This window comes from Micromonospora purpureochromogenes, assembly GCF_900091515.1.
GTDB classification, from domain to species: domain Bacteria; phylum Actinomycetota; class Actinomycetes; order Mycobacteriales; family Micromonosporaceae; genus Micromonospora; species Micromonospora purpureochromogenes.
The window spans coordinates 3,445,309-3,675,994 of record NZ_LT607410.1 but is presented as its reverse complement, the minus strand read 5'-3'; the positions used below and the strand labels follow the sequence as shown (position 1 = coordinate 3,675,994).

The window sequence follows — 230,686 nt, the reverse complement described above, 5'->3', positions numbered from 1 at the left end:
AGGCGCCCTTACGCGCGCCGGACCACTTCCCCCGCCGGGGTGGGATTGCTTCGCGCCGAACCGGGTAGCCCGCCGGACAGTCCCGCCGAAGCGGAGGCACCCATGCCGATCACCCCGGAGACCGCCCGACCGCACGAGCAGCCGGAGGAGAACTCCCGGCACGGCCGCCTGAGCGTACGACCGGGTCCACCGGTCGCCGCCACGGACCGCACCGGCCTGGTGTCGTTCGACGCACCGGACGGTGAGCTGGTCGCCCAGGCCTACGTGCCGGCGCCGGCGGACGCCGGCCCGTACCGGCTGGCCCTGCTGCTGCACGGCGCCGGCGGGTCACCCCGGCAGGCCCTGGAACTGATGCTGCCGGTCGCCGACGACCAACGCCTGCTGCTCGTCGCGCCGCAGTCCGCCGCGGCGACCTGGGACATGATCGGTGTCGGCTTCGGCCCCGACGTACGGCGGATCGACCGGGTGCTCCAGGAGATCGTCGCCGGCTACCCGATCGCCGGCATGCTGATCGGCGGGTTCTCCGACGGCGCGTCGTACGCGCTGTCGATCGGCCTGATCAACGGCGACGTCTTCGACGCCGTCCTGGCCTTCTCCCCCGGCTTCGCCGCCCCGCTGCTCACCCACGGCACGCCGCGCGTCTTCGTCTCGCACGGCACCGCCGACCGGGTGCTGCCGATCGACCGGTGCAGCCGGAGCCTCGTGCCGCGCCTGCAGACCCTCGGCTACGACGTCACCTACGACGAGTTCGACGGTGGGCACGACGTACCCGAGGCCACCGTGCGCCGGGCGGTGGCCTGGCTGGAGCCCGCCGGCTGACCCGCGGGACCGGTCGCCACCCGCCCCCACCTGCGTCGCAGCCACGCCGGCGGCGGTCACCAGCGGCCGGGGCGCCGGCCGGTGTCCCCGCAGCCGGGCCGCCGGCTGCCGCGTCGGGCGCGACGGTCGCCGACAAGGTGACATCATGTGCGCGAACCGGCCGACTGCTCCGCGCGGGGAAGGATGAGCTGCCCTATGGCGCGCTTCGAGGCGACGACGTCCACCGAACCCGGGCGGGCGGTGGTGAGGCTCGCCGGTGAGTGTGACCTCGCCGCCCGGGAGGAGCTGACGGCCGCGCTGCTGACCGCCGTGGCCGACGCCCAGGTCGTGCTGGTCGACGCGGGGGCACTCGACTTCCTCGATTCCACCGGCATCCACGGCCTGGTCACCGCCCACCATGCGGCCCGCGCGGCCGGCGGCCGGCTGTACGTGGTCAACGCCCGCGGGCCCGTCGCGAACGTCCTGGCGATCACCGGCGTCGCCGACCTGCTGCGACCGCCCACCGACGACGGCGTGGACCCGCGGTGACGGCCCGACGGCCGCTGGAGGACGACGATGTCTGACCGTCCCGCCACCCCGTCCGGCGCCGTCGCCACCATGCCGTACGCGCACGCCGACGACCTGGTGCATGTCCGCGCGTTCGTCTGTTCCCGGGCCCTGGCCCGGGGGTTGCCGGCTACCCGGGTGGAGCTGCTCGCGCTGGCGGTCAGCGAACTGGCGACCAACACGTTGCAGCACACCCACGGGGGCGGTCTGGTACGGGTGTGGGCCGAGGCGGGCCAGCTCGTCTGCGACGTCGTCGACCAGGGCGGACCGCGCACGGTGGTCCGCGAGATGCCCACCGCCGAGGCGATCCGCGGTCGGGGGCTGGCGATCGTCGCCCGGATCTGCGACGAGGTCGCCGTCGAGCCGACCCCGGCCGGGACGGTGGTGCGGCTCCGGTTCCGCCTCTGAGGACGGGTCAGCGCAGCACGCGCACGGCCAGGGTGCAGGTGTCGTCCTCCGGGCTGGGCTGGTGCAGCACGTCGCGCAGCCGCGGCAGGGTCCGTGCGTCGGGGTCACGGGAGATGTCGGACAGCGTCCGCATCACCGGGCCGAGCAGGTCGACCGTGTCGCCGACCCGGCGTTCCACCAGCCCGTCGGTGTAGAAGAGCAGCAGGTCGTCGCCGCGCAGCCGGGGGGTGACGACCGGATAGGTCGAGTCGGCGTCGGCGCCCAGCAGCATGCCCGCGGGCCGGTCGAGTTCGGCGGTCGTCCCGCCGCGCGCCAGCAACGGGGGCAGGTGGCCCGCCTGCGCCCAGGACAGCGACCGGGTCGCCGGGTCGTAGACGGCGACCACCGCGGTCGCGGTGATCTTCAGCTGCCCGCAGAGCCGGTTCATGTGCCCGAGCAGCGCTCCGGGGTCCCGGATGCCGATCGACAGCCAGGCGACCAGCGCGAACCGCAGGTGCGCCATCCCGCTGGCCGCCTCCAGGCCGTGCCCGGCGACGTCACCGACGGCGAGCGCGACCAGCCCGTCGGGCAACGTCTGCGCGTGGTACCAGTCCCCGCCGACCTGCACGGCGCTCTCCGCCGGCAGGTAGCCGACCAGCACCTCGAGGCCGGCCAACGGGACCGGCTCGCGGGGCACCGGCTGGATCAGGTTCTGCAACTGCCGGGCCAGGCGGTGCTCCGCCAGCGCCGTCAGCTCCCGGGTGTGCAGCTGGTCGCTGAGCCGCTCGATGGCGGTACGCGAGGCCACCCGGGCCGTCACGTCCTGCACCACGGCGTAGATCTTCACCGGAGCGCCGTCGGCGTCCCGGGCGACGTCGGAGAGGATGCGCAGGTACTTCACCGACGAGCCCGCCCGGAAGCGCACCGTGACGTCCGACGCCGCACCGCTGTCCAACGTCTGCCAGGCGGCCTCCCGCAGCCCGTGGTCGTCGGGGACGATCGCCGCGGACTGCTCGGCCCGCGACAGCGGACCCAGCGCCGGATCACGCTCGAAGATCCGGTACATGCCGGGCGACCACTCGCTGCGGCCGGTGATCGGGTCGTACTCCGCCCAGCCGAGGCTGCCCAGCAGCTCGGTACGCTCCATCCGACGCTGGTGCTCGTCGAGCCGCTCCCACCACACCAGCAGGCCGCCCAGCACCCGCTGCACGCTGATGTCGAACAGCGAGTCGGCGACCACACCGGCCTGCTTGCCCTCGTACCGGAAGTCCGGCACCCGGGCCGGCACGCCGCTGGCCAGCACCCGGTGGTACGCCTGCCACAGCACGCCGCCGACCATGCCGGGATAGAGCGCGCTGAGCAGCCCGCCCACCCGCCCGGCTCCCCGGCCGTAGACGTCGCGGCCCTGTTCGCTGGTGGCGGCGACGCGGAAGTCGACGACCTCACCGTCCTGGGTCACCGGCAGCAGCCAGGTGCACCCGGACGGCATCGCCGCCAGCACCTGCCGCACCGCCGCCACGATCGGGTCGTCCACCGACCAGGTCACCACCTCGGCCTGCGTGGTCGGCACGCCCTCCTCTGCCATGCGAGCAGCGTAACGATCCCTCCCCTGGACAGCGGTCCCGGCGACCCCTGGCCGGCCGCCCTGGCCTGACCGACGCCGGCGACAGCCCGCGCGGCCCCGGTCGCCCGGCCGCGCGGGCCGCAGGATGTCGCCGTCCGCTGCGTCACCGGTTCGGGGCCGGAACCCGGTCGACGTGACCGACGGGTCCGGCCCGCAGTCCGGTCACGACGAGCACACCGGCCGGCGCCGCGCCGCCCGTGCCGCCGTCACTTGCGCCGCAGCTCCTCGAAGTCCACCACCTGGGCCTCCGGGGGCGCCTGCACGTCGTCGAAGGTGGCGCCGAAGTCGCTGAAGGTGAGCTGCCCCTCGGCGCCGTCCTTGCTCTGCAACGCGATCGGGTACGACTTCCCGGTGGTCGCGATGTAGATCGTCCCGCCCTTCGCCGAGGTGTCGACGAGTCCGATGGTCTGGACGCCGTCGATGTCCCGGGTTTCCCCCTTGGTCAGCGGGCCGTCGGGCTCGAGCATCTCGTCGACACTGGTCACGCCGAACAGGTCGGCGAAGTCCTTGTTGTCGGCCGGGACCTTGGCCCACTTGTCGCCCATCAGCTTGACGACGTTCCTCGCGGCCTCAGGGCTGTCGAGGTTCTGCTGCCAGAACGTCGCGTCGGGCCGGATGTACTCCTGGCCCCCGACCGCCAGCAGCTCCACGGTCGCGCCGTCCTGCGACACCTTGCCGCCCACGTCGGAGCCGGCCACCCGGAGGTCGAGGTCCATCTTGCCGTCGTCGGCCTTGATGCTGCCCTTGATCCGGTACGACTTCGCCTCCTTCATCGCGGTCGTCGCCCGCGCCAGGATCTCGTCCGGCGCGAGTGCCGAGACACCGTTGTCGGTGGGACCGGTCGACTCCGGTTCGCCGCCACCGTCGCCACCGTCGCCACAACCGGCCAGCAGGGCGGCCGCGGCCACCAGTGCTAGCACGCTTCGTCTTATCGTCACGGTCCTCATTGGTCTACCTCTCTCCCGCCACCCCCGTCGTGTGGCTGAACAGGCACCTACCCGCCATCGGTGAACGGCAATCCACCTGCGAGAACGCGCCAGGCACCGGTTCCTCGGCCCGCACCCGGGTGGGACCTGATCCGCTTCAGCGGGCGGCGGGAGCGGAACCGATGGCGACCACCCGCGCCCAGTCCGGCGGCGAGTCCGGCACGTAGTCGGGATCCTCCTCGTCCACCGGCCGGGCGCGGGGAAACAGTCCGACCACCGTCCGGCACGACGGCCGCGAGGTCGGCCAGGGCGTCTGCCCGTCGGTCAGCACCACGACGACGTCCGGTCGGGGCCGGCTCCGCAGGGCCCGGGCGAAACCGGTCCGCAGGTCCGTTCCGCCGCCGCCCACCAGCGGGATGTCCTCGGCGCGGCAGAGCTGATGCGCGACCCGGGCCGCCGCGTCGCACGGCAGCACGCTGACCAGGTCCCGCCGCCCGCCCACGGCCCGGGAGATCGCGGCGACCTCCAGCAGGGCGCTGCCCAGTTCGGCGTCACTGACCGACCCCGACGTGTCGATCACCACGCAGACCCGAGGGGGCGTGCGCCGCAGGCTCGGCAGGATGGCGCCGGGCACGCCGGCGGAGCGCCGCGACGGCCGCCCGTACGTGTAGTCCTCCCCGACCCCCGGGGCGGAGGCCGCCGAACGGACCGCCGCGCCCAGCAGTTCCCGCCACGGCTGCGGTGGATGGAACGCCTCCTCCGCCCACCGCCGCCAGCCCGCCGGCGTGGTCCCGGGCCGGGCGGCGATGCCTTCGGCCACCCGGAACCGCACCGCGTCCCGCTCCTGTGCGGTGAGCCCGTGCGCGCCGTCGGGTCCCAGGTCCCACCCGCGCGCCAGCCCGTCGGCCCCGCTGCCGCAGTCCAACCAGGCCAGGTCTCGGGTACGCGGCCCGAGCCGGAACTGGCGCAGGTAGTCCTCCATCAGCTCGCCCTCGGGCAGTCCCAGGTGCCCTGGATCGACGGCCCCGTCGGGCCGGGCCAGGCCGTCACCGAACACGTCGTCGTTGATCTCGAGGTCGGCGGCGATGTTCATCCGCAGCCGTTCCCCCGGCCCGGTCAGGCCCCGTTCGCGCGCCACCCGGTCGCCGCGCCCGGGGTGGTCGCGCAGCAGGTGCGAGACCTCGTGGACCCACACCCCGGCGAGTTCCTCGACCGGAGTCCGGTCCACGAACGCCGGTGCGACGTAGCACCGCCAGTGCGGGTCCACGGCCATCGTGTGGACCTGCCGCGACGGCACCACGTGCAGGGCGAACAGTGCCGTCGCCAGGTAGGGCCGGACCCGGGCGGCGTGCAGCCGGGCGGCGAAGAGCTTGTCCAGGTCCAGCATGCCGGTGCGGTCGGCGGTCACCGGCCGGCCCCCGCGGCGGCGGCCACCCGTGCCGCCGCCTCGTCGGCCCGCCGGGACAGCGACACCGCGCCGGCGAGCCGCTCGATCGACGCCGGAACGTCCCAGTCCTCGCGGCGCAGCGCGGCGAGGGTCGACGCGGGGACGACCACCAGGTCCGGTGCTCCCGTGTCGAGCGCCCGGACCAGCAGCGTCCACGCCGCGTCCCAGCGGGACTTCTCCGGACGCCGGCGGACCGCCTCCACCACGCCGTCCAGCACGGCCTGGCGCAGGTCACCCCGCTCGGGCAGGACGGCGCCGGCCGGATCGGCCAGCAGCACCTCCGGGTCCGGGAGGTCCATCCGGTCCATGCTGGCCAGCAGCTCCAGCCCCGGGCCGTCCCCGACGGCGCCCCGGACCAGCATCGACAGCACCTCACGAGAGGTGCCCGCCGCGGTCGCGAAGGCGATCAGGCGCAGCGTCATCTCCCAGCTCCGCGGCGACGGCCAGGGGCCGCCCCGGCGACCCTCGGTGGTGGGCAGCCGGTGCACGAGCGTCGGCCGGGCTGAGAGCAGCCCGCACACCGCGCGGCGGGCGAAGGCGACGGCCGCCGACAGCCGCCGCGGGTCGAGCCGGGGCAGGGCCGCCCGGGGCCAGGTCCCGCCGAGGCCGCGTACGACGACCTCGTGGTCGTGGGTCCACTGGAGATGGACGAATCGGTTGGCCAGCGGCGGGCTCAGCTCCCACCCGTCCGCGGCGGAGGAGCGCGGGTTCGCGGCGGCCACGATCCGTACGCCGGGCGGCAGCCGCAGGGCGCCGATGCGGCGTTCGAGCACCAGGCGGAGCAGGGCGGCCTGCACCGCCGGCGGCGCGGTGGACAGCTCGTCGAGGAAGAGCAGCCCCCGGCCGGCGCGGACCAGGCGCACGGCCCAGTCCGGCGGGGCCATCGGCACACCCTGCACGGCGGGGTCGTCGCCGACGACCGGCAGCCCGGAGAAGTCGGACGGCTCGTGGACGCTGGCGATCACCGTGGTCAGCGGCAGGTCCAGAGACGCGGCGAGCTGGGTCAGGGCCGCGGTCTTGCCGATCCCCGGCTCGCCCCAGAGCAGCACCGGCAGGTCGGCGGCGACGGCCAGGGTCAGGGCTTCCAACTGGGTGTCGGGGCGCGGTTCGGTGGTGGTGTCGCCCAGCAGGGCGAGCAGCTCGGCGGCGACCGCGAGCTGGGTGGCTTCGGTGGAGATGTCGGTCGACATGAGCATGTGTGATCACCTTGTGGGCTCGTGACGGGTGGGACAGCGCGGCGGGGTCGGGCCCGCCGGTCAGCGCGAGCTGCCGTGGCGCGGGCGGGAGCGGCGGTCACGGGTACGGCGACGGTCCGCATGCTCGGGGCCGGGCCCGCTTCCGGCCAGCCCCGCCCGGAACAGCCCGTACGTGACCCGCCGCGACGCGGCCGTCTCCAGTTCGTCGCGCAGCGCGCCGGCGCGCAGCAGCGCGTCGGGGCCGAGCAGCGCCTCGACGGCGGCCAGCGCGCCGGCGCTGTCGCCGTGGTCCAGCCGGGCCCGGACGTCGTCGAGGCATTCCGGGTGGCGGTGCGCCTCGTCGATCGCCCGCAGGCAGGCGAGCGGGGTGCCGGTCAGCGCGGCCAGCAGTTCCTCCCGGCGGACCTCGGCCGGGTCGTGGTCCAGCGCGACGAGCACCCCGTCGACCAGGCCGATCCGGTGCTGGGCGCCCCGGCACCGCACGAGCCGTGGCTGCCCGGCGCGCTGCGGGACCCAGGGCACGCCGGCCGCCCGATGCTCGGGTGCCAGCGCCGAGGCCACCAGCGGGTGCAGCCGGTCGACCTCGATCAGCCCGGCGCGGAGCAGTGCCAGGTCCGGCAGCACCCAGGTCGCGGCATCCGGGAGCACCGGCAGCTCCTCGGCCCGCCGGGCGACCACCGACGGCGACCGGAGGACGCCCCCGTCCGGATTCACCTGCAGGACGAGTCGACGGCGGCCGAGTCGTACGGCGACGGCACCGCCGGTCCGCCCCTCGGCGCGGAGCAGGATCTCGGCCTCGGCCGCCCACCTGTCCACCGCGCAGTTCAGCCCTGGCGGCGCCGCCGGCGACGGACCGGCGTCCAGTGCTGGGTGGCGGTCGGCAGGCAACCGGTCCGCCCCCGACCGCGTCCTCAGCTCGTCGGCCCGACGCGCGTCCCAGAGGTGACGGTGCAGGTCGAGACGGAACCGACGGTCGGGGTGTGGATGGGGGTGCCGGCCGTCCCGGTGGCCGTCCCAGAGCGCCAGGCTGAAGCGCTGACCGGCGTCCGCCCAGGCCGGTGGCGTGCGGGCCACCAGGTGCACGGCGTGGCCGTCGCGTCCGGCCGCGTCGTACCGGGCGAGCGCGATGGTCAGGCCGGGGCGCAGCAGCCCGTCAGGGGCGATCCTCGGCAGGTGCCAGCGCAACAGGTCGGGCGTCAACTCCCGGAGGTCGGCCCGGACCCGGGCCGCGAGTTCCCGGCCGTGGGTGCGGGCCACCGCGCGCAGGCTCGGGTCGACGTCGACGTGCGCGGCGGCGCACGCCCCGGCCCAGTCGCCGGCGCGGCGACGGACGGTCGCAGTCTCGATCATGGACGCCGGCACGGCGAACTCGCGCACGCGCCGCCAGAAGGAAAGGCGAGAATCCGCATCCGCGGCCGGGGGGTGCATCAGCACTCACCTTGCGCGGACGGGACCCCCAATCTGCCACGAGGGGTCATCATCGCGAGGGAGCATACCGCTCCGCACACCAGCTCTGCCAAGGGTTTCGCACCGGCTGCGAACGCCAGGCGCCCCGTTCGCCGCCACCCGGCCGGCGCCGCCGCCCGCGTCCGTCCGACTTTAATTGCGCTGTAATATTGACGCGCCCTGATGGGATTGGGAAGGATTCCTTACCGGGACGAGGGCGGTCCCGCACCGAGAGGGTGCGGGCGGCCGACTCCCGTAGGGAGGCACCACATGAGTTCATGCTGGCGCAGCCGCGTCGCACTCGTCGGAACCGTCGTCCTGGCCGCATCGCTGCTGCCGGCGTCGTCCGCTTCGGCCGCGAGCACCCAGACCGTCACCGTCGCCGCCGACCGGTTGGTCCAGACCGTCGGCGAGGGCGACCGGGCGGCGGTCACCGTCTCGGTGACCACGTCGGACGGACGCCCGTTGGCGGCCCCGACGACCGTCCGCTACACCACCGGCAGCGGCACCGCCACGGCCGGCGTCGACTACGCCCCGGTCGCCGGCGCACTGACCTTCCCGGCCGGCAGCCGGTCCGGCACCGCCCGGCCGATCACCGTCACCGTCCACGGCGACCGGACGGCGGAGACGGCCGAGACCATCCCACTGACGCTCACCACGGCCGCCACCGGCGCCACCGTCGGCGGTCAGCCGGTCCTGGTGGTCAACGCGCACGGCCTGCCGTATCTCGACCGGAGACTGCCGGTCGACCGGCGCGTCGCCGACCTGCTCGGCCGGATGACGGTCGAGGAGAAGATCGGCCAGATGACCCAGGCCGAGCGGGCCGCCGTCGCCGCCGATCCCAGCCTGGTCGCGCAGTGGCGGCTCGGTTCCGTGCTGTCCGGCGGGGGCTCGACGCCCGCCACCAACACCCCGGCCGCCTGGGTCGACATGGTCAACGAGTTCCAGGCCCAGGCGCTGAGCACCCGGCTGCAGATCCCGATGATCTACGGCATCGACGCCGTGCACGGGCACGGCAACGTGTACGGGGCCACCGTGTTCCCGCACAACGTCGGCCTCGGGGCCACCCGCGACCCCGCCCTGGTGGAGCGGATCGGGCATGCCACCGCGACCGAGGTGCGCGCGACCGGCATCCCGTGGAACTTCGCTCCGTGCGTGTGCGTCTCCCGCGACGAGCGGTGGGGGCGCAGCTACGAGAGCTTCGGCGAGGACCCGGCGCTGGTCATCCCGATGGAGAGCGTCATCGACGGCCTGCAGGGGCGTCGCGCCGGCCAGCTCGACGACGCCGACCGGGTGCTGGCCACCGCCAAGCACTACGCCGGCGACGGTGACACCGACTACGACGAGACCACCGCGGCCGCCAACGAGGGCAAGCCGTGGTGGGAGCAGCGGTACCCCATCGACCAGGGCGTGACGGTGACCGACCGCGCCCACTTCGCGAGGACCGACCTCTCGCCCTACGGTCCCGCCGTGTGGCGACACGACGTCGGCAGCGTGATGCCCTCCTTCTCCAGCGTGGACTGGACCGAGGACGGGCTCGGCAACCCGACCAAGATGCACGCCAACCGGGAGTTGCTCACCGACGTCCTGAAGGGCCGGATGGGCTTCGACGGGTTCCTGATCTCCGACTGGGAGGGCATCCACCAGATCCCCGACCCGGCTGAGCCGACCAACACCGGCCTGACCGCGTACAAGGTGCGGGTCGGCGTGAACGCCGGCACCGACATGTTCATGGAACCGAACAGCGCCCCGCAGTTCGAAGAGCTGCTCCTGGCCGAGGTGACCGCCGGTCGGGTCGGCCGGGCCCGCCTCGACGACGCCGTGCGGCGCATCCTGCGCAAGAAGTTCGAGCTCGGGCTCTTCGAGCAGCCGTACGCCTCGGCGGCGAACGTCGACCAGGTCGGCAGCGCGAAGCACCGGGCGATCGCCCGGGACGCGGTGGCGAAGTCGCAGGTGCTGCTGAAGAACGCCGGGCGGGCGCTGCCGCTGCGCCGCGACGCCAACCTGTACGTCGCCGGTCGCAACGCCGACGACATCGGCAACCAGGCCGGCGGCTGGACGATCACCTGGCAGGGCCAGTCGGGCGACCTCATCCCCGGCACCACGATCCTGGAGGGCATCCGGCAGGTGGCCCCGCAGGCCGAGGTCACCTACAGCGCGGACGCCTCGGCGCCCACCGCCGGCACCGACGTCGGCGTGGTGGTGGTCGGCGAGACGCCGTACGCCGAGGGGTACGGCGACGTCGGCGGCCCGGAGTGCGGCTGGTGCTCGACGCCCCAGCAGGAGGGGAAGTCGCTGCGCCTGCAGCCCGCCGACCAGGCCGTGATCGACAAGGTCTGCGCCGAGATCGAGACGTGCGTCGTCCTCGTGGTCTCCGGACGGCCGCAGGTCGTGACGGACCAGCTCGGCACGATCGACGCCCTGGTGGCGTCGTGGCTGCCCGGCAGCGAGGGCGCCGGTGTCGCCGACGTCCTCTTCGGCCGGCGGCCCTTCACCGGCCGGCTCCCGGTGACCTGGCCGCGCAGCGAGGCCCAGGTGCCGATCAACGTCGGCGACCGGGACTACCAGCCGCTGTACCCGTTCGGCTGGGGGCTGCGGACCGACCACGGCCGGTCCGGGCTGGCGGCCGTGGCCGACCAGCGGCCGGAGCTGCGCGCGGCGCTGGCGCCGGGCAACTGGAACGCCGACGGCTCACTCAGCAACGCGCCGGAGGTGCTGCGGCCGCTCGGCCGGCAGCTCGGCACGGGTCAGGGCTCCGCCGCGCGGAACGACGCGATCCTCGCGGTGGCCCGCGAGGCCGCCCAGTCCGCGGTCGTCCGGGGAAGCGCGCCGGCCGACTGGGCGACGCTGATCGCCGAGGCCGACCGCGCCCAGCTCGCCGACGATCCGGTCCGGGCATTCACGCTGTTGGCCCGCGTCGCCACCTGACCGGGCCGGCCGCGCCCGGTGACCGGCGCGACCCCGGGTGCCGCCCCACGCGGCACCCGGGGTTCGCCCCGCGGCCCAGGTGCCGCGCAGCGCTTCAGCGCGCGGGCGGGTGCGACGCGACTGCCCGGCCCTCGGGTCGGGCCTGCTTGGCCAGCCGCGCCCGCCGCCGGGTGCCGGTGATCCTGGTACGCCGCGGCCGGCGCAGCTCCCGGCGCAGCGGCGGACGGACCTCGGCCGCCCCGGCCAGCGCCGCCTGGCGCACCATCCGGTTGGCGTCGTCCGGATGGCACCCCGTCCCCCGCAGCAGGTCGCTGCCGGCGGTACGAAGATCGGTGACCAGGGCGTCCCCGTACGACCGCACCCCCTCCGCCCAGGCTCGGCCGGCGAGGTGGGCGCTTTCCCGGACCAGCTGCCGGGTCCGCTCGGGCTCCTGATCGGCCCGGCTCGCCCGGCGCAGCTCCGCGATGCCGTCACCCAGCCGACGAACCGCCCGGGGCAGGTGCGCCGGGACGGGTTCGCCGTACTGGAGGGCGGTCGCGCTCCAGCGGGCCAACGCCCGGCTCATCAGGATCAGGCGCTCCAGGTGTTCCGCGGTGCGGGCGTAACGGTGGAACCGCGCCCGGCGGTGCCAGCGGGCCGGCGCCAGCGTCACCACCTCCTCCGCCCCGCTGAGCGACTCGTTCAGCCGCCCGATGTCCGCGTCCAGCCCCCGCAGCCGGTCCAGCGCCCGGATGGCGGCGTCGGCGTCGCGGCGGGACAGGGCGTCCGCCACCGCGTGCAGCTGTTCGGTGACGGCGGCGAAGAGCGGCGCGGCCGCCCGGTCCAGCACCCGCAGCGGATTGATCGGCAGCAGCAGCGCCACCACCAGCAGGCCGACCGCGCCGCCGACCAGCGCGTCGAAGATGCGGGGCAGCTCGAGGCCCCGTTGCATCGGGGCGAGCGTCGCGATCAGGACGGCCGTACCGCCCGCCTGCCCGACCAGCGCCCCGCCCCGGCCGGCCACCAGCAACGCGCTGGCGATCGCCAGCGCGACCACCGCCCCGGTCTGCCAGGGCCCGGAGCCGAGCAGGAACCGCAGCCCGTCACCGATCATGATGCCGATGCCGACCCCGGCCAGCAGTTCGAAGGTACGGCGGGCCCGCTGCCCGATGGCGGTGGCGATGGTGCCGACCGCCGCGGCCGGGGCGAAGACGTGCGCACCCGGGCCGAGCAGGTGCTGGGCGATCAGGGCGGCGAGCGCCGCGGCCAGTCCGGCCTGCACCGCGATCACGACGGTCACCTCGAGCTGGCGCAGCCGTACCCGGCCGCCCGCGCCGCCGCGCCGGCGGGCCTCGGCCGCCGACCGGACGGTCCGCTCGGCGACCGCGTCGAGCGCTGAGCGCACGGGACCGTCGCCCGGACGACGATGGGCCATGGCGGCGCTTACCCGGCAGGCACCCGTCCAACCTCCCACCACCGCAGGCACCCGTGACGAGGGCGCGGGGCGTCCCGATCGGGCCGGTGTGGGCGGTGTCGCCGCTCGGGGGCGGGCCGGACCCCGTTCAGGCCGTGGCTTCACCGCTCAGGCGGGTACGGCGGGCCTTGGACCCGGCCTCGTACGCTTCCCTGGCGGCCCGCGTCCGCGCGGTGGTGGAGACGGCGGCGACCGGCACGTCCCACCAGGCGCCGCCGTCCGGGCCGGCTTCGAACGGGTCGGTCTCGACGTGGACGACCGTGGTGCGCTCCGCCGCCCGGGCGGTGGCCAGCGCGGCCCGCAGCTGCGCCGTGGTGGTCACCCGGATCAGGTCCGCGCCGAGGCTCGCCGCGTTCGCGCCCAGGTCGACCGGGAGCCGGCCGCCGGCCCGGTCGCGGTAGGCGGTGCCGAGCCGCTGCGCGCCGACGCTCTCCGAGAGTCGGCCGATCGAGGCGAACCCCTGGTTGTCCACCAGCACGACGACCAGCTTGACCCCTTCCGCCACCGCGGTGGCGAGCTCGCTGGGCAGCATGAGATAGGAGCCGTCACCGACCAGCACGAAGACCTCGCGGTCCGGCGCGGCCAGCCGGACGCCGATCCCGCCGGGGATCTCGTAGCCCATGCAGGAGTAGCCGTACTCGACGTGGTAGCTCTTCGGGTCGGCGCTGCGCCACAGCCGGTGCAGGTCGCCGGGCATGGACCCGGCGGCGCAGACCACCACGTCGCGCGGCCCGGCGGCGTCGTTGACCGCGCCGATCACGGCGGTCTGGGTGGGCGGCGCCTCGGGGTCGGCGTGCCGGGCCCGGTCCGCCACGGCCACCCACCGCTCGCTCAGCTCCGCCACGGACGCCCGGTACGCCGGCTCGGTGCCCCAGCCCGCGCACGCCGCGTCCAGCGCCGCCAGGCACTCCCGGGCGTCCCCGACGACCTGCACCCCGGAGAGCTTCGCGGCGTCGAAGCCGGTGACGTTGACGTTGACGAACCGGGCGTCCTCGCCGAAGAGGGTGCCGGAGGCGGTGGTGAAGTCGCTGTAGCGGGTGCCCACCCCGATCACCATGTCCGCGCCCGCCGCGATCTCGTTGGCGGCGGTCGTGCCGGTGACCCCGACCGCGCCGAGCGCGAGCGGGTGACCGTACGGCAGGGCACCGGTGCCGGCCTGCGTCTCGGCGACCGGCACCCCGTGCTCCTCGGCGAATCGGCGCAGCGCCGCGCACGCCCCGCTGTAGATCACCCCGCCGCCGGCCACCACCAGCGGCCGCCGCGCCGCGGTGACGGCCCCGGCGGCCCGGGCGACCGCGGCGGAGTCCGGGCGGGGACGCGGCACGTGCCAGACCCGTTCGGCGAACAGCTCCGCCGGCCAGTCGTACGCCTCCGCCTGCACGTCCTGGGGCAGCGCGAGGGTGACCGCGCCGGTCTCCACCGGATCGGTCAGCACCCGCATCGCGGCCAGCAGCGCCGCCGGCAACTGCTCCGGCCGGTTGATCCGGTCCCAGTAGCGGGAGACCGGCCGCAGCGCGTCGGTGACGCTGACCTCGTAGGACCGGGGGTCCTCCAGCTCCTGGAGCACCGGGTTGGCCACCCGGGTGGCGAAGATGTCGCCGGGCAGCAGCAGCACCGGCAGCCGGTTGACGGTGGCCCCGGCGGCGCCGGTGACCAGGTTCGTCGCGCCCGGGCCGATCGAGGTGGTGCAGGCCAGGGTGCTGAGCCGGTCGGTCATCCGGGCGTACGCGGCGGCGGTGTGCACCATGCCCTGCTCGGTGCGGCACAGGTGGTACGGCAGCTCCGCGCCCGCCGGCCCGGCCAGCGCCTCTCCGATCCCGGCGACGTTGCCGTGGCCGAAGATGCCGAAGCAGGCCGGGATCAGCCGCCGCCGCACGCCGTCGCGTTCGGACCACTGCCGGGCCAGGAACGTCACCAGCGCCTGCGCCACCGTCAGTCTGGGCATCACGCCTCCCGCGTCGTCGGGCCGGTCAGCGGCAGCCGCGGGTCGACCGGCTGGTCCGTCCAGCTGCCGCGGACCCAGTGGTGCCGGGGGTCGTCCACACAGGCCATGCTCCGGGTCGGGCCGGGCCCGGCCAGCACGTTGAGGTAGTAGAGGTGGTAGCCGGGGGCGGCCATCGAGGGCCCGTGGTAGCCGTACGGGACGAGCACCACGTCCCCGCCGCGCACCTCGGCCAGCACCTCGATCGGCCGCCGGGCGGTGCCGTAGACGCGCTGGTAGCCGACCGGGCCCCCGGGGTCGCCGGGCACGCCGCCGGCCACCTCGAAGTAGTAGATCTCCTCCAACTCCGCCTCGACCCGGCCGTCGTCGTGGGTCCGCTCCTCCTCGTGCTTGTGCGGCGGGTAGGACGACCAGTTGCCGCCGGGGGTGAGCACCTCCACGGCGACCAGTCGGTCGCAGTCGAAGGCCTCCGGGGAGCAGAAGTTGTTGATCTGGCGGCTGGCCGGGCCCGCGCCGCGCAGCTCGACCGGCACGTCCCGGGCCGCGCCGTAGCGGGGCGACAACCGGCGGGTGGCGCGCGCCGACGGCAGGGCGAACCGGCCCTCGCCCCGCACCGTCACCGTGGCGTCCCGCGGCAGGTACGCGAAGTCGGTGACCGCCGCGAACACCGAGGCGCGGCCCGCCAGGGCGAGGCTCAGCCCGTCGCAGTGCACCGTCGCGGCGCCGGCCAGCGGCAGGACCAGCATCTCCTCGTCGCCGGTGTCGAAGGTGACCGCGCCACCGGGGGGCAGGGTGAGCACCCGCAGACCGGCGTAGCGCCAGCCGGCCCGCTCGGGGGTGACCTCCAGCGCCCACGGCGCCCGGGCGCTCGTGCCCCAGGGCAGGTGCGCCTCGACGGCGCTCACGCCTGCTGCCCGGTGGGGAGCAGCGATCCGGCCAGGTCCACGGCGGCGGCCACGTCGTCGTCCGGCGGGTAGAGCAGCGCCCGGCCGACCACCAGGCCGCGCACCCCGGGCAGCCGCAACGCCCGCGCCCACCGCGCGTACACGACGTCCGGCGCCTCCACCGGGTCGCCGCCGAGCAGCAGGACCGGCAGGGTGGTCGCGGCGATCACCCGTTCCATCTCGTCGATCGCCGGCAGTTTCAACCAGGTGTACGCGGAGGTGGCGCCGAGGGCCTGGCCGACGCTGACGCCCTTGATGACCGCCTCGGGGCGCAGGTCGGCGTGCACCCGGCCGTCGGTGCGCGCCACCCAGAGCGGCTCGACGAGGGCCACCGTCCGGTGGGCGGCGAGGGCGGTGACCGCCCGGGCGCAGGCCTGCAGGGTCGGGGCGGTGCCCGGGTCGTCCGGGTCGATGCGGCAGAGCATCTTGCCGCCGTCGTAGCGCATCGCGGCGATGCTGTCGGCGTCGTACGCGGTGAACCGGTCGTCGAGTTCGAAGGTGGCGCCGGAGAGGCCGCCGCGGTTCATCGAGCCGATGGCCAGGCGGTCCTCCAGCGCGCCGAGCAGCAGCAGGTCCTCCAGGACGTCCGGGGTGCCGAGCACGCCGTCGACACCGGGCCGGGACAGCGCCAGGCGCAGCCGGTCGAGCAGGTCCGCGCGCCCGGCCATCGCCATCGGCCGGTCCCGTACGCCGAGGGCGCCGCGGGCAGGGTGGTCGGCGGCGATGATGAACAGCGGCCGGCCGTGATCGGGCCACGGTCGGCGGGTCCGGCGGGCGGCGGCCTCGGCGATCGCCTGTGGCCGGTGGGCGCGGGTGAGGGTCAGCGCGTCGTACTCGGTGCTCACCGGTCTTCTCCTCCCACGGCGGCGGTCGACGACGCCGGTTCCGACTCGACGGCACGGGCCAGCGCCGCGGTCTCGGCGTGCTCGGGCATGGCGGCGGAGCAGGCCAGGCGGGAGGCGACGATGGCGCCGGCGGCGTTGGCGAAGCGCAGCGTCCGCTCCAGCGGCCAGTCGCGCAGCAGGCCCAGACAGAGCGCGCCGCCGAACGCGTCGCCGGCGCCGAGCCCGTTGACCACCGTCACCGGCACCGGCGGCACCCGGACGGTCCCGGTGCGGGTGCGGGCCAGCACCCCGGCCGGTCCGAGCTTCACCACCGCCAGCCGGGGCCCGTGGTCGAGCAGCAGCCCGGCGGCCCGCTCGGGGTCGCGGGTGCCGACGGCGATCTCCACCTCGTCGAGGTTCCCGACGGCCACGGTGACCCGCGGCAGCGCCTCGGCGACCGCGGCGGTGGCCGCCGCCGGGTCGGACCAGAACATCGGCCGGTAGTCCAGGTCGAGCACCGTGTGCGGTCGCCCGTCGCGGGCGACCAGCGCGGCGGCGTGGGCGTCCCGGCTCGGCTGCTGGCACAGGCCGGTGCCGGTGAGCCAGAAGATCCGGGCCGCGGCGATCGCGTCGAGGTCGAGTTCCTCGGGGCGGATCTGCAGGTCGGGGGCGGTGGGGGTGCGGTAGAACCAGAGCGGGAAGTGGTCCGGCGGGAAGATCTCGCAGAACGTCACGGGGGTGGGCAGCCCGTCGACCGGGTGGACCTGGCTGTCGTCGACGCCGAAGTCGCGCAGCGCCCGGTGCACGTAGTCGCCGAACGCGTCGGCGCCGGTGCGGGTGATCACGCCGGCGCGCAGCCCCTGGCGGCTCGCGGCGACGGCCACGTTGGTGGGACTGCCACCGAGGAACTTGCCGAACGTCTCGACCTCGGCCAGCGGCGTGCCGATCTGCAACGGATAGATGTCCACCCCGACCCGGCCGATGGTGAGCACATCGAGCATGCGGCGTCCTTCCCCGGCCGGCGATGCCGTGCCCGCCGGCCCTGCCCCTGATTGGTAACAGCGCCCTACGAGTTCTGTCAATGTGTTGTCATGACATCCGCCCTCTGCGTTCGGTGACCGCTTCGGTACAGTGGCGCCCATCATCGTGCCCCGAGATCCCGCTCGTGCCCAGCGAGGAGGTGCCGTGACCGGACCCGAGATCGCGGTCGACCGGAGCAGCCCGGTCCCGCTCTACTTCCAGGTCGCGGAGCAGTTCGCCGCGGCGATCCAACGCGGCGACCTGGCGCCCGGCGACCGGCTGGACAGCGAGTTGCAGCTCGCCGACCGGCTCGGGTTGTCCCGCCCGACCGTGCGCCAGGCGATTCAGCACCTGGTCGACAAGGGACTGATCGTGCGCCGCCGTGGCGTGGGCACGCAGGTGGTGCGCGGCGAGGTGCGCCGGGCGGTGGAGCTGACCAGCCTCCACGACGACCTGCTGCGCGCCGGCCAGCAGCCGTCCACCTCGGTGCTCGAACTGGCCACCGTGGCCTGCCCGGCCGAGGTCGCCGCCGCGCTCGGCGTACCGGTCGGCAGCGAGGTGCAGCACCTGCGCCGGTTGCGGTTCTCCGACTCCGAGCCCCTCGCGGTGATGGAGAACTGGCTGCCGCCCGACCTGGTGCGGCTCAGCATGGACGCGTTGCAGGCCAAGGGCCTGTACGCGATCCTGCGCGCCGGCGGCATGCGGATCCGCGGCGCCCACCAGCGGATCGGCGCGCGGGCGGCGACCGCCGCCGAGGCGCAGATGCTCGGCGAGCGGCGCGGCGCGCCCCTGCTCACCATGACCCGCACCGCCTACGACGACCGGGGCCGGTACGTGGAACACGGCGCGCACCTCTACCGGGCCAGCCGCTACTCCCTCGAGGTGACCGTCGCCGAGCGGTGACGGTGGATGTTTCGCGCTCATTTCAGTGACAGGTATTTACGTCGTCAGGCTGTCATGACATTGTGGCCGCAAACACCGCCGGCGGCGGACGTGCGGCCGGCGGGCGACCCGCGAGTCTCTTCGAAGTCTCCTTGCGAAGGGAAGCAGCCCATGACATCCAAGCCGAGACGCGCAGCGGGCGTGCTCGCCGCGTTCACCACCCTTGCCCTGGGCCTCACGGCCTGCGGCGACTCGTCCGAGCCGGCCGGCAAGGACGCCAAGAACATCACCCTCACGATCTCCGCCAACTCCATCGTGGGCGGCAAGAACTCCGCCGGCGCGGAGTGGATCGAGAAGTGGGTCATCCCCCGGTTCGTCGAGGCGCAGAAGGCCAAGGGCGTCACCGCCAAGGTGACGTTCGTGCCCAGCGGCGTCGACGACGAGCAGTACAAGACCAAGCTGGCCCTGGACCTGCGCTCCAAGGGCGGCGCCGACGTCATCGCGGTGGACGGCATCTGGGTGGGCGAGTTCGTCCAGGCCGGCTACCTCAAGCCGCTGTCCGAGGTGGCCGGCGACCAGGCCGACTCCTGGGAGGGCTGGTCGCAGATCCCGGAGACCGTGCAGGGCCTCGGCAGCTTCGAGGACAAGCGCTACGGCATCCCGCTCGGCACCGACGGCCGGGTCCTCTACTACAACAAGAAGCTCTTCGTCCAGGCCGGCCTGCCCGCCGACTGGCAACCGAAGAGCTGGCAGGAGATCCTCGACGCCGGCGCCAAGCTCAAGGCGCTGCCCGGGGTGACCCCGATCCAGATCAACGCCGGCACCGCGATGGGCGAGGCGACCTCCATGCAGGGCGCGCTGCCGCTGCTGGTCGGCGCCGGCGGCGAGATCTACAAGGACGGCAAGTGGGCCGGGGCCAGCCAGCCGGTCAAGGACATGCTCGACTTCTACACGAAGATCTACGGCGGCGGCCTGGGCGATCCCAAGCTGCAACAGGAGGCGAAGGGACGCGACAAGTCCTTCGCGGAGTTCGCCGCCGGCAAGATCGGCATCCTGGCCGAGGGCGACTACTTCTGGCGCAGCGTCATCAACCCGAGCACCGGAATCGCCAAGATGGCCGACCGGGACACCGCCGTCGGGTACGCGATGATCCCCGCCAAGCAGCCCGGCGCGGGCATCCGCGGGCAGGACTTCGTCAGCATGTCCGGCGGCGGCGTACGGGTGCTGAACCCGAACTCCAAGTTCCCGTCCCAGGCCTGGGAGCTGCTGTCGTTCATGCACTCGGCGGAGGCGGTCAAGGCCGAACTGGCCGGCGAGGCACGGATCACCGCGCGGATGGACGTCAACAAGGAGGTCCTCGCGGGCGACCCGATGCTGAGCTTCGTCACCGAGAAGGTGCTGCCGGTGACCGCGTACCGGCCGCCGCTGGCGGTGTACCCGCAGGTGTCGGTGGCGCTGCAGGAGGCGACGGCCGCCGCCGCGTCGGGCCGGAGCGCCGACGAGGCCGCCGGGGCGTACCAGAAGAAGCTCGAAGGGATCGTCGGTGGCGCAGGTAACGTCACCTCCTGACCAGGTGGTGGAGGGGAGGCGCCCGGAGACGGGCGCCTCCCCGGCCCCCGATGCCGCCGGCCTGGGCCCGGCCCGGGCCACCGGGTTCCTCGTGCCCAGCATGGTGCTGATCCTGCTCTTCCTCGTGGTGCCGGCCGCCTGGACGATCTACCTGGGCGTCACCAACTACCGGCTGACCGGCCTGGCCGCCGCCAACCCGGAGATCGTCGGCCTGGACAACTACACCCAGGCCCTGGGCGACGAACGGTTCCGCTCCTCGCTGGTGCTGACCCTGCAGTTCGTGCTCGGCTCGGCGGTCATCGGCCAGGCCGGGCTCGGCTTCGCCATCGCCTTCGCGCTGCGCGACCGGCGCGGCCCGCTGCGCCGGGTGGTCGAGGCGTTCGTCCTGCTCTCCTGGATCCTGCCCAGCTCGGTGGTGGCCTTCCTCTGGATCGCCCTGCTCGACCGGGACGGTGGCACCCTCAACACGCTGCTCGGCATCCCAGGCACGGCCTGGCTGCTCGACCACCCGATGCTGTCGATCATCGTGTTCAACACCTGGCGCGGCACCGCGTTCTCGATGATGCTCTACGCCGCCGCCCTGGAGAACGTGCCCCGCTCCCACCTGGAGACCGCCCGGCTGGCCGGCGCGTCCACCTGGCAACAACTGCGCGACGTGGTCTTCCCCCGCATCCGCGGGCACGTGCTGACCAATCTGCTGCTGATCAGCCTCTGGACGTTCAACGACTTCGCGCCGTTCCTCATCACCGCCGGCGGCCCCGAGCAGCGCTCGGAGATCCTGCCGGTCTACGTCTACAAGGTGGCGCTCTCCGGCGGTGAACTCGGCTTCGGCGCCGCGATCTCGTTCATCATGCTGCTGATCAACCTGGTCATCGCGCTGGTCTACCTGCGCATGCTGGGCCGGCGGAAGGAGCCGGCGTGAGCAGCGTGACCAGCACGGCGCCGACCACCGACCCGAAGGCCGGCACCAAAGCCGTCCGGCACCTGCTCGGCCGGGTCGCCCGCTACACGTTCCTCTGCGCCGTCCTCGGGTTCTTCGCGCTGCCGCTGCTCTGGCTGGCCACCGCCCCGTTCGACGACACTCCGACGATCACCGCGTCGCTGCCGCGGTTCACCCTGGACAACTTCCGCGCGCTGCTCGACAACCCGTACGCGCTCAGCTCGCTGCTCAACTCCGTCTACCTGGCCGCCGGCACCGCGGCGCTGGTGGTGACGTTCGGGGCGCTGGCCGCGTACGCGCTGAGCCGGGTCCGGGTGCCCGGCCGCGACGCGCTGCTCTACGGGCTGCTGCTGCTCTCGTCGATCGTCACCGGCACGGCCACCATGGTGCCGCTGTTCGAGTTGGCGTTCCGGCTCAACCTGATCGACTCCCGGCTCGGGGTCATCCTGATCCTCACCGGCGGGCTGCTGCCCGCGGCGATCTTCATCCTCAAGGACTTCATGGACGCCACCCCGACGTCCTACGAGGAGTCCGCCCGGGTCTTCGGCGCCAGCCCGTTGCAGATCATGCGGCACATCGTGGTGCCCCTGGTCCGCCCCGGCCTGGCCACCGTCGGGGTGTGGGCGGTCGCCAACGTCTGGGGCAACTTCCTGGTGCCGTTCCTGCTGCTGCGCGGGCCGGAGAAGGCCCCCGCCGCAGTGATCATGTACACCCTCTACACCGAGGGCGGCCAGGCCGACCTGCGGTTGCTCTCCACCTTCTCGCTGCTCTACTCGCTGCCGGTGGCGCTCATGTTCGTCTTCGTCAGCAGCCGGTACGGATTCCGCTTCCACGGAGGGATCAAGCGCTGATGTCCGCCATCGCCATGCGCGAACTGACCAAGGTCTACCCCAACGGGGTACGGGCCCTGGACGCCCTCGACCTGGAGATCGCCGACGGCGAGTTCTTCGCGCTGCTCGGGCCGTCCGGCTGCGGCAAGACCACCCTGCTGCGCACCATCGCCGGGCTGGAGGTCGCCTCCGGCGGCGACGTGCACATCGGCGAGCGCGCCGTGACCAACCTGCCGCCCGGCAAGCGGGACGTGGCGATGGTCTTCCAGGACTACGCGCTCTTCCCGCACATGACGGTGCAGGAGAACATCGCCTACCCGCTGCGGATCAAGAAGATGGACCGTCGCGGCCGCGCGGAGAAGGCGGCGGAGACCGCCGACGAGCTGGGCCTGTCCGCGCTGCTGCAACGCCGCCCGGGGCAGCTCTCCGGCGGGCAGCAGCAGCGGGTCGCGCTGGCCCGGGCGATGGCCTGCCACCCGCAGGTGTTCCTCCTCGACGAACCGCTGTCCAACCTCGACGCCCGGCTGCGGCTGGAAGCGCGCACCTTCCTCAAGCGGCTGCAACGCGAACTGGGCGTGACCACCGTCTTCGTCACCCACGACCAGGCCGAGGCGCTCGCCCTCGCCGACCGGATCGCGGTCATGGAGGGTGGCCGGATCCGGCAGGTCGGCACCCCGACCGAGGTGTTCCGCCGCCCCGCCAACACCTTCGTCGCCGGGTTCATCGGCTCCACCCCGATGAACCTCATCGACGCCGAGGCGCACGACGGCGAACTGGCCGTCGCCGGCACCCGGCTGCCGATGCCGGAGGACGTCCGGGACCGGGTCAGCGCCGGCGAGAAGCTCGTCTACGGGGTACGCCCCGAGTACCTGGACTACTCCGCCGAACCGGTGCCGGGGGCGCTGAGCGGGCAGGTGGTCGTGGTGGAGAACCTGGGCAGCTTCTCGCTGGTCTCCCTCGACGTGGCCGGCGGGGGCGTCGCCGGGGCCGCGGGGACCAGCGTCCAGGTCGTCGTGCCGGAGGGGCGCGAGCCCGAACCCGGCGACACCGGCTGGGTGGTGCCCCGGCCCGGCCGGTCGCTGCTCTACCGGGACGGCGAGCTGGTGAGCGGGGCGGCGGCGGCCGTGCCCGCGGCGCGTACCGGCGCGGAGCGGTGAGCCATGGCGGTGCACCGGGGCAGGTGGACGCTGGCGGACCGCGCCGAGAGCGTGCTGCGGGCCCTGCCGGTCACCGTGCCGCCGGCCACCGCCGCGCTCACCGTACGACTCGACTATCCCCGGCAGGCCGGGGTGCTCGACCTGGGCTGCCTCGGGCCGGCCGGCTTTCGGGGCTGGTCCGGCGGTGCCCGCGACGGCTACACCGTGGCCGCCGAGTGGGCCACCCCCGGCTACCTCCCCGGTGAGCTGGAACCCGGCGAATGGCAGGTGCTGCTCCGGTTGCACCGCATCCCACCGGAGGGCCTGAGCTACGAGGTCACCGCCACCACCAGCACCACCGCGGCGGACGCCCCGACGCCGCCGGCGGCGCCACCGCGCCCGGACCGCCCGCCGCGCCGCGCGCTGCCCGGGGTGGACGGCCGGCGCTGGATCGCCGGGGACCTGCACGCGCACACCGTGCACAGCGACGGCGCGGCCACCATCGACGAGCTGGCCGCCCTCGCCGCCGCCCGGGGGCTGGACTTCCTCGCCGTCACCGACCACAACACGGTCAGCCACCACCCGTGGCTGCCCGCCGCCTCGGCCCGGTACGGCCTCACCCTGCTGCCCGGGCAGGAGGTGACGACCGACCGGGGACACGCCAACGTGTTCGGCCCGGTCGGCTGGGTCGACTTCCGGCAGCCGCCCGACGAGTGGCTGGCCGGCGCGGAGCGGGCCGGCGGGCTGATGTCGGTCAACCACCCCCTCGGCGGTGACTGCGCCTGGCGGCAGCCGCTGACCACGCGTACCCGGCTGGCCGAGGTGTGGCACTCCGGCTGGTGGGACCGCACCTGGGGCGCCCCGCTGGCGTGGGCGCGGGCCTGGCGCCCGGACGTGGTGCCGGTCGGCGGCAGCGACTTCCACCGCCCCGGCGACGACGCGCCGCCCGGCTCCCCCACCACCTGGCTGCTGGTCGACGACGACCGGGAGCCGCAGGCCGCCCTGCTCGACGCGCTGGCCGCCGGTCGTACCGCCGTGTCCGCCGGCCCCGACGCGCCACTGCTGCTCCGCCTCGGCGACGAACTGCTCGCTCTCGACGCGGACGGCATGCTGCTCGGCTACCCCGACGGCAGCCACCGCGTCGTCCACGGCGACCGGTGCCGGCTCCCGGCCGGCCACGGCCTGCACGTCCTGGAATCGCACCGCATGGAGGTGATCGCACTGTGCAGCTGAGCGGACGCACCCGGGTGGCCGGCGCACCGGTCAACCACGGGATCTACCAGCACGACGACACGCTCCTCGACCCGGACGAGCTGCTGGCTGCCCTGTCCCGCGACGGGTACGACGGGGTGGACTCCGGGCCGATCGGCTACCTCGGCACCGGCGAGGCGCTGGCCGGCCGGCTCGCGGCGAACCGCATCGGGCTCGCCGGCGGCTGGGTCGACCTGCGCTACGCCGACCCGGTCGGCTTCAGCGCCGACCTGGTCCAGCTCGACGCGGCGCTCGACGCGTTCACCGCCGTACCGGCCGACGATCCCCGGTTCGCCCCCCGGCCCACGCTGGCCTGCCCCGGCAACCCGGGCCGGATGGCCCGGCCCGGCACCCCGCCCGACCTGACCTCGGTGCTGCCGGCCACCGCCTGGCCGGAGTTCGCCACCCGGGTGCAGCAGGCCGCCGACCGGTGCCGGGACCGGGGTCTTGAACCGGTGTTCCACTACCACCTCGGCACTGACGTGGAGACCGAGGCCGAGGCCGACCGGCTGCTCGAACTCACCGACATCGCGGTCTGCCTGGACACCGGGCACCTGCTGCTGGCCGGCGGCGACCCGGTCGCGGCGGTCCGCCGGTGGGCCGGCCGAATCGGGCAGGTGCACCTCAAGGACGCCGACCTGGCCGTCCACGAGCGGGTCCGGGCGGCCGGCGGTGGCCTCGCCGACGTGGTCGCCGCCGGTGGGTTCTGCGCCCTGGGCACCGGCGACGTCGACTTCGCCGGGGTGCTCGCCGGCCTCGACGCCATCGGCTACACCGGCTGGCTGGTGATCGAACAGGACGCGCCGGCGCACGCCCGGGACCTCGACCGGACGCTGGCCGACCAGCGCGCCAACCGGCGCTGGCTCGAGGAGGCGCTGCGATGACCGAACCGGCCAAGCGGATCCGGATCGCGGTCGCCGGGCTGGGCATCATCGCCCGTACGGTGCACCTGCCGCTGCTGCAACGCCGCAGCGACCTGTTCGAGATCGTCGCGCTCGGCGACCTCTCCCCCACCCGGGTGGCCGAGCTGGGCGGCCGGTACGGCGTCGAGCCGGGACGCCGGTACACCGACGCCGCCGCGATGCTGGCCGACGGCGGGTACGACGCGCTGCTGCTGGCGACCTCCGGCTCGCACGGTGAGCTGGCCGCGTCGGCGCTGCGCGCGGGCCTGCCGGTGCTCTGCGAGAAGCCGCTGGCCTACACCCTGGCGGAAGCGGCCCGGCTGACCGAGCTGAGCGGCGGCGCGCCGGCGCTGATGGTCGGCTACATGAAGCAGTACGACCCGGCGGTGGCCGAGGCCGCCCGGCTGCTCGACGAGTGGGGCGGAGCCGAGCGGGTCCACGCCGTGGAGGTGAGCGTGCTGCACGCCGGCGGCGACCGGCAGCTCGCCTTCGCCAACCTGCCGCCGGCCCCCGCCGACGTGCCGCCCGGCGAGGTGGCCCGGCTGCGCGCCGCCGACGCCGCACTGCTCGACGCCGCGGTCGGCGGCGACCCGGGCGCGCGCACCCTCTACCAGATCCTGATCAACAGCATCTCCCACGACCTGTCCCTGCTGCGGCTCTTCACCGGCGCGCCGGCCACCGTGGAGCACGTCGCGACCTGGCCGCTGGCGCCCGACGGGCCGGCGGAGCCGTCGGTGGAGATCAGTGGGCGGCTGCCGGGCGGGGCCCGCTACGGCATCCACTGGCTCAACCTGCCCGAGTACCCGGCCTACCGGGAGACGGTGACCCTGCACCACGCCCGGGGCTCGCTGGAACTGGTCTTTCCGTCGCCGTACCTGCTCAACGCGCCCACCACGTTGACCCTGGTGGAGGCGCACGGCGGCGGTGAGCGGCGGGCGGCGTTCCGGTCGGTGACCGAGGCGTTCGAGCAGGAGCTGGTCGCCTTCCACGCGATGGTCACCGCGGGCGCGCCGCCGTTGACCGGGATCGCCGAGGGCGCGACCGACGTACGGACCAGCCAACAGGTGGTACGCCGCTTCGGTGAGCTGACCGGGGCGGCGATCGGCGGAGAGGCGGCCAGCTCATGACCCGACCGACCGACATCATCGTCGTGCCGCACACCCACTGGGACCGGGAGTGGTACGAGCCGTTCCAGCGGTTCCGGCTACGGCTGGTGGCGTTGCTGGACGACGTGTTCGACCGGATGGAACGCGACGAGCGGCAGCGGTTCACCCTCGACGGGCAGCTCGCCGCGGTCGACGACTACCTGGAGGTGCGCCCGGAGCGGCGCGAGCAGGTGATCGCCCTGGTCCGCGCCGGACGGCTGGCGGTCGGGCCGTGGCAGATCCTGCTCGACGAGTTCCTCTGCTCCGGGGAGAACATCGTCCGCAACCTGGAGCGTGGGCTGACCCGCAGCGCCGAGCTGGGCGGCGCCATGCCGGTGGGCTACCTGCCCGACATGTTCGGCCACATCGCCCAGATGCCGCAGCTCCTGGCCGGGGCCGGGCTGGCCCACGCCTGCGTGTTCCGGGGCGTACCCGACCGGGTCCGCACCCACGCGTTCGCCTGGCAGGCGCCGGACGGCACCACGGTGCGCACCGAGTACCTGCCCGGCGGGTACGGCAACGCGGCCGGGCTGATGGACGACGCCGCCCTGGTCACCCGCCGGGCCACCGACCTGGCCGACCGGCTCGGCGGCTGGCGGCCCGAGGGTGCGGGCGGACCGACCCTGGCCATGTACGGCACCGACCACGCGGCGCCGGCCCCGGACGCCCCCGACCTGCTCGCCGCCGCCGACGTCGACGGCATCCGGTTCCGGCTCGGCACGCTCGCCGAGTACTTCGCCGCCCAGCCGACCACCGTGGACGGGCTGCCCACCGTACGCGGGGAGCTGCGCTCGCACGCCCGGGCGAACATCCTGCCCGGCGTGATTTCCGTGCGCGCCCACCTGAAGCAGGCGATGGGTCGCGCCGAGCGCCGGGTGGAGCGGTACGCCGAACCGCTCGCCGGGCTCTGGCACGACCCCTCCGTGCAGCGCTTCCTGGACATGGCGTGGACCCGGCTGATCGACGCGAGCTGCCACGACTCGGTGACCGGGTGCGGCTGCGACGAGACCGCCGAGCAGGTGGCCGCCCGGCTGGCCGAGGCCGACCAGCTCGGCCGGGCGGTCTGCGACCTGGTCGGGGCCCGGCTGGCCGCCGCCGTGCCGCGCGACGGGTACCTGGTGTTCAACCCGAGCCCGACCGCCCGGACCGCGCTGGTGCGCCTCGACGTCGAGGCGCCCGACGGCGCGGCGGTGGGGCTGGCCGGCGCGGACGGCACGACGGTGGCCGCGCAGGTCGTCGACCGGGCCCGGACGCTGCTCGCCGAGGACCTGGTGCCGGCCGTCGACCTGCCCGGGGTGCTCACCCGGGTGCACGGCCGGGAGCTCTACGGCCAGGAGGTCACCCGCTGGTCGGTGTCGCCGGCCGACGCCACCCTCACCTTCGAGGTGGCCCGGCACGGCGACCCCGCCTTCGACGTGGAGGACGTCCGCCTGGCGCTGGCCGACGCCGGCCGGCCGGACCACTGGCGGGTCCGCATCGTCGCCGCGCCCCGGCTGACCGTCGCCGCGCTGGTCGACGTGCCCGCGCTCGGCCACGCCGCGGTCCGGCCGGTGCCGCTGCCGGCCGGCGCGGCGCTCAACCCCGACGCGGTAACTCCGCTGCCGGCCGGCGCCGCCCCGGTGCCCGGCCCGGTCACCGTCGCCGGCCGGAGCCTGGACAACGGACTGCTGCGCGTCGACGTCGCCGAGGACGGCACGCTGCGGCTGTCCACCCCGGACGGCGTCACGGTGGACGGGGTGGGCCGGATCGTCGACGGCGGCGACGTGGGCGACAGCTACAACTACGCCCCGCCGGCCGCCGACGAGCTGGTCGACAAACCGCGCGCGGTACGCACGGTGGTGCGGCACGCGGGTCCGCTGGTGGCCGTCGTGGACGTGGTCCGCGAGTACCGCTGGCCGGTGGCGGCCGACGTGGACGCCGGCTCCCGGGCGGTGGACCGGGAGGCCGTCGTGGTCACCACCCGGGTCGAGCTGCGCTCCGGCGAGCGGTTCGCCCGGCTGCGGATCGAGTTCGACAACCGCTGCGACGACCACCGGGTGCGGCTGCACCTGCCGCTGCCGTCCCCGGCCCGCGCGTCGTACGCCGAGGGTCAGTTCGCGGTGGTGGAGCGCGGGCTGACCGCCGAGGGCGGCGGCGGTGAGGTGCCGCTGCCGACGTTCCCGGCGTCCGGGTTCGTGGCCGCCGGCGGGGCGGACGGCGCGCTGGCGGTGCTGCTGACCCAGCCCACCGAGTACGAGCTGACCGACTCCGGGCGCGAACTGGCCGTGACGGTGCTGCGGTCGATCGGGATGCTGTCGCGCAACCGGCACGCGCTGCGTGACGAGCCGGCCGGCCCGCAGCTGCCCACCCCGTCGGCACAGTGCCGGGGCGAGCGGACCGTCGAGCTGGCGGTGCTGCCGTTCCGGGGCGAGTGGCACGGGGCGGGGGTGACCGAGGCGGCCGAGGCGTACCGGCACGAGCCGCTGGCCTTCGCCGGCACGGCGCAGCCGTCCGTCGCCCTGCCGGCCCCGGCCACCGGACTGTCGGTGACCGGTCCGGGGGTGGCGCTCACCAGCGTGCGGGACCGGCAGGGCCGGGTCGAGGTGCGGGTGGTGGCCGAGGCCCCGACCGACACCGGGGCGGTCATCGGGGCCGACCGGGGTGTCCGGGGGGCGTGGCGGGCCGACCTGCTCGGCCGGCCGGGCGAGCGGCTGAGCGTCGACGCCGACGGCCTGGTCCGGCTGCCGTTGCGCGCCTGGGAGATCGCCACGGTGCAGCTCGACCTGGCCTGAGCGGCGGCCCCGACCCGGACGGGTGCCCCACCCGGGGCACCCGTCACCGCTCGCCCCGCCGCGCGGTCACCCGGCGGGCGACGGCCAGCAGGTACTCCTTGCGGTCGGTCGGGTCGTGGTCGGTGCGGGGGCGGGTGGGCGGCTCGCCGTGGACCGGCCGGTGGTGGTCGAAGGTCGACTCGAAGATCCCCTCACCGCGGGTCAGCGTGGGCAGCCGCTGCTGCACGGCGTGCACCCGCCGCGCCGGGACGTCGCCCTCGACCACGTACGACGAGCCCCGCGTCCGCGTCGCGTGGGGCACCGCGTCCAGCCTGGCCAGCACGGGCAGGACGGCGCTGAGCGCGTCGCCCGGGATCTCCAGCCGGAACCGGTGCATCGGCTCCTGGACCCGGGTGCCGGCGCCCCGCAGCGCCTCGATGAGCACCAGCGGGGTGAGGTTGCGGAAGTCCCCGGCGGTGCTGGACATGCTCTTGTCGAAGGTGCCGTGCGAATGGCTCTGCCGGGCCCAGTAGCCCGCGTGGGTCATCGTCACCTCGCAGTCGAGGACCTGCCAGCCGCGCAGTCCCTGGCGCAGCGCCGCCCGGACGGTCTCCTCGACGGCGGTGAAGAAGGCGGGCGGCATCGAGCCGAGTTCGACGCCGAGCCGGAAACGGAACCCGCTGCCGGTCGCCGTGGGTGCCACGCGCAGACCCACGGTGGCCAGGAACGGGTTGGGCGCCACCCCGATCAGCTCGACCGCCGCTCCGGTGCCGACCAGCCGTTCCACGTAGACCGTCGTCGTCTCCCGGAAGCCGACCGCCACGCCGTACTCCTCGGCGAGCGTCGCCTGGATGACCTCCTTCTGGACCTCGCCGTAGAGGGAGACGGTGATCTCCCGCCGGACCTCGTCCAGCCGAACGTTGATCAACGGGTCCTGCTCGGCGAGCTGGCTGAGCGCGGCGTGCAGGGCGCCCCGATCCGCCTCCCGCTCGGGGACGACGACGGTCTCGAGGGTGGGCAGGGCGAAGTGGCGGCCGCCGGTGGATCTGGTGCGCCGCGCCACCCCGACCGGGTCGCCGATCCGGACGTCGCCGAGGCCGCGCAGCAGCGCGATCCGGCCGGCGCCGACGGCCACGTCGCGGACGGTCGCGCCGCGGTCGAAGACCTCGATCCCGGTGACCGTGGCGAGGCGTCCCGCACCGACGGGCAGCCGGTCCCGCACCCGTACGGTGCCACCGAACAGCCGGACGTAGGCGATCCGCTCGCCCGAGGGGCCCCGCTGCACCTTGAACACGGTGCCGGAGGCCGGGCCGTCGGCGCCGTCCTCGGCCACCGGCAACAGCTCGGTGAGGCCGGCGATCAGGGGCGCCACGCCCGCGCCGGTGATCGCGGAGCCGGCGAACACCGGGTGGACCAGCGCCTGCCGGGTCTGCGCCGCGAGGGCCTGGCGCAGCCGCCGTCCGGTCAGTCGCCGCTCGTCCTCGACGTACTCGCTCAGCAGCGCGTCGTCGTGTGCGGTGAGCAGGTCGAGCAGCCGCCGGGTGAAGCCCGGGTCGGTGTCGGGGTGGGGTACGCAGCGGGCTGCCGGCGTACCCGCGCCGTGCACCGCGCCCGTCGCCACCACGGCGGGGGTGAGCCGGGCGGCGAGGTCGCGCAGCACCCGGTCGGGATCGGCACCGGCCCGGTCGATCTTGTTGATGAAGATCAGGGTCGGCAGGCGCAGCCGCTGGAGCGTGCGCATCAGCACCCGGGTCTGGGCCTGCACGCCCTCGACGGCGGAGACCACGAGCACCACACCGTCGAGCAGGTCGAGGACCCGTTCCACCTCGGCGATGAAGTCGGGGTGGCCGGGGGTGTCGATGAGGTTGACCGTGACGCCGTCGACGACGAAGGAGGCCACCGCGGATCGGATGGTGATGCCGCGTTGCCGTTCCAGGGCCATCGAGTCGGTCCGGGTGGTGCCGTCGTCCACGCTGCCCAGGTCGTCGATGACGCCGACGGCGTGCAGCAGGCGTTCGGTCAGGCTGGTCTTGCCGGCGTCAACATGCGCGAGGATGCCGATGTTCAAGGTCTTCACGAAGCGTCATGTCCTTCGGGTGAATGATCATTCCCAGGCGGTTGGACATGAACGCAGCGCGCATCGCTGATCCTCTACGGTCGGTTGCGGTGACCCACCCAGTCGACCAGCGCCTCCGCCGACCGGCAACCGAATAACACCGCCGACCCCGACCCCGGGCCGGCGCGGGCGGACCGCGGGCCAAATCTCTCCTTTCGGAGCTAAAGGTACGCATCGATCCCCGGCGCGTGTCCTGGCGCGGCGGGAGTGGTTGTACCCGACGTGACGGCACACTCACCCAGCACCATCCTGGCTCGGGCCGCGACGCCCCGATGGCGGGTCACCTGGGCGGTCCGCGAGAACGCGCGCCGGCGGCACGCGTTCGACAGCGCGACCGCGGCCTGGCACCGGCGCAACGACCACCTGGTCCGGCTGCGGATCGAGGCCGCCGGCTTCCACGGGTACGCGCACCCGCGGGACAGCCTGCCGATGGAGCTGGGCCGCGACGAGGTCGTCTACCGGGTGCTGCCGACCGCGGAGCTGGCCGAGGCCGGGGCGCGACACATCGTCGGACTGCCCGCGCCGGAGCTGACCGTCACCGCGCCGGGCACCCACCCGACCTGGCGCGGGCTGCCGACGGGCCTACGGGTCGTCGACGCGGGGATGGCCGTCGTCACCAACCACCGGGTCGTCTTCTCCGGCGGCGCGAGCTGCCGGGAGTGGACGTACGCGGACATGGTGGGGCCGGCGCACCACCCCGACGTCCCACTGACCCTGCTGCACACCGCCGACGGAAGTCCGCTCGCCGGGCTGCGCGTACCGGCCAACGCCACCGTGAACTTCCGCTTCTACCTCACCCTCGCCTTCGCCACCGCCACCGGGCAGCGAGCCGCCGTCGCCGCGCAGGTCGACGCCCTGCTGGCCGGGCACCGGCAGACGCGGCCGACGCCACCGGCACCGGCCGACCCAGCCCAGGCCCCGCTGACCGCGGTACGCCCCGACCGCCCGGCGGTCGCCGCCGCCGTCGTCACGCTGGCGTTCGCGACGCTGACCGCCGGCACGTCCCCGACCGAGCGGGCCGGCCCGACCTACCGGGCGGCTCTCGGGGCCAGCGGCACCGCCGGCACCGACGCGCCGGCCGCCGAGCGCGGCACCGCCCCGAGCACCCCCGCCACGCCCGAAGCCCCGGACAGCGGTCCGGCCCCCGCGCCGACCGGCCCGGCGACAACGATGCCCACCGACGCCGGCGCTCCCTGGCTGGTGGGACCGATGCCGCGCCGACCCGGGACGAGCGTGGCCGCCGCCGCAGCAGCAGGGGACGCGCCGACCGACCGAGTTCCCGGCCCCGCCCCGACCGCCGTGCCGGCCCCGAGCACGACACCGCCCTCGCCCACGACGCCGCCACCGACCACCGCTCCCAGCCCGACCACCGCGCCACCGACGCCCGCGGCCCCCATGCTCGACCTCTGCCTCGAACCCCTGCGGCTGCCGCTGGCGCGGCGGCTGCTCTGCCCACCGACCGGTCGCTGAGCGGGCGGGAACCGCGTCCGCGTCGCCCGTCGACCGGCATCCACCACCGGCCGGCAACGCCGGGCTACGGGGGCGCATCCGCCGCCAGGGGGACGACCTCCGCGCGCTCGCGGGCCGGGGCGACCGGCGCGGACGCCGGCCCTGATCGCCGGCTCAGCGCCCGCAGTCGCGTCGGCCTACAGTGTGCCCATGTGGGAGTCGTTCGCCGCGCCGGCGGTGGGCCTGATGGCCGCCATGGCAGCGGCCGTTCCGACGCCGCCGTCGTCGGTGGACGCCGCACCGGTGTTGACGTCGACCCCGTTCGGCGCCCTGCCCGGGCAACAGGTCACCCACACCGTCACGATCTCCGGCAGCGGCACCCTCACCACGGCGCGGATCACGTTCACCACGACGATCGACCTCGACGGTGTCACCGCCCGGGCCGAGCCGGGCCGGTGCGCGGCGTCCCCGCGTACCGTCGTCTGTGACCTCGGTGACCTGCGCCTGGGCCCCGCCGGGGCGGCGCCGCGGATCACGATCTCCGGGCGGGTCCGCCCGGGTGCGCCGTCGGGCACGGTGGTCCGCAACCGGGTCGGTGTCACCTCGGTGGAGACCACCGCGACGGGCGCCCGGACCACCAGCAACGCCTACCTGCTCCCGGGGTCGACGGCCGCGCCCACCGATCCGCCGCTGCGATCGACGGCCCTGGCGGCCGAGGTCCCGCCGCCCGGACGGTCGATGCGGGTGCCCGCCGTCGCGGCGGTGGTGGCCGGCGCGGTCGCGGCGGCGGCGCTGCTGGCCCGTCGGCGGCTGCGGCGGCGTCCGAATCCGCCGCCCGCCGATCCGCTGTAACGACCAGGCACCCGGATCCGATGTAGCAGGGGGACGGGACAGGGGCCGGCGGCAGGAGTACGGCATGGAGCAACGCTGGTGGAGGCGGGCCACGCTGGCGACCGTCGCCGGGGCCGCCACGCTGATGATGACGGCCCTCTGCCTGGAGGCCGGAGCGGCGCGCGCCGGGGCGCAGAGCGCGGCGCAGGGACCACTGCCCCTGCCGACCCTGCTGCCCCTGCCGAGCCCGTCGCTTTCCGTGTCGCTGCCGCCGATAGAACCGCCGAAGGTGACGCTGCCGCCCCTGAAGCCGCCCCCGGTCAGGCTGCCGACCCGCCCGCCGGCCACCGCGTCGCCCGGGCCGACGGCGCCGCCCGCGACCACCCCGCCGACCGGCGGCACGCCACCGCAGGCGGGCGTCCCGGGCCCGCCGGGCAGCGGCCGGTCCATGGTGGACCGGGGATCGGCCCCCGCGCTCATCGCCGAGGATCCCGGCGCCGACCTCTACCCGCAGCCGCCGGTGGACGCGGCCGGCACGCCACAGGCACGCCAGGTCGCCGCGCTCGGCGACGTCCAGCACCGGATCCAGTACCTGGAGAACACCCTCGCCCGGACCCGCGCCGACCTCGCCACGGTGCGGCGGGCACCGGATCCGGTGCTGCACCTGCTGACCACCCTGACCGGCGGGGAGGCGGACGCGGCCTCCCCGTTGACCGTGGCGGACTCCGCGGACGTCGTGGACACCCCCACCGGCCGCGCCGTCGCGCTCTCCGGCGCGATCACCGCCGGCCAGGGTGAACTCGTCCGCCGCCGGCAGGAGGAGACGCGGCTCCGGCAGGAAATCGACCGTCGGGTACGCGCCCTGCCCGCCGTGGCGGCGCCGGCCCGCACCGTCGCCACGGTGGGTCGCGGCCGGCTCGGCCGACCACTGGCGGGCCGACTCACCAGCCGGTTCGGCACCCGATTCGACCCGTACTACCGGGTCTGGCAGTTGCACCCCGGTGTGGATCTCGCCGCCCCGACCGGCACCCCAATCCTGGCGGCCGCCGACGGCCGCGTCTTGCGGGTCGGCTGGTACGGCGGCTACGGCAACTACACCTGCATAACGCACGGCAGGGCGGACGGGCAGCGACTGTCCACCTGCTACGGCCACCAGTCTCGACTGCTGGTGTCGCCCGGCCAGCGGGTCCGCGCCGGCCAGGTGATCGGACTGGTCGGGTCGACCGGCGCCTCCACCGGCCCGCACCTGCACTTCGAGGTACGTCTCGGCGGCCGTCCGGTCGACCCATTGCCCTGGCTCTGAGCCGGGCCCGTCCAACCGGTGGGACGGGCGCGATCACGCGTCGACCCGGCGTTCCCCATCCGGCCGGACCGGGCGGGTCGGCTCGAACTGCACGGCACGATGCACCAGGTGGCCTGCACCGGCTGCGGCGCGCGCACGCCCAGCGAGCAGACCCTGGCCCGGGTGGCGGCCGGCGACGGGGATCCCGGGCCGGTCGCCTCGCTGCGCTCGGCGGCCTGATGGGTCAGTGGCCGCGGTAGAGCGCCTCGATGTCGGCGGCGTAGCGCTCCTGGACCACCTCGCGTTTGACCTTCAGGGTGGGGGTGAGCTCCCCGTCGGCTTCGGTGAGGTCGCGGGGCAGGATCCGGAATTGCTTGACCTGTTCCGCCTTGGACACCGTCTGGTTGGCGTGGTCGACCGCGGTCTCGATCTCCTGGCGCAGCTCGGGGTCGTCCCGCAGGTCGGCCACGTCGGCGTCCGGGTGGCCGTGGGCGGCCCGCCACCGCTGCCACGCCGGTGGGTCGATGGTGACCAGGGCGGTCACGTACGGGCGGTCGTTGCCGACGAGCATGCACTGGCCGACCAGCGGGTGCGCGCGGACCTGCTCCTCGATCGGAGCGGGGGCGAGATTCTTCCCCGCCGCCGTCACGATGATCTCCTTGATCCGGCCGGTGATGCGCAGGTAGCCGTCGGGATCGAGGCTGCCGAGGTCACCGGTGCGCAACCAGCCGTCGTCAGTGAGGGTCGCCCGGGTGGCGTCGGGGTTGTTCCAGTAACCGGAGAAGACCATCTCGCCGCGGACGAGGACCTCCCCGCCCTCGGCGATGCGGATCTCCACGCCGGGCAGCGGGCGGCCGACGGTGCCGATCCGCATCGCCGAGGGCACGTTCGCCGTCACCGCCGGAGCCGTCTCGGTCAGCCCGTACCCCTCCAGGACGGTGATGCCGGCGCCGCGGAAGAAGTGCGCCAGCCGTTGTTCCAGCGGCGCGCCGCCGACCATCGCCAGCCGGCACCGTCCGCCGAGGGCGGCGCGCAACGTCCGGTACGCCAGCACGTCACACCCGGCCCGCGCCAGCCGCAGCAGGATGTTCGGACCTCGCTCGGTGTCCAGGGCGCGGCTGTATCGCACGGCGACGGCGTCCGCGATGGCGAACAGCCGTCGCCGGTGGCTGTCCTCGGCGCGCCGTTTGGCCCTGGCGTACATCTTCTCCAACACCCGCGGCACCGCGAGGATGAACGTCGGGCGGCACTTGCGCAGCTGCTCGAAGACCCTGCCCGGGTCGGCGCTGTGCACCATCGTGGCGCGGGTGCGCACCACACCCACCTGGACCAGTCGGGCGAACACGTGCGCCAGCGGCAGGAACAACACCGTCGACGCGCCCGGATGCAACAGCTCCGGCAGCACCGAGGTCGCGTTGGTGACGTCGCAGTAGATGTTGCGGTGGGTCAACGCGCAGCCCTTCGGCCGGCCGGTCGTGCCGCTGGTGTAGACGATCGTGGCCAGGTCCCCGCCCGACACCGCCCGCCGCCGCTCCTCGACCTGCCCGTCGTCGACGGTGCGGCCCTGCCCGGCAAGGGCGATCAGCCCACCGCCGTCGATCTGCCACGTCTGGCCCAGCGCCGGCAGGTCGTCGCGCATGCCGGCCAGCATCACGTCGTGCGCCGCGGTCTCCACCACACACCCCACCGCACCCGAGTCCGCCAGGATCCACCCCAACTGCTCGGCGCTGGAGGTCTCGTAGACGGGAACGGTGACCGCGCCGACGGACCAGAGGGCGTAGTCGACGAGGGTCCACTCGTAGCGGGTGCGGCTCATCAGAGCGACCCGGTCGCCGTGCCCGACACCGGCGGCGATGAACCCGCGCGCGAGGGTGAGCACGTCGTCGCGGAACTGCTCGCACGTCACCGGCAGCGCCCGGCCCTGCACGGACCGGCGCGCCGGCCACGACCGGGAAACCGGATCCGGACGGACGAACTGCACCACGTCGGGCACCTGTCGGGCGTTGTCCCACACCATCTCGGCCAGGTTGGGCACCGGTGCGCCGGTGACCACCGGCTCGACCGATACGTCCTGCACGACCACTCCTCCGCTCGCCGTACCGCCGTCCGGACGGCACCCGGTCATCATGACCTGACCAGCAGGTCAACCGGCCGTGAACGGGAGAACTTGCGCCCCGCCTGGACATGGGAAAACGGCGAACCGGGATTTGCTCATGCCGGACGGGCACACCTGGGTCAAAGCTCCGGAGCGGCAGCTGCATCGGCAGGGTGCTTCAGTCCGCGACTGTCGCCCCTCATAACGGTTGACGTAAAGAAAGGCGATCGCGCCGGAGCAGGATCGCCCAGATGCACGTTTCGCCCTCATGGCGTTGGACTATGCAGAGAGTGTCAGTGCCAATACATTCGTTCGCGTCAGTCAAGGGACGCGATCTGACGGATGCGTCGCCGGACGTCTCGTTACGTTTTCGTCGCCTGACCGTGGCGAAACCCCGACCCTCAGTCACGCTTCCGCGGGGACGGCCGCCCGGCAATCCAGGAAGCGGCGAGTGGGGGAAACGCCTTGGCGCACCGAGCCCGATCCCGCCGACCTGCCGGTAAGGTCGCCCTGCAGGTCTGGATTCCGGCTACTGATGTCGTCGTCAGGGAGGTTCAGCGGTACGACAAGCCCCTGGACATCGCGTGGACAGCCCGAGCCGATCAGGGTTGTGCGTCGAAACCGATCTGCCGAATAGGTGCACATAGCTTGGTAGGAAAAAGTCAGGGTGGGGGTGCATATGCTACGCGGTTGGCAGAGGGCCACCGGGGCTGACCGAGGTCTGAGCCCGTCCGACCGGCGGCACCGGGCACAACGCGGGCTGGTCAAGATTCGGCGGACCGGCCGGAGGGTAGTGGGTGCGGGTGCCTCCCACCGGTAACGACGACAGCGCTGCCCCCGTACCCGGATCGACCGGTGCCCGGCCGGCGCGGAAACGTCGGCGCAAGCGCCTCCTGATCGTCCTGGCCGTGCTCGCGCTGCTCGCCGGCTGCGGTCTCACCGCCGGGGCGTACTACGTCGACAGCGTGCCCACGCCCAGCGACCTGGAGTTGCCGGAGTCGACCACGGTCTACTTCGCCGACGGTCGCACGCCGATGGCGAAACTCGGCACGGAGAACCGCACGATCGTGCCGTACCCGGAGATGAACGACGCCGCCAAGCAGGCGATCGTGGCGACCGAGGACCGCACGTTCTGGACCAACGAGGGCATCGACTTCAGCGGGGTGCTGCGCGCCGCCTGGTCGAACGTCACCGGCGGCCAGCGCCAGGGCGCGTCGACGATCACCCAGCAGTACGCCCGGGTGGCCGCCGACCTCAAGGGCGTCTCCTACTCGCGCAAGCTCCGTGAGGCGGTGATCGCGTGGAAGCTCGACGACAAGTACAGCAAGGAGGAGATCCTCGGCTTCTACCTGAACACCGTGCCGTTCGGGCGGGGCTCGTACGGCATCGAGGCGGCCGCACAGGCGTACTTCGGCAAGACGGTGCGCCGTGACGCGCCGGCGGCGAACCAGCTGACCACGGCGGAGGCGATGGTGCTCTGCGCGATGGTGAAGCAGCCGGAGGCCGACCCGGACGACCCCGAGGGCCACCCCGGCTACGATCCGCAGCGCAGCCCGCTGGCGCGGCAGAACTCGATCGACCGGTGGAACTACATCCGCGACGGCATGGTGAAGCTGGGCTACCTGTCGGCGGACGAGGCGGCCAACCTGGCGTACCCGGACACGGTGAAGCCGCTCGATCCCGCCGCCGGCCGGTCCAACCTCGACCGGCCGACCGGCCTGGTGGTCAACCACGTGCTCAGCGAGCTGCGGCAGACCGAGCCGTTCCAGGGCAAGCCCGCCGACTACATCCGCAACGGCGGCTTCAAGATCGTCACCACCATCGACAAGCGGGTCCAGGACGCCGCCGACGCCGCCGCCGACCTCCGGCGCGACACCGCCCCCGAGGCGGTCCGCGGGCAGCCGAAGAACTGGCAGGCCGCGCTCGTGGCGGTGGAACCCGGCACCGGCCGGGTGCTCGGCTACCACGGCGGCAGCGACGGCTCCGGCGCCGACTACGCCGGCTGGTACCAGGACGAGAACGGCGAGGCCCGCGGCTTCGGCCAGCACCCGCCGGGGTCGTCGTTCAAGGTGTACGACCTGGCCACCGCCGTCCAGGAGAAGATCTCGGTGAAGCAGCACTTCGACTCGCCGGAGATCAAGGAGTTCCCCGCCTCCGGCCGGACCAAGGGCAGCCCCGCCGGCCCGATCCGCAACGCCGAGCGGGCACCGTGCCAGCCGGACTGCGCGCTGTGGGAGGCCACCGTCGCCTCGCTCAACGTCACCTACTTCGCACTCACCGAGCAGCTCGGCACCGCGAAGGTGATCGACATGGCCACCAAGGCCGGGGTCGACTCGATGTGGGCCAACGAGAAGGGCAACCCGCGGCCGAAGCGGATCGAACTGCGCGGCCACTCGGGTGAGGAGCTGGCGCCGCACTTCTCCACCGAGGTCGGCATCGGCCAGTACGGCATCACCGTGCAGGACCACGCCAACGGGATGGCGACCTTCGCCGCCGGCGGGAAGCGGGCCGACGCGCACTTCGTCCGCTCGGTCACCAAGGGCGACGAGAAGATCCTCGAAGAACAGCTGGTGCAGACCGACATCGGGCTCGACCGGGAGGCGATCAACCAGCTCGACTGGACGCTGAGCCGGGTGAAGGCCGCGAAGCTCGACAACGGCTGGGATTCCGCCGGCAAGACCGGCACCTGGCAGGCCGGGACGAGCACGACCCAGAACGTGCACACCTGGATGGTCGGCTACACGGGCGCGCTGGCCGCCGCGGTCTGGCTCGGCACCGTCGACGGCAAGCCGCTGAGGACCTCCGACGGCGGCTACGACGTCTACGGGTCCACCGGCCCCGGCCCGATCTGGCGGCAGTTCATGGAACAGGCCACGGCCGCACTCAAACTGGACCCGGACAAGTACCGGTTCCAGGAGCCGACGTTCCCGGACGACACCCCGTCGCCCACCGCCCCGGCGACGCCGAAACCGACCTCGGCGCAGCCGACGCCGACGGTGACCCGGCCGACCTGCGAACCGGGCACGTGCGTCACCGCGAGCCCGACCGGGAAGCCGACGCCGACGCCGACCGGATCGCCCAAGCCGAGCCCGTCGCGCAGCCCGAAGCCGTCGCGGAGCGCGGAGCCGTCGCTGACCCCGGCGGGGTGACGGCACCAGCCGCCGCCCGGCACAGCCCCCGACAGGCCGGGCGGCGGCGGACCCGACGGACATGCTGGGCTAACGCGGGTTGATCATCTGCCGGGCCAGGATCGCCGAGGCCGGCCGTGGCACCTACTCGGCTCCGGTGAGTTCGGCGAGGTCGACGGCGCTGATGAGTTCGGCGAGTGCGGGTTCGGCGTCGAGGTTGAGTGGTTGCAGTTCCCCGGTGCGGGGCCGCAGGTTCAGCAGCAGTTCACTGCTGGTGTCGGTGACGACGGTGGCGGCGTCGGCCGCGTCCCAGCGCACTCCTGCCAACGCCTTGCCGTCGATTTTGGCAGCAAGCAGGCACGACATCCGGGGCCGCCCGTAGCTGTCCGTGCCGTCGTGCCGGAGCACCGCGACCCGGGCAGAGCGGAGGCCGGGTGCAACGGCGAAGGCTTCCCGGATCGTGACGAGGACCTGCCCGCACGCGAACAGTTTGTAATAGGCGGCGCGATCGCGCTGGGGCAGCTTGCGCAGCGACAGGTTGCCGGCCTGGGTGGTGGTGGGCATGCGCTCGGGCACGACCTGATCGATGCTCGGCACCAGCACGGCGAGGGAGACCTCCCCGTCGGCGACGCCGACAGCGGCGCTTGGGGCCTCGTTGTCCTCGAACGCTTCCTCCAACGTTTCCAGGACCACCTCGGCGGCATTGGTGCACAGTTGGTGCCAGCGCTGGTCGAGGTACTGCTGCCAGGCGGCCTGCTGCTCGCAGCGGGTCGCCCACTGCCGTTGCACCTCGGCCTCTGCCCACCGCAAGGCCTGGTGCTTGGCCTGGGCCCGTCTGGCGCGTTCGAACAAGCCGATGCCGGCCAGGGCGTGCTGCTCGTAGTGCTGGTAGATGCTGGCGCGATCGGGGGCCGCCGGTTGCGGCGCGACCGGTCGGGTGGCGACGGGGAAGTCGACCCGGTGCAGGTCGAGGATGCGCAGGAATGCCTGCGCCAGGTGCCGCGCCTCCTCGGCCCGCTGTGCCTGCACCGCCTGCCGCTGCTGGATGGCCACCTGCCGCTGGTACGCCGCTGCCGACGGGCGGCGACCGGAACGGCTGCCGCCCCGACCACCACCCAGGGAGGTGTAGAAACCGACGGGTCCGACGGCGCTGGAGAACCCTGCGCCCCCGGCCCCGACGTGCACTCGGGCGGCGCGCGGACCCAGGCTGGTCCGGATGCCTCTCGACGAGGCGCGGATGCGCACGCCGGGCGCCAGCTTGATCGAGAAGCCCATACCTGACCGTAGACCCCGGCACCTCGACCGGCCGTCAACCTGTCATCCGAAGCCCGCTCCCCCAGGTGGGCACCTCTGACGCTCACCACCGGGCACGCCGAACCGCCGCTCTGCACCCCGCGGTGACGACTTCCACCGGACTTGATCTTTGGCGAACCTGCCTGGCCGGATGATCGTACGGTGAGGTGTCCTCAAAAGACCGATACGGGTGACCGACCGGCGGTGCTGCACATCGGCCCTGCTCAGCACACTCAGGGTGTGACGTACCAGCCTCCGCAGGACCCGTGGCACGAGCAGCCACCGCCTCCGCCGCCTCCCCCTGCTGTGCCACCGGCCGGTCACGACTGGAGAACGCCGCCGTATCCGACCGCTCAGTTTCCAGCGGCGGCCGGTGGCTGGAGTCAACAGCCACGGAAATCCAACAGCACCTTGAAGATCGTGGCGATCAGCGCCGTCACGCTCGTGCTGCTGTGCTGCGGAGGAGTCACCATCGCGGCGATCGTCTCTCCGCCGCCGCCCAGTTCACAGGGGGCGAAGGATCCGGCCGCTGAGTCCATCCCGACTGTCCAGGCCGCCGACGACCCCTCCCCGAGCGCGGCCGAGGCGGCACCGACGCAGGCCCCGAGTACGCCGGCAGCGACACCGACGGCCCCCGCGACACCGGTGGTGCAGACGCGCACTGTCACCGAGACGCAGAACGTGGGGTACCAGACCCGGACGGTCTACGACTCCTCGCTGGCGAAGGGCACCAGGAAGGTGACCACCCGTGGGGTCCCGGGCGTCAGGACCCTCACCTACCAGGTCACCCTCGCGGACGGCGTTCAGACGGCAAAGAAGCTGGTCAAGTCGGAGATCACGAAGGCGCCGGTCACGCAGGTCGTCAGGGTCGGCACCAAGGAGGCCCGGACGTGCGACCCGAACTACAGCGGCGCCTGCGTGCCCATCGCCAGTGATGTTGACTGTGCCGGTGGCAGCGGCAACGGTCCCGCGTACGTCGACGGACCGCTGCGGGTGGTCGGCCGGGACATCTACGACCTCGACCGCGACGGAGACGGCATCGCCTGCGACACCTGACGAGTCTGCTCGGCACCCGTCCTCGCCCGGCTTCGACACCGTCGCGCAGTCGACGCTTGCCAACGGAGCGGACGACGGTCCGACGGGAGATAGGGTCGTGGTTCATGCGGACGAAGCAGGAGCTGACCGCGGCCATCCGGCGCGACCGGAAGGCGGCGCTGGTCATCAACGCCGGCTCCCGCCGCGGCCGGGAACACTGCGAGCGGGCCCGGGCCAGGTTGGTCGCCGCCGGGTTCGACCTGCTCGGCACGTACCGGACCGACCGGCCCGGGCAGCTGGAGGAGAGCGTCGCCGCGGCCGCCGACCTGAAGCCGGACGTCCTGGTCGTGGGCGGCGGCGACGGTACGCTCAGCACCGCCGGGCGGCTGCTCGCCCACCGGGACATCGCGCTCGGCCTGCTGCCGCTGGGCACCACCAACAACTTCGCCCGCACCGTCGGCGTCCCGCTGGACCTCGACGACGCCATCGCGGTCCTCACCCAGGGCAAGGTCATCGACGTCGACCTCGGGGTCGCCGGCGAAAGGCGGTTCACCAACCACGTCGGCGTGGGCCTCTCCGCCGACATCATGCTCCGGACGCCGCCGCGCCTGAAGCGGGTCTCCGGTCGGCTCGCGTACCCGCTGACCGCCCTGGCGCTGCTGGGCCGGCACCGGCCGCTGCGCGCCACCGTCCGCGCCGGTGACACCACGCACGAACTCGTCACCCACCAGCTCTACGTGGCCAACGGCGGGTTCCACGCCGGCCGGCCGATCACCGCCGACGCCGACGCCGACGACCGGCTGCTGGTCGCGTACCCGGTCGGCGGGGCGACGCGGCGGGGGCTGATCCGCGCCACCGTCCGCAATGCCGCCACCGGCCACCGGCGGAGGCTGCGCGACGAGCCCTTCCTCGCGGTGGGCGAGCTGTGGCTGGAGACCGACCGGCCGGCGCGGGTGGAGGTGGACGGCGAGTTGTGCGGGACGACGCCGATCCGGGTCGGGGTGGACGCGAACGCGCTGCGGGTGATGGCGGCGGCCGACAGCCCGGACCGCTGACTTCGGCTCAGGCCCACTCGCCAGAGAACAAGGGAGCGACCGGACGCTCCCGCCGCCCGATCCGCAGATCCCCGAAGATGGTGCTCCGGGCCGCGCGCTCGACCTCCGCGTCCAGGTCGATCTCCAGCTCCGCGGACGCGTCGTGGGCGGCGCCGATGAGCACGAGTTCGGTCCCGGGGTGATCGAGGAAGCCGGGTGGGTCGAGCGGGGCGAAGCGACGACCGTGGAACGTCTTCTGCAGCGCAGCCGGCAACTTGACCTTCTGGGAGCCGCGGAGGCCGACCCCGGGCGGGGAGGGTGCCTGCGGGTTCTTCACCGTGACGATGTAGCTCGGCTCCGGCTCGATGCTCAACTCGTGCTGCGCCTCGCCGAGCCGCAGCGGAAGTTCGAGTTCGTACGCGAGATGGGTGTGGTCGTCGTGCCGGGCGATCACGTACGCGCCCTCCGCCACGGGTCGGGCCGGTTGCTGTTCCCGCTCGCCGCGGGTCCTCGTCCGGTACGTGCGCGCCTGCAGCGCCTCGTGCAGCTGCTCCGGCCGGTCCACCACCGCGTCGACGAACGCCCAGAAGCGGTCGTGCTCCTCGATGTCGGGCAGACGTTTACGCCCGACCACCAGCAGTCGCAGGTGCCGCCCCTGCCACGGGTGCATCACCACCAGCAGCCGCTGCACCTCGTCCAGGGAGTCGACGTGCTCCTCCTCGACGCGGGGGCGGTAGAGGAAGTAGATGTCGCCGTCCTCGAGCAGTTCCGCCATTCGCCCCGGGTACCCGAAACCACCGGTGAGGAACGGGCGAGTCGGCCCGGCAGCCGGATGTCCGCGAACCCGCCCTCGCCGTGGTCCGGCCTATCCCCCGGCCATCGCGCCGAGGATGATGAACGGTTCGTCGCCGGCGATCACCCGCTCCGGCAGTGGTGCGTCGGGCGAGTCGTTGGAGAGGTCCTCCTCGCAGGCGTAGAAGCGGACGAAAGCGCGGCGCTTGCCGCTGTGGCGGTCGCGGATGGTGCCGAGCAGCATGGGGTATCGCGCCTCGAGGGTGTCCAACACCAGGCGCTGGGTGACCCGGTCGGCACCCGGATCGGGCACCTCGAGACGTACCTCGCCGGTGACGTGAGCCAGGTTCTTCAGGTGGGCCGGGAGGACGACCCGGATCACGGCAGCACCTGGGCTTCCACGGAGAGCACGGCCGGCAGGTCCCGGACGATCGGCGACCAGCTGTCGCCTCCGTCCGCCGAGTGGTAGACCTGACCACCGGTGGTGCCGAAGTAGATCCCGCACGGGTCGAGCGTGTCGACCGCCATCGCGTCGCGGTACACGTTGACGTAGCAGTCGGACTGGGGCAGTCCCCTGGTCAACGGCTCCCAGTCGTTGCCACCGGTGCGGCTGCGGTAGACGCGCAGCCTGCCCTCCGGCGGGAAGTGCTCGGAGTCGCTCTTGATCGGCACGACGTAGATCGTCTCCGGCTCGTGCGCGTGCACCGCGATCGGGAACCCGAAGTCCGACGGCAGGTTTCCGCTGACCTCGCGCCAGTTCGCACCTGCGTCGTCGCTGCGCATGACGTCCCAGTGCTTCTGCATGAACAGGGTGTCCGGCCGGGTCGGGTGCTGGGTGATGTGGTGCACGCAGTGGCCGACCTCGGCGTCCTGGTCGGGGATCTCACCGGAACGCAGACCCTTGTTGATCGGCAGCCAACTGGCGCCGGCGTCGTCGCTGCGGAACGCGCCCGCCGCCGAGATGGCGACGTAGATCCGGTCCTTGTTCGCCGGGTCCAGGATGATCGTGTGCAGACACATGCCGCCGGCACCGGGCTGCCACGTCGGCCCGGTCGGGTGGGTACGAAGGGCGGTGAGCTCCTTCCACTTCAGACCGCCGTCGGTGGAGACGTAGAGGGCGGCGTCCTCCGCACCGGCGTACACGGTGTCGGGGTCGTGGCGGGACGGCTCGAGGTGCCAGATGCGCTTGAACTCCCACGGGCGCGGGGTGCCGTCGTACCACAGGTGCTCACCGACCTCGCCGGAGTAGGCGAAGTCGTTGCCGACCGGGTTCCAGGTCCTGCCGCCGTCGTCGGAGCGCTGGATCAGCTGCCCGAACCAGCCGCCGGACTGGGACGCGTAGAGCCGGTTCGGGTCGACCGGCGACCCGTTCAGGTGGTAGATCTCCCAGCCGCCGAAATGCGGTCCGTCGACCGTCCAGTCGCCGCGCCTGCCGTCCGACGTCAACGTGAACGCGCCCTTGCGCGTGCCCACCAGCACCCGTACGCCGCTCATATCCTCATCCTTCCCACTCGCTTCCCTTGGGTAGACCGTCCACCGAGCCGAGAATCATCGGTCTGAGTCAGTCGTACTCCCCGGCTACGACGAATCGACGGGTTCGGCCTGTCGGAGGGGCCGGCTAGCGTCGGGCACATGACTGGCCCTGGGGACCTCCCATCCGAGATCCTCCACCGGCTCCGGCCCGTCTGCCTCGGGCTGCCGGAGAGCTACGAGGAGCCGGCGTGGGTGGGCACGCGCTGGCGGATCCGCAAACGCACGTTCGCCCACGTGCTCACGGTCGACCCCGACCACCAGGCGGCCTACGCCCGGGCTGCCGCGACCGACCAGCCGATCTGTGTGCTGACGTTCCGGTCGCCCGGCGACGAGATCGCCGGGCTGATCGCCGGCGGCCACCCGTTCTTCAAGCCGGACTGGGGCGCCGACGTCGTGGGCATGGTGCTCGACGACGGGGTCGACTGGGACGAGGTCGCCGAACTGCTCACGGAGAGCTACTGCGTCCTGGCGCCGAAGCGGCTGGCCGCCCTGGTCGACCGGCCGATCGATCTCCGGTAGCCGAACTCCGGGCGTCCGACGCCCACGGGTCGCCAGCATCATCGATCACCGCCGTAGGCTCTCCATGTCTCGCCATGCCGTCGACAACGGTGCTGGGCATCACGCTAGCCTTCGGCGTAGCCGAGGTCCATGGTGTCGGCGTTGTCAGCCGGGGCGGTTCAAGGCACGCCTGTTGTTGCGCGCCCGCCCGTGCTCGGGGACGCGGTAACCGTCGTCGCCGAGCATCCGGCGCGCCGCGTCGAGTCCGGTCAGCGCCGCCCCGTAGGCGGTCACCTCCCGCTGGAAGTGCTCGACCTTGGCGTACCAGAACTTCAGCTCCGGGTTCATCCCCTTCGCGTTGATGTAGTTGACGATGTCTTCCTCGGGGGTGATGCCGTGGCGGGCGTAGCAGCGATCGAAGCGGGCCTTCGTCCGCTCGTACTTCTCGTTCATCGCGGTCAGGCTGGCTTCGGCCTCCAGCAGCCTGGCCTGCAGGTACTCCACGTAACCGCGAGGCACCGACAGGGCGGTGCGCGCCGGCCGGGGCACGGACACAGCGGGCATGGCGATCACCCGACCCGGCGGACGACACGTCCGCGCCTCGTGCGGGAACCGGCCAACGCGAACGGCCGCCAGCTCCGGGGGCCGGGGCTGGGCAGCCCCCCGGCCAGCGACTGCGATCGACGAGCGGATCCATTCTGGAACGACATGGTCGGCCGCCTTCCTTGGAACGCGATGATGGGGGTCATCTCCGCACCGCCGACGGGTCAGACGGCACCTCAGCGGCATCCGCCGAGGGCCGGGGTACCAGCCGGCGCGGATCGGCGCGTGAAACCGCTCGGGGCAGGTCGCCCCTGACCCGCTGCAATGCGGTGACGTCCTTCTACCCCCGCTCGCGGCCGACTATGCATACCCGTCACTTGATGTCGAAGACACACCACCTTGTGGCCAAGGATTGAATGATGGTTCAATCCTTGCGTGGCCTACCGGAGCACCGACCGCGTGCGGGCTCGGCTGAACGCTTCCCGGGAACGGATCATCGCCGCGGCCCTGGGAATCATGGCCGAGCACGGGTATGCCGGCTGCTCCGTCGCCGCCGTCGCCGAGCGGGCCGGCCTGGCGACGGGCAGCGTCTACCGCCACTTCCCGACCAAGGCCGACCTGTTCGCCGAGGTGTTCCGCACGGCCTCGCAGCGTGAGGTCGACGCGGTCGCGCGCGCCGCGGCGCTGGAGGCCACCGCCGCCGAGCAGATGTCCGCCGTCGTGGAGACGTTCGCCGGGCGCGCGCTGCAGTCCCCGCGGCTGGCGTACGCCCTGCTCGCCGAGCCGGTCGACCCGGCGGTCGACGCCCAGCGGCTCGTCTTCCGCCGGGCGTACGCCGAACTGATCGCCGGCCACGTCGCGGCCGGTGTGGCGAACGGTGAACTGCCCCCACAGAACCCCGACCTGACCGCGACCGCGCTGGTCGGCGCCCTGGCCGAAGCCATGGTCGGTCCGCTGGCCGCCGGGGTCGCCGGCCCGGACACCATCCCCGCCCTGACCGCCTTCATCCACCGCGCGCTGGGAGTATCGCCGTGACGACACACGAGGTCTTCAACCAGGTCCCACCGCTGGCTGGCTACGACGCGGCGGACGACCTGGCACTGCTCGACGGGCTCGAGCGGGAGGGCGCCGGCTGGGCCGCCGCCGAGCTGCACGAGCTCGGCCGGCTGGGCGGCAGCGAGCAGGCCATCGAGTACGGGCGGCTGGCCAACGAGCATCCGCCGACCCTGCGCACCCACGACCGCTACGGCGATCGGATCGACGAGGTCGAGTTCCACCCCGCCTGGCACGAGCTGATGCGCACCGCGGTCACGCACGGCCTGCACGCCGCGCCGTGGATGGACGACCGACCGGGCGCACACGTGGCCCGGGCGGCCAAGTTCTACACGTGGCGCCCCGACGCCGGCCACGGCTGCCCGATCTCGATGACCTACGCGGCCGTGCCGGCGCTGCGGCACAACCCGGAGCTGGCCGCGCAGTACGAGCCGCTGCTCACCGCCACGACGTACGACTTCGGGCTGCGCTCGCCGCTGGCCAAGCGAGGGCTGCTGGCGGGCATGTCGATGACGGAGAAGCAGGGCGGCTCGGACGTACGCGCCAACACCACCACCGCCCGCCCTGAGCCGGACGGCACGTACCGGCTCGTCGGGCACAAGTGGTTCACCTCCGCACCGATGTGCGACGTCTTCCTCACCCTCGCCCAGGCGCCGGGCGGGCTCACCTGCTTCCTGGTCCCCCGCGTCCTTCCCGACGGCATCCGCAACCCGATGCGGCTGATGCGGCTGAAGGACAAGCTCGGCAACCGGTCCAACGCCTCGGCGGAGGTCGAATACGAGCACGCGGTCGCCTGGCGCGTCGGCGACGAGGGCCGTGGCGTCCGCACGATCATCGACATGGTCAATCTGACCCGCCTCGACTGCGTGATCGGCGCGGCGGCCGGGATGCGCCAAGGCGTGATCACCGCCGCCCACCACGCCACCCACCGGCAGGCCTTCGGCCGGTACCTCATCGACCAGCCGCTGATGCGCAACGTGTTGGCGGACCTCGCGGTCGAGTCCGAGGCCGCCACCGTTCTCATGATGCGCCTCGCCGGAGCGACCGACCGATCCGCGCGCGGCGACGCCGGCGAGACCGCGTTCAAGCGGCTCGCCCTCGCCATCGGCAAGTACTGGGTCTGCAAGCGCTGGCCGGCACACGCCGCCGAGGCCCTCGAGTGCCTGGGCGGCAACGGCTACGTCGAGGAGTCGGGCATGCCGCGGCTGTTCCGCGAGTCGCCGCTGAACTCGATCTGGGAGGGCTCCGGCAACGTCGCCGCCCTGGACGTACTGCGCGCTCTCGTCAAGGAACACCAGGTCATGGAGGCGTTCCAGGCCGAGGTGAGCGCCGCTGCCGGCACCGACGCACGGCTCGACGCCGCGGTCCGCCAGGTGCAGGCCGACCTGTCGAATGTCGACGACCTCGAACTGCGGGCCCGGCGCGTCGTCGAGCGGCTCGCCCTGGTGCTGCAGGGCTCGCTGCTGGTGCGGCACGGCCACCCCGCCGTCGCCGACGCCTTCTGCGCGTCCCGGCTCGGCGGCGACCACGGCCAGGCGTACGGCACCCTGCCGACCGGCGTCGACTTCGCCGCGATCATCTCCCGCGCCACCCCGAAGGTGAGCTGACAGCGTCAGGTCGCCGGTCGGACGATGGCAAGGAACAGGGCCAGGGCGACGACCTGGATGCCGGCCACGGTGACGATCACGGCGGTGATCGAGTAGTCGTAGAGGGCGCCGGTGAGCAGCCCACCGACCAGGGTCGCCCCGCCCAACCCGGCGGCGAAGATGCCGTAGGCGGTGCCCCGGCGAGCGGCGGGGACGATGTCGGCGATGGTCGCCCGCATGGTGGATTCCTGGATGCCGAGTACGGCACCCCAGGCCAGCACCCCGGCGACCGCGGTCGCCGGGGTGGTGGTGAAGGCAGCCAGCGGGATCAGGGCGGTCAGCACGGGTACGGCGGCCAGCACCCGGACGCCGGCCCGGTCGTACAGCCACCCGGAGGCCAGCGCGGCGAGCGCGTCGACGCCCATCGCGGCGGCGTACACGACCGGGACCACCGCCACGGGTACGACGTGCCGGGTGGCGAGGTGGAAGCTGAGCACCCCGAAGGTGGCGTAGCCGGCCGTGGTCACCGCCGTGAACGCCAGATAGGCCCAGAACACCCGGGGCAGCCGGCCGCCCGGCGGAGCGGGCGCGGCGCCGGGTCGAGGCCCCGGTTCGAAGCGGCGCGGGTCGGGGACCCCGGCGCGAAGCCACAGCAGCAGGAGCATCGCCGCCACGGCGGGTACGGCCAGGGCCAGGAACGCGGGCCGGTAGTTGTGGGCGGTGGCGGCCAGTACGGCGGCGACCAGCAGCGGCCCCGCAACGCCGCCGGCCTGGTCGAGCGCCTCATGGACGGCGAAGCCCTTGCCGCGGCCGACTGCCGCAGCGGCGTGCGAGAGCATGACGTCCCTCGCCGGGCCGCGGATCGCCTTGCCGGCGCGCTCCGCGACGAACAGCGCCGCAGCCAGCCACAGCGCGGTGGTCAGCCCGAGAGCGGGCACGGCGACCATGGTCACGGCGTAGCCGACCAGGACGAGCGGCCAGTAGGCGCGGGTCCGGTCCGCGAGGGGTCCGGTGGCCAGCCGCCCGGCCAGGGCGGTCGCCTCGCCGGCGCCGGTGACCAGCCCGACGACGGTCGCGGATGCGCCGAAGGTGGCCAGATAGGGGCCGATGACCGACCGGGCGCCCTCGTACACCACGTCCGACAGCAGGCTGACCACACCGAAGGCGGTCACGAACCGCCACGGCGTCCACCTGGTGGTGAGCGCGGTGACTCTCACCCGTGCAGTCTGGCCCACCGGCAAGCTGGCCGGGCGTGGATCGCCCGACTACCGTTCGCCGGGGAGAACCGAGGAGCCGAGCCATGCAGGCAACCACAGTCGTCAACCTGAAGGGCCACCGCGACGACCCGGCGTACGCCGATGTGGTCTACGTCGGGCGCGCCATGTATCGCGGCGGCTGGCAACTCCCCCGCTCCCCGTTGTCCAGCCCGTACCGCCCCGGCCCGGACGGAACCCGGGACGAGGTCGTCGAGAAGTACCGCGCGTACCTGCTCGACAGCCCCGAACTCCTCGCCCTCCTCCCGGAACTGCGCGGGCGCAGGCTCGGCTGCTGGTGTGTGCCGGAGCGCTGTCACGCCGAGGTGATCGCGGAGCTCGCCGACTCGCCGCCGGCGTCGAGCCTCCCGTAGGAGCCCGGCGGAGCTGTCTAGCCATCATCTGGCTTCCATGATTGACAGAGAACCTAGATGCTGCCTTTGCTGGCGTCGAGGGCAGCCTGCTCCACTCGCTGGCGGTAGTCCAGCCACCATGGCTCGTCGGCGGGGGGCAGGTTGTCGTTCCTGGGCAGCAGCCCCGCCGCGCCGTCGATGAGTTCGCGCACGATGTCAGCGTGGCCGGCGTGCCGTTGTGTTTCCGCGATGACGTGGACCAGGACGTGGTGCAACGTGACCGCTGCATCTCCCCACCACGGCACGCGCCCGACATCATTCAGGGCAAGGGCTTCAATGGTGGCGTCGGCGTGGGCGCTCGCGCGACGGTACAGAGCGACGATCTCCTCGCGGGTCTCGTCCGCGGTCGCCCACATGTCGGCATTGGTCTCCGCTCCGTCGCCGACGTACGGCAGCTTCTGCTCGAACGGCCGGCCGAACACGACGCCGAAGTAGAGGATCTCGCAGACCGCCGAGTGTTTCACCAGACCGAGCAAGTTGGTGGCAGTCCGGGTCAGCGGGCGCCGAATATCGTATTCGCTGAGCCCGTCGAGCTTCCACAGCAGCGCGTCGCGGCCGCCCTTCAAGTAGTTCTGCAGGTCTGCCTTCACGGCGCCACTATGGCATTTGGTCGGGTGTCGGCGCTGCCCCGGATGATCCACAGAGATCATGATCCGCAGGACAGACCCTAGTCGACGTGGTCCGCACGGGGCACGGTGCGGAGATGGAGGAACTCCGTCACGCCGATCATGCCGACGAGCTGGCGGACCACCGGCGGCATGTCCCGGCGGGTGGGGTCGTGCACGAGGCGGGGACCGGTGAGGGGCACGCGCCGGCCGCGGATCTCCAGCTCACAGCCGCCGGCGGCCAGCACGTTCCTCGCCCAGTCGCTCACCCCGTAGGTCAGGGCGGCGACGTAACCGTCGGACGTCCGGAAGATGTTGATCGGCGTGCGGTACTCGCGACCGGAGCGGCGGCCGCGATGGATGATGACGCCGAAGCCGGGCAGCCACCCGGCCAGCGGACCGGTCACCCGGTTGGTGACGACCCGGTTGAACCGCGCCAACCGCTTGGGTAACACCATGGCCACCATGTTCCCCGAAGGGCGATCGAAGCGTCGGCCGACACGTCGATCGCTGCATCTGGTCTTGCTACCGGCCGACCGGTTGCTCAGCTGTTCTGTGGGAAGCCGAGGTTCACGCCGCCGTGGGACGGATCGAGCCACCTGCTGGTGACCACCTTGGCCCTGGTGAAGAAGTGCACGCCGTGCGGCCCGTACGCGTGCGAGTCACCGAACAGTGAGTCCTTCCAACCCCCGAACGAGTAGTACGCAACCGGAACTGGGATCGCCACGTTGACGCCGACCATGCCGACCTCGATCTCACTCTGGTACCGCCGCGCGGCGCCGCCGTCGTTGGTGAAGATGGCGGTGCCGTTCCCGTACGGGTTGGCGTTCACCACGTCGACCGCCGCGTCGTAGCTGGGGACCCGTACCACCAAGAGCACCGGACCGAAGATCTCGTCCGTGTAGATGGACATGTCCACGTCGACGTGGTCGAAGAGGGTCGGCCCCAGCCAGAAGCCGGCGTCGTCACCGTCGATCGAATGACCGCGTCCGTCGACCACCAGCTTCGCGCCCGCGGACCGGCCGGCGTCCAGATATGACCGCACCCGGTCGCGGTGCGCCCCGGTGACCAACGGTCCCATCTCGCAGCCCGGGCGGCGACCGTCGCCGACATGCAGTTCGGCGATCCGGTCGCTGATCTTGCCGACCAGCTCATCGCCGACCGGATCCACCGCCACGACGACGGAGATCGCCATGCAGCGCTCACCGGCCGAGCCGAAACCGGCCGAGACGGCGGCGTCCGCGGCGAGGTCGAGGTCGGCGTCGGGCAGCACGACCATGTGGTTCTTCGCGCCGCCGAGCGCCTGCACCCGCTTGCCGTTACGCGTTCCGGTCTCGTAGACGTACCGGGCGATCGGCGTCGACCCGACGAACGAGACCGCCTTGACCTCCGGATGCTCGAGGATCCGGTCGACCGCCTCCTTGTCGCCGTGCACGACGTTGAACACGCCATCCGGTAGCCCGGCCTCGGCGAAGAGCTCCGCCAGGAAATTCGCCGCGGAGGGGTCCTTCTCGCTCGGCTTCAGCACCACGGTGTTGCCGCAGGCGATGGCGTTGGGTACGAACCACAGCGGCACCATCGCCGGGAAGTTGAACGGGGAGATCACCCCGACCACGCCGAGCGGCTGCTGGATCGAGTACACGTCCACCTTGGTCGAGGCGTTCTCGCTGAACCCGCCCTTGAGCAACTGCGGGATGCCGCAGGCGAACTCCACCGCCTCCAGCGCACGCTGTATCTCGCCCGCCGCGTCGGAGAGCACCTTGCCGTGCTCGGCGGTGATGATCGCGGCGAGGTCGGACTTCCGGGCGTTGAGCAGTTCGCGGAACGAGAACATCACGTTCGCGCGTTGGGCGAGGGAGGCGTTGCGCCACCGGGAGAAGGCTTCGCGGGCCGCGGTGACCGCCTCGTCGACGTCCGAGGCGCTGGCGAAATCGACCTGCCCGCCGACCTGACCCGTCGCGGGGTCGTACACGTCACCGGTTCGCTGGGCGATGCCGGTCCATGCCTTGCCGCCGATCCAGTGCGTGATCCTCATGCCGACACCGCCTCGACTGCCTCGGCGAGGATGCCCAGCGCCTCGTCGGCCTCGTCCTCGGTGAGCGTCATCGGCGGCGCCAGCCGGATCACGTTGCCGTGCAGGCCGCCCTTGCCGACCAGCAGTCCGCGACTGCGCGTCTCCTCCAACAGGGCGGTGGCGGCGGCGGGGTCGGGTTCGCCGGCCGGGCCGACGAGCTCGAGGGCGAGCATCAGACCCTTGCCGCGTACGTCGCCGACCACCGGATGCGTCGCGGCGACCGAGCGAAGGCCGTGGATCAGGCGGTTTCCCAGCTTCGCGGCGTTCGCCTGCAGGTCGTGGTCGAGGAGGTAGTCGAGGGTGGCGAGGGCTCCCGCGGTGGAGATCGGGTTGCCACCGAAGGTGGAGATCGAGTTGGCCCGCAGGCAGTCCATGAGTTCCGCTCGCGCGACGACACCGCCGATCGCCAGACCATTGCCGAGTCCTTTGGCGAAGGTCATCGCGTCCGGCACGACGTCGTGCGCCTGGATGCCCCAGAAGTGCTCACCGGTACGGCCCCAACCGGTCTGGACCTCGTCGGAGACGAGCAGGATGCCGTACTCGTCGAGCACCTTCTTGAACTCGCGGAACAGGCCGTCGGGCGGGGAGGCGAACCCGCCCACGCCCTGGATCGGCTCGACGATCATGCACGCCACGTCGCCGGCGGTCCCGGTCTCGATCACCTCGCGCAGGTCGGCGACGCACGCCTTGACGTAATCGGCGTCCGACAGGTCCTTGAAGGGGCTGCGGTACCGATAGCCACCGTGCACCCAGCTCACCCTGATCGGGCTGAGCTCGCTGGCCGACCAGCCGCGGATGCCGGTGATCGCGACGGTGGCGAACGCACGCCCGTGGTACGAGTTGCGCAGCGCGAGCACCTGCCCGCTGCGCCGGTACTGCGTGGCGAGCATCAACGCGGTCTCGTTGGCCTCCGTACCCGAGTTCGTGAAGAACACCTTCGCGTCCGGGATCCCGGACAGGTGCGCGATCTTCTCGGCGAGCTCGACCTGCGACTCGATCAGGTACAGCGTCGAGGAGTGCAGCACGCCGGTGTCGATCTGCGAGCGGACCGCGTCGCTGATCTCGGCCACGTCGTAGCCGACCGAGTTGGTGAGAATGCCGCCGAAGAAATCGAGGTACGTGCGGCCCTCGCGATCGGTCACCCGGCGACCGCGCGCGCTGGCGATCTCGATCGGCTCCTCGTAGTAGAGGGCCAGCCAATTCGGCAGCACGGACCGGTGTCGATGCAGCAACTCCCGATGCGCCATCGCGTCCTCCGTATCTCGTGACTCAGCCGAGTGTCCCGAGACTTCGGTGTTCGCCGCCACCGACAACCTGTACGGGTCGGCATAGATGGCACTACGTTGTGTGCATCCCCCGCACGGGAGGGCGCATGTACCCCACGGTCGCCGAAGCCATAGCGCTGCCCGTGATCCGGCGCGCCAGGCCCCGCGTCGTCGCCGGATCCGCCGGCTTGCCGGGGCCCGTCCGCTGGGTCCATGCGGCGGAGGTCGCCGACATCGCTCATCTGCTGCGCGGCGGCGAGCTCGTGCTGACCACCGGCATCGCGCTGCCGGACGAGGAAACGGCGCTGACGACGTACGTGGACGACCTGGCCGCGGTCGGCGCGGCGGGGCTCGTGGTGGAGCTGGTCCGGCGCTGGAGCGACCACGTGCCGGAGGCGCTGGTGGCGGCTGCGGAACGGCACCGGCTTCCGTTGATCACGCTGGCGCGGGAGACCCAGTTCGTGTCCGTCACGGAGGCGGTCGTGGCGTTGATCGTGGACGCGCAGCTCGCCGAGCTGCGGGCGGCTGAGCAGGTGCACGAGACGTTCACCGCGCTCACCGTCGCCGGGGCGGAGCCGGCCGAGGTGTTGCGCGAGGTCGCGAGAATCTCCGGGCTGCCGGTCGTGCTGGAGACGCTGGGGCACGACGTGCTCGCGTACGACGCGGCCGGGCAGGACCCGATCGAGCTGCTGACCGACTGGGGGCAGCGATCCCGGTCCGTGGCGGTGTCCCAACGGACCGCCTACGACGAGGAAGCCGGCTGGCTGATCACCGCGGTCGGCGCGCAGGGCGCCGACTGGGGACGACTGGTGCTGCTCTCGCCGGCCCCTCCCCCGCACCGGCACGTGGTGGTCGCGGAGCGGGCCGCGTCGGCGCTGGCGGTGCACCGGCTCATGGCGCGGGATCGGGAGAGCCTGGAGCGGCAGACGCACCGGATGTTGCTCGCGCAACTGCTCGGCCAGGCCCTGCCTCCTCCTGATCTGACCACCCGGGCGGCCGCGTTGGGCGTTGCGCTGGAGCGGCGGAAACTGGTCGGGGTGGCGATCCGGCCGGGGAGCATCACGCCGCGCGCCCCCGCACTGGCCACGCAGGAGGTGTTGCGAGACCTCGCGGAGGCCACCGCGTTGGCCGCGCGACGGGTGAGTGTGCCGGCGTTGGTGGGCGTCGTGGACGACACCAGCGTGCGCGCGTTGTTGTCGTTGCCGACGCAGGCGGATGTCGACGCGATCCTGCGGCGGTTGGCCAGAGAAGTCCACCGCTCGACGGCCAGTGCGGTGGTGGTGGCCGTCGGGACGACGGTGTCGCAGGTGTCGGACGTGCGGCGCAGTCTGGGGGAGGCTGCGCATGTCGCCGGTGCCGCGCTGCGCTCCCCCGGCACCCAGCTCTACCACCGCTTGGATGACGTGCGACTGCGCGGCCTGCTGCACCTGCTGCGCGAGGACGAGCGGGTCCGGGCGTTCGCGGACCGGGAGCTCGGGCCCCTGTTGGCCCGCGATGACAGCCAGGGCAGCCGACTGGTGGAGCTGCTGCGCTGCTTCTGCGAGCAGGGCGGGAACAAGTCGGCGGCGGCCGCCGTCGCGCACCTGTCGCGTACGGCCTACTACCAGCAGCTGTCGCGGATCGCGCAGGTGCTCGGGGTGTCGTTGGAGGACCCGGAGTCGATGTTGTCGTTGTACGTGGCGCTGCTGGTGCACGATCTCGACGACACGTGACGGGTCAAGGGTCCGGCAGGAGGCCCGAATCCATCCACCGTGGCGATTGACAGCTCCGTGCGGGTATGCCCGTGGACAGAGTGTGCCCCGATCATGGCAAGCGTGGACACTTTGCCGCTGCCCGTGGCGGGTCCGGGACACCCACCATTCCGATAAAGATCGTGCTGATCCGCCCCCACCCGCAGCACGCGCCGGTTGGCCGGCCGCTGTTGCGGCAGCGTGACAGGGAGGTGACCGATGGCCGTTGAACCCCTGCCCCCCGCCGAAACCACCGCGGCCGAGCCGGGCACACAGATCACCCATCCGGATGGCCGAGTCGAGTTGCGTGACTTCTCGACGATCGCCGACAGCCGTTACTTCAACGAGGAACTCGCCCCGGTTCCCATCGAGAAGCGCACCTGGACCACGTACAACTTCGCGGCGCTGTGGATCGGCATGGCGCACAACATCCCCACCTATCTGCTCGCCGCCGGGCTCATCCAGCTCGGCATGAACTGGGTGCAGGCCTTTCTCACGATCACGCTGGGCAATCTGCTCGTCCTGATCCCGATGCTGTTGAACAGCCATGCGGGCACGAAGTACGGCATCCCCTTCCCGGTCTTCGCCCGCGCGTTCTACGGAGTCCGCGGCGCGAACCTCCCGGCTCTGCTCCGCGCCCTCATCGCGTGCGGCTGGTTCGGCATCCAGACCTGGATCGGCGGCGAGGCGATCTACGCGATCGCCGGCAAGCTGCTGGGCTCCTGGTGGGTCGACGCGGCGACGGTGATGGACTACCCGTGGACACTGTGGGCCTCGTTCTTCCTGTTCTGGGCGATCGAGATGGCGATCATCTGGCGCGGCATGGACACCCTGCGGCGCTTCGAGAACTGGGCCGCACCGTTCGTCATCGTGGTCGCCGTCGCCCTGCTGATCTGGGTGCTGGTCGAGGCGGGCGGGCTCGGCCCGATCCTGTCCCAGCCGTCGAAGCTGGGCTGGGGCGCCGACTTCTGGAAGCTGTTCGCGCCGTCACTGATGGGGATGATCGCGTTCTGGGCGACGCTGTCGCTGAACATCCCCGACTTCACCCGGTTCGGCGGCAGTCAGCGGCAGCAGGCGTACGGGCAGATCCTCGGCCTGCCGACCACAATGTCGTTCTTCGCCATCCTGTCCATCCTGATCACCTCGGGCACGGCCGTGATCTACGGCGAGGCCATCTGGGACCCCATCCAACTGGCGGCGAAGTTCGAGAACCCGCTGGTCGTCGCGCTCGGCCTGTTCACCGTCGTGGTCGCCACGCTGTCGGTGAACGTCGCGGCGAACACGGTCAGCCCGGCGTACGACTTCTCCAACGCCGCGCCCCGACTGGTGAGTTTCCGGACCGGGGGCCTGATCACCGGCGTGCTCGGCATCCTGATCCAGCCGTGGCGCCTGGTGCAGGACCCCAACATCTACATCTTCGTCTGGCTCGGGTTCTACGGCGGCCTGCTCGGCGCGGTCGCCGGCGTACTCATCGCCGGGTACTGGGTCCGCTACCGCACCAGCCTCCAACTGCCGGCCCTCTACCGCCCCGAGGGCAGGTACTGGTTCTCCGGCGGGTGGAACTGGGCCGCCATCGTCGCCACCGTCGTCGGCGCGGTCCTCGCGGTGGGTGGCGCCTACTCCGCACCCGGCAAGGGGCCGTTCCCGTCCGACGGGCTCATCCCGTTCCTCAAGCCGCTCTACGACTACAGCTGGGTGGTCGGTCTGATCGGCGGGTTCCTCGTCTACCTGGCGCTGTCGATGCCGCGCACCGCGCACGCGAAGGGGGAAAAATGAGCACCATCATCCGAGCCGGGCTGGTGCAGCAGAAGTGGACCGGCGACAAGGAGTCGATGATCGCCAACGCGGTCGAGGCCATCCGCCGCGCCGCCTCGCAGGGCGCACAGGTGGTCTGCCTGCAGGAGTTGTTCTACGGCCCGTACTTCTGCCAGATCCAGGACGCGGACTACTACTCGTACACGGAAGCCATCCCGGACGGGCCGACGACCGCGCTGATGCGCGAGGTCGCCGAGCAGCACGGCGTGGTGCTGATCGTGCCGATGTACGAGCAGGAGCAGCCCGGTGTCTACTACAACACCGCCGCGGTGATCGACGCCGACGGCACCTACCTCGGCAAGCACCGGAAGAACCACATTCCGCAGGTGAAGGGGTTCTGGGAGAAGTTCTACTTCCGGCCGGGGAACCTCGGCTATCCGGTGTTCGACACAGCCGTGGGGCGCATCGGCGTCTACATCTGCTACGAGCGGCACTTCCCCGAGGGCTGGCGGGCGCTCGGCCTGGCCGGCGCGAAGATCGTTTTCAACCCGTCGGCGACCAGCCGCGGCCTGTCGGAGTACCTGTGGCGGCTGGAGCAGCCGGCGGCCGCGGTCGCCAACGAGTACTACGTCGGCGCGATCAACCGGGTCGGCGTGGAACCGTTGGGCGACAACGACTTCTACGGCCAGTCGTACTTCGTCGACCCGCGCGGGCAGCTGGTCGGCGACGCGGCGTCGGACACCGAGGACGAGGTCGTCGTCCGCGACCTGGACATGGACAAGCTGGCCGAGGTCCGTGACCTGTGGGCGTTCTACCGCGACCGCCGTCCCGACACGTACGAATCGCTGGTGACGCCGTGAGCATCGTCATCCGCAACGGAACGATCGTCAACGCCACCGGGGCGTACCCGGCGGACGTGCTGGTCGAGGGCGAGCGGATCGCGGCGCTCGCCGCGCCCGACTCGGGTCTGGCCGAGCAGTGGGCGGCTGGTGCCGAGCGGGTGATCGACGCCGCCGGGAAGTACGTGGTGCCGGGCGGCATCGACGGCCACACCCACATGGAGATGCCGTTCGGCGGCACGTTCTCGGCGGACAATTTCGAGACCGGGACGATCGCCGCAGCCTGGGGCGGCACGACGACCATCGTCGACTTCGCCGTACAGGGCAAGGGCACGTCCGTGCTGTCCGCGCTGGACAAGTGGCACAGCAAGGCCGACGGCAACTGCGCGATCGACTACGGGTTCCACATGATCGTCTCGGACGTCAACGACACGTCGCTGAAGGAGATGGAGGCCTGCATCGACGCGGGCGTCAACACGTTCAAGATGTTCATGGCCTATCCGGGGGTCTTCTACGCCACCGACGGGGAGATCCTGCGGGCGATGCAGAAGGCCCGGGACACCGGGTCGATGATCATGATGCACGCGGAGAACGGCATCGCCATCGACCAGCTCGTCGCGCAGGCGCTGGCCAACGGTCAGACGGACCCGGTGCAGCACGGCCTGACCCGGCCGCCCGAGCTGGAGGGCGAGGCCACCTCGCGGGCGATCGCGCTGGCCAAGGTCACCGGCGCGCCGCTGTACATCGTGCACCTGTCGGCCGCACACGCACTGGACGCGGTCACCCAGGCGCGTGACACCGGGCAGAACGTGTTCGCCGAGACCTGCCCGCAGTACCTGTTCCTGTCGCTGGAGGATCTGGCCAGGCCCGACTTCGAGGGCGCGAAGTACGTCGCCTCTCCCCCGCTGCGCCCGAAGGAGCACCAGGCGGAACTGTGGCGGGGCCTGCGCACCAACGACCTGTCGCTGGTGTCCACCGACCATTGCCCCTTCTGCTTCAAGGACCAGAAGGAGCTGGGCCGGGGAGACTTCTCCAAGATCCCGAACGGGATGCCCGGCGTCGAGCACCGGATGGACCTGCTCTATCAGGGCGTCGTGAGAGGCGAGATCACCCTGCCGCGCTGGGTGGAGATCAGCTCGACCACGCCCGCCAGGATGTTCGGCCTCTACCCGCGTAAGGGCGTCATCGCGCCGGGCGCCGACGCCGACATCACGGTGTACGACCCGACGGCCCAGCAGACCATATCGGCCCGCACGCACCACATGAACGTGGACTATTCCGCGTACGAGGGCATGGAGCTGACCGGACAGGTCTCCACCGTGCTGTCCCGTGGTCGAGTCGTGGTCGACGACAACGCCTTCCACGGCGCGGCCGGGCACGGCAGGTTCCTGAAGCGCGATCTCAGTCAGTACCTGGTGTCAACTACCCGCCTATGAATGGGCAGGCTTGCAGGTCATTCCCCCTACTGGATGCAGGGTGATGCCGCGTGCGGACGGTTGACTGCGCCCCAGCCCTCGACACCGCGCTGGGCGATGTTGAGGGCCGCGTTGTGATCGGCGTGGGCAACGACCCCGCACGACCGACAGTGGAAGATTTCCTGGTCCAGCCGGTTCCGCTTGTCGCGGTGCCCGCAGCTGTGGCAGGTCTGGGAGGTGTACCGCGGGTCGACCTGGAGCAGCGGTACACCTGCTCGGCGGGCCTTGTAGTCCAGGAAGCTGCCGAGCTGGTGGAACGACCACGAGTGCAGTGTGACCCGTTGGGGCTTGCGGAGCCGGACCCGTTCGCGGATCCCCGTCAGTTCTTCGACGGCGAGGCCGCGACCGGTGCGTACAGCCTCGGTCACGATGGTCTTGGCGATGCGGTGGTTGACGTTCGCGGCGTGCCGCGCTTCCTTCTTGTTGCGCCGGGCCAGCAGCCGCCGCGCCGACTTGGTGCCCTTCTCCTGCAACCGCTTGCGCAGCCGCAGCTGCCGCCGGCGGTAGCCCTTGAGCCGGTCGCCGGCGTAGCCGGTGCCGTCGGAGTCGTAGGCGATGTTGGCGATGCCCATGTCCACGCCGAGGAAGCCGCACGGGTCGATCAGTTCAGGTTCGGCCACCTCGACGGTGGCGTACAGGAACCACATGCCGTCCCGGAAGATCAGGTCCGACTCGCCGGTCTTGCTGGTGGCGATCGCCTTGAGCTGGTCGGCGGACCCGGTATAGGCGACGCCCTTGAGCCGGTCGTGCGTGCTCCAGATGGACACGGTCCGGGCATCGGCCTGCCAGGACAGCATCCGGGCGTCATAGGGCTGGGCCGCGTTCCAGCGGAACCCGATCGGGTTGGTCTCGACGTTGCGGCGCCGCTTCGAGCCGGGCTTGCCGTAGTTGCCAGCCCGCAGGTTCGCCTTCAATGTGGCGTAGGCGTCGGAGACCTTCTTGATCACGTGCTGGGCCGCCTGGGCACCCAGGGCGTAGTCAGCCCTGATCCCGGCGTAGACGTGCTTACGCAGGTCGTAGTTCCGGTACGTCCCGGCCTCCCGGGCCACGGCCGCCACGTCGGACGCCGCCGCATTGCACGCGCGCAGGGTCGCCTCCAACGCCGACGCCTGCCCGGGCGTCGGCAGCAGCTTCACCTGCACGACCAGCTTCACATGACCACCGTAGCGCTGGCCTATGTCACCCAGACGGACCCCAGATGCGGATGTTCGCCGAGGCCGCTCAGTCGTCCACAACCTGCATGCCCACTTGGTCCTCACCACGAAGTACCGGCGGGGCGCGCTCACCGACGGCGATCCTCACTCACTGCCAACAGATCATGGCCGACGTCTGCACCGACTTCCGCGCGGAGCTGCGCGAGTTCAACGACGAGGACGACCACGTCCACCTGCCCGTGCACTACCCGCCGGCCGTCGCACTGTCGAAACCGGTCAACAGCCTCAAAGGCGTATCGGCCCGACTGCGCCAGGAGCACGAACCGCACCTGCGCCGGGACCTGTGGGGCGCGGACCTGTGGTCCCCGTCGTACTTCGCCGGGTCCTGCGGCGGCACACCACTCGCCGTGGTCAAGGAGTACATCGAAACCAGAAACATCCCGGTCCGCAACAGCGTTCCTCCGGCCCTGAAGGACCGGGGCTCCCGCCTAAGCAACTGTTGAAAAGGAGAAGCGGTGGACTTCGGTGTCGTACTTCAGACCGACCCGCCAGCTCGCGACGTCGTGGCCGGCCTCACCGCCGCCGAGGACAACGGGTTCCGCTACGGGTGGACGTTCGACTCCTGCGTGCTGTGGCAGGAGCCGTTCGTCATCTACTCGCAGGTCCTCGCCGCCACCAAGCACCTGATCGTCGGGCCGATGGTGACCAACCCGAGCACCCGCGACTGGTCGGTCACCGCGTCGCTCTTCGCCACGCTCAACGACATGTTCGGCAACCGCACGGTGTGCGGGATCGGCCGCGGCGACTCGGCCCGGCGGGTCATCGGCCAGCCGCCGGCGAGCCTGGCCACGCTGAAGGAAGCGATGCACGTGATCAAAGAGCTAGCCGAAGGCAACGAGGTCGAGCACCACGGCACGCCGGTGCGCATCCCGTGGGTGCGGGACGGCCGGCTGGAGATCTGGATGGCCGCCTACGGCCCGAAAGCGCTGCGGCTGGTCGGCGAGCAGGCCGACGGCTTCATCCTGCAGACGGCCGATCCCGACATCGCCCGCTGGACGATCGGATCGGTACGCGACGCGGCCACCGCAGCAGGTCGAGATCCGGACTCGATCACGATGTGCGTGGCCGCGCCGGCCTACGTGGGCACGAACCTCGCGCACCAACGGGATCAGCTGCGCTGGTTCGGCGGCATGGTCGGCAACCACGTGGCCGACCTGGTCGCCCGCTACGGCGACTCCGGGGTCGTGCCGAAGGCACTCACCGACTACATCGAGGGCCGCGCGGGCTACGACTACGCACACCACGGCCGGGCCGGCAATCCGTCCACCGACTTCGTGCCCGATGAGATCGTCGACCGGTTCTGTCTCGTCGGCCCCGAGTCAGCCCATGTCGACCGGCTCCAGGAGCTCAAGGAGATCGGGGTGCACAACTTCGCCCTCTACCTCATGCACGACGACAAGGAGAAGACCCTCTCCTCGTACGGCAAGAACGTGATCACGCACGTCTGACGTGGTCTGCATCGGGCACGGTGTCGAGATAGAGGAAGTCGGTCACGCCGATCACCCCGACGAGCTGACGGACGACCGGCGGCATGTCCCGGCGGGTGGCGTCGGGCACGAGGCGGGGACGGGTGAGGGGCACTCGCCGGCCGCGGATCTCCAGCTCACAGCCGCCGGCCGCCAGTACGTTTCTCGCCCAGTCGGTGATCCCGTAGGTCAGCGCGGCGACGTAACCGTCGGACGTCCGGAAGATATTGATCGGAGTCCGGTACACCCGACCGGAGCGGCGGCCCCGGTGGATGATGACGCCGAAGCCGGGCAGCCGCCCGGCCAGCGGACCGGTCACGCGGTTGATGACGACCCGGTTGAACCGCGCCAAGCGTCTGGGTAACACCATGACCACCATGTTCGCCCAGGTGCGATCGACGCGTCGGCCGACACGTCGATCGCTGCAGCGGTTTCGATCGCCTGCGGCACAGCCGGCTACGAACCGCTTTGGGGTGAGGTCGGCGCTGCGTACCGCATTGCCCTGGGGAAATTGGCAGGATGGGGCCATGGCCACGGTCGCTGTGATCGGTCTGGGTGGGATGGGTAGCCGGATGGCGGGCCGGCTGCTCGATGCCGGCCATGACCTCGTTGTCTGGAACCGCACGCCGCAGCGGGCCAGCGATCTTGTAGCACGTGGCGCCGTCGCTGCCGACAGTCCGGCGGAGGCTGCCCACCGCGCCGACCTGGTCATCACCATGCTGTCCGATCCGGACGCGCTCCGAGAGGTGACCGAGGGCCCGCGCGGCATCCTCGCGGGTGCCACCGCGTCGACGACGCTCGTTGAGATGTCGACGGTCGGGCCGGCCGCCGTGCGACGGTTGGCAGCGATGCTGCCGGGTAGCGTTGGCCTGCTCGATGCGCCGGTGCTGGGCAGCGTCTCGGAGGCCGAGTCGGGCTCGCTGCGGATATTCGTCGGAGGGCCGCAGACGCTTGTCCAACGGTGGATGCCGGTGCTGGGCGCGCTTGGCTCGCCGATGCATGTCGGACCGCTCGGTGCCGGCGCGGCCGCCAAACTGGTCGCCAATTCGACCCTCTTCGGGGTGCTCGCGGTCCTCGGTGAGGCGCTCGCTCTCGCGGACGGGCTTGGTCTGCCGCGCGACGTCGCGTTCGAGATCTTGTCCGCGACTCCCGTCGGCGCGCAAGCGGATCGACGGCGGCCAGCGGTCGAGTCCGGTCAATTCCCGCTGCGGTTCGCGCTGTCACTCGCCCGGAAGGACGTCGATCTGGTCGTGTCGGCCGCCGAGTCGGCAGATGTCGAACTGCCGGTCGCGGCGGCCGCCCGGCAATGGGTCGTGGCAGCACAGAAAGCCGGCCTCGGCGACCGGGACTACTCGGCCGTGCTCGCGCACATCACCGACACTGCCCGGTCAGCCTGAGCCCCGGCCGGGCGGCAGGCCCGTCAGGTGGCCGTTGAACTCATTCCTACACCGCCAGCCCGGACGGAGACGCAACCTTCCCCGCCGGCGCGGGCTATGCCCGCACCCGTAGCTGTGCGGGTCGGAGGATCGCGTGTCTCGCTATCGAGGTGACGGCCGGTGTCAGCCCGCCCCCCGACACAGCCGCCGCGCCGGGTGGGCGGCCGCAGCAGCAGCGCGGCTTTGACAAACGCGTTAGCCATGGCTAACGTGTTCCTGGTGATCGACGCTTTGTCTGCCGCCGCTGAGCCCACCCGGCGACGGATCTTGCAGCTGCTCGCGTCACAGCCCCGCACGGTGAGCAGCATCGCGGCGGAGTTCACGGTCACCCGGTCGGCGATTTCCCAGCATCTGTTGTTGCTGGCGCAAGTCGGCCTGGTGGAGGCCGAGAAGGTCGGCCGGGAGCGCATCTATCGGGTCGTTCCCGAGGGGCTCCGTCAATTGCAGGCCGAGATCGACCGGTTCTGGACCGCCGAGCTCGATCTGTTGGTCGCCGACGCACACGCCCTGAAGTCGCAACGGATTGAGAGAGACCACTGATGTTCACCAAGACCGTCGTTCTTCCCGTCGACATCGACGAGGCGTTCGCCCTCATCACCGAGCCCGAGCGGCTGCGCCGCTGGCAGACCGTGTCGGCCCGGGTCGACCTGCGCGTCGGCGGTGACTACCGCTGGACGATCACCCCCGGCCACGTGGCGGCCGGCACCTTCCGAGAGGTCGAGCCCGGCAAGCGGGTCGTGTTCGGCTGGGGTTGGGAAGGCAACCCGGACCTCGCCCCCGACGCCTCAACCGTCACGATCACGGTCGAGGCGGTCGCCGGCGGCACCCAGGTCACCCTCACCCATGAGGGGCTGACCGACGAGCAGGCTGCGATGCACGCCGAGGGCTGGCACCACTACTTCGGCCGTCTCGAGAAGGCTGCCGTCGCCGGCGACGCCGGCCCGGACGAGTGGTCCGCAGCCCCCGAGCGACTCGATGAGCTGTCCGCCGCCGACGCCACCCTGGCCGTGCTCCAGACGGTCCTGCGCCAGCTGACTCCTGAGGACCGTCCCAAGCAGACCTCGTGCGCGGACTTCACCTGCCACGACCTCGCCGAGCACCTGTTCGGCTCCATGGTCGCCTTCGGCTCGATGGCCGGCGTCGAGGTCGTGAACCCTGAGACGGGTTCGCTGGAGAACCGGGTGGCCACCATGGCGGCGCAGGCCATCGAGGGATGGCGGGCCCGCGGCCTCGACGGCACCGTTCCCTTCCCCGGCGGCGGCGAGATGCCGGCCAGGTTCGCGGCGAGCATCATGCCGGTGGAATTCCTGCTACACGCATGGGACATGGCCCAAGGCAGCGGCAGGCCCCTGGTCGTCAGTGACGAGGTCGTGGCCTACGTCCACAAGCTCGCCGAGCAGCTCGTCCCCGGTGGCCGCGGTTCCTCATTCGCCGACGAGGTCACCCCGTCCACCGATGCCGACCCGATGGAGCGGCTGGCTGCCTTCGCCGGCCGTCGCCCCGTCGCTGCCTGACCGGAGCCGACGATGCAGATGCCCAAACCCACCGACTCTGACAAGCAGTTCTTCCGCTCCCTCATCCCGGAGGCGCCGGGGGTCGAGGTCAAACCGATGTTCGGCAGCCTTGGCGCGTTCGTGAACGGCAACATGTTCGCCGGGCTGTTCGGCTCGTCGGTCGGCGTGAAGCTCGCCGCCAACGACCTGGCCGAGTTGGCGAGGATCGAGGGTGCGGAACCGTTCGGCCCAGCCGAGCGGCCAATGGGTGGCTACCTGTCGCTGCCCTCATCGTTCACCGCCGAACAAGCGACCCTGTGGGTCAACAAGGCGAAGGCGTACGTCGCGACGCTGCCGCACAAGCAGAAGAAGAGCTAGCAGTCAGAACAGCCGGCAACGCCACGCCCCCGCGGCAGGAGTCGCTTCGTGTTTCCAAGGTCGCGCGGCTGAGCGCTTCGGCCCTCTCCGACGACACCCCGGCACGCCTTGCCACGACTGCTATGAACTCGGCGTAGTTCGCCTCGAAGCCTCTCCTTCGACGAGGTCGTCGTCCACCCGCGCCCCGCACGGTGAAACGGACCGCCGATCATCCCTGGGCCCCGGACCCTCCACCTCCCGCGGTTGCCCTCGGGTCAGCGGTGCAGGCGGCGGGAGCAGGGGCCGTCGTGGCCAGCGCGGAGGAGGAAGCGCTGACCGGCGTGGTGTCCAGGGCGGCGAACCACCCCGGACACCACCATGTGAGTCATGCCGTATGCAGCCAGCCGAGGGTCTTCATGGTGGCGAGGCTGGTCGCCTTGAGACCGGCGTCGGAAACGGTCCAGAGGACTCCGTCGACCACCAGCGACCGGCGGATCTGCGCCAGTTCCCCGGGACGCCCTGTGCCCAGCGTGTGGTCGACCGTGCCGACCTCGGTGAACCCGCCGTCGCCGACTCGCAGCGCCAGCGCCACGTTGCTCGGCAGCCGCGTGTCGTAGACGGTCAACGGGACCACGACCAAACGTTCGGCCGGCCAGTAGAGGAACGCGTGCGGGTCGAACTCCGCCTCGGAGTGCCCCTGCCTGACGTGATGCTGGGCGATCCGGGTCGGCCTGGCCGGATCGGCGACGTCGAAGAGCGAGAGCTGGGTGCCCTGGACCCGGCCGCGGTCGGACGCCTCCTGCCCGACACCGAGCAGCCGTCCGTCGCCGGCCGGGTGCAGGTACGCCGAATACCCGTTGATCTTCAGTTCGCCGCTCACCTTCGGCGCCTTCGGATCACGCAGGTCGACGGTGTAGAGCGGGTCGGTCTGCCGGAAGGTGACGACGTACCCGGTGCCGCCGACGAACCGGACCGCGTAGATCCGTTCCCCCTTGCCCAGTCCGGTGACCTTACCGACCTGGGTCAGCGCCGTGCCGTCGGCGCGCAGGACGGACACGCTGGACGTCGAGTTCGGCCTGTCGCCCCAGGTACGGCCACTGGTGGTGGCCACTCTGAGGTGCCCGTCCCACTCGGACATGGCGTACTGGTTGATGAGCCAGCCCGGTACGGACGCGGCGGCGACGTACCGCGGGGCACCGGCGCCCGAGATGTCGAACTGATAGATCTCGGTGGTCTCGTCCCTGGGATCGGGTGCGATGTTCCGCCCGGTCAGCATCGGCAGCACCCGCCAGCGCTGGTCGTTGGCGACGTACAGCCGGGGTCCGTTGCTGTAGACGGTGTCGCCGTCGGCGATCACGGTGACCGGGTCGCCGGCGCCGAGCGTGGCCGCACCGAGGTCGAAGCTGAGCACGGTCACCAGCGACGTGCCGGAGTAGGCGGCCGGCCGGCTCACCCGTTCGCAGCCGACCCGTCCGGCGCTGGTCCGCCCGCCGGCGGTGACCTCGTACCGGGGCAGCCAGTCGTCGGCGGTGGCGTTGTCGATGATCTCGCGGTTGGCGGTGGTGCGCTGCTCATCGGTGGCCCGTTCCCGGTACGGGAAGGTCAGCCGGGGCGCGGAGCGGACCACGACCCGGACCGTCGTGCCCACCTGTCGGGCGTCCACCAGACTGCCGTCGATCCGGTATTCGCCGATGATCCTCGGCGCGCCGGACAGGTCGACCATGATCAGCTGAGGGCCGACGATGCCGTCCGGCATCGGGGCGCCTCCCGGGACGGCGCGCGCACCTCCCTCGGGGACGGCCGGTTTCGCCATCCCGGCCCACCCGTCGCGGCGCAGCACCAGCGCCCGGTCACCGTGCAGCAGGAGGCCGTCTTCCCCGCCGAACCCATCGGCACCCGGTGCCAGGTCCAGCTCTCCGGTCAGCCGGCGGGTGGCCGGGTCGACCACGTACAGCTTGCCGTGGGACGCGGTGACGATCCGCTTGCCGTCGGTCTTAACCAGGTCCGGTTCATCGGCCCCGGCCTCGTGCGTGTTGGTGCCCGAGTAGCCCTTGGACGCCGCGTCCGCCGACCCCGCCGCGGCGGGCGCCGCAGCCTTCTCGGCGCGGCCGAAGGTACGCATGTCCCCGCTCGGCTCGAACCCCCAGGGCCCGACGTACGCCTTGGCAGCCGTCTTCAGCTGCCGCAGCGCCTCCGAGCAGGAGTCGAACGCGACGAGCTGGAACCCGCCGGCCGGCACTGGCCGGTCGCGTGGCGGCACGGGGACCGGCTCCGCCGTACAGCCGGTGACCAGCGCCAGTCCGGCGACCAGGGCCAGTCCCATGACGCGAGCGGGAGTCATGACTCGGGGGACGCCGGAGGCGGCCGTTGGATGGGAGGCGCTGCTACCCGTCATGCCCCCTACGACGTGGCTGCCCCGGGCTGGGTTCCCGGCCGCTTGGCACAGAGTCCGGTTGATCGCATTTGAAGGTAGATGTTGCCTTGCGTACATAGCACAACCCGCATGGCCACCCGGAGAGATGTGAAGCAGCATGTAGGCAAGGGTTTGGTGGGGTGGTTGACGTGGTCAGTACCGGTAAGACAATTCGGAATTTCAGCCATTTTCCCGCGAAAGCCCAGCGGTTGGCGGATGCGGCAGCCGAGGAGCGTGAGCAGCGGCTCGGGAAGATCACCAAGAAGCGCAGCAACAAGGCCGCGGAACTGTCGGCCGATGCCAGCGACCGGCTGCAGCGCCTGCTGGGCGACGACAACTGGACGGACCTGCGGCAGCTGATGCAGCAGGAACGGTTAACGTTTCGCGACCTGCTTCAGCCGCCGCAAGGGTTGCGGTCGCCTTACGACGAACTCAACAAAGCCAGGAAACACAAGGCTGACGCATTCCTGCGCAGTCGGGACATCAGGCGTGAGGCGATTGCCGCGATCGCGACCGACTACCACGAGGCGATCGCCGACGTCTTCACGGCCGACGAGAACGTCACGGCCGGGTTCCACCTCTCGGACAACCTCGACACATGGTTGAGGCTGTCTCCGTTCCACGAGCACGCGCTTCCCTGGGGAGTCTACGAACCCGACGACAGCGGGCCACACCGGTGGGAACTCTTCCGGCCGCCGTTCTTCGGGTTCAACTTCGGCTTCGTCCCGGTACACAACGACAACTTCGTCGTTGATCGCATTCATACGCTCAACCCGTCGGTCGGCGACGTCGGCATCTCGATCACAATGGACAACGGCGACGCCGGCGACTTCGACTACGCATCCGGCGACGGGTTCAGCTCGATAGCGTTCGCCTTCGTGCCGCCCACCACCGGTCTGGTCGAGGTCCTCATCGACGCCCAGTGCGTCGAGGCGACGCACCGCTTGGAAACAGAGGACGAATGGGGATGGTCGAACTCCCGCACCGGCCAGCGGAACTTCCTGATGCTCGACGTCCTGCATCCCCACGTGTCCGAGCCCTCATATGCCGAGATGTCGGTCCTCGACGAGGAGACCGACGATGACGAGAGCTTCCTGCAGGAGAAGTTGACCCGGGGTGCCCACTACTTCGCGCAGCTGTTCAGCGCGGGGCCGGTGCCGGCAGGTCAGTCCGTCGTCGTGTGCGCCGGGACGCGTTCGTTCGACAAGAGCGGCACGAACGACGTGTCCATTCACAGCACGTCCGACTTTCGGTGGTTCATCAGCTCGGTAGAGGTACGAGTCTCGCCGTAGGACACACCGGGACGCAGGTCGGCGGGTTCAGCGGGGTCTACTCAGCCGCTGCCAGGCGCGGCGCAGGTCCGCCTGCACCGGGTGGTGAGCCGCTTCCTCGACCACTCCGGCCGGCGGGTCCTCGCCCGGATCGCGCATTTCGGCACCGGGTACCGACAGCACGACGCCCCGCTCGTACAGGTCGGCGATCTGCTCCCGGTGGGCGAAGCGGTGGGACTGGTCCGGCCCTGGCGGCGCCACGATGACGCCGTGGAAGATGTCCTTCGGTTCGTCGGTCAGCACGTGCTCGACCACGCCGACGGGTGCCGAGTCGACGTCGTAGACCCGGGTGCCGACGGGGAGCGCGAGATACGAGACCTTCGCGCCGAGATCCTCCACGACGTTCACCGTACCCGCCGCCTGATCACCATGGGCCCGATCACGATGGCTGCTCCGGCCGTGACCAGGGCGGCCGGCGCGCCGATCGTCAGGCTCAGGCGGAGGCGGCGCGGCCCATCTCGGCGAGGATGCCGGTGCCCTGACCGAGCTCGATCAGATAGCCGTCCGGGTCGCGCAGGTAGCACCGGATCTCGACGCCATGATCCTTCGGCTCGGTCAGGAACTCCCCACCCCGGGACCGCCACTGCTCGTAGACGGCTCGGACATCGGTGACCCGGACGTTCATCGCGCTGCTGAGCGTGTTCGAATCCGGCGGCGCCTGTGCCTGCACACCCGGCTTGTCGTCGGTCGGACCACCCTCGTTGTTGATCACGATGTAGCTGTTGTGGAACCGCAGGATCGCCGGCTGGCGTTCCCGCACCACCGTCGCGCCCAGCACCCGCTGGTAGAACTCCCGGGAACGGTCCACATCCCGCACGATCAGCAGGTGCGTGAGCACCAGCCCACCCTCGGGCTGGAAGTAGTCGGGCGCCTCGCTCGCCATCACGCCTCCCCCGGGTCCGATCGGCAGGGCGTACCCGCGTGCGCCGCCGGCACACCCGCCAGCTCGGCCACAACCCGTCACCAGGACCGGTGTCGGCTGTTACGGTCGGGCCGTGCCCGCCGACGACATCCGGCATCGGGTCCGGGCGGCCAGGGTGGCCCGGCTGACCACCGTCGGAGCGGATGGCCGTCCCCACCTGGTGCCGGTGTGCTTCGTGCTGCTCGACGATGTCGTCTACCACGCGGTGGACGAGAAGCCCAAGCGCCACCGGCGGCTGCGCCGGCTGGAGAACATCCGGGCGACGGGGCAGGCCTGCCTGCTGGTCGACGAGTACGACGAGGACTGGTCGCGGCTGTGGTGGGTCCGGCTGGACGGGCACGGCCGGCTGGTGGAGGACCGCGCGGAGGAGGCGGCGGCCCGCGCGGCGCTGGCCGACAAGTACCCGCAGTACGTCCAGCGACCGCCGGCCGGGCCGGTGATCGCGGTAGCGGTGACCGGCTGGTCGGCGTGGTCCGCGACGGACGCGGCAGCCGACCCGGCCGGGTGAGCGCCGGTCGGGGATGTCAGCGGCTCGGAGCGAGGGCGTCGAGCACCTCGTCGGCCCGGCGCAGCGACGCCTGCGCGTCGGCGCGCGGTGAGCCGATCTCCGGATCGAAGTTGAGGTCGACGAACACTTCCGTGATGCCCGCTTCGGCAAGCCTGCCGAGATCTGACCGGATCTGCTCGAGGGTGCCGGTGAGCGGCTCGCGCTCGGGCGGGCCCGTCGGGCGTACCCGGACCGCGCCGCGGCAGACGAATCGCAGTGCGCGGGGATCGCGGCCGGCGTCCGCAGCGGCGGCCTTGACGGTCGCGACCGCCTCACCGATGCCCGTCAGGTCCGCCTGGCTGCCACTGACCCAGCCGTCGGCGAGCCGACCGGCCCGGCGCAGCGCGGCCGGCGCCTGGCCGCCGAGCAGAATCGGCGGGTGTGGCCGCTGCACGGGCTTCGGCTCCAGCCGCGTCGGCGGGACCTGGTAGAACTCGCCGCGATGCTCGGCGACGTCGTTCTGCCAGAGGGCGCGGAGAACGGCGAGGAACTCCTCGGCCCGCTGGCCCCGCCGATGCTTGCTCACCCCCGTCGCCTGGTACTCCTCGTCCGCCCAGCCGAGGCCGAGTCCCACGTCGAGCCGTCCGCCGGCGAGGATGTCGAGAGTCGCGGTCTGCTTGGCCAGCAGCACCGGAGAGATGAACGGCATGTTGAGCACCGCGACGCCGAGCCGGACCCGCGTGGTGTGGGCCGCCAGGAACGCCAGCGTGGTCAGCGGGTCCTGGACGCTGTGGTAGGTCTCGCTCCAGGCGAGGTCGGCGGGGACCAGGAGCCGCTGGAACGTCCAGAGCGAGTGGTATCCGAGCTGCTCGGCGCGGCGGGCGACGTGGATCATGTGCTCCGGGGTGGCCCACGAGCCGGAGACGGGCGGGGCGAATCCAACCTCCACCCGCGCACCGTACCCGGATCGGGTCGGGACGTGGCTCGGTTCAGCCCCCGATGCCGCGGTCCAACGGATGAAGCAGCCGCCGGACGTCCTTCGGCAGCTCGGATTCCAGGTTCTTGAGGTCTTCGGCGCTCACCGCCTCGCGCAGGGTCGTCAACACGGCGCGGGCGGCCTCGGCGCTCCGGTCGCCATCCGTTCCCGCGCGGACCCCTACCTCATTGAGGAACTCCACGAGGTCGAGCTGTTCGGCGAAGTCCACGTCCTTGTACAGGTACCCTCGCAACTCCTCGGGGAGTTGGGTGGCCAGGTGCCGCGCCTCGCCGCCACTGACCCGTTCCGCCAAGGTCGTCAGGGTGGCTCCGACGACGTTCGCCGCCTCCGCCGCCGGCATTTCGGCCCGCTTCCCCACCGCTTCGAGAAATTCGGCGTAGTTCACCCGTTCTCCTTCCGGACCAGTCGGCGTGCGTCGCGGCGTCGAGAATTCCCTTTCGTGCACTGTGCGTGCTACGAGCCGGGGCGCTGCCCGCCACCGGCACCCACCGGTTCGATCACCTGCCGGAACTCCTTCGGAAGCTGGGCCATCGCGTCCTCGAACTCGTCACGGGAAACAGCCTCACGGAGCGTGGTGAGGACCGCGCCGACCCCGGGACCGGCGAGCGCACGGTCGATGGCAGGGTGGTCCGCCACCCGCCGCACGAACTCTTCGAGCCCGAACGAGTTGGCATGTTCCTCCCGCCTGTGCGGTGGCGGTTGGCGCAGGTGATCGTCAAGCCCTTCGGGAAGCTGATAGGCAAGGTTGTCAGCCTGGCCGGCGCTGATCCGATTCGCCAATGTCTCCAACGTCGCGCTGGTCAGTGTCGCCGCCTGATCGGTCGACACCTTTGCCCGCGTGGCCACTGCGTTGATGAAATCCTGGTATTCCACCTGATTCCCCTCTCCGGCCTGATCGCCGTCGAACCGCCAGTTACGAGCCCCTGACCTCAATGGGGCGCGATCGCACACTTCACCTCTCGGGTGCCGAGCGAACTGGTACCTCGACAGCCTCCTGGGACGGGGGGTGACCCTGCCTCATCCCCATCGGGCGAATCACCAAGGCGCGCTAGGCGACATCCTCGACATTCCGATGGACCGGCACGGGCGGGGCGAGTTGTTGGCGAAGCTGCGCCAGAGCGGCTAGGAGGTCATCCGCGACGACATCATCAGCGTGCTCGACGGCAGAGGCTTCCGCAGCCGTCTGAGGCCAGCGGTGGGCTCGCAGCGAGGTGCCGGAAAAGCATCCAGGGCCAGGTCAGCGGCGCAGGCGGCGGGCGCAGGGGCCGTCGTGGTCGGCGCGGAGCAGACAGCGCCGGTCGCCGGGCATCGGTTCGGTCAGGCTGGTCTTCCCGGGCGTCAATACGCGCCAGGATCCCGGCGTTCAAGGTCTTCCCGGAGCGTCATGTCCTTCGGGTAGGTGGTCAGCGGTGAGAGTCCCGGTCCGGAGACGGTACGGAGCTGCTCCGCGAGCACCGGTACGACTGTTGACGTGCCCCAAAGCGGTCCGAGGGCGCATCGACGGAAACCGTCAGAACAATCTCGGGATGCGCCCTTCGTCAACCGTGGTGAGCTTGGCGGCTCCCTGTATCGGCAGGACGCCACCGGCCGCGAGGTCTGCGACGGAGATCAGCCGACCGGCGCAGATGCGATCCAGTAGGTCCGCCTGCCCCGGTTCGAGAGCCACGCAACCGCCGAGCACCGCGAGGATCTCCAGCAGCTCGTCGGTGAGGTCGCTGCTCCACCGGTTCAGCTCCTCGTCATCCAGCGGGGAGGAACGACGTCGGTGGCGTTGGTGTGCGCACCGGTAGTTGAACCAGTGCCGGATAATTCTCATCCCACCGACGCCGTACTCCCAGACTCGACGCTGGACGGGAGCGATGCGCCCGTTGCCGACCAGCAGCGTCTCGCTGTCCGCTTCCCAGGAGATGCTGTCGGGGAGGGCTCCCGGCTCGTCCGGTATCGCTGCCCGCACCTTTGGCGCCGCCTCATCGACGAAGTCACGGAACGAGGTCGGGTGCGCGCCCAAGCCGATCCGCCCGAAGGTGTGCAGCCACAACAACTCGCGACCGATCGACACTGCCGCGGCCCACCGGTCGGCATCCGCGGTCAGCGGCACCCGTACGCCGGGGTGCTGCAGTTCCTGCCGAAACCGCTCGGTGTAGCCGGGGTGGGCGGTGACTGCGGCGACGTAGGCCATCACATCGGTGGCCGCCACCTCGGTACCAAGCGTCTCGGCCAGCAGTGCGCACAGCCCTGGTGCGACGTTAGGTCGCTCTGTCGAGGTGTCGCAGTAGAGCGGGAAGACCCGCCCGCTGCGGCCGTTGTAGTGATGCAGGTCGGGTATCAGCTGGGTAAACGTGACACCCGGACCGCTGTCGATAGGCTGGCTGTTCTGTTCGGTCAGGTAGATCTGATGTGGCGACCGGACTGCCCACAGCGGTGGTCGTGGCATCACCATGAGCCGGCTGTCCGGCAGCACCCACTGCCGGTCGAAGGAGCGGTAGGCGACCCTCACGGCTGGCGGCGCCGGGCCCGTCTCCGCAGCGAGCGGCCCGGCCGGTGCCGGCATCCCGGGCAGCGGACGGACGACGCTGTCGAGCTTGCGGTCCCGGGACTCGGGCAGCATCCGCCGGCGGAGGCCCTCCCCCGCTTGGATGAACCTGCGCCAGCGGCGGCGGAGGGTATCGGCGTCCGGGGAGTAGATCCAGGTCCGTCCTGCCGTCACGCCGCGGGACGACTCCGGAAAGAGCTGCTTCAGTCCCGGGTAGCGATCCCAGTCCGTGTCGGAATCCGGCAGGAACGGTGCCCGCCATTCCGCGCGGCACCGCTGCCACCCCGGGTCGGCGAGGCACAGCTCCTGCAACCGCCGGAGCTTGTCTTCCCGCGCGCCGGCCAGGGCGACCGTCCTGACCGTCGCCGGAGTTGTCCGGTCGCCCTGGCCGTAGCGGGCGAAGACCGCGATGCAGAGCTGCCGCCCGACGTCCGGCCCGAAGAGGCGGGTGTGCTGCTGCGGCCGATTTCCCTCAGGGGACAGCTCGATGATCCACCCCTCGTCGCAGGTCCGCCGAAGGTACTCCCGCATGCCCTCGAAGGACTTGCCCTTGACGAAGCTGGACGGCGTCACGAAGGCCACGATCCCCTGCGGCTCCCCCGGGTGAGCCTCGAACGCCTTCCACAGCGCCCAGCGCCAGAAGCACCACGGCAGCCCGTAGAGGTCCGACTCGTAGCGGCCTCCGCCGGGCACCCGGAACTCGTCGAGCGAGGGCCGATCGGGACAGGTCCCCGGAAGGAGTGGACTCTTCCGCCGCTCTTCGATCCACGGTGCCCGACCCCGGGTGTTCTCCACGTGCGGTGGATTGCCCACCACGACCATGACCGGCACCTCACGCTTGATCCGATTCGCCTCAAGGCGAGAGCGGTCGATGACCCGGTATGCCGCCGCCCGCAGCCGGCCCTGCTGAGTATCGGGATCTTCCAACGCGTCGGTGAGGAACCGGTACTCGGACGGGGGAAGTTCGGTATGGAACTGCGCCTTCATCGCCTGGTGCAGCCGAAGTTCGGTGACTGCGTAGGGCGCGGCCTGGATCTCGAAGCCGACGAGACGCTGTTGGAAGAACTGCCGCAAACGTGGCCCCCGCGCGCCCGCACCCTGCTTGGCGTCGATCGTCGCGGAGACCGCTCGTAACACCTCGACGAGGAAGGTCCCGGTACCCATCGCGGGATCGACGACAGTGACATCGTGGGCGGCGAAGCCCCACGAACGATCGAACCGATCTCGCAGAATCTCGTCCACGAAGTCGACGACGGCACCCGCCACGGGCTGCGGGGTGTAGTAGGAACCGCTGCGCCGCCGCAGCGTGGGGTCGTAGGTGGACAGAAAGCGCTCGTACAAATCGGCGTGGATATCTCCGCGCCCGTTGTCGATGGTGCTCCAGTCGACACAACCGATAACCCGGGACAAGGTGTCGATCATCCGAAGCTCGTAGGCTGCGTCGTTGTCGGTCAGCACCGCCAGGGCCCGCCCCATGAGGGAGTGCTTCTTGCCGAGCAGTCGGGCGATCTCGTGCAGCGGGGTCTCGTCGAAGACGATCCCGTCGATGCGCGCGAGGAGCAGTGCGAAGGTGACGGTCTGGGCGTAGGCGTCCGCGAATCCGGCGTCGTCCAGATCGGGGAAGAGCAGGTCGCGCCAGTCAGCGGCGAGCAGCGACAAATCCTCGTGGGCCACATCGCGGGAGGGGTCCGCGAGGATCGCGCCAACCTCGTCGCGCAGCAGCCGACACAGCCCGGCGACGATCCGGATGAGCTGGGCCAGCGTTCGCGGCTGTTCGGGCTGCCACAGCAGAAAATCCTGGATGAGAGCTTCGAACTCCGGCCCGGTCGCCCGCAGCGGGCGCCGACCGCCGGAGAGGTCGCCGTCCAGGTGGACGACGGAGCCAGCCAGTTCGCCGTAGGTGTATCTCGCCCATGCAATGCCGTCGGAATAGAGGACGTTAGGCAGGGCCTTGAGCTTCTCCCACTGCAGGCGCTCACGCTTCGCAGGCCGGCGCCAGGTCGAGGGGACCCCATGCCCGGTGGCTTTCAGCTCGACGTATCCGACGCGGACCCCGGCGACGTCCACGGCGAAGTCGGGGCGCGCGCGAACCACGTTGAGCCGCACCTCGCCGTAGGGAACGGCGTCGACTCCCAGGTGCTGGCCCATGCGGCGAAGCAACTCTTCCAGAGGCCCGCGCAACTGATCCTCGGGATCACCGCCTCGACCGGTCTTCTCCGCGACTCGGGCACCGAAGGCAGCCACTGCCTGGGCGGTGGGATCCGGCACCAGGCGTAGCTGACGGACACCGGAGGGCGTATGACGGCGACGTGCGGGACTACCCATGAATCCCCCTGCAGCCATGGGCTGGCCCTTCAGGATTACCGACGCTTGACTTCGGACACATCCTGCAATCGATCGATAGCCATCCGTGACTTTGGCTCGTAGGATCGGTGCTGCCTATGTCCTGACCAGTAGTGGAAGCACGCACATCCGCGCCCGCAGGTATGTCGGGTTGGACCGGCTGTCAGCGGCGCAGTCGGCGGGAGCACGGGCCGTCGTGGTCGGCGCGGAGCAGACACCGCCGACCACCGGGCATCAGCAGGTCGCAGAAGACCCGATGACGGTGTCTCCCCCGGGTCGGCCTGCGGCAGCACCAGCAGCCACCTGCCAATCACTCGGGCCAGGCGCTGCGCGACGGGCAGGTCGGCGGCGACGAACGGCAGGTGAATGACGTACCGCTGGGTCATACGTCCGGGTTCCGGTCGGTACGGGTGCGGGCCTGGTCGGACTGCCACTGGCGCAGGGTTCCTTCATGACGGCGGCCGTCTGTACCGGCTGGCCCCGCCGGTGCGGCCCGAGTACGAGGAAATCGACGACGAGGTGCTGTGGCAGAAGGAGCGGGAGCTCTTATGCCTTCGCCCGACGAGCGGCGCGCAAGCCGGGCCGGTCACCACGGCTCGAGGTCCCAGAGCGGGCCGGCAGTGACGGCAGGTCGAAGCGCTCGAGGAGGGCCTGACGTCGCGCCCCGTCGGCGCGGAACCATCCCTGCCGCAACTCTTGGACCGTGGTGCCGAGAACATCGGCCAGCTCGCTGGGCTTCAGCGTGACAGCCTGCTTGTCGGAACGGTAGAAGCCCATCGCCGCCCGCTTGTTGGCTCGGCGCTCCAGGAATTTCACGACCTGGACCTTGCTGCGGCCATCGCCGATGAGCACGGCCATGTCGGGCTCCTCGAGACGCTCCACCGCGTCAAGGTCCTCACCCAGAATCACCGTGTCGTACCGACCGCCAGGCACCCGGTGGGCCCGGCGACCCTCTTCCGCCAGCTTCTCCTCCTCGTCGGCGAAACCGACGTATTCCCATGGACCCACCCAAATGTCAAAGGGCACGGTGGGCAAGAAGATCGGCTCAGGATTCCACAGGATGGCGTTGCGACCTGTCACGCGGACCGTCTCCGCCCAGGTGAACCACTCCTCAGAGACGGGTGTGGAGTTGTCGGCCAGCCGTCGTACGAATGCTCGGGCTTCTGCCACGATCCCGGGGTCGGTGGTCTGCATCGCGGCCTCGACCGTGTGGTCCTCGTGTGCTCGCCTCGACAGGTTCGCCGAGCCTACGTATGCAGTCCGCCCGACCACAAAAACCTTCGCGTGCAGCGTCTCGTGGACGTAGACGTGAACGCCCCGGTCGAACCAGTCACGCAACAGCGCGGCGGACGTCGCGCCGTTGGCCAGCGCGTTTCGGCTGCCGTTGACGACGATGAGGTCGCCCGTTGAGAGGGGCAGCAGGTCGAGTGCGCCATGCCCGGCGTACGCGACGGCGGCCTCGATCCGCCTGCCCTGCGCCTGCGCGCAGATGGTCTGGATCACCTGTTCCCGCAGAAACCGCACAAGGCATCATCTCGAGGCCACGTCCGGACGTCCACCCCGGACCGGCACCCGTGAGCGGCGCGTGCGATCGGGGCAGGCGCGTGGCCGGAGCAGCTGCCAGGCACTGACGGCCGCTCCGTTCTCGTCACCAATTGGAGCCTGATTCGTCGGTGGTCTCGACCGGCGCGGCGGGACGGACGTCACCGGTACTGGCGGTTCTGGGCGGCCAGTACTTGGGCCTTCACCTCGGCCGGAAGCTCGACGACCTCGACGTCGACGCCAAAGGCACGCAAGGCGGTGGCCGCCCACGACCGCGCGCTCGTGAAGTGGTGGGCCGCGGCCGGGTCGGACAGGCACAACACGAGGCGCGGCGGCGTCGGCAGAGTCGACGCGACGAACATCAGACGGAAGGCGTCTGCCAACACCTTGTGTTTCTGGGCGGACTTCGGCGGCCCTTGATGGGCCCAGGCCTCGACGAGCACGCTCAAGTTTTCGTCGGTCCCGTCGATCTCGACCCTCGATCCGTCCTCCAACGCGAATCTGCGAGGCTGGAGCGAACAGCCCAGCCGTTCCGCCAGCAGCGCGAGCATCACGCCTTCGGCGTGCCGTTGTGCCGCACTGTCGCCGGCGGCGGGTTCGAGGCGGACCTCCTGCGCGACGATCGGCACTGCGGGGACAGTGCCCTGCCGGAGTTCGTTGACGATTTTCCCGTAGGGGCCGACGAACCGGCGGACCCGTCGGCTCTGTTCGAGCCGGCGGCACGCCTGGTTGATGGTCTGACGCGGCTGCACATCGAGCCGTCGGGCCAACTCGTCGTCGTCCAGCGCGACCTTGGCCCGCAGCAACTCCTGCACGATCCGCTCGGCGATTGTCAGAACCGTCATGGTCGGCCTCCTCCCCATGGGAATGAGTTAGGGCAGTGTCGTCACGTCCCGAGGGCGTTCTCCGGGCTCGACGCCGTCCATCGTCGGTCCGCGGGCCGCAGGGGTGTGCCCCGCGAGTAGGTGGCGATGCCGGTCATCAGGTTCGACCAGACTTCCGCCCGCCAGGTCGCACCTGATCGCGTCACCAGCAGCAGACGTCGGCCGTTCCACCAGCCGTGCACCTCTGGCCCGTCCTCGGATGCCACGTGCGCGTCGGGGAAGTCGCGCAGAGCGTCCAAGGCGCCGATGACTGCCAGTCGGGTACTGCGTCCCAGGGTTACGCGAATCGTCGAGCCTTCGTCGAGGTACGCGCCGTGGAGCCGGTCCACGGCGTCGTGCAGGGCGGTGCGGCCAAGGATCCAGCGCAGCTCCGCGACGAAGTCGGTCCGTTCGAACAACCGGCCGAGGGTACGCCCGCCCAGGCCGACGGCGTACCGGCGGACTGTCTCGGCCGGTGCCGCCGAGAGCCACGTCGTCCGTGCTTGGTACGCGATCCGTAACTCTTCGAACCGGGTGCCGAGTTGGTGGTCCGGCTCATCGCGGAGGTCGATGCCGCGGCGCAGCGCGACGAGCCCGATGGTGGCCAGTGCGCTGTGCTCGCCATCAAGGCTCTCCTCCCGGTCAGCCACCCGGAGCTGGACCACCACCCAGTAGAGGATGGCGGACCATTCGGTCGCGTCCGGCCACAGTCCGCCGGCGGTGAGGGTCAGCACCAGACGGCTGGCGGCCAGCTTTGCTGGTAGGGGCCACTCCTCCGAGGCGTCGACCAGGCTGACGACGTCGCGGCGCAGCTGTTTGCGCTGGCGCTCCGTGAGCGCGTCCAGGACAGTGGCCACCGTCTCCGGGTGGGTCGGAGGGCTGTCCGGCCCGCTGCCCAAATGCCCCTTTCCGGTGGAGGACGGTTCGAGCTCGGGGTGGCGCGGACCGTCGAAGATGACGTCGTCATCGGGCGAGGCGGGCCGGCCAGCTTCCAATCCAAGGGCAAAACGCAGCAGGGCCGGCCCGACCGCCGTCTTGATCCGCCCTTCCACCTGCCGCCGCCGCGAGGTTCCGGGAGGTGCCGCGATACGGTCCGGGCGGACCGAGGCCAGGTGGGTGAGCGCCTCGAACAGCGCGGCCATGTGCGCCTGGTCGGCGACGACCAGGGGAAGCGAGGTGTGTTCCAGCGGAGATGGCCGGTCGATACGGGACAGCGCGGCCGTCACGTCTGTCACGACGACGTCGCGGATCTGGGCTCCCGCGTCCGTGACGACGTGTGCCGTCGCCAACCCATTGGCGATCACGGCCCAATCGGGGGTGACAGCTGCGGTGTAGCGGTGCAGCTTGCCATCACTGCGTTCATGGTCGAGTCGCAGATCCGCCACCGCCAGCCAGGAGGGGGCGAGGCCGTCGCCGGCGAGGACCGTCGCCTCCACGCGTTCGGCACCCACTCGGACACCGAGAACGCGCAGGGCAGTGCTTGTCGCGGCATGCGGGCCAGGTTCCCGTACGTGCAGATCGTCCGGCTGCGAGAGATCCACCGGCCGGTCCGGCACCGCGTCGATCAGCGATTCGTCGACCGTGGTCAGCAACCCGAGTTCACAGTTGCCGCCGGTGGCCATGGTGTCGATCAGCGCCGCCTTGCTGCAGTTGGCGCTGCCGGTCAGCGCCCAAGCGCGGTCCGCCGTCCGCCATTCCACGATCTTTCCGTGGTGGTAACGGCTGCTCTCCGGCGTGCTGACGGTGCCGCCGGGAGCCCGCTTCAGCACCTCGGCAAGGGAGTCGACGTCGCACTGCACGTCCCGGGTGAGCAGGAGGTGCAGCTGGTCCGCGGTGAACCGGTCGACCAGACGGCCCAGCGCCGCTGCGCCAGGGTCGAAGAAGGGAGCGGCGACCGCGAGCGACGTCACCGGTGAATCGGGGACGGGAAGCTGTTCGACGATCGGGCGTACCGCCGTCGTCACCAGCAGAGGCTGGCCCGGCTCCGCGTCGGCCGGACGGGTGGTGAGCAGGTCGGCGACCCGTTCGAGGCGTTCCTGCCCGAGGTCCTCCATCCAGACCGCCTCAGGCAGCCGGCGCAGCCAGTCGGCGAGGTCGTGGAAGAGCGCCGGTGCGGTGGGACCGTCGCCAGGCAGCAACGTCCAGACCTCCGCGTTGTGGTGCCAGCCCGAGGCGGTCGCGTTGCCCGAGCCGATGGCCACCACCGCGTCGACCTCGGAGGCGATCACGACGAGCTTCGGATGAAATGCTCCGCCTGCCTTGCAGACGACCGGCAGGGCCAGGTAGTCGGGCCGGCGCGGCCCCTGGGTGAGCTGATCGGCGTCGTACAGCACGGTGGTACGAGCCCGGACCGCCTGGGCCTCACGCAGACAGACGTCCTCGAAGAAGGACAGGTCACAGGTGTAGGTGAGGACGAGAACCTCTTCTGCGTCGGCAAGCGGGCGGCGGCGCAGCAGCGCGGGTGGAGCGGCGCCCCGAAGTTCGTCCCACTCGGTCACGACATCACCTCGGCGGCGTAACGGCCGGCGGCCCACGTCTCACCGTCGCGCGCTAGGACGCCCAGTTGCCGCATGACGCTGGTGAAGGTAGGCAACCGTAGTGAGACGGCACCGCTGCCCTCCCGTCCCTCCAGTCGCCACCGGTCCCCGACCCGACGCAGGCGAGTGGGAAGGCGCAGCCCGTACCGGGTCCACTGCATCTTCTGCCGGCTGACGGATTCGGCACGCTGGAACAGCATGGCCGCCAGGTCGGAGACGGCGTCGGCCAGGCGTCGGTCGGCGTCGCGGGCGAGCCAGGCGGCGACGTACGCCGGGCCGAGGTCGTCCGGTACCGAGCCGACGAAGGCGTCCCGGCTGACTGGGTCGAGGTGATCGAGCCGCCGGGCGCCGACGGCGAGGAGCCGCAACATGCCGAGCACGCTCCAGCGGTCCGCCTCCAGCCGCTCGCGGTACAGGTCGTGCTCGACCGGCAGCGGCGTACCGACAGCGTCCACGAGCAGCGGCAGATCGTCGACAAGCGCCTGGCGGACGGTGGCGTCCGGAAGGTCGCGTACGAATGCCGCGATCGCCTCCTCCAGCGTGCCGGTGTTCGTCAGTGGTGACACCAGGCGGGCCCAGATCAGCCGCCATGCCCACACGAACCAGTTCCGCAGCAGCCCACCCCGCCACAGGAGAGCGTGGGTGTACAGCTCGTCGTCGAGCAGGTCACGCATGCCTGGACGGAAACAGCACCACCGATCCATGAAGGTGTCGATGGACGGGCCCGCCTGCTGACCGGCCAATGCCCCGACCAGCAGTGAGGCGCTCAGCCGATGCGTCCGGGCATACCCCGAGCCGCCGCCGAAGTAGGCCCGTCGCACGCACTGGCCGTCCGGCGCGTCGCCGATGCCGCACACGCACAGATGGCGGAGAGCGCGGAGGTCCGCCGTCGAGAGGGTTGGCGCCCGCTCGGCCAGGTCCAGCACCTCGTCCAAGGCGGACAGCTGTTCGATGTCGGCAGCCGGGCCAGGGGTGGGGAGTGGCCGGCCGTCGGTGAGCCCGAGCACCGCCTCGATGCCCCCGTACGTCGGCAGATAGCCACCAGGCACCCCGCTGTAGGCCCCGGCGACCTGGCCGACATCGACATTGCCCAGCCGACCAACTTCCCGGCCGAGGGTGTTCACCCCGTGCACCCCGATCGAACCGGCTCGCACGCGGTGCTCCCCGCCTTCCCCGTCGTGGGCCACCGACACCGCGCCCAGCACGACCTCGGCCCGACGTACCAATCCGCGGAAATGTCGAAGGTCCTGCGCCTCGGTCCAGCCCCGCCGCTGCGCCTCGATCGCGAGTCGAGCGTGCAGGGCCAGATAGCGGGCGTGCGGTGTGGTGGTGATGACGCCGGGGATCAGCGCGGCAGCATGTCCACCGATCACTGTCTCCACGGCCAGGGGCTGCCGGCCGGTGTCGTCCGGGGTGTCGGGCCTGACGGTCCAGGCCGGACCGAGCGCCGCTGTCATCGGCTGCCACCCGCGTTCATCGGCCGGTCGACGAGATCCACCGCGCCACCGAACCAGACGAACCAGAAACTGACAGCGCAGTGACGGATAGCCGACAGCATAGGCGGCAGGCGGTCAGCGGCGCAGTCGGCGGGAGCAGGGGCCGTCGTGGTCGGCGCGGAGCAGGCAGCGCCGCCCACCGGGCATCGGCAGGTCGCAGAAGACCCGATGGCGTACGTTCTGGTGGTCCTCGGCGGAGACAGTGGTCTCCCCCGGATCGGTCTGCGGCAGCACCAGCAGCCACCGGCCGATCACCCGGGCCAGGCGCTGCGCGGCGGGCAGGTCGGCGGCGGCCACCGGCAGGTGGATGACGTACCGCTGGGTCATGCCTCGGATCCCCGATCGGCGCGGCCGCTCTGCTGGCGACGCAGCGCCTCCACGGCGGAGGCGGCTTCCCGCCGGCTCGCGGCCAGGGCCGCGTAGACGGCGGCCATGTCCACGGCGACCCGGTCGAGGAAGGCGTACACGTGGTCGGGCTCAAGGCCGCGGCGTCCGAGCCCGACCAGCTTGAAGCGGCGCTCGCGCACCTGCCACGGCAGCAGCGGGGTGTACGGCAAAGCGCCGTAGCTCGACCGTTGATTGCGGACGCTCATCTGCCTGCCTCTCGTGTCGGATGGAAGGGGTGGGGCCACTCGTCCTCCCCGCACGCGCGGACCCACCCCGCCCTGCCGCCGCAGCTTGCGATCAGCGGTACGGCACCAGGGCCTTGTAGTCATCGTGTGACAGTGCGCAGTGGAGGCGCAACGTTCCACAGCAGAATTCTTGGCCCAAGCATTGACTTCTTTTACTGCAACCGATATGAGTTACGTGGTCGCGTTACGCAGTGTTGCGGGATGGAATCAGGGAGTGCTCGGGTGACAGAGGATGTCGGATCGACCGTGCCCCGGCGGCAGCTCGGGCGGCTGCTGCGCCAGTTCCGCACCGAGGCCGGGGTGACCCTGGACGCCGCCGCCGAAGCGCTTGAGTACAGCCGGCAGAAGATCTGGCGCATCGAGAGCGGCCTGGGGCCGGTGCGGGTGCTCGACGTCAAGGCGATGTGCGAGCTGTACCACGTGTCGCCGGAGATGACCGAGGCGATGCGGGGGCTGGCGGCGGAGACGAAGTCGAAGGGGTGGTGGCACGCGTACGGGGACGCGGTGCCGAGCTGGTTCGAGCTGTACGTCGGGCTGGAAGCCGCCGCCGCCCACCTGCGCCGCTACGACGAGTCGCTGATCCCAGGGCTGCTGCAGACTCGGCAGTACGCGCTCGGGCTGTACTACCCGAGCAGTCGACTTAGCACTGAGGAACGGGAACGTGCCGTTGAGGTGCGCATGCAGCGTCAGGTCCTGCTGACTCGTCGCCTTCCGAAACCCCCACGGCTGGAGGCCGTTCTCTCGGAAGCGGTGCTCCGTCGACCGGTTGGCGAATCGGGTGTCATGACCGGACAGCTCAATCATCTGCTCCAAATCTCCGAGCTCCCGAACGTCTCGGTGCGGGTGGTGCCACTGGCGGCGGGGCCGCACCCCGGCGCGGTAGCCGGGTCCTTCGTCATCCTCGACTTTCCTGCCACCAAAGGCGGTCGAGCGGCGCCCGAGCCGTCCGTTGTCTACAGCGAGTCGCTCACAGGAGCGCTCTACCTGGACAAGCCGGACGAGCTGGCGGCCTACCAGAACACCTGGAAAGGTGTAGATGGACTCGCGTTAGGTGAGGCAGAATCGATGGACATGATCAAGCGCATCGTCGGGGAGACGCGACATGACTGACCTCAGTGGTGCCCGCTGGCGCAAGAGCACCCGCAGCGGCGACAACGGCGGCGACTGCGTCGAGGTCGCCGACAACCTCCCCGGCATCGTCGCCGTACGCGACTCCAAGGACAGAACAGGACCCGTACTCACCTTCACCCCGCAGGTGTGGGCGGGCTTTATCACGGGTGCCAAGCGCGGGGATGTCGCCGGTTGATGTTCTCCACCGACGTCGGCGCCAGGATCTGCACCGGGTGTGGTCTTCTTCCTCGCCATCGAGGCATCGAGCGACTTCGATGACGACAGGCAGCCGTCGCTCCTAACGGCCCGGACTTTTGCCCATATCGGCGGCATTAGCATAACTACCTGACTGATGAAATGACCTAGGCTGTCCCAACACGCACCCCTCGACCAACTCATCCGTTGAGCTAGGCCATGGGTAGACGAGTCCGGAATTTCCTGGAAGTACCCCTGCGCAGGTTGAAGCTATTAAGCAACGATCGTGGCGCTCTTTTCCTCGTAATTTCCAAGTCGGAGGGCGGTTCTAAGCTTGTGTCGACTGCCACCGTTAATGCCGTCGCCAGGGAGAGTAAGTCCGACAATAGAGACAACCAGAAACATAGAGCCAAAGGCTATGGTTCCGAAAATACCCAACCATCCCGCCAAGGACCGCCAGCCTAGGGCCGTAAGAAGAACAAACAGCACTGTTCCGCAAGCTGACGCTACGATAGGGACCAAGCGCCGAGCAAGTGACCCACTATTGCCCTTGGTCAGAAGCAAAAGGCAACAGGTGATAATCAACACGGCAGCAAGAATAGCCATTCCCTGCAGCACGGCTGAAGGCAACCATGGCCAGAACCCGAACAAGTTGAAGCTAAACCTTGCAAGGCCCAGAATCGCTGGCAGGATCAACAAGGCAACCAACGCTACAACACCAGGGACCATGAACACTTCTTCGTCAATCGGTTTGCGATTGACCTTCAACCACTGTTTCCTATCAACCTTGTGCCCGCCTGACCAGAAGAAAGCAGGAACGGCATACGCCATTACGCGAGGAGGCAACTTTCGGAATATTGTCCTGTACCTCGCCGGCACCTCGGCCTTTTCGAGAACCCGGGAGCATAGCTCGGCTGTGCCGGAAGGATCTGTATGTTCACTAACATACGAGAAGTCCCGGCTGCGGTAGGCCGTATCTAGATAGTGGGAAAGTCGCGTCCTGGTCAATCGAGAAACTGTAGCTGCTCTCGCGCGAGTAACAAGGTCATCGGCTCGGCGAACCACCTCGGCGTCACCGAAGGGAACGTAGCCGCGCTTAAAGGTTTCGGCAGCGCCAAACACCCCGATCGGCAGACCGATTCTCACATCAATAGTCCCCAGCTGTTCTGGAATACAGTCGTCGGAGGAGCTATCAATCAACCATCCTACTCTGCCAATTAGGGCACCAAGCGGCTCGCCCATTTGGTGGGCGAACGGCTTCCATATCCAGTCCAACCTCGGCTGGGTTAAGTCAAGTTGTGGCTCGGCAAGACGTAATTCCTCCTCTATATCAGGAGTAATGATAAGCGATGCCAGCCACCAGGCTGCGCGGCGAGCAGGACCGGATTCTTCCCAGATCAGGGTAGACAATGCGATAGCCGCAGACGGGGTCGCAACTTCACCGATATAGTCGATTGCTGCCGCCTGACCCTTTCGAACGGCCATCAGCAACTCAGGAACGGCGACTTCTCCCATCGCCCGTAGCGCTGACCTCGCCGCCTCGGACCGCTCGGCCAACTCGCCAAGTACGTGGATTGCCTCCGGCGTCCTGGCCGCGGCCAGCGCCTGCATCGCCAGCTTCGGCCGCGTTTGGAAGCCAGACCCGCTCGTCGCCATGGCGACCAACCGACGAAGTACGTCAGAACCTCTCGGACCTCTACTGCTCGCAACTGCCCCAAGGGCAACCACAGCACCCTCATCAATCCGAGCGCTGCTGAGGCTGGCTAGGAAGTGGCTGATGATACGTCCGGCAACCTCTTCGTCAACCCGCTTCGCTTCAGGGATGCACTCCAACGCCAACAGCTTGTCACTTGGCCTGCCACCAAAGATGCTTCCAATCAAGGTGCCGCAATCACGATTAACAGCGGCACACCACAGCTTGACGGTCTCCCGCCACCGACCCGGGTTATCTCGGTAAAGTGCCAGCAACTTATCTGGTTGATCCGCAAGCTCAATCGCCGATAGATATTCCTGAAATGTAAGGTGCGCAAATTTGTAAAGAAGGCTCCCTTCATCTATTTCAGCCATGATCTCACTACGCTTCACTATCTCATCAAACATTGGGGTTGAATGCTTGCTTGGCTCAAGATTAAGTTCGGGCAGAACAACAGCCATCAAACGAAGAACATCAAGCTCTGAAATCGTCTTTCCATCGGTTTCCGAGTCGCCCGCACCTTGAGTAAATAGGGCTAGCCTCCGTAGTACAATTGCCTTGTGGCCCGCCTTGTAGACAGCTACGTGCCCATGCCGACCCAGATCATGGTCACGCCGCAGGAGATGTTCGACTGCTTCTTTATAGAAGTCAGCACGCGAACGCAACAAGGATGGCCCAACGCCGGGATCCGCATCGAATAGCGACACCATAATCGCCAGCAACAAGGGGGTTCGAGCAAGCCGGAGGACTGCGCTGTTGCCGCGGAGCTCTGCCAACATTGTGGCGACGTTCCTTCTCCGAATCTCGGGGCTCACCCCTCTGGCCGTGTACCAACTTGATATGAAGCGCCGAATGGAGGCATCGTCGAACTCGGCAATCTTGATGTGATGCTCGAAGGCTGGGAGGAGGCTGCTGTCGTAGATTGCATCTCGACATGTGACTACAACCTGGCACTTGGCGTATGTTTCTGCGAGGTCCTTAATTCGACGACTGACGTCACTTCTGCGAGAGCTCGAAACCTCGTCCAGCCCGTCTAGGAGGAGACAGATCTTGCCTTCCTCCAGACTATTTCGAACCACATCCCGCCCATCTCGAATGCCGTTTCGCTCAACAGCATCGATGACGAGATCAAAGACAGTGGCACCATCTTCATTCATTCGATGCAATTCGACAAGAATAGGCACGCGGGTTCCTCCTCCTCCGTGTGCCCATCTGTGTATCGAGGCTTTTAGGAGCATAGACTTGCCAGCCCCGGCTCCTCCCAATACCACGCACCTGTCATGGCGTCTGATCTCATCGAAGATGTCTCTACGGTGCCCAGAATCTTCGAACTGAAGAGGCACATACACCTTGCCAACATCGACCGATTGACCGCGCAGAAAGCCGAGCGCATGTCTGCCGTAGTTGACGATCAAGTGTTTTCGGTACTTGTCTACCTGCCGCTTACTTAGTGACTTTCTCGCTCGGAAGATCCAGAGCGAAAAGCGTTTTCCGCCATCCTTAAGGCTTTCGCTTAGAAACAGCTTGGCAGCCCAAATCAGCACCATGATGAGCGCTATTCCGGCGCCGAACGGGAGAAGAGGGGTAAGACTAGGCATTTCACTCCCCGATGCGTCGAATTATTGAGGATAGCTGTCTCGCGTTAAGCGGTCTAGGTGGGTCAGCAGCGCCTCTATTTCGACGACGGGCGGATGCGTGCCATGCAGTCGGCGCATGTCGTGTAGGAGAGCTTTGAGCCCATTCCTCGAGCTAGCCACATCCCCGATGCTGGCGGCGAGCATGGCGATCTGCTGCCGTAGCGGAAACAGCTGTGGCGAGTCCGCCGGCATCACCTGTTGCTGCTCGGCGAGGAGTGCTCCGAGCTCGCTCAAGGCTTCGGTGGCCTCACCCAGCTCCGCCTGGCAGACCGCCGCCTGCTGCCGGCACTGCCAGATCAACTCATGATCCGGGACCGGCCGCTCGGCCAGGTCGGGGATGAGCCGCTGGAACTCCGGCAGCGCCTGCCGGAACGCGCCGGCGAGGACGTACAGGTTGGCCAGGTTGAGCCGCAGCTCCAGGACTCTCGGCTGCTTGGCGCCGTGTCCCCTCCTGAGCGGGCGAAGCGCCGTTTCGAGCAGTTCGGCGGCCTGAGTGAACCGCTCCTCCTCGGCGAGCTCCCAGGCACGCTCCTCGGCCTCGGTCAGCTTGTCGAGGGACAGCGACTCGACGACCTCCGGCGCCGAGCGTGGCCGGACGATGTCGACCCTGGTCGGTGCGGGCGGCGTGCGGGGCGGTAGCGGACCGAACGGGTAACGGTGGGGCATGGTCGGATCGACGGACTGACCGTCGGCGACCGTGACCGCCAGATCGCCGGCCAATCCGGGCGCAACCACGCCGAGCGGCGCCAGGAGTTCGTACACCTCGGCGGCGGACCCGGGCCGATCCTGCGGGTCCTTGGCGAGCAGCCGACCGACGAGCCGCACGAGCCCGTCCGGCACACCGGCGCGATGATCGGTGACCGACGGGATGGGGTCGTTCATGTGGCGGTGCAGCAGGCCGAGCGCGCTGTCCGCGCGGTACGGCGGCTCGCCGGTCAGCAGCTCGAACAGCACGCAGCCCAGCGCGTAGAGGTCGGCCCGCGGCCCGACGGCGCTGTTGAGCGCCTGCTCCGGGGCCATGTAGGTAGGCGTGCCGAGGGTGTGGCTGGTGGCGGTCAGCCGGGGCACGTCCGGGCCGAGTAATGCCGCCACCCCAAAATCGAGGACCTTGACCGATCCGGTCGGGGTGACCATCAGGTTCTGCGGTTTGAGGTCGCGGTGCACCAGGGAGGCGGCGTGCGCGACGGCGAGCACCGAGCAGATCTGCGCGCCGATGGCGGCTGCCCATGGCACGGCGAGCCGGCCGCGCTCGGCGATCAGGTCGGAGAGCAGCAGGCCCGGTACAAGCTGCATGACGATGTAGACGTCGTCACCGTGGTGGCCGACGTCGTGGACGCTGGGCACCCCGGGGTGGTCCAACCGGGCGGTGACCCGGGCTTCGCGCATGAACCGCTCGACCGCGTTGTCCCGCTCGTTCTCGGGGATGGTGAGCTTGCGGAGGAACTTGATCGCAACGGGTCGGTCAAGCTTCTCGTCGAAGCCGCCCCACACCTCCCCCATGCCGCCATGGCCGAGCGGGTACGTCAGTTCGTACCGGTCGGCCACGCGCTCCTGCGCCCGCATCCGCCTCCCCCTGTTTCCCGCAGCCGATTCCGTTGGTTCGAGCAGCTAGAACCGCTCACCGTACACTTCAGCCAACTCCCGATACGCCTCGCGAACCGCGTCGAGGGCGGCCGGGTCGTGAGCGGCGTTCTCCGCAGCCAAGGCCGCAAGCTCAAGGGCGGTCTGGATCCGGGACAGTTCCGCCTCGATCTGATCCCACAGCGCCCTCGCTTTCTCCCGCTGTTTGGCCAGCAAGTTCGCGGCATGACTGTTGGGCGAAGCGATCCGCCTCGGCTGGTGCTGCTGGCGAACGACTTGGGGACGAAGCTGCTGTCGACGACCGAGAACGTCAGCGGCCTCCCACAACACCTGGGCGAGCAACTGCCCTCCCTCGGCCGGGTCGATCACCTTCTGGACGGCGGGCAGGGCAACACCGGCTCGCTCGGCTAACCCCAGGAGGCCGAAGAATTCTTCGCGCTCCTCCACCTTTTCGAGCGTGTGGTGTAGTTCCGGAAACGCCGTCTGATCGGGTGCCACCACCTGGGCAAGCGGCGTGTTCGACACGGTCGCCGCCAAGCCCAAGCCCAGCACGAGCGCGGCCAGGATGAAGACCACCAAGAAGGGCGCCCCGTTGAGGGACAGCCCGAAGGCGCCGAGCACGACCAGCGTGGCGAGCACGATGATGCCAACCACATTGGGCGAGTTCTGGGGCACCGGTACGGCTCGCAGGGACGTGATACTTCCCCACTCATTCTTCACTGGCGCACCGGACACCTTGAGCGGGGCGAGCGCCGCGACTGTCCTCGTGGCGTCGGTAGCGATCCAGAGGTGGAAGGGGTGGTCGGACGGGGACAACCGTCCTCCTCTCGAATGTTCGGTTAGGCGATGCCCTTGCGGCGGCGGATCATCTGGTACGCCTGCCTGCGCGCAAACTGGTTGAGCTGCGAGCGCAGGCCCTCGTCGTCCAGGTAGCGCTGCATCAGCTTGCCGTTGTCGTCGTGCCGAGACAGGATCACGTCCTCGATGCGCTTGTCGCAGACCACACCGAAGTTGCTCTCGTCGTTGACCATGGCAGCGGCTTCCAGAGCGCCGTCCTCGACCAGGGCGACGATCTGCTGCTCGACCCAGACCTTGTCCGACTCGCCCAGCCCGATGCCGAACTTGTCGTTGAACGCGTCGATCAACTCCGATAGCGCGACCTTGTCCGGGTCGTGCTGCCGGCCCGCTCCCCCGCCGACGAACCCGGGCAGCATCTGCTCGCCCTCGGGCGTCAGGGACGCGTCGTGCTCGCCGGTCTTGCTCACCCGCAGGTGGGTCAGCTCGACCTCGCCGATGTCGACTGACGGGTCCTGGCGGCGGGGCAGCCGGTTGAGCAGCGCACGCCCGTACAGGTAGAGCCGTTCCAGGTCCTCGTCGTGGTAGGGCACGACCTGGCTCAGGAACGCGTACATGCGGGTGTAGTCGCGCAGCGCGGACCGGAAGGCGTCGGCGGCCTCCGCGTCGTCGGCGGCGAGGGCGTTGTAGCGGTCCACGGCCGGCTCGGTGAAGCGGTAGAGGGCGGCGTGTGCCCGCTGGAGGCCGGTGTCGCTGGTGGCCTTCCGCTCGGCGGCGAGCAGCGCCTCGGCGTACGCCTGCATCTCGGAGTCGACCAGCAGGGCGTAGCCCATGACCGCGTGCTGGGCCGTGTAGAGCAGGTTGGGGTCGGTGGGGGTGGTGGCGGCGGTTTCGAAGTACGGCTTGAACTGCTCGGCAATGTCGCCGGCCTCGTTGACGAAGTCGAGGACGAAGACGTCACCCTGGGCCTTGAGCGGGTGGGTGCGGTTGAGCCGGGACAGGGTCTGCACGGCGGCGACGCTCTTGAGCAGCTTGTCCACGTACATCGTGGTGAGCAGCGGCTGATCGAAGCCGGTCTGGTACTTCTCGGCGACGACCAGGATCCTGTACTCGGTGTCCTGCTTGGCCTTCGGCGTGCCGGCGTACTTGTCGTCGGCGGCGGTGTAAGCGAACCGCTCGGGTAGCTCACCCTCGCTGAACCCGTTGATCCGCGCCTCGGTGTGCTCGACGCCGTCGACCTCCAGGTCGCCCGAGAAGGCGACCAGGGAGTCGCAGCCGACGTAGCCCTGCATCTCGACGTACTTCTTGATGGCGGTGTGCAGGCGGACGGCGGCCTCGCGGGAGCCGGTGACCACCAGGGCCTTGGCCCGGCCGCCAAGGCGCGGTGCGGTGTGCTTGCGGAAGTGCTCGACAATGATCTCGGCCTTCTGCGCCTGCATAGTGGGGTGCAGGCTGGCGAAGCGGGCGAGCTGCGACCCGGCCTTCTTCGGGTCGACCTCCGGGTCGTCGGGGTTGGCGTTGGCCAGCTTCCAGTACGACTTGTAGGTCACGTAGTTGCGCAGCACGTCGAGGATGAAGCCCTCGTCGATTGCCTGACGCATCGAGTACGTGTGGAACGGCTGCGGGTTGCCGGTGACCGGATGCGGCGTGCCGAACAGTTCGAGGGTCTTCGGCTTGGGCGTGGCGGTGAACGCGAAGTACGACAGCGTCTCGTGCCGGCCGCGGGCCAGCGCCGAGGCGGTCAGCAGGTCACCCGACTCGTCCACGTCGTCGCTGCCGAGCTTGAGCAGCACCTTCTTCAGCGCGGCGGCCGAGTCGCCGGACTGCGACGAGTGCGCCTCGTCGACGATGACGGCGAACCGCTTGCCGCGCAGCCCCCGCACCTTGTCGAGGATGTACGGGAACTTCTGCATGGTGGTGATGACGACCTTGGCGGTCTCGCCCTGGAGGGCGGTGGCGAGTTGGGCGGAGTCCTTGTCGATCCGCTGCACCACACCGGGCACGTGCTCGAACTGGAAGACCGTGTCCTGCAACTGCCGGTCCAGCACCACCCGGTCGGTGATGATGATGACCTTGTCGAAGACCGGCTCGTTCGGGCGCAGCCCCTTGGTCAGTGCGTAGTGGCCGAGGGTGGGCGCGGTGTGGAGGCTGGAGAGCCGGTGCGCCAACCAGGCGATGGTGTTCGACTTGCCCGACCCGGCCGAGTGCATGACCAGGTAGTTGTGCCCGGAGCCATTGCGCGCGGCGTGATCGGCCAGATTCGTCACCGCGTGCCACTGGTGATAGCGCGGGAAGATCAGGCTGCCCGAGTCTTTGTCGGTGTGCAGGAACCGCCGGACCAGGTCCATCCAGGTGTCCGGATGCCAGATCTGCTCCCAGAGGTAGGAGCTGCGGTAGCCCTTTTCGCCGGCGGGCGGGTTGCCGGCACCGCCGGAGACGCCCGGCCCGTCCGAGCCGGTATTGAAAGGCAGGAACCGGGTCTTGTCACGGGCCAGCTTCGTCGTCACGAAGACGAGGTCGGGATCGACGGCGAAGTGCACGAGGGTACGCCTCGCGAAGAGCAGCTCCTTCGGGTCGCGGGTCTCGCGGTACTGCTTCTTGGCGTCCTCGACGGTCTGGCCGGTGAGCGGATTCTTCAGTTCGGCCGTGGCGAGGGGGATGCCGTTGACGAAGAGGACCAGGTCGAGGGTGTTGTTGTTCTGGGTCGAGTAAGCGAGCTGGCGGGTGACGGTGAGCCGGTTGGCGCGGTAGAGCCTGAGCCCATCATCGGTGATGGCGTGGGCGGGCTTGAAGTAGGCGAGGCGGATCAGCACGCCCTTGTCCTTGACGCCTCGGCGGAGGACGTCGAGGGGGCCACGCTCGTCGATCTGCCTGGCGAGGTACTGGGCGAAGTGCCGCTGCGCCTCGTTCGGGTTGTTGCCGTGGTAGGCCAACAGCTTCGCCCACTCGTCCGGCTGGGTCGCCCCGATAAATGCGAACAAGTCGGAGGTGTCCAACCCCAACTGTCGGTCATAGTTGCCCGCCGCCCCCCGCAGCCATCCCGAACGGAGCAGTTCGTCCTCCATCGCCGCCTCAAACGGCTGCTCGTGATGCACGGCGCTCATAGGTCGACCCCCCGCCCCGTCGTCAAGTCGATCTGACCCGACACAGCCGCCCTGATCAAGGCATGTCGTCGCTCGCGGAGAAGGCCGAGCTGTCGCCTTACCGCCGCTCCAAGATCTGCGGTAGCCCCGTGGTGCGCGGACACCTCGGACAGCATGAGCCGTTGGGCCGCTAAGGGAGCAGCCGGTATAGGCCATTCCTTAATCTCTTCGATCTTCAAATTGGCCATTGATTGGGAAGTTCCATGAGACGCAGCTGCACAGAGGTCGCGAATTCTGGTTCCCCGCGCAACCATCGCAAGAAAGCTCTTGTCAAGCCCTGAAGTTGTCCTGATCCGGAAGATCTTGTCGCAGAGCATTAGCTTCCGTCGAACCCGTCCGACCACTGCCGCCGCACCCACAAGCGCAGGGGTGTTGGCACGGGTCACGAGCAGGTCCCCCTCTCTGACTTCATAGCGGATAGCTGGCGCCATCTCGTTTGGAAGTTTTTTATTTTCCGATGGATGAAAGGCACCACGCTTCACGCTACTGACCTTCAACACGCCCCACTCGCCAACCTCCGCTGGCATGTTGTCACACTGAGGGCTTGATCCCTGCTCGACGCTGGCGATGTACCTTCTGAAGGGAGCAGCGCCGAAGGCGCCAAACAGCTCCTCGATCTTTGAGTCAAGAATCGCAAGATCCCGCTCATTCAACCTCAGGAGCATCTCCTGCTGCACCTTCGCTAAGCGGTCGATCCGCCCAACCTCACTCTCAAGGAAGTCGGCGATCCGCCGCTGATCCTCCAAGTCAGGGGCATGAACCAGATGGCTAGCTAGCACCTCGGAAGACAGTTCTTGAAAAGTACTACCCTGCCCGAGTGACTGGAGCTCTTTGGTCGCCGCCGACAGCTGATAGTAGAAGTAGCGGATGTCAACCGGGCTGGTCGCCACAAGGGCACGGCAACCCTGATTGAATGCCATCTCCCTCTGCGCGATCGCGATGTAGCCGATTGGTGCCCGCGTGGACAGGATTAGCGAGCCGGCCGGTACCACCCGCGATCCGGTACGTGCACCAAGCTGTGTGAGGGTGCGTTGAGTTTGGCTAATGGCACCTGCGGAAGCGCCGAGGTCAACTGGTGTTGCCCATGGCACCGACCCATTCCAGTTCGCCTGAGCCGGTGTCGGCGTGCCCCCATTAACGACTCGGAAGAGCCGCCGGAGTGGAACCACATGGTCTGAGGTCATTTGGTCACCACACCGAGAAGAGTCTGGATCTCTTCCTCTAACGCCTTGATGTCCGCGTCGATCGCGGCAAGTGGCCGCGGCGGTTGATAGACGTAGAAGTGGCGCGTGAAGGGGATTTCATACCCGACCTTGGTCTTGGTCTCATCAATCCAGGCATCCGGGACGTGCGGCAGCACCTCACGCTTGAGGTAATCGTGGATGTCCTCGCCCAGCGGTACATTCTCGTTGTCTCGTAGGTCAGCGTCCGGCAGCGGCTTGCCGTTCCGGTGAGTCTGCGCCTCCCCCTCCGGGTCGCTGACCGAGAACGCCTCCCACACCGCCTTCTCCACCGCCGCCGGCAGCTTGCCGAGCCCGTTCAGCTTCATTGCGAACTCAGCCCGAGTCGCAGACTTCAGCCCGATCAACGACTTCGCCACTGCCAGTAGCGTCTCCCGTTCGGGGTACTTGAGCACCGCCCGCGCCTCCGCGAGCAGCGCAACCGTCTCCTCGGTGACCTCGAAGCGCAGCCTCAGCGGTCGCTCAACGGTGATCCGCTGGTAGCCGAAGTCGGTGGTCTTGAAGACCTTCACCTTGGCCTGCTGCGGGTGATCCGGATCGTCCATGATGGACGCCGCGTCGACGTATGCACGGGTCAGCTCGGTGATGTGCTCGTCGGTGAGCATCTTGCGCTTGTCGCCGAGGCTCTTGCGCATCTTGGTCCAGTAGTCACGGCCGTCGAGCAGCACGACCTTGCGCCGGCGGGCCGGGTCCTTGCGGTTGGTGAGGATCCAGAAGTACGTGGAGATGCCGGTGTTGTAGAAGAGCTGGTCGGGCAGCGCGACGATGCCCTCCAAAAGGTCGTTCTCCAAGATCCAGCGGCGGATCTCCGACTCCCCCGACCCGGCGGCGCCGGTGAACAGCGGCGAGCCGTTGAAGACGATCGCCAGGCGGCTACCGCCGTCCTCGGGCCGCTTCATCTTGGAGATCATGTGCTGGAGGAAGAGCAGCGAGCCGTCGTTGATCCGGGGCAGCCCGGCGCCGAAGCGGCCGGCGTGGCCACGGGCGTGCTCGGCCTTGATGTAGTTCTCGACCTTCTTCCACTCCACGCCGAACGGCGGGTTGGCGAGCATGTAGTCGAAGCGCTCGTCCTCGTGGCCGTCCTGGCTGAACGAGTTGCCGTAGGCGATCTTCGTCGGATCGCCGCCCTTGAGCATCATGTCCGACCGGCAGATCGCGTACGTCTCGCCGTTGAGTTCCTGCCCGTACACCTCGACGGTGGCGTGCGGGTTGTGCTCCTGGATGTGGTCCTGGGCCTCGCTGAGCATGCCGCCGGTGCCGCACGCCGGGTCGTAGACCTTGCGAACGATGCCCGGGGTGACCAGATCGTCCTCGTCGGGGGCGAGCAGGAGGTTGACCATCAGCTTGATGACCTCGCGCGGGGTGAAGTGCTCACCGGCGGTCTCGTTGCTGATTTCGGAGAAGCGACGAATCAGCTCCTCAAAGACGTAGCCCATCTGGTGGTTGGAGACCACGTCTGGGTGCAGGTCGATGTCGGCAAACTTGGCGACCACCTGGTAGAGCAGCCCCGCCTCGGCGAGGCGGCTGATCTGGGTGTCGAAGCCGTACTTCTCCAGCACGTCGACGGCGCCGGGCGAGAAGCCGCCGATGTAGGCACGCAGGTTCAGCGCTACGTGGTCCTGGTCGCCGAGCAGCTTGCGAAAGGACATCTCGCTGGTGTTATAGAACGACAGCCCGGCGGTCTTGCGCAGCACCGGGTCCATGTTCTGGACGCCCAGGTCCTTGAGCTGCCTGTGCCGGGCGAGCACCGCGTCCTTCGTCGGCTCCAGCACGCAGTCGAGCCGGCGCAGCACGGTCAGCGGCAGGATCACGCGGCCGTACTCGGACTGCTTGTAGTCGCCGCGCAGGAGGTCGGCCACCGACCAGATGAAGTTCGCGAGCTCTTGGTGCTTGTTGCTCACCAGGTTCCTTTCGATAGCAAACAGACAAGGATTATGGCCGCTCGTCTGCATCGTTGTAGTCCCCCACCCGGCGCAGATGAGGGGCCTGATCCGTCAGCGGCGCACGGCGGCCCGTTCGTTACGCTCTTGGCCGCTTTCGGCTGGATCGCTGGTCGGGACGAAGCGCGCCGCGGGCGAGGCCATCGGCCGTGAGCTGGGCCAGCTCTGCGCCCAGCGACGCTGCCTGTCGGATTGCCGACTCGAAGGCGTCGAGGCGGCGGAACGCCTCACCGTGCACCCGCTGCTCGTCCAGCGACAGCCGCCGGACCTGCGCCCGCCGAATGTCGAACCGCAGCGTCCCCGACAGGCTCGACGCCTGTTTCTCGTTGGCCGACGTCCGCAACTGCCCCGCGAGGAACCACGGGTCCAGCGCCGCCGGATTGGGTCGCAGCAGGTAGAGGTTGCGCCCCAACAGCGACCCCTCGGCGGCGACCACCCGGGCGGTGAGCTGCCGGGCGATCATCGGCACCACCACATCCCCGACCGCCAGCGGGATCTCCTGGCCGTACCGGTCGTCGATCCGGCCCGACGGCTCGCTGCCCGCCAGCACGTCCTGAACGGTGAGCACCGGTGGTCCTTCGGGTGACGGCTCGGACGAGCCGGCCCGGACCGGCCCGATCAACTGGAGCGCACCGGCCCGTGCCAGCTCGCCCACCGTGAGGAACTGCCCGTCCGCCTCGTCCGGCGCGAGCGTGACCTGCGGCATCAAGGCCGACAGCTCGCCGACGACGGCGGCCAGCCGCTCCCTTGTGCGTACCAGATGCTCTCCCGACGCCTCGCCCACGACGGGTTGCCGCCGCGCCGGGGTGAGGTCGACCTCCTCGTCGAGCAGTTCGATGACCGGGACGGCTCGCGCAAACCCGGCCTCCTCGACCTCGGCGTCGGGGGCGGCGGCGAAGGCCCGCCACGCGGCCAGCACCCGCGGTGAGGTCTCGGCCAGCTCGCCGCCGGCGGCGTCGACCAGCAGCGCCCGCGCCGGTGGCGGCGCGTCGGCCGCGGCCCGCCGCAGCACCCACAGGTGCAGCGGTACGCCGTGCGGCGCGGCCACCCCCGGCGGAAGCGCGATCACCGCGCGGAGGTGGCCCCAACGCAGCAGCTCACTGCGGATCCGCTTGCCTGCCCGTCGGCTGGCCACCGTGGGCGGCATCAGCAGTACGGCGTGTCCGCCGACCCGCAGGCGGGCGAGGGCGTGCTGCGCCCAGGCCAGCTCCGGTTCAGTACGTGGCGTGGTGCCGACGATCCAGCGTGGATCGTGGCCGAGTTCCTCGTCGCCCCAGTTGGTGGCGCCGAACGGTGGATGGCAGACGACCGCGTCGAAGGCGCGCCCGGCGAAGGCGTCCGCCCGCAATGAGTCCCCGGCGACCACATCTCCCGGCACCTCCCGCAGGGCCAGCCATAGTCGGGCGAGCGTGGCGAGGTCCTCGTCGAGCTCCTGCCCGTACGCGGAGGTGCAGCCGGCGCGGACGGCGGCCCGCAGGATGGCGCCGGACCCGGCGGCGGGGTCGAGGACGGAGCCGCCGCCGACGTCAGCGAGCCCGACCATGAGGTCGGCCAGGTCGTCGGGGGTAGCGAACAGGCGGCCCGGGCCTGGCGCGGAGAACCGTTGCCACAACTCGTCGAACGCGCCCTGCGGGCCCAACTCGTCAGCCAGTGCGTCGACGTCGGGCAACAGGGGCGCCAGGTGCGGGTCGGTCCGGCGGGGACGACCACCGCGCTGGCGGGCCAGCAACAGGGCACCGACTGCGGCGAGGCCGGCCGCCGGGGATTCGCTGGCTGCCGCGAGGTGCCGCCAGAGCCGGTCGGCGGTGGCGAGCTCGGGGAGCTTGCCCTGGCCACGGAGCCACTTTTCGACCTGGATCAGGTCGAACTCGGGGCTCGCGGCGGTGCCGCCCACCGGGGCGGGGAAGTCGGCGTGCCGTTTGCGCCAGTTGCTGACCGCGGCCCGACCGACCCCGGCGAGCCGGGCGATCTCCGCTGCCGTGATGGTCGGGGTCTCCTGCACCTCCGAAGTGTGTCACACCTGTCAAGCATCATGCTTGTTGACACTGTTCACAGATGATGCTCTCATTGACGCCGCAACGTCACATCAGGAGGACAACGATGCGCAAGACCACCACTCTCGCCCTGCTCGCCACCGGCCTCATCGCGCTGGGCTGCGGCTCCGGTGCCACCGACGACGCCACCAGCAGCAAGGACGACGCCGGGAGCGCCAAGGGCGAAGACAAGCCGGCGAAGACCGCGAAGATCGGCCAGGCGGCCCGGGACGGGAAGTTTGAGTTCACGGTGAAGTCGTCGAAGTGCGGCGTCGCGAAGGTCGGCACCTCGATGATCGGCGACAAGGCCCAGGGCCAGTTCTGCCTGGTCACGATCAACGTCAAGAACATCGGCAAGGAGCCGCAGACCCTCGACGGCAGTAGCCAGAAGGCCTACGCGGCCGACGGCACCGAGTACTCGTCCGACACGGAGGCCGGCCTCTACGCCAACAAGGAGCAGAGCACCTTCTTCGAGGAGATCAACCCCGGCAACCAGGTGACCGGCGTGTTCGTCTTCGACATCCCGAAGAACGTGAAGCTCACCAAGCTCGAGCTCCACGACTCGATGTTCTCCGGCGGCATCGAGGTCGCCCTCAGCTGACCTCTCCTTCCGCACCGGGGCGGGCACCGATCCGCCCGCCCCGGCATGCCCGGCTGTTCACACCACCACCTGTTCACAGAGGAGTCCTGCCGTGACCGACCCGACTACCCCGATGCCGCCGGGCGAGCCCGCCGACCCGTCGCAGCCCCCGTTCCCGCCCGCTGCCGACCCGACGTCCACCACCCCTGCGGGGGCCATGCTGCTCGGCGCGCCTGTCCCGGCCACGCCTGGCCGGCGGTCCCACGTTCGGGCGTGGGCGGTGGGCGGTATCGCCCTGGTCATCGCCCTCTGCTGCGGCGGCGCCGTCGTCGGCGCCGTGCTCGACGACGAGAAGCAGCCGACGGCCAGCGCTTCCCCGAGCCCCAGTACGGCCGTTCCCACCACCGCCAGCGCCGCTCCCACCACCGTCGCTCCCACTGTGGCGGCCCCGACCACCACGGCTCCCACGCCGACCAAGACCACCACGCCGCCGAAGCCGAAGCCGCCGTCGTACAAAGCCCTGACCGAGCGGCAGTGGAAGCTGATCGCGAAGAACCCGGACGCGTACATGGGCAAGACCTACGTCGTCTACGGCCGGGTCACCCAGTTTGACGCGGCCACTGGCACCGACAGCTTCCGGGCAGACGTCGCGCACCGCCGAATGGCCGACGAGTACGAGTACGAGACCAACACCATCCTCAACGGGTCCGAGTCGGACCTCGACAACCTCGTAGAGGACGACATCTTCCGCGCCAACGTCACGGTGCTCGGCTCCTTCAGCTACGACACCCAGATCGGCGGCGAGACCACGGTTCCGATGCTCATGGTCAACTCCATCAAGGTCCTCTAGGACTCCTCCGAGACGTCAGGAGGCGTCGTGCGTCCCGATGAGTTCCTCCGCACCCTGGCCCTGCTCCCCCCTCCCCTGCACGACCGCGCCCTCACCCTGCGCGCCTTCACCCGCCCCACCCGCTGCGACGACTGCCAGCGCATCGGCGACGCCGTCCGCCTGGCGCTCACCGCCGCGCACTACGACGAGCTGACCTCCGCCGGCGAGCTGCTCGACACCGCCGAGCGGCTGGCCGCCGATCACGGCATCCACCGCCGGTCCGGCGACGACCAGCAGCGTGGCCGCGGCCGGGTGGTCCGCTGGGCGTCGGCGTCCGCGCCGCTGGTCGCCGCGACCGACGCCAGCTGGAAGGGCCGCGTCGGCGGCATCGGGTACGTCGTCAGCGACGGCCACTACGGCCTGCTCGGCCGGGGCACCGGCCGCCTCGACCCGACCGGCGCCTCCCGGGTGCTGATCAACGAGCTGCGCGCGGTGGACTACCTGCTGACCGGGTACGACGAGGCGCCGGTGGGCATGACGGTGCTGCTGGACTGCCTCGCCGCCCTGCGCTATCTGCACCGCTGGCAGGCCGGCGAGACCGGCGCGATGCCGGCCGGCTACAGCCTGCGGGAGCGCCGCTGGTCGGACCAGCCCACCCTGGTCCGGCTCGCCGAGCAGGTGGCCCGCCGCCCCGACCTGACGTTCGCGCACGTGAAGGGGCACAGCGGCCACGCCCTCAACGAGGCCGCCGACGGGCTGTCGCACATGGCGCGCCGCCGGCGGGAGGAGTCCTTCGATCTGCGTCCTCGGGCGCACGCCTTGGTCGACGCGTTCCTGCGCGACTGGCACGCGAACGCCACGCTCTGACCGCTCATCCACAGCGCCCGAAGCGGAGGCGGCCGACGTCGAGCCGCTGATTCGTTTGCGACATCAGCTCGACAGCGTCCGACGGCCCCCACCGCCTCCCGACTCCACTGCTCGCCCCAGCCGGGCCGACAGCGGCCTCCCCACTTCCACCGCTCACCCCGGGCGGGCCGACGACCCGTCGATCCGCGGACACCACGCGCCTGGAGACCACCATGACCTTCCCCGAACAGCCCACCGCGCCGCTGATCGAGCTGATCTTCGACCGGCTCGCCGCCGACAGCGACGTGCAGGCCGACACCGCCGAACTGGTCCTCGCCGCCCTCACCGGCGACGACGACCTGACCGCCGCCCTCGCCGGCAGCCCCACCCGGCTCGACCCGCACTCCCCCGCGCACGACGAGCCGTCGGAGCGGATCTGGCTGAAGTCGGTGACCGTCGCCGGGTTCCGCGGCGTCGGCCCGGAGCGCACTCTCGACATCGCGCCCGGGCCGGGCCTCACCCTGGTCGTCGGCCGCAACGGCTCCGGCAAGTCGAGCTTCGCCGAGGCCGTCGAGCTGGCCCTCACCGGCGACAGCGCCCGCTGGGCCGACAAGACCAGCGTGTGGCGTACCGGGTGGCGCAACCTGCACGCCCCGGACCCGTGCCGGATCGGCGTGGAGCTGCGGGTCGACGGCGTGGCCACGCCGACCCGCGTGGCGCGGGCCTGGCCCGCCGGCGGCGAGCTGGCCGACGCCGAGGTGACCGTGACCAGCGCGCGGGGGCGGCGCGACGGCCTCACCGAGCTGGGCCTGGCCCGACCGCTGGAGCTGTACCGGCCGTTCCTCACCGCCGCCGAGCTGGGCCGGCTCGCCGCCGGCACGCAGAGCCAGCTCTTCGACGCGCTCTTCGCCATCCTCGGCCTGGACGCGCTGACCGACGCCGACCAGCGTCTGATGCGCGCCGCCCGGCCGCACGACACGGCTGTCAAGGAGGTACGCGCACAGCGCGCCGCCTTGGCCGACCTGCTCGCCGGGGTGGCCGACGACCGGGCCCGACGGGCCGCCGTGCTGCTGCGCGGCCGGGGCGCGGTCGACCTGCCGACGTTGACGGCGATCCTCGACGAGCCGGACGTGGCGACCGCCGACGAGGCCGTGCTGCTGTGCCGGGAGCTCGCCGCCCTCGACCCGCCGCCGGCGGACGAGGTGACGCGGCTGGCCGGACAGCTGCGGGAGGCGGCGACCGAGACCCTCCGGTACGACGGCGGTCGGTCCCGGGCGGCGCTGCGCAGCGCGGAACTGCTGCGTCTCGCCCTCGAACACCACGAGGACCGGGGCGACGGGCCCTGTCCCGTCTGCGCCACCGGCGCCCTCGACGGTGGGTGGCGGGCCGCCGCCGCCGTGACCCTCACCGAGTTGCGGCAGCGCAGCGTCGCCGCCCAGACCGCGGCGACCCGGCTCACCGCGCTGCTGCGCCAAGCGCACCACCTGATCGACGACCTGACCGTGCCCGACGGCCCCGGCTCGCCGCCGCCGACCGGGCCGCCGGGAAGCGTCGGCACGGGGGTGCCGCGGCACGGGGTCGGCACGGAGGTCCTGACCGTGCACGACGGCCCCCGAGCGGACACGCTGACCGGGTTGCCGCTCAGGGGCATCGGCGCGGACGCGCCGCGCCAGCGGGCCGGCACGGAGATACTCCGCGAGAGCGCTGGCACGGCGGGGCCGCGCGACGGCGACGGAGCGGAGGCGCTGCTCGGGGCGCTGCGGGAGGCTGTGGCCGCGCTGCGGGGCGTACCCGGGGAACCGGCCGACCTGGCCGACCACCTGGCCGCGCGGTACCCGGCGGTGGTGGCGGCGGCGGACGCGGCCCGCGCGTACGCCGAAGGGTTCCTGCGGCAACGCGACACCGGGTGGCGGGCGGCGGCGGCCGAGTTGCGCGGGTGGGTCGCCGCCGTCGGCGGGCTGGCGGCGCGGGAGGCGACCCTGGTTCGGTTGAAGGCCGCGCGCGCCTGGTTGAAGGAGACCGGCGCGGCGGTCCGCGACGAGCGGATCGCGCCGTTCGCCGCGCACTCGCAGCGGATCTGGAAGCAGCTGCGGCAGGAGAGCAACATCGAGCTGGGCGCGATGACCCTGGCCGGGACGAACAACCGGCGGCGGGTGGTCTTCCCGGTGAGCGTGGACGGCGCCGACAACGGCACCGCGCTGGGCGTGATGAGTCAGGGTGAGATGCAGGCCCTCGGGCTGGCCACGTTCCTGCCGCGCAGCTGCGCCCCGGAGAGCCCGTTCCGGTTCATCGTCGTCGACGACCCGGTGCAGAGCATGGACCCGTCGAAGGTGGACGGGCTGGCCCGGGTACTCGCCGAGCTAGCCGAGGACCGGCAGGTCGTGGTCTTCACCCACGACACCCGGCTGCCCGACGCGGTGCGCCGGCTCGACCTGGGACGGGCGCGGATCGTGGAGGTGCAGCGCGCCGAGCGGTCCGTGGTGACCCTGCGGCCCGCCTCGGACCCGGTCACCCGTTACCTCGACGACGCGTGGGCCCTGGCCCGCAACGACGAGCTGCCCGCGGACGTCCGTGGGCCGGTGGTGGCGGAGCTGTGCCGGTCGGCGGTCGAGGCGGCCTGCCACCTGCGGGTGTGGCGGGTTCGGGTGACCCGTGGAGTGCCGCATGACGACATCGAGGCGGCCATCGTCGACGCCTCCCGCCGGCTGACCACGATCGTCGCGCTGGCCGTCTTCGACGACGCGGACCGCGGTGGCGACGTGCTCGGCTGGCTGGGACGCCACGGCGGCTGGGCGGTCGGCGCGTACCGGGCCTGCCGGGAGGGCGTGCACGGGGCGTACCTGGCGGATCTGCCCGGCCTGGTCACGGACGCCCGCGCCCTGGCGAAGGTGCTGGCGTGACCGCGCCGACGCCCCGCCGCTGCCTGGCGGCGGCCGACCAGCTCCTGCGCGGCGCCGGCCCACTCGGCGCGTCTGCGGTGACCGCCGGCTGGTGGCCGCGAGCCTGCGCCTGCCTGATCCGGCTCGCCCTCGAAGGCGGCATCGACGACTACTGGCGGCGGGTCCGGCCGGCCGTGGCGGCGTGCCGGCAGGGCCGGGCCAAGCAGCTGATGCTGCGCGGCCGGCTCGGGCCGGGCGCCGAGGTGGCCCGCCGGATCACCTACGCCTGGACGACGCTGTCGGCCGCCACCCACCACCACTGCTACGAGCTGGCCCCGACGGCGGCGGAGCTGCGCCGCCTGCACAGCGAGGTCGGCGCCCTGCTCCACCGACTCGACCAAGGACAGGAACCGCGACGATGACCTACCCTCAGCCCGGCCACGACCCGACCCGGCCCCTGCCACCGGTGTCGGCCGTCCCCGCGGGTCCCTATCCCCCGGCCCGGCCCTATCCGCCCGCGATGCAGTATCCGCCGGCGGTGCCGTATCCGACGCCGCTGCTGGTCGCGGCGCTGCCCACGTCCGGCAGCGCCACCGCCGCGATGGTGCTCGGCATCGTCGGTGTGCTCGGCGGATGGTGTGTGTTCGGCCTGCCCTGCCTGCTCGCCGTCATCCTCGGGCACATCGGGCTGCACGAGACCCGCGACGGTCGGAAGTCCGGGCGTGGCATGGCCGTCGCCGGGCTGGTGCTCGGCTACGTCTTCGTCGCCCCGGCGGTCGCGCTCACCGTCATGGTCTTCTTCGGCGGCGTGATCGGCGCGGCCACCCCGACCCCCACCTCCACTCCCTGAAGGGTGGCGGTCGCCGTGCCGCCACGGCGACCGCCACCGGAGGGTCAGTCGTCGGCCTGCCAGCGGTAGAACTCGTTCGCCACCGAGTCCTCCGGCCCACGCCACGTCTCCGGGTTGTACGGGCTGATGTACGGACTGAGCTCCGCCATGATCTTGGCGAAGACCGGCTGTTCGTGGTCCTGCCCCGCGGCCTCGGCGACCGCTGCGTCGGTGCGTTCCAACAGGTGCACGTAGACGTCGTCGATCGAGTACAGCCAGCGCCCGGTGACGCCCAGCTGGACCGGCAACGACCCGGCGTCGGACTCACCGAAGATGCGCGCGACGTCGGGCTCCGCGCCGGGCTTGATCCGTCCGATGATGACGGCCAGGTTCCGGCCGGCCGACTCCGGCGCCGCGTCCTCGTCCGGCACCCAGCTGTAGAACTCCTTGGCGACGGAGTCGGAGGGGTTCTTCCAGTATTTCGGGTACGGCGTCACGTACGGGGCGATGGCTTCGGCGATCTTCTGGAACGCCGGCAGCCCCCGGGTCTGGCCCGAGATCCTCGGGTCCTCCCTGCGTTCGATCACGTGGATGTAGAGGTCGTGGAAGGACAGCAGCCGTCGCCCGATCACGCCGAGGTCCTGCGGTCGGGTCGACTTGTCGTAGTAGCCGAAGACATCGCCGACGATGTCGTCACTGCCGGGGACCATGTGACAGACGATCACGTTTCGGAAGACCATTACCGCTCCTCGGGTGTGTGGACGGGTGATTGCGTGGACGGTGATCTCTGGAGGCCGATCGGGGGCGGCGATCCGGCGTCCCAGGCGGTGAACTCGACCGGAAGCTCCAGCAGGCCACGGAACGGCGACCCCGCCGGCAGCCGGCGCAGTTGGGAGGCCGGCACCCCGAGCCGCAGGTCCGGCAGCCGGCGCAGCAGCGCCTCGATGGCGATCTGTGCCTCCATCCGGGCCAGCGAGACCCCGAGGCAGTAGTGGACGCCGTGGCCGAAGCCGATGTGCGGGCCCCGCACCCGGCGCAGGTCCAGCCGGTCCGGGTCGACGAAGTGGGCCGGGTCGTGGTTCGCCGCGTTGATCACGACGCCGACGATCGACCCGCGCGGGATACAAACGCCCTGGTACTCGACGTCCTCGGTGGCGATCCGGGGACTGGCCACCGGCAGCGGGCCGTCGAACCTCAGCAGCTCCTCGATGGCCGAGGGCAGCAGTTCCGGCTTGGCGCGCAGCAGGTCGAGCTGGTCGGGATTGGTCAGCAGCGCCACGGTCGCGTTGCCGAGGAAGTCCGCGGTGGTCTGGTGCCCGGCGAACAGCAGCAGGAACGTGGTGGTGACCAGTTCGGATTCGGACAGCTGACCGTCGTGCTCGCAGACGTCGATCAGCGCACTGACCATGTCGTCGCCGGGGTGCGCGCGTTTGGCCTGGACCAGGTCGACGAGATAGTGGTGCAGCCGCAGCTGGGCCTCCTGCACGGCCGCCCGGTCCTCCGCGGGGCTACGGCCGGACGACCCGGACGTCCTGATCACCTGGGTCCAGTCGAGGACCCGCTCGTGGTCGGTCTCCGGGATGCCGAGCAGGTGGCTGATCACCATCATCGGCAGCGGGATCGCGAAGTCGTGCATCAGCTCGGCCTGACCCTGCGGGATGATCTTGTCGAGCAGGTTGTCGACGATCTCCGCCACCCGGGGCCGCAGGGCCTCGACCCGACGCGGGGCGAACGCCTGCGACACGATCCGGCGCAGCCTGGTGTGCTCGGGCGGGTCCGCGTTGAGCATGTTCTTGTTCAACGCCTCGGAGTTCGGCCCGAAGATCCGCAGGTACTCCTGGCCCGGGCCGTAGAGGTCCTTGGACAGCCGGGGGTCGATCAGCGCCGCCTTGGCGTCGTCGAACCGGGTGATCAGGTACGAGTCGAACCGCGGCGAGCTGATCGGGCACACCGGCTTCTCCGCCCGCAGCCGGGCGAAGGCGGGATAGGGATTGGCGGCGAACTCGGGGGTGTAGAGCTCCGACGCGGGTACGGCATCCTCGGTCATCGCGACTCCTCGGGCTCGCTGCGTACGCTGTGCAGAACCTGGTAGGTGTGCCGCTGCGCGGATTCGCGAAGCTCGCGGATCATCTGCAGCAGGCGGTCCCGGTGCTCGCTGCGGCCGAAGGCGTCCAGCCGTTCGCGGTCCGCCCAGTCGCTGATGATCAGGTAGCTGCGCGGGTCGTCGGCGTCGCGGACCAGGTCCTGCTTCAGGCAGCCGTCCAGCGCGCGGATCTGCTCCGCCGCCGAGCGCCACTCCGCCTCGAACCGTTCCTCGCAGCCCTCCCTGGTACGCATGGCGAGCACGGTGCGTACCGTCGTCATCGCGCGCCTCCGAAGGTCAGTTGCAGGTGCTTGCCGAGCGCGTCGGGGTCGATCGGCTGGCTGCGGAACCCGACGTGTCCGTCCGGGCGGATCAGGTAGAGGCCGCTGCCGTCGACGCCGTAGGTGGCGCGGAACCCGCCTTCGGCGTCGTGCACCACGGGCGGATCGAGCAGCGGCGGCACCGGGGCGTCCGGGCTGAGCAGCAGGTAGATGTCGACCTGGCCGGACGTCTGCCGCCGGACGTCGGCGGACAGCTTCCCCAGGGCTGTCGACACCGCCTGGTCGGCGGAGCGATCGGCGTAGAGCAGCAGGGTGTGCCGGGTACCGTGGGTCAGCTCGTGCAGGCGCAGCGGGTGCCCGACGCCCCGCCGGTGCAGGCCGCCGACGTCGGGAGCGCGATCGCCGGGCCCGGGGCCGGCGCGCAGGGCGTCGGGAGCGGACAGCGACTCGCCGACCAGCGGGCTGTCGGAGTAGCTGAGCAGCATGGACATCTCCTGGAGGAACTGCCGCTTGAGGTCGTCGCGGTCCAGCTCGTCGGTGAAGGCCAGCCGCACCGCCCGCCCGACGATCTCCTCGCCCTCCGGGCGTCGTTCGGTCTCGTAGCTGTCGAGCAGCCCGGGGGCGGCGATCCCGCGTACCGCCAGGGCCAGTTTCCACGCCAGGTTCCAGGCGTCCTGGATGCCGGTGTTCATGCCCTGGCCGCCCGCGGGCGGGTGCAGGTGGGCCGCGTCGCCGGCCACGAACACCCGGCCGTCGCCGTACCGGTCCACGATGCCGTGGCTGATCCGGAACACCGACGACCAGCGCAGGTTCGACGCGCGGGTGCCGGGCGGGGCCAGCCTGTCCAGCGCGACCTGGAGGTCGGCGAGGGTGGGTTCGGCCAGTTCCTCGCTGAATCCCGGCGGGGCGTCCTGCCCGCCGGTCTGCGCGAAGAACCGGGGCGGTGCCAGGGTGGCGATCCGGTACCGGGACTCGCCGCGCAGCGGCACGCAGACCAGCATCCCGTCCATCTGGCCGTCGGTCTCGTGCATGAACCGGAGCAGGTGGCCCTCCGGCATGTCCCAGTCCACGTCCACGTCGCAGAGCATGAACAGCTGCGGGAAGCGGCCCAGCCCGCCGGAGAACGTCAACCCGAGCAGCTCGCGGACCTTGCTGTGCGCGCCGTCGCAGCCGACGAGGTACTTGGCGCGTACCGTCTCCTCGCCGGCGGCGGTCGCGAGCGTGGCCAGCACGCCGTCGTCGTCCTGGGTGAACGCGACCAGCTCGGCGCCGCGCTGCGCGCGTACGCCGAGGGTGGCCAGCCGTTCGGTGAGGATGCGCTCGGTCTCGTACTGGGGCAGGCCGAGGTGCGCGTACGGCAGCTCGGGCAGCTCCCAGCTCATCTGGTGGGTCTGCACCCCGTTGACGAACACCATGTTGCCGGTCAGCCAGATTCCGGCGTCCATCGCGTCGCGCACGATGCCCTGGCTCTCCCAGATCTCCATCGTGCGGCAGTGCACGCCGATCGCCTTGTCGGCCTGCCCCGGCGCGGTGGCCCGCTTCTCGACCACCCGGCACTCGATGCCGCGCCGGGCCAGCTCGACGGCGGCGGTCAGCCCGGTGGGCCCCGCTCCGACGATGAGTACGTACGTTGTCGTGTGCACGTCGATCTCCTTGCCCGTACTCGGTTCTCGCCTGGTGTCGGGATGAGCCGCGCTGTGGAACAGGCGGCGCCGGAAGTCGAGGAGGAACGGCGCGATCGGGCCGGCCTCCTCCTGCGCGTGTGCGGGGTTGCCGATCCAGCGGAAGAACTCCGCTTCGCTGCGCCATTCGGCGAAGATGTGGTGGACGTCCGAGTCGGGCTCGCGCAGCAGGTCCTCGCGCAGGTACCCGGGCACTTCCGCCATCCGTGCCTTCACCTCGGCGTAGCCGCGGGTGAACTCGGCGAGCCGGGCGGCCGGCACGATGACCTCGACGTCCACGAAGATGCTCCGCCCCGACCGGCCGGGGTCGCGCATCACCCGGTAGCTGTCGGCCGAGGGCGGCTCGCGCAGCGGGCGGACGGCGGCGGAGAAACGCGCGGCGACCGGGCCGTTCTCGTAACCGCGCAGCGCCGACTCGTCCGTCCACTCGGTGATGACGACGAACGAGCGCGGGTCGGCGGCGTCGAGGAGCAGCCCCTGCACGAGGTTGCCGGGCAGCGCGCCGACCTGCCCGGCGACCGCTCGCCACGCGGCTGCCACGGCGTCCTCGCAGCCCGGCCGCGCGCGGATGCGGCACATGGTCCTGATCATGAAAGCTCCTTGGACGGCCGGCGCGGGACGGTGCGGCGGTGGCACTGTCTGGGACGGCGGGCGTCAGCCGTTGCCGGGCGGGAGTCGCGAGCGGTGAGCGTTCTGCGGATCATCACGAATTCCTTCCTGGGCCCGCGGCGGTGGTTCCTCGGCCGGTCCGCCGGCCTCACGGTCGGGACGACGGCCGGCGCGCGTCCTTTCTCGACCGGTCGCCCGGACCGAACGGCGGCACTCCCGGCTGGGCCGGGTGACAGGTCCCGGCCAGCGGCGCCCGGACCGCGACGCCGTCGTCCTGCGACCTTGCCGGACCTCGCGTCACCCCGCCGTCACCGGCGACCGGCGCCTGGTCCGGCCGCGTTGACGGGGCGGGGACGGGCCCGCGGAGCAGTGGCGCCCGCGCCTGCGAGTGGCCCGCCGTGGGCGCGGGCAGGAGATTTGCCGGGCCGGGATGGGCGCGCACGGTGGCGCGGTTGCCGGTCGGGCCGGGGACGAGTCGCGGGACACCGCGCGCCGGCGGGGCCGGGGCCTGCCTCGGCCGGTCGTGCGACGCGAGCACCTCGCTGATCAGCGCGCGCATCGCCGCGGACGGTTCCAGCTGCAACTCGCGCCGCAGCAGATCGCGGTAGACGAAGTAGGCGTGCAGCGCCTCGTACGCGTTGCCCTCCGCCAGGTGCGTCTGGACCACCAGCCGGTGCGGGGTCTCCCGCAACGGTTCGGCCGCCATCGCCTCGAGCGCGGCCTGCAACGCCTCCCCGTGCTCGCCGGCGCGCAGGTGGGCCCGGGCCATCTCGTCGAGCAGGTGCAGCCGCAACTGTCTGAGCCGTTCCCGCTCCAGCAGGACCCAGTCGTCGTACCAGCCGGGCAGCAGGTCGTGGCGTCCGGCCGCGAGGACCGCCGCCGCCGGCCGGGGATCGCCGCCCTGGCTCACCCTGGCGTCAGCCCGGGCCAGCTCGTCGACGTCCACGTCGACCATCGGGTGCAGCCGAACGGTGTCGCCGTCGGTGATCACCGGGCAGGACGGGTCCCGACGCAGCCGCCACAGCGCGGTCCGCAAGGAGGACAGGGCGCGCTCCTCCGGCACCTCCGGCCAGAGCGGGCCGGCCAGTTGGGCGCGGGTCGCGCCCGGGCGCAGGCCGATCAGCGCGATGGTGCGTTGCAGGCCGCGCGGCACCACCACCGGCCGCCTGCCGTGCAGCAGCCGGAAGCCACCGAGCAGCAGGAGGCGGACCGTCGGCTCGGCGTCGGACACCGGCTGTGGTGCGCTGCCCCCTGCCGTGGACAACCGTGTGTTCTTGTCACAGTTCACGATCGACTCCCTGCACCGGGGGGACCTTGGGCGGCGAAGGCCTTGTCGGAGCCGACCGACCGCCGGCTGGACCGGTGAAGGGGGCCTCGGGTGGCCCGTGGATCGCTCGCCTCAGCTGGAAGTCTGCGCAATCGGCGTCACCCCAGCGTCACCGCGCGCCAGAATCTGTGCGTCTCCTGTGACAGTCCGGTGACACGGCACCTGGGCCGGCACGCCGGCGGCCCGGCTGGTCATCAGCCGGGCCGCGAGGGGTCGTACGGTCAGCCGCCGGGACCGGCGGCGTCCGGTCAGCCGCCGAGGCTGGCGGCGGCCGAGGCGATGGACGACGAGAAGTAGCTCACCTGGGTGTACACGCCGGGGTAGTCGGGCCGGGCGCAGCCGTTGCCCCAGCTGACGATGCCGACCTGGATCCACGCGTTGCTGGCGTCGCGGCGGAACATCGGGCCGCCCGAGTCGCCCTGGCAGGTGTCCGTGCCGCCGCCGGCGTACCCGGCGCAGATCTCCTCGGCGAGGATGATCTGGCCGCCGTAGTTGGCGTCGCAGGTGGCGTCGCTCACGAACGGCACCGTCGCCTTGAGCAGGAAGCGCTGCTGGGAGCCGCCCTCTCGGGCCGCGCCCCAGCCGGCGATGGTGAACGTGCCGTTGTCGTAGGCGGTCGTCGTGGCGATCGGCATGGTGCTCAGCCCGGTGACCGGGGTGGCCAGCCGGATCAGCGCCCAGTCCTTGCCGTTGCCGTTGTAGCCGGGCGCGCGGTAGACGTAGTTCGACCGGACGGTGATCCGGCTGGACGACTGCAGGTCGACCACCCCGAGCGTCGCGGTGATGCTGGTGTTGGTGCCCGTGCGGCCCACGCAGTGCGCGGCCGTGAGCACCAGTCGCGGGCTGTACAGGGCCCCGCCGCAGCCCATCGAGAGTCGCACCATGAACGGGAACTCTCCCTGGGCGGCGCGGGTGCCGCCGACGACGTACGGGGTCGGCGTGGGGTCGGCCGCGGCGGCGGGCGCGGCGAGGGTGAGGCTGCCCGCGGTCACCGCGGTCAACGCGGCGGCCAGCAGGCCGGTGAGGGTGCGCCAACGAAGCATGTGGTCCTCCGCATTCCGACCGGCACGCCTCGTGAGGAGCGGAGCGCACCTGATTCAGGGTTGCGGACATCATATTGATGTGAGTCGATTGAGTGGCCCTATCCGCTGGGTCATCCCCCCGGCGGTATGGACGCCACGGCTCGGCGGAGTGAGCCCTGGCCGGGCTCGCCGGCCTGCTCCCACATCGACTTCATCTCGTCGAACGCCTGCTCCATGATCCGCACCATGGCGTCCCGGGCCCGTTCACCGTCCCGGCGCTGAATCGCCTGGGCGACGTCGGCGTGCAGTTGCAGCGCCTGCTCGTCCGGGTAGTGCGGCATCAGGTGGTAGTGGTGCCGGCCGGTGAGCACCTCGGCGACCAGTTCCTGGAGTTTCACGAACATTTCGTTGCCGGAGGCGACCAGCACCCGCCGATGGAACTCGATGTCCAGGCTGAGGAAGCGCTCCTCGTCGCCGGCCTTCCCGGCGGCCCACATCTTGGCGGCGAGCCCGACCAGGTCGCTCGCCTCGTCGTGGTCGACGCGGCCGGCGGCCAGCCACGCGGCGTGCGGCTCAACGGCGGTCCGCAGTTCGGTGATCGAGCGCATCTGCGCCATGCGGCCGGCCGAGGCGAGCCGCCAGCGGATCACCTGCGGATCGAAGACGTTCCACGCCTCGGCCGGTCGGATCATGACGCCGACCCGGCGCCGGGTCTCGACGAATCCCATGGACGAGAGCACCCGCAGGACCTCGCGGATCACCGAGCGGGACACGCCGTACCGCTCGACGAGGTCGTCGATGTTGAGGACGGACCCGCCGGCCACCTCGCCGCCGCAGATGGCGGTGCCGAGGTGGTCGAGAACGCGGGCGTGCAGCCCGGCCTCGGCAGGGGCGTGCTGGACGGGTGCGACCCCTGGGGAGGACTGATCCACGGTTCGGAGCATATCAGTTGGAGATCACCCCTTGAATAAGTCGGCTTTTTCGGCCTAGCATCCGGTCGTTAAGCGGACGTTACGACGATGTGGCGCTCCTCCCCCCGGGCGGCGGCCACGACAGAAGGAGAGATGGACGTGCGGCGTCGATCGATAATCGGAACTTCTCTGGCCGTGGTTGCCGCCATGGGCCTGAGCGCGTGCGGCGGTGGCGGTGAGGACAGCAGCGCTTCCAAGACGGTCCGGGTGACCCTGGCCAACCACGTGTGGACGGAGAACATCAAGAAGGCCCTGCCCGAGTTCGAGAAGCAGACGGGGCTCAAGGTCGAGCTCACCCAGCTCGGCGAGGACCAGCTCTCCGACCAGTACAACGTCAAGCTGAACGCCGGCTCCGGCGACATCGACGTGATGATGTACCGCCCCCTGCAGGAGGGGAAGCTGTTCGCCAAGAACAAGTACCTCGCCGACCTGTCCGACGAGGTCAAGTCCAACAAGGACTGGGACTACAGCGACTTCCAGGCCGGCCCGGTGCAGGCCACCTCGTACGAGGGCAAGGCGGTCGGGGTGCCGATCATCACCGAGCAGGAGGTCCTGTACTACCGCAAGGACCTGCTGGCCAAGGCCGGCCTGACCGCCCCGCCGAAGACGCTCGACGAGCTCAAGGCGGCGGCCACGAAGATCAAGGCGGCCGATCCGAACGTCGCCGGCTTCGTCGCCCGTACCGGCAAGTCGCCGGCGGTCACCCAGTTCTCCAGCTTCCTCTACAGCTTCGGCGGTGACTTCGTCGACAGCAGCGGCAAGGCCACCGTCAACACCGAGCAGGCCAAGCAGGCGTACGCGTACTACGGCGGGCTGATCAAGGACCAGGGCCCGGCCAACGTCAGCACCGACATGAGCTGGCCGGAGGCGATGGCCATCTTCACCCAGGGCAAGGCCGCCTTCTACACCGAGGCCAACTCGCTCTACAAGAACGCCACCGACCCGACCAAGTCGAAGGTCTCCGACACCGTCGGCTTCGCGCCGTTCCCGGCCGGCCCGGCCGGTTCGAAGCCCTACAACATCCCCTCCTGGGCGCTGGGCGTCAACGACGGCTCGAAGAACCAGAGCAACGCCTGGAAGTTCGTCGAGTGGGCGACCGGCAAGGAGCAGACGCTCGCGCAGCAGAAGGCCGGTGTGCCGAGCGCGCGTACCTCGGTCTGGGCCAACCCGGAGGGCACCGCGTCCTACCCGAAGGACCTCGTCGAGGCCATCGCCGCCAGCACCAAGGACGGCGTCGGTCACGACCGCCCGCTGGTCAACAAGGTCGCCCAGGCCCGGGAGATCGTCGGCCAGCCGATCGTCGACGCCATCGCCGGCAAGGACGCGGCGGCCGCGGCCGAGACCGCCAACACGGCGTTCCAGAAGTTCCTGGACGACGAGGCCAAGTAAGCCGAGCGCGGGGTGGCGGCGCCGTCCGGCTCCGCCACCCCACTCCCCCGTCCGGCCCGCCCACCCCGGAGATCTCATGGCAACAGTCACCACCCGCACCAGACCCCACGACGCCTCCGTCACACCCGACACGCCCGGCTGGGCCCGCTGGGCCAACGACCATCGCAAGTGGCTCTTCGCGGCGCCCGCCATGGTGTTCGTCGCCGCGCTGATCGTCTTCCCGCTGGCCTGGACCGGCTATCTGAGCCTGACCGACGCCGAGGGTTCGGTGCGGGCCGAGTCGGAGTTCGTGGGCTTCCAGAACTACGTCGAGGTGCTCTCGGACACCGACCGCTTCTGGCCCGCCGTCGGGCGGACCGCCGCGTTCACCGTCGTCGCGCTGCTGTTCGAGGTCGTGCTCGGCATGGCCGTCGCGCTACTGCTGTGGCGGCCGTTCCGGGGCCAGAAGTGGGTCCGGGTGGCCATCCTGATGCCGCTGGTCGCCACCCCGGTCGCGGTCGGCATGATGTGGCGGCTCATCTTCGACCCGAACATCGGTCTGGCCAACCAGGTGCTCGGCTGGGTAGGAATCGGACCCCAGCCGTGGCTCGCCGGCCAGCACTCGGCCCTACCCACGACGATCTTCATCGACGTCTGGCAGTGGACGCCGATGGTCGTGCTGATCCTGCTCGCCGGCCTGAGCTCGCTCTCCGACGAGCCCCAGGAGGCGGCGCGCATCGACGGCGCCAGCAGCTGGCAGCGGTTCCGGCACGTCACCCTGCCGCTGGTGATGCCCACCGTGATCGTCGCGATCCTGCTGCGCGGCATCGACGCGCTGAAGACCTTCGACATCCTCTACGCCACCAAGGGCCGCGGCGGCGGCTCGTTCCACGAGGTCGAGACGCTCAACGTGTACGCCTACGGCCTGAGCTTCGACTACAACGAGTACGGCATCTCATCGACGGTCCTCATCATCTTCTTCTTGATCATCATCGGGTCGATGTGGGCCCTGACGTCCCGCAGGAAGGAGGCGCAGCGATGAAGGCTCGCTCCGCCTACCGGATCTTCCGCTTCGTGGCGCTCGCCGTCGTGGTGATCGCGCTGCTCGCACCGCTGTTCTGGATGATCGCCGCGTCGTTCAAGACCAACGTCGACATCTACGACACGGGCAAGGCGGTCGTCTTCTCGCCCACCGTGGACAACTACGCCAACGTCCTGAAGCAGGCGAACTACGTCCAGTTCATCGGCAACAGCCTCTGGGTGGCCTTCGCCGCCACCGCGCTCTCCCTGCTGCTCGGCGTGCCGGCGGCCTACTCGATGAGCCGGTTCAACATGCGCAAGTCGGCGCTGGTGGTGCTCATGGCACGGGTCATCCCCGGTGTCTCGCTGCTGGTGCCCTGGTACTACGTCTTCTCCAACCTGCAGATGGTCGGCGGGTTCGGCGTGCTGATCCTCAGCCACATGTTCGTGTCGCTGCCGCTGGTGGTCTACATCATGATGGGCTACTTCGACGGCCTCCCCCTCGAACTCGAGGAGGCGGCACTCGTGGACGGGCTGACCCACATCGGGGCGTTCCGCCGGATCACGCTGCCGCTCTCGGTGCCGGGCGTGGCGACGGCCGGCATCCTGTCCTTCATCTTCTCCTGGAACAACTTCATGTTCGCCCTGGTGCTCTCCGGCGCCGACACCAAGACCCTGCCCGTCGCGATCTTCGACTTCGTCGGCTACGCCAGCATCGACTGGGGCGGCCTGATGGCGGCGGCCACCGTCGTCACCCTGCCGATCATGCTGATCGCGCTGTTCGTGCAGAAGTACGTCGTCTCCGGGCTCACCGCCGGCGCGACGAAGGGCTGAGGACACCATGACGACAATCGCCCGAATCGAGACGTTCCTCGTCGCCCCCCGCTGGCTCTTCGTCCGCGTCGAGACCGAATCCGGGATCGTCGGCTGGGGCGAGGCAACCTGCGAGGGGCGCTCCGAAACCGTCCGGGCCGCCGTCGAGCAGCTCGGTGAACTCCTGATCGGCCGGGACGCGCTGCGGATCGAGGACCACTGGCAGGTCATGACCAAGGGCTCGTTCTACCGGGGCGGCCCGATCCTGGCCAGCGCCGTTTCCGGCCTCGACCAGGCGCTCTGGGACATCGCCGGCAAGCGGTACGGCGCACCGGTGCACCAACTGCTCGGCGGACCCGTCCGCGACCGGATCCGGGTCTACGGCTGGGTCGGCGGCGACGAGCCGAGCGAGGTCCGCGACCACATCGCCGCGCAGGTGGCGGCGGGCCTGACCGCCGTCAAGATGAACGCCTCCGGGCGGATGAGCCCGATCGCGTCGGTCGCCGAACTGGACGGGGTGGTCCAGCGGGTGGCCGCCGCCCGCGAGGTGCTCGGCGACGAGCGCGACGTCGCCGTCGACTTCCACGGCCGGTTCACCCTCGCCAACGCCCGCCGCGTCGCACCGCTGCTGGAGCCGTACCGGCCGCTGTTCCTCGAGGAGCCGGTCGTGCCGGAGAACTCCCACCTCATCGGCGACTTCGTCCGGTCCACCACCACCCCGGTGTCGACCGGCGAGCGGCTCTACAGCCGGCAGGAGTTCCTGCCCGTCCTCCAGGCCGGCATCGCGGTCGCCCAGCCGGACCTCTCGCACGCCGGCGGCATCACCGAGGTACGCAAGATCGCCGCGCTCGCCGAGGTCTACGACGTGCAGCTCGCCCCGCACTGCCCGCTCGGGCCGATCGCCCTGGCGGCCTGCCTGCAGGTCGGCTTCGCCACGCCCAACTTCCTGATCCAGGAACAGAGCATCGGCATCCACTACAACCTCGGCGCCGAGGTGCTCGACTACTGCCTGGACAAGACGCCGCTGACCTTCGTCGACGGGCACGTCGAGCGGCTCACCGCGCCGGGGCTGGGCATCGAGATCGACGAGCAGGCGGTACGCGCGGCCGACAAGCGCGGCCACGCCTGGCGCAGCCCGATGTGGCGGCACCGCGACGGCTCCTACGCGGAATGGTGACCATGACTCTCGACCTGACCACCGAACTCGCCGCGGCCCGCGTCCTGGCGGTCATCCGCGGCACCGACACCGCCGCCGCGGTCGCCACCGGCATCGCGCTGCTGGAAGAGGGCGTCCGCGTTCTCGAGGTGGCCCTCACGACGCCGGACGCGCCGCACGCCATCGCGGCCATCCGTTCGGCCGCGCCCGCCGGAGCGCTGGTCGGCGCGGGAACGGTGCTGACCGTCGGCGACGTCGCCGACGTGATCGCCGCCGGCGCGCAGTTCATCGTCACCCCGGCCGTCGTCGAGTCCATCCCCGAGGCGGTGCGCCGCGGACTACCGGTCGCCGCCGGGGCGCTCACCCCGACCGAGGCGTACACGGCCGTACGGATGGGGGCGTCGGCCGTGAAGCTCTTCCCGGCGGCCCTCGGCGGCCCGGCGTACCTGAAGGCGCTGCGCGACCCGTTCCCGGACATTGCGTTCGTCGCGGTCGGCGGGGTGGGCCTGGCCGAGATGCCCGCCTATCTGAGCGCCGGGGCGATCGCCGTCGGCGTCGGCGGCCCGCTGGTCGGGGACGCCGCATCCGGCGGTGACCTCGACGGGCTGCGCCACCGGGCGCGGGCCTATCTGGCGGCTGCGGCCCGCCCGCCGGCCTCATGACCGCGGTCGACCTGCTCACCTTCGGCGAGGCGCTGGTGTCGCTGCGGGCGCCCGGCCCGCTGGCCGCCGGGCGCGCGCTGACCATGCACCTGGCCGGGGCGGAGTCCAACGTCGCGATCGGTCTGGCCCGGCTCGGGCACCGGGTCGCCTGGGTGGGCCGGGTCAGCGACGACGAGCTGGGCGAGTACGTGCTGCGGCAGTTGCGCGCCGAGGGCGTCGGCGTGGACGACGTGACCAGGGATCCCGACCGGCCGGCCGGTCTGCTGTTCCTGGAACGGCGCACCGCCGACCTGACCCGGGTGCGGTACCACCGGGCGGGCTCGGCCGGATCGGCCCTGCGCGTGGCGGACCTGCGCCGGCCGATCGGCGACGGTGCCCGGGTGCTGCACCTGACCGGGATCACCCCGGCACTGTCCGACAGCGCCCGCGAGGCCACCCGGTGGGCGGCCGAGACCGGATCCCGGTCCGGGATGCTCGTCAGCCTCGACGTCAACCACCGCAGCCGGCTCTGGACGCGGGAAGCCGCCCGCGCCGTGCTGGCCCCGCTGGCCGCCCACGCGTCGGTCGTCATCGCCTCCGCCGACGAACTGGACCTCGTCGGCGAAGCGGGGTCGGACGAGTCCACGGCCGTGGCGGGCCTGCTGGCGCGCGGAGTGGAGACCGTGCTGGTCAAGCTGGGCGCCGACGGCGCCCGGGCGTACACCCGCGACGGCGTGCGGCAGGTCGCGGCGGTGCGCGTGACCGCGGTGGACACCGTCGGCGCGGGCGACGCGTTCACCGCCGGCTACCTCTCCGGGCACCTCGACGGACTGGACCTGGCCGGCCGCCTGCGCCGCGCGGTGACCCTCGGCGCCTTCGCCGTCGCCGGTCACGGCGACTGGGAGGGGCTGCCCCGCCGCGACGAACTGTCCCTTCTCGACGGCCACGAGCCCGGAAACACCCTTCGCTGAGCACCACCTGAGAAAGGCACCCCGTGAAGATTGTCGCAGCGGACGTCATCGTCACCAGCCCCGACCGCAACTTCGTCACCCTGAAGATCACCACAGCCGACGGGCTCACCGGCCTGGGCGACGGCACCCTCAACGGGCGCGAACTGGCGGTCGCCTCGTACCTGGCCGACCACGTCGTCCCGCTGCTGATCGGGCGGGACCCGCACCGCATCGAGGACACCTGGCAGTTCCTGTACCGCTCGGCGTACTGGCGGCGCGGACCGGTGACCATGGCGGCGATCGCGGCCGTCGACGTCGCGCTCTGGGACATCAAGGCGAAGGCCGCCGGAATGCCCCTCTACCAGTTGCTCGGCGGCGCGTCGCGGACCGGCGTCATGGCGTACGGGCACGCCTCCGGGCGGGACATCCCCGAGCTGTTCGACTCGATCCGCAACCACCTCGAACTCGGCTACCGGTCGATCCGGGTGCAGACCTCCGTACCGGGGATCAACGCCGTGTACGGGGTCGCCGCGCAGCCCAGCCCCGACGGCAAGCGGTACGACTACGAACCGGCGCAGCGCACCCCGCTGCCGGCCGAGGAGGACTGGGACACCCGGTCCTACCTGCGCCACCTCCCCGGCGTCTTCGAGGCGGTACGCAACGAGTTCGGCCCCGAACTGCCGCTGCTGCACGACGGCCATCACCGGATGACCCCGATCCAGGCCGCCCGGCTCGGCAAGGACCTCGAACCGTACGACCTGTTCTGGCTGGAGGACTGCACGCCGGCGGAGAACCAGGAGGCGCTGCGGCTGGTCCGCCAGCACACCGTCACGCCGCTGGCCATCGGCGAGGTCTTCAACACGGTCTGGGACTACCAGACGCTCATCCGGGAACAGCTCATCGACTACGTGCGGTCCGCCGTCACCCACACCGGGGGTATCACGGCCATGCGCAAGCTCCTCGACTTCGCCGCGCAGTACCAGATCAAGTCCGGTATCCACGGTCCGACGGACATCTCACCGGTCGGCATGGCGGCCGCGCTCCACCTCGACCTCGCCATCCACAACTTCGGCATCCAGGAGTACATGCAGCACGGGCCACTGACCAACGAGGTGTTCCGGCAGTCGTTCACCTTCGCCGACGGCTACCTCCACCCCGGGGAACAGCCGGGTCTCGGCGTGGAACTCGACGAGCAGGCCGCCGCACGGTTCCCGTACACGCCGGCCTACCTGCCGTTCAACCGGCTCAAGGACGGCACCGTCCATGACTGGTGACGGGCGTTCCACCCACGGCAACCCGCCCCCGACCCGGCACGTCGTCGTGATGGGCGTGTCCGGTGCCGGCAAGACGACGGTGGCCAGGGGGATCAGCGAGCTGACCGGGTTGACGTTCGCCGAGGCGGACGAGTTCCACTCCGAGGCCAACGTGGCGCGGATGCGCTCGGGCGTACCGCTGGACGACGCGGCCCGCTGGCCCTGGCTCCGCGACCTCGCCGCATGGATGGCCGCCCGCCACGCCGACGGAGTCTCGACGGTGCTGGCCTGCTCCGCGCTGAAGCGGTCCTACCGGGACCTGCTGCGGCAGGGGCCGCCGGACCTGGACTTCGTCCACCTGGACGGGCCGGCGCAGGTGATCCGGGACCGGATGTCCCGGCGTGCCGGGCACTACATGCCGGCGAGCCTGCTGGATTCCCAGACGGCGATCCTGGAGCCGCTGCGCCCGGACGAGTCGGGCGTGGTCCTCGACGTCTCGCTGGCTCCGGACGAGCTCGTCACGGCGGCGGTCGCCCGGCTCGGCCTCGCGAGCACCGGAGCACCTGTGCCGCAGCTCGGGTAGGTCGGTCCGGATACCGCACCAGATCAAGGCCGTTACCCGCGTCTACGCTGGTAACGGCCTTGATCGCGGAGTGCGCCGGGAACGGCTACCCGGACGCGCCCACCGCGGCGGGCAGGACGAGGACATCGTCCAGGTTCGCGTACATCACCCGGTGGCCGAACTGGATCTGCACGTACCGGTTCGCGCCGCGGACCACCGTCCGGTCGCCCGGCGCCGAGCCGTCGAAGGAGACGGCGCGGTAGTACTCGCCCGGCAGCACCCCACCGAGGGCGTACCGCTGGCCCGCCGCGAAGGTGTACTGCAACGGCGAGATCGGCTGGTACGGGATGGTGGACGGGTAGGCGGCCTGCTCGGGGTAGGCCCGCCCGTACACCGGGATGGTGGCCCGGCCCGGCCTCGGCGTGACGACGAAGCCCGACGCCCACTTCGCGGTCGGCGCCGAGGCCGGGTTGAGGAACCAGGCCTTCTGGCCGAGGTACCAGATCGCGGTCCAGTCGCCCTGGACGTCGGCGAGGGCGTACGTCTGGCCGGCCGAGGCGCGGGCGCCGTGGTCGGAGATGTACATGGTGTCCGGCGTGCCGTTCGGCCGCAGGCCCCGGTCGTTGACCAGCGGCGCGTCGAGGCTGGGGGCGGTACGCAGGATGACCGGGGACGAGCCGCGCAGCGGGCAGGGCACGGCCGGCGGCACCGGCTTCGGCACGCCCGGCGGCTGCTGGTTGCAGCCGAGGAAGGCCGGCTGGTTGGTGGCGTAGTCCGGGTCGATGGTGACCAGGCCGGTCTGCGGGGTGCCGGTTGCCTGGAACGGCGCCTTCATCAGCTCGAAGTAGTGCGACCAGTCCCAGTAGGGGCCCGGGTCCCAGTGCATCCCGGCCACGTTACCGGCGGTGGTGCCGGGGACGTTGTCGTGGCCGAGGATGTGCTGGCGGTCCAGCGGGATCTGGAACCGCAGCGCCAGGTGCCGGACCAGCTTGGCCGAGGTCCGGTACATCGCCTCGGTGTACCAGGTGCCGTGGCCGGCGAAGCCCTCGTGTTCGATGCCGATGGACTTGGCGTTGACGTACCAGTTGCCCGCGTGCCAGCCGACGTTCTCGGCCTTGATGTGCTGGGCGACGTAGCCGTCCACCGACCGCAGCGTGTAGTGCCAGCCCAGGTAGGTCTTCGTCTGGACCAGCTTCACGCTCGGGCCGAAGTAGCCCTCGGTGTCGTGGATGACGATGTACTCGATCTTCTGCTGGGCCGGCCGGTCACCGAGGTCGTGGTTGCCGTAGTCGCCCGGGTTCGGGCCGTACTTCTCGTAGGGGGCGGGGATCCAGTCGCAGGCGAGGCGGACCGGGCACTCCAGGCCGTCCGGCCGCTCGGCGCGGCGCAGCCCGAGCCGGTGCAGCCCGGACTCGTCCGGCGTCACCGCCCGGGCGGCCAGGGTCACCCGGTGGCCGTCGTCGGTCGTCCGGCTCGCGCCTAGGCCGAGCTGGTCGTACACCTCGTCGGCGAAGGCCGCCGCCGCGTCCTCGGTGTCCGCGCCGGAGTACCGGGCCACCGCGCCGTACCAGGCCGCCGGGTCGCTGCCGGCACCGTCGGGCCCGCCGAGCTCCTGCTGGTACGACGCCAGCAGCGCCGCGCCACCACGGATGTTGGCGGCGGCGTCGGTGCGCAGCGCCTCCTGGGATACGCCGGTGAGGGCGGCCGCCGCGTCGAGCGTCTGCAGGGACGCCTGCGGCAGGGTGTCCCCGCTGGGCGCGGCCCCCAGTGCCGGGTCGACGGCCAGCGGGCGGGACTCGTCGCCCCGGGGGTCCTCGTTCTCGTCGACGTGGCCGCTGGCGGGGGTGGACGCGACCTGCGCGGCGTCGGTCAGGTGCATCGGCCCGTAGCCGCCGCTGGTGCTCGGCTGCCCGGCATGGGTGTCCCAACGGGACTCCAGGTACGACACGGCGAGCAGCACGCTCTCCGGCACGCCGTACTCCCCGGCCGCGGCGGCGTACTGCTGCTGCCGGTCGTCGGCCGCGGCGGTCCCCGCGGGGAGCGGATCGGCGGCGACCGGCCCGGTGGTGAGCAGGGCGGTGGCTGCGGCGACGGCGGCAGCCAGCAGGACACGTCTGCGTGGCACGGCGATGGGGCGCATCGAACCTCCAGGTGGGAAGGGGGCCACTGCACGCACACCCTCGCCCCGGGCAACGGCCGCTGTCAATAGCCTTCTTAGTAATCACCACCCATGAAAAATTCCTTCAATCGGTCGGCCGGGTGCTGCCCTCAACGGCGATTCGCCTCGAGCGCCAGCAGGCCCTGCGCCTGCACGACGCTGACCGACAGAGTCTTGTAGCCGACATCGTCGAAGAGCACCGTCATCCGGTCCTTCTCGTACCCGAGGACCATGCCTGATCCCCACGTGGAGTGCCGCACGGTGCTGTGCAATGGATACGGCCCGTCGTCCGGAAGCACCTCGGAGGTGCCGCCGTGGCAGTTGTCGCAGTGCCCGCACGGACGGCTCAACTGCTCTCCGAAGTAGCCCAGCAGCGACTGCATCCGGCAGCCCCGGCTCTCGGCGAAGCGGCGCATCATGTCGGTGCGGGAACGCTGCCCGGCCTGATAGCGGGCGTACTCGGCCAGCGCCTCCCGAGCCGCCTGATCGGGCAGGGGCGCGTACGGAGCAACCGTGAGCTCGCCCCGGGGCCCCGTCGCCACCGCACCCACCTGCTCGAGCAGACTCAGGTGACCGGCGACCTTGCGCTGGCCCAGGCCGGTGGTCTTTGCCAGCGCGGTGCGCGTCGACGGGCCGTTGTGCAGGACGGCGGCGACCGTTCGCAGCTCTTCCAGTTCAGGCGCGCCGCCGTGAAAGAAACGTTGCAGGGCGACGTCCTCGGCTCGGTAGAGCAGCAACGCCCGGGCCGGTTCACCGTCGCGCCCTGCCCGGCCGATCTCCTGCAGATAGCTGTCCGGCGAGTCGGGCAGCGCCACATGTGCCACCCAGCGGATGTTCGGCTTGTCGATGCCCATGCCGAACGCCGACGTCGCGACCATGATCGGCACCCGGTCGGCGAGGAAGTCCTCGTGACGGCGGTGGCGCAGCCCGGCCGCCATGCCGCCGTGGTAGGCCTGCGCGGGAAAACCCGCGTCGGACAGCCGTTCGGCGAGGTCCTCGGCGGCCCGCCGGGTCGGCACGTAGACGATGCCGGGCCGGTCAGCCTCCTTGAGCAGGGTGAGCAACCTGCGCCAGCGGTAGTCCTCACTGGGGCAGTGCATTGCTGCCACCACAAGGTTCGGACGGTCCAATCCGGACAGCACCAGCCGCGGCTTGCGCATGCCGAGCCGCACCGTGATGTCGTCGCGCACCGGCGGCGATGCCGTGGCCGTCAGCGCCACGACCGGTGGGCGGCCCAGGTCGCGAATGAGGTGGCCGAGAGCCAGGTAGTCAGGGCGGAAGTCGTGGCCCCAGGACGAGATGCAGTGCGCCTCGTCAACCGCCACCAGGGCCGGACGCAGCGCGCGGACCTCGGCCAGCCGCTGCGGCGAACTGAGCTGCTCCGGCGTGATGAACAGGAACCTCGCGGCACCCGAGCGCAGCTCCGCCAGCGCTGCCGCCTGCTTGCTCGGGCTCTCCGCGGAGCTGATCCGAACCGCCCGCAACGCCGGATCACCCCGCTCGTTGAGGTTGCCGATCTGGTCCTGCTGAAGTGCCAGCAGCGGTGAGATCACCACCGTGGGGCCGCGCAGCAGCGTGGCGGGAACCTGGTACACCGCAGACTTCCCGCCCCCGGTGGGCAGTACCACCAGCGCGTCACGGCCCGCCAGCAGGGCGCGCATCGCGCGCAGCTGCGTAGCCCGCAGCTTCTGCCAGCCGAAGTGTCGACGGGCGGCGCGGCGTAGCCGCAGAGAGCGAAAGATAGTCATCATCGCCGGGCATGCTAACCAACCGCCCGGACGGAACTGACCGCCCGTGCGCCGAGTATCCGCGCCGCCCGGCACAGGACCTGATTGACCAGCCTGGTCCGCGGCTCGCCGAACTGGGCCCGATGTCGGTCTGTAGCGCGGTCGCCCGGTCGCGCTCGGCTGGTTCGGCCTGGGATCGCGGCACCCGTCGTCGCGTCAGGATCAGCGGCGGTTGTACCGGTACATCGTCAGGGTGCCGAAGACCACGACGAACCCGGCGCTCCACAGCAGCGTCCACAGCACGCTCGACGCGTTGAAAGACCCCGACATCGCCGCCCGCACCGAGGCCACCAGCTGCGTGACCGGGTTGACCTTGACGAACGCCTGGAGCCAGCCGGGCATCGTGGCCGGCTCGACGAAGACGTTGCTCAGGAACGTCAGCGGGAACAGCACCATCATGCTGACTCCCATCACGGACTTCTCGCTGCGCAGGATCAGGCCGAAGAACGTCCACACCCAGGAGAACGCGAACGAGAAGACCACCAGCAGGCCGATCCCGGCCAGCACCCCGAGCAACCCGCCGCCGGGCCGGAACCCCAGCGCCAGCCCCACACCGAGGATGACCAGGGCCGCCAGGACGTAGCGCAGCACGTCGCCGAAGATCATGCCGACCAGCGCCGCCGGCCGCCAGACGGGCAGCGTACGGAAGCGGTCGAAGACACCCTTCTCGATGTCGGTGTTGAGGCCGACGCCGGTGTACATGGTGATCATCACGACGCTGGTCACCATGATCCCGGGCAGGAAGAACTGCAGGTAGTCCCGCGGGCTGTCGGCGAGGGCGCCGCCGAACAGGTAGGTGAACATCAGCACCATGATGATCGGGAACGCCGTCACGTCGAACAACTGCTCCGGCACGTGCTTGATCTTCAACATGGCGCGCCAGCCGAACGTGAGCGACGCCGACAGCGCCGTCGGCCGGGGCGGTCGCGCGCCCGGCGCGAGCACGGTTCCCAGCGCCTCGGCGGACGGTACGTAGACGGCCGGGGCGCGCCCGGTCGTGGTGGTGGCGGTCTCGCTCATCGGGCTGCCTCCAACTCGTTGTCCTGCTCGTCCACCGTGGCGGCGGGATGGTCCGTCAGGGCCAGGAAGACCTCGTCCAGGCTCGGCTGGCCGACCGAGAAGTCGTCCACGACGATGCCGGCGCCGGCCAGGTCAGCGAGCGCGCGGGCCGCGTGCCGGGTCGCGTCGAGGTCGCTGCCGCCCCCACCGACCCGGGCCGTCAGCGCGACCGGGTCGGCGTCGAGCTGCACCGGCACGCCCAGCGCCGCCCGCAGCACCCGCTCGGCCTCGGGCCGCTGCCCCGGGTCGCGCAGCCGCAGGTGGACGGTGCCGGAGCCGACCGACGACTTGAGCTCACCCGGGGTGCCCTCCGCGATCACCCGGCCGTGGTCGATCACCGCGATCCGGCCGGCGAGATGGTCCGCCTCGTCCAGGTACTGGGTGGTCAGCAGCACCGTCGTGCCGTGCGCCACGACGGCCCGGATGATCTCCCAGACCTGGTTGCGGCTGCGGGGGTCCAGCCCGGTCGTCGGCTCGTCCAGGAACAGCAGGTCGGGAGTGTTCAGGATGCTCGCCGCGATGTCGATGCGCCGCCGCATGCCGCCGGAGTACTTCTTCACCTGGCGGTCGCCCGCCTCGGTCAGGCCGAACGCGGCGAGCATGCTCTCGGCACGGTCGCGGGCCGCCGGCTTCTTCAGGCCCAGCAGGCGGCCGAGCAGCACGAGGTTCTCCGTGCCGGTCAGATCCTCGTCCACCGAGGCGTACTGGCCGGTCAGGCTGACCCGGGCGCGGACCGCGTCGGCGTCGGCGACCACGTCGTGACCGAAGACCCTCGCCGTGCCGCCGTCGGGACGCAGCAGCGTCGCCAGCACCCGTACCGCCGTGGTCTTGCCGGCACCGTTCGGGCCGAGCAGGCCGTAGACCGTACCGGCGGGGACCTGCAGATCGATGCCGTTGAGCGCCCGGGTCTCCCCGAACGCTTTGGTCAGGCCCTCAGCCTCGACGGCCGGGCCGGTGGTGCGTCTACTCATGATCTCAACCCTTCTCTCCCCCATTCCGGACAGCGCCTGTGGTCGCACCGCGCGGACCTGACCAGCGGGGCCGCCCGCCGGGGACGCTGTGCGGCACCGGCACCGCGTTGAAGACCTGCGGAACCAGCCGACGGCGTGCAGGCAGATTGAACGGCAGCCGTACGACACGAAATCGACCGCCGTGGCCGGCCACTCCGTCATACGCCTGGTGGGTCGCTGTTTCAACGAGGCCGGGAGGGTGTGGTGGTACTCGGGAGATCAGCCGGAAACCGTCGGGGCCGCATCCCCGGGTGGTGTCGCGAGGGTGCGCACCCACTCGGCGAGGGCGCTCTGGCCGGTGAGGTGGTCGAGGCCGACGATGGCGGCGCCGCGCAGCGAACCCTCGTCCCCGTGTGCGGCGTCCACGACGGACGGTGGGCGAGCGCGGTGCAGGGCCATCAGACCGTCGGTGTAGGCGGTGTCGAAGGCGTCGGCGGCGGCGTGCCGCAGGGCGGGGCCGAGTCCGCCGAGCGTGATCAGGTCGGGGTCGTGGATGTTGGCCAGACCCGCGATGCCGCTGCCGAGGGAGGCCGCGACGGCCCGGACCGCCTGCCGGGCGCGTGGGTCCACAACGGAACGGTCGAGGACCTGCCCGGCGTAGCGCCGCGGGTCGGCGGGTGGAGGTTCGCCGAGGTGGCGGGCCAGGCCACGGCCGTCGACGTCGAGGTCCCAGCAACCGCGGGCGCCACACGGGCAGCATTGTTCCCGGTCGCCGAAGGGCAGGTGGCCGTACTCGCCGGCGGCGCCGTGCGCGCCCGTCACCGGCACCCCGGCGATGGTGAGCGTGCCGCCGATGCCGACCCCCACGATCAGGTGCAGGGCGGTGCCGGCCGCGACGGCGGCGCCGGTGCGGGCCTCGGCGACGCCGGCGAGGGTGGCGTCGTTGCCGAGCAGCAGCGGCAGGTCCGTGCCGGCGGTGATGGTGGTGAGGTCGACTGAGCGCCAGCCGAGGGTGGCGGCCTGTACGAGGTGGCCGTCATGGATGGTGCCGGCGACCGCCAGCGATACCGCCCGAAGGCGCGCGCCGTACCGCTTCCGGGTCGCCTCGACGCTGTGCCGTACGGCGGCCAGCACGGTGGCCGGCTCACGGGTGCGGTGGGAATGCTGCCGCACCTCGTGCACCTGCCCGTCGACGGTCGCGACGGCGTGTCGCCAGTCCTCCTGCCGCAGGTCGACGGCGAGTACCACCGGCCCGTCGGGATGCGGGCGCAGGACGGTCGTGGGCCGGCCCCGCCCGCGCGCCGGCGCGGGTGTCTCGGTAAGCAGGCGCAGCTCCCGCAGCCGGGCGGTGATCTCGGCGGCGAAACCGCTGGTCAGCTGCAACTCGGCGGCCATGGCGGCACGGGTGATGCCGGGACGCCGGTGCAGCGTGGCCAGCACCTGCGACGCGGTGAGCCAGCGCGCCGCCTCGGCGCGGTGCCGGGAAGGGCTTGCCATGAGCGGGCCTCACCACCTTATCCTCGCCGTGCGAGTATTTTACGGGAGGTGGCCATGGACGTGTCGTCGGTCGGTGCGGTGCTGTTGGACATGGACGGCACTCTGGTGGACTCCGACGCCGCGGTGGAGGGGGCGTGGCGGGTGTGGGCGGCAGAGTACGGCGTCGACCCGGAGGCGGTGCTGGCGATCGCGCACGGCAGTCCTGCCGACCGCACGGTGCGGCGACTGCTGCCGGGCCTGGACGACGCCGCGGTGGCCGCGGCAGCGGACTGGCAGCTGGCGTTGCAGTACGACGACCTGTCCGACGTGACCGCCACCCGTGGTGCGCCGGCGCTGCTGGCGACGCTGGCACGGCTCGGGCTGCCGTGGGCGGTGGTGACCAGCGCCGACAGCCGGCTGGCGAAGGCCCGGCTCGGCGCGGCGGGGATCGACGCGCCGGTGCTGGTCACGGTCGAGGATGTCACGGTGGGAAAGCCGGACCCGCAGGGCTACCTGCGCGCCGCCGAGCTGCTCGACGTGCCGCCGGCGCGGTGCCTGGTCGTGGAGGATGCCGAGGTCGGCCTGCGGGCCGGGCGGGCCGCCGGCGCGATGACCGCCGCACTGAAGGGGTTGGACGGCGACCTTCGCCTCGATGACCTGGGCCAGTTGGCGGAGCTGCTGGCCGGAGCGCGGCCGCGTCCGTAGTGGCGTGGCGGGTGGGGCGGGCGCCGCTCGGACGGCTGCGCCGGGCCTTCGAGCGCGCACCGGCGTCGCCGCCGCGTCACGAGGGAAGCCAGCGGTCCAGGTAGGCCGTCAACCCCGCCAGGTCCGTGCCGCCCGACCGGTAGCCGACATGGCCGTCGGGGCGGACCAGGTACGCAGCGCTGGCGCCGGGGGCCAGGCCGAGCCGGCGCAGCGCGCGGGCCCGGGGGACTGCTCCCCCCGTGCTGTCGGTTTCGGTCAGCCGGTGCAGGGTGAGCCGGCCGGGGTACCGCTGCGCCAGTCCGGCCGTCTCGCCCGTCGACCAGGCGGCCGGTGGGCCGCAGAGCAGCAGGTGCCACCGGGGCGCCGCGGTGAGCCGGTGGAGCGTGCCACCGTCGGCGCCGGAAAGCGGCGCGTCGGGGAGCCGGTCCCCCGCCCGGGGGCCCTTGCGCGGCGGGCGCGGGCCGTCGGTCGACAGCGGGCTCCGCCGGTAGCCGATGGCAAGCTGCGACACCGTGCGGAAGGCGGTGGCCCGCACGAACCGGGGGGCGAGCACCGCCGGGATCAACGCGGGGGCGAGGCGGCCGCGGACGAAGCGGACGACCGGGTTGGTGGAGGTGGCCGCGGTGAAGGCCCGGTCGGTGAAGCGCAGCACCATCCGGCCGACCGGCGCCCGCTCGGCGTGGTAGGTGTCCAGCAGGCTCGGATCGGCGCCGCCGCGCAGCGCGTGGGCGAGTTTCCACCCGAGGTTGACCGCGTCCTGGATGCCGGTGTTCATGCCCTGCGCGCCGGCCGGGCTGTGGATGTGCGCCGCGTCGCCGGCCAGGAACACCCGTCCGGCGCGGTAGCGGGTGGCGGCGCGATGGTGCAACCGGAAGTTGGTCATCCAGACCGGGTCGTGCAGCCGCACCGTCGCGCCGGTGTAGGTGTCGGCGAGCGCCTGCACCTCGTCGAGGGTGACCGGCGACTCGGGCGGGGGCGCGTCGGCGGGTGGGCGCATCACCAGCAGCCGCCAGCTGGCCGGGTGCCGCAGCGGGAAGAGGAACAACGGCCCCTGTCCGGAAAGGAACGCGTGCGCCGCGCCGTCGGCGACGCCGTCGGCCTCCAGGTCGGCCAGGACGAACGTCTGCGGGTACGCGCCGCCCTCGAATCCGATCCCGGCGAGGTGGCGCACGGTGCTGTGCGCGCCGTCGCAGCCCACCACGTACCGGGCCGACACCGGTTCCTCGCGACCGTCGGCGTGCCGCAGGGTCGCCGCCACGCCGTCCCCGGTCTGGTCCATCCCCACCAGCTCGACGCCCCGCTCGACGCCGAGCCCGGCCGCCGCCAGGTGCTCGCCCAGAATGCGTTCGGTCTCCGCCTGGGACAGGAACAGCAGATGGGGGTACGCCGTGTCCGCCAGGCCCAGGTCGAACAGCGGCACCGCCCGCACCCCGCCGTGAGCGTGCAGGCAGAGCCGGACCGTGGGGTTGCCGCCGGCCAGCAACTCGTCCGTCACGCCCAGGCCGGCGAGGACCTCCAGGGTGCGCGGTTGAATCGCCAACGCCCGCGACTCGTGGGCCCGGTCGACCGCGCGGTCGACCAGGCGGACCGGCACGCCGAAGGCGGCCAGCTGCGCCGCCATGGCCAGCCCGGTGGGCCCCGCCCCGACCACGAGCACGTCGACGGCGGTCACGGGAGGACGACCCGTCGGCCCCGGAGCCCGATCACGTACGAATCCAGACTGGCCACGTCTCGCTCCGATCTCGGGCGCGTCGGCGCCGGTCGGGAACATCACTTCACAGAATAAAAACTTGCAGGCTCCGCAAGTTTCCTCGTAGCGTCGCCGGAGTGACCGTAACCGAACAGGCCGCCACCGGGCGTCGCGACCGCAAGAAGCGGCTGACGCGGGCGGCGTTGACCGCCGCCGCGCTGCGGCTGGTCGCCGAACGCGGCCTGGAGCACGTGACGGTGGAGGAGATCAGCGAGGCGGCGGACGTCTCCTCACGTACCTTCTTCAACTACTTCACCTGCAAGGACGACGCGCTCATCGCCGACCTGGCGGTCGACCGCGACCGCGTCGTGGCCGGGCTGCTCGCCGCCGCGCCGCAGGTGCCGGCGCTGCGGGCCGTCCGACTCGCCCTCGACGAGGCGATCGACACGATGGAGTCCGAGCGGGAGCTGTGGCGGCTGCGCCTGGCGGTCATCGCCCAGAATCCCGCGCTGCTGCCCCGCCTGATGGCCGGCAACATCGAGACCGAGCGGGCCATGATCCAGGCGATCGCCGCGCGCCTCGGTGTCGATTCCGACCACGGCCACCCGGCGCTGGTCACCGCGGTGGCCGGCGCCGCCTTCCGCACCGCGATGCTGCGCTGGGCCGCCGACACCGACGGCCGGCCACTGCGCGACTTCGTGGACGAGGCGTTCGCCGCGGTCGTCGCCGGCCTGCCGGATCCGTCGCCCGCCTCCTGACCCACCAGTCCCCCGCCCCGGCGCGTCCGTTCCGGGGCCAGCCAATCCGGATCCACCCCGAAAGGGAGCATCAATGACCACAACCGCCCCGCCCGCCGACGTGTCCGAGGTCGTCGGCACGCGCATGTCGCGTCGGGAGGTTCTCCAGGCCCTCTCCGGCCTGATGGTGGGCATGTTCGTGTCCATCCTCGCCTCCACGGTGGTGGCGAACGCGCTGCCGCGGATCATCGCCGATCTGCAGGGCAGCCAGACCGTCTACACCTGGATCGTCACCAGCGAACTGCTCGCCATGACGGCGACCGTGCCGCTGTGGGGCAAGATGGCCGACCTGTACAGCAAGAAGCTGCTGATCCAGCTCTCGCTGGGGCTGTTCGTGGTGGGTTCGCTGATCGCGGGCTTCACGCCGAACGTGGAGGTGCTGCTGGTCAGCCGGGTCGTGCAGGGCATCGGTGCGGGCGGCATGACCGCGCTGGCCACGATCGTCATGGCGGCGATGATCCCGCCGCGCGAACTGGGCCGCTACGCCGGCATCTTCGGCGCGGTCTTCGGTGTCGGCACCATCGCCGGTCCGCTGATCGGCGGCCTGCTCGTCGACACGTCGTGGCTGGGCTGGCGCTGGTGCTTCCTGATCGGGGTGCCGTTCACCATCCTGTCCATCGTCCTGCTGCAGCGCACCCTGCACCTGCCGGTCGTCCGCCGCACGGTGAAGATCGACTGGCTGGGCGCGGTGCTGATCACCTCGGGCGTCTCCACGCTGCTGATCTGGTCGTCGCTGGCGGGCAACAAGTTCGCCTGGGCCTCGGGCTGGACGGCCGCGATGGTCACCGGCGGTGTGGTCCTGCTGGCGCTGGCGGTGCTCGTCGAGTCGCGGGCGGCGGAGCCGATCGTCCCGCTGGACATCTTCCGCAACCGCACGGTCTCGCTGGCCACCGTCGCCAGCGTGCTGGTCGGTGTCGCGATGTTCGGCGGCACCGTCTTCCTGTCCCAGTACTTCCAGATCTCGCTGGGCAAGTCGCCGACCGTCGCGGGCCTGATGAGCCTCCCGATGATCTTCGGTCTGCTCGTCTCGTCGACGATCGCCGGCCAGCTCATCACGAAGTTCGGCCGGTGGAAGGCCTACCTGGTGGCCGGCGCCGCGGTGATGACCGTCGGGATGCTGCTCCTGAGCACCATCGACGCCCGCACCAGCGTCGTCGTCCTGTCGATCTACATGGCGGTGCTGGGCATCGGCGTCGGCATGCTCATGCAGAACCTCGTGCTCGCCGCGCAGAACGACGTGCCGGCCCACGAGCTCGGCGCGGCCACCTCCGCGCTGACCTTCTTCCGGAGCATGGGCGGGGCCATCGGGGTCAGCGCGCTCGGCGCCGTCCTGGCTAACCGGGTGACCTCGCTGATGACCGAGAAGCTCGGCCCGGCCGCGGCGACCGGCGGCGGCTCCGCGGAGGTGCCCGACCTGTCCACCCTGCCCGAGCCGGTGCTGCGCATCGTGCAGGACGTGTACGGCATCGCCACCGCCGACCTGTTCCTGATCGGCGCGCCGATCGCGCTGCTCGCGCTGGTCGTCGTGCTGTTCATCAAGGAAAAGCCGCTGCACACCCTCAGCGGCGACGAACGACGCGCCCAGGAGGAGGCGGCCGCGCAGGTGCCGGTGCACTGAGCGGTACCACGGTGACGGGGGCGGGCCGGTCGGCCCGCCCCCGTTCCATGTCCGTCGGCGGTCCGGCCGCCCACCGGCGCCGGTCGGCCTCCCCACTGGTCACGCGGTATTCGCGAGTTCAAACTCCGCCGTTGTCACGACTTCGGGGTGGGAAACTCACCGCCGATCGATGACTCATCGCACTTCGCACGCCTCTCGGCCGTCCGCAGGATGGACCTCAACCGATCAGGCGGCGGAGGCAGGCGACATGGATGAACGGTACGACTCGTACTGCGCGGTCGATCCGCTCTTCTACGACTCGTTGGCCAGTGCGAGCACCGTGGTCGCCGGCTACGCGACGGACCGCCCGGTGCCGGCCGGCTGGGAGTGCGAGGTCAAGGACGACTGGTTGATCCACGGTCCGGTCGACGGCTCGCTCCCCCGGCAGGGTTGGAAGATCCACGTGTCGGCCCGGCTGGACAACGCCGAACGGGTGCTGACCCGGGTGATGGACTACTGCCAGCCACGCGGCATCCCGTTCAAGCACCTGCGCGGGCCGCGGATGCTGCTCATGCGCAACAGCAAGTACGCCCGCCGTGCCGGCAGCGGCAAGTTCATCACCGTCTACCCGCGCGACGACGCCGAGCTGGAGCTGACCGCCAAGGAACTCGCGGCGCTGCTCGACGGCGAGCAGGGGCCGTACATCCTCAGCGACCTGCGCTACGGCGACGGGCCGGTCTACCTGCGCTACGGCGGCTTCGCCGCCCGGTACTGCCTCTCCCCAGACGGGCAGGTGGTGCCGGCCATCGAGGACGCGAGCGGCAGCCTGGTGCCGGACCGCCGTGACCCGGTCTTCCACGTCCCGGAGTGGGTCACCCTGCCCGACTTCCTCGCCCCGCACCTGGCCGCCCGCAACGCGGCGAGCACCACCGAGCTGCCGTACCGGATCGAGAAGGTGATCCACTTCTCCAACGGCGGCGGCCTGTACGAGGCCCGGGACACCCGCACCGGGGACCGGGTGGTGTTGAAGGAGGCCCGACCGTACGCGGGACTGGACGCCACCGGCGCGGACGCGGTGACCCGGCTGCGGCGGGAGGCCGAGGTGCTGCGGCAGCTCGCGGACGTGCCGCACCTGGTGCGGGTGGACGACGAGTTCAGCTTCGGCGGGCACGAGTTCCTGGCCCTGGCGTTCGTCGAGGGCCGCCCGCTCAACCAGCTGGTGGTGGAGCGCTACCCGCTGGTCCACCTCGACGCCGACCGCGCCGCGTACACCCGCTGGGCGTTGGACGTGCACCGGCAGGTGACCGAGGCGGTGGACGCCATCCACGCCCACGGGATCGTCTACGGCGACCTGCACATGTTCAACATCCTGGTCGGCGACGACGGGACCGCCACGCTGGTCGACTTCGAGGTCGCCGCGCCCGCCGACGCGGCGGGCCGGCCGGCGCTGCGCAACCAGGCCTTCGCCGCCCCGCGCGACCGCACCGGCCTGGACGTCGACCGGTACGCCCTGGCCTGCCTGCGGCTGGCGCTGTTCCTGCCGCTGACGGCGATGCTGCGGCTCGCCCCGGAGAAGGCGGCGCACCTGGCCGACGTGGTGGCCGAGAACTTCCCCGTGCCCCGCGACCTGCTCGACGAGACCGTCGCCGTGATCGTCGGCGGCCGGGCCGAGGCGCCGGACGGTCACGCCGGGGCACCGGACGAACGGGCCGCGGCGCCGGCGGGCACCAGCGGTGCCGTCCGGATCGACCCGGACGACTGGCCGGGACTGCGCGACCGCCTCGCCGGCGCGATCGCCGCCAGCGCCACCCCGCACCGCGACGACCGGCTCTTTCCCGGCGACATCCGGCAGTTCACCGGCAGCGACGGCGGGCTGAACCTCGCCCACGGCGCGGCCGGGGTGCTGTGGGCGTTGCGCGCGAGCGGCGCGTCCACCGAGCGGGAACACGAGCGGTGGCTGATCGACCGGGTACGCGAACCCGCCTCCGGCAGCCGGCTCGGCTTCTACGACGGGCTGCACGGCATCGCGTACGTGCTGGACCGGCTCGGGCACCGCGACGAGGCGCTGCGGTTGCTCGACCTCTGCCTGGACCAGCCGTGGACGGAGCTGGGCAACGACCTGATGGGCGGCCTCTCCGGCGTCGCGCTGAACCTGACCCACTTCGCCGGACTCACCGGCGAGCGGCGGTACGCCGACGCGGCTCGGCAGGCGGTCGACCTGGTCGTCGAGCGGCTCGGCGACGTCGACTCGGTCGCCGAGGTCAGCGGTGGCCGGCACCCGTACGCGGGACTGACCCGGGGCGGGGCCGGGGTGGCGCTGATGCTGCTGCGCAGGTACGAGGTCGACCGCGACCCGGTGCTGCTCGACCACGCCGCCACCGCGCTGCGCCAGGACCTGCGCCGGTGCGTGCAGCGCGACGCCGGCCACCTGGAGGTCAACGAGGGTTGGCGGACCATGCCGTACCTCGCCGAGGGCAGCGTCGGCATCGGACTGGTGCTCGACCAGTACCTGCGCCACCGCCCGGACCAGCAGTTCGAGACCGCGGCGGCGGCGATCCGGCGCTGCGCCGACTTCCCGTTCTACGCCCAGTCCGGCCTCTTCGCCGGGCGGGCGGGGATCGTCACCTACCTGGCCGGGCGGGGTGAGTACGACGCGGCGCGGCAGCAGGCCCGGCTGTTGAGCTGGCACGCCCTGCCGTACCGGGGGCTGACCGCCTTCCCCGGTGACCAGCTGCTGCGGCTCTCCATGGACCTGGCCACCGGCACCGCCGGCGTGCTCACCGCCCTCGCGGCGACCCGACCGGCGGAGGCGACCCGGCTGCCGTTCCTGACGCCGCTGCCGGACGCGAGGCCGCCGTCGGAGGCGGGGCCGCGGCCGGACCTGAGGCCGCTGCCGACCGCGACGCCGGCGGGATCGGCCGGCTGACCGGCCCACGAAGCTCCCCGGGTCACCCCGGGGCCGACGGACCCTACTCATGTGGAAGGAGGTGCAACGACATGGCTCTGCTCGACCTCCAGGGGATGGAACTGCCGGCCGCCGAGCGCACCGGTGGCGGCAGCCAGGCCAGCCTGCTGCTCTGCGGCGACAGCTCGCTGAGCATCACCACCTGCAAGTGAAGTGGCGGTCGTCGACCCGATGACCACCCGACCAAGCCCAGATCCGCATCACGAGAGAAAGAGGAACCGACATGGCTCTGCTCGACCTCCAGGGAATGGAACTGCCGGCCGCCGAGCGCACCGGTGGCGGCAGCCAGGCCAGCCTGCTGCTCTGCGGCGACAGCTCGCTGAGCATCACCACCTGCCACTGACGATCAGTTCGCCTGGCCCCGGGCCGGCTCACGCCGGTCCGGGGCCGCGGCGTGAGAGAGGTGTGATGACCCCGGCCGACCGGCTCCTGCTGCGTACCGTCGGGTCCGCCGGCTGGTGGACCCCGGTGCTGGCCGTGGTCGCCGTGGTCGGCGTGGCCGCCGAGCTGGCACTGCCCGCGACCCTCGGCCGCGCGGTCGACGCCGCCGTCGGTACGGCGCCGGGCGCCTCGTCCGGTCACTGGCTCGCCGCGGTGGTCGGGCTGATCGCCGTGCTGGTCACCACCGGCGCGGTACGGGACTACGGCACGGGCGCGGCCACCGCCCGTTCGGTGGCCGGGCTGCGGCACGCGCTGGCCCGACACATCTTCGCCCTCGATCCGCGGATCGCCGCCCGCCGTCCGGTGGGCGACCTGGTGGGCCGGCTGGTGGGCCAGGTGGCCGACGCCGGGCAGGCCGCCCCGACCGTCGTGCTGGCCGGCACGGTGCTGCTGCCGCCGCTGGGCAGTCTGGTGGCGCTCACCCTGATCGACCCGTGGCTGGGCCTCACCTTCGTGGTGGGGCTCCTGCTGCTCGGCGTGCTGCTGCGCAGCTTCGTCGCCGACGCCTCGGCCGCGGTCGCCGGCTACCAGCAGGCGCAGGGGGAACTCGCCGGCCGGATGGTGGAGGCGCTCGCCGGGGCGCGGACCATCGCCGCCGCCGGCACCGCCGACCTGGAGGTCGCGCGGGTGCTGACGCCGGTCGCCGCGCTGCGCGCGCACGGCGCGCGGACCTGGACCGTGCTGGCGGGCGCGGCGACCCGCGGCGCGGTGGTCAACCCGTTGCTGCAACTGGCCGTCGTCGCCGTCGGCGGGCTGTCGCTGGCCGCCGGGCGGATGACCCCCGGCGAGCTGCTGGCCGCCCTGCAGTACGCGGCGCTCGGCGCCGGCCTGGGCACCGTGGTCGGCGCCCTGAACAAGGCGGTCCGGGTACGGGCCGGCTGCCGGCGCGCGGCCGACGTGCTCGGTGACCCGGTCCGCCGGTACGGCACCCGGAGGCTGCCTCCCGGACCGGGCGAGCTGGAGCTGCGGGAGGTGAGCGTGCGGGGCGACGACGGGCGTCTGCTGCTCGACCGGGTCGACCTGCGGATCCCCGGCGGGACGCTGCTCGTCGTCGTCGGGCCGTCCGGGGCGGGCAAGTCGCTGCTCGCCGCCGTCGCCGGACGACTGCGGGACCCGGACTCCGGCGAGGTACGCCTGGACGGCGTGCCGCTGACCGAGCTGGCCCCGGCGGCGCTGCACGCGGCGGTGGGCTACGGGTTCGAGCGGCCGGTGCTGGTCGGTGACACGGTCGGCGAGGCGGTCGGGTGCGGCGCCGACCCGGTGCCGGTGAGCAGGGCGGCGGCCATCCACGACTTCGTCGAGCGACTGCCCGAACGCTGGCGCACGCCGCTGGCCGAGGTCGCCATGTCGGGCGGCGAACGGCAGCGGCTCGGGCTGGCCCGCGCGCTGCGCGCCGGACGGCTGCTGGTCCTCGACGACGCCACGTCCAGCCTGGACACCGTCACCGAGTACCGGGTGACCCGGACGCTGACCGGGCCGGGCGACCGGCGTACCCGGATCGTGGTCAGCCACCGGGTCGGCATGGCCGCGCGGGCGGACCTGGTGGCCTGGGTGGACGGTGGGCGGGTCCGCGCGGTCGGCCCGCACCGGGTGCTCTGGGACGACCCCGACTACCGGGCGGTGTTCCGGGCGTGAGCGCGGTCGGCGAGGTGACCCGGGCCGCGCTGCGGGCGCGCCGCGCCGAGCTGTGCCGGTTGGCGGGCTGGTCGGTGGCCGAGGCGTTGCCGGCGGGGCTGGCCGGGCTGCTCACCGCGCGGGCCGTCGACGACGGCTTCCTGGCCGGGCGCCCGGCGACCGGGCTGCTCTGGTTGGGCCTGCTCGCGGCCGCCGTGCTCGTCGGCGCGGTGGGCACCAACCGGGCGTACGCGCTGCTCGGAGACGTGGTGGAGCCGTTCCGCGACGATCTGCTGCGCCGGGTGGTCGTCGGCGCGCTGGCCGGCGCGACGGGTGGTCGCGGCGACGACGCGGCGGTGGCCCGGCTGACCCACCAGGTCGAGATGGTGCGGGACACCTACGCCGGCCTGTTGATGGTGGTGCGCGGCTTCCTGTTCGCCGCCGGCGCCGCCGTCGTCGGCCTGTTCTCCCTGGCCGCGCCGGTCGCGTTGCTGGTGACCGTGCCGGTGCTGGCCGGCCTGGGGCTGTTCGCGGCGGCCCTGCCGGCGATGATCGCCCGGCAGCGGCAGTACGTGCTGGCCGACGAGCGGCTGGGCCGGGTCGCGGTCACCGCCGTCGCCGGTCATCGCGACGTCACAGTCAGCGGCGCGCGGGACCGGACCACCCGCTGGGTCGGCGGGTACGTCGACGACCAGGCGCGGGTGGAGCGACGGTTGGCCACCATGGCCGCCACCCGGGGCTTGACCCTGGCCGTGGGCGGCTGGGTGCCGGTGCCGGTGGTGCTCCTGGCCATCCCGTGGCTGGTCCGGCAGGGGCTCGGGCCGGGCGCGGTGCTCGGCGCCCTGGTCTACGTCGTGCGTGGCGTGCAACCCGCCCTGCACACCCTCGTCCAGGGGGTGGCCGCCGGCGGGCTGCGCTTCGCCGTCACCCTCGACCGGCTGCTGCGCGCGGACGTCCCGGTGCGCCCCCCGGCGCCAGCCACCGCCCGGGTCCCGCGGCAGACCGCGCCGGCGCTGTCCCTGCGCGGGGTGACCTTCCGGTACGGCCCGCACGCCGACCCGGTGCTCGACGGACTCGACCTCGACGTGCCGGCCGGGGACCACCTGGTGATCGTGGGCGCGAGCGGGATCGGCAAGTCCACCCTGGCCGGGCTGATGGCCGGGGTGCTGTCGCCGCAGGCCGGCACGGTGCGCGTCGGCGGGCTGCCGGTGGCCGGCGCCACGCCGGCGGAGCTGGCCGGCCGGCGCGTCCTGATCCCGCAGGAGGCGTACGTCTTCACCGGCACGGTGCGGGAGAACCTGACGTACCTGCGGCCCGACCTGCCGGACCCGGCGATCACCCGGGCGGCGACCCGGCTCGGGCTGACCGGGTTGGTGGACCGGCTCGGCGGCTACGACGCGACGCTGCGCCCGGCGGACCTCTCCGCCGGGGAACGTCAGCAGCTGGCGCTGCTGCGCGCCTGGCTCTCCCCCGCGCCCCTGATGATCCTCGACGAGGCGACCTGCCACCTGGACCCGGCGACCGAGGCGCGGCTGGAGGAGGCCTTCGCCGACCGGCCCGGCACGCTGGTGGTCATCGCGCACCGGGTCAGCTCGGCGCTGCGCGCCCGCCGGGTGCTGCTGCTCGACGGGCGGGTCGCGCTGCTCGACAGCCACCGGGGCCTGCTGGACCGCTCGGCCGCGTACCGGGAACTGGTCGGCTACGGGGAGGCGGACCTGCTCAGATCCAGCCCGACTCCCGGGCGATCCGCACCGCTTCCAGCCGGGTACGCGCCCCGGTCTTCGCCATGATCCGCGACAGGTGGTTGCGGACCGTCCCGGCGGACAGCACCAGGCGCTCCGCGATGTCCCGTACCGGGTGGCCCTCGGCCGCCACGTCGAGCACCTCCCGCTCACGCGGGGTCAGCGGGCTGTCGACGACCGCCAGCGCCGCGACCACCAGGTCGGGGTCGAGCACCACCTGGCCGTCGGCGAGCTGCCGGACGCCCTCGACGATCCGCCCGGGGGCCACGTCGTGGCTGAGGAAGCCGATCCGTCGGCTGTGTTCGGCGAGCACGGGACCGAGCCGGGCGGCACGGCGCTGCTGGACCAGGACCAGCAGCCGCCCGGGCGGGCCGCCGTCCGGACCGCTGGCGGGCCGGTCGGACGCCAGGTCGCAGAGCTGGTCCGCCGTGACCAGGTCGCCGTCCACGACGGCGACGTCGGGACGCTCGGCTCGCAGGGCGGATCGCAGCTCGTCCGGCGTGTCCGCCTCGCCGACGACGTCGATGTCGTCCTCGGCGTCGAGCAGTCGGGCGAGCGCGCCGCGGACGAGTGCGCCCTTGAGCGCGAGCAGGGTGCGGACCATGCAGACTCCCCGTCATCAACCCCCGTTGCTGACGTGCCGTGCGCGAACGATGACGCACGGTCAGGAATCCTATTGAAATCACCTCTGGCGCGACACCCCGGTCCGCGTGTCGTCAGATCCAGCCGGCATCCTGGGCGCGCTGGATCGCGTCCCACCGGCTCCGCCCGCCCGTCTTGCGCAACAGGGTCGACACGTGGTTCCGGACGGTGCCCGGGGCCAGGTGGAGCCGGGCGGCGATCTCCTTCGTGCGCAGCCCCCGGGCGGCGGCGGCAGCGACCTCCCGTTCCCGCTCGCTGAGCGGGTTCACCGCCGCGTCGAGCGCGGCCAGCGCGGTCAACGAATCGATCATCAACTGCCCGTCGGCGATCGCGCGGAGGTGGTCGATCAACTCCTCCGGCGGCACGTCCTTGGCGATGACCCCGCGCACCCGGGCACCGAGCGCCCGCCGAAGCACCCGCGCGGTGCGCCGGGAGGTCAGCACGACCACCGCGCATTCCGGCGACCGGGCGTGCAGGCGTCCGGTCAGGGCCGAGGCGTCCCGCACCGCGTCGAGGTCGACCAGGGCCAGGTCGGGCCGCGCGGCCGCGACCGCCTCCGCGACGCCCTCGGCCGGATCGCACTGACCGGCCACCTCGAAACCGGGTGTGGCGGCCAGGACCGCGGCCACGGCGGTACGCAGCAGCCCCGGCTCCCCGACCACCACGACCCGGACCGTCGGCCGCCCCTCGACGTCCGCCGGCCGGGTCGACCCGGGCGCTGTCTCGTCCAGTACGTCGTCCACCGGGTCACTGTGCCCCCGGGCCCGCCCAGCCATGCGTCCTTGACGGATCGCGGCGGACTGACGTTCGCCCCAGGCGATTGAAGCGGCACCCGCGCCTACGTGCCGATCCGACCCGGTTGGAGCCGGGTGGCCGCCGGCCCGGTGAGTTGCCAGAACTCCTTCGGCAGTTGGGCGACGAAGTCCCCGTACTCCTTCTCGCTGACCGCCGCGCGCAGCGTGTCCAGCACGGCACGCGCACCGTCGGTCGCCGCCTGGAGATCCACCGCGGCCCGTGCCTGGATCCGCTCGAAGAATTCGGCGAGCCCGAACGGTATGGGGTTGTCGTGGGGTGCGGACACGTAGACCCGCAGCTCCTCGGGAAGCTGCGAGGCGAGGTCCCGGGCCTGACCGCCACTGATCCGTTCCGCCAACGCCTCCAGCGTGGCACGGGTGACGGGCTCGGCCTGCGACGGCAACACCCCAGGTCGTGACGCCACCGCCTGGATGAACTCCGCGTGGTTCACCTCGGACCCCCTCTCGTACCGGACCGTGCGGGTACCCGCGAGCGGATGGCTGAAACGGGGTCGGTCCCCCACGGAGGCCGCGTGGCAGCGCCGCGATGCGGGCCGGGAAGCGCCCTCAAACCGAGGCGCGCGCCGCCGCGACGATGGCGCTGACCCCGATCCCCGCCTGGTCCATCAGCTCGGTCGGCGTCCCGGAGGTGGGCAGCCCGCGTACCGCCAGGTGGGTCAGCCGGATCGGCTCGGCGAGGTCGGCCAGCGATTCGAGGACGGCCGACCCCAGGCCGCCCTCGGGGTAGTGGTCCTCGACGACCACCAGCCGGCCGCCGGTGTCCCGGACGGCGGCGAGCAGCCGCTCCCGGTCCAGCGGCTTGACCGAGTAGAGGTCGATGACCCGGGCGTTGATCCCGGCGGCGGCCAGCTCGTCGGCGGCGGCCAGGCAGTTGTGCACGGTCACCCCGGCCCCGATCAGCGCGACCCGGTCGTCGTCGCCGCCGCGGAGCAGCTTGCTGCCACCCACCGGGAAGGGTTCGTCGTTGTCGTAGAGCACGGGGTGCCCGCCTCGGGTGGTGCGCAGGTAGTTGACGCCCTTGCGGTCGACCATCTGGGCGACGAGAGCGGCGCAGGAGACGGCGTCGCTGGGATAGAGCACCGTGGACCCCTGGACGGCGCGCATGGCGGCCAGGTCCTCCAGCCCCATCTGGGAGGGACCGTCCGCCCCGATCTCCACGCCCGCGTGGGACCCGGACAGGGCGATGTCGGCCCGGGAGACGCCGGCCATCCGGACGAAGTCGTAGGCGCGGGAGAGGAACGCCGCGAACGTCGAGGCGAAGGGCCGGTACCCGCGCACCTGCAACCCGACCGCCGCCGCGACCATCTGCTGCTCGGAGATGAACATCTCGAAGTAGCGGTCGGGGTAGGCGTCGGTGAACCTGTCGGCCCGGGTGGAGTCGCTGACCTCACCGTCGAGAACGACCACGTCCGGCCGGACGCCGATCGCGCGCAGCGCGTCCCCGTACGCGTTGCGGGTGGCGACCTTCGCGCCCCGGTCGTACCGCGGCAACTGGAGCAGCTGACCGGTGCGGGCGCCGGTGGGCGGGGCGGGCTCGGGCTGCGGCCCGGTGACGCGGATCTGGCGTACCCCGCCCAGAGCGTCGATGGCCCGCTCGGCGAGATCGGGTTTCAGCGGCTTGCCGTGCCAGTCCGGCTTGTTCTCGATCTCGGGTACGCCCTTGCCCTTGACCGTGCGGGCGAGCACGACGGTGGGACCGGTCGCCTGCCGGGCCCGGCCGAGCGCCTCGTCGATCGCGGCCAGGTCGTGACCGTCGACGACGATCGCCTGGCAGCCGAACGCCTCGACCCGCCGCCGGTAGGTGTCCAGATCCCACTCCAGCTCGGTCGGCCCCCGCTGCCCCAGCCGGTTGACGTCGACCAGCACGGTGAGGTTGCGCAGCCCGTAGTGGCCGGCCTTGTCCAGCGCCTCCCAGACGGAGCCCTCGGCGGTCTCGCTGTCGCCGCAGAGCACCCACACGTGGTACGGCAGCTGATCGAGATACTGGCCGGCCAGCGCGATACCGACGCCGACCGGCAGTCCCTGACCGAGCGAACCGGTGGCGACGTCGACCCAGGGCAACGCCGGGGTGGGATGCCCCTGCAGACGCGACCCGAACTGGCGGTAGGTGTCGACCAGCTCCTGGTCGCTGATCGCACCCACCGCCTTGAAGACCGCGTACAGCAGCGGCGAGGCGTGGCCCTTGGAGAAGATCAGGTGGTCGTTGGCGCGATTGCGCGGCTCCGCCCAGTCGTAGCGCACGTGTCGCGAGATCAGCACCGCCAGCAGGTCGGCGGCGGAGAGGCTCGACGTCGGATGCCCGGACGCGGCTTTGGTGCTGCACCGGATCGCGTCCACCCGCAGCTGGGCCGCGAGCTCACCCAGCTGGTTGAGCTGCTCCTCGCCGAGAGTGCGCTCTGCTTCCATCGTCACCGCTGTCGCCTCCAGCGATCGGCTGCTTCGGCCAGCCCTCGACGCCGGGCCGTCCGGCCGATCGGCCGGGCCGCTCGCCGCTGACCGGCTCCGCACCTACGGTAGCCAGGAAACCTGGTCGCCATCCGGTAACCACCGATATGCGGGCCCCAGTCCCGAAGCTCACCTCGCGACCGGGCAGCGGGGTGTCCGCGCGCGCCCCGCCGTTTGCCGTGGTGGTGCACGGGTAGATGCCGCCATCGGCCAAGAGGAAGGCTCCGAACGTGGACAGCAACGACTTCATCGGCATGGTGGCGAAGCGGGCGAACACGTCATCGGCGCGAGCGACCGCCCTCACTCGGGCCACGCTGCGGACCTTGGCGGAACGGATAGACGGGGGCGAGGCCCGTGACCTCGCCACCCAGCTTCCCGAGGACCTGAAGGCGTACGCGTTCGCCTCCAGCGAGACCGGCGAGCGGTTCGGCCTCGACGTCTTCGTGCAACGGGTCAGCGGACGCGCCGAGGTGGAGCCGGCGCTGGCCGAGATCGGCATGCGGGCGGTGTTCGACGCCCTCCGCGAGACCATCCCACCCGGCGACTACGACGACGTCGTATCCCAGCTCCCGGCGGAACTCGGGCAGGTCGCCGACCCGGTGGCACCCTTCGACGGGCGGCGCAGTCGCGGTTAGGTGTGCCCTCCGGCACCCACCCGCGGCACCGTCGGTGACGCGGCGGCTCAGCCGTCCAGCCGGCGGACCATGTTCATGATGGTCTCCACGTGCGCGCCCCCTTGATCGGATAGTTGGTCGCGCCGAGGTAGCCCCACCAGTCCCAACAGATGCTGGCGCCGAAGTGCTGGTATTGACGATCTCTCCGCCCTGAAAGACGGAGATTCCCTCCACGCTGCGCGTGGAACACGCGGCGTCCGGGCAGATTCCTGCTTCCTCGCGCGGTGCCGGCACGGATGCCGGTCTTACCTGCGCTCCACAGGCGTTTAGGCTCTCGGCGCGTCCCGCCGCGAGCACGTTGATGGCCGCGTTGACGTCCCGGTCGTGGGTGCTGCCGCACGGGCAGTCCCACGCTCGGACGTCGAGCGCCATCTTGTCGTTGATCCGGCCGCAGTCCGAGCACATCCGGGTGGACGGGAAGAACCGATCCACCCGGGCGAAGGTACGCCCGTACCGGGCGGCCTTGTACTCCAACATGGCTGTGAACGACGCCCAACCGGCGTCGTGCACGGACTTGGCCAGCCGGGTCCGGCCGAGACCGACGACGCACAGGTCCTCGACGTACACCGCTTGATTGTCGCGGATGATCGCCGTGGACAGCTTGTGCTGCCAGTCCCGCCGGGTGTCGGCCACCCGCGCGTGGGCGCGGGCGACCTTGACGACGGCCTTCTTGCGGTTCTGGCTGCCCCGCTGCTTGCGGGACAGGTCTTGCTGCAACCGGCGCAGCTTGCGGGCCGCGCGGCGTAGGAACTTCGGCGCGGCGACCTTCGTGCCGTCGGAGAGGACCGCGAAGTGGGTCAGCCCCAGGTCGATACCCACCTCGGCCCCGGCCGGCGGCAGCGTCTCGTCCTGCCTGGTTTGCACGACGAACGACGCGAAGTGCCGGCCCGCCGCATCCTTGATGATCGTCACACTCGACGGTGCGGAGGGCAGCGTCCGCGACCAGCGGACCTCCAGGTCGCCGATCTTCGGCAACCTGAGTCGGCCGTTGTCGAGGACCCTGAACCGGGCATTGGCGGTGAAGCGGATGGCCTGCCGGTTGTCCTTGCGGGAACGGAACCGTGGCGGCGCGACCTTGCGGCCCTTGCGCTTGCCCGAGATCCAGGCGAAGAAGTTGCGGTACGCCACGTTCAGATCCGCGAGGGCCTGTTGCAGGACAACCGAGGACACCTCGGAAAGCCACGCCCGCTCCGGGGTCGCCTTGGCTGCGGTGACCCGCTTGGACAGCTCGGCGTCCGACAGGTATGGCTCGCCGTTCTCCCGTGCCGTCTGCCGTGCGCGCAGCCCGTCGTTGAACACCACCCGCGCGCACCCGAACGCCCGAGCCAGCGAAGCCTGCTGACTCGGCGTCGGGTAGACGCGGTAGTTGTAACGAAGCCGCACGTACAAAACGTACCACATGTACTATCGCCGGATGGACAATACACCCCAGGTCGCGGTGAGCGACGCCCGCAAGGAAATCGGCAAGCTGATCGACGCGGCCCACTACGCCGGGCAGCACACCATCCTGGCGAAGAACGACGAACCACGCGCCGTTCTCGTGCCGTACCGGTGGTACATCGAACAGCAGAACCGCCCGGCTTAAGGCACTGCTCGGGCCATGGCGGCCCTCCCAGCGCGGGCCCTCACCCCCGCCTGAAAGGCGGAGCACTGGCCCGCATCCCGGTAGCGGACCAGGTCGTCGGTAACCGACTTCTTCACGGTGTTGTCGTTGGTGCCGTGGAAGACGTACACGGGATCGCCGGAGAGGTTGCTCACCGGGTCGACCCAGCCATCGGACGCCCAGGTCCGGGTGTACGTCTCGAGGGCGGACAGGTTGGTCGGGTACTGGTTGTCGCCGCAGCCGTAGAGCGCCTGCGCAACGTTGTTCTGCGCGCAGTAGTACGGCCCGGCGGCGAAGATCGCCGCGCCTCGGATCCGGGACGAGTAGGCGACGTGCAGTTGGGTGGCCATGTAGCCACCGGAGGAGACGCCGGCGACATAGACGCCGGAGACGTTGTAGGCCCGCAGCGACCCGGAGACCGGGGTTTTGGTGGCCGGGGTGGCGGCCTGGGCGGGGACGGCGGTGGTCAGGATCAGCAGCAGGACGGCGGCGGGGACGGTGGTGGTGGCCTTCAGCGGTGTCTTCACGACGCTCTCCTCGTCCGGGAGCGCCGGCGGTGGTGTCGGCGTGCGCAGACGCCAACGTGACATAGACCTCACTGGATATGAGCGGGGCCGACATGTCGGGCGGTGCCGAGGTGTGGCCCTTCACCTGTCTTCGGCCGCCGATGCCGAGCACCCGCCGTTGGCACGGTGGCGCCGGGTCAGTGATCCGGTGGGCGCGCCTGCGCTGTCCGTCAGCGCAGGAACGCGGCCAGGGTCCGCACGAACGACTCCGGGTCGTCGAGCCAGGGGTAGTGCCCACCGCCCGGTTGCACGGCCAGTCGGCCCTGCGGGAACAGGCCGGCGTACTCGGCGGCGCGCTTCGGGGGGAGCGCCACGTCGTACTCGCCGGTGAGGAGGAGGACCGGCGCCTCGAGGCGGGTCAGGGCGGACCTGGTGGCATCCGGATCGGGCCCGCCGGCGGCGTAGTACCCGGCCGCCGCGTCCGGGTTCCTGTCGCTCTCCTCCCGGGCCACCCGGGCCTGCCGGGCGGCATCCCACCGGCCATGGGTGAACGGGGTGATCGCCGCCCAGTCCTCGGCGGTGGGCGCACCCGACCAGATCCGCTCGAACGCCGCGAACGCCTCCGGGAACCAGGGTTCCCCGCGGCGCAGCTCGGCGACCTCACGGCGATCCAGGTCGGCGATCTCCAGACCGACGGGACGAGGGCTCGGGTTGACCAGCGCGAGACGGGCCACCCGGTCCGGGTGGCGGGCGGCGTACAGCACCGCGAGGCTGCCGCCGGCCGAGTGCCCGAGCAGGTCGATCCGGTCCCGGCCCAGGTGCACGCTCAGCGCTTCGACGTCGTCGACCAGCCGGTCGTACCGGTAGGTCGCCGGGTCCGCCGGCACGGCCGACTCCCCGGTGCCTCGCAGATCGAGGCGGATCAGCGACCGGTGCGCGGACAGTCCACCCAGGTCACCGAGGTACGCCGAGGCCAGCATCGGACCGCCGGGCAGGCAGATCAGCGGATCGCCCGCGCCGACCCGGTGGTACGCCAGCCGGGTGCCGTCAGCGGTGTCGAATGTGGTCATTCGGAGATCATATCCGCGGGGACTCCTGTCCAACAGCGACAGAATCCGGGGTGGATATACCAATCAGGGCCACCCCTGGATAGGGGTGGCCCTGATTGAATGGTTGTCCGGCGGTGTCCTACTCTCCCACACCCTCCCGAGTGCAGTACCATCGGCGCTGGAGGGCTTAGCTTCCGGGTTCGGAATGTTACCGGGCGTTTCCCCTCCGCCATGACCGCCGTAACTCTATCGACATGTCAAACAACTCGACCAGCTTCTGCTGGGTGTTGTTCGTTTGTCGGGAGTTGCACAGTGGACGCGTAGCAGCTTTGTAGTCAAGTCCTCGGCCTATTAGTACCGGTCAACTGAACCCGTTACCGGGCTTACATTTCCGGCCTATCAACCCAGTCGTCTAGCTGGGGGCCTTACCCCACCAAAGGTGGGTGGGATACCTCATCTTGAAGCGAGCTTCCCGCTTAGATGCTTTCAGCGGTTATCCCTTCCGAACGTAGCTAACCAGCCGTGCCCCTGGCGGGACAACTGGCACACCAGAGGTTCGTCCGTCCCGGTCCTCTCGTACTAGGGACAGCCCTTCTCAAGTATCCTACGCGCACGGCGGATAGGGACCGAACTGTCTCACGACGTTCTAAACCCAGCTCGCGTACCGCTTTAATGGGCGAACAGCCCAACCCTTGGGACCTGCTACAGCCCCAGGATGCGACGAGCCGACATCGAGGTGCCAAACCATCCCGTCGATATGGACTCTTGGGGAAGATCAGCCTGTTATCCCCGGGGTACCTTTTATCCGTTGAGCGACACCGCTTCCACTCGCAAGTGCCGGATCACTAGTCCCGACTTTCGTCCCTGCTCGACCTGTCAGTCTCACAGTCAAGCTCCCTTGTGTACTTGCACTCAACACCTGATTGCCAACCAGGCTGAGGGAACCTTTGGGCGCCTCCGTTACCCTTTAGGAGGCAACCGCCCCAGTTAAACTACCCACCAGACACTGTCCCTGAACCGGATAACGGTCCGAAGTTAGATACCCAAATCAACCAGAGTGGTATTTCAAGATTGCCTCCACCCATACTGGCGTATGGACTTCACCGGCTCCCACCTATCCTACACAAGCTAATTCGGATACCAATGTCAAGCTATAGTAAAGGTCCCGGGGTCTTTCCGTCCTGCCGCGCGTAACGAGCATCTTTACTCGTAATGCAATTTCGCCGGGCCTGTGGTTGAGACAGTGGGGAAGTCGTTACGCCATTCGTGCAGGTCGGAACTTACCCGACAAGGAATTTCGCTACCTTAGGATGGTTATAGTTACCACCGCCGTTTACTGGCGCTTAAGTTCTCCGCTTCGCCCCGAAGAGCTAACAGGTCCCCTTAACGTTCCAGCACCGGGCAGGCGTCAGTCCATATACATCGAATTACTTCTTCGCATGGACCTGTGTTTTTAGTAAACAGTCGCTTCCCCCTGCTCTCTGCGGCCATACAACGCTCCACCCGCGTGGGGCTTCACGTCTCCGGCCCCCCTTCTCCCTAAGTTACGGGGGCAATTTGCCGAGTTCCTTAACCACAGTTCGCCCGATCGCCTCGGTATTCTCTACCTGACCACCTGTGTCGGTTTGGGGTACGGGCCGCTAAGAACTCGCTAGAGGCTTTTCTCGGCAGCATAGGATCACTGACTTCACCTGAATCGGCTCGGCATCACGTCTCAGCCTTCATGCACCACGGATTTGCCTATGGTGCGGCCTACACGCTTACCCCGGCACAACCACCGGCCGGGCTCAGCTACCTTCCTGCGTCACCCCATCGCTTGACTACTACCCACCAGGTTCCCACGCTCCCTCGGATCAGTCCGAAGACCTCACCAAGTTCGGGTGGTTAGCACAGCGAGGTTCGTCAGGGTCGCTCTTTCGCGGGTACGGGAATATCAACCCGTTGTCCATCGACTACGCCTCTCGGCCTCGCCTTAGGTCCCGACTCACCCAGGGCGGATTAGCCTGGCCCTGGAACCCTTGGTCATCCGGCGGAAGGGTTTCTCACCCTTCTTTCGCTACTCATGCCTGCATTCTCACTCGTGCCGCGTCCACAACTGGGTCACCCCGCTGCTTCACCCGCGGCACGACGCTCCCCTACCCATCCACACACCTGCACAAGGAATCAAGTCCAAGCGAGGTTGAAATGTGAATGCCACAGCTTCGGCGGTGTGCTTGAGCCCCGCTACATTGTCGGCGCGGAACCACTTGACCAGTGAGCTATTACGCACTCTTTAAAGGGTGGCTGCTTCTAAGCCAACCTCCTGGTTGTCTATGCGACCCCACATCCTTTTCCACTTAGCACACGCTTAGGGGCCTTAGCTGGTGATCTGGGCTGTTTCCCTCTCGACTACGAAGCTTATCCCCCGCAGTCTCACTGCCGCGCTCTCACTTACCGGCATTCGGAGTTTGGCTGATTTCGGTAAGCTTGTGGGCCCCCTAGACCATCCAGTGCTCTACCTCCGGCAAGAAACACGCGACGCTGCACCTAAATGCATTTCGGGGAGAACCAGCTATCACGGAGTTTGATTGGCCTTTCACCCCTAACCACAGGTCATCCCCCAACTTTTCAACGTTGGTGGGTTCGGCCCTCCACGCGGTCTTACCCGCGCTTCAGCCTGCCCATGGCTAGATCACTCCGCTTCGGGTCTAGAGCATGCGACTGAATCGCCCTATTCAGACTCGCTTTCGCTACGGCTCCCCCACACGGGTTAACCTCGCCACATGCCACTAACTCGCAGGCTCATTCTTCAAAAGGCACGCCGTCACCCCGTAAGGCTCCGACGGATTGTAGGCGAACGGTTTCAGGTACTATTTCACTCCCCTCCCGGGGTACTTTTCACCATTCCCTCACGGTACTCGTCCGCTATCGGTCACCAGGAAGTATTTAGGCTTACCAGGTGGCCCTGGCAGATTCACGGCAGATTTCAGGGGTCCGCCGCTACTCGGGAACACCCACAGAAGGTCAGCAACTTTCACCTACCGGACTTTCACCGTCTACGGTCAGCCATTCCAGACTGTTCGACTAGCCACTGACTTTGTAACTCCTCGAACAAGTGTCAGCTTGTTCAGTAGGGTCCCACAACCCCGACCACGCAACCCCTGACAGGTATCACACGCAGCCGGTTTAGCCTCAATCCGCTTTCGCTCGCCACTACTCACGGAATCACTAATTTGTTTTCTCTTCCTACGGGTACTGAGATGTTTCACTTCCCCGCGTTCCCTCCATACACCCTATGTGTTCAGGTGCAGGTGACACCACATGACTGGTGCCGGGTTTCCCCATTCGGACACCCTGGGATCACAGCTTGGTTGACAGCTCCCCCAGGCCTATCGCGGCCTCCCACGTCCTTCATCGGCTCCTGGTGCCAAGGCATTCACCGTTCGCCCTTGACAACTTGACCACAAAGATGCTCGCGTCCACTGTGCAATTCTCAACAAACGACCAACCCACAACCAGATCCGCCCCACACCAAACCCGACGATCCGCCGGCGGTATGCGAGGCCAGGTCATGCCTGGCAACCATCCCCACCACTCACGGCGGGGGTCATGGTTCTGAAAGACAACCATCGGTTGTTCTTTCAGGACCCAACAGGGTGCTCTGCGTTCCTCCCCAGCCGCACCAGGACACCGTTCCCACCACCCCGAGGGGCAGCTGTACTAGATGATCCCGGCCGTTGCCGAGCACGAACTCGCCAGTGTCTCCGCCATTGAGCACCCCGCCACCACATTCGGATGGCGCGGGCTCCTTACACCCTTTCGGGTGAAGGTGCTCCTTAGAAAGGAGGTGATCCAGCCGCACCTTCCGGTACGGCTACCTTGTTACGACTTCGTCCCAATCGCCAGCCCCACCTTCGACGGCTCCCTCCCACAAGGGGTTGGGCCACCGGCTTCGGGTGTTGCCGACTTTCGTGACGTGACGGGCGGTGTGTACAAGGCCCGGGAACGTATTCACCGCAGCGTTGCTGATCTGCGATTACTAGCGACTCCGACTTCACGGGGTCGAGTTGCAGACCCCGATCCGAACTGAGACCGGCTTTTTGGGATTCGCTCCACCTCACGGTATCGCAGCCCATTGTACCGGCCATTGTAGCATGCGTGAAGCCCTGGACATAAGGGGCATGATGACTTGACGTCATCCCCACCTTCCTCCGAGTTGACCCCGGCAGTCTTCGATGAGTCCCCGCCATAACGCGCTGGCAACATCGAACGAGGGTTGCGCTCGTTGCGGGACTTAACCCAACATCTCACGACACGAGCTGACGACAGCCATGCACCACCTGTGACCGCCCCCGAAGGACCTCACATCTCTGCGAGTTTTGCGGCCATGTCAAACCCAGGTAAGGTTCTTCGCGTTGCATCGAATTAATCCGCATGCTCCGCCGCTTGTGCGGGCCCCCGTCAATTCCTTTGAGTTTTAGCCTTGCGGCCGTACTCCCCAGGCGGGGCGCTTAATGCGTTAGCTGCGGCACAGGGAACCGGAGAGGCCCCCCACACCTAGCGCCCAACGTTTACAGCGTGGACTACCAGGGTATCTAATCCTGTTCGCTCCCCACGCTTTCGCTCCTCAGCGTCAGTATCGGCCCAGAGACCCGCCTTCGCCACCGGTGTTCCTCCTGATATCTGCGCATTTCACCGCTACACCAGGAATTCCAGTCTCCCCTACCGAACTCTAGCCTGCCCGTATCGACCGCAGGCTTGGGGTTGAGCCCCAAGTTTTCACGGTCGACGCGACAAGCCGCCTACGAGCTCTTTACGCCCAATAAATCCGGACAACGCTCGCGCCCTACGTCTTACCGCGGCTGCTGGCACGTAGTTGGCCGGCGCTTCTTCTGCAGGTACCGTCACTTACGCTTCGTCCCTGCTGAAAGAGGTTTACAACCCGAAGGCCGTCATCCCTCACGCGGCGTCGCTGCATCAGGCTTCCGCCCATTGTGCAATATTCCCCACTGCTGCCTCCCGTAGGAGTCTGGGCCGTGTCTCAGTCCCAGTGTGGCCGGTCGCCCTCTCAGGCCGGCTACCCGTCGTCGCCTTGGTAGGCCATCACCCCACCAACAAGCTGATAGGCCGCGAGCCCATCCCAGGCCGAAAAACTTTCCACCACCAACCATGCGGTCAGCAGTCGTATTCGGTATTAGCCCCGGTTTCCCGGGGTTATCCCAAAGCCTAGGGCAGGTTGCTCACGTGTTACTCACCCGTTCGCCGCTCGAGTACCCCGAAGGGCCTTTCCGCTCGACTTGCATGTGTTAAGCACGCCGCCAGCGTTCGTCCTGAGCCAGGATCAAACTCTCCAACAAAAACTTGTCGAAAAACTGTCCTGACAACAAAAGTGTTGCCAAAGGAATCCCAACCAACAGCACTCCCGAAGAAGAACTGCCAGTCCGGGGTATAAATCATAATTGGCACTGGCTTTTCAAGCACCCTGTTGAGTTCTCAAAGAACAACCACACACCGCCCGGAAACCCCCCGAAGAGGACCCCCGACCCGGGGCATTTTAGCTCTGTCGCGACCGGCACTTTCCGCGCCGGGCACTTTTACCACGTTACCCGCTGATATCCGCCGCGTCAAACCGCTCTGTCGCGATCCACACCACTTCCACCACAATTACGGGCACCACAAATCCACCGGCTCTCACCGCTGTCCTCATGGCTTCCGACAGGCCGGCCGCTGCGGTCTCCCGCACGCTCGCCCGGTTCCCTACCGGCGATGAACCATACCCGGTCGGTTCCGCCTCACCAAATCCGCCTCGCAGCGTCTTCGGGGCACCGCCCGGTCCCGGGTTCCGAGGGGTACAACCCCCAGAACCGGAAGCTCATTCCCGCGCTCCGGCCTACCAGGTCTTTCGCCTGTTTCGTCCGTTCCGCGCTGGCAGAGAGAAAGTTACGCGGACCGCGAGTTGATCGTCAAATCGGCGGCGTGCGTCCCCCGTCACATCGGGGCCGTCAACCGTTTCCGCTGCTCTCCCGATCCCCCGGCGGGCCGGTCTTCCCAGAAACCAAGCCCTGCCCTTGCGACCTGGCTACGGCTCAGTCCAGGCCGAGGCCGCGCCGGCCGGTGGAGTTGAGGCTCTCGGCTCGGAAGCGGTCGGGCCAGCCGCGCTCGTAGTGCTCCTCGGGAAAGTCGGCGGGGCTGGACCCGGAGTGGAAGGCCTCCCGGACGTTGGCCGCGTAGCGCTCGTTGCGCGGGCACCAGGGCGCGGCGGGGATGTACATGACGTTGCCCCAGCCCTGCTGGTTCTGCACCGGCGCCACGCTGTGGATCATGTCGCAGTGCCACCAGACGGAGTCGCCGGCCCGGACATCGGGGATGCCGACGAGGGCGCGCACCAGCAGCGGGTGCCAGGTCTGGTTGGCGGGGAAGACCTGGTTGACCGTCACCCCGCACATGTCGTCCTCGGGCACGTCGGCCAGCAGCGGCCGGAGCATCAGGTACGCCATGGCCCCGGGGATCGGCACGGTGTGCAGCACCCCCTGGTCGTGGTCCATGTCGGACAGCGCGGTCCAGCCCTGGAAGGTGCGGAAGGCGGAGCACATGGTGGTGCCCGGGTACTGCGGTCCGGCGGTGCGGTAGGCGGCGTCCCAGGGGTCGTACTGCTCGACGGTGCCGTCGAAGAGGTGGCGGAAGGTCTGCTGGTACGCCTCGGTCATCCAGAGGTCGAGGGTGCCGGGGTCGAGGTGGGTGCCGAGCCCCGGGGAGTCCGCGCCCGGCGGCCGGCGGCGGATCCGGTCGGGGTAGAGCGAGTCCCGGCCCGGGTCGAACCACCGCACGCCCTCGGACTCGTGCTTCCACTGGCTGTTGAGGAACGCCTGCACCCGGGCCATCCGGTCGCTCTGGCGGGCCTGCATCTGTGCGGGCGACCAGTAGATCGGGTAGATCTCGGGCTTGGAACCGACGCTGCCGAAGAAGTCGTCGCCGGGGCCGCGGTAGGCGTCGAAGAAGCCGTTGCCCGCCACGTAGTCGACGATGTCGCGGTCCCAGCCGAGGGCCTGCTCCCGGTCGAAGTGTCCGCGCACGACGAGGCAGCCGCGCCGGCGCACCGCCCGCAGGGTTTCGGCCGGCACCGTGCCGGCCTCGATGTCGGCGTACTCGATGACCGGCCAGACCGGCTCGCCGCGCTCGCGCGCCGCGACGATGTCGTCGACCTCCGCCCGGATCCGCCGCTCGATGACGGCGAACACCTCCTCGACCGTTCGGCCGGAGGCCTCGATGCGGGCGCGCAGCGCCGCCTTGATCTCCCGGATCGCGCCGGGCAGATCGGTCGGGGTCGACTCCCAGTGCGGCAGCGGCGGGAGCGGGGCGGTGGTGCGGGCGGGGTGGGCGGTCACGGCAGGACTCCTTCTAGTTAAGGCTCCTTCTTTGAAAAGACTGTAGGTGGCCGGACGCTTTCTAGGCAAGACTCCTGACTAGAATCCTGGCGTGACCGCCGCCAAGCCCTCGCTGGAGCTGCTCCGCTCGCTGACCGACGAGCACGTGCTCCGCGAGCTGATGCAGGCCAGGCGCCTGACCCGGGCCGACCTGGCGACCCGCAGCGGCCTGTCCAAGCCGACGGTGGGCGAGAGCGTGCGCCGGCTGACCGAGGCGGGACTGGTCGTGGACACGGGCGAGCGGACCCCCGGCGGACGCGGCCGGGGGCGGGTCGGCTCGTACTACGCGCTCGCTGACACGGTCGGCACCGTCCTGGTGATCGGCATCGCGCCCGACGGGGTGGTCGCCGAGTGCGTCGACGCCTACGGAGACACCCTGGCCCGGACGCACCACGAGATCAGCCGCCCGGCCCGGCCCGAGCAGGTCACGGCCGCGCTGCGCACCGCCGCCACGCAGGCCCAGCGGAGCACGGGACGGGCCACCCGACTGGCGGTCGTCAGCGCCGCCGACCCGGTGCAGCGCACCACCGGCCGGCTGATCCGGCTGCCCGACGCGCCGTTCCTGCTCGGCGAACTGGATCCGGTCGAGGTGCTCGCGCCCCAGGTCCAGGGGCCGGTCGTCGTCGACAACGACGTCAACTGGGCGGCACAGGCCGAGCGCGACACCGATCCGAGGAGCCTGACCGACTTCGCGTACCTCTTCCTCGGCGAGGGACTGGGCTGCGCGGTGGTCAGCGACGGCCAGGTACGCCGAGGGCACGCCGGCCTCGCCGGCGAGATCGCGCACCTGATCACCGTCGGCCCGGACGGTCGGGCGACCCGGTTCATCGAGGTCTTCGGTGACCTGGGGCTGCGCCGGCCCGGCAGCACGGCGATCGACGTCGACCGGCTCCGCGAGCTGGCCGACGCGTCCTCGGCCACCCGCGAGGCGCTCGGAGCGGCGGTGAGCGGGGTCCTCGCCGCCACCGTCGCGCTCACCGACCCGCAGCTGGTCGTCCTGGGCGGGCCGTGGGGCCCGGCGCTCCTCGACACCGTCACCGCCGCCTTCGGTCGCCTGCCCCGGCACGTCGAGCTCCGTGCGGCCCGACTGACCCGGGAACCGTCCCTGACCGGCGCGCGCACCGACGCCCTCGCCCGCCTCCGCTCGGCCATCGTCGCGGCCCCTCGGCGCACACCCGCCTGACCCGACCGCCGAACCAGGACCCACCCAGGGACGAGCACCGTCGCCGACCGGACGACGGTCCGACCGAGGCACCGCGCCGCCGGCGCGGGAGCCACCCGCACCGGAGGCCGTGACCACGCGGAGGCCACCGGCGGAACAGGGAACCCTCACCGCGTCCCGATCACCGGGGCGGCCCTATTGTCCTGGGCCGGACGACGGTAGCGTTGCGCCACATCATGGCCCGTGGGCGTCCATCCGCGTGGCGTTCACACAGTACGGAGGGTGCGGCATGTCCAACGGCGAGGAGCCGTTCGCGCTGCGTGACGACGCGGCCGGACGGCCGCATTTCGAAACCGCCCTGCGCGGGTACGAAAAGCGGCAGGTGGACCGGTACGTCGAGCAGATCGACGGTCAGCTCGCGACGCTGACGACCGAGCGGGACCAGGCGGCGAGCCAGGTGCACGGCCTCACCACGCACATCCAGCGCCTGCAGGCGGAGCTGACCGAGCTGCGGCAGCGCCCCGCCCAGGTGGACCGGGCGTCCTTCCGCGACCTGGGCCCGATGGTGGACCAGATCCTGGCGCTGGCCGAGAAGCAGGCCGGGGTGATCACCGAGGCGGCGACGCAGCGGGCGACCAGCCTGCAGACCGAGGCCGAGAAGGTGCTGACCGAGGCACGGGAGCGGACCGTCCAGTCGCTGCGGGACCTCGACGAGGAACTGTCCGCGCGCCGGGCCGAGCAGGACAAGGTGTACGAGGAGCGCCGGTCGGCGGCCGAGCGGGAGCTGGCTGAGATCCACGAGCGGGCCGAGAAGCTGCGGGCGGAGGGTGAGGCCGCGCACGAGCGCGCCCAGCAGGAGGCGAAGCGGATCAGCGAGCAGACCGCCAAGCAGATCACCCAGACGCGTACGGCGGCGGAGGCGCTGACCAAGGCGGCCCGTACCCAGATCCAGCAGGAGATCCAGGCGGCGCGGTCGCAGAGTCAGCAGGAGCTGGACCAGTGGCAGGCCGCCGCCGAGAAGGAGATCGCCGAGCGGCGGGCCGCCGCCGAGCAGGAGCTGGCCGAGTACCGGGCGGCGGCCGAGCAGGAGCTGACCAACCAGCACAGCGCCGCGGAGCAGCAGATGCAGGCGCTGATCGCCGAGGCGCAGCAGTACGCCACCGAGGTCCGTCAGCGCGTCGACGAGCAGATGGCCGGGCAGCAGGAGCAGCTCACGGCGGTGCAGGAGGAGATCGCGGAGCGGCAGCAGGCGCTGGCACAGGTGAGCGAGGAGTTGGAGACCGCCCGGCAGCAGCTCGCCGAGATCCAGCAGGAGGGCGACACCACCGAGCGGGACCTGGTGCAGACGCAGCGCCGGCTGGAGGAGACCCGCCGCAGCCTGGTCGCCGAGACCCGGCGGCTGGAGGAGGCGCGGCAGGCGGCCGAGTCGGTCGAGCGGCACGCCAAGGACGTCCGGGCGCGGGTGCAGCGGGAGGCCAAGCGGGTGGCGAACCTGGCGGCCGCCGCGGTGATGGCGGCCGCGGCCGGTGGCGGGGAGACCGCCGAGTACCCGATGCTGGCCGTCCGCCCCGGCCGGGAGCGGCCGGCGGACGCGACGCCGGAGGAGCCGGAGACCGAGCAGCCCGCCGCCGAATCGCCGGTGGCGGTGCGGCCGGCGGCCGAGCGGCCGGCCCCCGAGCCGTACGTGCCGCCGGCGGCGCACCGGCCCGAGGTGGTTCCGAGCAGCTGAGCAGCGGCGGAGTGGCCGCGGGCGGTGCCGGCAGCAGAAGCACCGCCGGCGGCCGCCCCGGTCAGGGCAGGACGACGTTCTTGCCCCGGGCGTGGCCGCCGCGCAGGTGCCGGATCGCGTCGGCCGCCTCGGCCAGCGGCCAGCTCCGGTCGAGGACGGGCCGGAGCCGGCCGGCGTCGACCAGCGCGGTGAGGGCGTCGAGGTTCTCGCTGCTCTCCTTGGCCACCAGGGGGATCAGCCGCTGGCCGACCAGCGGGGAGAGCAGCAGCGCGCGCAGCTGCCGGTCGAAGCCCTGCAGCAGCCGGCCGGTGGCGGCCTCGCCGCCGACGAGGACCAGCGTGCCGGTCGGGGTGAGGGCGCGGCGCAGGTGGGTCAGGGTGCGGTTGCCGGCGGTGTCGACGATGACGTCGTATCGCACGCCCCGGTCGGTGATGTCCTCACGGGTGTGGTCGATGACGTCGGTCGCGCCGAGGGACGTCACGAGGTCGGGTTTGGTGGGTCCGCAGACGCCGGTGACCTGGGCGCCGGCCGCCGTGGCGAGTTGGACGGCGTACGAGCCGACGCCGCCGCCGGCGCCGATGACGAGCACCCGCTGGTCGGGGCGGACCGTCGCGGCGTCCCGGACGGCGGTGAGCGCCGTCTGACCGGAGACCGGGATGGCGGCGGCCTCGGCGAAGGTGAGCGCGGCGGGCTTGCGGGCGAGCTTGTGCTGCGGCGCGAGGGCGTACTCGGCGTAGCTGCCGGCGCCGGTGCCGTAGACCTCGTCGCCGGGGGCGAAGCGGGTGACGTGGCGGCCGACGGCCTCGACGACGCCGGCGAGGTCCATGCCGGGGACGCGGTGACGGGGGCGGCGCAGCCCGTAGCCGAGGCGGACCGGGTACGGCAGGCCGGTCATCAGGTGCCAGACGCCGGGGTCGACGCCGGCGGCGCGGACCCGGACGAGCACGTCGTCGTCGCCGACCCGGGGCGGGTCGATGTCCCGCAGCTCCCACCCGTCTGTCGAGCCGTAGCGGTCCTGGACGATGGCTTTCACGAGCCCTCCCGGGGGTACTGGAACACGTCGGTGACGGGGACGTCGAACACGGCGGCGATCTGGAAGGCCATCTCCAGCGACGGCGAGTAGCGGCCCTGTTCGATGGCGATGACGGTCTGCCGGGTCACGCCGACGCGGCGGGCCAGTTCGGCCTGCGTCATGTCGCCGTGCGCGGCGCGCAGGGCGCGGATGGAGTTGGTGATCCGGGTCGGTTTCACCACGACTGGAAGCCCCGGCGGTAGGCGACGATCTTGGCCGTGGAGCCGACCACGGCGGAGAGCACGAAGCACAGGTAGATGACGTTGGCGATCCAGAAGTGGTCCCAGCGGGCCAGGGCCATGCCGAGCGCGGCGACCGCGCCGACCACGACGAACGACTGGCCGATGCGCTCGCCGGTGCGGTGGATCTCCCGGTCGCGCTGGTCGGACTGGTTGGCGCCCTCGGGCGAGACGGTCGAGATGACGATGTGCGCGACGATCGACGCCGCGATCGCGCCGGCGATCGTCCAGAGCAGGGCGCCGGCGTACGGCACGTCGGCCAGCGGGCGGCCGTCGGCGCGGCCGAGGACGACGGCGGCGTACGTGGCGTAGCCGACGACCGCGACCACGGCCATCATCCAGGCGCGTTTCTCTTCGAACGCCACGGGCCCTCCCGGGTGTAAAGAATTCTTGACACCCGGACGGTATGCCCTGGCGGGCGGGCATGTCAAGAATTCTTTACACGGCGGGACGGGGCGCACACGCAGACAAGGCGGGCCCGTGAGGACCCGCCTTGCCTTTGTTGAGCGACTACCAGAGGACTTGAACCCCTGGACCACATCCGCAATCCGCAACCGTGCTGAATGGCAGTCACCGAAAGCGTAGGGCGGCGCGGAAGCCGGCGCAGTCACCCATGTGACAGCTCAGCTCACGTTGCCCGCGTTGCGCGCTCCGCCCTCGACCCGGATCAGGCCGTCCATCGACACGTTGTCGGTCACCGACCAGAGGCGCTTCGCCGGGGCGCCCGACCAGAGCGGGTTGACCATGATGCCGGGGTTGCAGTTCTGCACCAGGTTGTCCCGCACGGCCAGGATCGGCCCCCCGGCCGCGAACGCCCAGATCCCCAGGCCGGTGCCGCCGGAGACGGAGATCCGGTTGTCCGAGACGAAGACGTTGCGCATGCTGCCGATCTTGATGCCGCGGATCGTGCCCTCCCCCCGCCACCAGGCCTTGACCAGGTGGATGTCGTTGCCGGTCACCCGGATCGTCCGGCCCTGGATGGGCGGACCGGGGTGGTACGACACCCCGATGTGGACGCCCTCGGCCACCTGGTCGAAGCGGCAGTCGGAGACCTCCACGTCACCGACGGCCGTGCCGCCGCCGATCACCACCCCGCAGGCCCCGATCGACGCCTCGGCCGCGGCCGCCAGTTCCTTGCGGTACCCGGCGGCGTACCGGTCGCCGAACGCCGGCTCCAGCAGGATCCGGTCGGCGACCGAGCGCAGGTGCTTGGCCGCCGCCGACGGCGTCTGCACCGGGCGCGACGGCGGCGACGCGGCCAGCGCCGCCTCCCAGGCGCCCTGGGCCAGGGCGGAGTCGAAGCGCAGGCTGGCCCCGGGCGCCGGCAGGGCGACGTCCCGCCGGTCCCGGGCGATGTCGTCGGCCCTGCGCACGTTGACGCCCTCACCGACCAGGTAGTCCCGCAGCGCCTTGCGACCCTCGTCGGTGTCGAAGATCCGTCCGGCGGCGTCGCCGAGGCGGCCCTTGAGCGAGCTGAGCTGCCGCTTGTAGCTGGGCAGCCGGCTCGGGTCCGCGGCGGCCAGGTCCGCCAGCCGGTGCAGGTACGCCCCGGCGCTCTGGTCCGAGCGCAGGTCCTCCGGCGTCGGCGGGTTCAGGGCGGCCAGGGTCTTCCACTCGCTCTCCGGGACCGTCGAGTTCATCCGTACGCCCCACTGTCCGACCCGGACCACGGTGTTGAAGTCGCCGCGTTCCAGCCGGTCCGCCCGGTCCAGCGCCAGCCGGCCGACCAGCTGGGTGGCCAGTTCGCCGCGGAACTTCTCGTCCTTGACCAGCTCCTGGAGGGTCAGCGCGAGCGGCCGGGGCGGGGTGCTGAACCGGCACCGGGTGACGACGGCGTGGTCCGGGTTGACCAGGAGCACCCCCTGCTGGCCGTGACCGATCAGGAAGTCCGAGTCGAGCACCCGCACCCGGCCGGGCGGGGTGCCCTGGTCGTTGCGCACGGTCAGGCAGGTGCTGCGCGGCGCGGCGCCGGCGACCCCGGCCAGCCGGACGTGCTCGACGGTCACCTCCGTGCAGTTGATCGCGCTGACCGGACCGAGCCGTCCGGAACTGTCGGCCGGGCCGGGGGTCTCCACGAACAGGTGCGACAGCGACACCGAGCCGCAGTTGGCGAAGAGCAGCGCGTACTCGTGGCCCTGCACCTGGATCCGGCTCGCCGGCCCGCTGCCGAGCAGCCGGATGTTCGCCCGGTTGCTGAAGGTCACCGGCGTGTTGCTGGTGTAGAGCCCGGGCGCGAAGCAGATCAGCGCGTCCCCGGCGGGCAGGGTGTTCAACGCCTGCACCCAGTCGATGCCCGGCCGCAGGGTCAGCGTCGCCCAGCCGCCCGTGCTGGCCGCGGCGAGCTGGTTGATGGCGGCCTGCACGGTGGTCGCCCCGGCCAGCGACGGCCGCCCGGTCGGGTCGTACGACACCCGGTCGGCGCGGGAGAGGCCTGCGGTGAAGGTGAGCGGCAGGTGGGCCGGCTGCATCGCCTCGTCCAGGAGCTGGGCGGTGACCTCCTGGGTGGCGGTGCCCGAGTCGAGCTGCCAGGCACAGCGGGCCCGACCGTCCGTACCGGTCTCCACGGTGACCGTGCTCGCGGTGGTCGCGCCGGCGGTCAGCTTCCCCTGGCCGATGGTGACGGTGAACCGCACCCGCGCCTTCGCCACCGGTTGCCCGCCCGTGGACACGCCCGCCGCCAGGTCGTGGCCGAGCGGCACCAGCGTCGCCGGGCTGTTCGGCACCGGCACGGCCTCCTGGCCGTCCCCGCCGAGCAGGCTCAGGGTCAGTTGACCGATGAGCGGGGCGAAGACCGGGCGGCAGTCGCGCAGCACGCTCCACTGGCTGCCGTCGTACCCGAGGACGCCCAGCCGGCCGTGGGCCCGGCGCGGGCCGTGCGGGGTCTGCGGCACCGGCGTCGTGCCGGTCCTCGGCCACTCGACGTCGTGCACCGCCGAGCGGGCGGGGAAGGACCACCAGTCCCCCGTCCGGTAGCTGCCCGCCGCGCCGAACCGGATCTTGATGCCGAGTTCCAGGTCCAGCTCGGCGCCGCCGGCGGGGACGGTGCCCCGGCCGTCCCAGCGGCGCACCCGCGGCCGCCGGGGGAAGTCGGCGCGGTTCAGGCTGCCGGTGGCGGTGGCCGGGCGGATCACGATCCGGTCGCCCTCCACCCGGTCGACCTGCACCAGGGTGCCCGGCGTCGCGTTCTGCTCCCGGGTGTCGTCGGTCAGCTCCACCCAGGACCCGTTGGCGAAGCCCGCGCTGCCGTCGCGGCCGGGCACCTTCACCGTCAGCACGTCGACGTCGATGCTCTCCCAGGTCGCCACCGTGGAGCCGTTGTCCCGGGACCACACGTAGGTCGCCGCGCCGGGAGCGCCGCCGGCGAGGATCTCCACCCGGTAGCACTGGTTGTCCAGGCCGGTGTACGGGGAACCGGTCGGGATGACGCAGTCGCCGCCCGGAGCGCCGGTCGGATCGGCGCGGACCGCGAGGGTGCCGGTCGAGGCGGCGGTCAGCTCCGCCCAGCCGGGCGGGGTGTCGGCGCAGCCCACCGGGGTGTTCGGCGGGCCCGCCTGCACCAGCCGGACCTGCCAGACGGTGCGCAGCCGGGTGGCGGTGTCCGGGCCACCCAGGGCCACCTCGCGCAGGCCGGCGTCCTCGATGGCGGTGACGTGCTGCGACCAGGCCTGGAGCCAGGCCACGTAGACCCCGGCGGGGACGGCGGCGCCGGCGGCCAGCCAGGCGCCGTCGAGCTTGCGCACGAACGGGCCGGCGGCCGGCAGGTCGGGCTGGGCGAAGACGGAGACCTGCGCGTCGTTCTCGCAGAGCACCCCGTCGAGGTAGTAGCGGCCGGCCGACAGCTTCAGGTCGCCGCCGCCCCCGGTCAGCGCGAACGCCCCGTTGGTCAGCGGCGCCCCGGCCGGGCCGACCAGGTCGGTCAGCGCGGTCGTCCGCAGGTGCGCCTGGATGTCCTGCTGCTCGTTCCAGTCCGCGTCCAGGTCCACCCGGCCCTGCTGTTTGCGCACGCTCGTCGCGTGCCGCCGCTGGTCGAACGTCGAGCGGCTGATGTCGCCCTTCATGGTCTGGTTCCTCCGGTCGGCAGCACGGGCAAGGGAGATGCCACCCGCCCCAGCGGCAGGTACTCCCGCAGGGCGAGGGCCAGGTTGTTGAGGCGTTGCGGGGTGAGCGCGCGTCGGAACGCGCCCATCTCGGCACCGGACTCCGCGCCGGTGCGCAGCTCGGCGGCGGCGGTCTCGGCGAGCCGGCCGTACGTCGCGTCCCCGTACCGGGTGCTGGCGAAGGCCGGCCCGACGCGGGTGGCCACGTCCGGGTCGCCGGGGTGCGCCTGCACGGCCAGGTCCGGCTGGCAGCGGTAGCGGCGCGGGGTGACCGAACCGGGCCGCAGGTAGCTGAACCGCACGTACCCCTGCTGCCGGCGGGCCACCGTGACCACGCCGTCGAGCAGGCAGTCCGTGGCGGTCAGCACCCGCGCGCCGGTCGCGCCGAGCACGGTCACGCCGGCCAGCTCGACCTCCGCGTCCGCGGCGCCGATCCCGCCGTGCACCAGGGTGTCGGTGACGGTGAGCGGACCGTCGCCGACGGCCAGCGACCCGGTGACGCACCGGTGCAGCGCCACCTCGACCCGCTCGTTGCCGGCCGCCACGGTCAGCCCGGTCGCGCCGGGCCCGACGGTGCAGTGCCGCAGCTCAAGCCGTCCCAGCCCCGGGCCGCCGGCGGACGGCGCGACCACCGCCACCGGGCCGGCCACCAGCAGGCCGTCGACGACCAGCTCGCCGGGGCGGTCCCCCGCGCCGGCGCCGGTGACCGACAGGCCGCCCAGCAGGCAGGGTCGTACGCCGACCGGGTCCAGGTCGGTCTGCCGGCGGGGCCGGTCCGGCGGCCGGGGCCACCGGGCGGCCAGCAGGGTGAGCCGGCTGCCCTGCCCGATGCGCACCGCGACCGTCTCGGCGTAGCGGTGGCTGTCCAGCAGCACGATTCGGCCGGCGGTGCCGGGATGGGCCGCCTGCCAGTCGTGCCAGGCGGTGACCGCCTCGCCGAGCGAGGCGACCACCTCGCCCGCGCGGGGCGGCTCCGTCGCGCTCACCCCGAGCTGCCAGTCCACCGGGCCGTCGGCCGCACCGAGGTCACCCCGGCGGGGGTACGGGCCGGCGCCGACGTCGGCGCTGAACGCGTACCACCAGGAGAGCGCCAGGCGGTGCACCGGCCGCCCGGCGGCGACGGTGACCCGGCCGAGCACCGGGTCGACCCGGACCAGGCTGCCGGTGGGCAGCTCCCACCCGGTCAGGTCGCAGATCCGCAGGTGTTCCAGGGGTACGGCGCGCAACTCGTCCGCCGCGGTCGGCTGGATCCACACCACGAAGGAGGGGTCGTCCTCGCGGAACCAGCGCAGCTCCTCCGGGGCGGGCGGCGCGGCGGAGGCCAGCGCGGCCAGCTCGTCGCGCAGCGGCCGGCGGCGCAACGGGCCCGGCACGTTCGCCTCGTCGGCGCGGTGGTCGATGTCCGGCTCGGTCACGGTCGGCCCGGTCAGCTGCCGGCCCATCCCGACCGGCTCGATCCACCACCGGCCGTCCGGCGGGTCGGCCGCCGGGGCGGCGGTGGCCCGGTCCAGCCGGTACGACGGCAGTGGCCACACGTACATGCCGATGTTGGGGATGTTCGGCCGGCCCTGGCCGGCGCCCATCGCCCGCACGTCGACCGTGCGGCAGACCGGTTCGAACGGCCCGCCGACCAGTTCCAGCGGCCCGGCGTCCCGGATCGCCGCGGTGGCCGGCGCGGTCTTCGGGTGGTTGACGTGCTGGGTGATCACCAGCCGCTCGAAGAACTCGACGGCGGCGGTGCTCCAGCCGGTATTCGCCCGGGTCAGCTCCTCCAGCGCGGCGGCGGTGCCCTTGCGGCGCCGGAACCGGATGGTGTCGGCCACCCGGGCCCGGTCGGAGAAGGCGGCCGCGTCGGGCAGCGGGTGCAGCCGGCCCGTGCCCACCAGCTCGCCCAGGTAGGGCACCACCCACTCGGCGCAGGTCTCCACGAACCAGTCGTCGGAGAGCTGGTCGACGTCGGCGCCGAGCAGGGCGGCCTGCTCGGCCATCACCTCGACCAGGGCGCGCAGCACGCCCCCGGCGGCCTCGTCCTCGCTGCGCAGCGCGGCGGGCAGCAGCCCCCAGATCTCCTCGGCCCTCACGATGCCTCCAGCAGGGTGACGTCGCCGGCGTCCGCGGTGAGCAGGTCGGCGGGGAGCAGCAGGTCGCCGGCGCGGCGGGCCGGCGCGGCCACGATCACGTCCGCCAGGCCCGGGGGCAGCTCCGCGTCGTGCAGGAGTTCCAGCACCACGCCGGCCACCCCGGACACCCGGTGCAGCAGGGCCTGCACCTCGCTGGCGCGTACCGGTTGGGCGTAGTCCCGGGCGTCGAAGGAGAGGCCGGCGACCAGGGCCGCGCGGGCCGCGGCGGCGACCGCGACGAAGCGGTGCCCGGGGGCGACCAGCAGCCGGGCGGTCACCGCGACCCGGCGCCGGCGGTGGCCGAGGATCCGGACCGGCACGGCGGGTTGCCGGGCGGCGTCCAGCGCGCGGAGCAGGTCCGTGCGCAGTTGCGCGCCGTCCGGGATCGCGGCGCCGTCCGGCCCGGCGACGGTGAGCAGGACGATCTGCCGCTCGCCGTCCCAGACCAGGTCGGCGCGGGCCTTCCCGACGCCGGCGAAGGCCCGCGCGAAGTCGGCGTGGTCGTCGAGGGAGACGACCCGGCCGAGGGTACGCACCGCCAGCGGCGCGTTGCGCCGCGCCCGGTCCACGTTCTCCGGGTCGTCGGCGCCGGCCGCCGGGACCGGGTTGGTGACCTCCATCAGGCCCAGCGGGCGGGACAGCGGGATGGTCAGCCGTCCCGCCGCCAGGTCGGCCGACCGGCCGATGCCGGACCGGTAGGTGGCCACCACGTTGTCCTGCCCGGTGGGCAGCCGGGCGCCGGTGCGGCCGTCGCCGAAGGTGACGGTGACGGTGCCGTCGTCGGCCCGGCGGACGGTGTAGACCCGGGCGGTGGGAGCCTGGCCGAGCAGCGCGGGGACCTCCTGCCAGCGGACCCCGTCCACCCAGACGGCCAGGGTGGTGCGCGCCCCGCTGGCGGTGGCGGCGGGTACGTGGGTCAGAGGCGCGTGCCGGAGGGTGAACCGCTGAAACGCCTGCCGGGCGTCGCCGCCGCCGAGCACCTCGGCCCGGCTCTCGCCGTGCGTCGCCTTCGCCACGTTGCCGAGCAGCCGGACGCTGTCCCGCCGGTAGGCGTGGGCGATGGTGCTGTCGAGGTCCACGGTGGACGAACCGCGGACCCGGAGCACGGTGACCACCTCGGAGACCGCCGCGCCGGTCGGGTCGACGCCGGTGAGCACCAGCCGGCGGCCGGGTTCCAGGCCGGGCGTCGGGCGGGCCAGCTCCAGGGTGGCCACCTTCGCCAGCGGGGCGGTCTCCGGTCGCGGGGCCACGGCGAGTTGCCGGCTGTCGCCGAGCACAGTGGTGCTCCGCCGGGAGAACGTGTTCGAGTCGCCGCCCGTGACGGTGATCCGGGTGCTCCGGGCGGCAATGCCGAAGTCCGCCACCGGCACCTCGGCCACCGCGCTCACCCAGCGCACCTGCGCCGCCCCGGCGGTCTCCAGCACCACCCAGGAGCCGGCCAGGATCGCCGGGTACGACTGGTCCAGGTGCAGGTCGCGGTCCGCGGCGGCGAGCGGGGCGTCCGCCCAGCTGTCCTTGCAGGCGGCGTACGCGCCGGGCAGCACCTGGTTGCTGGTGCCCGGGTTCAGCTCGCCGACCCGCAGCGCCACCGGCAGCGCCGACCACGGCTGGGCGTTGAAGCCGAACAGGGCGGCCCGCTGCGCGAGCAGGTGCACCTGCACCCCGGTGACCCGGGGCCGCAGCTCGACCGGGAGGACCTGCGCGGCCAGCGGCGCGTCCAGCGTCACCACCGTGTACGCGGGCACCACCTGCCGGCCGTCCCCGCCGGCCTGCGGCGCGGGCAGCACGGCCGTGGCGGCCCGGACCCGCCGCACGTCGAACCAGTCGGGGCCGAGCACCAGCAGCACGCTGCCGGCCGGCAGGACGGTGTCGGCGCCGGCCAGCGTCAGCGTCTCGTCGCCCGGGCGGGGCGGCCGGGGCTCGGTGACCCGCAGCCCCACCGCGTTGAGCTCCGGCCGGGCGACCAGCGGCTCGACGGTCTCGAACACCTGCGGCAGCTCGCCGGGGCCGGGCACGCTCTGCGCCTGGCTGCCCGCCGGGATCGGCACCCCGTCCGGCGCGCCGGGGGTGGCGGTGACGGTGAACGACAACCAGGTCGTCGCGGCGACACCGGGCCGCAGCTCGTACCCGATGGCCCGGGCCAGCATCAGCACCGAGCCGCGCTCGCCGGCGGTGCCGAGGAAGCCCTCGTTGGCGATCCGCTCCTGATAGAAGGCGAGCACGTCCAGGGTGGTCGCCCAGGCGTGCAGCAGGGCCACGGCCGGGTCGTCGACCTCGCGGGTGGTCAGCCCGGCCAGCTCGGGGCGGGCGCCGAGCCGGGCGAGCATGTCGGCGGCGAAGTCCGCCTGCCGGCCCAGCCGGTAGTTCACGCTGCCCCGGCCGGGCGGGTTGGGCCCACGGCCCGCTCGTGTCGTCACAGTCCACCCACCAGGTCGAGGTGCAGGATGCCGTGCTCGGGCACGCTGGGATCGTTGTCGAGGCGGATCACCTCGGTGTCGCCCGCGCGGAGCACCCGCGCGGTCAGCTCGCCGCCGGGCGCCACCCCGACCGGGTGCAGCTCGGTGACCCGTACGTCGGTGACGCCCGGGACGGTGACGGCCGCGGCGAGCAGCTGGCTGAGGTAGAGCGGCGTGCCGAAGCTGAACCGGTCCGGGTGGAAGAAGCCCCGGCTCCCGTCGGGCAGGTCCCGGTCCGAGAAGAGGTCCAGCAGGGCCCGCCGCACGTCGGAGCGGAACGCCCCGGGCGTGACGCACACCCACAGCCGCAGCTCGACCGGCAGGTCGACCGGGTCGCGCAGTTGCAGGTCGTACCCGGCCACCCGGAACCGGTCCAGCCGCCCGGCGAGCCGGCGGGCCAGCCCGGGCTCGCCGGCCAGCCGCTGCCCGCCGCGCAGGTCGAGGGTGAAGAACACCGTCCACCAGGAACCGGTCCAGCGGATCCGGGCGGTGGCGTTGTCCACCTCCGGCAGGCGCAGCGCCGCGGCCACCCAGTCGGCGGTGGTCACCGCCCGTTCCTGGGTTCCGAAGGCGACCGGGGCGTGCTGGCGGGCGTGCTCGGTGTCCTCCGGGTCGGTGCCCCCGACGGCGGGCAGCGGGTTGGTCACGGCCAGCACGCCGGAGCGGTCCGTGACCAGGGTGGTCAGGGCGTCGTGGCCGAGGTTGCCGGCCGCGCCGCCGCCGCGCCACCAGGTCACCTCGAACACCGTGCCGGCCGGTGGGCGGCGACCGGACACGTCGTCGCCGAAGCGCAGGACGACCCGGCCGTCGCCCTCGCGTTCGGGCACGAACCCCTGGTCGAACCGGTCGGCGTTGAGCAGGTCCCGGCGGGGCCGCCAACTGCCCTCGGTGGTCTCCAGCCGGATCAGCGGCAGCGCGGCGCGCGGGTCCTGGGTCAGCGCCTGACTGGCCGGGGTGTCGGCCGGGAACGGGGTGGCCGCGGCCACCGGCTCGGCGGTCAGCAGCGGTCGCCAGCGGGTCTCCTCGGCGGGCGGGAGCTGGCCGCGTACTCCGATGGCGTGCTGGGCGGCCACCACGTTGGCCCGGGCGACCGCGCAGGTGACCAGGTGGTCGGTGCCGGAGCCGGCCACCGGTGCGGTCACGGTCAGCGGGAAGGCCAGCCGGTCGGCGGCGCTCCAGCCGACCTCCAGCACGTTCACCCGCGCCACCGGGTCGGTGCCGGGGCGTACCGAGGTCAGCCGGACCACCTGCCGCCGCGTCGGGTCGGCGTCCGCCCGGCGCCCGGTTGCCGGCGAGACCACCTCCTCCAGCAGCAGCAGGTCGCCGGGGGCCAGGCCGGTGGCCGGCTGGTCGAGCAGGGTCGCCCCGACCGCGCCGGCGGGCAGGCAGCAGTCCCGGCCGCCCCAGACGTGCAGGGCGATCTCGTTGCGGCTGGCCCGCGGGGTGAGGGCGGTCAGCGTCTCGAACCCGGTGGCGCCGCCGGCCAGCAGCGCCACCGCGTCGGCCGCCGGCACCGCCGGGGTGGCCCGGTCGGCGGCCAGCACCGGGGTGCCCGCCGGGATGCCCTGGGTCTCGGCGTCCGAACCGGCGGTGACCCGCACGCTGAGCCAGGCGCGGGCGGCGCAGCCGTCGTGCACGGCGTAGTCGAGCAGCCGGGCGTGCCGCCGGACCGAGATCCGGCTGCGGGCGGTGCCCAGGTACGCCTCGGTGCCGGCGGCGTCCTGCCGGTAGGAGAGCCGGTCGGCGACGTGCGCCAGCGCCTCCACCACGGTGATCAGCGGGTCGGCCGGGTTGCGTTCCGCCCAGCCGGGCAGGGCCGCCACCCGGTCCAGCATCAGCCGCCGGAACCCCGCGTAGTCCTTGGCGAGGTAGTCGGCCGGCGCGCCGGCCGGGCGGGGCGCCGGCCCGGCCGGGGCCGCCGGGGCCGGGTCCAGGTCGCTCGGGCAGTTCGCCTTGAAGGAGAACGTCGCCTCCGCCAGCACCGGGTCGAAGCCGGCCGGCACCCGGTCGTCCACCGCCGAGCGCACCAGCCGCAGCGTGTACGGGGAGAAGTCGCCGGCCCGGTCCACCCGGACGGTCAGCTCCGCGCCGGCGGCGGAGACGCTGAGCACCCGTACGCCGGTGATCCGCACCCCGCCCTCGACGACCACATTGCCGGCGGCCGGCGCGGCGCCGGTGGGCACCCCGTCGGGCTGGCCCGGCAGCGGGTGCAGGAACCCCACCCGCAGCAGCTTCTGGTCGGCCGCGTCCACCTCGACCCAGTCGATGCCGTTGAACCCGCTGCCCGGCCGGGCCACCTCGGCCCGGCGCTCGTCGTCGGTGCACCGCACGGTCATCTGCTCCCCCTCACGATGGCGACCTCGGCCGGCCGGCCGGTGGCGCGCAGCCGGTAGCCGACGTGCACCCGGACCGTGGCCTCCGCCAGGTCGACCCGGACGTCGTCGACCTCGATCAGCTCGCCGAGCCAGCGCTGCAACGCGCTGCGCGCCTGCAACTCGGCCGCGCCGACCACCGCCTCGTCGACCGGGGCGAAGAGCAGCTGGCCCAGGCCGGCGCCGAAGTCCGGCCGGTTCACCCGCTCGCCGGGCGAGGTGAACAGCACCGCCTCGACCAGATCCGCGACGTGCCGCTGCGGGCTCGCCAGCCCGGAGCGGCCCCGGTTGTCGGGACGCCAGGGAAAGGCCGGGTAGGTCACGACGCCACCGCCCTGATCTGGAAGCCGGCCACCGTCGGTGGCCCCTGCGGGATGCCCTCGGCGCTCACGCCCAGCCCGACGCTGACGGCGAGCATCGCCGGCTGGCCGTTGACCAGCACCCGCGCCGCCGGGGTGGTCCACTGGATCCGGACGCAGGGCTGGGGTTTGGTGCCCGCGCCGACCGGCACCTGGAACGGGCAGCCGGTCACCGGATAGGCGTCGGCGGCGGTCACCACCGGCAGGCCGCCCACCAGCACCCGGGAGTTGCCGGTCTGCGGGGTGACCGGCCCGGCGTGCGGGCAGGAGAGCACGGCGCCGACGTGCAGCAGCGGGCCGGGCATCAGGTCACCGTCAGCGCGGTCTGGTTGACGGCCACGGTCGGCCCGACCAGGGTGATCGAGGCGCCCTTGCCGTTGGAGATGACGATTCCGGTGTCGTTGATCGAGATCATCGCCCCGGTGAGCGTCTTGAGCAGGATGCCGCCCGCCGGGCCCGGGGCGTCGGAGACCATCACCGTGGCCTGCCCGGGGGTCTGCAGCACGATCGGCGGGGTGGGTGGCGGGGCGGCCGACACCAGGGCGGGGATCTCCGCCTTCGAGCCGTACCAGCAGCCGGTCCAGATCGGGTGGTCGGAGTCGCCCTGCTCGAACTCCACCCAGACCCCGGTGCCGGGCAGCGGCACCGCGTACATGCCGGACTGGATGCCGGCCAGCGGGAAGCAGGGCATCGCCCAGGTGGACGGCGGCAGCGTGACGTCGGGAACGGTCACCTGGATCCGGCCCTGCTGCAACGGGTCGACGTGGTTGACCACCGTGCCGCGATACTTGCCGTAGTACCTGGTCATGCGTCGACCCTTCCCGAGGTGGAGATCTGGGCGTTGCGGCTGAGGTTGAACCGCTGCTTGACCTCGCCGGCCTTGACCGTGGTGGTCACGCTCTTCACCACGTACTCGCCGTCGTAGGCGCGTCCGGCGCCGCGCACCCCGACCAGCCGGCGGCACCGCAGCAGGCGGCCGTAGCGCAGCACGTCCAGCGAGCCCGAGCCGGTGATCACGTTCGCCGACTGGGCGGCGCGGGCCAGGCCCCGGGCGAGGGTCTGCACCACGTCCATCCGGGCGGTGGCGTCGTCGGTGCGGCTCGGGTCCGACCGGCCGATGTTCATCCGCCGGTACGACAGCGGGATCGGGATCTTGCGGCCCAGCGGCGGATTCAGCGGGCTGACGTCCGGCACCGGCAGCGGGATCGGCACCCGGACCTGCTCCGGGAACGCGGTGAGCAGGTAGACGGTCTTCTGCACCCCGTCGAACGAGAAGGACAGCGACTCCACGTTGGAGAAGGCGTCGGCGTTGACGGTCAGTGCCGGCTGCGCCTGCCCGGCCCGGACCTCCGGCCCCCAGTACGCGGTGTTCATCCCGGGCGTGGGACCCGGCTCCACGTAGAAGGTGTAGCCGACCTCGTCGGCCAGCTGCGACACGTACGCGAAGGTGGTGCCGCGCACGGCCGGGACCCGCTGGATCGGGTTCGGGGCGAACACCAGCACGCTGGGCACCAGCATCGGCACCACGCCGTACGCGGCGAACGGCGCCAGCAGGGTGAGCACCCGCGCCTCGGCGGGCATCGGCATGGGCAGGCCCGACAGGTCGATCAGGTCCATCATCTGGCTCACGTCGACCCCGGTCAGGGTCAGCGTCGACGCGCCGGCCTCGTTGCTGCGGGCCACGTCGTGGCGGGTCACCACGCCGTCGGAGAGCACCTGCGGGCGGCCGTCCAGGTGCAGGACCAGCAGCACCCGGGTCGGCGGGTCGAGGCTGCCGTCGGCGAGCATCCGCTCCACCAGCGAGCCCCGGCCGAGGGCGAACCGCAGCTGGAAGCCGGAGCGCTGGCCGGCGTTCTGGGTGACCTGCGCCTCCTGCAACGCCTCGATGAGCTCGTACGGGGCGGGCCGGAAGGTCAGCGGCCCGAACAGCAGTTGCAGCCGCACTCCCCTAGGCATCGCCGGCTCCGGGGAACCCCTCGGGCAGCGCGACCCGGACCACCCGGCCCGGCTGCTCCAGCTCCGCCGTGTCGAACGCGCCGTTGGCGTCGCAGAGCTGCCAGAACGCGGTCGGGTCGCCAACCGTACGGGCGGCCAGCAGGTCGACCCGGTCACCGTCGGCCACCTGCTCCCAGCCGGCGGTGGCGAGCCGGTCGGCGGGCGGCACGAACCGGCGGCGCAGGTGCACGACCTCCTGCCCGGTGTCCGGGTCCACGGTCACCGCGGTGCCCACGGTGGCGTACCGGCTCTCCGGCGCGATCGTGCCCGCCCCCGGTACGCCGGCGGTGCTACCGCCGGTCGCGGCGAGCAGCGTCTCGGCGACCCGGCTGCGGGCGGCGACCAGGGCCGGGTCGGTCTCGGGTGGCAGCGGCGCGGTCACGGCAGCCGGTCGATTCCGAGGTCGGTCAGCCGGCCGCCGCGCGCCCGGCCGGCGAGCTGTTCGAGTTGCTGGTGGGCGGCCATGGCGAGGCCACCGGCCCGGCCGGCGGTGCCGACGTCGTTGACCGTCAGCACCCGCAGGCCCAGCCGGATCTTCGCGCGGATGGGGTTCAGCATCGGGTCGAACGCCTCCTCGGTGATGGTCAGCTCGGTGATCCGTACCGGCCAGAGCCGGCGCCGCCCGAAGGCCAGCAGCACCAGCGGCGCCGGTGGCGGCACCACCTCCAGGGTTCCGGCGGCCAGCAGCGCCGCGGCGTCCTGCACGGCGGTGAGGCTGGGATAGGCCAGCGACTCCAGGGCGGCCAGCTGCGCGGTCAGGCCGAGTTCCACCGCGTCGGCGCTGGACCGCGGTTCGGCGAGCTGGTCGGCGGCGTCCAGCTCGGCCTCCAGGGTGAGCGTCTGCACCGGCGGTCCGGTGATCCGCAGCGCCTCGCCCTTCGCGCCGCCCTCGGCGCCGCCGGTCTTGAGCTGGAAGCCCCGGGTCAGCGCGTCCGGGTTGTACTGCAGGGTGATCACCCGCCGGGTCCGGCCGCTGTCCGGGTCGAGGACCACCAGGCCGGCGCGGAGCAGGCGGGGGCTGAGCGGACTGGTCACGGGGTGCCTCCTGTCGAGGGCCGGCGCCAGCGGATCCGCTCCGCGACGGCCCGGGTGATCCGGCCCTGCAACTGCCGGGGGTTGAGCCCGTCGAAGGTCAGCGAGGCGTTGGTCAGGTCGGTGACCCGGATCTGGCCGGTCTGCAGGCCCAGGCCGGTGAAGAGCAGGTTGACCCGCGCCACGGTCGCGCTGCTCAGGGAGATGGGCCGCAGCGCCCCCGGCTGGTCGCTGCCGTCGGCCGCCCGGCTGATCCCGCCGCCGATCCGCAGGCCGAGCAGGGCGTCGGGGGCCAGGACGATCTCGTTGGCGCCGCCGAGCGGGAGAATGATCTCCCGCGGGTTGTTGACCGACAGGTCGGCGTCGATGTTGCGGATCGCCAGCCGTCCGGGCGGCGACGGTTGGTCGCTGCGGACGTCGGCGATGGTGTGCAGCAGTTCGTCCCGGGACTCCGGGGTGGGCCGCAGCAGCCGGTTCAACCGGATCAGGTGCTCTTCCCGGGCCGGCCGGACCTCGCCGGTGGGCAGCCGCCAGCGCAGCAGGTCGATGTTGGTCGGCTCCTGCGCGCCCGCGGCCTCCGGCGCGAAATTCGGCATGACCACCCGGTAGACCAGCTCGTCACCCTCGACGATGAAATTCCCCGGTGTCCACCACGGCAGCGCGCCCGTCATCCGCCGGTAGTCCAACGCCCCGTCGTGGAAGGCCAGCCGGGCCTCCCAGGTCCGCTCGCCCCAGACGAATCCGGAGTGCACCAGGTCGAAGTCCAGCCGGCCGTTGAGGCTGTCGAGGACCTCGCTCAGGTTGTACGTGTTCAGGATGCGCAGCAGTCCGTCCCAGGCCGCCGCCATCTCACGGCGGCGCTGCAGGCTGGTGGTCGGGGCGGGGGTCGGGCTCGGCCCGCCGCCCAGCAGCATGCCGAGGTCGAGCGCGAAGGTCGCGTCGCGGATGTCCAGCGAGGGCAGCTCGCCCGCGCCGGAGGTGATCTCGTGGGTGAGGTCGCCGAGCAGCCCGCGCTGCACGAAGACGTACAACCCGATGCCGTGGTCGACGAAGGTCAGGCCGCTGATCTCGCCGCCGGTGGCGGTGACGGTGGCGGGCGGGGACCCGGCGCTCGGGCCGAGGCCGGCCCCGCCCTGCTCGTAGCCGATGGCGGTGAACCGCAGCCCGTACTCCGGCCGGCCGGCGGGCGCGCCGAGCAGGCGCAGCTCCCGCCGGGCGTCGGCGGTGACCTGGGCCCGGATCGCGGTGAGGGTGGGCTGGCGCAGGTTGAGCCGCAGGCCGCCGTGGTCCAGGAAGTCCACGGTCAGCCCCGCCGCGCCGAAGTCGGCGGTGCCGCCGGAGAGGAAGGTGCCGATGTCGAAGCCGACCCGGGGTGCGCTGATCGCGCCCAGGTCCAGCCCGCCCATGATTCGCATGCCCTGCGCGGTGTGGGTCGCCTCGACCAGGAAGCCGTCCAGTGGCGGGGTGGGGCGCAGCCGCAGCTCGCCCAGGACCATCTCCCGGTCGGCGGCCAGCCGGATGGTGGTGCCGTCGCCGAGGTCGACCAGCAGCCCGCTGGCCCGGGTCTGCCCGACCACCAGCTCGCGCAGCAGCAGCCGGCGGAACCGCCCGCCGGGCGTGCCCGGCGGGTGCAGGTCGATCCGGGCCCGCGCCCGGATGTCGAGCAACGTGATGGCGCCCTCGCCCGGCCGGATACGCAGGCCCAGGGACTGGCCCTGCCAGTTGAGCGCGTCCACCGACACGGTCGCCAGCCGCAGCCCCGGGCCGCCGTTGGCGCCGATGTCGATCCCGTCCGGTCGGATGCTGACCAGTCCGGTGTCCAGGCCCTCGAAGTGGACCTGCTGGGTGTGCTCGCCGGGGGTCGGGCCGGTGCCCAGGTGCCCGGCCGCGCCGGTGACCCGGGCCTCGACGTGGCCGCCCCGGCCGAAGGCCAGGGTGATCTGGGCGGCCGACAGCGCGGCGTCGACCCGCAGCGCCGCGTCGACCCGCCCGGCGATCTCCAGCCGGGTGGCGCCGGTGGTGATCCGGCCGGCGACCAGCCCCGCCGCCCGCGACCAGCGCAGGCCGCGCACGTTCACGTCGAGGACCTCCAGCGGCGGCAGGTCCGGCTGCCCGGCCGGGGTGGGCACCGGGCGGCCCAGGCCGATGTCCAGCACGCCGCTGCGGTAGCGCAGGTCCCGGCTGGTGATCCGGTCGATGTGCAGGCGCTCGACGAGCAGTTCGGCGTCGCCGGGCGGCCGGACCTGCCCGTCGGGACCGGTCCGCTCCGGGGCGCTGTCCCAGCGGCCGGTGACGGTGAGACCGTCCAGCACGGTGGGGCCGTGGGAGACGATCCGGCCGTCGCCGGCCCGCCAGTCGATTCCGGACAGTTCGATGCGGGACGGGCCGATGTCCTCGAACCGCAGCCCGCCGGCCTGCTCGGTGACGATCCGGCCGCCCAGCCCGGCCCGGCGGACGGTGACCGAGCCGTCGGGGGTGCGCAGGGTGGTGTCGGCGAGGGTGACCCCGCTGAGGGTGATCTGCTGGCTGTCCGTGGGGTCGCTGAGGATCCGGCCGGTGGCCGGGTCCACCCGGTGCGCGCCGGCCCGGATCAGGTCCACCGTGACGGCGGCGGCGGCCGGGCCGACGGGCTGGCCGCCGACCGTGCCGGTGATGGTGGTCGGGCCGCCCTGCAGCGCCCGGGACAGCACACTGAACCGGAGCTGGTCGAGCTGGCCGATGCTCAGCCGGCCCGAGTAGGTCATCTCCTCGCCGGAGAGGTCCAGCTCCAGGTCCTGCACCCGGACGCCGACCAGCGCGCCGGAGACGACCTCCACCGAGTAGCCGGGCGCCGGGTCGGTGACGTCCATGCCGATCCGGTCGGCGTCGATCCGGTCGATCACCATGGTGCGGATCAGCGCGCCCCGGACCTGTCGGCCGGTGGCGGCGGGCGCGGTGCGGACCAGCACGTCGAGGCTCATCCGGCCGATCCGGGTGCTGCCCCGGGAGTAGAGGCTGCGGGTGGCCGACCGCATGGTGACCCCGGTCAGCTCGGTGCGTTCCACGACCAGGTCGGGCAGGCGCAGGTCGTCGCCCTGCGGCACCACCCGGCCGTGGATCGCCTCGCCGGGGCTGCCGTCGGCGCGGGCGGGCGCGGTGAAGGCGATCCGCCCGGCCGTCGTACCCGGGCCGGACAGCCCGGTGACGGTGAGGTCGCCGACGCCGAAGCCCACGGCGGCCCGCCCGGTGGGCAGGCCGGCCTCGGCGGCCGGGCCGCTCAGCTCGGCGGGGAGCAGGCCGCCGCCGGCGACGTCCAGGTCGGCGCGGGCCCGCAACCGGTGAGCCTCGATCCGCTCCACGATGGTCGCGCCGCTGCGGACGTCGGTGGCCGTCACCTCGGCCAGCCGGATCTCGGCGCCCAGGGTGGCCGGGTCCAGGGCCGCGCTCAACCCGCTGACGGTCAACCCGCCGACCGACAGGCCGAAGTACCGCCGGGCCCGTTCCCGCAGCTCCTGGAACTCGCGTTCCTCGGCCGCGCTGCGGTGACCCGGGACGTACCGGCCCGCGGCGTCCACCGGCTCGGCGGGGCGGGCCGCCAGCACGCGCAGCCGGTCGAGGTCGGTCAGCCAGCGGGTGAGCTCGGCGCGGCGGGCCGCCCACTGCGGTTCGTCGGGCAGCGCGCCGAGCTGGGCGGCGACCTGCTCCCGGGTGGGCAGCTCGGCGGCGGTGACCCGGAGCGCGGGCTGCCCGTCCGCGCCGGGCAGCAGTCGTACGCCGGCGGCGGTGACCGACGCGGTGCTGCCCCGGGCGAGGGTGGCGGCGTCCGGGGCGGTGCGGTCCCGGCGGAACCGGGCGATCAGCTCGTCGTCGGGCAGGTACTCGCCCGACCGGGAGGGCACCGAACCCTCGGCGTGGATGGGGTCGATCTCCAGACCGGCGGCCTCGACCCGGCCGGTCAGCCCGGTCACCCGGATCCCGCCGATGTCCAGGGTGCCGCCCGCCGTCTGGCGGAGCTGGTCGGAGAGCGCGACCAGGCGACGCCGTTCGGGCTCGGTCAGCGACTCGGCGTTCCAGCGGTGTCGGGCCTCCAGCCGGTGCAGCTCCCGCTCCAGCGGCTCCAGCTCGGTCAGCTGCCTGGTCACCCGGCTCAGCCGGTCCTGCAACGCGGCTCGCTCGGCGACCGTCGCCCGGCCGAGCCGTTCCCGCAGCGAGTCCTGCTCGGCGCGCAACCGGGCCGGCAGGCTGTTGCCCAACCCGATCAGGGTCCGGCCGACCTCGATCCGGCCGACCTGCTGCATCCCGGCGAAGGAGAGCCCCTCGGCGGTGGCGTTGGCGAAGCTGACCCGCAGCGAGTGCAGCATGGCGACGGCGTCGGTGGCTCGCTCCCCCACCGTGCGCGGCGGGCGCATCACCCCGTCGGTGAGCAGGCCGATGGTGGCGTTGGCCAGCGGCGTGAAGATCTCCCCGGCGCTCAGCGAGGCGAACTGGCGGGCCAGGAAGGGCGCCCCGGCCGTGTACGGGGCGAGCAGCGCGTCGCTGATCTTCGACAGGAACGGCAGGCCGCCGTAGAACGAGATCACGTTGTGCAGCAGGTGGATCAGCGGGTCGATCAGCGGGATACCGATCCAGCCCCGTCGGCTGGGCTCGGTGACGTCCTCCCGACCGGTCGCCCCGGCCCGGAAGGCCAGGCTGGACAGGCCGAAACGGGTCAGCCCGAGGATCCCGCCCGGCAGCGAGTCGCTGGCGTAGACCACGTCGGAGACGCTGAGCCCGGTCATCCCGGCCTGCGCGCCGACCGGCCGCTCGTAGCCCCGGTCGGAGAAGGAGGCCACGATGTCCAGGCCGGTGAGGACGACCCGGCCGGTACGCAGGGAGCTGCCGGTGAACGTCCGGTTGAACCCGTCGAGCTCCAGCCGGGGCAGCCGGACGCGGAGGATGCCCTGCCGGGCGTCGACCGACGCGGACAGCCGGTTGGTGTGCGCGCGGTCGGTGTCGCTGAGCCGGGCACCGCCGAGGTCGCCGCTGATCCACTGCGCGTCGTGCAGGTCGAACTCGCGGAGGGTGACCTCCTGGGTGAACATGCTCAACCCGGTCCGGCTGAGGAAGAGCAGCTTCAGCCCGACCGCGACCAGCCGGGCCAGGTCACCGACCACGGTGGGCGCGTCGTCGGTGCGCAGCGTCTCGGGCTCGAACGAGGGCCGCAGCCGGGCGTGGTAGAGCCGCAGCTGGTCGACCAGCTCGCGCAGGCCGGGGACCTGGTCGGCCCGGACGTCGCGGGAGCGCAGGAACACCCAGCGGCGGTCGTCGAGGGCGTACAGCTGGACGATCATCGAGCGCAGCTCGGTGGCCCGGTCCGCCCGCCACAGCCGGTCGTCGCGCAGCCGGTCGCGGAGCTGGTCGCGGGCCTCGATCCGGCGCGGGCCGGAGATCGCGGTGACCGCCAGGGAGGCCCGCATCTGCGGGGTCATCGCCGAGCGCATCCGGGCCCACCGGTCCGGGTCCTCGGCCTCCAGCCGGGCCTGGTCGGCCACCGGCAGGTTCCGCACCAGCTGGAAGGCGAGCCACGCCTCGCGCGGGTTGACCGCCCAGTCGGTCAGGCCCAGGGCGAGCAGCTGGCGGGCCTGCCGTTCCAGGTGGGCGGGGTCGCGCAGGGCCAGCAGGTCCAGCACCTCGGTCCGCCACATCTCGTGGGTGAGGTGGGCGTCGGGCAGCGCGTCGAGGATCCGGTCCAGGTCACGCAGCGCGTCGAGCCGGTGGACGGCGGTGCGCAGCGTCTCCCGGCCCCGGGCGGCCGCCCCGCCGGTCACCGCGCCGGTCGGTTGGTCGAGGCCGATCAGCCGGCGGACCAGCGCGACCGCCCGCGTCCCGTCCAGCCCGGCCTGCACCTCCCGGTGAATCTCCTCGACGACCCGACCGGCGTCGACCTGCCCGGCGCTGCGGCGGGCCGGGTCGAGCGGTTCGGCGAGGCTGCCCACCCCGGTGTACCGGCCGCCGAGGATGTCCTCGGCCGGGATGTTCTCCTCCAGCCGGGCGAACCACCGGCCCTGCTCCAGCCGCCGCCACCGGTCCTGCGCGGCCAGCGGCAGGCTGCGCACCAGCAGGTACGCGAAGCGGGCCTCGTGGTCGCGGATCGCCCAGTCGAAGACCCCGTACGACAGCAGCCCCTCGATCCGGGTCAGATTCTGGTGCTCCTCCCGGGCCGCCAGGACGACGAGCAGCCGGGGGCCGAGGGTCGCGCCGATCCGCTTCTCCTCCCACGGCAGGTCGTCGAGGAGCATGTCGAGCCGGCCGGCCTCGTCGAGCCGGCGTACCACGTGGCGCAGCCGCGCACCGGGTTCCGGCGGCCCGGCGGTGGCCGTACCCGCGCCGGCCGCGCCGCCGCTCGGCGCGGTGGCGGCCGTGCCACCGGCGGTGGACGGCGCGGTGGCGAGCGCGGCGAGCAGGTCGAGCGCCGCGGGGGCCCGGTGCTCGCCGATCAGCCGCTCGGCCCGCCGCGACACCGTCCGCAGGTCGGCGTCCCCGTCCAGCCGCCGGCTCTCGTCGTCGACCCCGCCGAGCGCGGTGAGCTGCGCCCGCAGCGCGGCGGCGTCGGTGCCGCGCGGCGTCCGCTCGGCCACCAGAGCGTGGAAGAAGGCCTTGCGGTCGCCGTTGAGCAGTTCCCGCAGGACGCTGTCGCGCAGCGCGCGCACCACGTTCAGCGCGGTGCGCCGCTCGACCGGGCCGAGCCCCTCGGTGCTCAGCCCGTGCACGTTGCCGGCTTCGAGGACCCGCAGCAGGTAGGGCGTCTGGCCGCCGAGCGCGGCGAGGGCGGCGCCCGGGTAGAGCCGGTGGTGGTCGTCGTCGAGGTTGCGGGCCAGGTCTGTGCGGCGGTTCGCGGGCAGGCTGTGCACCAGGTTGCGGGCGACCAGGAAGGGCATCGTGTCCAGCACCCGCAGGCAGCCCCGCACGTCGTCGCCGGAGACCCACAACCCGTCGAGCAGGTCGATCAGCCGGGCCCGTTCCGCGCGGTAGCGCCGGTCGACGGTCTCGCTGAGCTGCGACTCCAACAGCCCGGTCTCGGTCTCGCTCGCCGCCGCCGTGGTGGCCGGGGGCGACGGGGCGGTGCCGACGGCGCCGGTGTCGGCGGCGACCGCGCCGGTGGGCAGCCGCGCCGCCGGCGCCCAGAGCGGCCGGCCGGCCGCGGCCGCCTCGGCGAGCTGCCGGGCCTCGGCCTCCGGGTCGGTCCGGTTCGGGTACGCCCCGGGCGCCGCGCTCGCCTGCGCCAGGTGCCCGAGTTCGTGGGCCAGCAGGGCCCGCCCGGTGGCCCGTTGCGGGTCGAAGCCGGGGGCCAGGTAGAGCGCGCCGTCGGCGAAGAGGCCCCGGACGCCGTGGTTGCCGGCCCGGCGCCCGGCGTCGCCGAGGTGCACCCGCACCGCGTCCGGCCGCAGGCCCAGTGCGGGAGCCCACCGGCCGACCATGTCACTGGTCAGCGCGGCCAGCGCCGCGTCCCGCGCCGGGGCGTCGTCCCGGTCCGGGGCCGGCGCGGCGTGGACCGCCGCCTCGCGCTCGGTCATCGGCCCGGCTCCGGATATCCGGGGCGGCCGAGCCCGGCCCAGATCGCCTCGGCCAGGGCGGCCGGCAGGTCGGCGTCGGAGCGGGCGCGCAGCGGCCCGGGCGCGGGGGCGGTCCTCGGCAGGCCCCGGTCGGTGAGCAGCCTGGTCAGCGCCGCAGTCACGGCGGCCGTGAGCGCGGCCGGGTCGGGCACCTCGACCCCGGTGAGGACCAGCTCGCGGACGTGCACCTCGATGTTCATGTCCACAGTCCCGGGTCCGCGGGCCGGTCGTGCTTGGCGTACTCGGCGGCGACCGCGTCGAGGACGTGTCGCATCCCGACCGGGGCCCCGTCGCCGGACGCGACCAGCGCGGCGCGCAGGGCGATGGTGTGGATGTCCCCGCCGGTGAGGTCCAGCTCGGCGAGCCGGGCCAGGTCGAGGCCGTCGGTGGCCAACCCGGCCGGGAAGGCTTGCCGCCACAGGTCGGCCCGCTCGGCCTGGCCGGGGTGTCCGAACGGGACCACCACCCGCAACCGGCGCAGGAACGCCGGGTCGATCGCGGTGCGCATGTTGGTGGTCAGCACCGCCACGCCCCGGTACTGCTCCATCCGTTGCAGCAGGTACGACACCTCGATGTTGGCGTACCGGTCGTGGCTGTCCTTCACCTCCGAGCGCCGCCCGAACAGCGCGTCGGCCTCGTCGAAGAGCAGCACGGTGCCGCCGCGTTCGGCGGCGTCGAAGATCCGGCGCAGCTGCTTCTCGGTCTCCCCGATCCACTTGCTCACCACGGTGGCCAGGTCGATGCGGTGCAGGTCCAGGCCGAGCGCGCCGGCCACCACCTCGGCGGCGAGGGTCTTGCCGGTGCCGCTCGGCCCGGCGAACAGCGCGGTGACGCCCAGCCCCCGGGCGGTGCGCTGCCCGAAACCCCGCTCGGCGAGCAGCACCCGGCCGGCGGCGGCGGCGGTGAGCTGGCGCAGCTGCTCGCGCGCCGGCGCGGGCAGCACCAGGTCGTCCCAGCCGGCCCGGACGGGAATCCGCTCGGCGAGACCGTCGAGGTCCCGGCGTACCCCGGCGCGGACCAGGTCGCGGGCGGCGGTGACCGGATCGGCGCCGGGCCGCCCGGCGGTGGCGAGGATGTCGCTGTGCGCCAGGTCGAACTCGCGGGCCAGTGCGGCGGCCGGCCCGCCGGCGCGGCCGGGCAGCACCCGCCGCCACAGCTCCCGCTGCTCGTCGCGGGTCGGCCGGTCCACGACCGGCCCGACGCCGACCCCGTGCAGCGGCACGGCCCGTGGGGTGGAGACCAGGACGTCACCGATGATCCGGGCCAGCAGGTACTCCACGGTGGTCAGCAGCTCGGGCGGCTCGTCACCGGCCAGCTCGACCACCAGGACCGGGTCGGCCAGTACCACCTCCCGGTTCCACAACCGGGCGAAGGCGTCCCGGTCGGTGACGGCGCGGGGCAGGTCGGCGGCGGACACCCGGTGACCGGTCCGCCGCACCGTGGCGACGGCCAGCGCGACCACGTCGGTCCGGTCGGCCCGGTCCGGCCCGCAGATCCGCAGCGCGCGGCGGCCGGCCTGCCACGCCTCGGCCAGCTGGGTGGCGGCCCGTCGCCGGCTCGCCGGCAGGGTGGCCGGTGGGGCCGGCAGGTCCGTCAGGTAGGGCCGGAGCCGCTCGTCGAGGTGGCCGACGCCGCGCACCTCGTGCAGAATCCGCTCGTCGGGGCGGACCGGGGCGTGCGGCAGCGGCCCGTCACCCAGCTCGACCAGTCGGGCGGCGCGCAGCGGCCGGTCGGCGGCCAGCGCGTCCCAGTGCGGGCCGGGCAGGGTGTCCAGGCACCACGCGAAGCTGGGCGGGCGGTCCAGCAGGCCGAGCTCCCCTGCGACGGCGGCGACCAGGACGTCGCGTTCGAATCCGCTGAGCCCGAAGCCGGCGGCGATCCGGTCCAGCGCAGGGCAGCCGGCGGACGGCGGGTCCGCCGGTTCGCCCTTGAGCAGCAGCCGGATCCGGTCCACCTCGGCGGGCAGCCCGTCGTCGGCGGTGGCGGCGACCGGCGGGGCGGGCCAGCGGGCGGCGGGGCGCGGGGCGGGCATCACAGCACCACCGACGGTCCGGTGTACCGGCCGGCGGGGTCGGCGGTCAGCGGGCTGTCCACCCCGTCCACCCGCAGCCGGGCCAGGTACGTGCCGGCGGGCAGGTCGCGGAAGCCGAAGCGGATCCGGTCGGTGCTGTCGGCGCCCGGCGCGACGCCGTTGCCGGTCGGTCCGGGCAGCACGGTGCCGGTGCCGCCGGTCAGCGCGAGGGTCACCTGCTGGGTCGCGCCGACGGGTGGGTCGACGGTGACGGTGACCGCGCCGGTGCGCAGCGGCACCCCGTCGACGGTGCGGGTGGAGTCGACCACCACGTCGGCGGGCGCGACGGTGATCAGCGGACGGTAGGTGACCGGCACCGCGTCCGAGCTGAGCGCCGGCCGGGGGCTGGGCGGGTCGCCGAGGTCGACGGCGTGGGTGACGACCAGTCCGGAGATCCCGGCCGGCACCGGCCGGTCGAAGGCGGCCAGCGGCACCCGCAGCTCCCCGGCGGTGGCGGACGCCGGGCTGGCGCTGGCCGCGCCGATCCGGATCCGGGTGTCCCGGCCGGTCAGGTTGCGGCCGGTGACCACCAGGGTCGCCCCGGCGGTGACCGGGGTGCCGGTCGGGCCGTCCGCCCGCACCTGGTCGACCTCGGGCCCGGCGACGTCGACGGTGCCGGCGGTGACCGCGCGCACCGGCAGCGGTTCCCGCGCGCCGCGCACCGGGTCGATCAGCACCACCGAGACGTCGAAGAAGACGCTGGTCCGGTACGGCGCGCTGAACGCCGACCAGAGCCGGAAGGTCTCCTCCCCGCCCGGACTGTTGGTGGTGGCGATCCGCAGCTGCTCGAACTGCTCGGCGAGGCGGGAGTCGGCGACCGGCGCGGGCAGGGTCGCATCCGGCGGGTCGGGCGCGAGGGACCGGCGGATCGCCGTGCGGGTGAGCACCGGCGTCTCGTGCAGCATCGCCAGCAGGTGCCCGAGCAGGATCTCGCTGGTCAGCGGATCGTGGCCGTAGACGCTCGCGACGTAGTGCAGGTCCACGCCGAGCGGCGGAGCGGCCACGTCGTCGCCGGCCGCGTCGCGCGGCGGCGGGCCGAGGTTGGCCCAGGACGGGTTGCGGGTGACCCGGTTCAGGAACAGGTTGACCTGGTTGCCCTCCTGGTTGCCCACGGTCACCCGGTCGGGCGGGCCGGCGGACACGGTGACCCCACCCACGGCCGAGGAGGCGCCGGTGGCGCGCAGGTAGGCCATCAGCTGGCCGCGCAGCACCGCGGTGACCGCGGCGAGGGCGTACGCGGTGCTCATCGTGGCCCTCCCGGGTCGCGCAGGTAGGCCTCCAGCTCGGGGGCCGGCCCCGGCTCGGCGGCGGGCGGCGGGGTGGCGGGCGGGACCGGCGGGCCGGCGGCGGCGACCGGGCGGTGGCCGGGGGCGAGCCGGACGTCGATCCGGCCGATGTGGACGTGCACGGTGGGCCGTTCCGGTGCCCGGACGGCGGCCCGGGTCACCGGTGCGACGCGCCCCGGCGGAGCGGGCGGCCCGGGCCGTACCACGGCCGCCGTGACCGGGGGCGGTGCCGGCTGCGGCGGCGGGCCCGGCGCGGCGGGCGGGGGCGGCGGCTCGATCGGCCCGGCCGGCGGGGGCCCGGTCACCACCCGGTCGAGGGTGACCTCCCGCAGCACCCGGGTCGTCTCCTCCCGGGTGACCGGCTGGGGCGCGGCCGGACGCGGCAGGGCCGCCTCGCGCGGCGCGGCGGCGGGAACGGCCGGCACGGCCGCCGGAACCGGCTCGACCGTCGGCGCGGTGGCCGCCGCCGGCCGCCCGACCGGCGGCGCCGGCGCCGGTGCGGCGGCGGGCGGCGGGGTGCCGGGCGGCGCCGGCGGCACGGCCGGCGGACGGGTCGCGGGGCGCGGTGGGACCGGGGCGTCCCGCTCGATGTCGTACGCCTCGAACCCGCCGCCCGCCTCGGGCTGCTCGGGTTCGAACCGGCCGAGGATGCGCGGCTGGAGCCGGTGCGCGCTGCCCACTGCCAGGGCGGCCAGCGCGGCCAGGTAGCCGGTCATGGCACCTGCTCCAGGTACGCGGCCCGGCGGTGCGGGCCCAGGCCGAGCACCTCCGCCTCCGACCAGCCGTACGCGCGGGCCAGCCGGTGCACCTCGCCGAGCAGCCGGCGGACCCGGGCGTCGGCGGCCTGCCACGCCCAGGCGGGCAGGTCCAGCAGGGCCTCGGTTCCGGCGCCGCAGGCCGGGCAGGTCAGCGCCACGGCGACCACCCCGAGCGGGTCCCGCTCGGCCATCGCGGCCGACACGGCGGGCAGCAGCTCGGCCGGCTCGGCCACCGGCGGCTCGGCGGCGACCAGACAGCTCTGGAGCAGCCGGCGCTCGGCGGCCGCCCGGTCACCCGCGCGCGCCGCCTCGGCCAGGTCGGCCGGGGTGGGCAGGCGCAGCGTCAGCCGGTGACCCCGCCAGTCCAGGGTGAACGTACCGGTCGGCGGTTCCGGCGCGGCGGCCAGCAGCTCGGCCACGGTGAAGCCCACCTCGAGGCATTCCGGGCAGGCCGGACAGTCCATGACGGTCTCCACCCGCCCACCGGTCCAGTCCCCCGCGGTCCGCAGCAGAAGGGCCGCCACCGCACCGACCGGCAGCCGCTCGGCGTCGGGGCGGCCGAGCAGCACCAGCGGACGGTGTGCCGCCGGCCGGTCGAGCGCGTGGTCCCAGGCGGAGACCAGCTCCGCCTCGGTCAGCCGACCTCCGGTCACGACCCGAGCCGGGGCTCGGCCGGTTCGGCGACCGCCTCGTCGCGCTCCCAGCCCTCGTTCTCCAGCTTGATGTGCTCGATCGCCACCGCGTTGGCGTTGGCGTCCAGCTCCGGCAGTGCCTGGTACTCCGACACCCAGCACCGGAACAGCCGGTACGACTGGGCGACCTGGCCGGCCTCGTTGAGCAGCTCGATGGTGATGTCCCGGCGGAAGTCGGCCAGCGACACCTCGGAACCGAGCCCGGCGTGCAGTGCCCAGATCTTCCCGGCCCACGCGGCGAACTCCGCGTCGTGGGTCAGCCCCCGCTCCAGCGTCACCGCCTCGAACTCGCTGCGCCCGGGCGACTTGCGGCTGGTGGACGGGTCACCGCCGTCGCGGTGCTTGACCACCTCGGTGGTCCGCTTCAACGCGCTTACCTTGCTCACCCCGGCCACGTACCTGCCGTCCCACTTGACCCGGAACTTGAAGTTCTTGTACGGGTCGAACCGGGTCGGGTTGACGGCGAACTGCACCATGACTCACACCTCTCAGGACGGGTTCTGGCCGGCGAGCTGCTGGATCCGGATGATCACGAACTCGGCGGGTTTGAGCGGGGCGAACCCGACGACCACGTTCACCACGCCGCGGTCCCGGTCGTCGCTGGTGGTCGTCTCCGCGTCGCAGCGCACCAGGTACGCCTCGCGCGGGGTCCGCCCGGCGAACGCGCCCTTGCGGAACAGGTCCTGCATGAACGACGTCAGGTTGAGCCGCAGCTGCGACCAGAGCGGCTCGTCGTTCGGCTCGAAGACGGCCCACTGGGTGCCCCGGAACACGCTCTCCTCGATGTAGAGCGCCAGCCGCCGGACCGGGGTGTACTTCCACTGGCTGGCCAGCACGTCCGCGCCGGCCGTCGTCCGGGCGCCCCAGTTGACCGTGCCGACCACCGGGAAGGTGCGCAGGCAGTTGAGCCCGAGCGGGTTGAGCACGCCGTTCTCGGCGTCGGTCAGCGGGTACACCAGGGTGGTCACGCCGCGCAGCTGCGCCTCGGTGCCGGCCGGGGCCTTCCACACGCCCCGCTCGGCGTCCTGGCGGGCGTACAGGCCGGCGAGGGTGCCGCCGGGCGCCACGGTGCGCGGCTGGAAACCGTCGGAGGGGTCGGGGATACGCAGCCGGGGGAAGTGCGCGACCGCGTTCGGCCCTTGACCCCGAGCTGGTTGATCCAGTCCAGGGCGCGGTCCGGGTCGTCCACCCCGGGCGGCGGGTCGACCAGCAGCATCGCCCGGCGCCGCTCGCACAGCTCGTACGCCGCCGACCAGATCGCCTCCGGGTCCACTCCACTGTCGACGGTGCTCGGGTCGCCGTGCCGGGCCCGGGTGGCGTCGGGGATGCAGAGCAGGTTGAACAGGTCGGTCTTGAGCAGGGCGTAGAGGCCCGAGTAGGCGGCCTCGGAACCGACCAGCGCGCCGGTGCCGGGCAGCGTGCTGCCGTCGGCCCCGGTGACCAGGTCACCCTGGCCGAGCCGCTTCGCACCGACCGGCGTGTAGCGACCCACGTTGGCCGTCGCCCCGCCCAGGCCGAGCAGGGCGGCGCCGTCGGCGACGTCGCCGGAGGCGGTCACCCCGGCGACGGTGAAGGCGGCGTCCACGGCGGCCGGGGCCACCAGCGGGTCGACGTCGCCGAGGAGGCGTACCCCGCCGGCGGCGGTGGGCACGACCCGGACCCGCAGGCCGGCGGCGCCGTCGGCGGCGCCGAGCGCGGCGTTGACCTTGCGCTGCACCAGGGCGGCCACCCCGGCGGGCGAGGACGGCAGCCGCTCGCCCTTCTCCAGCACCGTCACCGTCACCGCCGCCACGGCGGGCACCGTCTTCGTGGCGTCGGCCGGGTCCGGCTTGGTGGGCCGGTCGGGCTGGACGGTGAGCCGGTAGTTCTTCCCGGCGTCCACGGTGGGGGTGCCGATCGCGGCCCCGACGGTGCCGCTGGGGACCGGCCGGCCGGCGCCGCTCGCGCCGGGGCGGGCCCGGACCAGGGACGAGCCGCGGTCGGGATCGTTGAGCAGGGTGACGGCGTAGGCGGCGCTGGTCGGGTCGGCGGAGAGGCCGGTGAACCGCTCGGTGACACCGGTGGACCCGTCGCGCACGCTGAGGTTGAAGATTTTCGGATCGGCGGCGCCGTCGTGGTCGACGTCGACCAGCAGGTTGCTGCCCCACTGGCCGGTGCTGGCGGCGTCCAGCACGAGCGCCGACTTCGGGCCGGTGCCGACCTTGTCCAGCAGCGTCACCGACGCCGCGCGGGCGTCGCTCTTCGGCACCCGGACGACCAGGGCGGCCGAGCCGCCGTTGCGGAAGAACTGCTGCACGGCCAGGCTCAGCTCGGAATCCCGGTCCACCCCGCCGAAGCGGCGCTCGAACTCGCCGAAGCTGTCCACCCGGACGGCGCGGTTCTCCGGCCCGGTACGGACGTATCCCACGAACGCGGTCACGCCGGTCGCCACACCGATCACGGGACGGACCCCGCTCGGGACTTCCTCGATGTAGACGCCGGGGTAGCTCGGAGTCACGGGCATGACTACCTCGTCTCGGGAGTGCGGGGTGGGCTGGTCACACCCTCCGTCCCCGGGCCGGGCCGCTCTAGCGCGGAACCGACTGCGCCGAGACGCGTACCCGACACAGGGTGTCGGTCCGGTCACTCCATGCCGACCACACCGGTCGGCGTCGGACGCCGATCGTCGCGCTCCCCGGCACCGCCGGGGGATGCGCCGGCGTCGCGCTACCCGCGGTCATGGTTCCCCCGCCGGGTCAGCTCCCGGCGGCGATCTCCGCCAGCACCCGCCGCTGGAACGCCCGGGCCTCGGCGCCGCTGGGCGGGACGCCACCGGCGCGCGCGGCGACACAGCGCGTGATCAGCTCGCCCTCGTAGCCGGCGTCGGCCAGCCGGCTGCCGGCGGCGACCTTCGACAGCCACACCCCGTCCCGGGCCTTGACCAACGATCGGCAGGCGCCGAGCACCGCGTCCTCGGCGCCCGGGGCGGGCACGTCGTCGGCGGGGGTGGGCAGGGCGAGCCACCAACGCAGCGCCTCGACGAGCAGCCGGCGCAGATCGGCCGGGGCCAGGGCGGCGAAGACGTCGGCGGCGGGCGGGCCGAGCAGGGCGTACCCGTGCTCATGCAGGATGTCGCGGTCCAGGCCGTACCAGAAGCGGCCGTCGGCGGCGGGCCGCTCGGCCGGGTCCCAGGTGGCACGGAACGGCATCTGCGCCCCGGTGTTCAGCTCGACCTCGAACCCGGGTTCGGGGGTGCCGGAGCCGGCGACCGCGCGGGTGTAGGCGACCAGTTCCAGGCCGCGCGCCGGGCAGGGCAGCGCCTCGTGCCGCAGCCGGGCCACCAGGTCGCGCTTCGGTCGGGCATCCAGCGGCTCGGCGACGACCAGCGCCACGTCGACGTCGCTGCGGCCCGGCTGGTACGCCCCCATGCCCACCGAGCCGGCCGCGTACGCCCCCACGAGGTCCTCGTCGAGGACGTCGCGGGCCGCGTCGACCAGGTCGTCGAGATAGCGCCGTACGGTCGGGTCCATGGCCGCCATCCTGCCTCGGCCCGGTCGACGGGCCGCAGGCCACCCCGACGGGCACGACGGGACGCTCAGGTCGGGTCCGCGCCCCGACCGCTCCCGTCCCGGATGATCGCCTCGCCCTTGACCAGCCACGCGACGCCGAAGGCGAGCACCGCGACCGTCTCGCACCAGAAGACCGGCTTGACCGCATCCTGCACCGAGTCCGGGAGCACGGTGCTGACCGGCGCCAGCGCCACAGCCGCCACGATGATCACGCCGCAGACCCGGTAGACGCGGTTGCGGAGCACCTTCTCCGGAGTGACCGGGACGACGGCCGGGTCGGTCCGGGTGAACAGGAACAGGCAGAAGCCGGCCAGCAGCAGGAACAGGGCTGCGGCGCAGACCTGGTGCACCCGTCCGACCAGGATGTCGGTCGCGCTGACCGGGTCGTCCCGGGCGCCCGAGGCGGTCGGGAACAGCGCGACCGCGACCGCCAGCGCGCCGCCGACGCTGCTCAGCACGTCGTCGAGGGGCCGGTACCGGTAGCAGACGAGGAAGACGCCGATGGCGCACATGCTGCCGACGAAGACGTCCCGCACCCCCGTGTGGTACGCCCCGCTGATCGATTCGAGCAGCGTGAGGCGCCCGGCGAAGAGGGCGTTTCCGAGGGTCAGCACGAACGGCATCGCGATACCGACCACGCCGATACCCCGGCGCAGGCGGCGGACGGTGACAATGTCCTGTGACGGGCCCATCGCCCCTCCCCGGGGTCGTGCCGGTTCGCCCCTCAACTGTCCGTCTCGGGGCAGCAGACCGTCAACGCCCCCGGCACCACCCTGACCTTCAGCCGGGTCGTCTCGCCCCGCGCGCCGCCGTCCAGCTCGTACGTCTTCGGCACCGCGAGGCGGACCTTCACCTTGCGACCCCGGGTGATCCGGACGAACGGCGAGTCCTCGGAGCGCCCGGCCGCCATCCGGCCGAGGGTGCGCGCCCAGTCGATCGCGCCGCTGGCGGTGGAGACACCGATTTCCAGGGCGCCGTCGTCGGGGCGGGCGTCGTCGAAGGCCGGCACTCCCCCGGTGATCGTGCCGACGTTGCCGAAGAGCACGCAGCTCGCCTCGCCGTCGAACCAGTCGGACCCGTCGACCCGGATCCGGGTGCGCACCAGCTCGCCCCGCACGTGGCGCAGGCCGGTCCACAGGTACGCGGCCCGGCCGAGTCGGCCCTTGAGGGTGCGGTCGGCCTCGCGGATCAGGTCTCCGTCGAAGCCGGCGCCGGCCATCACGGCGAAGTGCTCGCCGTTGAGCCGGCCCAGGTCCAGCCGGCGGCGGTGGCCGTGCAGGCCGACGCGGACCGCCTCGGCGAGGTCGGTGGGAATGCCGAGGTTGGCGGCGAAGAGGTTGGCGGTGCCGGCGGGCAGGATCGCCATGGCGGCGTCCGATCCGGCGAGGGCGTCGGCGCAGCGCTGCACCATGCCGTCGCCGCCCCAGACGAAGACCAGCTCGGCGCCCTTCTTCAGCGCCTTTCGGGCCTTCTTGGGCGCCTTGCGGCTCTTGGGCACCTCGTACCAGAGCAGGTCCTCGACCCCGGCGGCGACGAGGATGGCGCGCAGCTCGTCGAGGCCGCCGCCGAGGGTCTTCCTCCGGTGGGCGACGACCGCCACCGTGCCCACGTTCGCGCTGGTCGCGGGACGCTCGTCGGTCGCCGTGCTGCTCGTGCTCATGACCGGACGTGATACCCAGGCGGCCGGACTCCCACGCGTCGCGCCACGAGCCGGTGACCGAGGGCCGCGACGCGGCGGTGTTGGCCGCCCGGTAACGCCGCGTTCACAGTTTCGACGCCGGCCGGCGGAACCTGCTGCCGGCCGGCGAATCATGGCTGGCGCGGCCGCAACACCTGGGACACACTTGAGGCCCGACACCCAGGGACGGGGGCATGGACGGCTCCATACAGGACGATGCGGCCGCGGCCTTCGTGCGGGAGCTCACGCACTGGCGACACCAACGCCGACTGTCCAAGAAGGAACTGGCGGAGCGGACCGGCTTCGACCCCTCGTACGTCAGCCACATCGAGAACGGCCGGCACCAGCCGACCGAGGAGTTCGCCCGCCGCGTCGAACTGGTGCTCGACAGCGGCAACCGCATCTGGCAGCGGTACGTCGAGTTCGCCGGCACGCGCGGCGACGGCCGGCTGCCCGCCCTGGGCCCCACCGCCGTGCCGCCACCCGCCGGGCCGCACCTGGTGATCGACGACGAGCAGGCCAACCTCTCCCTCGTCGACGGCTGGTACGAGTGCCGGTTCCGGCGCGTCCTGCACAGCGTCGGCACCGAGCCGATCACCCGGCACACCGTGCAGATCGACATCGACCGGTTCCCCGACGACCCGGCCCGCTCCACGGACTTCCACAGCCGCCACCCGCTCACCCTGGACGAGGTCGACTTCACCGCCACCATCGGGGCCGACCGACCCGAACCGATGCGCTGGCGGGTGACCCGCAGCCGGGACGCCTTCCTGAAGATTGCCCTGATGTTCGACACCGGCGGCGCGCCCGTGCCGCTCTACCCCGGGCAGCGCACCGTGCTCGCCTACGCCTACCGGGTGCCGGCGTGGAAGTTCGGCGACTGGTTGCAGCGCGACATCCGGCTGCCCACCCGGCGCCTCGCCATCCGGCTGGACCTGCCCGCCGCCGCCCGTCCCACGGTCTGGGGCAGCGAGACGTCGTTCACCGCCGAGACGACCGCGGACGTGGTCCCGCGCCGCCAGGAACGCGAGGGCGTCGTCGCGTACGAGTGGCAGGTGCCCCGGCCCCGGCTGCGCGCCCAGTACCGGCTGCACTGGCGCTACGGCGACCCGAGCGCCGCCGGCGCCGACCCGGACGCGGCCGGCGGGTGCGCCGCCCACGCCCGGCCGCAGGCGTGCGGCGCGGGCCGCCCGGGTGCCGACCGGTGACCCGTCGGGCACCCGTACCGGCCGGTCAGGGCGTCGACGGAAGTTTCAGGAGAAGGGACCGGACGGGTGTCGTTTCCGACAGATCCGGCCCCTTGTCGATGCTCTCCGTAGCGACGCGACCGGCCCGACCGTTAGGCTCGACTGCTGAGTGAGGTTGTCGCAGCCGGATCAGCGGCCTCACCCACCGGGTTACGCACGTTGGCTGAACGCAGCACCGGAAGGCAGGCTGGAGTGACCCGAGATGGCGAGCCAGGGGCCGAATTCGCCCACCGCGCGGACAACAAGCGCGTGGCGTACGAGGTCACCGGCGCGCCCGACGGGTTTCCGGTCTTCCTGCTCCACGGTACCCCCGGCAGCCGCCGTGGCCCGAAGCCGCGCGGCATCGTTCTCTACCGGCTCGGCGTCCGGCTCATCGCGTACGACCGTCCCGGGTACGGCGACTCCGACCGGCGGGAGGGCCGCGACGTCGCCGACGCCGCCCGCGACGTCGAGGCGATCGCCGACCAACTCGGGCTGGCGCACTTCGCCGTCGCCGGCCGCTCCGGCGGCGGCCCGCACGCGCTGGCCTGCGCCGCCGACGGCGCGTTACGCGGCCGGGTGACCCGGGTCGCGGCGCTGGTCAGCTTCGCCCCGGCCGACACCACGCAGCTGGACTGGTTCGCCGGGATGAACAGCGACAACGTGCGCGGCTTCGGCGGCGACGGCAACCGCGACACCGCCTCGGTGATCGAGCAGATCCGGCGCCGCGCCGCCCGGGCGGTCGAGGATCCGCGGTTCCTGCTGGAGGAGCTGATGGTGGAGATGAGCGCGGCGGACCGGCGGGCGGTCAACGACGCGGCGCTGCGCCGGCTCATCACCGACACCTACGAGGAGGCGCTGCGCGCCGGCCCGTACGGGTGGATCGACGACGTGCTGGCGCTGCGGCGGAGCTGGAAGTTCGACCTCGGGGCGATCGACACCGCGGTGACGCCGGTACGGCTGTGGCACGGCGCGGAGGACACCTTCGCCCCGGCCAGCCACGCACGGTGGCTGGCCGGTCAGATTCCGGGCGCCGAGGTGGAGGTCCAGCCCGGCGCGGCGCACTTCGACGCCGTCGAGGAGCTGCCGCGCATGCTGCGCTGGCTCACCGACGTCGGCGCGCCGGTGGGCCGGGACGTGCTGATCGGCAGCCGACCCGATCAGTAGGGGTGCGGGTCGACGACCCGGCGCACCAGCCGGCCGTCGCGCAGCACCACCACGCTCGGATGCCGCTGACCGATCCGGTCGGCCAGCCGGTCGGCGATCCGGGTCCGGCCGATGCTCACCAGCCCGCCCGAGGCCATCTGGTGGACGACCTCCAGGTTGCCCAGGCCGCGCAGGGTGTCGGGGTGTTCGGGGCCGAGCACCTCGACCATCCGCTCCACGACGGTCCGCAGTCGCGCCCGGCCCTCCTCCAGCTCACCGGAGTAGATGTCGAAGACCGCCGCGTTGTTCGCCGCCGCCATCGCGAACGGATGCCGCTCCTCCAGCGCCGCGCGCAGCGCCTCGGCGGCGGACTCGGCGAGCGTCCGGGCCGTGGCGTGCTCCCCCGCGTCCCAGGTCGCCACCGCGAGATTGTTGCGGCAGACCAGCGCGTACGGGTGCTCGGCGCCGAACACCTGGGCGAACATCTGCCCGACCTCGGCCAGCTCGGCCCGGGCCCGGGCGCCCTGCCCCTGGAGCATCATGTTCGCCGTACGGCTCAACCAGCTGAACAGGGTGTCCGGGCTGGTCGGGCCGAAGCTGGTGCGCAGCCGCTCGTAGGCGACGTCGAGCAGCTCGGCCGCCTCGTCGATCTCCCCGGTGCTGCGCAGCGACACGGCGAGGTTGGCCTGGGCGACGAGCGCGTCGCGGGAGTGCTCGCCGAAGAGCCGGCGGTAGCCCTCCACCACGCCCCGCAGCAGCGACACCGACCGCTCGTACTCGCCGACCTCGCGCAGGTCCCGGGCCAGGTTGCTGGCGGAGAAGAGGGTCCGCGGGTGCTCGGCGCCCAGCACCAGCCGCAGCCGGCGGTAGGTGCTCTCGTCCAGCTCCCGCGACCGGGCGAACTGGCCCATCAGCTGGTAGGAGGCGGCCAGGTTGTTGGCGGCGACCAGGGTGCGGCGGTTGTCCTCGCCGAACACCTCCACCGAGGCGGAGTAGGTGCGCAGGTCCCGCTCCAGCGCCTCCCGGTAGCGGCCGAGGGCGCGCAGGTCGCCGGCGTAGCTGCCGGCCGTCATCAGCGTGTACGGGTGGCTGGCGCCGATCAGCTCCTCCTGCTGGCGCAGGGTGTCCTCGTCGAGCTGCCGGGCCTCCTCGAACCGGCCCAGGCCGCGCAGCAGGTTTGCCCAGTTGAACCGCAGGTGCAGCAGTTGCACCCGCAGCGCCCGGTGCGGCGGCGAGTCCGGTGACAGCTCCTCCAGCCGCGTCGACCAGGTCTTGTCGGCCTGCCGCGCGTACTGCTCGCCCTGCTCGTAGCCGCCGTTGAGGTAGATGTACCGGATCCGGTCGATCACCAGCTGGCGGACGTTGTCGTCCTGGCAGGAGACGGCGTCGGAGCCGTCCAGGTGCGGCCAGAGGATGCGGAACCGGTCCTGCACGGCCGGGTCCTCCACCTCGCCCGACGGGCGCGACCCGGCGAGGATCCGGTGCACGTCGTGCTTGATCTCGTTCAGCTCGGTGTCGGACATCCGCACCCGCAGCGCGGCCTGGAGCAGGCGGTGCACCTGCACCCGCTGGGCGTGCAGGTCCACCTTGATCAACGCGAGCCGGTTGATCCGCTGCACCAGGGCCGCCGCGATGTCCCGCTCGGACACCCGGTCGGCGACCCGGGCCGCCACCACCGGGTCGTGCGGCGCGATGACCCGGGCCACCTGGTCGCCGTAGAGCAGGTCCAGGGAGATCTCCGGCGCCAGCACCGAGGAGAGCTGCAGCAGCCGGTACGCGCCGGCGGACTGCTCCTTGAGCCGCTGCAGGGAGTGGCCCCACACGTCGGTCTCCGGGCCGGTGCGTTCCAGCCCGGCCAGGTAGTCGCCCACCGGAGTGCCGGTGTCGGCCAGCCAGGCGCCGGCCATCGCGACCAGGATCGGGATGTTCTCCACCGCCTCGGCGACCTGCTCGGCCTCGGCGACGCTCATCAGCTGCTCGCCGATGCGGGCGCGCAGGTGCGACACGCTCTCCGTCCGCTGGAACGCCTCCACGTCCACCGCCCGGGCCAGGTCCCCCCAGTCCGGGTTGCGGGTGGTGACCAGGACGTGCCCGTTGCCCTGCGGCAGGAAGTCCTTGACGTGCTCGTACTGGTCGGCGTTGTCGAACACCAGCAGCCACCGGGGTGGCTGGCCGCCGTCCTCGTGGCGCTCGGCGCGGCTGAGCCACTGCCGCACGGCCCGGGTCTTCTCCGGAATGGTCGGCAGCTCCGGCAGGCCGAGTTCGCGGCCGAGGTCGGACACCTGCACGTCGACGAACTGCGGCGGGTCCGCGTCGATCCACCAGACGATGTCGTACGCGCCGCGGAAGCGGTGCGCGTACTCGATGGCCAGCTGGGTCTTGCCGATGCCGGCGCCGCCGAGCAGCGCCACCGGGGTGCGCTCGGTGCCGCCGGCCTTCAGCTCCTCGCGCAGTCGGCGCAGCAGCTGCTCGCGGCCGGTGAAGCGGACGTTGCGGCCGGGCGGGTTGAACACCTCCGCCCCGACGGCCGGGAAGCGGGCGCCCGGCAGGCTCCGCCCGGCGTCGCCGGTGGGCCGCCCGACGAGCTTGAGCAGTTGCTCGGTGGCGGCCTCGACGCCGCGGTTGTGCACCGAGGTCCAGCTGCCGACGGGGACGTCCGGGGCGGGCGGGGTGTCGTCGAGGTGCACGGCCAGGGTGGTGCCACCGCGCCCGACGACGTCCGGGCCGAGCCGGTCCCGCGCCGCGACGTACGCCCGGGAGACCAGCCGCAGCTCGCGGGAGGCGGTGTCGGCCTTCACCGGCGCCACCGCGCCCGGCGCGACGGTCAGCACCCGCAGGTCCGCGCCGGTGAGCACCGCCTGCACCCACTCCGCCCAGGCCTGGTCCTCGGCGGCGTGCCGCAGCACGATCAGCTCGTCGGGGACGGCCGGCTTGCGCTCGAAACGCTGGACGGTCTGCCGGCGCAGCGCCTCGTCGAGCCGGGGCAGCGAGCCGATCCGGCCGTTGGTGATGTGGCTGGTCAACGTCTCGTACGCGGACAGCAGGGTGGTCCGGCCGCCCGGCTCGTCACCGAAGGTCGCCAGCGTCTCCTCGTAGGCGTAGTACGCCCGGTAGGGCACCTCGACGGTCAGCCAGTACTCCTGGCGTTCGGCGTCGGTCATGCCGCTGGGCAGGCCGGCGAAGCGCTGCATCGCCAGTGTCCGGCCGGCGTCCCGCTTGCCCTTCTCCCCGTCGTCGACCCGCATCGGCACCGGCAGCACCCGCCGCGCGCGGCGTCCCTCGTAGCCCCGGACCCGGCGGGCGACCGCCGAGGCGCCGTCGATGCCCTGGTCGCTGAGGGTGAAACAGTCCACCAGCACGTCCGGCAGGTGGATGGTGCAGATCTCGGCGACGTCGCTGATGCCGGTGCGGCTGTCGATCAGCGTGTAGTCGTAGTGCCGCTTCATGTCCTCGCGCAGCGCGTCGAAGAACTGCGCGCCGCCGAGGCGGTTGTAGAAGTTGTCCCAGTTCAGGCCGGTGACGCTGGTGGCGTAGTCGGGGTTGTGCCGGCCGGCGAGCAGCAGGTCGAGGCTGCCGCCGCCGGGGAACTCCCAGTTCACCGAGAAGGCGTACTTGTGCACCCGGGCGAACTGGCGGTGCCAGTCACCGGGGCGGGCGGCGGCGTCGGACTCGGCGCGCCGCCGGGCGTTCTCCCACTCGTACTCCAGGATCAGGTCCATCACCCCGCCGGTGGAGGCGACCTGCTCGGGGTCGAGGAACGGCGCGTAGAACCGGTGCAGGCCGGGGGATTCCAGGTCCCAGTCGGCGACGAGCACGCGCTGCCCGTTCGCGGCCAGGATCCAGGCCGTGTTGGCCAGCGCCATCGTGCGGCCGGTGCCACCCTTGTATGAGTAGAAGGTGACGACCTGGCCATCGCGCGGTCCCGTCATCGGTCTTCCTTCCCTCGTCCTACGTCTGATGCGCCGGCCGGACGCAGGCTCGGCCGGGGCACGGCCGGGCCGTCGGGTGGATCGACCGGACCGTGTCGGAGGAACTGCTTACGGGCCTCGATCACCAGCTGCGGCGCGCAGCGCTCGAACTCCGCGATGTCCCGCACCGGCAGCACCTGCGGAAAGCGGGCGTCCTGCAACGTACCGGCGATCGCCTCGGGCGTCGTCTCGCCACGCTCACCCTCGGCGGCGATGACCAGCGGCACCGCCCAGCGGGGCAGCCCGTCGACGGCGTCGCGCGCGGCCTCGGCGCCGATGGCCGCGTCCACCAGTACGACGGTGGGGCACAGCGGAGCCTGGGCGCGGGCGTCGGCGAAGGCGACCACCCGGGTGGACAGGCCCAGCCGCTCAGCGGTGGCCGCGACGTAGTCGGCGACGGCCAGCTCGTGCTGGTCGCCGTACGGCCGCCAGCGCGGGTCGTGCGGGGTGAGCGTGGTGACCACCAGGGCGGTCTCCCCGCTGTCGGTCACCGGGTTGCTGGTCACGGTCACGGCGCGGGACGGGGCGAGCGGCTCGCTCTCGGCCACCGTGATGATCCGTTCGGCGAGCACGGACAGGATGCTCTCGTACTGCCGGCGGTAGGCGCTGAGCTTGCACAGCGCCCGCAACCCGTTCTCGGCGTAGTCGGCGCGTTCGACGCCGTCGCCGACCAGCGCCAGCGCCTGCGCCGTCTCGGGCCGCTCCTCCCAGGGCGACAGGGGCAGCCAGAGCACCGGCAGGATGTGCCGCGCGGCCCGGCCGGGCGCCAGCCGGCTGAGCCGGCTGCGGAACGAGTCCCGCTCGCCGACCGCCCAGGCGTTGCTGAAGTACTTGGGCGAGTAGAGCGGCACGAAGACGTGGGCGACGCTGAGCGCGTCGGTGAGCGTCTGCTTGAGGTCGGCGCCGGGGCTGACCAGCCCGTCGAAGAACCCCACGTCCAGCTCGCCGGTGCGGCGGGCGCCGCGTCGCACGGCGGTGCCGAGGTCCTGGAAGAACCGGTTGACCCAGAAGTCGGTGTCGGGGCGGGCCGACGCGGACAGCGGCACCGAGTGCGCGTAGCTGAGGAAGAAGTACGTCTGCCGGCCCGGCGGCGCGCCGGACGAGGAAGCGTCAGACCAGGTCATGCCCGACCTCCTCGAACGTCGCGCGGAGCTGTTGCATGTCGGCGGGGACCTGGGCCTGCACCCAGTGCGTGTGGTACGCCTTGGCGACCCGTTGCGCCAGGCGCCACACCACCGCGTCGTAGGCGTCCTTGCCGTTCTTGCCGAGGCTGAGCAGGCCGTAGATGCCCTCGTCGTGGTACTGCGGGGCGATGTCCGAGGGTAACCGGGTGGGGGTGAACATCTGCCGCTGCGACACGACCGGCGGCACCTGCTGCCGCTCCACCACCGACCAGTTGACCGGGATGATCGGGGTCTCCCCCGCTGTGGCCGCCGCCCCCGGGCGCAGGGTGAAGCGGCGGCGGGCGAAGGCGTCCCACTCGCGGGCGCACCAGGCGCTGTTGAGGTACTGCGGCGAGATCAGCGGGATGAAGACCTGGCTGTGACCGGCGGCGAAGGCCAGGTCCTCCGTCCAGAGCTGCCCGCCGTCGATCATCCGGTCCATGAAGCCGGCCGGGCGCCCCGGCGGCAGGCCGAGCAGCTCGACCACGTGGTCGGAGAGGTCCACGAAGAGCTGGAACACCTTGCTGTTGGTGTCCCGCGGGGGCGCGGCCACCCGGTTCTTCGTCCGGGCGTAGCTGAGGAAGAACACCGGCGCCCCTGGGTCGACCCGGAACTCTTCCTCGGTCACCTGCCGCTCCCGCCCGACGTGGGACACCCTGAACCGTCCACAGTATCGGCGTACGCAATACCGGGTGCCCCCGTCATCCGCGCCGGGGCCGATCGGTGCCCGGAGCAGTGACCGCGGCGGCATCGGGGGTCACGACCAGCTGTCCAGTGTGTCGCGCATCCGGTGCGCGAACCGCTCGCCGGTGGCGGTCAGCGCACCCAGGCCGAGCAGCGCGACGAGGGCGCCGTCGGTCCAGTCCCGGTAGCGGCGGAAGGCGGTCGCCGCCGCGCCGCCGGGCCGGCGGCGCCACACGTCGGCGACGGCCAGGTGGGCGTACGTGCCGTGCAGGACGCCCTCCACCGGTCGCGGGTCGGCCCGCCAGGGCACGGTCAGCCGGCGCCGGTCGTGCCGGTCGAACAGGTCGCACACGTCCAGCACCGCGTGCATCTTGAGGTGCTGCACCTCGTGCACCAGCAGCACCGCGAGCGCCCCGTCGTCCTCGACCGGCGCCACGGCGACCGCGCCGAAGGCGGCCCCGGCGGCGGCGCTTCGCTGCATCCCGCCCTCGTCGGCCTCCAGCGGCACCACCGCGCGCAGCAGCGTCCGCAGGCCCGGGGCGTACCCGCCGGCCTCGACGTCGACGCGGCGCAGCGCCCGGGTCAGCTGCCGGGTCCATCCGTCGGCGGTGGCCGCCGGCAGCCGGGCCGCGACCGGCACCGCGAAACAGTCCCGGTACGGGTCGGTGTCCTCCAACAGGACGTGGTGCCCGTCGGCGACCGCCGCCCGCACCGGCCGCCAGCCGTCCGGAAGGTCCGGCCGGCCGGGCCGCACGGTGATCCGGCGCCCGCCGGCCCGCGCGGTGAACCCCCCGTCGTGGATGGACAGGAACACCGCCTCCTCGTCGGCGTCGACGGCGAGCGCGCCGAGCGTGGGCAGGCTCAGCGCCCCGTCGCGGGCCGGCACGGTGAGCTCGGCGTCGGCTCCGGCACGGATCGCGGCGGCGGCCGCCACGCACGCCAGGTACGCCAGGTCGGCGGTCGCGTCGTCGCGGCACCGCTGCGCCCAGCGACGGACGAACGGGTGCTCGAGCACGGCGCGGACGGCCTCGGGGGCGGTGCGGTCGAGGTCGACCAGCAGCTGCCAGCCGGCCGCGGCCCGCTCGTCGTGCGCCGCGCGGGGACTGAGGTCGACCAGTAGCGCGCGGACCAGCCCGAGGTGGACCGAGGCGAGGTGGCGGGCCGACTCCACGGTGCCGTAGCCGGTGCCGAGGTCGTCGAGCACCGTAGGGCTCAGCGCGTCGGTGGGCTGCCGCTGGGCGGGTACGTCGGCGGGCGTCATCGCGTGGATCAGTTCCTTGAGGTCTGCGCAGTAGGCCGAGGGGTTGTCGAAGCCGGTGTCGGGGCGGTACCGGTGGGCGAAGAGCCCGCCGCCGCACTGCCGCACGACCTCGCACTCCCGGCAGGTGGCGCAGAGGCCGGCGAGGCCGGTCTGCCGGATGGCGATCATGGGGTGGGCGGCGGCGTCGTCGACCCGGTGGCGGAAGATGTCCAGCCCGGTGGCCGGGGCGCCGTCGTAGGCCGACTTGAGGGAGTCGACCTGCTCGAAGGTCCCGTCCGTCTCGATGACCACCAGGTCGGCGAAGCCCAGCCCGACCGCCTCGGTCCGGGTGGTCCCGCCGGAGGCGGTGGAGAGCAGGGATTCCAGCAGCCGGATCGGCACCGGCCGCCCGTCGGCCAGCCACCGCCGGTGGATCGCCAGCAGCCAGTCGGCGTACGGGGTGGGCACCCCCTCGGGGCGCGCCGGCGGGCGCTCCCAGTTGGCGTGCGGAAGCAGGAAGTCGATCTGCGGCGGCTCCTGGGCCAGCAGCGCCTCGTAGACCGCGACCGGGTCGTTGGCCAGGTCGATGGTGCACAGGATGCCCGCGTAGCTGGACCGGTATTCGGGGCGGCGCAGCAGCGCCAGCCCGCGCAGCACGGCGGCGTGGCTGCTCTGGCCGCTGGCGTAGCGGCGGTGCAGGTCGTTGGCCGCCAGATCGCCGTCGAGCGAGATGCCGACCTTCACGTCGTACGCGACCAGCACGTCGCAGATGCGCGGCGTGAGCAGCACGCCGTTGGACTGCATCCGCAGGTCGAGCCGCGCCACCGGGTCGATCCGGCGGCGCAGCTCGGCGGCGGCGGCGGCCAGGCCGCCCGCGCCGGCCAGCAGCGGCTCACCGCCGTGCAGCACGACGCGGACGGTGTCGAGCCCGTGCGCCGCGGCGTGTTCGGCGATCCGGCGCGCCGCCCGCTCCAGTGTGGACGCCGCCATCACATGCGGCTGGTGGCGCCAGGACTGGTCGGGATGCTGGTAGACGTAGCAGTGGTCGCAGGCGAGGTCGCAGCGGCTGGTCAGCTTGAGCACGTACTGACTCAGCGGGCTGACCCGCCCGGGCGGCTTCTTGCCCGGCCCGCCAGCGTCAGATCGAAGAGCCGAAGCCTGCGACATCGACGCCGGTCGGGCGGTCGACCCTGCGGTCGTGGACACGGGCGACGGCGCTCGCCCGGGAGAGGGAGATCTGGCCGAGCGGTGTGTGCCGCAGGTCGTCCAGTGGCGGCGGGCTCGGGGTCGGGGTCGGGTCGGGACGGACTGCGATGCGATCCACGTCGGTTCCCCCATATGCGGTTGATGGTCGGTCGACATCCACGGTCGACGACACCATCGAAGATAATATATTGCACTCGCTGTGATGTCACTGCTGCGCTGCGCCATCTTCTTCAATCATCTTCGCCATCCAGCCCTCGTTGGAGAGCGAGATGATCCGCTCGGCCTCGGCGACGAACGCGTCGTCGTCGGTCCAGCCGTGCCCGGTCTCGCGGGTCACGCAGAGCCGGGTCAGCTGGTCGGCCGTCCGGGCGAACTCGATCTGCTGGGCCTCGTACTGCTCCGCGGCCCCGTAGCCGACCAGGGCGGTCGTCACGGTCGCCGCGACCCCGAGCCACGCGGTCAGGCCCAGCCCGTCGCCGAGCACCCCGACGGTCGCGGCGAGCAGGGCGCTGGCCACGGTCACCGCCGTCGCGGCCCACCGGACGCGCGCGGCCAGCCGGGCCATCCGCCGCGCCATCGGCGTGTAGTAGCCCGTCACCTGCCCCCGCACCCGGGCGGTGAGATAGCTCGGCACGTCGTGGATGTCGGGCAGCGGCCGGGCGACCGGCGCGCGGCCGACGGTCCGCCCGACCAGGTCACCCGAGTCGTCCAGCAGGGTGTCGGCGCGCCGCAGCAGCACCCGGTCGCGGTCGGCGCCGGCGAACGGCGCCACCCCGGCCAGGTAGCGGTGGACGTCGGCCTTCAACGCCTCGGAGACCGACCGCAGCCGGGTCCACGCGTGGACCGTGTCCCGCGAGGTCCACCTCGCCGCCACCGGCACCAGCAGCAGCGCGGCGGCGGCGAGGATGGCCAGCGCGCGGCTGGCCGTCCGGTGCGACTCGCCGAGCTGGGTGGCGAGGGAGCCGGCGACGGCGGCGCCGATGGTGAGGCCGGCGACCGTACGCCGTGCGCGCACGACGCGCCGTTTCTCGGCCGCCGCGGCATGCGACCAGACGCTCTGCCGCTGCCAGACCATCGTGACCGCCGACGACGCATCGAAGTTCGCCACGCCCGCATGGTAGGTCAGCCGCGCCCACGGCCCCGGGACACCGGGCGGCGGACGGGTCTAAGCAGTTGTCCTGAAGTTCTGCACGTAACCATTGGCGGCCGGGGTGGGTTCCAGGAGTCACACCACCCAGAAGCAGTACATGCGATGCCCACGCGCCACCGCGTGCTGTGCAACGGCCGCCAGCGCCCGCAAGGCGCCCACGTAGTAGTCGTAACCGTAGTAGCCGTGAGACATTTTTCGCAGCGTGGACAGGTCTGCGGCGGCCAGCGCCTGGATGAACGTGTCGGTCACCGCCATGATGCCGCACAGGTCGACACCCGCATCCTCGTCGAACTCGGTGACAATCTTGGCGTAGCACCGGGGATCCGCCGTGATCACTTGGGCGCTCCGGCCGGTGAGCAGACTTTCCAGATCAGCAAGGTCGTCCAGCCGGACGTCCTCGGTCAGCCCGATTTCCTCGGTGGGGAAGGTGGGCGGTGGCCATGCCCCCAGCGCGAAGGCCGCCGCGGCGGCCTCGTCATCCTCGGCCGTAAAGTATGCGTATTGCAGTCCCATATGCCCAGTCCTCAGCGGGGCTGCCGGAAGTAATGTCCGTAACTCGCCCGAGTTGATGTTGCTGCCGACGTCAAGGCCCCGTCGGGGTTTGGATTCGGCTACCACACAGGACCAGACCACGACGAGGCCACGATCAGTATGCGCCCCGCGCACGGGTACGCCACCGCACCCTCGACCAGAACCTCATCACCACCGCACCCTGGACCTCACCCTGGCTACCCGAGGGTTACGGACAAGACTTCTGGCCAGGCGCTTCAGGGTGTGGCTCCTGGATCTTGTCGGGGTACGCCCAGGCTCTTGAGAGTCTCGCTGGCGCGCTTCAGATGTTCGCGGGTGGCGCGGTCGAAGGCGCCGGTCGGCAAGGACCAAGGGCGGTCCTGAGGCTCGCCGAGCCGGCGCAACGCCGGTGGTATCACGTCCAGCCAGCCAGACAGACCACGTCGTGTCATCCGTTGTCGATACAGTGACCGTCCGGCCTCGGTGGGCCAGTAGAGATCGGCTTCGGCGTCGGCGCCGATCAGACCGGCGGCGACCAGGCGGGGCACGGCTCGGGTGAACTCGGCCTCGGTCAGGATGGCGTGGTTTGTCGCGTCGGCCTTCGTGATGATCTGGGTCAGTGTGCAGCCGTCGTCAGGGCCGGTCCCCTGGATGGAGGAGAAGACCCAGGCGTCGGCGGTCGTCCATTGGGCGGCCACAGCCGCCAGGATAGAAGCGCAGCGACGGCCACGTCGTCGAGCAGCCGGACCAGTTGACCTACCGGTGCTCACGCCACCATCCACTCAGGACGAGGTGATGGCGGACCCTCAATCACACATCCGAAAGACACGCTCTAGCCGCGGGTCAGCCGCTCGAGGTGCTCCGCCTCCCCGGGCGACGGCTCGCTCGGTCCGCTCAGCCGCAGCCGCCACCGGGTCGTCCCGCCGTCGGGGCCGCGCAGCTCGCCGCGCGCCAGGGCACGGTCGATGTCCTGCCGCACCCGCTCCTCCAGGTGCGGTTCGGTCGCGAAGAGGATGTGCAGGCGTACCTCGTCACCGGACCGCTCGGCCCGGGTGTGGTGGGGGGCCACCGGACAGGGCGGCTCGTGTTCCCAGTGGCCGCACAGGGCCGTGGTGATGGCCGCCCCGGGCGCGCCCGGATCGGCGTCCGGCGCCATGTCGAGAACCGCCTGGTGAGCGAACCCCTGCCGCATGGCCACATTGTGCCCCTGCCGGGTGCCGGCTGCCCGTTGGTCGGGCCAGGTCAGGTGGCCCTCTGGTGATCCAGCCACCATGACGGACAGGGCGAACATGACGGATTGCCGCCGCTCTGCACCTGTGCACGCAACATGCACCTAGCGGCAAAACGCGCGAGTCAGGCAGCGGCCGTCCCGCGTCCCCGACAGAGATCACCTGTTCAGACCGCGACGGGTGGACCCCCGTTCACCTGACCGAAACAACCGGATGAACGCCACCACCATCGGTTGCCCGAGTCAACCCATTGATATCAATGGTTGCGCGTGTGATCGTGCCTCCAGCACGTCGCCAACCCCCGGCGACGCGCGACGGCCGGTCGTCACTCCGGGCACGCCGGCAGCTCCGGAGACCGCCGTCGCACCTGCTTTCGCTCGACCGGCGCGCCACCCCACCGGGCAACGGACGCGCCGACCCAGAACAGGAGCGCCCCTTTGAAGATCTCACCTCGCCTCGTCGCGCTCTCCGGCGCGGCAGCGGCCGGCCTGCTCGCCGCGGGAACCGCGGCGGCCGTCCAGGCCGCACCCCCGAGCCCGGCCCCGGCACCCGCCGAGGCCCGCGCGCTCGCCGCCAGCGCGGCCAGCTCGCTGGTGGCCAGCCGGCCGCAGTACCTGCACGCCGGCGCCAACGACGGGTTCGTCCAGAAGCCGGTCATCTCCTCCGCGGGCACCCAGTACGTGCCGTACGAGCGCACCTACAAGGGCCTGCCGGTGGAGGGCGGCGACTTCGTCCTGGCCACGAACTCCGCCGGCCAGGTCACCTACGCCTCGGTGGCCCAGCAACGGCCGCTCGGCGAGATCGCCACGACCCCGAAGCTCACCGCCGCGACGGCGGAGAAGACGGCCCGCGCCCAGCTGCGCACGGTCGCCGGGGTCGAGGGCACCACCCTCGTCGTCTACAACCTCGCCGACACGCCCACGCTGGCCTGGCAGACCACCCTCGCCGGCACCTCGGCCGAGGGCCCGAGCCGGCTGACCGTGGACGTGGACACCGCCACCGGAAAGGTGCTGCGGACCCGGGAACGGGTCATGGACGGCACCGGCACCGGTTACTACAACGGGCCGAGCCCGCTGGCGCTCAACACCACCCTGTCCGGGAGCACGTACTCGCTCAAGGACCCGAACGTCACCAACCAGAGCTGCCAGGACGCGGCCACCAACACCACGTTCTCCGGCTCGGACGACGCGTGGGGCAACGGCAGCGGAACGAGCAAGGAAACCGGCTGCGTCGACGCGCTCTTCGCCGCGCAGACCCAGCACAAGATGCTCTCCCAGTGGCTGGGCCGCAACGGCGCCAACGGCACCGGCGGCGCCTGGCCGATCCGGGTCGGCCTCAACGACCAGAACGCCTACTACGACGGGACCCAGGTCCAGATCGGCAAGAACACCGCCGGTCAGTGGATCAGCTCGATCGACGTGGTCGCCCACGAGATCGGCCACGGCATCGACGACAAGACGCCGGGCGGCATCTCCGGCGGCAACACCCAGGAGTTCGTCGCCGACACCTTCGGCGCCGCCACCGAGTGGTTCGCCAACGAGCCCTCCACCTACGACGCCCCGGACTTCCTGGTCGGCGAGAAGATCAACCTGGTCGGCAACGGCCCGATCCGCAACATGTACAACCCGTCTGCGGTGGGTGACGCCAACTGCTACTCCAGCAGCATTCCCACCCAGGAGGTGCACGCCGCGGCCGGCCCCGGCAACCACTGGTTCTACCTGCTGGCCATGGGCAGCAACCCGACTAACGGCCAACCGACCAGCCCGACCTGCAACGGCAGCACCGTGACCGGCCTCGGCATCCAGAAGGCCATCAAGATCATGTACAACGCGATGCTGCTCAAGACGTCGTCCTCGTCGTACCTGAAGTACCGCACCTGGACGCTGCAGGCCGCCAAGAACCTCTACCCGGGCAGCTGCGCCGAGTTCGACACGGTCAAGGCCGCCTGGAACGCCGTCAGCGTCCCGGCCCAGACCGCCGACCCGACGTGCAGCACCAGCCCGACGCCGACCCCGACCACCACGACCACCCCGCCGTCGGGCACCTGCTCCGGCCAGAAGCTGGCCAACCCCGGCTTCGAGTCCGGCGCCGTCAGCTGGACCGCGTCCTCGGGCGTGATCACCAACTCGACCAGCCAGGCCGCGCACGGCGGTTCCTACAAGGCCTGGATGGACGGGTACGGCTCCACCCACACCGACACCCTGTCGCAGTCGGTGAGCATCCCGGCCGGGTGCCGCGCCACCCTCAGCTTCTGGCTGCACATCGACACGGCCGAGTCGGGCACCACCGCGTACGACAGGCTGACCGTCAAGGCCGGCGGCACCACCCTGGCGACGTACTCCAACGTCAACGCCGCGGCCGGCTACGTGCAGAAGACCTTCGACGTCTCCTCGCTCGCCGGCACCACCGCGACCATCTCGTTCAGCGGGGTGGAGGACAGCTCGCTGCAGACGTCCTTCGTGGTGGACGACACCGCGCTCACCCTGAGCTGATCCGACCCGTACCACCGGCGGTCGGTCGTCGCGTTCCGCGGCGGCCGACCGCCGTCGTCGCGCCGGCGCCCGCCGGACCCACCGCCGCACCCGCAGATGCGGCCGTCCGCCCGCCATCACCCTCGGGTACGCGAGGCACGTCACCGCTTCCGCCACGCAGACGCGAGCCGCTAGGGTGACCCGGTGACCGTGTTCCGGATCAGCGAGGCCGCCGAGCTGTTGGGCGTCAGCACCGACACCGTGCGGCGCTGGGTGGACGCCGGACGCCTGCCGGCGACCCGGGACGAGCACGGCCACCGGCTGGTCGACGGCGTCGAGCTGGCCGGCTTCGTCCGGGCCCAGGCCGCCGAGCCGGACGGGCGCGCCGAGTTCTCCTCGGCCCGCAACCGGCTGCGCGGGATCGTCACCGCCGTCGTCCGGGACACGGTGATGGCGCAGGTCGACATCCAGGCCGGCCCGTTCCGGGTGGTCTCGCTGATGAGCCGGGAGGCGGTCGACGAGCTGGGCCTGACGGTCGGCTCGGTCGCGGTCGCCGTGATCAAATCCACCACGGTCGTGGTCGAACGGGCCGCGCCGCTGCGCGGGAGGAACAGCTGGTGACGAGGGTCCGCGCCGCGCTGGCCGTCCTGCCGATGGTGGCCTCGCTCGGCCTCGCCGGCTGCGGCGGCGACGCCGACGACGGCGGCCCGACCGGGGTCACCGGCGCCGTGACCGTCTTCGCCGCCGCGTCGCTGACCGAGTCCTTCACCACGCTGGGCCGCCAGTTCGAGGACGCGCACCCGGGTGTGCGGGTCATTTTCAACTTCGCCGGCAGCTCGGCCCTGGCCACCCACCTCACCCAGGGCGCCCCGGCGGACGTGTTCGCCTCGGCCGCTCCTAAGAACATGGCCACCGTCACCGACGCGGGCGCCACCGTCGGCTCCCCCACCGTCTTCGCCCGCAACCGGCTCGTCATCGCCGTGCCGAAGGGCAACCCCGCCGGGGTCGCCGGGTTGGCCGACCTGACCAGGCCCGGCGCCAAGGTGGCGCTCTGCGCCGAGCAGGTGCCCTGCGGCGCGGCCGCCGCCGAGGTGCTCGGCGCGGCGGGCGTGCAGCTGACACCGGTGACGCTGGAGCAGGACGTCAAGGGCGCGCTGTCCAAGGTGACGCTCGGCGAGGTCGACGCCGCGCTGGTCTACCGCACCGACGTCCGGTCCGCCGCCGCGAAGGTCGACGGCGTGGAGTTCCCCGAGTCCGCCGGCGCCGTCAACGACTACCCGGTGGTGGTGCTGAAGCACGCGCCGAACCCGACCGCCGCCCGCGCCTTCGTTGACCACATCCGCTCCGATCAGGGCCGCGCCGTGCTCACCGACGCCGGCTTCCAGCCGCCCACCGGGTCGTGACCGCCGCACCGGGGGCCGCCGCGCCGCGTACCCGCCGGCGGCCCGGCCGGCGGGTGCCGGTCGCGCTGCTCGTACCGGCCGGGCTGGGGCTGCTCTTCCTGGTGCTGCCGCTGGTCGGGCTGCTGGCGCGTACCCCGTGGGCGACGCTGCCGCAGCGGCTGACCGCGCCGGGCGTGCTCACCGCGCTACGGCTGTCGGTGCAGTGCGCCACCCTGGCCACCCTGCTCTGCCTGGCCTGCGGCGTCCCCCTGGCCTGGCTGCTGGCGCGGCTGGAGTTCCCCGGCCGTCGGGTGGTGCGGGCCCTGGTCACCGTGCCGCTGGTGCTGCCCCCGGTCGTCGGCGGCGTGGCGTTGCTGCTGGTGTTCGGCCGCAACGGGCTGCTCGGGCGGTGGCTGGACGCTGCCTTCGGCCTCACCCTGCCGTTCACCACCACCGGCGTGGTGCTCGCCGAGGCGTTCGTGGCGATGCCGTTCCTGATCATCGCCGTCGAGGGCGCGCTGCGCGGCGCGGACAGCCGCTACGAGGAGGCGGCGGCCACCCTCGGCGCGGGCCGGTGGACCACCTTCACCCACGTCACCCTGCCGCTGATCGCTCCCGGCGTCGCCGCCGGCGCGGTGCTCTGCTGGGCCCGGGCGCTGGGCGAGTTCGGGGCGACGATCACCTTCGCCGGCAACTATCCGGGCCGCACCCAGACCATGCCGCTCGCCGTCTACCTGGCCCTGGAGACCGACCTGGACGCGGCGATCGTGCTCAGCCTGATCCTGCTCACCGTCTCGGTGGCGATCCTCGCCGGCCTGCGTGACCGCTGGATCACCAGCCCGTGAGCGCCCCGCTGCTGGACGGCCACCTGGTCGTCGACCGGGACGCCTTCCGACTCGACGTCCGGCTGAGCGTGAGCGCCGGCGAGGTGGTCGCGCTGCTCGGCCCGAACGGCGCCGGCAAGACCACCGCCCTGCGGGCCCTCGCCGGGCTCCAGCCGCTCACCGCCGGCCACGTCCTGCTCGACGGCGTCGACCTGGACCGGCCCGACCGGGCCCGGTGGATCCCGCCGGAGCGGCGCCAGGTCGGCGTGGTGTTCCAGGACTACCTGCTCTTCCCGCACCTGAGCGCGCTGGACAACGTCGCGTTCGGCCCCCGCCGGCAGGGCCTCGACCGGCGGGCCGCCCGCGAGCAGGCGGCCGGCTGGCTGGACCGGGTCGGGCTGTCCGGGCACACCCGGAGCCGGCCGCGGCAGCTCTCCGGTGGGCAGGCCCAGCGGGTCGCCCTGGCCCGCGCGCTCGCCGTACGCCCGCGGTTGCTCCTGCTCGACGAGCCGCTGGCGGCGCTGGACGCCCGGACCCGCCTGGACACCCGGGCCCACCTGCACCGGCACCTGGCCGACCACGACGGCGCGACGCTGCTGGTCACCCACGACCCGCTGGACGCGCTCGCCCTGGCCGACCGGTTGGTCATCGTCGAGGACGGTCGGGTGGTGCAGGAGGGGGACGCCGCCACCGTCACCGCCCGGCCGCGCACCGACTACGTCGCCCGCCTCGTCGGGCTGAACCTCTACCGGGGCCACGCCGACGGGCACCGGGTACGCCTCGGCGACGGCTTCGCCCTGGCCACCGCCGACCGGCTGGACGGCGACGCCTTCGTGGTCTTCCGGCCCGCCGCCGTGGCCCTGCACCCGCGGCAGCCCGACGGCAGCCCCCGCAACACCTGGCCGGCCACCGTCGCCGGCGTGCAGCGGCACGGGGACAACCTGCGGGTGCAACTCGCCGGCCCGGTCCCGGCCGCCGCCGACGTCACCCCGGCCGCCGCCGCCCAGCTGCGACTGGAGCCCGGGCAGCGGGTGTGGGCGGCGGTCAAGGCGAGCGAGACCCGGGCGTACCCGGCCGGGCCGGCGTAGTCCGCGGCGCGGGGTGGAAAACCGGCTCATCTGGCCGGTCGTTCGCCGGGCCGGGGCCGGCGGGCAGCTAGAGTGATCACCGGTGTGCCGGGAAGTCTGGTCGGCGTGTGATGGACCACGTCCCGACCAGCCCCCAGGAGTCGTCCGTGCGAGCCCGAGATCTCGCGGTGCCCTTCCCCACCATCACCGTCGACACTCCCGCGCTGGAGGCGGCCCGCCTGCTGGCCAGTCACAACCTGCCCGGGCTCATCGTGGTCGACGGCGCCGGGTGCCCCGTCACGGTGCTGCCGGGCACCCAGGTGCTCCGCCTGGTGATCCCGGGTTACTGCCGGGAGGATCCGACCCTGGCCCGGATGATCGACGAACCGTCTGCGGACCTGTTCCTACGGGGAGTCGAGGGTCGGACGGTGGCCGACCTGCTCCCCCGCGAGCAGCCGGAGCCACCGGTGGTCGATCCGCGAGCGACCGTCCTGGAGATCGCCGCGGTGATGGCGCAGAAGCGCAGTCCGCTCGTCGCGGTCGCCGCCCGCGGCGAGCAGATGATCGGCGGGATCACCCTCGACGCACTGCTCGACCGGATGCTGGGCACGCCGTGACCGGGGTGGCCTGGGCGGCGGTGGCCGTCTTCACCGTCGCGTACGTCCTGATCGCCACCGAGAAGATCCACCGGATCGCCGCCGCGCTCGGCGGGGCGGCGGTGATGTTCCTGATCGGGGCCACCGACACCGAGCACGCGTTCTTCTCGGAAGAGTCCGGCATCGACTGGAACGTCATCTTCCTGCTGGTCGGAATGATGCTCATCGTCGCGGTGCTCAAACGCACCGGCGCGTTCGAGTACGTCGCGGTGTGGGCGTCCAAACGCGCCCGCGGCCGACCGTTCCGGGTGATGGTGCTCCTGGTCCTGATCACCGCCGTGGCCTCGGCGGCGCTGGACAACGTCACCACCGTCCTGCTCATCGCCCCAGTGACCTTCCTGGTCTGCGAACGCCTCGCCGTGCCGGCGGCGCCGTTCCTGATCGCCGAGGCGATGGCCTCCAACATCGGCGGCACCGCCACCCTCGTCGGCGACCCGCCGAACATCATCATCGCCAGCCGGGGTGGCCTGAGCTACAACGACTTCCTGATCCACCTCGCCCCGTTCATCGCGCTGCTGCTGGTCGTCTTCCTCGGCCTGTGCCGGGTGCTGTTCCGGCGCGCGTTCCGCTACGACCCGCAACGCGCCGCGCAGATCGCCGCCCTGCACGAGAGCGACGCGATCCGCGACCGACGGCTGCTCGTCCTCGGGCTGGCCGTGCTCGGCGCGGTGACCGCCGCGTTCGTCCTGCACACCACCCTGCACCTGGAACCGGCCGTGGTCGCGCTGCTCGGCGGGCTGCTGCTGCTCGCGCTGTCCCGCCTGAACGCCGGGGAAGTCAGCCGGGACGTCGAGTGGCCCACCCTGGTCTTCTTCGGCGGCCTGTTCGTCATGGTCGGCGGGCTGGTCAACACCGGTGTGGTGGAGCAGATCTCGCGCGCCGCGATCGACGCCACCGCCGACCGCCTGCTGCCCGCAACGATGGTGCTGCTCTGGGGCTCGGCCGTCCTGTCGGCGATCGTGGACAACATCCCCTACGTCGCCACCATGAGCCCGGTCGTCGCCGACCTGGTCAACGCCCAGGGCGACACCGACCAGTCCCGGGTGCTCTGGTGGGCCCTCGCCCTCGGCGCCGACCTGGGCGGCAACGCCACCGCCGTCGGCGCGTCGGCCAACGTCGTCGTGCTCGGCCTCGCAGAGCGCGCCGGGCAGCGGATCACCTTCTGGCAGTTCACCCGCTACGGCCTGGTGGTCACCCTGGTCACCGTCGGGTTCGCGGTGCCCTACCTCTGGCTGCGCTACTTCGCGTTCGCCTGATCTCCGGTCGGGTCGGCGGGCCGGTCCGCGGCCGGTCCGTCGCCCGCCACCGGCCCACGGTGCGGCACCGCGGCGGCGGAGTCGTCGCGCCGGCCGAAAGCCGTCACCGATCGCCGCACCCGGCGCAGCGTACCGTGCCAGGCCGGGACCTCCCGGGCCTCGTCGAAGGCCCGGGCGATCACTACGTCGGTCGAGGAGTGCGCGAGAATGGAGATGACAATCGTCAGCGCGACCAGGTGGAACACCTCGTCCCCGGCGGCGATGCCGGACTCCAGCACCAACAGCCCGTAGACGACCGAGGCGAACCCCTTCGGCCCGAACCACATCGCGGCAGCCTGCTCCCGCAGGCTCAGCCCGGAGCGCAGGAACGAGATCCACAGCGCGATCGGGCGGGCCACCACGATCGCCAGGACGGCGAACACCCAGCCGGTCCAGGAGATCTCCCCGAGGAACTCGACCGAGATCAGCGCCCCGAAGACCAGCAGTGCGGCCAACTTGAGCAGCTCGGCGACGTTCTCCCCGAAGTGCTCGAACGCCGCGCGCTCCCGCGGCCCGAACGTGGCGACGGTGATCCCGGCGGCGAACGCGGCCAGGAACAGATTGCCGTGGGTGGCCTTGCCCAACGCCAGCACCAGCAGACCGATGGCCACCCCGTTCAGCGGGGCGTACGCGGTCGAGGCGGCGAACCAGCGGGTCCGCTCCAGCGCGATCGCCACCAGCGGCACCAGCACGCCGATCAGCAGTCCGATCGCCAGCTCGGTGCCCAGGTCCGCCAAATGCAGGTCGTCCGAGCCGGCGGCCACGGCGAGCAGGACCACCACGAACGGCAGCGCCAGGCCGTCGTTGACCCCGGACTCGACGTTGAGCAGGTGCCGCAGCCGGGCCGGGACCTTGTCGTTGCCGACCAGCGCGGCGGCGAAGACCGGGTCGGTCGGGGCGAGGATCGCCCCGACCAGCAGCGCCTCCGGCCAGTCCAACCCGGCCACGAAGTGCGCCAGCACGGCGGTGACCAGCAGCGTCAGCGGCAGGCCCCAGCCGAGCGCGCGACCCGGCAGCCGCCACGCGGCGCGCAGGTCGGCCCAGCCGACCCGCATGCCGTCGGTGAACAGCACCGCGAACAGCGCAAGCTCCGCCAACTGCGCGACGATCGGCGAGTCGGCCCGCAGGTGCAGCACGCCGGTGGTGTCCTCGCCGAGGACGAACCCGGCGAGGAGGAACAGCGCCGCCGTGGAGAGGATGGTGCGGTGGGCCAGCGCCGACACGAGCACGGCGGCCAGCAGGACAGCGGCGAAGGAGAGCAGCAGCACGGGTCGACCTCCGGGAGGGCGCGGTTCGGTACGGTGCCGACCAGACTTCCCGGCGCTCCACGGATCCCGGTGATCATAACCGCCTGCCACCAGCGGATGGAGCGGGCGGCCACGCCGGTGACCGCCCGCAGCGGGTTCCGGCGGCTCAGCGCCGAGGGGCGTCGCTCTGCGACTCGAAGACGTCCGGGATGCCGTCCCGATCACGGTCGACGGTCTCCAGCTCGTGCACCCGCCGGTACAGGCGGGTCCGGGCGCGGAGGATGAACGTCGCGAGCAGCGCCGCGAGCAGGGATCCGGCGAGCACGGCGACCTTCACATGACCGTCCCGTTCGCTGCCGAGGCCGAAGGCCAGCTCGCCGATGAGCAGGGACACGGTGAAGCCGATCCCGCCGAGCAGCGCCAGGCCGAGCACGTCGAGCCAGTTGAGGCCCTCGTCGAGGTCGGCCCGGGTGAACCGGGAGACCAGCCAGGTGGCGGCCATGATGCCGACCGGCTTGCCGACCACCAGGCCGAGGACGATGCCCAGCGCCACCCGGTCGGTCAGGGCGGTGGCCAGGCCGGCGACACCACCGATGGTGACGCCGGCGGAGAGGAACGCGAAGACCGGCACCGCCACCCCGGCGGAGATCGGCCGGAACCGGTGCTCGAAATGCTCGGCCAGCCCAGGCCCCGCATCCGGTCCACCGGCGGCCTCGCTACGGATCACCGGAACCGTGAAGGCCAAGAGGACTCCCGCCACCGTGGCGTGTACGCCGGACTCGTGCATCAGCGTCCAGGTCACCGCGGCGAGGGGCAGCAGCAGCCACCAGGACCGGACGCGGCGCTGCACCAGCAGCCCGAACACCGCGAGCGGCACCAGGGCGCCCAGCAGCGGCCCGACCGACAGGTCGGCGGTGTAGAAGACCGCGATGATGACGATCGCCAGCAGGTCGTCGACGACAGCCAGGGTGAGCAGAAAGGTGCGCAGCGCGGAGGGCAAGAGCCGGCCCACCACCGCGAGCACCGCCAGCGCGAAGGCGATGTCGGTCGCGGTCGGGATGGCCCAGCCCTTCGCCGCGCCCTCGCCTGCGCCGGCGGCGATGAGGTAGTAGATGGCGGCGGGCACGATCACCCCACCGACGGCCGCCGCGACCGGCACCGCGGCGCGACGCGGATCACGCAGGTCGCCGGCGACGAACTCCCGCTTGAGTTCCAGCCCGGCGACGAAGAAGAAGATCGCCAGCAGGCCGTCGGCGGCCCAGGTGGCCAGGCTGAGATCGAGGTGCAGGGACGCCGGACCGACTCGGAAGTCCCGTACCGATTGGTAGCTGTCCGCCCAGGGCGAGTTCGACCAGACGAGTGCCAGCAACGCCCCGATGAGCAGGAGTGCCCCGCCCACGGTCTCCTTGCGGAGAATGGCGGAGATGCGGCTGGTCTCGCCCCACGAGCGTCGGGCGAACAGGCTGGCACGGCGCCGGGTGGCGTCGGTCACGGAAACTCCTCGTCGGCAGGGGTCGCGTCATCCATCGCCGACCAGACTTCCCGGCACACCAGGACCAACCCTATCCCCGCGCCCCGGCCGCGGCCCCGACGACCGGCGACGCGGACGCGCCGGCGGGCCGGTCCACGTGCGCCCGGTACCCCGTCGCCGGCGGCTCGAATCCGCGCCGACCATGCCGTGGACGCGGCGACGCCCGGCCGGTCGTCCGGCCGGGCGTCGTCACGGTGCCCGCTGGGTCAGAGGCTGAGCTTCTGACCGGGGAAGATCAGCCCCGGGTCGGCGCCGACCACGCGCTTGTTGCGCTCGTACAGCGCCTGCCAGCCACCGGCCAGGTCCCGGGCGTCGGCGATCTGCGACAGGGTGTCGCCCGGCCGCACCACGTACACGTCGCCGGTCGCGGCCGGCGCGCTGCGCCGCTGGCTGCGGGTGCTGTGCTGCTCCCGCGAGGACCGCTCGGTGGAGGTGGCCTTCGACGAGCCGGAGCGCCGCTGCGACTTCTGCGACTTCTCCGAGGTGGTGGAGTAGCTCTTGGTGGAGCCGCCCTTCCGGCCGCAGGTCGGCCAGGCTCCGATGCCCTGACCGTCGAGCACCTTCTCGGCGATCGCGATCTGCTCGCCGCGGCTGGCCAGGTCGGCGCGGGAGGCGTACTTCTTGCCGCCGTAGCCGGACCACGTGCTCTGCGAGAACTGCAGGCCGCCGTAGTAGCCGTTGCCGGTGTTGATGTGCCAGTTGCCGCCGGACTCGCACTGGGCGATGGCGTCCCAGTTGACGCTGGCGGCGCTCGCCGGCGACGCCGGCGCCAGGACGGCGGCGACCCCGGTGACCGCACCGACGGCGAGCGTGCCGACGGCGATGCGGCGCGAGCTGACCCGTCGGGGACGGGCCGTGTGTTCAGTTGCCATGTGGATTCCTCCACGCCGACGAGGTGAGCTGTCGGGTTCGGGCCGAGGAGCCCGGCCGCCGATGGGCGGCTTCACCCCGAGGTGACGTGCACCGAGGAACGTGTGGGTCCCCCGCTCCATGCCCGCTGACAAGGTCCCACCGGCCGGCGGCATGGATTAGGCGTTACCGGCCGTGGTGTCCGCGATCGCGAACACGAACGACGTTAGGAACTGTTTGGGCCGGTTGCCCACTTCTTGTGAAGTTCTTCACCCGGGTGAGCGACGGCTTCGGCCTTCGAGTTGCGGGTCGGGTGGCGGTGGTCTAAAAGGGCCGGTCGGGAACCCGTCACGACTGGGCCGAAAGCCTCGCCCCGAGCGGCGGATCAGGTGCCGCCGCCTCCCCGTCTTCGCTGGTCAGGCGGCCTCGATCGGCGGCCCGCGCCGCCGGACGGTCAGCGTTGCCGCTGATTGGCGACGCATATCTGGGCAGCCCGGCCGCCGACTTGGACGGTAGGGAGCAGAGCGCGGCTGCGACGCCGACGCGTCGGGCCCGCCGACCGCCGGATGCGGGTCGCCGGCGCCCTGGCCGTCACGGTCCGCCCCGGGCCGGGGCGGCCGGCCATCCGCGAGGGGAAGGACCTTCATGGACACCGTCAGCATCGACACCGACTACCTCGTCGCCACTCTGGACGAGGACGACGACCCGGAGAGCCTGGCCGGCGACGAGGTCGACTTCGACCTGGCCGCCGCGCTGGAAGAGGAGGAGTGAGATGGGCGTGCACCTGGCGCCCGCGCTGCGGGTGCTGCGCGAGGAGATAGACACCCGCTGGCCGCAGCGGGACCGCAAGTCCGAAGGCTGGTTGGGCGACGCCAGTCACCAGACGCGCCGCTCGGACCACAATCCGGACAACGACGATCAATCGGTCAACGCGGTGGACGTGGACGTCGACGGGATCGACCCGCTGCTGGTCGTCCGGCAGGCCGTCAGCCATCCGTCCACCCAGTACGTCATCTACGACCGGAAGATCTGGAGCCGTACCCGCAGCTTCCGGCCGGCCCGGTACACGGGGCCGAATCCGCACGACAAGCACCTGCACGTCAGCGTCAGCCACCAGCGGAGCCTGGAGGACAGCCGCCACCCGTGGGGCATCGCCACCGCCACGACGGCGCGGCTGGGCGACCGGGTGCTGCGCGCCGGCTGCCGGGGCGGCGACGTCCGGGAGTTGCAGGCCGTCGCCAACCGCCTCGGGGCCCGGCTGACGGCCGACGGGGTGTTCGGGCAGGCCGTGACCGCCTGGGTACGGTCGTTCCAGACCACCCGGAAGCTCACCGCCGACGGGGTGGTCGGCCCGCGTACCGTGGCCGCCCTGCGCGCGGCCGTCAAGCCGGCCCCGTCGGTGCCCAGCGGCCGGCCGGCGACGCCGGTGTCCGGGGGCAGACCGGGCTCGCGGACGCTGCGGCGCGGCAGCACGGGCGGCGACGTGGCCTTCGTCCAGCGGTTCGTCGGCGCGAAGCGGTGCGGCCCGGCGAGCGGCGCCTTCGACGCGAAGACCGAGGCCGGGGTGCGCTGGTACCAGGGCATGCGGGGGCTGACCGTGGACGGGGTGGTCGGCGCGGCCACCTGGGCGGCGATGGGCGTGCGGGTCGGTTCCTGAGCGGGCGGCCCCGGCCCGGTGCTCCCCCACCGGGCCGGGGCCGTCGTCGCGTCAGAGGGTGCGGGCCAGCCGGTCGGCGAGGACCCGGGCGAACCGGGCCGGGTCGGCCAGGTCGCCGCCCTCGGCGAGCAGCGCCATGCCGTACAGCAGCTCGGCGGTCTCGGTGAGGGCGCCGGAGTCGCCGCCGCGCTCGTGCGCCGCGCGCAGGCCGGTGACCAGCGGGTGGGTCGGGTTGAGTTCGAGGATGCGCTTGACCGTCGGCACCTCCTGCCCCATCGCGCGGTACATCTTCTCCAGCGTGGGCGTGATGTCGTGCGCGTCGCCGACGATGCAGGCCGGCGAGGTGGTCAGGCGGGAGGAGAGGCGCACCTCCTTGACGCTGTCGGCCAGCGCGCCGCCGAGGAAGGCGAGCAGGGCCGCGTACTCCTTGATCTGCCGCTCCCGTTCCGTCCCGGCCTCCTCGCGCTCCTGCTCGGTGTCCAGGTCCACCTGGCCCTTGGCGATCGAGCGCAGCGGCCGGCCGTCGAACTGCGCGACCCGCTCCACCCACACCTCGTCGACCGGGTCGGTGAGCAGCAGCACCTCGTAGCCCTTGGCGCGGAAGGCCTCCATGTGCGGCGAGTTCTCCAGCATGGCCCGGGTCTCGCCGGTGGCGTAGTAGATCTCCTCCTGGCCGTCCTTCATCCGCTCGACGTACTCGCGCAGGGTGGTGGGCTCGGTGGCGTCGTGGGTGGAGGCCACCGAGACGATGTCGAGGATCGCCTGCTGGTTGTCCGGGTCCTCCAGCAGCCCCTCCTTGACCACCCGGCCGAACTCGGACCAGAAGGTCCGGTACCGGTCGGCGTGCTCGGTGCGCATCTCCTTGACGGTGGCGAGCACCTTGCGGACCAGCCGGCGGCGCACGATCTGGATCTGCCGGTCCTGCTGGAGGATCTCCCGGGAGATGTTCAGCGACAGGTCGTGCGCGTCCACCACGCCCTTGACGAAGCGCAGGTAGTTGGGCATGAGCGCGGCGCAGTCGTCCATCACGAACACCCGCTTGACGTACAGCTGCACCCCGCGCCGGCCGTCGGCCATGAACAGGTCGAACGGGGCGTGCGTGGGGATGAAGAGCAGCGCCTCGTACTCGAAGACGCCCTCACCCCGCATGTGGATGGTCTCCAGCGGGTCGGCCCAGTCGTGGCTGACGTGCCGGTAGAAGTCGCGGTACTCCTCCTCGGCGACCTCGTCGCGCGGCCGGGCCCAGAGCGCCTTCATCGAGTTGATGGTGACCGGCTCGGCGTCGGGCGTGACGAGCCGGATCGGCCAGGCGATGAAGTCGGAGTACCGCTTGACGATCTCGCGGATCTTGCCGTGGTCGGTGTAGTCGGCGAGGTTGTCCTCGCTGTCGGCCGGCTTCAGCTGCACGGTGACCGAGGTGCCCTGCGGGGCGTCGTCGACCGTCTCCACGACGTAGGTGCCCTCGCCGGTGGACTCCCAGCGGGTGCCCTCGGCCTGGCCGGCCCGGCGGGTCAGCAGGGTGACGGTGTCGGCCACCATGAACGTCGAGTAGAAACCGACGCCGAACTGGCCGATCAGGTCCTGCGCGGCCGCCTCCCGGGACTCCCTCAGCTTGCGCAGCAGCTCCGCCGTGCCGGAGCGGGCGATGGTGCCGATCAGGGAGACGACGTCCTCGCGCGACATGCCGATGCCGTTGTCGCGCACGGTGAGGGTGCGGGCCGCCGGGTCGGTCTCGATCTCGATGTGCAGGTCGGAGGTGTCGACGTCGAGGTCGGCGTCGACCAGCGACTCCAGCCGCAGCTTGTCCAGCGCGTCGGACGCGTTGGAGACCAGCTCCCGCAGGAAGACATCCTTGTGCGAGTAGATCGAGTGCACCATCAACTGCAGCAGTTGACGCGTCTCGGCCTGGAACTCCAACGTCTCGGTCCGGCTGCTCACACCAACCTCCTCATCGGCTCGTTTCGGTCCCCGGGACAGGATCCGCGGGAGAAGGATACGAGCCGCCGTGGTCGCCCGGTCACCGCCGGTCGTCAGCCGGGCGGCGGGCCAGCAGGCACGCCTGCGGAGTGGATTCCCTCCGCCCGTCCCACTCCTGCGGCTCCCGGCACAGCCGGGCCTGCACGTCCAGCCCGGCGGCGTGCAGCAGCCGCGCCACCTGCTCGGGCCGGCGGCGGTGGAAGGTGAGCGAGACCGGGCGTCCCCACGCGTCCGTGCGGTGCACCGGCTCGTCGCCGACCTGGAAGGCCAGCAGCAGGTGCCCGCCGGGGGCGAGGACCCGGTGGAACTCGGCGAAGGCGTCCGGCAGCCGGTCGTCGGGCAGGTGGATGACCGAGTACCAGGCGACCAGGCCGGCGAGCGCGCCGTCGGCCAGGTCGAGCTCCAGCATGGACCCCTCGGTGAAGCGCAGGTCGGGGTGGTCCCGGCGGGCCTGTGCGAGCATGCCCGGCGACAGGTCCAGGCCGGCGGCGTCCAGACCGAGGTCGTGCAGGTGCCGGGTGATCCGGCCGGGTCCGCAGCCGACCTCCAGGACCGGCCCGCCCCCGTCGGCCAGCACCAGCTCGGCGAAGGCCGCCAGCATGGCCCGGTCGAGCGGCCGGGCGGCCAGCTCGTTGCGGATGAACTCGGTGTAGTCGGCGACCATGGTGTCGTACGAGGTGCGGGTGGCGGTGAGGAAGTCCGGTTCGGTCACGACCGCCGACCCTACCGGCGGGCGGGTGGAGGCAGGGTACGGCTGGATTGCCCGCCCGTACCCGCCCGCGCCGCGCCGACCCGGGCGGTGCCGGCGGGTATTCTGCACCGGTCCGCAGCCCACCCGCAGGAGGTCGTCGTGTCCAGGGACACGGAGCGCAAGCTCATCGCCTCCAACAAGAAGGCCCGGCACGACTACACCGTCCTGAAGACGTACGAGGCGGGGATCGTGCTGGCCGGCACCGAGGTGAAGTCGCTGCGGGAGGGGCGGGTGTCCCTGGTCGACGCCTTCGCCCAGGAACGCGACGGCGAGATCATGCTCTACGGCCTGCACATCGCCGAGTACGGCTACGGCACCTGGACCAACCACCAGCCCCGCCGGACCCGGAAGCTGCTGCTGCACCGGGTGGAGATCGCCCGGATCCTGGAGAAGCTCCGCGACGGGGGCGTGACGCTGGTGCCGCTGTCGATGTACTTCAGCAACGGCTGGGCCAAGGTCGAGCTGGGCCTGGCCCGCGGCCGCAAGTCGTACGACAAGCGGCAGGCGCTCGCCGAACGCGACGCCAACCGGGAGATCGCCCGCGAGCTGGGCCGCCGCCTCAAGGGCCGCCGCCCCGCCTGAGCCACCCGCAGGTTCCACCCCGGCGACGTTCCACAAGACTTCTTGTACATCGCATCTTGTACGTCTAGCCTGTCGGAATGTCCGAGGACGAGTCGATCCTGCACCTGACCGACCCGCGCGCCATGCGCGCGTTGGCCCACCCCACCCGCCTGCGGCTCCTCGGCGAGCTGCGGGTACGCGGCCCGCAGAGCGTCGGCATGCTCAGCGAGCTCGTCGACGAGGCCGTCGGGTCGGTCAGCTACCACCTCGGCAGGCTCGCCGAGCACGGCTTCATCCGGGAGGCCCCCGAGCACGCCCGCAACCGCCGGGAGCGGTGGTGGCGGGCGGCGCACGACCGCACCAACTGGGAACCGGTCGAGGTGCTGCACGACCCGGAGCGCAAGCTCGCCTCGGACCTGCTGCGCCGGGCGTCCTTCCAGCGCTACGTGGAGCGGTTCCAGGCCTACCTCGACAGCGAGGCCACCCTCGACCCGGCCTGGGTCCGGGGCACCACCAGCAGCGACCAGATCATGCACCTGACCCCGGACGAGCTGCTGGAGTTGCGCGCCGAGCTGGCGGAACTGGGCGCCCGCTGGCGCGCCCGCAGCGACCCCGACCGGCCCGGCGCCCGCACCGTCACGCTGATCTGGCAGGCCTACCGGGGGCCGCAGTGACCGCCGAGCCCCGCCGCTGGGGCCCGCTGCTCGGCCTGCTCGTCGGCCACACGGTCTCGCTCACCGGCAACATGCTCACCTACATCGCCCTGCCGCTCTACGTGCTGGCCGAGACCGGCTCACCGGCGGCGACCGGCCTGACCGGGGCGTTCGCCGCCGCGCCGGTGGTGCTCGGCGGCGCCCTCGGCGGCGTGGTGGTCGACCGGATCGGCTACCGCCGGGCCAGCGTCGTGGCCGACCTGGTGTCCTGCGCGACGGTCGCCGCCATCCCGCTGCTCGACGCGACCGTCGGCCTGCCGTTCTGGGCGCTGCTCGCGCTGGTCTTCGCCAGTGGGCTGCTCGACACGCCGGGGCAGACCGCCCGGTCCGCGCTGCTGCCCGAGGCGGCGACCGCCGCCCGGGTGCCGATCGAACGGGCGATCGGCTGGTTCGAGGCCACCGAACGCGGCGCCCGACTGCTCGGCGCGCCCGTGGCCGGGCTGCTGGTCGCGGCCATCGGCGCGCTGCCGGTGCTGGCCGTGGACGCCGCCACCTTCGCCGTCTCCGCGCTGGTGGTGGCGCTGCTGGTGCCCCGCGCCATGCGCCCGGCCGAGCCGGCGCCGGAGGAGCCCGGCGGGTACTGGCGGAACTTCGCCGCCGGGGTGCGGTTCCTGGTCCGGGAGCCGCTGCTGCGCGCGATGGTGCTGCTGGTGCTGATCACCAACTGCTTCGACGCGACGAAGAGCAGTGTCCTGCTGCCGGTGGTGGCGGACCGCGAGCTCGGCGGGGCCACCGCGTTCGGCGTGCTGGTCGGCGCGATGGGCGGCGGCGCGCTGGTCGGCTCGCTGCTGTTCAGCGCCGTCGGCCACCGGCTGCCCCGCCGCGCCACCTTCGTCACCACCTTCGCGGTCGCCGGCGGGCCAACCTTCTGGGCCCTGGCCGCCGCGCCGCCGCTGCCGGTGCTGGTCGCGATCTTCGCGGTCTCCGGTCTCGCCGCGGGTGCGATCAACCCGCTGATCGGCGCGGTCGAGCTGGAGCGGATACCCACGCACATGCGGGCCCGGGTCTACGGGGTGGTGGGGGCCGGCTGCTGGGCCGCCATGCCGCTCGGCGCTCTCGGCGCCGGACTGGCCACCGACCGGTTCGGCCCCACCGCCACCCTGGTCACGATCGGCACCGCCTACGTCCTGGTCGTGCTCACCCCGCTGCTGGGCGGCCCGTGGCGCCGGATGGGCCGGCCGGCGACCGTGGCCGAGCGGCCCGCCGACCTGGCCGGCACGCCCGGCTGAGCTCCCCGGCGTGCCAGCGGGGGCCGTGGACGCGGTCAGGGGGCCCGCACGGGCGCGGTCAGTCGGCCAGCGCGGCGCTGATCGCGCGGACCTGCTCCGGCGCGACGGACGTCCAGAACCGGCCGTCGTGACAGCCCGTGGAGATCCGTACCAGCTCCGGGTCGGGCAGCCGGTCCCGCCAGGCGCGCACCGCCGGGGTGAACGGGTCGGCCGCGCCGATCGCCACCCGCAGCGGCAGCCCGGCGAACTCCCGCGCCCGGGCCAGGACGTCGTAACGGTCCCACTCCCCCGCCGAGTCGTACGCCCCGGGGTTGACCGTCCGGGCGTCGGCGTAGGAGTGGAAGATCGCCGGGGAGGTGGCGACGACGGCCCGGAACAGCTCGGGGCGGGTCAGCGCGCAGAGCAGCGCGCCGTAGCCGCCCATCGACCAGCCAGCCACCGCCACCCGGTCGGTGTGCAGCCCACGGGTCGCCAGCAGGGGCAGAAACTCCCCGGTCAGCATCGTCAACGGGTCGTCGTCCGGGTGTGGGTGCCAGTACCCGTCACCGCCGTCCACGGCGGCCAGCACGAACGGGGCGGCGCCGGCCCGGACCGCCCCGGCGATGAACGCGGGATAGTCGCCGTTGCGCACCGCGGCCGCGGCGTCGCTGGCGTACCCGTGCAGGGCGAGGCAGACCGGCAACCGCGCGCCCGGCGCGTACCCCGGCGGGTAGGACAACGCGAAGGCGACCTCCCGGCGGCGCGCCGGCGAGCGGAAGGTGCCGCTCACGGACGGCCCCGGCGTGGCCCGCAGCTCCTGCGCCGGGTCGTCGGCCGCGCACCGGCCGAGGACCTGGTTCAGCACGGACCTGCCGGGCAGCACCGCCGCGTCGACCAGGACCGCTCCGCCGGCGCAGGTCGCGGCGGCGCCGAATGCGGCGCCGAGCCAGGTGAGCGCGCGGCGTCGGGTGATCGGCATCGGGTCACGGTAGACGGCGTCGCCCGGGCGTGGGGACCCACGCGCGGCGGCCGCGATGCGCCCGGCCCGCCGCTGCGGCTTAGACTCCGGACATGAGGCGGAGAGCTTGACCAGCGAATCAGTGCGTTCCGTGCCGCCCGGACACGTCTGCTGGACCTTCGACGACACGACGGTCTTCGACGCCCGGGCGCAGCGGTTCCTCCTCGCCGGCCTCGACGCCGGCGAACGGGTCCGCTACGTCACCGCCGAGCCGGGGGACGTCGCCGTGGCCCGGTGGCAGGGCGTCCCGCGCCTGCGCGAGGCGCTGCGCGGTGGGGCGGCGGAGGTGGTGTCGGTGCGCGACACCTACGGCGAGCGGCATGTCGTCGACCCGGCCGCCCAGGTCGCCACCTACGCCGCGTTGACCGACGCGGCCCTGGCCGACGGTCATGCCGGCCTGCGGGTGGCCGCCGACGCGACGACGCTCGTGGTCACCGCGGAGCAGCGCGCCGCCTTCACCCGCTACGAACACCTGGTCGACCGCTTCATGCGGGTCCGGCCGATGTCCGCCGCCTGCGGATACGATCGGCGGGTGCTGGACGGCCGGGCGATCGAGGAGCTGGCCTGCCTGCACCCGGCGGCCGACCCGGGGACCACCCTGTTCCACCTGTACGCCGGGCACGACGAGCTGGTCCTCGCCGGTGAGCTGGACCCCTCCAACCACGAGGTCTTCGACAGCGCGCTCGCCCGGGCGCACGTCGACGACCCCACCGGCGAGCTGGTGGTCCGCGCCGACGAGCTGCGCTTCATCGACCACCGGAACCTGATCCACCTGCACCGGCACGCCGCCCGCCGCGGCGGCACCGTGGTCCTGCACACCCCGCTGACCTCCGCCGCCCGGCTGGTCGAGCTGCTGGGGCTGTCCCGCGTCCGGGTCGCGGTGGCGGCGCGATGAGGACCGGCGCGGCCGCCCGGCACCGCGGCTACTTCCACGAGGCTCTCTGCTACGGCTCGGACGAGGATCTGCTCGCCGTCGTGGTGCCCTTCCTCACCGGCGGGGTCGCCGCCGGTGAGCCGACACTGGTCGCCCTCGGTGAGCGCACCACCGCGCTGGTACGCGCGGCGCTCGGCCCGGACTCCGGGGTGTCGTACCTCGATGGCGGCGACGTGTACGGGCGACCGACCGCGGCGATCAGGTCGTACCGCCAACTGCTGGCCGACCACGTCGCCGCGGGAGCGGGGCAGATCCGCATCATCGGCGAGCTGCCCGCGTTCGGCCCGACCTGGGACTGGTGGGCCCGCTACGAGTCGGCGATCAACCACGCGTACGACGACTTCCCGCTGTGGGGCATGTGCGTGTACGACACCCGCACCACCCCGCCCGCGATGCTGGCGGACGTGGTCCGCACCCACCCGCGCACGGCCATGCCCGACGGGCGGCACGTGCCGAACGAGGGCTACACCCCGCCGGAGGCGTACCTGCGGGAGAACCGGCCGATCGTGCCCGACCCGTTGCAGGCGGGCGCTCCGGCCGTCGAGCTGCACGACCCGACACCGGCGCGGGCCCGCGAGGCGGTGCACGAGGCCGGTCGCGGCCGGCTGAAGGTCGACGACGTCGACGACCTGGCCGTGGCGGTGAGCGAGGTGGTGACCAACGCGCTGCGACACGGGCGGCCACCGGTGCGGTTCCGGCTCTGGGTGGGCGAGGACCGGATCGTGGTGAGCGTCGACGACCGCGGTGCCGGGCCGAGCGACCCGTACGCCGGTCTGCTGCCCGCGGGGGGCGCGGCGCCGGGCGGGCTCGGGCTGTGGATCACCCATCAGTCGTGCAATTACGTCGTGATGCACCGCGGCGCGGACGCCTTCACGCTGCGCCTGACCGCCGGCAACCCGCACGTCACGCCCTGACGGCGGCGGCCGGCCCGGCGGGGGCCGGTCAGTCGCGGAGCAGGTCGGCGTGGACGGCGCGCAGCCGGTCGAGGGCGCGGTCGGTGCCTGGTGGGACGCGCTGGTCCAGCTCGGCCCAGAGCTCGGCGAGGGCGGCGGTGACCGCGCGCAGCTCGGCGGCGTGCCGGCGGGCGCCCTGGCGGTGCGCCTCCTCCAGGCGGCGGGCCCAGCCGGCGGTGACGGCGGCGAGGCGCTCACCGTCGGCCCGGGCCTGGGCGGCGGTGCGGGCCGCGGCGGCGGGCACGATCGCGGCGACCGGGCGGGGGTCGCCGTCGCGGGTGACCAGGGTGACGGTGTCGGTCAGCTCGGCCATGGCGATCAGCTGGGTCAGCCGGGTGCGCAGCTCGCGCAGCGGCAGGGAACGGGGTCGACCACTGTGGTGGGTCAGCGCGGGGGCAGCCATGCCGTCATGCTCAGCCGGGGGTACGACATTTATCGTCGTGACGCTCCGGCCGGTCGTTCGGGCACGTGCCGTGGGGGGCGGGGCGGGCGGCGGCCCGCCCCGCCCCCGGTCGGTCAGCTCGCCTGCAGGGTCACGTCGTCGATGACGAAGCTGGTCTGCAGCGACGAGTCCTCGGTTCCGGTGAACTTGAGGGTGACGGTCTGGCCGGCGTACGCGTCCACGTTGAACGAGCGCAGCACGTAGCCGCTGGCGGCGTTGAGGTTGGAGTACGTCGCCAGGGTGGCGGTGCCCACCTGCACGGTCAGCCTGTCGTACGCGGTGCCGGTGGTGGTTTCGGCGGTGTCGATATGCAGGTAGAAGGCGAGGGTGTACGTCGAGCACCCGGCCGGCACGGTCACCGACTGCGACAGCGTGTCGGTGTGGGTGCTGCCGTAGCCGTCGAGCCACGCCTTGTACGACCCGGTGCGGGCCGGCTGGCTGGCCGAGTTGGTGATCACGCCCGAGGTGGCGGTCCACGGGGTGGTGCCGGACTCGAAGCCACCGTTGCCGATCACCTGGCCACCGGTGCAGCCGCCGGTGCCGGTCACGGTGAGGCTGTAGGTGGCGGTGCGGGTGACCGACCCGGTGCCGGTGACCGTGATGGTGAAGGTGCCGGTGGTGGCGGTCGACGAGGCGCTGACGGTCATCGTGGCGGAGCCGCCGGAGGTGACCGACGAGGGGCTGAACGACACGGTCACGCCGCTGGGCGCGCCGGTGGCGGAGAGCGCCACCGGCTGCGGGCTGCCGCTGGTGGTGACGGTGCTGACGGTGGCGGTGGTGGACGCGCCCCGGGCCACGCTGCCGGAGGTCGGGCTCACCGACACCGAGAAGTTGTTCGTCGGGGTGCCGGTGCCGACCGCGAGCTGCCAGATGGCGTACGCGACGCCGTCGGCGCTGCGGTTGAGCACGGTCGCGCTGATGTTGCTGGCGGTGTCGCAGGAGCGGTGGTAGCAGGGGTCGTACGCGGCGTTGGCGGTGCCGCCCCACTTGGTCGCCTGGGCGCTGGTCTTGCGGGCGCTGGCGCCGGCGGCGTACCCGGAGGTGGGGATGCCGCCCTGCTGGAACGAGTAGTCGTCGGAGCGGCCCTGTCCCTCGACGTTCTCCTCCGGCTGCAGGCCCAGCGAGTCCCAGTACGCCTTGAGCGGCGCGGCGGTGGTGGAGGTGAGCCGGTTGATGAAGTAGCCGCCGTTGGGCGAGCCGACCATGTCGAAGTTGTAGTAGCCCTTGATGTAGCCGCGCTGGGTGGCGTTGAGCGAGTTGACGTAGAACTCCGAGCCGTTGAGGCCCTGCTCCTCGTCGGTCCACCAGGCGAAGCGGACCCGCTTGGTCATCGACGGGTTCTGCTGGGCCAGCACCAGCGCGTTCTCCAGCAGAGTGGCCGAGCCGGAGCCGTTGTCGTTGATGCCCGGGCCGGCGGAGACGCTGTCCAGGTGCGCGCCGAACATGACGACCTGGTCGATGGGGCCCTGCGGCCACTCGGCGATCAGGTTGTTCGACGGGTACGTGCAGGAGGAGCAGTACTGCTCGCTGACCGTGTAGCCGGCGGCCTGGAGCCGGGTCTTGAGGTAGTTGACCGACGCGGTGTAGCCGGCCGAGCCGGCCCGCCGGGTGCCGCCGTTGCTGGTGGCGATGCTGTTGAGCTGGGTCAGGTGGGCCTGGATGTTGGTCACCGAGATGTCCGGCGCCGCGAGGGCGGCGAGCGGGGCGGCGGCCGGCGGGGTCGCGGTGGCCGGTTGCGCGGCCAGCGTCATCGTCACGGCGGCGAACACGGCGAGGGCGAGGCCCTTCGTCGGCGTGGCACGTCTCATGCGAACTCCTCGTGGGGGTCGACGGGCGTGGCCGGATCCCTGGCGGGGGTCAGGTCGGGGTGGACGGGATCTCGCGGCCCGGGGGTGAGGTCGCGGCGGTCACGCCGGGGAATGAAACACTGACATGTATCAATCTCCCGGTCAACCGGCCGAACGGTGTCACAATCCCGGCCCGTCGACCGGGCCCGCCCGTCTCCGCGCCAGGAAAGGCGCGGCCACCTGCGGTGACGCCACCGCCGACGGAGTGGCGACCCCGCGTACACACCGCGCGTATACTCGGTGTGTATAGTCGCCGGCATGTCCATCGGTCAGACCTTCCTCGGCCTGCTGGAGCAGACTCCCCGGCACGGCTACGACATCAAACGCCGCTACGACGAGCGCTTCGGCCACGCCCGCCCGCTGGCCTACGGCCAGGTCTACGCGACCCTGTCCCGGCTGCTGCGCAGCGGCCTGGTCCAGGTGGAGGCGGTCGAGCCCGGCGAGGGTCCCGATCGCAAGCGGTACGCGATCACCGAGGCCGGTGTCACCGACGTCCAGCGTTGGCTGGCCACGCCGGAGAAGCCCGAGCCCTACCTGCAGAGCACCCTCTACACCAAGGTGGTGCTGGCGCTGCTGACCGACCGCGGCGCCGCCGACCTGCTCGACGTGCAGCGCGCCGAGCACCTGCGGCTGATGCGGGAGCTCACCCGCCGCAAGCGCGACGGCGACCTCGCCGAGCAGCTGATCTGCGACCACGCCCTGTTCCACCTGGAGGCGGACCTGCGCTGGCTGGAGCTCACCGCCGCCCGCCTCGACGAGCTGGCCGCGGAGGTGCGCAAGTGAACCCCACCCCGCTGCTGGCTGCCGAGGACCTGCACCGTCGCTTCGGCGCCACCGTGGCGCTGGCCGGTGCGTCGCTGCGCGTCGACCCCGGCGAGGTGGTGGCCGTGATGGGCTCCTCCGGCTCCGGCAAGTCGACCCTGCTGCACTGCCTCGCCGGCATCGTCCGCCCGGACGCGGGTCGGGTCCGCTACGACGGGCGGGACCTGGCCGAGCTGTCCGACGCCGAGCGCAGCGCCCTGCGCCGGGAGAGCTTCGGGTTCGTGTTCCAGTTCGGCCAGCTGGTGCCCGAGCTGACCTGCCTGGAGAACGTGGCGCTGCCGCTGCGGCTGGCCCGGGTCGGCCGCCGGGAGGCCGAGCGCCGGGCGCTGGACTGGCTCACCCGGGTCGAGGTGGCCGAGGTGGCGGGCAAGCGGCCCGCCGAGGTCTCCGGTGGCCAGGGGCAGCGGGTCGCGGTGGCCCGGGCGCTGGTCGGCCGGCCCCGGGTGGTCTTCGCCGACGAGCCGACCGGCGCGCTGGACTCGCTCAACGGCGAACGGGTGATGCGGCTGCTCACCGAGGCCGCCCGGGAGACCGGCGCGGCCGTGGTGCTGGTGACCCACGAGGCGCGGGTGGCCGCGTACTCCGATCGGGAAATCGTGGTGCGCGACGGCCGCACCCGCGATCTCGAGGCGGTCGCGTGAGCACGGCGCGACGCTTCCGGGGCGCGGCGGCCGACCTGGCGATGGGCGCCCGGATGGCGGTCGGCGGCGGCCGCGACGGGTGGACCCGGGCGGTGCTCACCGCGCTCGGCGTCGGCATCGGCGTGGCGCTGCTGCTGCTCGCCGCGTCGGTGCCCGGCGCGCTGGACGCCCGCCAGGCGCGCGGCGACGCCCGCGACGACCTGCGGATGGGCCAGGAGCTGGCGCCGGCGGCGAACACGCTGCTGGTG

At 72.0% G+C, this 230,686-nt stretch carries 188 protein-coding genes, 3 rRNA genes, 4 pseudogenes and 1 riboswitch (1 of these 196 cut by a window edge); of the genes and pseudogenes, 83 read left to right on the top strand and 112 right to left on the bottom strand.

The window, feature by feature from the left end; translation table 11 throughout:
• Positions 1-102 precede the first annotated feature (102 nt).
• The 3 genes from GA0074696_RS16910 to GA0074696_RS16900 all read left to right on the top strand — a co-directional run bounded on the left by GA0074696_RS16910 (position 103) and on the right by GA0074696_RS16900 (position 1,773).
• On the top strand, positions 103-819 hold the full coding sequence (locus GA0074696_RS16910; RefSeq protein WP_088961993.1) for an alpha/beta hydrolase: 717 nt from the start codon (positions 103-105) through the stop codon (positions 817-819).
• A gap of 195 nt (positions 820-1,014) precedes the next feature.
• Complete coding sequence (locus tag GA0074696_RS16905) at positions 1,015-1,347, top strand: STAS domain-containing protein (RefSeq protein ID WP_088961992.1); 333 nt, start codon at positions 1,015-1,017, stop codon at positions 1,345-1,347.
• Between the two features lie 27 nt (positions 1,348-1,374).
• Positions 1,375-1,773 carry an ATP-binding protein gene (locus GA0074696_RS16900; RefSeq protein ID WP_088961991.1) on the top strand — a complete coding sequence of 133 codons (399 nt, stop codon included), beginning with the start codon at positions 1,375-1,377 and terminating at the stop codon, positions 1,771-1,773.
• Between the two features lie 7 nt (positions 1,774-1,780).
• On the opposite strand, the gene GA0074696_RS16895 is transcribed toward GA0074696_RS16900, so the two are convergent.
• The 5 genes from GA0074696_RS16895 to GA0074696_RS16875 all read right to left on the bottom strand — a co-directional run bounded on the left by GA0074696_RS16895 (position 1,781) and on the right by GA0074696_RS16875 (position 8,373).
• Positions 1,781-3,337 carry a PP2C family protein-serine/threonine phosphatase gene (locus GA0074696_RS16895; RefSeq protein WP_088961990.1) on the bottom strand — a complete coding sequence of 519 codons (1,557 nt, stop codon included), beginning with the start codon at positions 3,335-3,337 and terminating at the stop codon, positions 1,781-1,783.
• Positions 3,338-3,582: 245 nt separating this feature from the next.
• A complete protein-coding gene (locus GA0074696_RS16890; RefSeq protein WP_157745991.1) occupies positions 3,583-4,296 on the bottom strand; it encodes a hypothetical protein in 714 nt (237 codons plus the stop codon).
• A gap of 163 nt (positions 4,297-4,459) precedes the next feature.
• The gene (locus tag GA0074696_RS16885; RefSeq protein ID WP_407940612.1) at positions 4,460-5,689 is read right to left on the bottom strand and encodes a vWA domain-containing protein; all 1,230 of its coding nucleotides are present in this window, start codon (positions 5,687-5,689) and stop codon (positions 4,460-4,462) included.
• 17 nt (positions 5,690-5,706) lie between these two features.
• On the bottom strand, positions 5,707-6,945 hold the full coding sequence (locus GA0074696_RS16880) for an AAA family ATPase (protein WP_088961987.1): 1,239 nt from the start codon (positions 6,943-6,945) through the stop codon (positions 5,707-5,709).
• Positions 6,946-7,005: 60 nt separating this feature from the next.
• Entirely contained in the window at positions 7,006-8,373 is a 1,368-nt protein-coding gene (locus GA0074696_RS16875; RefSeq protein ID WP_088961986.1) for a hypothetical protein, read from the bottom strand.
• 288 nt (positions 8,374-8,661) lie between these two features.
• On the opposite strand from GA0074696_RS16875, the gene GA0074696_RS16870 reads away from it, so the two are divergent.
• Positions 8,662-11,319 carry a glycoside hydrolase family 3 N-terminal domain-containing protein gene (locus tag GA0074696_RS16870; RefSeq protein ID WP_231925041.1) on the top strand — a complete coding sequence of 886 codons (2,658 nt, stop codon included), beginning with the start codon at positions 8,662-8,664 and terminating at the stop codon, positions 11,317-11,319.
• A 94-nt stretch (positions 11,320-11,413) separates the two neighbouring features.
• On the opposite strand, the gene GA0074696_RS16865 is transcribed toward GA0074696_RS16870, so the two are convergent.
• From GA0074696_RS16865 to iolC, 5 genes are all read right to left on the bottom strand, one after another.
• Positions 11,414-12,703 carry an FUSC family protein gene (locus GA0074696_RS16865; RefSeq protein ID WP_231925040.1) on the bottom strand — a complete coding sequence of 430 codons (1,290 nt, stop codon included), beginning with the start codon at positions 12,701-12,703 and terminating at the stop codon, positions 11,414-11,416.
• 157 nt (positions 12,704-12,860) lie between these two features.
• Complete coding sequence (iolD, locus tag GA0074696_RS16860) at positions 12,861-14,717, bottom strand: 3D-(3,5/4)-trihydroxycyclohexane-1,2-dione acylhydrolase (decyclizing) (protein WP_088961983.1); 1,857 nt, start codon at positions 14,715-14,717, stop codon at positions 12,861-12,863.
• The gene (gene iolB, locus GA0074696_RS16855; protein ID WP_088961982.1) at positions 14,717-15,619 is read right to left on the bottom strand and encodes a 5-deoxy-glucuronate isomerase; all 903 of its coding nucleotides are present in this window, start codon (positions 15,617-15,619) and stop codon (positions 14,717-14,719) included. The genes iolD and iolB overlap by 1 nt, the downstream gene beginning before the upstream one ends.
• On the bottom strand, positions 15,616-16,503 hold the full coding sequence (locus GA0074696_RS16850) for a Cgl0159 family (beta/alpha)8-fold protein (RefSeq protein ID WP_088961981.1): 888 nt from the start codon (positions 16,501-16,503) through the stop codon (positions 15,616-15,618). Before GA0074696_RS16850 ends, iolB begins: the two co-directional genes overlap by 4 nt.
• Positions 16,500-17,483 (bottom strand): 5-dehydro-2-deoxygluconokinase, encoded by a 984-nt coding sequence (iolC, locus tag GA0074696_RS16845; protein WP_088961980.1) that lies wholly within the window; start codon positions 17,481-17,483, stop codon positions 16,500-16,502. Before iolC ends, GA0074696_RS16850 begins: the two co-directional genes overlap by 4 nt.
• Positions 17,484-17,667: 184 nt before the next feature.
• Here iolC and GA0074696_RS16840 point away from each other — a divergent pair, with 184 nt between their 5' ends.
• The 9 genes from GA0074696_RS16840 to GA0074696_RS16800 all read left to right on the top strand — a co-directional run bounded on the left by GA0074696_RS16840 (position 17,668) and on the right by GA0074696_RS16800 (position 28,928).
• A complete protein-coding gene (locus GA0074696_RS16840) occupies positions 17,668-18,405 on the top strand; it encodes a GntR family transcriptional regulator (protein WP_088961979.1) in 738 nt (245 codons plus the stop codon).
• A 150-nt stretch (positions 18,406-18,555) separates the two neighbouring features.
• Positions 18,556-19,953, top strand: a complete 1,398-nt coding sequence (locus tag GA0074696_RS16835; protein ID WP_088961978.1) for an extracellular solute-binding protein — start codon at positions 18,556-18,558, stop codon at positions 19,951-19,953.
• Entirely contained in the window at positions 19,928-20,875 is a 948-nt protein-coding gene (locus tag GA0074696_RS16830; RefSeq protein WP_197700730.1) for a carbohydrate ABC transporter permease, read from the top strand. The genes GA0074696_RS16835 and GA0074696_RS16830 overlap by 26 nt, the downstream gene beginning before the upstream one ends.
• Positions 20,872-21,744, top strand: coding sequence for a carbohydrate ABC transporter permease (locus tag GA0074696_RS16825; RefSeq protein ID WP_197700729.1), 873 nt, complete (start codon positions 20,872-20,874; stop codon positions 21,742-21,744). Before GA0074696_RS16830 ends, GA0074696_RS16825 begins: the two co-directional genes overlap by 4 nt.
• The gene (locus GA0074696_RS16820) at positions 21,744-22,880 is read left to right on the top strand and encodes an ABC transporter ATP-binding protein (protein ID WP_088961977.1); all 1,137 of its coding nucleotides are present in this window, start codon (positions 21,744-21,746) and stop codon (positions 22,878-22,880) included. The genes GA0074696_RS16825 and GA0074696_RS16820 overlap by 1 nt, the downstream gene beginning before the upstream one ends.
• Before the next feature lie 3 nt (positions 22,881-22,883).
• On the top strand, positions 22,884-24,092 hold the full coding sequence (locus GA0074696_RS16815; protein WP_088961976.1) for a CehA/McbA family metallohydrolase: 1,209 nt from the start codon (positions 22,884-22,886) through the stop codon (positions 24,090-24,092).
• Positions 24,083-24,994 (top strand): sugar phosphate isomerase/epimerase family protein, encoded by a 912-nt coding sequence (locus GA0074696_RS16810; RefSeq protein ID WP_197700728.1) that lies wholly within the window; start codon positions 24,083-24,085, stop codon positions 24,992-24,994. The genes GA0074696_RS16815 and GA0074696_RS16810 overlap by 10 nt, the downstream gene beginning before the upstream one ends.
• Entirely contained in the window at positions 24,991-26,139 is a 1,149-nt protein-coding gene (locus GA0074696_RS16805; protein WP_088961975.1) for a Gfo/Idh/MocA family protein, read from the top strand. The genes GA0074696_RS16810 and GA0074696_RS16805 overlap by 4 nt, the downstream gene beginning before the upstream one ends.
• Positions 26,136-28,928: a glycoside hydrolase family 38 N-terminal domain-containing protein gene (locus tag GA0074696_RS16800; RefSeq protein ID WP_088961974.1), complete on the top strand. Its 2,793-nt coding sequence runs from the start codon at positions 26,136-26,138 to the stop codon at positions 28,926-28,928. The genes GA0074696_RS16805 and GA0074696_RS16800 overlap by 4 nt, the downstream gene beginning before the upstream one ends.
• Before the next feature lie 43 nt (positions 28,929-28,971).
• On the opposite strand, the gene GA0074696_RS16795 is transcribed toward GA0074696_RS16800, so the two are convergent.
• On the bottom strand, positions 28,972-30,984 hold the full coding sequence (locus GA0074696_RS16795; RefSeq protein WP_088961973.1) for an elongation factor G: 2,013 nt from the start codon (positions 30,982-30,984) through the stop codon (positions 28,972-28,974).
• A 261-nt stretch (positions 30,985-31,245) separates the two neighbouring features.
• Between GA0074696_RS16795 and GA0074696_RS16790 the strand changes: the two genes are divergently transcribed.
• The 4 genes from GA0074696_RS16790 to GA0074696_RS31405 all read left to right on the top strand — a co-directional run bounded on the left by GA0074696_RS16790 (position 31,246) and on the right by GA0074696_RS31405 (position 34,825).
• Positions 31,246-32,493, top strand: coding sequence for a hypothetical protein (locus GA0074696_RS16790; RefSeq protein WP_088961972.1), 1,248 nt, complete (start codon positions 31,246-31,248; stop codon positions 32,491-32,493).
• A 189-nt stretch (positions 32,494-32,682) separates the two neighbouring features.
• A complete protein-coding gene (locus GA0074696_RS16785; protein WP_088961971.1) occupies positions 32,683-33,324 on the top strand; it encodes a hypothetical protein in 642 nt (213 codons plus the stop codon).
• A gap of 64 nt (positions 33,325-33,388) precedes the next feature.
• A complete protein-coding gene (locus GA0074696_RS31880; RefSeq protein WP_231925039.1) occupies positions 33,389-34,606 on the top strand; it encodes a M23 family metallopeptidase in 1,218 nt (405 codons plus the stop codon).
• A gap of 18 nt (positions 34,607-34,624) precedes the next feature.
• Positions 34,625-34,825 carry a hypothetical protein gene (locus tag GA0074696_RS31405; protein WP_088961970.1) on the top strand — a complete coding sequence of 67 codons (201 nt, stop codon included), beginning with the start codon at positions 34,625-34,627 and terminating at the stop codon, positions 34,823-34,825.
• Positions 34,826-34,829: 4 nt separating this feature from the next.
• Here the strand turns inward: GA0074696_RS31405 and GA0074696_RS16770 are convergent, their stop codons facing one another.
• On the bottom strand, positions 34,830-36,662 hold the full coding sequence (locus GA0074696_RS16770; protein WP_088961969.1) for an AMP-dependent synthetase/ligase: 1,833 nt from the start codon (positions 36,660-36,662) through the stop codon (positions 34,830-34,832).
• A gap of 926 nt (positions 36,663-37,588) precedes the next feature.
• Between GA0074696_RS16770 and GA0074696_RS16765 the strand changes: the two genes are divergently transcribed.
• Entirely contained in the window at positions 37,589-39,829 is a 2,241-nt protein-coding gene (locus tag GA0074696_RS16765) for a transglycosylase domain-containing protein (RefSeq protein ID WP_231925038.1), read from the top strand.
• A gap of 123 nt (positions 39,830-39,952) precedes the next feature.
• Here the strand turns inward: GA0074696_RS16765 and GA0074696_RS16760 are convergent, their stop codons facing one another.
• Together GA0074696_RS16760 and GA0074696_RS31875 are read right to left on the bottom strand one after the other, a co-directional pair.
• Complete coding sequence (locus GA0074696_RS16760) at positions 39,953-41,083, bottom strand: DUF4236 domain-containing protein (protein WP_088961968.1); 1,131 nt, start codon at positions 41,081-41,083, stop codon at positions 39,953-39,955.
• Between the two features lie 401 nt (positions 41,084-41,484).
• Positions 41,485-41,640, bottom strand: coding sequence for a hypothetical protein (locus GA0074696_RS31875; protein WP_231925037.1), 156 nt, complete (start codon positions 41,638-41,640; stop codon positions 41,485-41,487).
• 109 nt (positions 41,641-41,749) lie between these two features.
• Between GA0074696_RS31875 and GA0074696_RS31870 the strand changes: the two genes are divergently transcribed.
• Both GA0074696_RS31870 and GA0074696_RS16750 read left to right on the top strand, forming a co-directional pair.
• On the top strand, positions 41,750-42,157 hold the full coding sequence (locus GA0074696_RS31870) for a G5 domain-containing protein (protein ID WP_231925036.1): 408 nt from the start codon (positions 41,750-41,752) through the stop codon (positions 42,155-42,157).
• A gap of 104 nt (positions 42,158-42,261) precedes the next feature.
• The gene (locus tag GA0074696_RS16750; RefSeq protein ID WP_088961967.1) at positions 42,262-43,191 is read left to right on the top strand and encodes a diacylglycerol/lipid kinase family protein; all 930 of its coding nucleotides are present in this window, start codon (positions 42,262-42,264) and stop codon (positions 43,189-43,191) included.
• Between the two features lie 7 nt (positions 43,192-43,198).
• Here GA0074696_RS16750 and GA0074696_RS16745 read toward each other — a convergent pair whose 3' ends face one another.
• The 3 genes from GA0074696_RS16745 to GA0074696_RS16735 all read right to left on the bottom strand — a co-directional run bounded on the left by GA0074696_RS16745 (position 43,199) and on the right by GA0074696_RS16735 (position 45,456).
• Complete coding sequence (locus GA0074696_RS16745; RefSeq protein WP_088961966.1) at positions 43,199-43,945, bottom strand: hypothetical protein; 747 nt, start codon at positions 43,943-43,945, stop codon at positions 43,199-43,201.
• Between the two features lie 90 nt (positions 43,946-44,035).
• Positions 44,036-44,344 (bottom strand): MoaD/ThiS family protein, encoded by a 309-nt coding sequence (locus GA0074696_RS16740; protein WP_088961965.1) that lies wholly within the window; start codon positions 44,342-44,344, stop codon positions 44,036-44,038.
• The gene (locus tag GA0074696_RS16735; RefSeq protein WP_088961964.1) at positions 44,341-45,456 is read right to left on the bottom strand and encodes a WD40/YVTN/BNR-like repeat-containing protein; all 1,116 of its coding nucleotides are present in this window, start codon (positions 45,454-45,456) and stop codon (positions 44,341-44,343) included. The genes GA0074696_RS16740 and GA0074696_RS16735 overlap by 4 nt, the downstream gene beginning before the upstream one ends.
• Positions 45,457-45,594: 138 nt before the next feature.
• Between GA0074696_RS16735 and GA0074696_RS16730 the strand changes: the two genes are divergently transcribed.
• On the top strand, positions 45,595-46,014 hold the full coding sequence (locus GA0074696_RS16730; RefSeq protein WP_088961963.1) for an MmcQ/YjbR family DNA-binding protein: 420 nt from the start codon (positions 45,595-45,597) through the stop codon (positions 46,012-46,014).
• Positions 46,015-46,158: 144 nt separating this feature from the next.
• On the opposite strand, the gene GA0074696_RS16725 is transcribed toward GA0074696_RS16730, so the two are convergent.
• A complete protein-coding gene (locus GA0074696_RS16725; protein ID WP_157745989.1) occupies positions 46,159-46,557 on the bottom strand; it encodes a hypothetical protein in 399 nt (132 codons plus the stop codon).
• A gap of 414 nt (positions 46,558-46,971) precedes the next feature.
• Here GA0074696_RS16725 and GA0074696_RS16720 point away from each other — a divergent pair, with 414 nt between their 5' ends.
• Positions 46,972-47,571: a TetR/AcrR family transcriptional regulator gene (locus tag GA0074696_RS16720; RefSeq protein ID WP_088961961.1), complete on the top strand. Its 600-nt coding sequence runs from the start codon at positions 46,972-46,974 to the stop codon at positions 47,569-47,571.
• A complete protein-coding gene (locus GA0074696_RS16715) occupies positions 47,568-49,196 on the top strand; it encodes an isovaleryl-CoA dehydrogenase (RefSeq protein ID WP_088961960.1) in 1,629 nt (542 codons plus the stop codon). Before GA0074696_RS16720 ends, GA0074696_RS16715 begins: the two co-directional genes overlap by 4 nt.
• A gap of 5 nt (positions 49,197-49,201) precedes the next feature.
• Here the strand turns inward: GA0074696_RS16715 and GA0074696_RS16710 are convergent, their stop codons facing one another.
• The gene (locus GA0074696_RS16710) at positions 49,202-50,392 is read right to left on the bottom strand and encodes an MFS transporter (protein WP_088961959.1); all 1,191 of its coding nucleotides are present in this window, start codon (positions 50,390-50,392) and stop codon (positions 49,202-49,204) included.
• Between the two features lie 83 nt (positions 50,393-50,475).
• On the opposite strand from GA0074696_RS16710, the gene GA0074696_RS16705 reads away from it, so the two are divergent.
• Entirely contained in the window at positions 50,476-50,802 is a 327-nt protein-coding gene (locus GA0074696_RS16705; RefSeq protein WP_088961958.1) for a DUF4326 domain-containing protein, read from the top strand.
• A gap of 53 nt (positions 50,803-50,855) precedes the next feature.
• Here GA0074696_RS16705 and GA0074696_RS16700 read toward each other — a convergent pair whose 3' ends face one another.
• From GA0074696_RS16700 to GA0074696_RS16685, 4 genes are all read right to left on the bottom strand, one after another.
• Complete coding sequence (locus GA0074696_RS16700) at positions 50,856-51,431, bottom strand: DinB family protein (protein WP_231925035.1); 576 nt, start codon at positions 51,429-51,431, stop codon at positions 50,856-50,858.
• A 77-nt stretch (positions 51,432-51,508) separates the two neighbouring features.
• Complete coding sequence (locus GA0074696_RS16695) at positions 51,509-51,904, bottom strand: nitroreductase family deazaflavin-dependent oxidoreductase (RefSeq protein ID WP_088964619.1); 396 nt, start codon at positions 51,902-51,904, stop codon at positions 51,509-51,511.
• 86 nt (positions 51,905-51,990) lie between these two features.
• The gene (locus tag GA0074696_RS16690) at positions 51,991-53,481 is read right to left on the bottom strand and encodes a CoA-acylating methylmalonate-semialdehyde dehydrogenase (protein ID WP_088961956.1); all 1,491 of its coding nucleotides are present in this window, start codon (positions 53,479-53,481) and stop codon (positions 51,991-51,993) included.
• Positions 53,478-54,767 carry an aspartate aminotransferase family protein gene (locus tag GA0074696_RS16685; protein ID WP_088961955.1) on the bottom strand — a complete coding sequence of 430 codons (1,290 nt, stop codon included), beginning with the start codon at positions 54,765-54,767 and terminating at the stop codon, positions 53,478-53,480. Before GA0074696_RS16685 ends, GA0074696_RS16690 begins: the two co-directional genes overlap by 4 nt.
• Before the next feature lie 125 nt (positions 54,768-54,892).
• On the opposite strand from GA0074696_RS16685, the gene GA0074696_RS16680 reads away from it, so the two are divergent.
• From GA0074696_RS16680 to hydA, 4 genes are all read left to right on the top strand, one after another.
• On the top strand, positions 54,893-56,497 hold the full coding sequence (locus GA0074696_RS16680; protein ID WP_088961954.1) for a PucR family transcriptional regulator: 1,605 nt from the start codon (positions 54,893-54,895) through the stop codon (positions 56,495-56,497).
• A 237-nt stretch (positions 56,498-56,734) separates the two neighbouring features.
• Positions 56,735-58,291: an NCS1 family nucleobase:cation symporter-1 gene (locus tag GA0074696_RS16675; protein WP_088961953.1), complete on the top strand. Its 1,557-nt coding sequence runs from the start codon at positions 56,735-56,737 to the stop codon at positions 58,289-58,291.
• On the top strand, positions 58,288-59,130 hold the full coding sequence (locus GA0074696_RS16670; RefSeq protein WP_088961952.1) for a nitrilase-related carbon-nitrogen hydrolase: 843 nt from the start codon (positions 58,288-58,290) through the stop codon (positions 59,128-59,130). The genes GA0074696_RS16675 and GA0074696_RS16670 overlap by 4 nt, the downstream gene beginning before the upstream one ends.
• Positions 59,127-60,545, top strand: coding sequence for a dihydropyrimidinase (gene hydA / locus GA0074696_RS16665; RefSeq protein WP_088961951.1), 1,419 nt, complete (start codon positions 59,127-59,129; stop codon positions 60,543-60,545). Before GA0074696_RS16670 ends, hydA begins: the two co-directional genes overlap by 4 nt.
• Positions 60,546-60,571: 26 nt before the next feature.
• Here hydA and GA0074696_RS16660 read toward each other — a convergent pair whose 3' ends face one another.
• Positions 60,572-61,738 (bottom strand): RNA-guided endonuclease InsQ/TnpB family protein, encoded by a 1,167-nt coding sequence (locus GA0074696_RS16660; RefSeq protein WP_088961950.1) that lies wholly within the window; start codon positions 61,736-61,738, stop codon positions 60,572-60,574.
• 22 nt (positions 61,739-61,760) lie between these two features.
• On the opposite strand from GA0074696_RS16660, the pseudogene tnpA reads away from it, so the two are divergent.
• Together tnpA and GA0074696_RS16650 are read left to right on the top strand one after the other, a co-directional pair.
• A pseudogene (gene tnpA, locus GA0074696_RS31865) lies at positions 61,761-62,241 on the top strand (IS200/IS605 family transposase).
• Between the two features lie 12 nt (positions 62,242-62,253).
• Entirely contained in the window at positions 62,254-63,246 is a 993-nt protein-coding gene (locus GA0074696_RS16650) for a TIGR03842 family LLM class F420-dependent oxidoreductase (protein WP_088961949.1), read from the top strand.
• On the opposite strand, the gene GA0074696_RS16645 is transcribed toward GA0074696_RS16650, so the two are convergent.
• Positions 63,233-63,799, bottom strand: coding sequence for a nitroreductase family deazaflavin-dependent oxidoreductase (locus GA0074696_RS16645; RefSeq protein WP_231925034.1), 567 nt, complete (start codon positions 63,797-63,799; stop codon positions 63,233-63,235). The genes GA0074696_RS16650 and GA0074696_RS16645 overlap by 14 nt on opposite strands.
• Here GA0074696_RS16645 and GA0074696_RS16640 point away from each other — a divergent pair.
• The 4 genes from GA0074696_RS16640 (at position 63,792) to GA0074696_RS16625 (ending at position 66,571) form a co-directional block, all read left to right on the top strand.
• Positions 63,792-64,661, top strand: a complete 870-nt coding sequence (locus tag GA0074696_RS16640; RefSeq protein ID WP_088961948.1) for an NAD(P)-dependent oxidoreductase — start codon at positions 63,792-63,794, stop codon at positions 64,659-64,661. The two genes, GA0074696_RS16645 and GA0074696_RS16640, sit on opposite strands and share 8 nt — an antisense overlap.
• Before the next feature lie 249 nt (positions 64,662-64,910).
• Positions 64,911-65,240 carry an ArsR/SmtB family transcription factor gene (locus tag GA0074696_RS16635; RefSeq protein ID WP_231925033.1) on the top strand — a complete coding sequence of 110 codons (330 nt, stop codon included), beginning with the start codon at positions 64,911-64,913 and terminating at the stop codon, positions 65,238-65,240.
• Positions 65,240-66,214 (top strand): TIGR03086 family metal-binding protein, encoded by a 975-nt coding sequence (locus tag GA0074696_RS16630; RefSeq protein ID WP_231925032.1) that lies wholly within the window; start codon positions 65,240-65,242, stop codon positions 66,212-66,214. The genes GA0074696_RS16635 and GA0074696_RS16630 overlap by 1 nt, the downstream gene beginning before the upstream one ends.
• Positions 66,215-66,232: 18 nt before the next feature.
• The gene (locus GA0074696_RS16625) at positions 66,233-66,571 is read left to right on the top strand and encodes a TfoX/Sxy family protein (protein ID WP_197700727.1); all 339 of its coding nucleotides are present in this window, start codon (positions 66,233-66,235) and stop codon (positions 66,569-66,571) included.
• A gap of 364 nt (positions 66,572-66,935) precedes the next feature.
• Here the strand turns inward: GA0074696_RS16625 and GA0074696_RS16620 are convergent, their stop codons facing one another.
• The gene (locus GA0074696_RS16620) at positions 66,936-68,873 is read right to left on the bottom strand and encodes a beta-propeller domain-containing protein (protein WP_231925031.1); all 1,938 of its coding nucleotides are present in this window, start codon (positions 68,871-68,873) and stop codon (positions 66,936-66,938) included.
• Positions 68,874-69,103: 230 nt separating this feature from the next.
• On the opposite strand from GA0074696_RS16620, the gene GA0074696_RS16615 reads away from it, so the two are divergent.
• A complete protein-coding gene (locus GA0074696_RS16615; RefSeq protein ID WP_088961945.1) occupies positions 69,104-70,255 on the top strand; it encodes a hypothetical protein in 1,152 nt (383 codons plus the stop codon).
• A gap of 27 nt (positions 70,256-70,282) precedes the next feature.
• Here GA0074696_RS16615 and GA0074696_RS16610 read toward each other — a convergent pair whose 3' ends face one another.
• Together GA0074696_RS16610 and GA0074696_RS16605 are read right to left on the bottom strand one after the other, a co-directional pair.
• Positions 70,283-70,633 (bottom strand): PRC-barrel domain-containing protein, encoded by a 351-nt coding sequence (locus GA0074696_RS16610; protein WP_231925030.1) that lies wholly within the window; start codon positions 70,631-70,633, stop codon positions 70,283-70,285.
• A 94-nt stretch (positions 70,634-70,727) separates the two neighbouring features.
• Positions 70,728-71,177, bottom strand: coding sequence for a VOC family protein (locus GA0074696_RS16605; RefSeq protein WP_088961943.1), 450 nt, complete (start codon positions 71,175-71,177; stop codon positions 70,728-70,730).
• A gap of 112 nt (positions 71,178-71,289) precedes the next feature.
• On the opposite strand from GA0074696_RS16605, the gene GA0074696_RS16600 reads away from it, so the two are divergent.
• Positions 71,290-71,724 (top strand): TIGR03668 family PPOX class F420-dependent oxidoreductase, encoded by a 435-nt coding sequence (locus tag GA0074696_RS16600; protein WP_088961942.1) that lies wholly within the window; start codon positions 71,290-71,292, stop codon positions 71,722-71,724.
• Between the two features lie 16 nt (positions 71,725-71,740).
• Here the strand turns inward: GA0074696_RS16600 and GA0074696_RS16595 are convergent, their stop codons facing one another.
• The 11 genes and pseudogenes from GA0074696_RS16595 to GA0074696_RS16545 form a co-directional block, all read right to left on the bottom strand.
• On the bottom strand, positions 71,741-72,652 hold the full coding sequence (locus GA0074696_RS16595; protein WP_088961941.1) for a TIGR03619 family F420-dependent LLM class oxidoreductase: 912 nt from the start codon (positions 72,650-72,652) through the stop codon (positions 71,741-71,743).
• A 40-nt stretch (positions 72,653-72,692) separates the two neighbouring features.
• Positions 72,693-73,085, bottom strand: a complete 393-nt coding sequence (locus GA0074696_RS16590) for a DUF2267 domain-containing protein (protein ID WP_088961940.1) — start codon at positions 73,083-73,085, stop codon at positions 72,693-72,695.
• Positions 73,086-73,153: 68 nt separating this feature from the next.
• Positions 73,154-73,573: a DUF2267 domain-containing protein gene (locus GA0074696_RS16585; RefSeq protein WP_157745987.1), complete on the bottom strand. Its 420-nt coding sequence runs from the start codon at positions 73,571-73,573 to the stop codon at positions 73,154-73,156.
• A 637-nt stretch (positions 73,574-74,210) separates the two neighbouring features.
• Positions 74,211-77,501: a type ISP restriction/modification enzyme gene (locus GA0074696_RS16580; protein ID WP_157745985.1), complete on the bottom strand. Its 3,291-nt coding sequence runs from the start codon at positions 77,499-77,501 to the stop codon at positions 74,211-74,213.
• 238 nt (positions 77,502-77,739) lie between these two features.
• Positions 77,740-77,962: pseudogene (locus tag GA0074696_RS16575) on the bottom strand (hypothetical protein).
• 160 nt (positions 77,963-78,122) lie between these two features.
• Positions 78,123-79,079 (bottom strand): phospholipase D-like domain-containing protein, encoded by a 957-nt coding sequence (locus GA0074696_RS16570; protein ID WP_172894308.1) that lies wholly within the window; start codon positions 79,077-79,079, stop codon positions 78,123-78,125.
• A gap of 200 nt (positions 79,080-79,279) precedes the next feature.
• On the bottom strand, positions 79,280-79,963 hold the full coding sequence (locus tag GA0074696_RS16565; RefSeq protein ID WP_157745983.1) for a hypothetical protein: 684 nt from the start codon (positions 79,961-79,963) through the stop codon (positions 79,280-79,282).
• A 41-nt stretch (positions 79,964-80,004) separates the two neighbouring features.
• Positions 80,005-82,479, bottom strand: coding sequence for a phospholipase D-like domain-containing protein (locus tag GA0074696_RS16560; RefSeq protein ID WP_088961935.1), 2,475 nt, complete (start codon positions 82,477-82,479; stop codon positions 80,005-80,007).
• The gene (locus GA0074696_RS16555) at positions 82,476-83,975 is read right to left on the bottom strand and encodes a hypothetical protein (protein ID WP_088961934.1); all 1,500 of its coding nucleotides are present in this window, start codon (positions 83,973-83,975) and stop codon (positions 82,476-82,478) included. Before GA0074696_RS16555 ends, GA0074696_RS16560 begins: the two co-directional genes overlap by 4 nt.
• 114 nt (positions 83,976-84,089) lie before the next feature.
• Positions 84,090-84,341, bottom strand: a complete 252-nt coding sequence (locus tag GA0074696_RS16550; protein ID WP_088961933.1) for a hypothetical protein — start codon at positions 84,339-84,341, stop codon at positions 84,090-84,092.
• A complete protein-coding gene (locus GA0074696_RS16545) occupies positions 84,338-84,607 on the bottom strand; it encodes a DivIVA domain-containing protein (RefSeq protein ID WP_088961932.1) in 270 nt (89 codons plus the stop codon). Before GA0074696_RS16545 ends, GA0074696_RS16550 begins: the two co-directional genes overlap by 4 nt.
• Before the next feature lie 261 nt (positions 84,608-84,868).
• Here GA0074696_RS16545 and GA0074696_RS16540 point away from each other — a divergent pair, with 261 nt between their 5' ends.
• The gene (locus GA0074696_RS16540) at positions 84,869-85,756 is read left to right on the top strand and encodes a helix-turn-helix domain-containing protein (RefSeq protein WP_088961931.1); all 888 of its coding nucleotides are present in this window, start codon (positions 84,869-84,871) and stop codon (positions 85,754-85,756) included.
• The gene (locus GA0074696_RS16535) at positions 85,749-85,952 is read left to right on the top strand and encodes a DUF397 domain-containing protein (protein WP_088961930.1); all 204 of its coding nucleotides are present in this window, start codon (positions 85,749-85,751) and stop codon (positions 85,950-85,952) included. The genes GA0074696_RS16540 and GA0074696_RS16535 overlap by 8 nt, the downstream gene beginning before the upstream one ends.
• A gap of 272 nt (positions 85,953-86,224) precedes the next feature.
• Here GA0074696_RS16535 and GA0074696_RS16530 read toward each other — a convergent pair whose 3' ends face one another.
• The 7 genes from GA0074696_RS16530 to GA0074696_RS16500 form a co-directional block, all read right to left on the bottom strand.
• Positions 86,225-89,191 carry an NACHT domain-containing protein gene (locus tag GA0074696_RS16530; RefSeq protein ID WP_157745981.1) on the bottom strand — a complete coding sequence of 989 codons (2,967 nt, stop codon included), beginning with the start codon at positions 89,189-89,191 and terminating at the stop codon, positions 86,225-86,227.
• Positions 89,192-89,263: 72 nt separating this feature from the next.
• A complete protein-coding gene (locus GA0074696_RS16525) occupies positions 89,264-90,844 on the bottom strand; it encodes a serine/threonine-protein kinase (protein WP_088961928.1) in 1,581 nt (526 codons plus the stop codon).
• A gap of 45 nt (positions 90,845-90,889) precedes the next feature.
• On the bottom strand, positions 90,890-91,678 hold the full coding sequence (locus tag GA0074696_RS16520; RefSeq protein WP_088961927.1) for a hypothetical protein: 789 nt from the start codon (positions 91,676-91,678) through the stop codon (positions 90,890-90,892).
• A 23-nt stretch (positions 91,679-91,701) separates the two neighbouring features.
• Positions 91,702-94,761 (bottom strand): type I restriction endonuclease subunit R, encoded by a 3,060-nt coding sequence (locus GA0074696_RS16515; protein WP_088961926.1) that lies wholly within the window; start codon positions 94,759-94,761, stop codon positions 91,702-91,704.
• Positions 94,758-95,984: a restriction endonuclease subunit S gene (locus GA0074696_RS16510; protein ID WP_088961925.1), complete on the bottom strand. Its 1,227-nt coding sequence runs from the start codon at positions 95,982-95,984 to the stop codon at positions 94,758-94,760. The genes GA0074696_RS16515 and GA0074696_RS16510 overlap by 4 nt, the downstream gene beginning before the upstream one ends.
• Complete coding sequence (locus GA0074696_RS16505) at positions 95,981-97,942, bottom strand: type I restriction-modification system subunit M (RefSeq protein WP_231925029.1); 1,962 nt, start codon at positions 97,940-97,942, stop codon at positions 95,981-95,983. The genes GA0074696_RS16510 and GA0074696_RS16505 overlap by 4 nt, the downstream gene beginning before the upstream one ends.
• Before the next feature lie 118 nt (positions 97,943-98,060).
• Positions 98,061-99,983 (bottom strand): N-6 DNA methylase, encoded by a 1,923-nt coding sequence (locus tag GA0074696_RS16500; protein ID WP_088961924.1) that lies wholly within the window; start codon positions 99,981-99,983, stop codon positions 98,061-98,063.
• A 98-nt stretch (positions 99,984-100,081) separates the two neighbouring features.
• Here GA0074696_RS16500 and GA0074696_RS16495 point away from each other — a divergent pair, with 98 nt between their 5' ends.
• The 6 genes from GA0074696_RS16495 (at position 100,082) to GA0074696_RS16470 (ending at position 105,998) form a co-directional block, all read left to right on the top strand.
• On the top strand, positions 100,082-100,615 hold the full coding sequence (locus tag GA0074696_RS16495) for a DUF4352 domain-containing protein (protein WP_088961923.1): 534 nt from the start codon (positions 100,082-100,084) through the stop codon (positions 100,613-100,615).
• Between the two features lie 91 nt (positions 100,616-100,706).
• Complete coding sequence (locus GA0074696_RS16490) at positions 100,707-101,444, top strand: hypothetical protein (RefSeq protein WP_157745979.1); 738 nt, start codon at positions 100,707-100,709, stop codon at positions 101,442-101,444.
• 27 nt (positions 101,445-101,471) lie between these two features.
• The gene (locus GA0074696_RS16485; RefSeq protein ID WP_088961921.1) at positions 101,472-102,290 is read left to right on the top strand and encodes a ribonuclease HI; all 819 of its coding nucleotides are present in this window, start codon (positions 101,472-101,474) and stop codon (positions 102,288-102,290) included.
• A 212-nt stretch (positions 102,291-102,502) separates the two neighbouring features.
• The gene (locus GA0074696_RS32275) at positions 102,503-105,169 is read left to right on the top strand and encodes an AAA family ATPase (protein ID WP_088961920.1); all 2,667 of its coding nucleotides are present in this window, start codon (positions 102,503-102,505) and stop codon (positions 105,167-105,169) included.
• Positions 105,166-105,570, top strand: coding sequence for a hypothetical protein (locus GA0074696_RS16475; RefSeq protein ID WP_088961919.1), 405 nt, complete (start codon positions 105,166-105,168; stop codon positions 105,568-105,570). Before GA0074696_RS32275 ends, GA0074696_RS16475 begins: the two co-directional genes overlap by 4 nt.
• 98 nt (positions 105,571-105,668) lie before the next feature.
• Positions 105,669-105,998, top strand: a complete 330-nt coding sequence (locus GA0074696_RS16470) for a DUF4190 domain-containing protein (RefSeq protein ID WP_157745977.1) — start codon at positions 105,669-105,671, stop codon at positions 105,996-105,998.
• 44 nt (positions 105,999-106,042) lie between these two features.
• Here GA0074696_RS16470 and GA0074696_RS16465 read toward each other — a convergent pair whose 3' ends face one another.
• From GA0074696_RS16465 to GA0074696_RS16435, 7 genes and pseudogenes are all read right to left on the bottom strand, one after another.
• Positions 106,043-106,717: a TcmI family type II polyketide cyclase gene (locus GA0074696_RS16465; RefSeq protein ID WP_088961917.1), complete on the bottom strand. Its 675-nt coding sequence runs from the start codon at positions 106,715-106,717 to the stop codon at positions 106,043-106,045.
• On the bottom strand, positions 106,717-108,024 hold the full coding sequence (locus GA0074696_RS16460; protein ID WP_088961916.1) for a cytochrome P450 family protein: 1,308 nt from the start codon (positions 108,022-108,024) through the stop codon (positions 106,717-106,719). The genes GA0074696_RS16465 and GA0074696_RS16460 overlap by 1 nt, the downstream gene beginning before the upstream one ends.
• Positions 108,021-108,341 carry a putative quinol monooxygenase gene (locus GA0074696_RS16455; protein WP_088961915.1) on the bottom strand — a complete coding sequence of 107 codons (321 nt, stop codon included), beginning with the start codon at positions 108,339-108,341 and terminating at the stop codon, positions 108,021-108,023. Before GA0074696_RS16455 ends, GA0074696_RS16460 begins: the two co-directional genes overlap by 4 nt.
• Positions 108,338-110,614, bottom strand: a complete 2,277-nt coding sequence (locus tag GA0074696_RS16450) for an FAD-dependent monooxygenase (protein ID WP_088961914.1) — start codon at positions 110,612-110,614, stop codon at positions 108,338-108,340. The genes GA0074696_RS16455 and GA0074696_RS16450 overlap by 4 nt, the downstream gene beginning before the upstream one ends.
• 472 nt (positions 110,615-111,086) lie before the next feature.
• Positions 111,087-111,896, bottom strand: a pseudogene (locus tag GA0074696_RS31855) (AfsR/SARP family transcriptional regulator); the annotation flags it as partial.
• Between the two features lie 311 nt (positions 111,897-112,207).
• Positions 112,208-113,002: a S1 family peptidase gene (locus tag GA0074696_RS16440; protein WP_088961912.1), complete on the bottom strand. Its 795-nt coding sequence runs from the start codon at positions 113,000-113,002 to the stop codon at positions 112,208-112,210.
• Positions 113,003-113,112: 110 nt separating this feature from the next.
• The gene (locus GA0074696_RS16435) at positions 113,113-113,913 is read right to left on the bottom strand and encodes a FadR/GntR family transcriptional regulator (protein ID WP_231925028.1); all 801 of its coding nucleotides are present in this window, start codon (positions 113,911-113,913) and stop codon (positions 113,113-113,115) included.
• Positions 113,914-114,099: 186 nt separating this feature from the next.
• Here GA0074696_RS16435 and GA0074696_RS16430 point away from each other — a divergent pair, with 186 nt between their 5' ends.
• The 8 genes from GA0074696_RS16430 (at position 114,100) to GA0074696_RS16395 (ending at position 121,736) form a co-directional block, all read left to right on the top strand.
• Positions 114,100-115,341 carry an ABC transporter substrate-binding protein gene (locus GA0074696_RS16430; protein ID WP_231925027.1) on the top strand — a complete coding sequence of 414 codons (1,242 nt, stop codon included), beginning with the start codon at positions 114,100-114,102 and terminating at the stop codon, positions 115,339-115,341.
• Between the two features lie 76 nt (positions 115,342-115,417).
• Complete coding sequence (locus tag GA0074696_RS16425) at positions 115,418-116,362, top strand: carbohydrate ABC transporter permease (protein ID WP_197700724.1); 945 nt, start codon at positions 115,418-115,420, stop codon at positions 116,360-116,362.
• On the top strand, positions 116,359-117,174 hold the full coding sequence (locus GA0074696_RS16420; RefSeq protein WP_088961909.1) for a carbohydrate ABC transporter permease: 816 nt from the start codon (positions 116,359-116,361) through the stop codon (positions 117,172-117,174). The genes GA0074696_RS16425 and GA0074696_RS16420 overlap by 4 nt, the downstream gene beginning before the upstream one ends.
• Positions 117,175-117,181: 7 nt before the next feature.
• Positions 117,182-118,330, top strand: coding sequence for a galactonate dehydratase (gene dgoD / locus GA0074696_RS16415; protein WP_088961908.1), 1,149 nt, complete (start codon positions 117,182-117,184; stop codon positions 118,328-118,330).
• 2 nt (positions 118,331-118,332) lie between these two features.
• Complete coding sequence (locus tag GA0074696_RS16410; protein WP_231925026.1) at positions 118,333-118,971, top strand: bifunctional 4-hydroxy-2-oxoglutarate aldolase/2-dehydro-3-deoxy-phosphogluconate aldolase; 639 nt, start codon at positions 118,333-118,335, stop codon at positions 118,969-118,971.
• Positions 118,968-119,921: a sugar kinase gene (locus GA0074696_RS16405; RefSeq protein ID WP_088961906.1), complete on the top strand. Its 954-nt coding sequence runs from the start codon at positions 118,968-118,970 to the stop codon at positions 119,919-119,921. The genes GA0074696_RS16410 and GA0074696_RS16405 overlap by 4 nt, the downstream gene beginning before the upstream one ends.
• A 23-nt stretch (positions 119,922-119,944) precedes the next feature.
• A complete protein-coding gene (gene manD / locus GA0074696_RS16400) occupies positions 119,945-121,174 on the top strand; it encodes a D-mannonate dehydratase ManD (protein WP_088961905.1) in 1,230 nt (409 codons plus the stop codon).
• A complete protein-coding gene (locus tag GA0074696_RS16395; RefSeq protein WP_088961904.1) occupies positions 121,164-121,736 on the top strand; it encodes a gluconokinase in 573 nt (190 codons plus the stop codon). Before manD ends, GA0074696_RS16395 begins: the two co-directional genes overlap by 11 nt.
• A gap of 85 nt (positions 121,737-121,821) precedes the next feature.
• Here the strand turns inward: GA0074696_RS16395 and GA0074696_RS16390 are convergent, their stop codons facing one another.
• The 5 genes from GA0074696_RS16390 to GA0074696_RS16370 all read right to left on the bottom strand — a co-directional run bounded on the left by GA0074696_RS16390 (position 121,822) and on the right by GA0074696_RS16370 (position 129,166).
• A complete protein-coding gene (locus GA0074696_RS16390) occupies positions 121,822-123,855 on the bottom strand; it encodes an N-acetylmuramoyl-L-alanine amidase (protein ID WP_088961903.1) in 2,034 nt (677 codons plus the stop codon).
• 128 nt (positions 123,856-123,983) lie between these two features.
• The gene (locus GA0074696_RS16385; RefSeq protein ID WP_088961902.1) at positions 123,984-125,624 is read right to left on the bottom strand and encodes a RecQ family ATP-dependent DNA helicase; all 1,641 of its coding nucleotides are present in this window, start codon (positions 125,622-125,624) and stop codon (positions 123,984-123,986) included.
• A 198-nt stretch (positions 125,625-125,822) separates the two neighbouring features.
• A complete protein-coding gene (locus GA0074696_RS16380) occupies positions 125,823-126,680 on the bottom strand; it encodes an ABC transporter permease (RefSeq protein WP_088961901.1) in 858 nt (285 codons plus the stop codon).
• Positions 126,677-127,690 carry an ATP-binding cassette domain-containing protein gene (locus GA0074696_RS16375; RefSeq protein ID WP_088961900.1) on the bottom strand — a complete coding sequence of 338 codons (1,014 nt, stop codon included), beginning with the start codon at positions 127,688-127,690 and terminating at the stop codon, positions 126,677-126,679. The genes GA0074696_RS16380 and GA0074696_RS16375 overlap by 4 nt, the downstream gene beginning before the upstream one ends.
• 258 nt (positions 127,691-127,948) lie before the next feature.
• Positions 127,949-129,166, bottom strand: a complete 1,218-nt coding sequence (locus tag GA0074696_RS16370) for an ROK family transcriptional regulator (protein WP_088961899.1) — start codon at positions 129,164-129,166, stop codon at positions 127,949-127,951.
• 54 nt (positions 129,167-129,220) lie between these two features.
• On the opposite strand from GA0074696_RS16370, the gene GA0074696_RS16365 reads away from it, so the two are divergent.
• Positions 129,221-129,850: an HAD-IA family hydrolase gene (locus GA0074696_RS16365; RefSeq protein ID WP_088961898.1), complete on the top strand. Its 630-nt coding sequence runs from the start codon at positions 129,221-129,223 to the stop codon at positions 129,848-129,850.
• A 76-nt stretch (positions 129,851-129,926) separates the two neighbouring features.
• Here the strand turns inward: GA0074696_RS16365 and GA0074696_RS16360 are convergent, their stop codons facing one another.
• The gene (locus GA0074696_RS16360; RefSeq protein ID WP_197700723.1) at positions 129,927-131,522 is read right to left on the bottom strand and encodes an FAD-dependent monooxygenase; all 1,596 of its coding nucleotides are present in this window, start codon (positions 131,520-131,522) and stop codon (positions 129,927-129,929) included.
• Between the two features lie 155 nt (positions 131,523-131,677).
• Between GA0074696_RS16360 and GA0074696_RS16355 the strand changes: the two genes are divergently transcribed.
• From GA0074696_RS16355 to GA0074696_RS16325, 7 genes are all read left to right on the top strand, one after another.
• Entirely contained in the window at positions 131,678-132,298 is a 621-nt protein-coding gene (locus GA0074696_RS16355) for an acyl-CoA-like ligand-binding transcription factor (RefSeq protein WP_088961897.1), read from the top strand.
• Positions 132,299-132,371: 73 nt separating this feature from the next.
• Positions 132,372-133,955 carry an MDR family MFS transporter gene (locus GA0074696_RS16350; protein WP_088961896.1) on the top strand — a complete coding sequence of 528 codons (1,584 nt, stop codon included), beginning with the start codon at positions 132,372-132,374 and terminating at the stop codon, positions 133,953-133,955.
• Positions 133,956-134,202: 247 nt separating this feature from the next.
• A complete protein-coding gene (gene lanKC / locus GA0074696_RS16345; RefSeq protein WP_088961895.1) occupies positions 134,203-136,860 on the top strand; it encodes a class III lanthionine synthetase LanKC in 2,658 nt (885 codons plus the stop codon).
• 71 nt (positions 136,861-136,931) lie between these two features.
• Positions 136,932-137,051 (top strand): SapB/AmfS family lanthipeptide, encoded by a 120-nt coding sequence (locus tag GA0074696_RS16340; protein ID WP_088961894.1) that lies wholly within the window; start codon positions 136,932-136,934, stop codon positions 137,049-137,051.
• Between the two features lie 71 nt (positions 137,052-137,122).
• The gene (locus GA0074696_RS16335; protein WP_088961893.1) at positions 137,123-137,242 is read left to right on the top strand and encodes a SapB/AmfS family lanthipeptide; all 120 of its coding nucleotides are present in this window, start codon (positions 137,123-137,125) and stop codon (positions 137,240-137,242) included.
• A gap of 65 nt (positions 137,243-137,307) precedes the next feature.
• A complete protein-coding gene (locus tag GA0074696_RS16330) occupies positions 137,308-138,975 on the top strand; it encodes an ABC transporter ATP-binding protein (RefSeq protein ID WP_088961892.1) in 1,668 nt (555 codons plus the stop codon).
• Positions 138,972-140,744 carry an ATP-binding cassette domain-containing protein gene (locus tag GA0074696_RS16325; RefSeq protein WP_088961891.1) on the top strand — a complete coding sequence of 591 codons (1,773 nt, stop codon included), beginning with the start codon at positions 138,972-138,974 and terminating at the stop codon, positions 140,742-140,744. Before GA0074696_RS16330 ends, GA0074696_RS16325 begins: the two co-directional genes overlap by 4 nt.
• On the opposite strand, the gene GA0074696_RS16320 is transcribed toward GA0074696_RS16325, so the two are convergent.
• From GA0074696_RS16320 to GA0074696_RS16305, 4 genes are all read right to left on the bottom strand, one after another.
• Positions 140,674-141,300, bottom strand: coding sequence for a response regulator transcription factor (locus GA0074696_RS16320; protein WP_088961890.1), 627 nt, complete (start codon positions 141,298-141,300; stop codon positions 140,674-140,676). The genes GA0074696_RS16325 and GA0074696_RS16320 overlap by 71 nt on opposite strands.
• Before the next feature lie 112 nt (positions 141,301-141,412).
• Positions 141,413-142,081, bottom strand: a complete 669-nt coding sequence (locus GA0074696_RS16315) for a response regulator transcription factor (protein ID WP_172894306.1) — start codon at positions 142,079-142,081, stop codon at positions 141,413-141,415.
• Positions 142,082-142,176: 95 nt separating this feature from the next.
• Positions 142,177-142,584, bottom strand: a complete 408-nt coding sequence (locus GA0074696_RS16310) for a DUF2267 domain-containing protein (protein WP_231925025.1) — start codon at positions 142,582-142,584, stop codon at positions 142,177-142,179.
• Positions 142,585-142,699: 115 nt separating this feature from the next.
• Positions 142,700-144,559 (bottom strand): transketolase, encoded by a 1,860-nt coding sequence (locus tag GA0074696_RS16305; protein WP_088964612.1) that lies wholly within the window; start codon positions 144,557-144,559, stop codon positions 142,700-142,702.
• A 236-nt stretch (positions 144,560-144,795) separates the two neighbouring features.
• Between GA0074696_RS16305 and GA0074696_RS31850 the strand changes: the two genes are divergently transcribed.
• On the top strand, positions 144,796-145,233 hold the full coding sequence (locus GA0074696_RS31850) for a DUF2267 domain-containing protein (protein WP_331716547.1): 438 nt from the start codon (positions 144,796-144,798) through the stop codon (positions 145,231-145,233).
• A 387-nt stretch (positions 145,234-145,620) separates the two neighbouring features.
• On the opposite strand, the pseudogene GA0074696_RS31845 reads toward GA0074696_RS31850, so the two are convergent.
• Positions 145,621-146,673, bottom strand: a pseudogene (locus tag GA0074696_RS31845) (RNA-guided endonuclease InsQ/TnpB family protein); the annotation flags it as partial.
• Positions 146,674-146,686: 13 nt separating this feature from the next.
• Here GA0074696_RS31845 and GA0074696_RS16290 point away from each other — a divergent pair.
• Entirely contained in the window at positions 146,687-146,857 is a 171-nt protein-coding gene (locus GA0074696_RS16290; protein ID WP_157745975.1) for a type II toxin-antitoxin system Phd/YefM family antitoxin, read from the top strand.
• Here the strand turns inward: GA0074696_RS16290 and GA0074696_RS16285 are convergent.
• From GA0074696_RS16285 to GA0074696_RS16260, 6 genes are all read right to left on the bottom strand, one after another.
• On the bottom strand, positions 146,854-147,402 hold the full coding sequence (locus GA0074696_RS16285) for a hypothetical protein (RefSeq protein ID WP_231925024.1): 549 nt from the start codon (positions 147,400-147,402) through the stop codon (positions 146,854-146,856). The genes GA0074696_RS16290 and GA0074696_RS16285 overlap by 4 nt on opposite strands.
• Before the next feature lie 209 nt (positions 147,403-147,611).
• Positions 147,612-148,451 carry an alpha/beta fold hydrolase gene (locus GA0074696_RS16280; protein ID WP_088961885.1) on the bottom strand — a complete coding sequence of 280 codons (840 nt, stop codon included), beginning with the start codon at positions 148,449-148,451 and terminating at the stop codon, positions 147,612-147,614.
• Between the two features lie 105 nt (positions 148,452-148,556).
• Positions 148,557-148,673: ribosomal RNA gene (rrf, locus tag GA0074696_RS16275) — 5S ribosomal RNA — on the bottom strand.
• Between the two features lie 88 nt (positions 148,674-148,761).
• Positions 148,762-151,872 (bottom strand): 23S ribosomal RNA (locus GA0074696_RS16270).
• A 377-nt stretch (positions 151,873-152,249) separates the two neighbouring features.
• Positions 152,250-153,766 (bottom strand): 16S ribosomal RNA (locus GA0074696_RS16265).
• The 16S, 23S and 5S rRNA genes sit together here, the layout of an rRNA operon.
• A gap of 729 nt (positions 153,767-154,495) precedes the next feature.
• Positions 154,496-155,794, bottom strand: coding sequence for a DUF1479 domain-containing protein (locus GA0074696_RS16260; RefSeq protein ID WP_088961884.1), 1,299 nt, complete (start codon positions 155,792-155,794; stop codon positions 154,496-154,498).
• Between the two features lie 91 nt (positions 155,795-155,885).
• Here GA0074696_RS16260 and GA0074696_RS16255 point away from each other — a divergent pair, with 91 nt between their 5' ends.
• On the top strand, positions 155,886-157,016 hold the full coding sequence (locus GA0074696_RS16255; RefSeq protein ID WP_088961883.1) for an ROK family transcriptional regulator: 1,131 nt from the start codon (positions 155,886-155,888) through the stop codon (positions 157,014-157,016).
• Between the two features lie 268 nt (positions 157,017-157,284).
• Entirely contained in the window at positions 157,285-158,724 is a 1,440-nt protein-coding gene (locus GA0074696_RS16250) for a DivIVA domain-containing protein (protein WP_088961882.1), read from the top strand.
• Between the two features lie 61 nt (positions 158,725-158,785).
• On the opposite strand, the gene GA0074696_RS16245 is transcribed toward GA0074696_RS16250, so the two are convergent.
• The 25 genes from GA0074696_RS16245 to GA0074696_RS16130 all read right to left on the bottom strand — a co-directional run bounded on the left by GA0074696_RS16245 (position 158,786) and on the right by GA0074696_RS16130 (position 192,052).
• Positions 158,786-159,757 carry an NAD(P)-dependent alcohol dehydrogenase gene (locus GA0074696_RS16245; protein ID WP_088961881.1) on the bottom strand — a complete coding sequence of 324 codons (972 nt, stop codon included), beginning with the start codon at positions 159,755-159,757 and terminating at the stop codon, positions 158,786-158,788.
• Positions 159,754-159,978, bottom strand: coding sequence for a helix-turn-helix transcriptional regulator (locus GA0074696_RS16240; RefSeq protein WP_088961880.1), 225 nt, complete (start codon positions 159,976-159,978; stop codon positions 159,754-159,756). The genes GA0074696_RS16245 and GA0074696_RS16240 overlap by 4 nt, the downstream gene beginning before the upstream one ends.
• Complete coding sequence (locus GA0074696_RS16235; protein WP_088961879.1) at positions 159,972-160,400, bottom strand: hypothetical protein; 429 nt, start codon at positions 160,398-160,400, stop codon at positions 159,972-159,974. The genes GA0074696_RS16240 and GA0074696_RS16235 overlap by 7 nt, the downstream gene beginning before the upstream one ends.
• Positions 160,401-160,658: 258 nt before the next feature.
• Positions 160,659-164,093: a DUF6519 domain-containing protein gene (locus tag GA0074696_RS16230; protein WP_088961878.1), complete on the bottom strand. Its 3,435-nt coding sequence runs from the start codon at positions 164,091-164,093 to the stop codon at positions 160,659-160,661.
• Positions 164,090-166,213 (bottom strand): phage tail protein, encoded by a 2,124-nt coding sequence (locus GA0074696_RS16225; protein ID WP_088961877.1) that lies wholly within the window; start codon positions 166,211-166,213, stop codon positions 164,090-164,092. The genes GA0074696_RS16230 and GA0074696_RS16225 overlap by 4 nt, the downstream gene beginning before the upstream one ends.
• Complete coding sequence (locus GA0074696_RS16220) at positions 166,210-168,669, bottom strand: putative baseplate assembly protein (protein WP_157745971.1); 2,460 nt, start codon at positions 168,667-168,669, stop codon at positions 166,210-166,212. The genes GA0074696_RS16225 and GA0074696_RS16220 overlap by 4 nt, the downstream gene beginning before the upstream one ends.
• Entirely contained in the window at positions 168,666-171,044 is a 2,379-nt protein-coding gene (locus GA0074696_RS16215) for a baseplate J/gp47 family protein (protein WP_088961875.1), read from the bottom strand. The genes GA0074696_RS16220 and GA0074696_RS16215 overlap by 4 nt, the downstream gene beginning before the upstream one ends.
• Positions 171,041-171,403 (bottom strand): GPW/gp25 family protein, encoded by a 363-nt coding sequence (locus GA0074696_RS16210; RefSeq protein ID WP_088961874.1) that lies wholly within the window; start codon positions 171,401-171,403, stop codon positions 171,041-171,043. The genes GA0074696_RS16215 and GA0074696_RS16210 overlap by 4 nt, the downstream gene beginning before the upstream one ends.
• Positions 171,400-171,744, bottom strand: a complete 345-nt coding sequence (locus tag GA0074696_RS16205) for a hypothetical protein (protein WP_088961873.1) — start codon at positions 171,742-171,744, stop codon at positions 171,400-171,402. Before GA0074696_RS16205 ends, GA0074696_RS16210 begins: the two co-directional genes overlap by 4 nt.
• Positions 171,744-172,247 (bottom strand): phage baseplate assembly protein V, encoded by a 504-nt coding sequence (locus GA0074696_RS16200; RefSeq protein WP_088961872.1) that lies wholly within the window; start codon positions 172,245-172,247, stop codon positions 171,744-171,746. Before GA0074696_RS16200 ends, GA0074696_RS16205 begins: the two co-directional genes overlap by 1 nt.
• Positions 172,244-173,395 carry a hypothetical protein gene (locus tag GA0074696_RS16195; RefSeq protein ID WP_088961871.1) on the bottom strand — a complete coding sequence of 384 codons (1,152 nt, stop codon included), beginning with the start codon at positions 173,393-173,395 and terminating at the stop codon, positions 172,244-172,246. The genes GA0074696_RS16200 and GA0074696_RS16195 overlap by 4 nt, the downstream gene beginning before the upstream one ends.
• On the bottom strand, positions 173,388-173,816 hold the full coding sequence (locus GA0074696_RS16190; protein ID WP_197700720.1) for a hypothetical protein: 429 nt from the start codon (positions 173,814-173,816) through the stop codon (positions 173,388-173,390). Before GA0074696_RS16190 ends, GA0074696_RS16195 begins: the two co-directional genes overlap by 8 nt.
• Complete coding sequence (locus tag GA0074696_RS16185) at positions 173,813-174,469, bottom strand: hypothetical protein (RefSeq protein ID WP_088961870.1); 657 nt, start codon at positions 174,467-174,469, stop codon at positions 173,813-173,815. The genes GA0074696_RS16190 and GA0074696_RS16185 overlap by 4 nt, the downstream gene beginning before the upstream one ends.
• Positions 174,466-181,998, bottom strand: a complete 7,533-nt coding sequence (locus GA0074696_RS16180) for an eCIS core domain-containing protein (protein WP_088961869.1) — start codon at positions 181,996-181,998, stop codon at positions 174,466-174,468. The genes GA0074696_RS16185 and GA0074696_RS16180 overlap by 4 nt, the downstream gene beginning before the upstream one ends.
• A complete protein-coding gene (locus GA0074696_RS16175) occupies positions 181,995-182,237 on the bottom strand; it encodes a hypothetical protein (protein ID WP_157745969.1) in 243 nt (80 codons plus the stop codon). The genes GA0074696_RS16180 and GA0074696_RS16175 overlap by 4 nt, the downstream gene beginning before the upstream one ends.
• Positions 182,234-184,069, bottom strand: coding sequence for an ATP-binding protein (locus GA0074696_RS16170; protein ID WP_088961867.1), 1,836 nt, complete (start codon positions 184,067-184,069; stop codon positions 182,234-182,236). The genes GA0074696_RS16175 and GA0074696_RS16170 overlap by 4 nt, the downstream gene beginning before the upstream one ends.
• Positions 184,069-185,355, bottom strand: coding sequence for a DUF4255 domain-containing protein (locus tag GA0074696_RS16165; RefSeq protein ID WP_088961866.1), 1,287 nt, complete (start codon positions 185,353-185,355; stop codon positions 184,069-184,071). The genes GA0074696_RS16170 and GA0074696_RS16165 overlap by 1 nt, the downstream gene beginning before the upstream one ends.
• Positions 185,352-186,110 (bottom strand): hypothetical protein, encoded by a 759-nt coding sequence (locus tag GA0074696_RS16160; protein ID WP_088961865.1) that lies wholly within the window; start codon positions 186,108-186,110, stop codon positions 185,352-185,354. The genes GA0074696_RS16165 and GA0074696_RS16160 overlap by 4 nt, the downstream gene beginning before the upstream one ends.
• Positions 186,107-186,805: a hypothetical protein gene (locus GA0074696_RS16155; RefSeq protein ID WP_088961864.1), complete on the bottom strand. Its 699-nt coding sequence runs from the start codon at positions 186,803-186,805 to the stop codon at positions 186,107-186,109. Before GA0074696_RS16155 ends, GA0074696_RS16160 begins: the two co-directional genes overlap by 4 nt.
• Positions 186,802-187,320 (bottom strand): phage tail protein, encoded by a 519-nt coding sequence (locus tag GA0074696_RS16150; protein WP_088961863.1) that lies wholly within the window; start codon positions 187,318-187,320, stop codon positions 186,802-186,804. Before GA0074696_RS16150 ends, GA0074696_RS16155 begins: the two co-directional genes overlap by 4 nt.
• Before the next feature lie 12 nt (positions 187,321-187,332).
• Entirely contained in the window at positions 187,333-187,854 is a 522-nt protein-coding gene (locus tag GA0074696_RS31395; protein ID WP_231925023.1) for a phage tail sheath family protein, read from the bottom strand.
• A complete protein-coding gene (locus GA0074696_RS31390; protein ID WP_197700718.1) occupies positions 187,809-189,347 on the bottom strand; it encodes a hypothetical protein in 1,539 nt (512 codons plus the stop codon). The genes GA0074696_RS31395 and GA0074696_RS31390 overlap by 46 nt, the downstream gene beginning before the upstream one ends.
• 232 nt (positions 189,348-189,579) lie before the next feature.
• Entirely contained in the window at positions 189,580-190,353 is a 774-nt protein-coding gene (locus tag GA0074696_RS16140) for a nucleotidyltransferase (RefSeq protein WP_088961862.1), read from the bottom strand.
• Positions 190,354-190,418: 65 nt separating this feature from the next.
• Positions 190,419-191,084 carry a DUF998 domain-containing protein gene (locus tag GA0074696_RS16135; RefSeq protein WP_088961861.1) on the bottom strand — a complete coding sequence of 222 codons (666 nt, stop codon included), beginning with the start codon at positions 191,082-191,084 and terminating at the stop codon, positions 190,419-190,421.
• A 32-nt stretch (positions 191,085-191,116) separates the two neighbouring features.
• Positions 191,117-192,052 (bottom strand): diacylglycerol/lipid kinase family protein, encoded by a 936-nt coding sequence (locus GA0074696_RS16130; RefSeq protein ID WP_088961860.1) that lies wholly within the window; start codon positions 192,050-192,052, stop codon positions 191,117-191,119.
• Positions 192,053-192,264: 212 nt separating this feature from the next.
• Here GA0074696_RS16130 and GA0074696_RS16125 point away from each other — a divergent pair, with 212 nt between their 5' ends.
• On the top strand, positions 192,265-193,278 hold the full coding sequence (locus tag GA0074696_RS16125) for a helix-turn-helix domain-containing protein (RefSeq protein ID WP_088961859.1): 1,014 nt from the start codon (positions 192,265-192,267) through the stop codon (positions 193,276-193,278).
• A gap of 231 nt (positions 193,279-193,509) precedes the next feature.
• Positions 193,510-194,463 (top strand): alpha/beta fold hydrolase, encoded by a 954-nt coding sequence (locus tag GA0074696_RS16120; protein WP_088961858.1) that lies wholly within the window; start codon positions 193,510-193,512, stop codon positions 194,461-194,463.
• Here the strand turns inward: GA0074696_RS16120 and fxsT are convergent.
• From fxsT to GA0074696_RS16075, 9 genes are all read right to left on the bottom strand, one after another.
• Complete coding sequence (gene fxsT, locus GA0074696_RS16115) at positions 194,457-198,371, bottom strand: FxSxx-COOH system tetratricopeptide repeat protein (protein ID WP_088961857.1); 3,915 nt, start codon at positions 198,369-198,371, stop codon at positions 194,457-194,459. The genes GA0074696_RS16120 and fxsT overlap by 7 nt on opposite strands.
• Positions 198,368-199,534, bottom strand: coding sequence for a TIR-like protein FxsC (locus GA0074696_RS16110; protein ID WP_088961856.1), 1,167 nt, complete (start codon positions 199,532-199,534; stop codon positions 198,368-198,370). The genes fxsT and GA0074696_RS16110 overlap by 4 nt, the downstream gene beginning before the upstream one ends.
• Entirely contained in the window at positions 199,521-200,201 is a 681-nt protein-coding gene (locus tag GA0074696_RS16105; protein ID WP_088964610.1) for a TIR-like protein FxsC, read from the bottom strand. Before GA0074696_RS16105 ends, GA0074696_RS16110 begins: the two co-directional genes overlap by 14 nt.
• Before the next feature lie 129 nt (positions 200,202-200,330).
• Complete coding sequence (locus GA0074696_RS16100) at positions 200,331-202,664, bottom strand: FxsB family cyclophane-forming radical SAM/SPASM peptide maturase (RefSeq protein WP_088961855.1); 2,334 nt, start codon at positions 202,662-202,664, stop codon at positions 200,331-200,333.
• Positions 202,636-202,878 carry an FxSxx-COOH cyclophane-containing RiPP peptide gene (gene fxsA, locus GA0074696_RS30810; protein WP_157745967.1) on the bottom strand — a complete coding sequence of 81 codons (243 nt, stop codon included), beginning with the start codon at positions 202,876-202,878 and terminating at the stop codon, positions 202,636-202,638. The genes GA0074696_RS16100 and fxsA overlap by 29 nt, the downstream gene beginning before the upstream one ends.
• A gap of 30 nt (positions 202,879-202,908) precedes the next feature.
• Positions 202,909-203,811, bottom strand: a complete 903-nt coding sequence (locus tag GA0074696_RS16090) for a DUF4231 domain-containing protein (protein WP_088961854.1) — start codon at positions 203,809-203,811, stop codon at positions 202,909-202,911.
• A 117-nt stretch (positions 203,812-203,928) separates the two neighbouring features.
• Positions 203,929-204,366 carry a hypothetical protein gene (locus tag GA0074696_RS16085; RefSeq protein ID WP_088961853.1) on the bottom strand — a complete coding sequence of 146 codons (438 nt, stop codon included), beginning with the start codon at positions 204,364-204,366 and terminating at the stop codon, positions 203,929-203,931.
• A 254-nt stretch (positions 204,367-204,620) separates the two neighbouring features.
• Positions 204,621-205,061, bottom strand: coding sequence for a hypothetical protein (locus tag GA0074696_RS16080; RefSeq protein ID WP_088961852.1), 441 nt, complete (start codon positions 205,059-205,061; stop codon positions 204,621-204,623).
• A 134-nt stretch (positions 205,062-205,195) separates the two neighbouring features.
• Positions 205,196-205,555: a hypothetical protein gene (locus GA0074696_RS16075; protein ID WP_088961851.1), complete on the bottom strand. Its 360-nt coding sequence runs from the start codon at positions 205,553-205,555 to the stop codon at positions 205,196-205,198.
• Positions 205,556-206,029: 474 nt separating this feature from the next.
• Between GA0074696_RS16075 and GA0074696_RS16070 the strand changes: the two genes are divergently transcribed.
• The 7 genes from GA0074696_RS16070 to GA0074696_RS16040 all read left to right on the top strand — a co-directional run bounded on the left by GA0074696_RS16070 (position 206,030) and on the right by GA0074696_RS16040 (position 213,248).
• Entirely contained in the window at positions 206,030-208,084 is a 2,055-nt protein-coding gene (locus GA0074696_RS16070; RefSeq protein WP_088961850.1) for a M4 family metallopeptidase, read from the top strand.
• 183 nt (positions 208,085-208,267) lie between these two features.
• On the top strand, positions 208,268-208,684 hold the full coding sequence (locus GA0074696_RS16065) for a TOBE domain-containing protein (protein ID WP_088961849.1): 417 nt from the start codon (positions 208,268-208,270) through the stop codon (positions 208,682-208,684).
• 32 nt (positions 208,685-208,716) lie between these two features.
• On the top strand, positions 208,717-209,466 hold the full coding sequence (modA, locus tag GA0074696_RS16060; protein ID WP_088964609.1) for a molybdate ABC transporter substrate-binding protein: 750 nt from the start codon (positions 208,717-208,719) through the stop codon (positions 209,464-209,466).
• Positions 209,463-210,290, top strand: a complete 828-nt coding sequence (locus GA0074696_RS16055; RefSeq protein WP_088961848.1) for an ABC transporter permease — start codon at positions 209,463-209,465, stop codon at positions 210,288-210,290. Before modA ends, GA0074696_RS16055 begins: the two co-directional genes overlap by 4 nt.
• On the top strand, positions 210,287-211,357 hold the full coding sequence (locus GA0074696_RS16050; protein ID WP_088961847.1) for an ABC transporter ATP-binding protein: 1,071 nt from the start codon (positions 210,287-210,289) through the stop codon (positions 211,355-211,357). Before GA0074696_RS16055 ends, GA0074696_RS16050 begins: the two co-directional genes overlap by 4 nt.
• A gap of 146 nt (positions 211,358-211,503) precedes the next feature.
• The gene (locus GA0074696_RS16045; RefSeq protein ID WP_088964608.1) at positions 211,504-211,953 is read left to right on the top strand and encodes a CBS domain-containing protein; all 450 of its coding nucleotides are present in this window, start codon (positions 211,504-211,506) and stop codon (positions 211,951-211,953) included.
• Complete coding sequence (locus tag GA0074696_RS16040; protein WP_088961846.1) at positions 211,950-213,248, top strand: ArsB/NhaD family transporter; 1,299 nt, start codon at positions 211,950-211,952, stop codon at positions 213,246-213,248. The genes GA0074696_RS16045 and GA0074696_RS16040 overlap by 4 nt, the downstream gene beginning before the upstream one ends.
• On the opposite strand, the gene GA0074696_RS16035 is transcribed toward GA0074696_RS16040, so the two are convergent.
• The 3 genes from GA0074696_RS16035 to GA0074696_RS16025 all read right to left on the bottom strand — a co-directional run bounded on the left by GA0074696_RS16035 (position 213,230) and on the right by GA0074696_RS16025 (position 216,937).
• Positions 213,230-214,555, bottom strand: a complete 1,326-nt coding sequence (locus tag GA0074696_RS16035; protein WP_231925020.1) for a cation:proton antiporter — start codon at positions 214,553-214,555, stop codon at positions 213,230-213,232. The two genes, GA0074696_RS16040 and GA0074696_RS16035, sit on opposite strands and share 19 nt — an antisense overlap.
• A gap of 145 nt (positions 214,556-214,700) precedes the next feature.
• Positions 214,701-216,026, bottom strand: coding sequence for a Na+/H+ antiporter NhaA (nhaA, locus tag GA0074696_RS16030; RefSeq protein WP_088961845.1), 1,326 nt, complete (start codon positions 216,024-216,026; stop codon positions 214,701-214,703).
• 245 nt (positions 216,027-216,271) lie between these two features.
• Positions 216,272-216,937: a LysM peptidoglycan-binding domain-containing protein gene (locus tag GA0074696_RS16025; protein WP_088961844.1), complete on the bottom strand. Its 666-nt coding sequence runs from the start codon at positions 216,935-216,937 to the stop codon at positions 216,272-216,274.
• Positions 216,936-217,110, bottom strand: a riboswitch (cyclic di-AMP (ydaO/yuaA leader). It overlaps the preceding gene by 2 nt.
• Before the next feature lie 449 nt (positions 217,111-217,559).
• On the opposite strand from GA0074696_RS16025, the gene GA0074696_RS32270 reads away from it, so the two are divergent.
• Both GA0074696_RS32270 and GA0074696_RS16020 read left to right on the top strand, forming a co-directional pair.
• Positions 217,560-217,685 carry a hypothetical protein gene (locus GA0074696_RS32270; RefSeq protein WP_255540690.1) on the top strand — a complete coding sequence of 42 codons (126 nt, stop codon included), beginning with the start codon at positions 217,560-217,562 and terminating at the stop codon, positions 217,683-217,685.
• Between the two features lies 1 nt (position 217,686).
• Complete coding sequence (locus GA0074696_RS16020) at positions 217,687-218,571, top strand: peptidoglycan-binding domain-containing protein (protein ID WP_088961843.1); 885 nt, start codon at positions 217,687-217,689, stop codon at positions 218,569-218,571.
• Between the two features lie 51 nt (positions 218,572-218,622).
• On the opposite strand, the gene htpG is transcribed toward GA0074696_RS16020, so the two are convergent.
• Both htpG and GA0074696_RS16010 read right to left on the bottom strand, forming a co-directional pair.
• A complete protein-coding gene (gene htpG / locus GA0074696_RS16015; protein WP_088961842.1) occupies positions 218,623-220,509 on the bottom strand; it encodes a molecular chaperone HtpG in 1,887 nt (628 codons plus the stop codon).
• A gap of 79 nt (positions 220,510-220,588) precedes the next feature.
• A complete protein-coding gene (locus GA0074696_RS16010) occupies positions 220,589-221,260 on the bottom strand; it encodes a class I SAM-dependent DNA methyltransferase (RefSeq protein ID WP_088961841.1) in 672 nt (223 codons plus the stop codon).
• A gap of 138 nt (positions 221,261-221,398) precedes the next feature.
• Here GA0074696_RS16010 and smpB point away from each other — a divergent pair, with 138 nt between their 5' ends.
• The 3 genes from smpB to GA0074696_RS15995 all read left to right on the top strand — a co-directional run bounded on the left by smpB (position 221,399) and on the right by GA0074696_RS15995 (position 223,802).
• Positions 221,399-221,881, top strand: coding sequence for an SsrA-binding protein SmpB (smpB, locus tag GA0074696_RS16005; RefSeq protein WP_088961840.1), 483 nt, complete (start codon positions 221,399-221,401; stop codon positions 221,879-221,881).
• A 77-nt stretch (positions 221,882-221,958) separates the two neighbouring features.
• Positions 221,959-222,534, top strand: a complete 576-nt coding sequence (locus GA0074696_RS16000; protein WP_088961839.1) for an ArsR/SmtB family transcription factor — start codon at positions 221,959-221,961, stop codon at positions 222,532-222,534.
• Positions 222,531-223,802, top strand: a complete 1,272-nt coding sequence (locus GA0074696_RS15995) for an MFS transporter (RefSeq protein ID WP_231925019.1) — start codon at positions 222,531-222,533, stop codon at positions 223,800-223,802. Before GA0074696_RS16000 ends, GA0074696_RS15995 begins: the two co-directional genes overlap by 4 nt.
• 58 nt (positions 223,803-223,860) lie before the next feature.
• Here the strand turns inward: GA0074696_RS15995 and GA0074696_RS15990 are convergent, their stop codons facing one another.
• Positions 223,861-224,760 carry an alpha/beta hydrolase gene (locus GA0074696_RS15990; RefSeq protein ID WP_088961838.1) on the bottom strand — a complete coding sequence of 300 codons (900 nt, stop codon included), beginning with the start codon at positions 224,758-224,760 and terminating at the stop codon, positions 223,861-223,863.
• Positions 224,761-224,866: 106 nt separating this feature from the next.
• On the opposite strand from GA0074696_RS15990, the gene GA0074696_RS15985 reads away from it, so the two are divergent.
• Together GA0074696_RS15985 and GA0074696_RS15980 are read left to right on the top strand one after the other, a co-directional pair.
• Complete coding sequence (locus GA0074696_RS15985) at positions 224,867-225,694, top strand: MEDS domain-containing protein (protein ID WP_197700717.1); 828 nt, start codon at positions 224,867-224,869, stop codon at positions 225,692-225,694.
• The gene (locus GA0074696_RS15980) at positions 225,691-226,647 is read left to right on the top strand and encodes a sensor histidine kinase (protein ID WP_088961836.1); all 957 of its coding nucleotides are present in this window, start codon (positions 225,691-225,693) and stop codon (positions 226,645-226,647) included. Before GA0074696_RS15985 ends, GA0074696_RS15980 begins: the two co-directional genes overlap by 4 nt.
• A 28-nt stretch (positions 226,648-226,675) precedes the next feature.
• On the opposite strand, the gene GA0074696_RS15975 is transcribed toward GA0074696_RS15980, so the two are convergent.
• Positions 226,676-227,089, bottom strand: a complete 414-nt coding sequence (locus GA0074696_RS15975; RefSeq protein ID WP_088961835.1) for a hypothetical protein — start codon at positions 227,087-227,089, stop codon at positions 226,676-226,678.
• 113 nt (positions 227,090-227,202) lie between these two features.
• Complete coding sequence (locus GA0074696_RS15970; RefSeq protein ID WP_088961834.1) at positions 227,203-228,936, bottom strand: M28 family peptidase; 1,734 nt, start codon at positions 228,934-228,936, stop codon at positions 227,203-227,205.
• Positions 228,937-229,233: 297 nt separating this feature from the next.
• On the opposite strand from GA0074696_RS15970, the gene GA0074696_RS15965 reads away from it, so the two are divergent.
• The 3 genes in view from GA0074696_RS15965 to GA0074696_RS15955 are tightly spaced (each overlapping or abutting the next) and all read left to right on the top strand, a layout consistent with a single transcriptional unit that may run on beyond the window.
• Positions 229,234-229,758 carry a PadR family transcriptional regulator gene (locus GA0074696_RS15965; RefSeq protein WP_088961833.1) on the top strand — a complete coding sequence of 175 codons (525 nt, stop codon included), beginning with the start codon at positions 229,234-229,236 and terminating at the stop codon, positions 229,756-229,758.
• A complete protein-coding gene (locus GA0074696_RS15960; RefSeq protein ID WP_088961832.1) occupies positions 229,755-230,438 on the top strand; it encodes an ABC transporter ATP-binding protein in 684 nt (227 codons plus the stop codon). Before GA0074696_RS15965 ends, GA0074696_RS15960 begins: the two co-directional genes overlap by 4 nt.
• Positions 230,435-230,686, top strand: the beginning of a protein-coding gene (locus GA0074696_RS15955) for an FtsX-like permease family protein (protein ID WP_197700716.1). Its footprint extends 2,025 nt past the window's final position; the window shows 252 of its 2,277 coding nt (coding positions 1-252); it begins with the start codon at positions 230,435-230,437; the stop codon falls past the right edge of the window. Before GA0074696_RS15960 ends, GA0074696_RS15955 begins: the two co-directional genes overlap by 4 nt.

Bases quoted from the DNA above. Each gene is read 5' to 3' on its own strand.
- GA0074696_RS16910 (WP_088961993.1), top strand. From the start codon at position 103: ATGCCGATCACCCCGGAGACCGCCCGACCGCACGAGCAGCCGGAGGAG.
- GA0074696_RS16905 (WP_088961992.1), top strand. From the start codon at position 1,015: ATGGCGCGCTTCGAGGCGACGACGTCCACCGAACCCGGGCGGGCGGTG.
- GA0074696_RS16900 (WP_088961991.1), top strand. From the start codon at position 1,375: ATGTCTGACCGTCCCGCCACCCCGTCCGGCGCCGTCGCCACCATGCCG.
- GA0074696_RS16895 (WP_088961990.1), bottom strand. From the start codon at position 3,337: ATGGCAGAGGAGGGCGTGCCGACCACGCAGGCCGAGGTGGTGACCTGG.
- GA0074696_RS16885 (WP_407940612.1), bottom strand. From the start codon at position 5,689: ATGCTGGACCTGGACAAGCTCTTCGCCGCCCGGCTGCACGCCGCCCGG.
- GA0074696_RS16880 (WP_088961987.1), bottom strand. From the start codon at position 6,945: ATGCTCATGTCGACCGACATCTCCACCGAAGCCACCCAGCTCGCGGTC.
- GA0074696_RS16875 (WP_088961986.1), bottom strand. From the start codon at position 8,373: ATGCACCCCCCGGCCGCGGATGCGGATTCTCGCCTTTCCTTCTGGCGG.
- GA0074696_RS16870 (WP_231925041.1), top strand. From the start codon at position 8,662: ATGAGTTCATGCTGGCGCAGCCGCGTCGCACTCGTCGGAACCGTCGTC.
- iolD (WP_088961983.1), bottom strand. From the start codon at position 14,717: ATGCCCAGACTGACGGTGGCGCAGGCGCTGGTGACGTTCCTGGCCCGG.
- iolC (WP_088961980.1), bottom strand. From the start codon at position 17,483: ATGCTCGATGTGCTCACCATCGGCCGGGTCGGGGTGGACATCTATCCG.
- GA0074696_RS16835 (WP_088961978.1), top strand. From the start codon at position 18,556: ATGACATCCAAGCCGAGACGCGCAGCGGGCGTGCTCGCCGCGTTCACC.
- GA0074696_RS16820 (WP_088961977.1), top strand. From the start codon at position 21,744: ATGTCCGCCATCGCCATGCGCGAACTGACCAAGGTCTACCCCAACGGG.
- GA0074696_RS16815 (WP_088961976.1), top strand. From the start codon at position 22,884: ATGGCGGTGCACCGGGGCAGGTGGACGCTGGCGGACCGCGCCGAGAGC.
- GA0074696_RS16805 (WP_088961975.1), top strand. From the start codon at position 24,991: ATGACCGAACCGGCCAAGCGGATCCGGATCGCGGTCGCCGGGCTGGGC.
- GA0074696_RS16800 (WP_088961974.1), top strand. From the start codon at position 26,136: ATGACCCGACCGACCGACATCATCGTCGTGCCGCACACCCACTGGGAC.
- GA0074696_RS16785 (WP_088961971.1), top strand. From the start codon at position 32,683: ATGTGGGAGTCGTTCGCCGCGCCGGCGGTGGGCCTGATGGCCGCCATG.
- GA0074696_RS31880 (WP_231925039.1), top strand. From the start codon at position 33,389: ATGGAGCAACGCTGGTGGAGGCGGGCCACGCTGGCGACCGTCGCCGGG.
- GA0074696_RS16760 (WP_088961968.1), bottom strand. From the start codon at position 41,083: ATGGGCTTCTCGATCAAGCTGGCGCCCGGCGTGCGCATCCGCGCCTCG.
- GA0074696_RS31875 (WP_231925037.1), bottom strand. From the start codon at position 41,640: ATGGACTCAGCGGCCGGATCCTTCGCCCCCTGTGAACTGGGCGGCGGC.
- GA0074696_RS16750 (WP_088961967.1), top strand. From the start codon at position 42,262: ATGCGGACGAAGCAGGAGCTGACCGCGGCCATCCGGCGCGACCGGAAG.
- GA0074696_RS16745 (WP_088961966.1), bottom strand. From the start codon at position 43,945: ATGGCGGAACTGCTCGAGGACGGCGACATCTACTTCCTCTACCGCCCC.
- GA0074696_RS16735 (WP_088961964.1), bottom strand. From the start codon at position 45,456: ATGAGCGGCGTACGGGTGCTGGTGGGCACGCGCAAGGGCGCGTTCACG.
- GA0074696_RS16730 (WP_088961963.1), top strand. From the start codon at position 45,595: ATGACTGGCCCTGGGGACCTCCCATCCGAGATCCTCCACCGGCTCCGG.
- GA0074696_RS16725 (WP_157745989.1), bottom strand. From the start codon at position 46,557: ATGCCCGCTGTGTCCGTGCCCCGGCCGGCGCGCACCGCCCTGTCGGTG.
- GA0074696_RS16705 (WP_088961958.1), top strand. From the start codon at position 50,476: ATGCAGGCAACCACAGTCGTCAACCTGAAGGGCCACCGCGACGACCCG.
- GA0074696_RS16695 (WP_088964619.1), bottom strand. From the start codon at position 51,904: ATGGTGTTACCCAAGCGGTTGGCGCGGTTCAACCGGGTCGTCACCAAC.
- GA0074696_RS16690 (WP_088961956.1), bottom strand. From the start codon at position 53,481: ATGAGGATCACGCACTGGATCGGCGGCAAGGCATGGACCGGCATCGCC.
- GA0074696_RS16685 (WP_088961955.1), bottom strand. From the start codon at position 54,767: ATGGCGCATCGGGAGTTGCTGCATCGACACCGGTCCGTGCTGCCGAAT.
- GA0074696_RS16680 (WP_088961954.1), top strand. From the start codon at position 54,893: ATGTACCCCACGGTCGCCGAAGCCATAGCGCTGCCCGTGATCCGGCGC.
- GA0074696_RS16675 (WP_088961953.1), top strand. From the start codon at position 56,735: ATGGCCGTTGAACCCCTGCCCCCCGCCGAAACCACCGCGGCCGAGCCG.
- GA0074696_RS16670 (WP_088961952.1), top strand. From the start codon at position 58,288: ATGAGCACCATCATCCGAGCCGGGCTGGTGCAGCAGAAGTGGACCGGC.
- GA0074696_RS16640 (WP_088961948.1), top strand. From the start codon at position 63,792: ATGGCCACGGTCGCTGTGATCGGTCTGGGTGGGATGGGTAGCCGGATG.
- GA0074696_RS16630 (WP_231925032.1), top strand. From the start codon at position 65,240: ATGTTCACCAAGACCGTCGTTCTTCCCGTCGACATCGACGAGGCGTTC.
- GA0074696_RS16625 (WP_197700727.1), top strand. From the start codon at position 66,233: ATGCCCAAACCCACCGACTCTGACAAGCAGTTCTTCCGCTCCCTCATC.
- GA0074696_RS16620 (WP_231925031.1), bottom strand. From the start codon at position 68,873: ATGGGACTGGCCCTGGTCGCCGGACTGGCGCTGGTCACCGGCTGTACG.
- GA0074696_RS16605 (WP_088961943.1), bottom strand. From the start codon at position 71,177: ATGGCGAGCGAGGCGCCCGACTACTTCCAGCCCGAGGGTGGGCTGGTG.
- GA0074696_RS16565 (WP_157745983.1), bottom strand. From the start codon at position 79,963: ATGACGGTTCTGACAATCGCCGAGCGGATCGTGCAGGAGTTGCTGCGG.
- GA0074696_RS16555 (WP_088961934.1), bottom strand. From the start codon at position 83,975: ATGACAGCGGCGCTCGGTCCGGCCTGGACCGTCAGGCCCGACACCCCG.
- GA0074696_RS16550 (WP_088961933.1), bottom strand. From the start codon at position 84,341: ATGACCCAGCGGTACGTCATCCACCTGCCGGTGGCCGCCGCCGACCTG.
- GA0074696_RS16545 (WP_088961932.1), bottom strand. From the start codon at position 84,607: ATGAGCGTCCGCAATCAACGGTCGAGCTACGGCGCTTTGCCGTACACC.
- GA0074696_RS16535 (WP_088961930.1), top strand. From the start codon at position 85,749: ATGACTGACCTCAGTGGTGCCCGCTGGCGCAAGAGCACCCGCAGCGGC.
- GA0074696_RS16530 (WP_157745981.1), bottom strand. From the start codon at position 89,191: ATGGTGCTGATTTGGGCTGCCAAGCTGTTTCTAAGCGAAAGCCTTAAG.
- GA0074696_RS16525 (WP_088961928.1), bottom strand. From the start codon at position 90,844: ATGCGGGCGCAGGAGCGCGTGGCCGACCGGTACGAACTGACGTACCCG.
- GA0074696_RS16515 (WP_088961926.1), bottom strand. From the start codon at position 94,761: ATGAGCGCCGTGCATCACGAGCAGCCGTTTGAGGCGGCGATGGAGGAC.
- GA0074696_RS16510 (WP_088961925.1), bottom strand. From the start codon at position 95,984: ATGACCTCAGACCATGTGGTTCCACTCCGGCGGCTCTTCCGAGTCGTT.
- GA0074696_RS16495 (WP_088961923.1), top strand. From the start codon at position 100,082: ATGCGCAAGACCACCACTCTCGCCCTGCTCGCCACCGGCCTCATCGCG.
- GA0074696_RS32275 (WP_088961920.1), top strand. From the start codon at position 102,503: ATGACCTTCCCCGAACAGCCCACCGCGCCGCTGATCGAGCTGATCTTC.
- GA0074696_RS16470 (WP_157745977.1), top strand. From the start codon at position 105,669: ATGCAGTATCCGCCGGCGGTGCCGTATCCGACGCCGCTGCTGGTCGCG.
- GA0074696_RS16465 (WP_088961917.1), bottom strand. From the start codon at position 106,717: ATGGTCTTCCGAAACGTGATCGTCTGTCACATGGTCCCCGGCAGTGAC.
- GA0074696_RS16460 (WP_088961916.1), bottom strand. From the start codon at position 108,024: ATGACCGAGGATGCCGTACCCGCGTCGGAGCTCTACACCCCCGAGTTC.
- GA0074696_RS16455 (WP_088961915.1), bottom strand. From the start codon at position 108,341: ATGACGACGGTACGCACCGTGCTCGCCATGCGTACCAGGGAGGGCTGC.
- GA0074696_RS16450 (WP_088961914.1), bottom strand. From the start codon at position 110,614: ATGATCAGGACCATGTGCCGCATCCGCGCGCGGCCGGGCTGCGAGGAC.
- GA0074696_RS16440 (WP_088961912.1), bottom strand. From the start codon at position 113,002: ATGCTTCGTTGGCGCACCCTCACCGGCCTGCTGGCCGCCGCGTTGACC.
- GA0074696_RS16430 (WP_231925027.1), top strand. From the start codon at position 114,100: ATGGGCCTGAGCGCGTGCGGCGGTGGCGGTGAGGACAGCAGCGCTTCC.
- GA0074696_RS16425 (WP_197700724.1), top strand. From the start codon at position 115,418: ATGGCAACAGTCACCACCCGCACCAGACCCCACGACGCCTCCGTCACA.
- GA0074696_RS16420 (WP_088961909.1), top strand. From the start codon at position 116,359: ATGAAGGCTCGCTCCGCCTACCGGATCTTCCGCTTCGTGGCGCTCGCC.
- dgoD (WP_088961908.1), top strand. From the start codon at position 117,182: ATGACGACAATCGCCCGAATCGAGACGTTCCTCGTCGCCCCCCGCTGG.
- GA0074696_RS16410 (WP_231925026.1), top strand. From the start codon at position 118,333: ATGACTCTCGACCTGACCACCGAACTCGCCGCGGCCCGCGTCCTGGCG.
- GA0074696_RS16405 (WP_088961906.1), top strand. From the start codon at position 118,968: ATGACCGCGGTCGACCTGCTCACCTTCGGCGAGGCGCTGGTGTCGCTG.
- GA0074696_RS16395 (WP_088961904.1), top strand. From the start codon at position 121,164: ATGACTGGTGACGGGCGTTCCACCCACGGCAACCCGCCCCCGACCCGG.
- GA0074696_RS16390 (WP_088961903.1), bottom strand. From the start codon at position 123,855: ATGCGCCCCATCGCCGTGCCACGCAGACGTGTCCTGCTGGCTGCCGCC.
- GA0074696_RS16385 (WP_088961902.1), bottom strand. From the start codon at position 125,624: ATGATGACTATCTTTCGCTCTCTGCGGCTACGCCGCGCCGCCCGTCGA.
- GA0074696_RS16380 (WP_088961901.1), bottom strand. From the start codon at position 126,680: ATGAGCGAGACCGCCACCACCACGACCGGGCGCGCCCCGGCCGTCTAC.
- GA0074696_RS16375 (WP_088961900.1), bottom strand. From the start codon at position 127,690: ATGAGTAGACGCACCACCGGCCCGGCCGTCGAGGCTGAGGGCCTGACC.
- GA0074696_RS16370 (WP_088961899.1), bottom strand. From the start codon at position 129,166: ATGGCAAGCCCTTCCCGGCACCGCGCCGAGGCGGCGCGCTGGCTCACC.
- GA0074696_RS16365 (WP_088961898.1), top strand. From the start codon at position 129,221: ATGGACGTGTCGTCGGTCGGTGCGGTGCTGTTGGACATGGACGGCACT.
- GA0074696_RS16350 (WP_088961896.1), top strand. From the start codon at position 132,372: ATGACCACAACCGCCCCGCCCGCCGACGTGTCCGAGGTCGTCGGCACG.
- lanKC (WP_088961895.1), top strand. From the start codon at position 134,203: ATGGATGAACGGTACGACTCGTACTGCGCGGTCGATCCGCTCTTCTAC.
- GA0074696_RS16340 (WP_088961894.1), top strand. From the start codon at position 136,932: ATGGCTCTGCTCGACCTCCAGGGGATGGAACTGCCGGCCGCCGAGCGC.
- GA0074696_RS16335 (WP_088961893.1), top strand. From the start codon at position 137,123: ATGGCTCTGCTCGACCTCCAGGGAATGGAACTGCCGGCCGCCGAGCGC.
- GA0074696_RS16330 (WP_088961892.1), top strand. From the start codon at position 137,308: ATGACCCCGGCCGACCGGCTCCTGCTGCGTACCGTCGGGTCCGCCGGC.
- GA0074696_RS16320 (WP_088961890.1), bottom strand. From the start codon at position 141,300: ATGGTCCGCACCCTGCTCGCGCTCAAGGGCGCACTCGTCCGCGGCGCG.
- GA0074696_RS16305 (WP_088964612.1), bottom strand. From the start codon at position 144,559: ATGGAAGCAGAGCGCACTCTCGGCGAGGAGCAGCTCAACCAGCTGGGT.
- GA0074696_RS31850 (WP_331716547.1), top strand. From the start codon at position 144,796: ATGCCGCCATCGGCCAAGAGGAAGGCTCCGAACGTGGACAGCAACGAC.
- GA0074696_RS16290 (WP_157745975.1), top strand. From the start codon at position 146,687: ATGGACAATACACCCCAGGTCGCGGTGAGCGACGCCCGCAAGGAAATC.
- GA0074696_RS16280 (WP_088961885.1), bottom strand. From the start codon at position 148,451: ATGACCACATTCGACACCGCTGACGGCACCCGGCTGGCGTACCACCGG.
- GA0074696_RS16250 (WP_088961882.1), top strand. From the start codon at position 157,285: ATGTCCAACGGCGAGGAGCCGTTCGCGCTGCGTGACGACGCGGCCGGA.
- GA0074696_RS16230 (WP_088961878.1), bottom strand. From the start codon at position 164,093: ATGAAGGGCGACATCAGCCGCTCGACGTTCGACCAGCGGCGGCACGCG.
- GA0074696_RS16215 (WP_088961875.1), bottom strand. From the start codon at position 171,044: ATGACCGTGCGGTGCACCGACGACGAGCGCCGGGCCGAGGTGGCCCGG.
- GA0074696_RS16205 (WP_088961873.1), bottom strand. From the start codon at position 171,744: ATGCCCGGCCCGCTGCTGCACGTCGGCGCCGTGCTCTCCTGCCCGCAC.
- GA0074696_RS16200 (WP_088961872.1), bottom strand. From the start codon at position 172,247: ATGACCAGGTACTACGGCAAGTATCGCGGCACGGTGGTCAACCACGTC.
- GA0074696_RS16195 (WP_088961871.1), bottom strand. From the start codon at position 173,395: ATGCCTAGGGGAGTGCGGCTGCAACTGCTGTTCGGGCCGCTGACCTTC.
- GA0074696_RS16180 (WP_088961869.1), bottom strand. From the start codon at position 181,998: ATGACCGAGCGCGAGGCGGCGGTCCACGCCGCGCCGGCCCCGGACCGG.
- GA0074696_RS16175 (WP_157745969.1), bottom strand. From the start codon at position 182,237: ATGAACATCGAGGTGCACGTCCGCGAGCTGGTCCTCACCGGGGTCGAG.
- GA0074696_RS16170 (WP_088961867.1), bottom strand. From the start codon at position 184,069: ATGCCCGCCCCGCGCCCCGCCGCCCGCTGGCCCGCCCCGCCGGTCGCC.
- GA0074696_RS16165 (WP_088961866.1), bottom strand. From the start codon at position 185,355: ATGAGCACCGCGTACGCCCTCGCCGCGGTCACCGCGGTGCTGCGCGGC.
- GA0074696_RS16160 (WP_088961865.1), bottom strand. From the start codon at position 186,110: ATGACCGGCTACCTGGCCGCGCTGGCCGCCCTGGCAGTGGGCAGCGCG.
- GA0074696_RS16150 (WP_088961863.1), bottom strand. From the start codon at position 187,320: ATGGTGCAGTTCGCCGTCAACCCGACCCGGTTCGACCCGTACAAGAAC.
- GA0074696_RS31390 (WP_197700718.1), bottom strand. From the start codon at position 189,347: ATGCCCGTGACTCCGAGCTACCCCGGCGTCTACATCGAGGAAGTCCCG.
- GA0074696_RS16140 (WP_088961862.1), bottom strand. From the start codon at position 190,353: ATGGACCCGACCGTACGGCGCTATCTCGACGACCTGGTCGACGCGGCC.
- GA0074696_RS16135 (WP_088961861.1), bottom strand. From the start codon at position 191,084: ATGGGCCCGTCACAGGACATTGTCACCGTCCGCCGCCTGCGCCGGGGT.
- GA0074696_RS16130 (WP_088961860.1), bottom strand. From the start codon at position 192,052: ATGAGCACGAGCAGCACGGCGACCGACGAGCGTCCCGCGACCAGCGCG.
- GA0074696_RS16125 (WP_088961859.1), top strand. From the start codon at position 192,265: ATGGACGGCTCCATACAGGACGATGCGGCCGCGGCCTTCGTGCGGGAG.
- fxsT (WP_088961857.1), bottom strand. From the start codon at position 198,371: ATGACGGGACCGCGCGATGGCCAGGTCGTCACCTTCTACTCATACAAG.
- GA0074696_RS16110 (WP_088961856.1), bottom strand. From the start codon at position 199,534: ATGACCTGGTCTGACGCTTCCTCGTCCGGCGCGCCGCCGGGCCGGCAG.
- GA0074696_RS16100 (WP_088961855.1), bottom strand. From the start codon at position 202,664: ATGTCGCAGGCTTCGGCTCTTCGATCTGACGCTGGCGGGCCGGGCAAG.
- fxsA (WP_157745967.1), bottom strand. From the start codon at position 202,878: ATGGTGTCGTCGACCGTGGATGTCGACCGACCATCAACCGCATATGGG.
- GA0074696_RS16085 (WP_088961853.1), bottom strand. From the start codon at position 204,366: ATGGGACTGCAATACGCATACTTTACGGCCGAGGATGACGAGGCCGCC.
- GA0074696_RS16075 (WP_088961851.1), bottom strand. From the start codon at position 205,555: ATGCGGCAGGGGTTCGCTCACCAGGCGGTTCTCGACATGGCGCCGGAC.
- modA (WP_088964609.1), top strand. From the start codon at position 208,717: ATGGTGGCCTCGCTCGGCCTCGCCGGCTGCGGCGGCGACGCCGACGAC.
- GA0074696_RS16025 (WP_088961844.1), bottom strand. From the start codon at position 216,937: ATGGCAACTGAACACACGGCCCGTCCCCGACGGGTCAGCTCGCGCCGC.
- GA0074696_RS32270 (WP_255540690.1), top strand. From the start codon at position 217,560: ATGGACACCGTCAGCATCGACACCGACTACCTCGTCGCCACTCTGGAC.
- GA0074696_RS16020 (WP_088961843.1), top strand. From the start codon at position 217,687: ATGGGCGTGCACCTGGCGCCCGCGCTGCGGGTGCTGCGCGAGGAGATA.
- GA0074696_RS16000 (WP_088961839.1), top strand. From the start codon at position 221,959: ATGTCCGAGGACGAGTCGATCCTGCACCTGACCGACCCGCGCGCCATG.
- GA0074696_RS15990 (WP_088961838.1), bottom strand. From the start codon at position 224,760: ATGCCGATCACCCGACGCCGCGCGCTCACCTGGCTCGGCGCCGCATTC.
- GA0074696_RS15980 (WP_088961836.1), top strand. From the start codon at position 225,691: ATGAGGACCGGCGCGGCCGCCCGGCACCGCGGCTACTTCCACGAGGCT.
- GA0074696_RS15975 (WP_088961835.1), bottom strand. From the start codon at position 227,089: ATGGCTGCCCCCGCGCTGACCCACCACAGTGGTCGACCCCGTTCCCTG.
- GA0074696_RS15970 (WP_088961834.1), bottom strand. From the start codon at position 228,936: ATGAGACGTGCCACGCCGACGAAGGGCCTCGCCCTCGCCGTGTTCGCC.
- GA0074696_RS15965 (WP_088961833.1), top strand. From the start codon at position 229,234: ATGTCCATCGGTCAGACCTTCCTCGGCCTGCTGGAGCAGACTCCCCGG.